Source organism: Azospirillum baldaniorum, assembly GCF_003119195.2.
Taxonomy (GTDB): Bacteria; Pseudomonadota; Alphaproteobacteria; order Azospirillales; family Azospirillaceae; genus Azospirillum; species Azospirillum baldaniorum.
In genome coordinates, this window is the sequence record NZ_CP022253.1 from 1475891 (window position 1) to 1696940 (window position 221050).

Here is a 221050-nt window from a genome sequence, read left to right on the forward strand (position 1 = left end):
GCCCCCGGGAAGCGCGGTCAGCCCCGCGACCACCGCGGCGATCTGGGCGAGGAATCGCGGCGCCGGACCCAGCCCGCGCCGGTCGTCCATCCAGGACACCGCCATCAGCGCCACCGCTCCGGCCAGAATCGGCAGCGCGCGCAGCGGATGGTCCGCCGTCATCGCGATGAGCGTCCAGACGGGCAGCAGCGTCAGCATGACGCCCCAGCCGCCACCGCGCGGCGTCGGAATGGAATGGCTGGAACGGTCGTTCGGGTGGTCGAGGATCGCCTTGCGCCGCAGGTAGGCGAGCACGCGTCCGGTGAGCAGCCAGGACAGCGCGAAGCTGCCGGCCAAGGCGAGGAATAATGCCAGGGGGCCGCTCATGATGCCTCCGCGACCGGGGCGGTGCCGGGCTGGGTGGACGCCAGCAGCCGATGGTACAGCTCGACCGTCTTCGCGCCCACCCGGTCGGACGCCATGTCGGATTCGACCAGACGCCGGCTGGCGGCGCCGAAGCGCCGGCGCAGGGCGGAGTCGCGCACCAGCACCTCCAACGCCCCGGCCAGGGCCGCGGCGTCGTCGGGCGGGACCAGCAGGGCGTTCTCGCCGGCGTGGGCCACCTCGCGGCATCCCGGCACGTCGGTGGCGACGATGGCCCGTCCGCAGGCCGCGGCCTCCAGCAGGCTCTTCGGCAGCCCCTCGCGGCGGGAGGCCAGCACGGCGATGTGGCAACGCGCCCAGACCTGCCGCACGTCGGCGCTGTGGCCGGGCAATTCGACGCCGGGCAGGGCGGCCCAGCGGTCCAGTTCGGCCTGGGTCACGGAGGTCGGGTTTTCCGGATCGGGCGTGCCGGCCAGCAGCAGCCGGACGTCAAGCCCCTTGGTCCGCAGGGTCTGCTGCGCCTCGACCAGCGGACCGACGCCCTTGTCGGCGAGCAGCCGGGCGACGCAGCCCACCGTCACCGGCGGCTCCGGCGGCTCGGGAAGCACCTGATAATGGGCGGTGTCGACGCCGGAGCCGCGGATGATCCAGGCGCGCTCGTCGGGAAGCAATCCGGCGGCCACCAGAGTCTGCCGGTCGTCCTCGTTCTGCAGGATGGTCAGGCTGTTCGGGCGCTTCAGCACGGTGCGCAGCAGCGGGCGGGCGGCGGCCCCGGCGACGCGGGACTTCAGCCCGCCGGTGCCGAGGAAGGCGGAGCCCAGCCCGGTCAGCGCGTTCACCACCGCCGGCACCCCGGCCAGCCCGGCGGCCAGCCCGCCCAGCAGCACCGGCTTCATGGCGACATGGTGGACCAGATCCGGGGCCTCCCGCCGGTACAGCGCGGCGATCTCCGCCACGGCGGACAGGGCGCCCGCCGGGTTGATGCTGCGGCGCTGCCAGGACAGGGGCAGCACGCGGAAACCCTCCGCCTCGATGCGGGGGCCGTGCTTGTCGACGCGGGTGGCGACGGCGACCTCGAACCCGGCCTCGCGGGCGGCGCGGGCCATGGGCAGGCGGTGGGACCAGAAGTACCAGTCCTCCGTCACCAGATAGATCAGCTTGCGGCCGGCGTTTGCGGGTCTGCTGCTCACGGGGCGGGCCTCAGGCAATGCCGTGATAGTCCTTGTACCACGCGATGAAGCGGGGCAGGCCGACGTCGATCGGCGTCTTCGGCTCATAGCCCAGGTCGAGGCGGCTCGCCTCGATGTCGGCGGTGGTTTCCGGCACGTCGCCCATCTGCAACGGCTCCATGACCTTCACCGCCTCGCGGCCCAGCGACTCTTCGATGATGCCGATGAAGCGCATCAGATCCTCGGTCCGGTTGTTGCCGAGGTTGTAGACGGTGTGCGGCGCGCCGTTGGCGTCGGCCGCCGCCGGGCGGTCCAGCGCCGCCAGCACGCCCGCGGCGATGTCCTCGACGAAGGTGAAGTCGCGCTTCATCCGGCCCTCGTTGAAGACGCGGATCGGGCGGCCCGCCATGATCGCGTCGGCGAACAGATAGGCGGCCATGTCCGGGCGTCCCCAGGGGCCGTAGACGGTGAAGAAGCGCAAGCCGGTCGCCGGAAACTTGTAGAGGTGGCAGTAGGCGTAGGTCATCATTTCCGCCGCCTTCTTCGTCGCGGCGTAGATGGACATGGGGGAGTCGACGCGGTCCTCCACCGAGAAGGGCATCTTCTTGTTGGCGCCGTAGACGGAGGAGGTGGAGGCGTAGACGAAATGCTTCAGCTTCGGCATGCGCCGCGCGGCTTCCAGCATCGCCACCTGGCCGGTGACGTTGGCGTCCACATAGGCGTAGGGGTTCTCCAGCGAATAGCGCACGCCGGCCTGGGCGGCCAGATGCACGACGCCGGTCGCCTCGGCGAAATCGGGGTCCAGCGCCTCGATGGCGGTGCGGTCGGACACGTCGGTCTTGACGAAACGGAAGCCGGGTCGGGCGGCGAGGCGGGCCAGCCGTGCCTCCTTCAACGCCACGGAATAGTAGTCGTTGAGGTTGTCGATCCCCAACACCGTCTCGCCGCGATCCAGCAAGGCCGCCGCGACGTGCGAGCCGATGAAACCGGCCGCGCCGGTGACCACGATCGTCATATCCACCACCCTTGACGGGCGCGCGCCGGCCAGACCCAGGGATGAAAGGAATGCGCGCGCCTCCAGCCCGTCTTATGCCCGAGCCCGTGGCAGGACGCCAGTCCGCAAAAATCCTCCACCGCTTGACAGCCGCCGGGCGCACCCGATCTACTGCCGCAACCTTAATCACGTTGCCGAGCCGGACATCCATGCCGCCGAAAAAGAATCCAGCGAACCTCAACCCGCTGCAGCTCAAGACGCTGACCCTTCTTCAGGAGCTTGCCCGTCTGGAGCAGAAGCCGGTCGAGGGGGAGGAAGGGGCCTTCCAGGTCACCAATCTGCCGCACGCCCATGGCAACCATTTCCATCTGGGCAGCGCGGTCGTCGCCTCCCGCGACGCCACCGGCCTGACCAACGAGGCCGTCTGGACCATTCTTGAGCGCAAGGGCATGCTGCGCCGCGATGCCGGTTACGGGGTCGTGACCGCCGAGGGCATGGCCTACGAGACGGGGCTGCGCGACAGCATCCTGCACCGGTCCGACCACTAAGGGCGAGGGCGCGCGCCGTGTGCGGCATCTGCGGCTTCCTGGCCGGCCCCAGCTCCGGAGCGGGCTCCGAGTTCGGGCTTGAGGCCACAGCACGGCGCATGGCCGACACCATCGCCCACCGCGGCCCCGATGGGGACGGCGTGTGGGCCGACGGGGAGGCCGGGGTCGCGCTCGGCCACCGGCGGCTCGCCATCGTGGAACTGTCGCCGCTGGGCCGCCAGCCGATGGAGTCGGCGGACGGGCGCTGGGTCATCGTCTACAACGGCGAGATCTACAATTTCCAGGACCTGCGGGCGGAACTCGAAGCCGCCGGCCACCGGTTCCGCGGCCATTCGGACACCGAAGTGCTGTTGGAGGGCTGCGCCGCCTGGGGCGTGGAACGCACCGTGCGGCGGCTGGTCGGCATCTTCGCCTTCGCCCTGTGGGACCGGCGCGAGCGCACCCTTTACCTCGTGCGCGACCATCTGGGCGTGAAGCCGCTCTATTGGGCGCGCATGGGCGGGGCGCTGCTGTTCGGCTCCCAGCCGAAGGCGCTGCGCGCCCATCCAGCCTTCGCGGCGGAGATCGACCGCGATGCCCTGTCCGCCTATCTCCGTTTCAGCTACGTCCCAGCGCCACACAGCATCTACCAGGGCGTCCACAAGCTGGAGCCGGGCAGCATCCTGACCGTCCGTCCGGGACGCGAACCCGAGCGCACCGTCTATTGGGACGCCGGTGCGGCGGCACGGGCCGGCATCGCCGACCGGCTGTCGCTGTCCGACGCCGAGGCGACGGACGCACTGGAGTCCCTGCTCAAGGATGCGGTCGGGCGGCAGATGATGGCCGACGTGCCGCTGGGCGCCTTCCTGTCCGGCGGGATCGACAGCTCCACCGTCGTCGCGCTGATGCAGGCGCAGAGCACCCGGCCCGTGCGCACCTTCACCATTGGGTTCGGCGAGGATGGCTACGACGAGGCGGTGCACGCCCGCGCCGTCGCCGCGCATCTCGGCACCGAGCACACCGAGCTTCGGGTGGAGGCCAGCCACGCGCTGGAGGTCATTCCCAAGCTGGCCGACTGGTACGACGAACCCTTCGCCGACAGCTCGCAGATCCCGACGCTGCTGGTGTCGGAGATGACCCGGCGCTCCGTCACCGTGGCCCTGTCCGGCGATGGCGGGGACGAGCTGTTCGCCGGCTACAACCGCTATCTCACGGCGCCCGCCCTGTGGCGGCGCATGGCGCCTTTGCCCGCCGGGCTGCGCCGGGGCGCCGCCGGGCTGATCCGCGCCGTCCGGCCCACGGGCTGGGACGCGCTGGCCGGGCTGATCCCCGAGGGGCGCCGCCCGCGCCAGACCGGCGACAAGCTGCACAAGCTGGCCGGCGTGCTGGACGCCGCCGGGCCGGACGCCATCTACCGCCGTCTGGTCAGCCAGTGGCAGGACCCCGACGCGCTGGTCCGCGGCGGGCGGGAGCCGCATGGTCCGGCCTGGGACGATGGGCTGGCGGCGGGCATCCCGGATTTCGTCGAACGGATGCAGCATCTCGACAGCGTCACCTATCTGCCGGACGACATCCTGGCGAAGGTGGACCGCGCCAGCATGGGCGTGTCGCTGGAGGCGCGCGTGCCGCTGCTCGACCATCGGGTGGTGGAGTTCGCCTGGCGCGTGCCGCAATCGCAGAAGCTGCGCGACGGCAAGGGCAAGTGGCTGCTGCGCCAAGCGCTCTACCGCCATGTCCCGCCGGCCCTCGTGGAGCGGCCCAAGGCCGGCTTTGCCATCCCGCTGGACGGCTGGCTGCGCGGCCCGCTGCGCGACTGGGCGGAGGATTTGCTGGACGAGGGGCGGTTGCGCCGGGAAGGCTTCTTCGACCCCGCGCCGATCCGCGCCTGCTGGGCGGAACATCTGGCCGGGACCCGCAACAACCAGCACCGGCTCTGGAACGTGCTGATGTTCCAGGACTGGAACCGCCGCTGGGGCAGCGCCTCCGCCCCGGCCCCGCTTGCCGCGAGCGCCGCATGACGACCGACGAGACGACCAAGACACCCGCTGCACCGCCGAAAAAGGACGACAAGCAGGACCGGCTCGCCGCCCGCTTGCGCGAGAACCTGCGCAAGCGCAAGGAACAGGCGCGCGGGCGCGAAAAAGACGGACAGCAGGCCTGATCCATCATGTACGCAGTTCAGATTGAGGTGGTGGGAACCTGCAACCTCCGGTGCCCTTCCTGCGCGGTCGGCAACGCTGAAGGTGGGCGGCGGAGCGGCAGCATTGGCGGCACCATGCCGCTCAACCGGCTCCGGCAGACCCTCGACTGGGTGGACGGCTGGATCGAACGCGACCCGGCCGAGGTTATGGTCTGCCTTTACAGCTGGGGCGAACCTTTCATCCACACGGCCTTGCCGGATCTGATCGCCGAGGTGAAACGGCGCGGCTATGTCGCCGGGATTTCCAGCAACCTCAACCATGTCCGCAACCTCGACGCGGTTCTTCAGGCCGGGGTGGACGAGATCGTCGTCAGCCTGTCGGGCTTTTCCCAGCCAATTTACGAAGAGGGCCACGCCGGCGGGGATATCGAGACGGTCAAGCGCAACATGGCGGCGCTGTCCGAGGCGATCGACCGGACGGGCAGCGCGGCCCGTGTCCTCGTGCACTACATCACGTACCGACACAATGCCGGGGCGGACGAATTCTCCGCCATGGCGGCCTATTGCGAAGAGCTTCGATTCGAGTTCGTGCCGTCCCTGGCCTTCTTTGCTCCGGTCGAGAAGCTTGTGGAAATGGCGAGCGGCCGCGTTTTCCCCAACGACGCCCCGATCCTGAGCCGGCTGGTGGTGCCGGTTGAGGAGCAGCTTCGGATTGCCGCGGCAGCGCCGGCCGGCGGTTCCTGCTCGCTCATCGAAGAGCGCATCGACATCGATGTGGACGGTGCGTTGAAGCTGTGTTGCTCAAGCTACGACCGCCAGTTCAACGTCGCGCCCGCCTTCGACGGTCTGGCGGTGGAGGAGGTGAACCAGCACCGCCGGGAAAGTGCGCTTTGCGAATCCTGCGGGTCACGCGGAATCGATCGCATCTTCACACGGGCTGATTACGCGGAGTGGTGCGCGCGGGCCAATCCTGTTTTCGAGGCGCTGGAGGTGCCGGTGCGGTGCGTCGGTCCGCACCTGATCGCGCATGACCGCCCGACGGAGAGCATGTTGCTCGCCCTCGTCAACGATGCCTTGATCGGCGGGCGTCTGGCGGAAGCCAAGGCGTCCTTTTCCGAATTGGAGCGGCGGCTGGAAAGCAAGTATGGACCGCGAGGGACGAGCATCGAGTCTGTCGCCGACTATGTCCGGGGCGGGGGACGGAAGTTCGGGCGTGAGATTCCCATCGATCCGCTCGGACTCTTCTGCGCGGCGGGGCTGGTCGCGCACATGCATGATGGGGACACCCCGCGGGCGCGTGTGATCTTCGAGACCTTGCGGGACATGGCCGACCGGTTGGTCGGAGCAGGAATATATGGCCGGACGGCGCGGGCCATGCAGCCGCAGATCGCCCAGTCTTGCGCCGCCTTGGCCGAGCCGCCGCCGGCAGAGGCAGCGAGCCCGGGGAACGCCTCGGCTCCCGCTCCATCGCCGTCGTTCCTGCGGCGGGCGGCTCGCCGATTGCGGGCAGCGCTCACATCCTGAACGTTCTGCGACGACCGATTTGCCGCATTGGGTTCGCTCCGGCGCCCACGCTATCGTTGGCTTTCCTTCAAAGCGGCAAAAGCGAAACGGCGGGGCAGGGCGATGGCGATTGATGCGGTGAAGGCGCCCCCGGCGCGCCTGTGGGGCTATGGCTGCATCGTCGCCTCCGCCCTGCTGTTCGGCGTGGCCGGGACGGCGGCCAAGATGATGTTCGTCGCCTCCATGCCGCCGCTGGTCATGATCGCGGTGCGCGCCATGGTGTCCGCCGCCGTGCTGGCTGTGATCATGCTGGCGCTCGGCCGGCCGATCCGGGTGCGGCGGGCGGACCTGCCGTTCCTGGGGGAGCTGGCGGTCTGGCTGACGCTGGTCAACCTGACCTTCTTCTACGCCATCGCCCTGACCAACGTGGCGCTGGCGCTGATGCTGGAATACACCGCGCCCATGCTGATCGTGGCCGCCGGGCTGGTGTTGGGCACCCACCGGATGAATTGGGCGGTGGCGCAGATCCTGGCGGGCAACGCCGCCGGCTGTTTCCTGCTGGTCGGCGCCTACGACCCGGCCCTGTGGTCGGGCAACGCGCTGGGGGCGGCGGTGGGCATGCTCTGCGCCGTGTGCTTCGCCGCGTACAACGTCCGCTGCGCCCACGGCCACCGGCGGGGGCTGGACAGCTGGTCGATGACCTTCTGGCCCTTCTTCCTGTCGGCGCTGTTCTGGCTGCTCGCCACCCCTGCCATTGATTACGCGGCGGTTGAGGTGACCTGGGAGACGGTGGGCTTCGTGCTGTTCATCGGCGTCTTCGGCACGGTGGCGCCCTACTGGCTCTATCTGGAAGGGCTGAAGACCATCGAGCCGTTCCCGGCGACGGTGATCGGCATGCTCGATCCCGTCTTCGCCGGGGTGACGGCCTTCCTGCTGCTGGGCGAAACCTTCGAGCCGCCGCAACTCGCCGGGATGGTGGTGGTCTGCGCGGTGATCGTCTTCCTGAAGCGCAACGAGTCCGCCGTGCAGGCTATTCCGCGTCCCGCCGCAGAGCCTTCCTGAGCCAGATCTGCGTGTGCCCCGGCGGGTAGCCTTCCATCTCCGCCCACACCTCGTAGCCCTGCTTGCGGTAGAAGCCCGGCGCCTGGAAATCGTAGGTGTAGAGGCGCGACCAGCGGCAGCCGCGTTCCACCGCCTCATTCTCCGCGGCGGCGAGCAGGCGGGCGCCCAAGCCGCTGCCGCGACGGCTGTCATGGACCCACAGATAGTCCACGTACAGCCACTCCCAATTCGTGTAGCCGGTCAGCCCGGCCATCAGCGCCCCGTCCGCATCGCGGATGGTGATCATGATCTCCCGCAGGTCGTAGGGGGCGGTGAAGCGCTCGTTGAAGGCGCGCAGTTCGCCGTGGATCTGCTTCACCTCGTCCGGGTCGAACCGCCCGGAGAGGGAGAGGGTCAGCCCGGCCATCATGCTGTCCCGGGTGTTGTCCTGTGTCACGCGGTCCGTCCTTATCAATTGCGGCGGGAGAAGGGCTTCCATGAGAAAAAGCCTCAATTCCTTCCCTTGAGCGCGCCCGCATGCTCCGCTACAACGCCTGACAGATTCAATCCCCGTAAGACCCGAGGAGTCCGTCGACGACGGGCGTGTCGTCGGACCCTCGGACCCGCAAGATGGCCTAATCCGCCGGGCTTCGGCCTTTTCGACAGCATCTGACCGGACAAGACAGCTTCATGGACAAGATCCGCATCCGCGGCGGCAAGCCCCTTCACGGGTCGATCACGGTCGGGGGCGCCAAGAACGCGGCGCTGCCCCTGATGACCGCGGCGCTCCTCACCGACGGGACGCTGACGCTCACCAACCTGCCGATCCTCGCGGACATCAACACGCTGTGCAACCTGCTTCTCCAGCACGGCGTCGCGATCCACATGGCCGGGGCGGGCGGGGATTGCGCCGGTCGCGTGGTGGAGTTCACCGCCCGCGACATCACCAACACCACGGCCCCCTACGACCTCGTCCGCAAGATGCGGGCGAGCGTCCTGGTGCTCGGCCCGCTGCTCGCCCGCTGCGGCGAGGCCAAGGTGTCGCTGCCCGGCGGCTGCGCCATCGGCGCGCGCCCGGTGGACCTGCACATCAAGGGCCTGGAGGCCATGGGGGCGGACATCCGCATCGAGGGCGGCTACATCGTCGCCAAGGCGCCGCAGGGCGGCCTGCGGGGTGCGGAGTATGTCTTCCCCAAGGTGTCGGTGGGCGCCACCGAGAACCTGCTGATGGCCGCCACGCTGGCCCGCGGCACCACGGTGCTGGTCAACGCCGCCCGCGAGCCGGAGGTCACCGACCTCGCCGAATGCCTCGTCAAGATGGGCGCCAAGATCACCGGCATCGGCACCGACCGGCTGACCATCGTCGGCGTGGACCGGCTGAACGGCGCCCGCCACATGGTGGTGCCGGACCGCATCGAGACCGGCACCTACGCCATGGCGGCGGCGATGACCGGCGGCACGCTGGACATCCTGAACACCCGCATGGACCTGATCAAGGCGGCGGTGACCGCCCTGGTGCCCGCGGGCGTGGAGTTCACCGAGATCGAGACCAATGGCCAGACGGGGATTCGCGTCTCCCGCGCCAACGGCGAACTGGTCGGCGTGGACGTGATGACCGAGCCCTATCCCGGCTTCCCCACCGACCTTCAGGCCCAGATGATGGCCCTGATGTGCACGGCCAGGGGTGCAGGCATGATCACCGAGACCATATTTGAGAATCGGTTCATGCACGCGCCCGAGCTGACCCGCATGGGAGCCCGCATCACGGTGCACGGTTCCTCCGCCCTCGTCCGGGGTGTGGAGCGTTTGACCGGCGCGCCCGTTATGGCGACGGATCTCCGCGCGTCGGTGTCGCTGGTCCTAGCCGGTCTTGCGGCGGAAGGGGAGACGACGGTCAACCGCGTCTATCACCTCGACCGCGGCTACGAGCGGCTGGAGGACAAGCTGGCGGCCTGCGGCGCGGACATCGAACGCATCCGGGCGGAGGACGACTGACGGCGTCCTGCGCCCGTTCAGCCGTCCACAGCGAAGGGAAGCCCACGAGGATGCCCATGTCCGCCACGCCGATCCGCCTGCGCGCCCAGGATGCCGAGGATCTGAAAGTCGTCTCCGCCTGTCTGCAGGACGCCATCCTGCCGATCGGCGACATGTGCTTCCTGCCCGAAGAGGCGCGCTTCGTGCTGGTGGCCAACCGCTTCAAGTGGGAGACGGCCGACAAGCGCCGCCCCGGCCCCACCGCCGACGACGATCACCTGAACCCCTTCGAGCGCGTCAATTGCGGCGTGCGGATCGAGGGGGTGAAGGCCGTGAAGCTGCGCGGCCTCGACGTGAAGGACCGCGCGCAGATCCTGGAACTGCTGTCCGTCGAGGCGGCGGAGGGCGCCCTGGTCCTGAATTTCGCCGGCGGCGCCTGCATCCGGCTGGAAAGCCCGTCCTGGACCTGCTTCGTGGAGGATCTGGGCGAGCCCTGGCCGACCGGCTGCAAGCCGTGCCATCCATTGGAAGACGAACAATAATCGGGAGACCGCCATGAAGGCGCGGGTGAAGTGGGTTGATGGTCGGATGTTCGTCGGCGAGTCCGGCAGCGGCCACGCCGTGATCATGGACGGCGCGCCGGAGGCGGGCGGGCGCAACCTGGGCATCCGTCCCATGGAGATGCTGCTGATCGGCATGGGCGGCTGCACCGGCTTCGACGTGGTGATGATCCTGGAGAAGGGCCGTCAGGCCATCACCGACTGCGTGGCCGAGATCGAGGCCGAGCGCGCCGAGACCGACCCCAAGGTCTTCACGAAGATCCACGTCCATTTCGTGGTCACCGGGCGCGGCCTGGACCCGGCGAAGGTCGAGCGCGCCATCGCCCTGTCGGCGGAGAAATACTGCTCCGCCTCCATCATGCTGGGCGCCACCGCCGCGATCACCCACGATTTCGAGATCGTCGAGGCGCCGTAAGCGTAACGGCGGCGGAACTATGGTGGCGGAACCGGCGGGCTCCGGGCGGGTTGGGACAGCGTCGATGCCCATCCCAGCCCATGGAGCCCCGCCGCCATGCCCTCCAATCCCGTTGCCGGCCGGACCCGGCCCGTCGTCGTCGTCACCGGAGCGTCCGCCGGGGTCGGGCGGGCGACGGCGCTTGCCTTCGCGCGGGAATGGGGTGCGGCGGTCGGGCTGATCGCCCGCTCCCGCGACGCGCTGGAGGAGGTGGCGGCGGAGGTCGAGCGGCTTGGCGGGGCGGCGCTGGTGCTGCCCGCCGACGTGGCCGACGCCGAGGCGGTGGAGGCCGCCGCCGGGCAGGCCGAGCGGGCGCTCGGTCCCATCGACGTCTGGGTCAACAACGCCATGGTGACGGTGTTCGGGCGCATCCGCGACCTGACGCCCGAGGAGGTCCGGCGGGTGACCGAGGTGACCTATCTCGGCTCCGTCCACGGCACGATGGCGGCGCTGCGCCGCATGCTGCCGCGCGACCGCGGCCTCATCCTGCAGGTCGGGTCGGCGCTGGCCTACCGCTCCATCCCGCTCCAGGCCGCCTATTGCGGGGCCAAGAGCGCCATCCGCGGCTTCATCGACAGCTTGCGCTCCGAATTGATCCACGACGGCAGCCGCCTGCGGGTGACCATGGTCCATCTGCCCGCCGTCAACACGCCGCAGTTCGACTGGGCGCGCAGCCACATGCCGCGCCGGGCCAAGCCGGTCGGCGCCATCTTCGACCCGGACGACATCGGCCACGCCATCGTGCAGGCCGCGGCGGACCCCAAGCGGGAGCACTGGCTGGGCTTCACCACCGCCGAGGCGATCCTTGGCACCCAGGCGCTGCCCGCCTACGCCGATTACCGGGTGGCCTTCACCGCCTTCGAAGGGCAGGAGACGGAGGAAACGGAAGCGCCGGACCGGCCCGACAACCTGTTCGAGCCGGTTCCGGGCCTGCACCGCACGCACGGGCGCTTCACCGGGCAGGAGGAACGCCTGTCGCTGAGCACCACGGGAACCGCGGCGCGCGGCTTCGCCTTCCTCGCCGGCCTCGCGGTGGTTGGGGGAATCGGCTACGCCGCGCGCGCGGCCCTGCGGAAGGAGCGCACCTGACAGTGGGCCAGGGACGGCGGGTCAGGGCGTGATGAGCTTCAGCCCGAGGATGCCCGCCACGATCAGCGCGATGCAGCCGAGGCGCAGGATGTCGGCGGATTCCCCGTAAAGCAGGATGCCCAGGATGACGGTGCCCACCGTCCCGATGCCGGTCCACACGGCGTAGGCGGTGCCGAGCGGCAGCGACTTCAGCGCCATGCCCAGCAGGGCGAGGCTGATGACCATCGAGGCGACGGTCAGGGCGGTGGGAATGGGGCGGGTGAAACCCTCCGTCTGCTTCAGGCCGACGGCCCAGCCGATTTCAAAGAGGCCGGCGAAGAACAGGATGACCCAGGACATGCGACACCTCCGATGGAATGGAGGCAGGGTCGTCCCCGCCGAACTCCCCACGCCCGGACTGGGTGTGCCGCGGTGAGGTCGTCCTCACGGGAGGGCGACCGGGATATAGGGATGCGGTCGGTCCGGTCAAGCCCCGTCCCAGCGGTGGCCGCTGTCGGTCTCGCACAGCATGGCGACCTCGCGGCGGGGGCAGCGGCGGTCGTCCAGGGGCAGGACCGTGAAGCCGGACGCGGGGCGCTCGCGGGTGGGCGGCTGCGGCGGGGAGGTGAGGTGAGGGGGCGTTGCGGTGCGGCGGGTCATGGCGGTCACCAGGGTGGAGGGGGCGTTGGCTCCACTCTAGCCATGCTGTTCCGCCCGCGCTGTGGCGCGCCTCACAGAGCGTGTCAGGCCCGCTTGCGCTCCGTCGCGTCCTTGGGCAGGAACAGGCGGCAGGTCAGGACCGGCCCGATCTCGTAGCCGTTGACGCGCGGGAAGCGCTGGGCGACGCGGTCCAGCGCCTCCTTCTGGTTGGCGGCGACGACCAGATAGGCCCGCCCGTCGCGCCAGGAGGCGGCCATGGCGCCGCTGGTGTAGAGCGCGTCCGGGGCGCGGCGCACCGCCACTTCCCAGATGGTTCCGGGCCGGGCCTCCAGCCGGTCGAAGACGTGGAAGAGTTCCATCGGCGCCTGCTGCACCGCGTCGAGCTGCCGTTCCAGCAACTCGGCCTGCCGCTTGGCCTCGGTCAGCGCCTCCTCCAGTCCGCCCAATTTTCCGCGGGCCGCATCCAGCGTTTTTCGAGCCTCCTGGACGCGCTGCTCGTTGGTCCGGATGTCCTTGTCGGCGGTGATGAGTTCGCTGCGCGCCGCGCGGACGCGGCGTTCGCCCATCCGGTTCACCAGCACGCTGGCCGCCAGGAGCAGCAGCGCCGCGTAGAAAATGATCGCCGTCATGGGGAAACCGGCCGCACGCCGTCGTTGCCCCCGTTTCCGGCCGGGATCAACGGGATCGTCTCGGGCTGCGAGGACAGGACTCCGTTGCGCGTGCTGAAGGCGCGCTGAAGCATCGCGGCCGCGGCGTCCGGGGTGTCGGCCCAGACGCGGGCGATGTTCCGGCGCTCCCAGATCACCCGTGCGAACAGCATGCGCCGGGGATCGAGGCGGGCGAAATCCGGGATGGTGCGCAACTCGCTCTCATAGCGCTGGGCGCCGCTCTGCGCGTCGCCGACCTCGTGCACCAGGGCGATCTTGGACGCCTTGACCGACGCGATCAGGCTGGTCAGGCGACCGCGCTCGGCGGTCAGCCGGTCGATGGCTTCCTGCCGGGCGGCGCCTTCGGCCTGCGCATCCTCGATCTGCCGGCCGAGGGTGGCGAGGTCGGCGGCCAGGGCCTCCAGCTTCCGCCGCGCCAAGGCCTTGCGGCTGCTGGTGGCGGTCAGGCGGGACGCCTCATAGACGATGGAAAGGCCGAGGGCGCCGACGCACAGGACCAGCACGGCGAAGGCGAAGGTGTCCATGTTCATCGCGCCACCATCCGAACCATCAGCGTCCGCCCAATCCGCCGGCGGCCCCCATCACCCCGGATGGGGCATTCCCGGACCGCCGCGCGGCCTCGAAAAGGTCCCGCAAGCCGCGGTCGAACCCCCGCGCCGGATCGCCGCCGAGCGGAGACATCTCCGCGACGCCGCCATCCGTTTCCTCCGTGTGCGCCGTCAGCCAGGCGGCGGCGGCATCGACCAGCGGCAGCGGCAGCAGCGCGCGCAGCGCCGCGCCGAGCAGGGGGTCGCGGCGTGTGTAAAGACCGGCCACCGCGAAGAGGGCCATCGCCTCCGGCGCGACGCTGCCGTCAGCCATCGCGCCGCGCACGCAGGCCAGCAACTCGTCGATCTCCATGTCCGGTGCCCGCCCGCCCAGCGTCCGCCATCCGTCGGACAGGCGCAGCGCGGCGGCCAGCGTGTCCACGTCCGCGCCGTCCAAGGGGCGCAGAGCGGTGACACCACCGGGGATCGCCAGGGTGCTGGCGGCGCGCATGCGATGCGTGTTGACTTCCTCCAGGAACAGGGCGAGAGCTGCGGGGCTGGTGCGCATCGCGTCCAGGACGGTCAGCGACCGCTCACGCAAGGTTTCGGCCCAGTCCTCCATCTCCGGTGAGGCGAGGACGCGGTCCAGGGCGCCGACGGCCAGCCGGTTCTCCAGGCGGGTCTGCACGGTGACCGGCAGGTCGTCCATGCGCCGCGACAGCGCGGGCCACCAGCCGGCGGTGTCGATGACGCGAATGCAGCCGGGCAACGGATCCGGAATGCAGAGCAGCAGCGGATCGCGCAGCATCACCGGTTCCAGCCAACGGGCCCACAGGCGGCGTGTGTGGGCCCGGCGCCGGCTGGACAGCAGGCCGAGCAGCATGGCGCGCATGGGCGGGCTGGCCGGCCGCTCCGCGGCCCGCGACGGATCGGTTCGGTGATCGAAGCGCGACAGGAAGCGGCGGAACGCCGCGTACCGGCCGGCGGACGCGCTGTCCGGGTTCGCACCGTTCAGGTCCATGCCGTCCAAACTCCCAGCATCGAGGTTGTCGCCTTTGAGGCTGGCGCCTTTGAGGTTATCGCCCTCGACATTGGCGCCCCTGAGTTCGCCACCCTTGAGATCGCGGTCGAGTTCCATGTCCATACGTGGGCCAACTCCCTCGTTCTCGGAGAGTATAAAAGATAACAGTAATACTTGGGTATTCATCAAAGGGCAGAACCGGCGCCAATTCGCGCTAGATGGCTCTAAAACATCACGTTTTGTGACAATTTGATACGGCTCTGGACGGGCGGGCTTAGGTCTCGTACCGCTTTGGTGCCTTTCCGGTCGGTGATGCGGAACCATCCGGGTAGGTCGTGCGTGGAGGAGGCCATGGGCCAGGATATGGACGAAGGTCTGGACGACGAACCGCTGTTCGGCCCCGACGACGGGTTCGCCGACGACTCCGCGGCCAACGCCCGACCGGCAGACCCCTGGCCCGTGCTGGTGGTCGACGACGATCCCCAGGTCCACACCATGACCGAGGTGCTGCTGCGCGACTTCGAATTCGAAGGCCGCCCGTTCGAGGTGGTCAGCGCCCTGTCCGCCGCGGCCGCGCGGTCGCTGCTTCTGACGCGCCCGGACATTCCGGTGGCGCTGCTCGACGTGGTGATGGAGACCGACGACGCCGGCCTGCGTCTGGTCCGCTTCATCCGCGAGGATCTCAACAACCACCGCATGCGCATCATCCTGCGCACCGGCCAGCCGGGGCAGGCGCCGGAGCGGGACGTGGTCGTCGCCTACGACATCAACGACTACAAGGCCAAGAGCGAACTCACCGCCCAGCGCCTGTTCACCACGCTGGTCAGCGGGCTGCGGGCGTGGCGCGACATCGTGACCATCGAGCGGCACCGCCAGGGCCTGGAGCGCATCCTCGCCGCCTCGGCCCCGTTGTTCGAAACCCGGTCCATGCGCACGCTGGTCGAGGAGCTGGTGGACCAGCTCAGCAAGGTCGTGGACAACAGCGGCGGCGCCGTCCTTGCCTGCCGCATGGTGGATCGCGGCGACGGCAAGACGCGGGCCACCGTGATCGCCGGCTCCAGCCGCTTCGCGCGGTTCATCGGACGGCCCGCCTCCGACGCGCTGGAGCCCGATCTGACCGCCCAGGTGATCGCCGCCTTCGAGACGCAGCAGAGCAGTTTCGGGTCGGCCCGCTGCATCCTGGCCTTCCGCACGCGGGAGCATGGGACGACGGTCTTCGCGCTGGAGCGGAGCGAGCCCTATCGCGAGGATGACCACCGGCTGCTGGAGCTGTTCTGCGCCCGTGTCATCATCGGCTTCGACAATGTGTGCCTCTATGAGGATCTGGTCGCGCTGAACCAGTCGCTGGAGCGGCGCGTCAGTGAGCGGACGGCCGAGCTGGCTGCCAATCAGGCCGCTCTGGTCGCCGCCAAGGAGCGGGTGGAGCGTGCGCTGGAGGCGGAACTGGTCGCCCGCGAGCAGCAGCGCCAGTTCGTCACCATGGTCAGCCACGAATTCCGCACCCCGCTGGCCATCATCGACAGCGCGGCCCAGATGCTGACCCTGCGGGCGGAGCGGGAAACCCCGGAATCGCTGGAGCGGCTGCGCGTCATCCGCAGCAGCGTGCAGCGCCTGACCGGACTGATCGACACGCATCTGACCGACGAGCGGCTCCAGGCCGGAACGTTGAAGGTGCAGCGGGCAGAGGTCGATCTGCCGGCGCTGCTGCGTTCGGTGACCGAACCCTTCCGCACCGCCTATCCCGGGTGCGACTTCCGCCTCGATCTCGACCGTCTGCCGCCCATGGTGATGGCGGACGGGCATCTGTTGGGAATGCTCTTCAACAACCTGCTGAACAACGCCTTCAAATATTCGGACGGCGACTGCCGCGTCACGGCAAGCGGGTGGGCCGAGGGAGGCGTGGCGGTGGTGGAGGTGGCCGACCAGGGGCGCGGCATCCCGCAGAACGAGTTGCCCCTGCTGTTCGAGCGGCATTACCGGGGTGCCGGTTCCGCCGGGGTGCCGGGAACGGGAATCGGTCTGCACACGGTGCGGCAGATCATCCTGCTGCACGGCGGATCGATCACCGCGGAAAGCACGGTCGGGCAGGGCAGCGTCTTCCGCGTCCGCCTTCCCGTGAAGGGCTGAATCCGCAACGCCGGGCTGCCGATGTGCGCCGCGATAATCCTTCCAGCGCAGCGGGCGGAAATGTAACGTGTTCATAACAAGGCCGACGCGATCTCCGGATGCGGTCCGGAACGTTCAGACGCAACAGGCGGCCTCGTCGCACTCCAACGGAAGAACCGTGGACTCCACACCATGCTCGCTCAGCAATATGCCGGGATCAAACGGGACCTTGACGAGAAGGGCATCATCTTCTCGTTCAGTGGCTATCTGTCCGAGGGGATCCTCTATTCCCTGGGAGAGGCGTTGCGGGAAAAGATGACGTTGGAGGACACCGACGGCCCGACGGTCCGCCGGGTCTTCGCCGTCTTCGTCGAGCAGATGCAGAACATCATCCGCTACTCGGCTGAAAAGGTGACCGGCGCGCGCGAGAAGCCGGTCGAGCTGAGCGCCGGCATGGTCACCATCGGCATGGAAGGCGGGAAGGTCTTCATCGTCTGCGGCAACACCGTGTACAACGCCGACGTGCCGCGCCTGCGCGAGCGGCTGGAGTATCTCAAGGGCTTGGACAAGGACGCGATCAAGACCTATTACCGGGAGCAGCTGCGCGAAACCCCGGAAGAGGGCGCGCGGGGCGCCAACATCGGGCTGATCGAGATCGCGCGCCGCGCCAGCGAACCCATCGAGTACGACTTCCTCGAAATGGACGAGGGCAAGAGCTTTTTCTGCCTCAAGGCTCGGATCTGAAAGCGGCTGTGGACATCCGGACGACCATGGAATCCCTGAAAATACCCGCGACGGGCCGGACGCCCGAGGTCGATTTCGACTTTGCCCAAGGCGTGCTCCGCCTCAGCGGCGAGTCCTATCCCGACGACGTGGCAACCTTCTTCGGGCCGATCTTCGCAGCGCTCCGCGCCTTCCTGGCCGAAGCGGGCGGCCATCCCATCCGGTTCGACATGGAGTTGCTGTACTTCAACAGCTCCAGCGCGAAGGCCCTGATGAACATCTTCCAGATGCTGGAGACGGCGGCCAGTGAAGGGCGCAGCATTTCCGTCACTTGGTGTTACGAGGAGAACGACGACTCCATGCAGGAGTTGGGCGAGGATTTCTCCGAGGATCTGCATCACGTCGCCTTCACTCTGAAACAGATTCCCGCAGACGAGGCGTCATGACCTTCAACCTCTTCGCCGCCGAGGAGCAGGCCATCGAGCAGGCCCGCCTTCTGGGGGAGAGGCTGGGCGCTGCCGCGCCCGAACTGCGCGCCGACTTCGAGGCGCTGGTGGAGGCGTTCCAGCGCAGCACGCGCGAACAGCGCCGGCTGGTGCGGGTCAGCGACCGGCTGCAGGCGCAGCTCGGCTCCGCCAACCAGGAACTGGAGCGCCGCCGGCAGGAGGCGGAAACCGCTCTGGCCGACCTGCGCGAGGCGCAGGAGGCGATGGTCCGCGCGGAGAAGCTGGCGTCCCTTGGCGCCCTGGTGGCCGGGGTGGCCCACGAGATCAACACACCGGTGGGCATCGCCGTGTCCTGCGCGTCGCATCTGTCCGACGCCACGGCGCGGCTGCGCGGGCGTGCCCAGACGGGCGAGCTGAGCAAGGCGGATTTCACCCGCTACGTCGCCACCGCCACGGACACGACGGCGCTGATCCTCACCAACTGCGAGCGGGCGGCCAAGCTGATCGCCAGCTTCAAGCAGGTGGCGGTGGACCGTGCCAGCGCCGAACGGCGCGTCGTGCATCTCAACCGCTACATCCAGGAAACACTGGTCAGCCTGGAGCCGAAGCTCCGTCAAGGCAAGCACACCATCGCCGTGTCCTGCCCCGACGGGCTGGTGGTGGACACCTATCCGGGTGCCCTGTCGCAGATCCTGACCAATTTCGTGATGAACTCCGTCACCCATGCCTTCGTCGACGCGCAGGGCGCGGACGGGCAGGGCGGGGCCCTGTCGATCGCCGTGGACGAGCCGGAACCCGGCACCGTGCGGCTGGTCTACACCGATGACGGCCGGGGCATTCCGCCGGACCACCTGCCGCGGATCTTCGATCCGTTCTTCACCACCCGGCGCGGCGAGGGGGGCAGCGGGCTTGGCCTGCACATCGTGCACAACCTGGCGGTCGGGGCGCTGAAGGGGACGATTTCGGTGGACAGCGCGCCGGGGCAGGGAACGCGCTTCGTCCTGACCTTTCCGAAGGACACGCCTGCGGACGACGCATCCGCCTGAACGGCGTCGGAATCCCCGCCGTTCAGATCACCCGGACAGGTGCGGAGAACACGTAACCAACGCCGTGGACCGACTTGACCGGAGCGGTTTCGCCGATCGCGTTCTCCACCTTGTGGCGCAGGCGCCCGACCACCGTGTCGATGGAACGGTCGTCGGGGTTCCAGCGGCGGTTGTAGAGCGCGACGGAGATCTGGTCGCGGGTCGCCGGCTGACGGGCCTGTCCGGCCAGCAGGGAGACCAGCTTCATCTCCATGCTGGTCAGGCTGACGCGCACGCCCGCCGGGCTGGTCAGCGCCCAGGCCGTGGCGTCCAGAATCCAGCTGCCCTCGTCCATCGCGGGCTGGCCGGAGGATTGCGGGGCCGGCGGGGTGGCGCCGGCGTTGCTCGTCTCCAGACGGCGCAGCAGGGCCTTTGCCTGGGCTTCCAACTCGCGCATCTCGACGGGCTTCACCAGATAGGCGTCGGCCCCCAATTCCAGCCCGACCACCCGGTCCACGGTGGAGCCGCGGGCGGTCACCATGATGATTCCGATGGCGGGATTCTCGCGCAGCCGCGTGGCGATCTTGAACCCGTCCTCACCTGGAAGGTTGACGTCCAGAACAACCAAGGATACCGGACGTGACGCGATCTGCTCGTCCAGTTCGCGCCCATTCTTCGCTCCGATCGCGTCGAAGCCGCAACTGCGCAGGTACTCGATCATGTCACGTCGCAGAGACGCCTCGTCCTCGACGACAACGATCGTAACGGCCGCCATCCCCTCTGCTCCCCCGTTACCGGTGCTTATTGTTCATAGGGCCGGCGCGGAAACTATATGAAGTCGAATGGTAGGTCGAGTGACTTCGGCCCGCGACGGCCTCCTGCTGCACTATTACGCAATCTTCCAAAGGGTAGTTACGCGATTTCCCACAGGGTGTTCCGCGCCGGGGCCGCGGGATCGCCCGCCAGCCGGACACGGAAGCCGATCATGGTGATGTCGTCGCGTTGCGGGCGGTCGCCCTGGAAGCCGGACAGGCTGGCTTCGATGCACTCCTTCTGCCGGTCGAGCGGCAGGGCGCTGCACTCTTCGACCACACCGTGCAGGCGGCGCTTGCCGAAGCTCCGCCCCCGCTCTCCGCCGCATTGGTCGGTCAGCCCGTCGGTGCAGATGTAGAAGGTCTGGTCCGGCTGCAGCTCCAGGCTGTGGTTCGTGAAGGCCGGGGCGGGGCCGGACGCGCGGTATCCCAGGCTGCGGCGGTCGGCGCGGATCTCGGTCAACCCGTCCGGGCCGGCGACGGCCAGGGGCAGGCGGGCGCCGGCATAGACGAGCCGCCGCTGCGCCGGCTGGACGTAGCACAGGGCCAGATCCAGCCCGTTGTCGAAGCCGCCTTCCCAGCTTGCCGCGTCACCATCCTGGTGCAGGGCCGCCCGCACCTTGTCGTCCACCGTGGCGAGCAGAGCGGCGGGGTCGGCGGCGCCCATGCCGTCCACCACATTGTTCAGCACGGCGCTGGCCGTCATGGTCATGAAGGCGCCGGGGACCCCGTGGCCCGTGCAGTCGGCCACACCGATCAGGAAGCCGTCCTCGACCTCGCGGTAGTAATAGAAGTCGCCGCTGACCACGTCGCGCGGGCGCCACAGGACGAAATGCTGGGCCAGCCCGCTGTCCAGGACTTCCGGTTTCGGCAGGATCGAGGACTGGATCAACTGGGCGTAGTTGATGCTGTCCATGATGCGGCGGTTGATGTCGGCCAGCGCCTCCGTCCGCTCCTGGACGCGGAACTCCAGCGTCTGGGTGTAGTCCTGGACCGTCTCGGCCATGCGGTTGAAGGTCTTGGTCAGGACGCCGATCTCGTCCTCCCGCTCGGTGGCGAGGCGGGCGCCGTAGTCGCCGCGGGAAACCGCCTGGGTCGCCTGGGTCAGCCGCCGCAGCGGACGGAGCACGACGCGGTTCAGCATGACGCTGATGATGGCGATGGCGGTGACCAGGGACAGCAGAAGCAGCCCGACCACCGGCAGCAGCGCCTCCAGCGTGTTGCGGTGGACCTCCTCCGTCGAATAGAGCAGGCGCAGCGTTCCCACCTGCCGGGTCACCCCGTCGCGTCCCCTCAGATCGATGATCTTCTCGACGGTGGTGGAGTCGGCGGAGGTCCTCGGGTCGCCGGACACCGCCATCGGCTCGCTGCGCCCCGGCTCGAAGACGGAGACGGCGAGGATGGCCGGGTCGCGCTCACGCAGCGAATCGATGATGTTGCGGACGGCGCGGTCGTCGATCTCCCAGATCGGGTTGGCCAGCGCGTCCGTCTGCATGGCGGCGACCAGCTGCGCCCGCTTGGTCAGAGCCGAGACCTGCTGGTGTTCCACGATGTTGGCCGACACGGCCACGGCGACCATCCCCACGGCGGCGGCAGTGACCAGGATGACGCTGCCGATGCGGGTCAGCAGCGAACGGTCGCGCCGTCCAACGGCGAGGGAGCGCAGTTCGGTCACGGGGCGATCCCCTGCCGGGCCCACAGCGCCGGAAGGGCGCCGCTGCGTTCCAGCCGGTCGAGCGTGCCGTTGACCCAGTCGATGTCGACCGGGCCGTCGCGGCGGACCAGGATGGTGTGCTCGTAGATCTGGTCGGTGCGGTCGGACACCAGCAGTTGCGGCGCCATGTCGGGGTTGGCCTTCAGGAACTGCGCCAGGAAGGAGCGTGTGACGATGGCCAGCGCGGCGCGCCCGGCAGCGACGCTGCGCACGTTGCCCTCATGCGTGACGGTCAGCCGGGTGTTGAATCGCTTCTCCAGAACCTCCGGGTCGGCGGTCATGCCGGCGAAGGCGTAATGATAGCCGAGCCGCCCGAGGATCGTCTTGTCGTCCAGCCGGTCGAAATAGCTCTGGTCCATGCCGGGACCGGCCTTGGCGACGAACACCTCCGCGTCGCGCAGGAACACCCGCGAGGCCTCCACGGGGCGCCCCTTCCAGCCCCAGGCGAGGCTTTCGAAGGCGATCATGTCGAAGCGGCCCCGTTCCATGTCCTCATAGCGCCGCTGGGGGGAGGTGCGGACCAGTTCGAATCGGAAGCCGCTCTGCTCCGCGTTCAGCAGGTCGAGCAGGGCCTGCGCGACGCCGCCGCCGGACTCGGTGACGTAGGGGGGGAATTCGTAACCACCGACTTTGACGATCACCGGAGCGGTCGCGGACTCGGCGGGTGTGGACTCGGGGGTTGCGGCAAGGCCGGACGACGGCAGGCCGCCCGCCGTCAGTCCGGCGAGCGCCAAGGCCAGTATCGTCCGGCGGGCAACCGCTTCTGCCATCCTCAGCCCCGATGCTGTTCGCACAGCCGTGCGAAAAATCCACGGCATTTTACCAATGTATGCGCGTATGCAGCAATGTTTGTCGTTGAATGTGAACGAGAAATTTCGCCGTCAGGCCGCTTCCGTTTCCCGTTCTTCCTCGGTCAGCCCGCCGATCTCCTCGCCGCTCAGCGTCTCGCGCTCCAGCAGGGCGGCGGTGATCCGCTCCAGCGCGGCGCGGTCGGCAGCCAGGATGCGCCGGGCGCGCTCCATCCCCTCGTCGGTGATGCGGCGCACCTCCTCGTCGATGCGCCAGGCGGTGCGCTCCGAGCGCACGACGGCGGGGTCGTTGCCGGCGTGGGCGACATAGCCGATGGCGTCGCTCATGCCCCAGGCGGTGACCATGCGGCGGGCAAGATCGGTGGCGGCGCGGAAATCGGCTTCCGCCCCGGTGGTGACGGCGTCCGGGCCGAAGACCAGATCCTCCGCCGCCCGCCCGGCCATGGCGACGGCGATGTCGGCGAGCAGTTTGGCGCGCGACACCGACACGCGGTCGCCCTCCGGCAGCCGCACCACCATGCCCAGCGCGCGGCCGCGCGGGATGATCGTGGCCTTGTGGATGGGGTCGGCCTCCGGGCAGCGGATGGAGACCAGCGCGTGACCGGCCTCGTGATAGGCGGTCAGGCGCCGCTCATGGTTGGAGAGGGCGAGGCTGCGCCGCTCGTTGCCCATCAGGACTCGGTCCTTCGCCGCCTCGAAATCGGCCATGCCGACGATGACGCGCCCGTTGCGCGCGGCGGACAGGGCGGCCTCGTTGGTCAGGTTGGCCAGCTCGGCGCCGGAGAAGCCGGGCGTGCCCCGCGCCACCGTGCGGACGCAGACGTCAGGGGCGAGGTGCAGCCGGCCGGTGTGGACGCCCAGGATGGCCTCGCGCCCGGCCACGTCGGGCAGCGCGACGTGGATGTGGCGGTCGAAGCGGCCCGGCCGTGTCACAGCGGGGTCCAGCATTTCCGCGCGGTTGGTCGCGGCGATCACCACCACCTCGCCGCCGTTCACGATGCCGTCCATCTCGACCAGGAGCTGGTTCAGGGTCTGCTCCCGCTCCGAATGGGAGTTGGATTCGCCGCGCTTGCCGGCCAGCGCGTCGACCTCGTCGATGAACAGCAGGCAGGGGGCGGCGGCCCGCGCCGTCTTGAAGACGCTGCGCACCCGCGCGGCACCCAGCCCGACGAACATCTCGACGAAGTCGGAACCGGAGACGGTGAAGAAGGGCACCCCGGCCTCGCCGGCCGCGGCCTTCGCCAGCATCGTCTTGCCGGTGCCCGGCGGGCCGACCAGCAGGATGCCTTTGGGCACGCGGGCGCCGGCCATGGCGAAGCGGCGCGGGTCGCGCAGGAACTCAACGGTCTCGCGAAGCTCATCCTTGGCCTCGTCCACCCCGGCGACGTCGGCGAAGACGGTGCCGGTGTCGCGCGGGCGGACGCGGGTGGCCCGGCTGCCGCCGAGGAACTGCCCGCCGCTGAGCAGCAGCGCGCCGATCAGCAGGCCGATCACCAGGAAGGGCGCCAGCTTCTCCAGGACGGAAACGGTGCCGGAGACCAGCCCGCCGGCCTCCTCCTCGAAGGCGATGGCGATCTTCCGCCCGCGCAGCTCCTTCAGCAGGTCGTCGGTGACCGGAACGACGGCGCGCAGCCGCTGGCCATCCGGCGTGACGGCGTGTGCCCCGTCGCCGCGGAAGGTGACCGAGGCAATGTCCCCCCGTTCGGCCGCCGCCACCAAGTCGCTGTAGGTCGCGACCTCCTCGGCGCCGTCGCGCGCGTAGTCGGTCCAGGCCGCGAAGGCGAACCAACCAAGCAGAAGCGCAGCAACAACGGCGGCGGCGGTCAGGTACTTTTTCGGGATCGGCGGCATGGCGTCCTACGAAGGCGGTGAAAACCGTTTCCGGCACATCATCGTCATTGATGAAGGCGCCACCGCCCCGCATCAACCGCATTCGGTCCAGGACTTTTCTTTGACCCAGAAGTAAGGAGAGGGTTAACGGCCCGGTTTCACTCCAGGCCGGCCTTCTTGCGCACGTCGTAGCTGCGCGTCCGCGACCATTCCTCCATGAACTTCACCAGCTCCGCGTCGGGCGGGTCGGGGAGGACGACCTTCAGCTTCACATACTGGTCGCCGGCCTGCTTGGTCGCCTGGTTCATGACGCCCTTGCCGCGCAGCCGCAGGGTGGAACCGGTGTTGGCTCCCGGCGGAATCTTCAGCGCGACCGGGCCGCTGACGGTGGGCACGCGGATGGTGGCGCCGAGAATGGCTTCGTTCAGGGTGATGGGCACCTCGACGTGGATGTCGGAGCCCTGGCGGGTGAAGAAGGGGTGGGCCTCGACATGGACCTCGACGATGGCGTCGCCCGCCCCGAAGCCGCCGGCGCCGGGAAGTCCCTGGCCCTTCAGACGCAGCTTCGCCTGATCCTCCGTCCCCGGCGGAACGGCGACGTCGATGCTCTTGCCGTTGGACAGGCTGATGCGCCGCTTGGTGCCCTGCGCCGCTTCGACGAAGGGCACGGAGACCGAATAATTGATGTCGCTGCCGCGCGACCGCGAGCCGCCGCCGGCAGCCCCGCCCGCGGCGCCGCCACCGGGCCCGCCGCGCTTGCGCCCGCCGCCGAACAGGTCGGAGAACCAGTCCTCGCCGCCGAAGAAGGAATCGTCGCCCGCGCCGCCGGCCCCGCTGTAGGCGCGGCTGCGCCCGGCGTTGGCGCGGGAGCGGCCGCCGAAGCCGTGATGCCGCTCCTGGCCGGAGGGGTCGATCTCGCCGCGGTCGAAACGGGCGCGCTTGTCGGAATCGGACAGCAGCGTGTAGGCCGCCGAGATTTCCTTGAAGCGCTCCTCGTTCGCGGCGTTGCCGGGCTTCAGGTCGGGGTGGAACTCCTTGGCGAGCTTGCGGTACGCCTTCTTGATGTCGTCGGCGCTCGCGGAGCGGGTGAGGCCGAGGATTTGATAAGGGTCACGCATGCTTTCCACGGACAGAGTTATTCCACCCCGAAGCCCGGGGATAAGGCATTACGAATTGGCGACGATCTTCCACGTACCGTCGGCCTGTTTGCAAGCGGTTCCGTAGGCCAATTCGGTCTGGCTCTTTGTGGTTACCGTTTGGTGGAACTCACGGCAATACTGACCGGCGTTGTTGTAGCCCTCACGCGTCGTGGTCAGCGAGCCGTAATGGCCCGTCGCCGGGTTGGTCCAGCCGATCTTGTCGCCGACCGGGGCGGAGTAGGCGCGCTTGGCCGCGGTCTCGGCGGCGGCGGCGTCCGACGGCTCAATGGCGGCCGAGCCGATGAAGGCGCCCAGCAGCGGGCCGGTGCCCGAGGAGGCGACCTTGCCCGACGCGTTGCCATAGGTCGACGAGATCCGGCCGCCGACGGTCTCCGCGTTCTTGGTGGCTTCCTTGGAGGTGCTGGCGCAACCCGCAAGCAGGGCGATCGCCATCGCCGCCGGGACGAGCTTCTTCACGAACATCGATGCTGCCTCGAAAGGTTGGGAGCCGGCATGCCTTGCTTCTGGCGCACCGGTGGACACTCATATATGCGAGGCTGTCCTGTCTGTGAATTGGGCATATTTGTGAACTGGGAAGACGCCGTGACCGGCGCCGAAACCCAACGTTGAAACCATGGGCCTACGGCCGCGCGACGAGGGGACAATGAGCGAATCCAACGACCGGGACCCGTACGCCCTGTTCCAGGACTGGATGGCCGAGGCCACCCGCAGCGAGATCAACGATCCCAACGCCATGGCGCTGGCCACCGCGGACGCGCAGGGGGCGCCGTCGGTGCGCATGGTGCTTCTGAAGGGCGTCGATCCGCGCGGATTCGTCTTCTACACCAACACCGAGAGCCGCAAGGGCGAGCAGCTTCTGGCCAACGCCAACGCCGCCCTGTGCTTCCATTGGAAGACCCTGAAGCGGCAGGTCCGCGTCGAGGGCGCGGTGGAACAGGTGTCCGACGCGGAAGCCGACGCCTATTTCGAAAGCCGTCCGCGCGAAAGCCGCATCGGCGCCTGGGCGTCGCAGCAGTCGCGCCCCCTGGAGGGCCGGTTCGAGTTGGAGAAGCGGGTCGCCCAGTTCGCCGCCAAGTTCGGCCTGGGCGCCGTTCCCCGCCCGCCGCACTGGACCGGATTCCGCATCCTGCCGCGGCGAATCGAGTTCTGGCAGGACCGCCCCTTCCGCCTGCACGAGCGGACGTTGTACCTGCGTGAGGGCGACCCGGCGGCGCAGGAGCCGGCGCGCTGGACGACAGAGCGTCTTTTCCCGTAAAGGACGAGCGCCGCCATCACATAAGAAGAGGCTCATGAGCGAATCGCGTTCGCACCGGCTGCGCCGGTACGCCACCTACGCCAGCGTGTCGGTCTCCCTCACGCTGATCCTGGCGAAGCTGGCGGCCTATCTGGCGACCGACTCGGTCAGCATCCTGTCGTCGCTGATCGATTCCAGCACCGACATGATGGCCTCGGTGGTGACGTTGCTGGGGGTGCGGACGGCGTTGCGCCCGCCGGACGAGGCTCACCGCTTCGGCCACGGCAAGGCGGAGGCGCTGGCCGCGCTGGCCCAGGCCGCCTTCATCGGCGGTTCCGCCCTGTTCCTGACCATCGAGGCGGTACGCCGCCTCATCACCCCGCAGCCGGTGGGCGAGGGGGCGGTGGGCATCGCCGTGATGTTGCTGTCGATCCTGCTGACCGCCGGCCTGATCACCTTCCAGCGCCATGTGGTGACGGCCACCGGCTCGGTCGCGGTGGGGGCGGACCGGCTGCATTATTCCGGTGACCTGCTGATGAACGCGGCGGTCATCCTGGCGATTCTGCTGACGGGATGGACGGGCATCAGCGCCTTCGATCCGCTGTTCGGTCTGGGCATCGCCGCCTTCCTGCTCTACGGCGCCCGCAAGGTCGCCAGGGAGGCGCTGAACGTCCTGATGGACCGCGAACTGCCGGCGGAGGAGCGGGAGCGCATCGCGGCGCTGGTGATGGCGCAACCGGACGTCGCGGGGATGCACGATCTGCGCACCCGCAGTTCCGGCGTCGGCGCCTTCATCGAGCTGCATCTGGAACTCGACCCCTCGCTGTCGGTCGCCAGGGCGCACGACATCACCGACCGGGTTGAGAACCGCCTGAAGGACGCCTTTCCCGGCGCCGAGGTTCTGATCCACCAGGAGCCCGCCGGTCTTCAGGACGACCGGCTGGATCATCGTATTGCGGATGGCCAGGGCGCTCCTGGTCAAGGCGCCCCCGGCCAGGGCGTCGAGGGGAGTGCCGGCTGAAGTTTTCTCCGCCTTCGGTTGCGAGCGGGTTACCAGAGCGCAATAATTGAGCACATTGCCTTTTGGAATGACCCTTCCTCCGTTGCGCATTTGTAAGGGTTCGGTAATAATTGCATTGGATTTTAGCGCTCTGCGCATTCTTGTGAAACGGATGGCGGAAAAATGGACAGTGCGTTCGGCGGCCGCTCTCATCTGATCGCGGACATTGCCACCGAAGCGGGCAATCTTGGCATCGAGATCGCGGACATCGCGGGCCATGTGGAGGAGGTCAACGGCCGCCTCGGCCATCAGGCCAACGTTTTCGCGCAGTTGCGCGGCACCGGAAACAAGATGTCGGAGAGCACGCAGCGCATCTCCGCCGCCGCGACCGTGGCGCGTTCCGTGACCGAGCAGGCCCGGCAGGAGGTCGAATCCTCCCACGACCGGGTCCAGCGCTCCATGGACGACATCCATGCCCTCGTCGCCGCGGTGGGGGGAATCGAAGGCCAGATCGCCGGCCTTCAGGAGGCGCTCGACCGCGTGGGCCGGGTCGCCAAGGAAATCTTCGTCATCGCCAAGCAGACCAACCTGCTGGCGCTCAACGCCACCATCGAGGCGGCCCGCGCCGGCGAGGCCGGGCGCGGCTTCGCCGTGGTGGCGAACGAGGTGAAGGCCCTGTCCAAGAAGACCAGCGAGGCGACGACGGAGATCGACGCCACGCTGAAATACCTCAACGACCAGGCGCAGCGCCTGATGGCCGAAAGCGCGTCCAGCGCCGGCAAGGCCCGCGCGGTGAGCGAGGGCACCACCGCCATTGGCGCCGTCATCGAAACCGTCGGCCGGGCCATGTCGGAGCTGAACGGCGAGACCGACAAGATCGACGCGGCCTCTTCCGAGATCGGCGCCAACTGCGAGGAGCTGCAGCACGAGATCGACGATCTCGCGGTCGGCGTGCAGCTCTCCAGCGACAATCTGGCCCAGGCGCGCGACCGCGTGAACACGCTGGTCGGCATGAGCGAGCGGCTGATCGGCATCACCGCCGAACTGGACGTGGAGACGGTGGACACGCCGTTCATCCGGCTGGTTTGCGACGCCGCGTCGCGCATCTCCGCCGATTTCGAGGATGCGATGGCGCGCGGCGAGGTTCGCGAAGGCGACCTGTTCGACAGCAATTACCAGCCCATCCCCGGCTCCAACCCGCAGCAGCACATGACCCGCTTCACGGAGTTCTGCGACCGCGTGCTGCCGAGGGTGCTCGACTCGCTGCTCGGGCAAAGCGAACGCATTGTCTTCTGCGTGGCGGTCGACTCCAACGGCTATCTGCCGACCCACAACCGCCGGTTCAGCCAGCCCCAGGGGGCCGACCCGACATGGAACGCGGCCAACTGCCGCAACCGCCGCATCTTCAACGACCGCGTCGGTCTGGCCGCGGGGCGCAGCACGAAGCCGTTCCTTCTTCAGACCTACCGGCGCGACATGGGGGGCGGCCAGTACGCCCTGATGAAGGACGTGTCCGCCCCGATCACCGTGCGTGGACGCCATTGGGGCGGGCTGCGTCTGGCCTACAAGGTCTGACCGGTATCCGCATACGGGGGGATGACATTGCGCCGCAGGGACGGCGCAATTCCGGTTGGCATTCCGTGTTGCGGATGTGTGATTGCGTCAATTCAATGCCGCTCGGGTGGGTTGCGGATGATTGAGCGAGCCGACGAGTGGCTGCTCGGTCGTCCTTGGGGGTCGTCACCGATAATCCTTGGAGGTGATGTTCATGCCCGAGCGTATCGTGGCGTTGTCGCGCGCCGTGTCCGATCTTGCCACGCGCAAGATGGACGAGATTCAGGCCGTTACGAACACGACCAAGATCCTGGCGCTCAACGCCCTGATCGAGGCGATGCGCGCCGGAGAGGCCGGGCGCGGCTTCGCCGTGGTGGCCCAGGAGGTGAAGGCCATCTCGGAGCGGATCACCGGCATCGGCGGGGAACTGCGTGCCCAGATGGCGGTGCAGACCGACGAGCTGAACACGCTCGGCAACCGTTTGGTTTCGCAGTTGCGCGGCGGACGCCTCGCCGACCTGGCGCTCAACATGATCGACATCATGGACCGCAATTTGTACGAGCGGTCCTGCGATGTGCGGTGGTGGGCCACCGACAGCGCCGTGGTCGAGTGCGCGGCCGATCCGTCCGAGACCAACCGGCGCCACGCGGCGCAACGGCTGGGCGTCATCCTTGGCGCCTACACCGTCTATCTCGACCTCTGGGTCGTCGATGCCAGGGGCGTGGTTCTGGCGACCGGGCGGCCCGACCGCTACCGCCGCGCCGTGGGCAGTTCGGTGGCGTCCGAATCCTGGTTCCGCGAGGCTATGGCGACCCGCAACGGCACCGAGTTCGCGGTGGCCGACATCGGCACCAGCGATCTGCTGGACCGCGCCACCGTCGCCACCTACGCCACGGCCATCCGGGCCGGCGGGGAGGAGAACGGCCCCGTCATCGGCGTGCTGGGAGTCTTCTTCGACTGGCAGAATCAATCCCAGGGCGTGGTCGACTCCGTCCGCCTGACCGACGAGGAGCGCTCGCGGACGCGCTGCCTTCTGGTGGACAGCCGTCACCGCGTGATCGCCGCATCCGACCGCAGGGGTGTCCTGACGGAGAGCTTCGCCTTGCGCACCGGCGGCCATGGGCACGGCAGCTACTCCGACGAGCAGGGACGCGTGGTGGGTTTCGCCGTGACTCCCGGCTATGAAACCTACAAAGGGCTCGGCTGGTTCGGTGTGATCGTCCAGAATTCGGTCGGCTCTTGCAAATAGGCGTGTCGTATTGCAGCAATTCGATTCTTTTGTGCGCCCCGCCTGAAATGTTGGCGAAACACCCCTGTGGTGCAGTTGAAGCACGGAAAGGTGTTTCGCATGCAGGCTCTCAGGCAAATCGTGACCGTACCGGAACAGGAAGACGACCTCGTCGCGGAGGCGATCCGCGACGTGCTTGTGGCGGACGTCATCGATCAGGCCACCAAAGACCGGCTGGTGGATGGGCTGACGGTACTGAAAGCCGGGCTGGATTGCCCCGACACCGGCTGCACCGGCTGCTACCACCGCCGGTCCTGTGAACGCTTCATCGAAAGCATCCTGTGGACCAGTTGACGATCCCTCGGCCGATCCAGGGTCATCGGCCCGGTCCAATCCGGAAGGGGGCGGGCTCCCTCTTTGGAACCGGTCGGGCTGTGACGGTCGTCACCGCGTAAACCGAAAACCATGCTAAAATGCCGTTTTAACGGTCCCCGCCCGACAGGTTCGGTGCGGAGCGGTGATCCGGAGACCGGTATCTCGAGGGCGGCATGGGCTTTTCGGTGACCTTCTGGGGGGTTCGGGGCACAGTCCCTTGCCCGCTGCCGTCCCATATGGGCTTCGGCGGCAACACCAGCTGCGTCGAGGTTCAGGCGGGCGACCAGCGCATCGTCATCGACGCCGGCACCGGCATCCGCATGCTCGGCAAGCGCCTGCTGAAGGAGGGCGCCACCGAGGCGACCCTGCTGATGAGCCACACCCACCTCGACCACATCTGCGGCTTTCCCTTCTTCGCCCCGGCCTACACCAAGGGCTTCCACCTGCGCATCGTCTCCGGCCACCTGAACGGCACCCCCGGCATCGAAGCGGCCATGGCCCGGCAGATGGAGCGCCCCCTGTTCCCGGTGCCGATGCGCACCATGGGAAGCAATATCGTGTTCGACGAGATCACAGCCGGCGACCAGTTCGCGCTGGGCGAAGGGGTGCAGGTCCGCACGGCGCGGCTCAACCACCCGGACGGCGCCACCGGCTACCGCGTCGAGCATCTGGGCAAGTCCTTCGCCTATGTGACCGACACCGAGCATGTGCCGGGCCATCCCGACCGCAACATCCTCGACCTGATCGCCGGCGCCGACCTCGTGCTCTACGACAGCACCTACACGGACGAGGAATGGCAGAACCGCATTGGATGGGGGCATTCGACCTGGACCGAGGGCGTCCGGCTGGCGCAGGCGGCGGGGGTCAAGCGGCTGGTGCTGTTCCATCACGACCCCGACCATGACGACGCCACCATGACCGCCATCGAGGCGGCGGCCCAGGCGGCGTTCCCGGACTGCTTCGCCGCGCGGGAAGGGATGACGGTCACGCTGGCCTGACCTCGGCTTGGCGCCTATGGTCTGACCCGGTGCCGGGCCGTTATAGAGGGGCTTCCTCCACCCCGCAGCGAACCTCCCATCCATGCCCATTCCCTTCCTGGCCGTCCCGCCCATGACGCTGACGGTCGTCGCGCTGTTCGTCCTCACCTATGTCGGCATGGCGCTGGGGCGCTTCCCCGGACTGCGCATCGACCGCACCGGCATCGCTCTGGTCGCGGCCATTCTTCTGCTCGCCATCGGGGCGCTGGAATCGGGGCAGGTGACCGAGGCCATCGACTTCCCGACCCTGTTCATCCTGTTCGGGCTGATGGTGCTGTCCGCCCAGTACGCGGCCAGCGGCTTCTACGACTGGTGCGCCCTCCGGGTGGCGCAGGCGGCGCGTTCTCCGGCCTGGCTGCTGGCGGTGACGGTGGCGGTGGGCGGTGGCCTGTCGGCGATCCTCGCCAACGACGTGGTGGTCTTCGCCATGACGCCGATGCTCTGCGTCGGTCTGCTGGCCCGCCGGCTGGACCCGCGGCCCTACCTGATCGGTCTGGCCGGAGCGGCGAACGCCGGGTCGGCGGCGACGGTGATCGGCAACCCGCAGAACATCCTGATCGGCCAGATGGGGCATCTGGATTTCTGGCGCTTCCTGGCGGTCTGCGGGGTGCCGGCGCTGGTCGGCCTCGTGGTGGTGTATGTCGTGGTGTGGCTCGCCTGGCGGGGCCGCTTCGGCGAGCCGGATGACGGCGCGGCGGGCAGCGGGGCGACCGGGGAGGGCGGGGCGGAGCCGGTGATGCTCGACCGGGCGCAGCTCGGCAAGGCGGTGGTGGCGACCCTGGTGCTTCTCGGCCTGTTCACCACCGACCTGCCGCACGAGATCGGCGTGCTGCTGGTCGCCGGGGCGATGCTGATCAGCCGGCGGCTGGCCTCGCGCGGGATGTTGGGCATGGTGGACTGGCATTTGCTGGTCCTCTTCGCCGCGCTGTTCGCCATCAACCACGCGCTGAAGCTGACCGGCCTGCCGGCGGAGTTCGTGTCGGGGCTGGAGGCCGCCGGCTGGCTGCCTGACCGGCTGGCGGTGATGACCCCGCTCGCCCTGGCCGCCAGCAACAGCATCGGCAACGTGCCGGCGGTGATTCTGCTGCTCGCCGCCTGGCCGTCGCCGCCGGAGGGGGCGCTCTACGGGCTGGCGATCCTGTCCACGCTGGCCGGCAACCTGCTGATCCCCGGCAGCCTCGCCAACATCATTGTGGTGGAGCGGGCAGCGGCCTCCGGCGTCCGGCTCGGCTTTGTGGAGCACGCCCGTTGCGGGATCCCGATGACCCTTTTGTCGATGGGATTCGCCGTTTTGTGGTTGTGGGGCACCGGCTGGATGCGTCTGAGCTGATTTTTCTCCTTATGGGCTATGCGAATGGTGCCGCCCCTCTCCGTCCGGGGCATTGCCCTCTCTTCGCAAAGCAAAAAACTTGGGGTGGCCTGTTCAAGGCAGCCCCAAGGCACCGATGCCCAAAGCTCAGACGCCCAAAGCACAGACGAAGGACGGAAACCGCATGTCAGAAGCCCAGACGCCCCGGACGCTGGACACCGGAGCCCAGGAACGGCCTCGGGAAACGCCCTGGGAGACTCCCGTCGTCGCGGTGGTGGTCACCCACAACCGTCTGGCCCTGCTGAAGACCTGTCTGGCGGCGATCCATGGGCAGGAGCCGCGGCCCGACCGCATCGTCGTGGTGGACAACGGTTCCAGCGACGGCACCGCGGAATGGCTGGCCGAGCAGCGGGCGGTGATGCCGGAGCTTCTGGTGGTCCGGCAGGCCAACATCGGCTCCGCCGGCGCTTACCACACCGCCTTCGCCACGGCGCTGGAACTGGGCGCCCGCTGGATCTGGAGCACCGACGACGACGGCATTCCGGCGCCCGGCGCCTTGGCCGAACTGCTGCGCCAGGGCGAGCGGCACGACCTCGACCTCGTCGGGCCGACCGTGGTCGCGGCGGAGGACCGCGGCGATCTGGCCTTCACCATGCAGGGCTTCACCAAGGCCGACGCCTTCGCCGCCGCGGCTCAGGACGGCATCGTGCCGGGCGCCATCGCGCTGTTCAACGGGACCCTGCTGCGCCGGCGCGTCTTCGAGCGGATCGGCAACATCAAGCGCGAGATGTTCATCTGGGGCGACGAGTGGGAGTTCACGTTGCGCGCCCGGCGGGCCGGGCTGCGCGACGGGACGGCGGTGCATGCCCTGCACGTCCACCCGCGCAACCGCCGCACCCAGCGCCCGCTGGCCGGCGGTTTCCTGGGCACGGTGGAGGAGATGCCGGAGAACCGCGCCCCCTATTTCTTCCGCAACATGGGCTACATCCACGCCACCTACGAGCGCAAGTCCATCGCCCGCATGATGGTCAAATACACGCTCTATTACCTGCTGCACCGGCGCGCCGACGTGAAGGGGCTGCGCGGCTTCTGGACCCATTACCGGGCCGGCCTGCAGAACCGCTATCCGCAGGACCTGCAGGCGTCCCCCACGGCCGCGGCTCCAGTGGCCGCCTCTGGCGCTCCGCCCCAGTCCTTTCCGAAAAGCGTCTGAAGGGGGGCCGCATGTTCAGGGATTTCACCCTTGACGGGCGGGCGGCGTCGCGCGCCGAGTCCGTGTATGTCTGGCCCGCCGCCCTGCTGATCCTGGTGGCGGCTTCGATCCCCGTCTGGATGTTCGAGATTCCGGCGCTGGGCGACTACGTCAACCACGTCACCCGCATGTACGCCCTGGCCCATCTGGACCAGGACCCGGCGCTGGCGCAGTTCTACATGGTGCGCTGGGCGATCATCCCCAATCTGGTGATGGACATCGTCGTGCCGCCGCTGGCCAAGCTGATCGGCGTGCACACGGCGAGCCGGCTGTTCGTCACCGCCAGCTATCTGGTGTTGGTGACCGGCTCCATCGCGCTCTACCGCGCCCTTTGGGGCCGGGTGGAGCTGGGGCCGCTGGCCGCCGGGCTGTTCCTCTACACGCTGTCCACCTACATGGGCCTGTTCAACTACCTGTTCGGGCTGGGGCTGGCGCTGTGGGGAATCGCCGGCTGGATCGTGATGCGGGAGCGCGCGCCCTGGCAGCGCGGGCTGGCCTCGCTCGGGGTCGTTCTGCTGCTGTTCATCTCGCATCTGTTCGCGCTCGGTCTCTATGGCCTGACGCTGCTGGCCTTCGAGGGCTGGCGGCTGTGGCGGAGCGGCGGCTGGCGTGAGCCGTGGCGGGCGTTGCCGGACGCGCTGGCCTTCGGACTGCCCTTCCTGATCGTGCCGCCGCTTCTGCTGATGAGCCCGTCGTCGGGCTTCGCCGACGCGGTTCTGTGGGTCGGCACCGCGAAGCTGATGGGCTTCGACTTCCTGTTCGGCGGCTACGCCGACACGGTCGGCTATGTGACGGGGATCGCCGTCGGGCTGGGCATCGCCTGGGGGCTGTGGAGCGGGGCGCTGCGGCTGCATCCGGTCGGCGCCATCACCATCGCGCTGGGGCTGGTGGTCTATGCGGCGATGCCGCTCGTCCTCTTCGGGTCCTGGTTCGCCGACAGCCGCCTTCCCATCGGCATCGCCTTCGTCGCTCTGGGCTTCGTGCGCTGGGAATTGGCGACCTCGGCCATGCGGGCGGCCTTCCTGTCGGTGGTGGTCGCGCTGTCGCTGCTGCGCAGCGCCGACGCCGGGGTGGGGCTCGCCAGGGTGGACCCGCTGCTGGAGGAGGTGCGCCAGTCCCTGCAGCGGATCGAGCCGGGCAGCACGGTGCTCGCCACCTACGCCGACGAGACGCTGCACAAGTCGATCTTCCGCGCCACCCAGTTCACCGACGACCGCGCCCTGTCTTTCGGCCTGCACCACGCGCCGGTGCTGGCGCTGATGGAGCGCTCCAGCCTCGTGCCCATCGCCTTCACCCATCCGGGCAAGCAGGTGCTGCTGCTGAAGCCGGACTATGCCGACCTGGATGGTGATTTCACCTACATGCCGCGCATCGGCTACGTCGCTGACGCGGTGCGCCAGCCGGGCTTGCGCGACAACCATTACTGGGCCGATTGGCCCCGGCGCTTCGGTTACGTCTATGTGCTGTTCAGCGAGCCGGGCCGCGCCAATCCGGTGCCGGAGCATCTGACGCTGGTGCAGGAGGGGCGGTACTTCCAGCTTTACAAAGTGAAGTGAGCGGGTGCGGTTGCCCCCACCCTAACCCTCCCCCGCTGACGCAGGGGAGGGGACTTTTTCTTCCTCCCCTGCGAAGCGGGGGAGGGCCGGGGTGGGGGCAAGGAGTGCCCTCAGGCCGCCCCCTCGGCGCCCCGGACGAACTGGTCGAACATCGGCTGGATCACCGTCTCGCCGATGTCGCGGGTGATGAAGACGATCTTGGAGCGGTGATCCTCGCCAGGCCATTCCTGAAGCTGGACCGGCGGGTGGAACATGTGCTGCACGCCGTGGACGACGACCGGCAGCGGGCTTTCCTTGACGTTCAGCAGCCCCTTGATGCGCAGCAGGTTCTCCCCGCCAGTGGCGATCAGGGCCTCCATGAAGTCCACGAAGTTGTTCCACGGGATCGGCTCGTCCACCACCATGCAGAAGGCGCGGATGTGGTCGTCGTGCCGGTTGGTGTCGTGGTGGTGGTGATCGTGCCCGCAGTCGGGACCGCAGGCGTCGCCATGCCCGTGGTCGTGGTGGTGGTGGTCATGATCATGGTCATGCCCGTGATCATGATGATGGGCCTGCTCGTCGCGGTACGCCTCTTCCCGGAGCCAGCGCGCCACGTCGGGGCTCTTGGTGTCGGGGTTGTAGAGGCCGGCGTCGAACAGCAGAGCCGGATCGACCTCGCCGAAGGCCGCGGGGATCTGCGGGGCCGCCGGGTTGATCGCCGACAGGCGCTGGCACAGGGCGAGCGTCGTGTGGGGCGTGGCGAGGTCGGTCTTGGTCAGCACGATGCGGTCGGCGACGGCGGCCTGCTTCACGCTCTCCGGCTGGCGGTCGAGCTGGTTGGCGCCATGCACCGCGTCCACCGTGCTGATGACGCCGTCCAGGCGGAAGCGGGCGGCCAGCAGCGGGTCGCTCATCAGCGTGTGGATGATCGGGGCCGGGTCGGCGAGGCCCGTCGTCTCCACCACCACCCGGTCGAACTCCGGGATGTCGCCGCGCACGCGCTTCAGGAACAGGTCGCGCAGCGTGTCGACGAGGTCGCCGCGGATGGTGCAGCACAGGCAGCCGCTGTCCATCAGCACCATGTTCTCCGACGCCTTGGCGACCAGCAGATGGTCAAGCCCGACCTCGCCGAACTCGTTGATGACCACGGCGGTGCGGGCCATGCCCGGATGGTGCAGGAGCCGTTGCAGCAGCGTGGTTTTGCCGCTGCCGAGGAAGCCGGTCAGCACCGAGACGGGCAGGCGGGGCGCCGGTGGGGCGGCGGGGGTGGGTGCGGCGGTCACGGGGTCTTCTCCTGGCAGTCGGTGCATGTGCCGCGCACCTCGACGGTGGGGCGGCTGACCTGGAAACCATGCTCGGCGGCGATGGTGCCGATGGCGGCGCGGATGCGCGGGTCGTCGATCTCCACGGCGTTGCCGCAGGTCTCGCACACCAGGAACTGCCCGGAATGGACGGCCCCCGGCGCCGCGCAGCCGATGTAGGCGTTCAGCGATTCGATGCGGTGGACCAGCCCGTGCTCCACCAGGAACTCCAGCGCCCGGTAGACGGTCAGCGGGGCGGTGGCCTTGCCCTCGCGCTGGCTGAGGTCCTCCAGGATGGCGTAGGCGCCGCGCGGCTTGTGGCTGTTCCAGACCAGCTCCAGCACCTGCCGTCGGAGCGCGGTCAGCCGGGCGCCGCGCTCCGCGCACAGGGCGTCGGCGCGCGTCAGCGCGTCGGCGATGCAATGCGCGTGGTCGTGCCCGTGGCGGGAGGCCGGGCCGGTGGTGGGGTGGGGATCGGCGGTCATGGCGTTATCTTATTACATCGCCGGATGCCGACACCAGACAAAGAAGAAGGGCGGCCCCGGACGCGGAGGCCGCCCTTTCAGGCGTGTCGCTCGATTGGGGGCGGTTCCCCGACCGGTCAGAGACCGATCATGCCGCCGTCCTTCTTGGTGATGGCGACCACCGACGGGCGCGGCGGCATGTTGGGCTTGAAGTCGGGCCAGCGGGTCGCCGGGTCCTCGAAGGAGGAGAGCTTGCCCTTGAAGCCTTCCCACTGGTCGACGCCGTCGGTGGCCGGGTGCTGCACGGCGACGAACAGGGTCTTGTCGTCGGTGGTGAAGCAGGGGCCGCACATCTCGGCCCCCACCGGCACGCGGTAGAACATCTTGGACAGGCCGCGCAGATTCCCTTCGGTCTCCACGGCCCAGACGCCGTCGGCGGTGCCGGACGCCTTCTTCCAGTTCTCGCCCTGGTCGGTGGTGATCCACAGGCGGCCGCGGTGGTCCACCGCCGCGTTGTCAGGGCAGGAGAACCAGCCGTTGGCCGAGGTGTCGGCGTGGAACTGCGCGCCGACCTTCTCGTCCGCCGGGTTGCCGCCGCGGACCAGGATCGTCCACTCCGCCTTGGTCGAGGCGTGGTTGCCGTTCTCCGGCAGGATCTCGACGATGTGGCCCCAGTTGTTCTCGGCGCGCGGGTTGGCCGCGTCCACCTGCTCCGGCTTGCGGCGGGAGTTGTTGGTGAGGATGACGTAGACCTTGCCGGTCACCGCGTTGACCTCGATGTCCTCCGGTCGGTCCATCTTGGTGGCGCCCAGCGCGTCGGCGGCGAGGCGGGCGTTGATCAGGACGGTGGCTTGGTCGGGGAAGCCCTTCTCGGCGGTCAGCGGACCCTGGCCGTGGACCAGCGGCAGCCACTCGACCGAGGCGTCGGCCTTGAACTTCGCCACGTAGAGCGTCCCGGTCTCCAGGATGTCCATGTTGGCGGCGCGGTTCCTCGGGTCGAACTTCTTGGCCGCGACGAACTTGTAGACATAGTCGAAGCGCTCGTCGTCGCCGGTGTAGGCGACCACGGTGCCGTCCTTGCCGAGCGCAATCTGGCAGGCCTCATGCTTGAAGCGGCCGAGCGCCGTGCGCTTCTTCGGGGTCGAGGTCGGGTCGTAGGGGTCGATCTCGACGATCCAGCCGAAGCGGTTGGACTCGTTCGGCTCCTTGGCGATGTCGAAGCGGTCGTGATAAACGCCCCAGTTGTACCATTCGCCGGGGAAGCCGTAGCGCTTCAGCACCTTGGTGTTCGGGTTGGTGTCCTCGACCTTGCCCCAGAAGTAGCCGTTGAAGTTCTCTTCCGCCGACAGCCAGGTGCCCCAGGGCGTCATGCCGCCGGAACAGTTGTTCAGCATGCCGCGGACCGTCGTGCCGGTCGGGTCGTAGCTGGTCTTCATCAGGGCGTGGCCGGCGGCCGGGCCGGTGATGGCGCAGGCCGTCTCGCCGGTGATGCGGCGGTTGTAGCGGGAGTCCGCCACCGTCACCCACTTGCCCTTGACCTTGCGGATCTCGACGACGGTGCCGCCGTGGGCGGCCATCTCGATGTCCACCAGCGCCTTGGTCATGCGGGCGAACTTGTCCTTCTGCTGCTCCACGCCGACGCCGGGGAACATGACCTCCTCGTCGGTGTATTCGTGGTTCACGCAGAGCAGGGCGCGGTCCGGCGACTGGGAGCCGAGCGGCAGCGGGGCGTAGCCGACGAAGTCGTTGTTGTAGCCGAACTGCTTCGACTGCGCCTCGGCCGACTGGTTCATCGGGTCGAAGGCCGGCGCGCCGGGCACCACCGGGTCGCCCCAGCGGATCAGGATGTCGGCGTCGTAGCCGGATGCCACGTGATGGTCGGCGTCGACACCGTGCGCCACTTCCTGGAAGGAGAAGCTGGCTTTGGCCGGGCGCGGGGCGCCGGTGACGGCGGCCTCGGCCTCGCGCGGCGAGGAGAGCAGGGCGGCCGGGCCGATCAGGGCGCTGACCGCCGCGCCGGTCAGCATGCCGCGCATCATGTCGCGGCGGCCGAGGCGGGCGTTGATGACGTCGCCCATGGTCGGGTTTTCGGACGGGTTGGAGCCGATGTCCTCGCGGCCCTCGAAGGTCAGATACTTGGTGCCCTTCTGGGGCAGGTCATGGGTGTCCATCGGTGTGCCTCGTCTCTTTCCGCAAATTTATTTTGGGTAGGGGCGGGCGCACCTTACCGGCGGCCTGTGACGGTTTCTTTGCACTCCCATGAAGGCGGAATGAAAACACACGGTCGGGTTTCACGACACCGCGCCGATCAATCACCGGCTTTCTTGATCTCCTGGAAGGCGGCCAGCGCGCGGTCGCGGGCGGTGCCGTGGTCGATGACCGGCCGCGGGTAGTCCTTGCCGAGTTTGACCCCCGCCTGCCGCAGCGCCTCGTCCGGCGCCTCCCAGGGCTTGTGAATCCAGCGGTTGGGCAGCGCTTCCAGCTCCGGCACGTAGCGCCGGACATAGGCCCCCTCCGGGTCGAACTTCTCGCCTTGGAGGATCGGGTTGAAGACGCGGAAGAAGGGGGCCGCGTCGGCGCCGCAGCCGGCCACCCACTGCCAGTTGCCGGCGTTGTTGGCGATGTCGGCGTCGACCAGCGTGTCCCAGAACCACGACTCGCCCTCCTGCCAGGGGATCAGCAGATCCTTGATGAGGAAGGAACCGACGATCATCCGCACGCGGTTGTGCATCCAGCCGGTCTGCCAGAGCTGCCGCATTCCGGCGTCCACGATGGGATAGCCGGTGCGCCCGCTCTGCCACGCGCGCAGGCCCGCCTTGTCCGTCCGCCAGGGGAAGCGGGCGAAGCGCGTGTCCAGCGGCGTGTCTGGAATGCCCGGCTCCTCGCGCAGCAGATGGTGGTTGAACTCCCGCCAGCCGAGTTCCCGCAGGAAGGCTTCGGCGCCGGCGGCCAGCTCATGCCGCTGGTCTGCGGCGTGGCGGGCGGCGTGCCAGATCTGCCGCGGCCCGATCTCCCCGAAGGCGAGGTGCGGCGACATCGCCGAGGTTCCATCATGGTCCGGGCGGTCGCGCTCCGCCGGGTAGGCGGCGACCGGCCCGTCCAGGAAATCGGCCAGCCGCTCCCGCGCCGCCTCCTCGCCGGGTGTCCAGCGCTCGCGCAGGCCGCCGGCCCAGTCCGGCGCGCTGGGCAGCAGGCACCAGTCCTTCAGCGACTCGCTGGACACCGGCTTCGCCGGCGGGGTCAGCTTGCCCGGCGCGCGGGTGGGGCGCGGCGGCTCCGGCATCGACAGCAACGCCTTCCAGAAGGGCGTGAAGACCCGGAAGGGCGTGTCCGACTTGGTGCGGATGGTCCCCGGCTCGTAGAGCAGGGCGGCGTTGTGGGGGTGCACCGTCACGCCGCGCGCGCTCAGCCGCTCGCCCACCCGGCGGTCGCGGGCGATGGCGGTGGGGCCGGCGCGGCGGTTGCACAGCACCGTGTCGGCGCCGGTCTCCTCGGCCAGCGCCGCCAGCACGGAGGCGGGGTCGCCGCTGCGCAGCACCAGGGGCGAGCCGAGCTTGGCCAGCGCCTTGCCCAGCCGTTCCAGGCTGCCGTGCAGCCACCAGCGGGACGCGGCGCCGGGAAGCCAGGGATCGTGGGCGTCCTTCTCCCGGATGTAGACCGGGATGACCGGCGCCCCGTCCTCCGCCGCGGCGCTGAGCGCCGGGTTGTCGGCAAGGCGAAGATCGCTGCGGAACCAGACGAGGATGGGAGATTGATCGGTCGTCATCGGCCAACTTTAAAGACATGGACAGAAGAACGGGCATGCCAAAACGCCGCAGCCAATGACCACGGTCAATGGCTCTTGCTACGCGGTGCCGATTGCTCCGGATCACCACGGCGGCGAAAATTTTTCCTGGCGAAATCCTATTGACGGCGATTTCCGCACCGCTATTTCCGCCTTCGCTGCCACGACGTGGAGCCGGAGGCACGGCGGCCGACGGCGCCGGTTCCACGGTCGGGGGAGGAAAGAGACGCCATCAACGGAGGAAACCATATGTCCCGCCTGTCGCGCCTGCTGACCGCCGCCACCGTCGCCCTGCCGCTGTCCCTCGCCGCCATGTCCGCCAAGGCGGCGGACATCGTGGACACCGCCGTCGCGGCGGGCCAGTTCAAGACGCTGGTCCAGGCCGTCCAGGCCGCCGGCCTCGCGGACACGCTGAAGGGCAGCGGTCCCTTCACCGTCTTCGCCCCGACCGACGAGGCCTTCGCCAAGCTTCCCGCCGGCACGGTCGAAAATCTTCTGAAGCCGGAGAACCGCGAGAAGCTCCGCTCCGTACTCACCTATCATGTGGTGGCGGGCAAGGTGACTTCGGCCGATATCGCCGGCAAGACGGCATCGCCGAAGACCGTGCAGGGCACCACCGTGGACATCGACGCGACGAAGGGCGGCGTGATGGTGGACAACGCGAAGGTCGTGAAGCCCGACATCATGGCGTCCAACGGCGTCATCCACGTGATCGACACGGTCATGATGCCGAACTGACGTTCTGCTTTTCATCGAGGTCCCTCCTGCCGGACGTTTCACCGCCAGTGCCGGCAGGACCACTCGCCCGGAGAGTTCCCCCGACTCTCCGGGCTTTTTCTTTTCAAGCCTTGTCCGGAGACGCTTTGTCGGGAGAGAGGCGGCTGCGCGGGAAGCGGTGGACCTTGCCGCGGGCCAGCAGATGCACCTCGAACCGCGCCGCCAGCAGGCCGGACACCGCCGGGTCCAGCACGTTCAGCCCGCCCGCGAAGGCGCCGAAGGCCGGCAGGATCAACTTTCCCCCGTCGAAGGCGAAACAGCGCTCCCGCACCCGCCGGCCCGGCACGACGACGGCGGCCACCGGGTGCAGATGCCCCGACAACTCGCCGACGGCGCCGGGCACCGCCTCGTGCCGGAAGGTCAGCGGGCCGAGCGCCAGCTCGTCCAGGATGCGCCCGCCGAACCCCTCCGGCGGTTCCGGATCGTGGTTGCCGGTGACCCACAGCCAGTCCGCCACCCGCCCGGTCAGGTCGCGCAGCCGGGCCACGTCCCCCGCCTCCATGCGGCTCGCCGCCCGGCGGTCGTGGAAGCTGTCGCCAAGGCAGATCACCCGCTCCGGGGCCAGCCGCTCCACCAGCTCCGCCAGCCGGTCGAGCGTCGCCCGCGTGTCGTAGGGCGGCAGCATCCGCCCGCGCGCCGCGAAGGCGGAGCCCTTCTCCAGATGCAGGTCGGCGACCACCAGAGTCCGCTCCGCCGGCCAGGCCAGCGCGCCGGAGGGATCGGGGGCCAGCGCGGCGCCCCGCAGGGTCATCGTCGTGTCCATGGTCATCACAACGTCAAGCGGCCTTGGCTGTCACCGTCGGACCCCAGCTCCGGCATCGCCTCGGCCACCAGATCGGCGGCGGCCTGCTCCAGAAGCTCGTCGGTGGCGGAACCGTCCACCCGTTCCCGCCCGATCTCCAGAATGACCGGCACGGCGAGGGGGAAATGCGGTCGAGGTCCTTGTGGGTGATGCGGCCCTTCACCCGGACCAGGAAATCCGACAGGCGCCGCACGTCGGTCAGCCCGCCCGCCGCGTCGGCGCGGGTGGCGCGCAGCAGCACATGGCCGGGGTCGTGCTTGCGCAGCACGTCGTAGATCAGGTCGGAGGAGAAGGTGACCTGCCGCCCCGACTTCTCCTGCCCGGGATGGCGGCGGTCGATGACCCCGGTGATCAGCGCCACGTTGCGGAAGGTCCGCCGCAGCATCGAGGACTCGTCCATCCAGGCTTCCAGGTCGTCGCCCAGCATGTCCTGGTCGAACAGCCCATCCATGTCCTTCGGCGTTCGCAGCGACCACACCGCCAGCACATAGTCGGTGGCGACGAAGCCGAGCGGGCCGCAGCCCATCCGCTCCATCCGGCGGGTCAGCAGCATCCCCAGCGTCTGGTGCGCGTTCCGCCCCTCGAAGGCGTAGACGACGAGGAAGCGCTTGCCCGCCTTGGGGAAGCTCTCCACCAGCAACCCATCGCGCGCCGGCAGGACGGAACGCCAGCGCTGGAGCCGCAGCCATTCCTGCACGTCCTCCGGCAGGCCGGGCCACTGCGCCGGGTCGGCCAGCATGGCGCGCACCCGGTCGGCCAGCGCCGTGGTCAGCGGCAGCCGCCCGCCGGCGTAGGCCGGGACCTTCGGCTCCCCGGTGCCCCCCTTGGCGACCTGCGCCTCCATCTCGCGGATGCCGAGGAACTTCAGCAATTGGCCGGCGAAGACGAAGGTGTCGCCGGGGGTGAGGCCCTGGATGAAATGCTCCTCCACCTCGCCGAGCACCGGGCCGCGGCTCAGGCGCACGCGCAGCATGGCCTCCTGCGTGATGGTGCCGACGTTCATGCGGTACTGCCGCGCCACCGCCGGCCCGGCCACCGCCATGCGCCCGTCTTCGCGCATCGTCAGCCGGTGGAAGCGCTCGTAATTGCCGAGCGCGTAGCCGCCGGTCGCCACGAAGTCCAGCACGTCGTCGAACTCGTCCCGCGCCAGCCCGGCGTAGGGGGCGGCGCAGACCACCTCGTCGTACAGGTCGTCGGGCCGGAACGGCTCGGCGCAGGCCATGCCGAGCATGTGCTGGGCCAGCACGTCCAGCCCGCCGGGGCGGGGCCGCTCGCCGTCCAGGCTCATGGCCGCCACGGCGTCCAGGGCGGCGCGGCATTCCAGAACCTCGAACCGGTTGGCTGGGACGAGCAGAGCACGGCTCGGTTCGTCCAGCCGGTGGTTGGCGCGGCCGATGCGCTGGACCAGCCGGCTCGCCCCCTTCGGCGCGCCGATCTGCACCACCAGATCAACCGCCGCCCAGTCGATGCCGAGGTCGAGCGAGGAGGTCGCCACCACCGCCCGCAGCTTGCCCGCCGCCATGGCGGCCTCGACCTTGCGCCGCTGCTCCGCCGCCAGCGAGCCGTGATGGAGCGCGATGGGCAGGGTGTCGTCGTTGAGGCGCCAGAGTTCCTGGAAGACCAGCTCCGCCTGGGCGCGCGTGTTGACGAAGACCAGCGTGGTGCGGTGGGCGCGGATGCGCTGGTACACCTCCTTCAGCGCATGCATGGCCATGCGGCCGGACCAGGGCAGCCGCTCGCGCGTCGTCAGGATGTCCACCTCGGCGGAGGCGCCGGCCCGCCCGGTGACCAGCCGCACGTCGCCGCCATCCGCGTGCCCGGATTTGGACAGCCAGGCGAGCAGCTGCGCCGGCTCCGCCACGGTGGCCGACAGCCCGACCCGCCGGGCCTGCGGCGCCAGCCGGGACAGCCGCGCCAGCCCCAGGGCCAGCAGGTCGCCGCGCTTGGTCCCGGCCAGGGCGTGCAACTCGTCGATGATGACGCAGCGCAGGTGCCGGAAGATCGTCGCCGCGTCGGCGTAGGCGATCATCAGCGCCAGACTTTCCGGCGTGGTCATCAGGATGTGCGGCGGGTTGGCCCGCTGCCGCCGCCGCTTGGATTCGGGCGTGTCGCCGGTGCGCGTCTCGGTGCGGATGGGCAGCCGCATCTCGGCGACGGGCTCCTCCAGATTGCGCTGGATGTCCACCGCGAGCGCCTTCAGCGGCGAGATGTAGAGCGTGTGCAGCCCCTCGCGCGGGCGCTCCGCCAGATCGATCAGCGAGGGCAGGAAGCCGGCCAGCGTCTTGCCGCCGCCGGTCGGCGCGATCAGCAGGGCGCTGTTCCCGGCGGCCGCCGCCTCGACCATGGCAAGCTGGTGAGGGTGCGGCACCCAGCCCCGCGACCGGAACCAGCCCTGGACGTTGGCGGGGAGGAGAGGGGTGGGGAGTTCGGGCATGGGAAAGAAGATAGAGAGATTTCCTATAATGCCATCAGCGCTATGAAAGTATTTTTATTTTTCTTTTGGAAATGATTTCGCGATGTTGGATAAAATTTTAAGGTCGCGAAGGCTTAAATGCCGTGCAGCATCAATTATAGTAATCTCCAATGGTGTCCTTTCTTGATTGCTTGAATTGCTTTGGTCGAATATTTTTACTAACTCATCCAGTGGAATGTCTATTTTCTCGCTAATGCGAATTAGCGTTTCCAATCTGGGCATATTCTGCCCGCGTTCCATCGCGGAAACAGCCTGAACGGAACGCTCGATCAATCCCGCAAGATCCTCCTGCGTGAGCCCCCGTTGCTCGCGAAGTTCGCGGAGCATTTGTCCGAATTGCTGCATCCCTTTCATGCCCGGACTGTCCTCCGGGCGATGCGCGTTGACCATCAACCTAGTACGCTATAGCTTAAAATTACCTTTGTGTGATTGTGGGTGTACCATGCGTCTGTCGGGCGTGTTGCTCATCATCTGGGGTGGGTTGCTGGTACCGCTTACCCTGCCGTGGACTTGGTGGTATCGGAAGCAACTGGGTTTGATCGCCAGCCTCGACGAGATGACCATGAGCTTTCTCGGGGACAGGCTTCCTTACGCATACGTTGTGTCGTTTTCGGTGATCTTGGTGGGACTCGGACTGTCGTGGATCGCCTTTGCCACGGTGTGGGACCCGCCCTGTCCGCGTGTGCGGGGTGTTTCGGAGGACGAGGGGCCGCCGTCCACAACGCCCCGGAAGACGTCGTTGGAGGAGGTCATGGGCGACCGCCCCATCGACCCGATGAGGCTTCATTGAATGGCGCGTTGGCGAACCCTGAGCGCCGGTTGAGCCTCTGTCCTTCGCGGCGTTTGACGGCTTCGGGAGCTGTGGTATTTTACGAGGCAAGGAGGTGATGCGCCTTCGGTCTCCTGGAGGCGGAGCCGGTTTCCCGACCCCGCCCATTGGTTCCTTAGCGATCGTGGTCCTGGTTGAAGCCGGCTTCGAACTCGAACTTCATCCGGAACCAGAAGCGTCGGAGCCACGTCTGGTACCTTTTCAAGCGCATCACCTCCTCTCGGATGCCGGACGGGTAGGGCCTGTCGGCACGCAACATCCAAAGGAATGCGTAGGCGCGGTCAACCGGGGATAGGCCTCTGTGGGATGGCTGCGGCACTTGGGCGCGTGGTCGGGGTGCGGAGTCTTGCCCCCACCCTGACCCTCCCCCGCTTCGCAGGGGAGGGAATCAGGCGCCGGTGACGATGCGGACGTGGATGGGCAGTGGAATCGTGCCGCCCTGGGCCTGAGCGTCGAAGCGGCGGGTCACCTCGGCGTCGAGGTCGGCGCGCTGCCCGGCGGTGAGGTCGTGCAGGCGGTGGCCGAAGCTCATCTCCAGCGTGGCGCGCCAGAAGGGCTGGCCCTGGGGGGCCTTGCGGACCGGGGTGATGTCGGTCTCGCTCACCGTGGCGAAGCCGGCGGAGCGCAGGGCCTCCGCCAGAAGGCCGGGGGCGGCGAAGCGGAACAGCGGGTCCAGGCTGCGGTCCTCGCCCAGTTGGGCGGCGACGGCGTCGCCCACCGTGTCGAACAGGGTGTTGCCGGCGCGCGGCCCCCAGACCATGAAGGCTGCCCGCCCGCCGGGGCGCAGCACGCGCCGCAGCTCGGCCAGGGCCGCCGCAACGTCGGGGACGAACATGATGCCGAAGCGGCAGGTCGCCCGGTCGAAGCTCGCCGCGGCGAAGGGCAGGGCGGTCATGTCGGCGGCGGCGAAGGCCGGGCGCAGCCCGTCGGCGATCCCCGCGGCGCGGCGCCGGGCGCCGGCCATCATGCCGGGCACGAGGTCGCTGCCCACCACCAGCCCGTCAGGACCTGTCCGCAGCGCGGCGCTCAGCGCCGGTTCGCCGGCGCCGGAGGCGAGGTCCAGCACCCGGTCGCCCGCCGTCACCCCGGCGGCGTCCAGCAGGGGCTGGTTCAGCTTGTCGGCCAGATCGGCCATCGGGTCGGCCCAGCGGTCCCAGGCGTCGGCGCTGGCGGTCCAGCGGGCGCGCTCGGCGTCGCCGTCGATGGGGCAGGTGGACAAGTCGGGCATGGTCAGTGGAGAAGCCTTGCGGTACCGGTGATGCGGGGGGCGGAATCGGCGTCGCGCAGCCGCTCGTTCAGCGCCGCGACCTCCTCCGCCAGCTTGCGGTTCGCCTCGGTCAGGGCTTGGACGCGGCCCTCGGCGACTTGCTGCTGGACGTTCAGGGTGGCGACGGTCTCCGCAAGCTTGCGGATTTTCTGGGACTGGCGGGCGCCGCCCTCGTTGACGCTGCGGCGGATCGAACCGACGGCGGCGAGCACGATCACGCTGACCGTCGCACCCGTCAGTAGGGCGGCGATGGCCAGAGCCCAGACCCAATCCCCCGATGGCAGTTCCATGGCCGAAGCCGCCCCTGCGTTGCGTCCGGACCATCGGGAACGACCGTCCGGTGGACGAAGGGTTTCAGCATCCAATGAAATGTCGAGTGGGTCAAGCCGGGCGCCGGAACGGAAAAGGCCCGGCCGTTGCCGGCCGGGCCTTTCGTGAGGCGATTGCTGCGCTCCGCGGTCAGGCGACGGTGTCGTCGACCGGGCGGGCGGCCTTGGCGCGCATGTCCTTCAGGTGATCGCCGAAGGCACGCAGGACCGGCATGATCCGCTGCATCTGGTCCGACGTGACGTGGGCGTCGGTCTTCAGGACGATGGTCGGCGCCTCCGACATCAGGCGCTTGGAGCGCATCGGACCGACCTTGTCGTCCATGAACATGGACAGCCCCATCAGAATGCCGAGCGTCACGTCATCGGGCGCCTTGGGCAGAGCCAGCACGTCGTGCAGCTCGTTGAGGAGGGTGTAGGCGACGATGGACGTGCGTTCGATGGTGTCAACGTCGGCGGCCATGGACATCGGCGTAATCCTTGAGGCGCTGAAAGTGTGCGATATGGCCGAAGGTTAGCGCTTGGATCGTAACCAAACTGTTAACCATCCCTCACCCGAGTCGCCACGAGTCGCTTTTTTCGAGTCGCAATCCCCGGTCGCCGAATCAGGGGAGTCGACTCATGCCTCCGCGTGAACCGACGTGCCGGTCATGGCCCGCTCCACCCGCTCGATGGCGGCCATCACCGCGTCCGGGCGGGCGTGCTGCGGCATGTGCCCGGTTTCCGCCAGCAGATGCAGCGTCGATCCGGCCACCGCGTTGTGAAGCTGCACCGCGTGGGCGTGGGGATCGACGATGCGGTCCTCCCGTCCCGCGACGACCGCCATCGGGCAGCGGATCTCGGAATAACGGGGGGCCATCGCCGCCACGCCGGGAATCAAAGCGGCGAGTTGAGCGGCGGCGGCCTCCAGCTGCGTCGGGCGCAGCAGAAGGTCGGGAGGCAGTTCGTTGTAGCTGGGCGGCACGGGGTTCGGCTCAAAGATGCGGCGCATCATCGCCGGCAGGATCAGCCGGTCCAGCGGCGGCAGGACGGTGTGGCTGAGCAGTGGCCCGACCGCCGGAATGGCCGGTCCCATCATGGGGAGGAAGTCGAGCCGCGGGGTCGGGTGGGTGAAGGCCGACAGGATGACCAGACCGCCGATCTCCTCCGGGAAATCCAGCGCCCAGGCGAGCGCCACCGCCCCGGCCAGCGAATGGCCGACGACGATGGGGCGCTCCAGCCCCAGCTTGCGGGTCGCGGCGCGCAGCAGCGCGGCTTGGGCGGCGGGACCGGCGTCGCGTCGCGGCGTCGCCTCGCTGTAGCCATGGCCGGGCCGGTCGAAGCAGACGCAGCGCCGGTGCCGGGCCGCCTCGTCCAGAAGGCTCAGCGCCCAGTCGTCGGCGGTGGTGCCGTTGCCGTGCAGGAACACCACGGGGGGCGACGCGCTGTCCTTCCCATGGTCGAGATAGTGCAGGCGGGTGCCCCCGACGCTCATGAAATGGCCGGTCGGCGGGTGCTGCTGCTCCGCCCGGTTGGTGCGGCGGCGGGTGTCCAGCCACAGGCCGGCCAGCAAACCGGCCGCGAGAGCCAAGCTGCCGCGCATCAGCGGACCCTCCGAGGGCATGCTTGCGATTTGGCGGAACGGCGTGTGGAATGCGGCATGGTCGGGCTCCTCCGGATTGCAGGTGCAGGCTGCGGGGACAGGGGTGCAACAGGAGGTGGACGGGGCCGTTCCGACGCGCAGGGCCGCCATGTCCCAACATTGTTTCCACAAATTAAACTAAAATCTTATCATTCTTGCGACAGAAGGACGGGGTAACCGTCCACCGTTCGGAATTGGATCGACGCCATACCATGATGGTTTTTTCCAAAGCGGGAGTATCGCGATGAGCGCCACCGCCAAGCAGCAGCCGACCCCAGCCGTGCCGGAGAGAGCCACGCCGGACAGCACCGCCCCGGCGGGCGCGTCGTTGCCCGCCGTCTATACCGACCTTGGCCGCATCATCGAGAGCATGACCCGGCGTTTCCTGGACGTGCTGCGGATGGAGCTGGCGCGGATCGGGATCGACGACCTCAGCCCCGGCCAGGCCCTGATGCTGATCAACATCGGCGGCGAGGAGCTGTCGGTGCGCGACCTGCTGGAGCGCGGCTACTATCTCGGCTCCAACGCCTCCTACAACCTGAAGCATCTGGTGGAGGCGGGCTATGTCGACCGCTCCGCCTCGCAGCGCGACCGGCGCACGGCGCGGCTCCGCCTGTCGGAGCGCGGCCTGAAGCTGTGCGAGGCGCTACGCGGGCTGGAAGCCGTGCGGGGCGAGGCGCTGATCCGCACCGACGAGGAAGCCGCCGATCTGGAGACGACTTACCGCACGTTGCGCCGTTTGGAACGGGCGTGGAGCGATCTGATCCGCTACGATACGCCGGAGTACTGATCCCGAGCGTCCGTTCCGGAAGACCCAGCGCATGTCACAGCGGTCCCTGAGCCAGAAGGATGTCGAGCGCCTGCTGGCCGCGCCCGACGCCCAGGCGCGCATCGACACCATGACCCATCTGGTGCGCGACCTGGAGGCGGGGGACCTCGCCGAGGCGGAGCGGGCGCTGGCCATGGACATCCTGCAGCGCTTCGCCGCCGACGCGGTGACCGCCGTGCGCGAGGCGGTGGCGTGGCAGATCCACAACTCCTCCCTGCTGACGGAGGGGCTGGCGGAGAAGCTGGCCCGCGACGTCGACCGGGTGGCCTTCCCCATCCTGCGCCACGCGGAGAAGCTGAGCGAAGGCTTGCTCCTGGACATCCTGCGCGAACGGCGCCCGGCGAAGGAACTGGCCATAGCCGGGCGCCGCTCCGTCTCGCCCGTGGTGTCCGACGCGCTGGTGCGCAACGGCAACGTCATCGTCATCACGGAGCTTCTGCGCAACCGGGGCGCCGTCATCCCGGAGCCGTCCCTGCACAGCGTGCTCGACCGCTGGGGCGGCGTCGCCACGGTGAACGAGGCCATGGCGGCACGGCCCGACCTGTCGGCGGCGGTGGTGGAGAAGCTGATCCTCTTCGTGTCGGAGGAGATCCGCAACCGGCTGATCCGCAGCCATCGCCTCAACCCCCGCCTGATCGGCATCCTGGTGGAGCGGGCGCGGGAGGCGGTGACTCTGCTCCTCCTGAAGCCGCTGACCCCGCGCGAGGCGGACGTGGAGCTTCTCGCCCGGCATCTGCTGATCCGCGGGCGGCTGTCGGCGCCGCTGCTCTTCCGCGCGCTGTGCGCCGGGGAGATCGCGCTCTTCGACGCCGGGATCGCGGTGCGCGCCAACCTGCCGCCGGAGAACGCCCGTCAGCTCGCCTGGGACGGCGGGCCGCACGCGCTGAAGGGGCTGTTCGCCAAGGCGGGCCTGTCCTTCACCCTGCTGAAGCCCTTCCGCGTCGCCATCGCGGTGGCGAAGGCGCTGGACTACCGCGGCGGTGACGAGGGGCGCGAGCGCTTCCAAACGGAGGCCATCGCCACCCTGTTCGACGCCTGCGGCAACAGCCAGGACCGGGAGATCGACGACCTGCTGCTGCAACTGTTCGACCAGACCTCGGCGGAGGTGATCGAAAAGGCGCTGGAGCAGGCGGGGATGCCCTTCTCTCCGCTGAACAGCTGAGTCACAGGCTGAAGAACGTCTTCAGCCGGGCCAACAGGTCATGCTCGGTCGTCGTCTGGGTTACGGCGGCGGGGGCGCTGGCGCGGCGGTGGGCGTCGTTGCGGCGCTGGCGCAGGCCCATCAGGTCGGCCAGCCGGGCGGCCAACTCCGGACGGCGGCGCAGGACGGGATCGAGCGCCTCCTTGTCCAGCTCGTAGACCACGGCGTCGGTGTTGGCGATCACCGACGCGCTGCGCGGCTGGCCGGTCAGCAGCGACATTTCTCCGAACACATCGCCCGGCCCCATGTGGTCGAGCAGGAGCGTCCGCCCTCCGAAGGCCCCGCGCACGTCCAGCGCGCCCTCGGCCACCAGGAAGAGGGAGGTCCCGGTCTCGTCCTGGCGGACCACCGCCTCCCCGGCGGCGACATGGCGCAGATGCATGCCGGAGGCCAGTTCGTCGATCTCCTCAGGGCGGAAGGCGGCGAACAGGTCCACGTGGGACAGCAGGTCCCGCCCCAGCCCCAGCGCCGAACAGGGCGGCGGGCGGTTGCTGCGGCGGCGCATCTCCTGCTTGGGGCTGGCCGGTTCCAGCCCGGCGCGGGCCAGATGCTCCAGGATGGTGGTCGCCACGGCGTCGCGGGTCGCGGCCAGCCGGGAATAGTCCGCCACCCAGAATCGCGCCTGATAGGTGACGCCGTTCAGCGTGATCGCGTCCACCACCACGTCGGGCCGCGGCTCGGTGGGGACGGCGTCGCAGCAGACGATGGCCGACAGGATGATCCGCTTGGCGCGGGCCACCGGCACCTCGGCGTCGAGGGTCACCGGCACGCCGGCGCGGAAGCCGCTGCCGGGCTGGCTGTAGTTGGTGATGCGGTTGCCCGCGGCCAGCCCGTTCGGCACCACCAGCGCCGTGCCGTCCAGAGTGACCAGCCGGGTGGCCCGCCAGTTGATCTCGTCCACCCGCCCGGTGACGCCGGGGGTCAGCTCCACCCAGTCGCCGATGCGGTAGGGATGCTCGACGTTCAGAGCGATGCCGGAAAAGATGTCGGCGATCATGTTGCGCAGCGCGAAGCCCAGCACCGCGAACACCACGCCGGAGGTGGCGACCAGCCCGGTCACCGGCTGCCCCAGCACGAAGGCCAGGATGCCGAGCACCGCCAGCCCGTAGAGCAGCGCGCGCAGCAGGTCGGTCAGCAGGCGCGGCATCGGCGTGGCGCGGGCGTTGCGCGCCACCACGAGGTCGATGACCCGCGACCCCAGCCACGCCGCCCCCAGCCACGCCACGGCGGCGAGCAGCGAGGCCAGCGCATCCGCCACCATGGCACCCGCGATGGGGGCGATGTGACCGGACAGCCAGGGACGCTGCCCCGCCAGACCGGCCGCCCCGAGAGTCAGCAGCGCCGGGGCCAGCAGGTGGCGCAAACCGAGGCGCGGCGGCGCGCCGGTGGGGCCGATGGGAAGCGGGGCGAGGCGGGATGAATCGGGCATGCGGGACCGGCAACCTCCTGCCCCGTGACCTTCGCACCGCGGGCGGAACCGTCAAGCCCAAAATAGGAATAGGCGAAGCGGCCCCGGTCTTCGCGCAAAATGGGGTGGTTGGGGAATGCCTTCGCTCCTTAATATTCGGAGGGTGGAGAGAGAAAGGATGAGGTCCGAAAAACCGCGAACATTGTCCGCCCACCAAGCATAAGATTGAAATTCCCAAAGAGAAGAGCCAGAAGAGCGAGGTGTCCATGCCTCATGCCGCCATGATCGTGGCGGCCGCGCTGCTCCTGTTGCCGGGCGCGGCGTCGGCCCAAAGCGCGAACGCTCAAAGCACGAATGGACGGGTGAAGGCGCCGGAAGGGGCGCGCGCCTACATCATGTGGCCGTCCAACGGCACCACCATCTCCGGCGGAAAGCTGTGGGTCCGCATGGGCTTGCAGAACATGGGCATCGCCCCGGCGGGCATCCGCAAGGAGGACACCGGGCACCACCATCTGCTGGTGGACAGCGATCTCGCCACCTACGACGAACCCATCCCGAACACCAAGCAGTCGCTGCATTTCGGCGGTGGCCAGACGGAGGTGCGGCTGGAGCTGCCGCCGGGTCGGCACACGCTCCAGATGATCCTGGGCGACGCGGACCATGTGCCGCACGACCCGCCGATCATGTCGCAGAAGGTCACCATCATCGTCCCTTAAGGGCATCGCCCCTCAACGGGAGCGCGACAGGGAGGAAGTCATGATGCGCACCGCCGCCGTCCCGGTCCTTCTGGCCGTCCTGCTCGCCGCCGGGCCGCTGGCCGCGCAATCGTCGCCGGAAGCCGACCCGCTCGACAAGCCGCTGTCCGACACCACCAACACCCCGCAGCCGGCCAGCCCAGGGCACGAGCATGAAAGCACGCCCTCGACCCCCGATGCGGCGAAGTCCGGACGGACGGCGGCGCCGAAGGACGTCTATATCTACGTCGGCTGGCCCAACGACGGCGAGGTGGTCAGGGGCCGCTTCAAGGTGTGGTTCGGCCTGCGCAACTTCGGCGTCGCTCCGGCGGGCGTGCGAAAGGACAACACCGGCCACCATCACCTGCTGGTGGACACCGACCTGCCGCCGATGGACGAGCCGATCCCCAACAACCGCAACTACATCCATTTCGGCAAGGGACAGACGGAAACCTATCTGGAGCTGCCGCCGGGGCGGCACACGCTCCAGCTTCTGATGGGCGATGCGGAGCACATCCCGCACGACCCGCCGATCCTGTCCAAGAAGATCACCATCACCGTGCGTCCGGGCGGCGACAGCACACGCGTGTCGGTCCGCTGATCTGGCCCGCTGATCCAGTCCGCTGAACGTCCAGGGAGTGAGGCCATGGCATTTGAGGCGACGGGAGTTGTCGGGCGCACCGGTTTCGCGAGAGTGGCGGCGGTCGCATTGCTCCTGCTCCTCGGGGCCTGCGTCACCTCGGGCGAACAGGCGACCGTGGTCCAGAAGCCGAAGACCCCGCCCGTGCGCACCGTGTCCAACTTCAGCGAGGCGCTGCGCTGCATGGACACGCTGATGTGGAACCATGGCAAGCGCGACATCTTCATCACCTCCAACGGCATCCCCGACGCCACGGGCCGGGTGGCCGGCGGCACCAAGGAGATGCTGATCACCGCCGTGTCGCGCATGTCGGAGCGGTCGAACGCCTTCCGCTTCGTCGATTTCGAGCCGACGCTGGACGACGTGAACGCGCTCTACTGGATGATCGGGGTGCAGCCCAACTTCCGCGCGCCGTCCTACTACGTGCGCGGGGCCATCACCCAACTCGACGACAATGTGGTGAGCGAGGCGGCCAGCGCCGGCATCTCCCTGCCGACCTTCGACCTCGGCATCTCCGCCGATCAGGTGATGTCGGTGATCTCGGTGGATTTGAACATCGGGGAGTTGGCGACGCGCCAGATCATCCCCGGCCTGTCGGCCAGCAATTCGCTCGCCATCATCTCGTCGGGCAAAGGGGCGGATGCCGGGGCGGTGATCGGCAAGGCCGGCCTCTCCTTCAACGTTTCGCTCAACAAGTCCGAGGGGCTGCATCAGGCAGTGCGCACGCTGATCGAACTCAGCACGATCGAGGTGCTGGGCAAGATGACCCGCACCCCCTACTGGCAATGTTTGGGGATCGACCAGACCAACCCGGCCTTCGCCGGCCAGGCGCGCGACTGGTTCGACGGCATGGCGCCTTCGCAGCGCGTCGCCTACGTCCAGCGCGTCCTGCTGGCCGAGGGCTATTACGACGGCTCGGACAGCGGCCAGCTCGACGAGCGCACCCGCGACGCGATTTCCCGCTATCAGGCGGACAACGACCTGATCGCCACGGGGCGCATCGACTTCGACCTCTACCAGCGCATGCTGGCCCAGCCCAGCGGCCAGAAGGGGCCGGGGGCGCCGCGCCTGCAATCGGTGTCGAACGCGGGCGGGGAGGGGTTGCCCCGCGCAACGCCGGCACCGGCCGGGGCGCCGCCTGATCTGGTCCTCAGTTCCGACCGCGGGCCGCAGCCGCGCTACCGTGCCGGGGAGGCGCTGGTGGTCAAGGTGCAGCCGACGGCCAACGGCTTCGTCTACTGCTACTACCAGGACGCCGCCGGGTCGGTGGCCCGCATCTTCCCCAACCGCTTCCAGCCCGACAGCTTCGTCCAGGCCAACCAGCAGGTGGAAGTCCCGCCGGGAGCGCAGAAGCCCTTCAACCTGCGCATGGACCGTCCCGGCGCCTCCGAGACCATCGCCTGCGTGGTCTCCCCCGACGAACTCGGTACGCGCATCGCCGACCGCTACAAGACCGAGGACCTTCAGCCCATCCCCGGCGCGACGCTGGCGGACGTGGTGGGCGCCTACGGCAGCATCCAGGGCACCAACGTGCGCAGCCGGCAGATGGCCGTGCAGGTTCTGCCCGCCGTGTCGGCTCAACGTTAGGGCTTTGGGATAGGGATTGTGGGCCGGCTCACAGCGCGGGGACGGGGGCGGGGGTAGAGAAGGGGGCAGCAGAACACCACGCCAGATCATGGCGCCGAATCATGGGAGACCACCGATGCCGCGACCGACCTCCAAGACCATCGCCCGACGGCTGAACGGCGTGGCGCTTCCCGCTTTGGCTCTGCCGATGATCGCCCTGGCCTGCATGGCGGTCCCGGCGCGGGCGCAGACCGTCGAGGGTTCCGGGGGCAATCGGGTCATGATGTTCGAGCGCCCGCCGACCGTGGAGGAGCTGCGCGAGGCGGTGAAGCCCGGCCCCGCGGCGGCCCCTGCGACGGACGGCAGCGAGCAGCCGAAGATCCGCACCCGCAGCATCGAGATCATCGGCGGCGGCATGAACAGCGCCAACCGCCCGCGTCCGACCGACAGCGTGAACTACGGCGCGCCGGCCCAGCAGCAGGCGACCTCGCAACAGAGCTACAGCCCGCCGACCGCGCCGGTGGCGCAGCCGGAACCGGCGCCCCAGCCCAAGCCCAAGCGCGCGCCCGTGCAGGAGGCCGCGGCCCCGCCCGTCGCCCCGCCGCCGGCCGCGCCGCGCCGCTCCAACGGCGTGCAGCCGGCCACCCTCTCCGCGCCGGAGACCCCGGCGGAGACCCGCCCGACCAACGGCTTCGGCTTCCGCATCAACTTCGCCTTCAACTCCGCCGACGTGCCGAAGGAGTTCTATTCCTACGTCGACGCGGTCGGTGGGCTGATGTCGCAAGACCCGCAACTCCGCCTCGTCATCGAAGGTCACACCGACGCCGTGGGAAGCGAGCAATACAACATCGCCCTCTCCGAGCGCCGGGCCGTGTCGGTGGGCGAGTATCTGGTGCGCGTCCACCACATCGAGCCGCAGCGCATTGCCATTGCCGGCCTGGGCAAGAGCCAGCCGCTGACTCCCGACCCGACCGACAGCCGCAACCGGCGCGTCGAGTTCCGGCCCATCCAGTGACCGAGAGGGAAGGGGGACGCGCGCCATGGTCCGAAAACTCCTTCTCCTGGTGGCGATCGCGGCGCTCCCCCTCGTCGGGGGCGCCGCCGACGCGACGGTGGTCCGCAAGAGGAGCAGCGACGCGGGGGTGCAGCCCGGCGGCATCGACGTCGGGGTTCCCAAGGGCCGCGTGCGCATCCAGTGCTGGCAGGACGGCGAGAAGATCATCGACGAGAGCGATCTGAACGTCCTGTCACTCAGCGTCGCCAGCCAGTTGAACGCGTTGCGCTTCCGCCGGGCGGGTGAGCCGGAGAACAGTCTCGCCATCGTGACGCGGAACCGGACGTCGTGTCTGTTGAGCCCGAAGGAATGATGGGAGTATTGCCCCCACCCTGACCCTCCCCCGCTTCGCAGGGGAGGGAATTGGTGCTGCATGTACAAAAAATCCCTCCCCTGCGAAGCGGGGGAGGGAGGGGACCGGCGAAGCGGGGAGGGTGGGGGCAATGCCCCCATCACCTCCGCTCTCAATGCACGCTGACCAGTTCCATTCCATGCTCCTGAAGCGTCGCCCCCGCCGAAGCGCGGTCGGTGTCCAGCCACAGGCAGGTGCCGTTGGCGGCGTACACGGCGTAGGCGGGCAGGCCGTCGATCTCCACCGACCGCAGATAGGCGACTTCCAGGATTCCATGACGGGCGAAGCGGTCATCGAAACCCTCGGCGGCGTCGGCTTTGGTGCGGCGGTCGGTCATGGTCGGTCTCCTCGGGCGCTGGGGCGGACCAACGGGGCGCCGGTCCTGCCCAGCACTCTAGGGGGCTGGACCGGGCCGCGCTGTGGAGCCCGCCACACTCAGTACGTCGGAGGGGGGCCAACTCCTGCGCAACTTTGTGCCGCACCTCACAGCCGCCACCGCATTCGCCGTCTAGCCTCGACGGGCCGGCAAATTGGCCGGCGCGCATCATTTCGGAGGTCCGACCATGCCCGTCCGTTCACGGCGTCCGCCCTTCTTTGGGCCGGGTCCGCAGCCCCGTCCTTCCCCCTTCGCCGCCTGGACAGGCGTCCGGGAAACGCCAATGATTCCGCGATCCCCGCCGGTGGAGGCCAGCATGGCGCACAGGACCCTGAGCGGACTCGTGGCGGCGGCCCTGACCCTGGCCGCCGTCGGAGCGGTCGGCGTCACCGCCGGCCGCGCGGCGGCGGAGCAGGCGGTGGTCGTCGCCTCCACCGCCCCAGGCTACGCGCAGGGGCAACTGGTTCCTGACGGCGCGGCGGTCAATGTGCCGGACGGCGCCAACGCCATGTTCCTGTTCGCCAACGGACGCATGCTGCGGATCAAGGGGCCGTTCGACGGGCCGCTGGACCGCATGCCCGACGCCTCGGGCTGGACCGGCGTCGGCAACCTCGTCGGCGGCGAGCGCTTCTTCCAGACCGACCTGGGCGCGGCCCGCGCGGTCGGCACCCCGATGCAGAAGGGGGAGGAGCAGGTCTTCACCCTCGACCCTGGCCGGGCCGGAACCCAATGCGTGAAGTCCGGCGGCACGGTGCTGCTGCGCAAGCCCGCCGACCCGGCGCTGATTCCGGCCACCCTGCGTGACGAAAACCGCGGCGCCACCGCCACGCTGCGCTGGGACAAGGGGGTGACGATGCCTTGGCCGCGTGAGCTTCCGATGACGGACGGCACCGCTGTCTCCGTCGCCGGGCCGGATGGGCGGGTGCGCCACAGCATGACGTTGCGCGTGGTCAGTGCCGATGGGCAAGGCGCGGAGTTGGCCGTCCGGCTGGCTGGTGCCGGCTGCGCCACCCAGGCGGCGGTTCTGCTGGACCCGGTGCGGGACAGCGTGGCGCCGCTGAACCTCTATCTCGCCACCGATCGCGGCCTCTACCCGACCTATCGGTCCGGGGAGGCGGTGACGCTGGTGCTCCAGACGAACCGGGACGCGCATCTCTACTGCTACCTGCGCAACACGCGCGGCCAGCTGACGCCGATCTACCCGCCGGGGGCGTCGGCCAGCTCGCTGGTGGAGGGGCATCGCACCCTGACGCTGGCCGGCGACCGCATGCCGGTGCCGCTGCGTGCCGCGGAGCGGTCGGGGAGCCTGTCCGCCGACCAGGAGGTGCGCTGCTTCGCCGCCGGGCGCGATCTGGGCGCCGACCTGCCGGGGCGGCAGGACGCCTTCCGGCCGCTGTCCGACGAGGCGGCGGCCCGGCTGGAACGGACGCTCGCCTCGCTGAAGCAGACCGAACTGGTGATGGCGCAGGTGATCCTGCGCGTGGAGTGAGGGCGCCGCCGTTGGGGACATCGGGGGGCAGGCCAAGCTGGGCAAAAGCCCCGTGGCTCGCCAAAGGACTGGCCAGAGGGCTGGTGGGCTTGGCCGCGGTGGTCGGCGTGTCGGCGGCGGCGCTGGGGCTGACCCGGCTGGTGCCGCCCCTGCGCTCCGCCGACGAGAGCTTCCGCGACCTCGCCATCGCCTACTTCACGCCGCCGGCCCCGCAGCATCCCGGCATCGTGCTGGTCACGCTGGGGGAGGACCTGTTCGCCGCGCTGGCCTGCCGGTCGCCGGTTGACCGCGGCTTCCTCGCCGATCTGGTGGGGACGCTGGAGGCGGCGGGTGTGCGGGCGATCGGGCTGGACATCCTGTTCGACCAGCCGACCCTGCCGGCGCTCGACGAGCGGCTGCGCCAGCGCATCCAGCGCGCCACGGTGCCGGTGGTCGCCATCACCGCGCTCGGCGACACGCCGCTGACGGAGGAGCAGCGCCGCTACCTCGGGCGCTTCCTCGACGGCATCCCGCACGGCCACGCCAACCTTGCCAAGGACCGGCTGGACGGCACGGTGCGCTGGCATGTGCCGCGCGGGCCGGACGGGCTGCCCAGCTTTCCGGCGCGGATGGCCCAGCTTGCGGGAGGAGCGGCCGGGGGGGAGGTCCCGGTGGAGCCCTTCCGCATCGACTGGCACGCCCGCCCGTCGCCGGACGCGCCGCCCTTCCCGACCTATCCGGCGGACATGGTGGGGATGCTGCCGCGCGGCTGGCTGGCCGGGCGGATCGCCGTGGTCGGCACCGTCCTGGTCGGGGTGGACCAGCACCGCACGCCGCTGTCGGTCGCCGGCCTGTCCACGCCGGGGGTGGAGATCCAGGCCCACGCGCTGGCCCAGATCCTCGACGGGCGGACCAGCCGCGACCTGTCCGACGGCTGGATGATCGCGCTGGTGCTGGCGCTGAGCGCCGCAGGGGTGGCATTGGCGGTGGCCGGCTGGCCGGTGTGGCTGCTGGTGCCGGCCAGCCTGCTCGGGCTGCTGGCCCTGTGGGCGGCGGCGCTGGCGCTGTTCGCCCAGGGCGGGCCGCTGGTGGCGATGATGGCACCGTCGGCGGCGTGGCTGGGCGGCATCGCCGCGATGACCGCGCATCTGTCGCTGAAGGAGCGCACCGACCGCCGCAGCCTGATGCAGCTGTTCGCCAACCACGTCTCCCAGCCCGTCGCCGAGGAGATCTGGCGGGAGCGCGCGACCTTCCTGGCCGGCGGGCGACCCCGTCCGCAGGAACTGACCGCCACCGTCTTCTTTTCCGACATCGAGGGCTTCACCACCGTCTGCGAGGCGCTGGAGCCGGAGCCGCTGATCCTCTGGCTGGAGGGCTACCTCGACGCCATGGTGCGGGTGGTGGCGGCGCATGACGGGATCGTGCTGCGCTTCATCGGCGACGCCATCCTGGCGGTCTTCGGCGCTCCCGTCGCCCGCACCACCCAGGCGGAGATCGACGCCGACGCCGAGCGCGCCGTGCGATGCGCCATCCAGATGGGGCGTGAGCTTCGGGAGTTGAACAAGCGCTGGCAGGCCGAGGGGTTGCCGGCCATCGGCATCCGCGTCGGCATCCACACAGGGCCGCTGGTGGCGGGCAGCCTGGGCGGGCTGCGGCACATGGAATATTCGCTGCTCGGCGACACCGCCAACACGGCGGCCCGGCTGGAGGCGTTGGGCAAAACGGTTGATATGCGCTCCTCCCCCCATTGCCGGATCGTCATCGGGGAGCCGACTTGGACGGCGGTGCAGGGCACGGTGGCCGGACTGCCGGTGGGCGAGATGGCGCTGAAGGGCAAGCGCAAGGCGGTCCGCGCCTGGCTGGTCCTCGACCGGGAGGGGGAGGAGGCGCGGCCCGCGGCGGAGGCCGGGGAGTGAGCGGGCCTTCTCCGTATTCGGGATTAGGCTGAATGAACGCTTGGTGCGCAGGAATCGAAATATTAACATCGGCTAATTGGCAATTTTATGCCGACAGGTGCCGGGTATGGGGTGCGCAACCGCCTTCCCACCATGGAGCCGGCCGATGTTCGACGGACCTTCGACGCAGCATCGTTTGGGCAGGGACCTCTGGTCGCTCGGCCTCGTCCTGCTGTTGCTGAGCCTCTTCGGGTGGGCTCCGGGCGCGGCCGCCCAATCCGCTCCCTCTCAATCTCCATCACCCCAGGCCTCCCAGTCCCCGGAGAAGCGCATCGCGCTGGTCGTCGGCATCGGCAAGTACGAATTCGCCCCCGAACTCCAGAACCCGGTCAACGACGCCAAGGCCATCGCCGAGGCCCTGCGCAAGCTGCAGTTTGACGTGGACGAGAAGTTCGACATGGACAACCGCGGCTTCGAGCGGGCGTTGCGCGACTTCGGCATCCGCGCCTCGCAGGCCGACGTGGCGGTGATCTTCTACGCCGGGCACGGCATCCAGGTGGGCGGCAACAACTACATCGTCCCGGCGGACGCAAGGTTGGAGCGCGAGCGCGACCTCGTCTACGAAGCAATGCCGCTGAACCTGATGCTGGGCGAGCTGTCGCAGGCGCGCAAGCTGGGCATCCTGATGCTCGACTCCTGCCGCAACAACCCCTTCGTGGACCGGCTGAAGCAGGCCGGGCAGAACCGCATCCAGGTCAACTACGGCTTCGCCCGTGTCGACGACACGCCCAGCGACACGCTGGTCGCCATGGCCACCCGCGCCGACCAGCTGGCCGAGGACGGGCAGGGCGACCACAGCCCCTACACCGACGCGCTGCTCCAGCACCTCCAGACGCCGGGGCTGGAGTTGAGCCTGTTCTTCCGCAACGTGCGCGACACCGTGCGGCAGGCGACCAACGGGCGGCAGGAGCCCTACATCTTCGGCTCGCTGGGGGCGGCGCCCTTCTACTTCAACCCGCGCCCGCCCAACCGCCCGCCTGTGCTCGGCGAGATCCGCCCGCTGGAGCTGTCCGACCGCGCCGACGCCGAACCGCTGCGCATCGGGCGCCCGACCGATCCCGACGACGACCAGCTCTTCGCCCAGATCTCCGGCCTGCCGCGCGGCGGCAGCGTGCGCATCGGCGACCGCATCGTGCTGATCGGCGACTACCTGACGGTGGAGCAACTCGCCGCCACCAGCTTCAAGCCGGATGCGACGGTGGTGGGCGACGCCGGGCGCTTCGACTTCGCGATCATGGACGGGCGGGGCGGCATGGTGCGGGGCGGCGTGGCGATCACCATCAAGCCGAGCAACCGTGAGCCGGTGGTGGCCGGTGCGCGCACCATCCGCGCCCTGCCGAATCGCCTAGCGATCGAGGCGCCGGTGGACCCCGACGGCGACCCGCTGACCATCACCGTCACCGCCGTGCCCGACCGCGGCAAGGTGCGCGACGGCGCCACCTTGATCCGCCCCGGCGACCGCTTGCCGGCCGAGGGGCTGACCCGGCTGACCTTCGATCCGGAGCAGGAACGGCCGGGTGCCGCCGGCGCCTTCACCTATCAGGTGGAGGACGGCAAGGGCGGCAAGGCCACCGGCACCGTGACGCTGGAGATCGCCCCGCCGGGAACCGCTCCGGCTGCGCCGGCGCTTGAGGAATCGCTGTGGCAGATGGTCAGGGGCAGCCGCGAGCCCGCCGACTTCGAGGCCTTCCTGCGCCTGTTCGGCAACGGCGCCTACGCCAAGCCGGCGCGCGAGAAGCTGGGCGCGCTCACCCCCGCCGCCAAGCCGCCGGAGGTCGCGTCGGTTCGGCCGCCGCCACCGGCCCAATCGGCTCCTCCTCCGGCTTTGACCCCGGCCCCGGCCCCAACACCGGTCGTCGAGGCGGCGGCACCGCCCCCGCCGACACCGCCGCAGCCAGTGCCAGCGCCAGTTCCAGCGCCGGAGCAGCTGGCCGCGGCGCCCCCGAGCGGCAACGGGAACAGCGCGGTGCGCAACCACAGCAAGTCGGCCAGCTTCCAGGACTGCCCGGACTGCCCGGTGATGGTGCGCATCGCGCCCGGCAGCTTCAGCATGGGCAGCGACCAGGGCGACCGCTCCGAACGTCCGGTGCACAAGGTGACCATCGCCAAACCCTTCGCGCTCGGCGCCTACGAGGTAACGGTGGCCGAATGGCGCGCCTGCGTCGAGGGCGGCGGCTGCACCGGCGGCATGCCGCGCATGACCAAGCCCACCGACAGCACCCCGATCCACAACATCTCCTGGCTGGAGGCCCAGGCCTACGCAAAGTGGCTGAGCCAGAAGACCGGCCAGCGCTACCGCCTGCCCTCCGAGGCGGAGTGGGAATACGCGGCGCGCGGCGGCACGACCGGCCGCTACTGGTGGGACGGGCAGACGGGGACGCTCGCCAACTGCAAGGACTGCGGCGGGGCGCAGGAGCGGCTCACCCCGGCCTCGGTCGGCAGCTACAAGCCGAACCCCTTCGGCCTGCACGACATGAACGGCGGGGTGGCGGAGTGGGTCGCCGACTGCTGGCACGCCGACTATGCGGGCGCGCCGACGGACGGCAGCGCCTGGACGCCGGCCAACTGCCGGGAGCGCGTGCTGCGCGGCGGGTCGTGGCGGGGCGGCTTGGCTGACATCACCGACACGGCGCGGCTGTTCTACGATCCCGACGTGCGGTACCTGAACAACGGGGTGCGGGTGCTGCGGGAGTTAAATTGAGGAGTGGTTGGGTCGTGTCCCCACCCTAACCCTCCCCCGCTAACGCAGGGGAGGGGACAGATGACGCTTCGCAGAAGGCACCCTCTCCCGCCCAGCGGGGGAGGGCCGGGGTGGGGGCCCGACGCGACACCTCTATCCATTCGCCTCGGCAATCTCCTCCAGCGCGTCGCGGTCGAGCAGGGTGATCCGCCCCGACTCCACGGCGATCACGCCGTTGCGCTGCCATTCGCCCAGCAGCTTGTTGATGCTCTCCCGCGAGACGCCCACCAGACATCCGAGCTGCTGCTGCGACAGCTTGATGTCCAGCTTCAGCCCGCCCGGCGCCGGTTTGCCGAACACGTCAGCCAGCCGCATCAGCGCGCGGGCGAAGCGCGACGACGCCTCCAGGAACAGCGTGTCCTCCAGATGCTCGCTGGTTTGGCGCAGGCGCTTGCACAGCACCGTGATGAGCTGGAGCGCCACCGCCGGGCGCTCGTTGAGCAGCGGCACGAACTTCGAGCGGTCGAGCACCAGCAGGTCGGTCTCCTCCAGCGCCACGGCGTCGGCGGTCCGCGGCTCGCCGTCGAGCAGGGCGATCTCGCCGAACAGACCGCCCTTGTTGATGATGTTCAGCACCAGCTCCTTGCCGTCGGTGGAGTGGGAGCAGATCTTCACCCGCCCGCGGATGACCGCCATCATGCTGTCGCCGGGGTCGCCCTTCTGGAAGATGACCGCGCCGGGCCGGAAATAGGCCAGCCGGGCGCTGGCGGCGAGGCGTTGCAGTTCCGGCTTCTCCAGATGCTTCAGCAGGAAATGCCCGGACAGCACCAGTTCCTTGTCGAACGCGATCCGCACCGTCGTCATGGTCGCCCCCATACGGCTCGATGCCGGACAGTGTAGCGGGCGGACGGCTCGCAACCGCGGCGCCAGAGGCGGTAACGCGCTCGCCCGTCCCTGCCACGTTCTTGCGGGCATTGGGGACGGGACCGACCAAAGGTGAAACTTGTTCTGCCCAATGGTTCGTGACTACCATCGTTGGCAAGGCGTTCGATGTAAGGCGCCGGTTCATAAAAGCAGGGACCGCAGAACAGGGAAGGAGACGAGCGTGGACGCCACCACTCCGTCCGCAGAGCTGTCCAGGCGCACGGCCAACCATGTGCCGCTGACGCCGCTGGACTTCCTGCGCCGCTCCGCGATGGTCTATCCGGACAAGACCGCCGTGGTCTACGGCCCGTTGCGGCGGAGCTGGTTGGAGGTTGAACACCGCGCCCGCGCGCTGGCCTCCGCGGTGAGCCGGGCCGGCGTCCGGCCGGGGGAGGTGGTGTCGGTCCTGGCCTTCAACACCCCGGCGATGCTTGAGGCGCATTTCGGCGTTCCCGGCGCCGGTGCGGTGCTGAACGCCATCAACACGCGGCTCGACCCGCCCGCCGTCGCCTTCATCCTGGAGCACGCCGAGAGCCGCCTGTTCCTGGTGGACCGCGGCCTGTCCGCGGTGGCCCGCGCCGCGCTGGAGCGCATGACGGCCCCGCCGCGGGTGGTGTGGATCGACGACCCGGCGGCGCAGGACGCCGACCCGGTGGGCGATCTGGAGTATGAGGATTTCCTCAAGACCGGCGACCCCGAGGCGCCCTGGCGCAGGCCGGAGGACGAGTGGGAGTCCATCGCGCTCAACTACACCTCCGGCACCACGGGCAACCCCAAGGGTGTGCTGTACCATCACCGCGGCGCCCATCTGAACGCGCTCGGCAACGTCATCACCTTCGGGCTGCGGCCGGACAGCGTCTATCTTTGGACGCTGCCCATGTTCCACTGCAACGGCTGGACCTACCCCTGGGCGGTGACGGCGGTCGGGGCGACCCATGTCTGCCTGCGCGCCGTCGACCCGGCGGCGATCTTCCGCCTGATCGCCGAGGAGAAGGTCACCCATCTTTGCGGCGCGCCGGTCGTGCTGACCATGCTGATCCACGCGCCGGACGCGGTGAAGCGCGCCTTCGACCACGGCCCGGTGCAGGTGGCGACCGGCGGCGCCGCGCCGCCCAGCGCGGTGATCGCGGGCATGGAGCGGATGGGCTTCCGCCTGACCCACCTCTACGGCATGACGGAATGCTACGGCCCCTCCACCGGCTGCGCGTGGCAGGAGGCCTGGGCGGAGCTGCCGCTGGAGGAGCGGGCGGTGAAGATGGCCCGCCAGGGCGTGCCCAACGTCACCATGTCCGAGCAGACCGTGCTGGACCCCGACACCGGCCGCGAGGTGCCCGCCGACGGCGAGACGCTGGGCGAACTGGCGCTGCGCGGCAACACGGTGATGAAGGGCTACTTGAAGAACCCGGCGGCGACCGACGAGGCGTTGCGCGACGGCTGGCTGCACACCGGCGACCTCGCCGTCCTCCACCCCGACCGCTACGTCGAGATCAAGGACCGCGCCAAGGACATCATCATCTCCGGCGGCGAGAACATCGCCTCGCTGGAGGTCGAGGAGGTCCTCTACAAGCACCCCCACGTCATGGAGGCCGCCGTCGTCGCCCGTCCCGATGCGAAATGGGGCGAGACTCCCTGTGCCTTCGTCACGCTGAAGCCGGGATCGGAGGGGCGGGTGAGCGAGGCCGAGGTGATCGGCTGGTGCCGCGACCATCTCGCCCACTTCAAGACGCCGCGGACGGTGGTGTTCGGGGCCCTGCCGAAGACCTCGACCGGGAAGATCCAGAAGTTCGTGCTGCGCGAGCAGGCGAGGGGGTTGTGAGGGAGAGGTCGCATCGGGCCCCCCTCCCAACCTCCCCCCGCTGCGCAGGGGGAGGAGCCGTTCCCTCTCTCGCGAAGCGGGGGAGGGGTAGGGAGGGGACCCGACGCATGAACCCCACCTTCACAAACTCAGGACTTCCATGACCTTCCCTCTCACCAACCGCACCGCCCTGGTCACCGGGGCCTCCGCCGGCCTGGGCCGTCACTTCGCCGGTGTGCTGGCTGCGGCGGGCGCCCGCGTCGCTCTGGCTGCGCGGCGGCGCGAGAGCCTGGACGCCGCCGTCGCCGAGATCGAAGCGGCGGGCGGGCAGGCCATCGCCGTGCCGCTGGACGTCACCGACGCTGCCTCCGTCCGCAACGGCGTCCGCGAGGCGGCGGGTGCGCTCGGCGGGCTGGACATCCTCGTCAACAACGCCGGGGCCACCGTCGCCAAGCCCGCGCTGGATTACGCGGAGGAGGAGTGGGACCGCGTCATCGACACCAACCTGAAGGGCGCCTTCCTCACCGCGCAGGAGACGGCGCGCGTGATGAGGGAGCAGGGGCGGGGCGGGTCGATCGTCAACATCGCCTCCATCCTCGGGCTGCGGGTGGCCGGCCATGTCGTGGCCTACACCGCGTCGAAGGCCGGGCTGGTGCAGATGACCCAGGCGGTGGCCCTGGAATGGGCGCGTTACGGCATCCGCGTCAACGCGCTGGCCCCCGGCTACATGGAAACCGACCTGAACCGCGATTTCCTGGCGACCGACGCCGGGCAGGCGCTGATCCGGCGGGTGCCGCAGCGGCGGCTGGGACGGCTGGCGGACCTCGACGGGCCGCTGCTGCTGCTCTGCTCCGACGCGTCGGCCTACATGACCGGAGCGGTGGTGCCGGTGGACGGCGGGCATCTAGTCAGCACCCTGTAATCAAGAAAAAACGACGGAGAGGACCCGAACCGATGGATTTCAGCCTGCCCCCGCCGATCGAGGAATTCCGCCGCCGCGTGCGCGCCTTCGTGGAGGAGCGCATCCTGCCGCTGGAAGCGGACCCGGCCTCCTACGACGCGCACGAGAACATCGCGCCCGCCCTGCTGGAGCGCCTGCGCGGGGAGGTGAAGGCCGCCGGGCTGTGGGCGCCGCAGATGCCGGTGGAGCGCGGCGGGCAGGGGCTGGGAATCGTCGGCATGGCCGCCGCCTACGAGGAGATGAACCGCTCCATCTTCGGGCCGGTCTGCTTCAACTGCGCCGCCCCTGACGACGGCAACATGCAGCTTCTCAACAAGGTCGCGACCGAGGCGCAGAAGGAGCGCTGGCTCCAGCCCATCGTCGAGGGCAAGGTGCGCTCCGCCTTCGCGATGACCGAGCCGCATCCCGGCGGCGGTTCCGACCCGTCGATGATGAAGACCCGGGCGGAGCGCAAGGGCGACCGCTGGGTGATCTCCGGCCATAAATGGTTCATCACCGGGGCGGGCGAGGCGCAGCATTTCATCCTGATCGCCCGCACCTCCGACGACAAGCGCAAGGGGCTGACCGCCTTTCTGTTCGACAAGGACCAGCCCGGCTGGGAGATCGTCCGCCGCATCCCGATCATGGGGCCGGAGGAGCATGGCGGCCATTGCGAGCTGCGTTTCGACGGGCTGGAGGTCTCCGACGAGAACGTCCTGATGACCGTCGGCGACGGGCTCAAGGCGACGCAGATCCGCCTCGGCCCGGCGCGGCTGACCCATTGCATGCGCTGGACCGGCCTGTCGAAGCGGGCCATGGAGATCGCCGCCGCCTATGTGCGCGAGCGCGAGAGCTTCGGCACCACGCTCGCCGGGCACGAGGGCGTGCAGTGGATGATGGGCGACGTCGCCATGCAGATCGAGATCGGGCGGCTGCTGGTCATGAAGGCGGCGTGGCAGCTCGACCGCGGCGACTTCGCCCGCAAGGAGGTGTCGATGGCCAAGGTCCATGTCGCCGACACGCTGCACAAGGCGGTGGACACGGCCATCCAGCTCTGCGGGGCCAGGGGCTATTCGAAGGACACGGCGCTGGAGTGGATGTACCGCTACGCTCGGCAGGCCCGGCTGGTGGACGGGGCGTCGGAGGTCCACAAGATGGTCCTGGCGCGATTCTACATGGACGAGGGCGACGGCTTCTGGGCCTGGGGGTGATGGGATGGGCGCACTGATCGACGGGGAAAGCCGGCCGCGGCTGGAATCGTGGCTGGCCGGGGCGACTGGCGCGACGCGCGTGTCGGTGGCCGACGAAGGCACCCTGGGCGGGGGAGCCATCTCGCTCAACCTCGCGGTGACTCTGGACATCGATGGCGGGCCGCAGGCCGGGCGGCACGCCTGCGTGCTGCGTGCCCAGCCGGGCGGCGGCGCGGCGGCGTCCGGCATGAAGGCCAGCATTTCCAAGGCGCAGGAGTTCGCCGTGCTGCGCGCCGCCTTCGGCGCCGGGGTGGCGGCGCCCGAACCCATCGCCGCTTGCGGCGACCCGGCGGTTCTCGGCGCCGACTTCTACATCATGCGCCGCGCCGAGGGCATCGGGGCCGGGCACAAGGTGGTGAAAGCCGACCAGCCGCAGCGCGGGCTCGCCCGCGAGCTTGGCCGGCAACTCGGCCGCCTGCACAAGGCCGGGCCGGACACGCCGGGGCTGGAGGATCTGCCGGTGCCGGCCGCGTCGCCGGCGCTCGACTGCGTCCACGCCTACCGCGACTGGCTGGGCGATCTGGCGCTGCGCGACGCCGTTCTGGCCTGGGGCCTGCGCTGGCTGGAAATTCACGCGCCGCCGCCGGGCGATCTGGTGCTGTGCCACCGCGACTACCGCACCGGGAACTATCTGGTGAAGGACGGCGGCCTGACCGCCATCCTGGATTGGGAATTCGCGGGATTCAGCGATCCCATGGAGGATCTCGGCTGGTTCTGCGCCCGCTCCTGGCGGTTCGGGCGCCACGACCGCGAGGCGGGCGGGCTGGCCGGTCGGGAGGACTTCTACGCCGGTTACGAGGAGACCTCGGGCCGCCGGGTGGACCCGCAGGCGGTGGCCTATTGGGAAACCGCCGCCTACATGCGCTGGGCGGCCATCGCGGTCCTCCAGGGACGCCGCCACACGTCGGGGGAGGAGCCGTCGCTGGAGCTGGCTTTGACCGGGCGGATGCTGCCGGAGATCGAGTTGGACTTGTTGCGCCACATCCGTGGGCTGGGGCTGACGGCGTCCGCCCCGGCGGCGGTGGGTGCCGAACCGTCCGGCGATGCCGACGAAGAAAGGGTCGCCTGATGCGCACCAGCCCCGACGTCCAGGAATTGCTGAGCATCGTCGCGGAAACCTTCCGGACGGACCTGCTTCCCCACATCCCGCCGGCCCAGCGCTACACGGCGCTGATGATCGCCAACGCGCTCGGCATCGTGCAGCGCGAACTGGCCGGCTCGGACGAGGCCGGCCACGCCATGCTGGCGGCGCTGGCCCTGCTCTACGGCGAGGACGCCGACGACAGCCTGTCCGGCGCCGACCTGCGCCAGCGGGTGGAGGCCCTGCAGCACCGGCTGTGCATCGAGATCGCCGCGGGCGACTTCGACCACCACGGCCAGGACGTGCTGATGGAGTGCCTGGAGGAAATCGTCCAGGCCCGGCTGGGCATCGCCAATCCGAAGCTGTTGCGGGGGTAGATCAGGTATTCCCTCTCCCGTCCCGGGAGAGGGTGGCCCGAAGGGCCGGGTGAGGGTTGTGCGAGGATTGATCCACCAATCCTTGCTGGTACCCTCACCCTCCCACGCGTGGGCCCCTCCCTCTCCCGGGGCGGGAGAGGGAAGCGAAGGATATGGGCGTCACTCCGCAATCGGCTCGTAGAATTCCGGACCGAAGTCGGCGGCTTGGCGGCTGGTCACGTTGAAGGGCTTCTTCAGGCCGCCGCGGAAATACCGCTTCACCAGATCCTGCCACGTTTCCACCGGGTCCACGCCGCGCTTGGCGCAGAGATGGCCGAACCAGCGGCGTCCGGCGGCGACGTGGGTGATCTCCTCGTCATGGATGACCTGGAGCAGGGCGGCGCTCTCGGCGTCGCCGAACTCGCGCAGGCGGCGGACGGTTTCCGGGGTGACGTCGAGTCCGCGCGCCTCCAGCACCATCGGCACCACGGCCAGCCGGGCGGCGAGGTCGTGGGCGGTGGTGGTCGCGGCCTGCCACAGCCCGTCATGGGCCGGCAACTCGCCATAGCCGGAGCCGAGCTGGTTCAGCCGCTCCTCCAGCATCTGGAAATGCCGGGCCTCGTCGTCGGCGACCTGCACCCAGTCGTCGGTGAAGCCCTTGGGCATCCCCTCGCCGACGAAGCGGCACACGATGTCCCAGGCGAGGTCGATGGCGTTCAGCTCGATGTGGGCCAGCGCGTGGAGCAGGGCGAGGCGGTTCTGTGCGCTGCCGCCGCGCCCGCGCTTGGGCATGTCGCGGGGCAGCATCAGCGGCGGACGCTCCGGACGGGCGGGGCGCTCCGGCGGGACCCGCGCGCCGAACTCGGGAATGAGGCCATCGCGCCATGCCGCGGCGTAGTCCCGCGTCAGGCGCACCTTCTCCAGCGGCGCCGCGGTGGTCAGAACCGCGACGGCCGCGTCACACAGAGTCGTCACCATCCATACGCAACGAAATGGGGGTTCACGATGTCGGCCTTGCCGTAGAGAAAGGGCGAGCCGTCGGGCTGCTCCACCCGCCCGCCGGCGGCGGCGAGGATGGCGTGGCCGGCGGCGGTGTCCCATTCGCTGGTCGGGCCGAAGCGGGGGTAGAGGTCGGCTTTGCCCGAGGCCACCGTGCAGAATTTCAGCGAGCTGCCGCAGGTCACCCGGTTCTTCACCGTGTAGCCGGCGAGGAAGCCGTCCAGTTCGCTGCCGCTGCCGTGGGAGCGGCTGGCGACCACGGTCAGCCCGTCGGGCGGCGGCTTGCGCACCTGGATCGGGTAGTCGTGGCGGCCCTCCACCCAATGGACGGCGGTGCCGGCCCCGCAGGCGGCGTAGAGATCGCCGGTGGCCGGCGCGTAGACGACGCCCAGGACCGGACGCCCGCCGTCGATCAGGGCGATGTTGACGGTGAACTCGCCGTTGCGGCTGATGAATTCCTTGGTGCCGTCGAGCGGATCGACCAGCCAGAACCGCCCGCCGGAAATGTCCGGCCGGTGCCCGGCGGCCACGGCCTCCTCCGCGACAACCGGAATGCCGGGGGCGATATGGTGAAGGGCCGGGGTGATGACATGCTCGGCGGCCAGATCGGCCTGGGTGACCGGACTGCCGTCGACCTTTGTGGCGGCGTCGATGCCGTCGTTGTAGAAGCGCAGGATCACCTGACCCGCTTCGTGGGCGATGGTCCGCACCTTGGGCAGCAGGCTTGCCGCGGCGGTGTCGGTCATGGGTGGTCCTCCGGTCGGCTGGTGTGCGAACGGTCACCATAGCGCGCCCGGATGGTGGGCTGGAAGGCTGGAAAGGGCGGGGAGGACGGGAGAATGCGGATGAACGCGGGCTGGCGGGCGATGGAAACGGCGGACCTGGACCGTGTGATGGCCATTGCCGAGGTCGTGCACCCCGATTACCCGGAGGACCGCGCCGTTTTCGCCGAGCGGTTGGCCCTCTACCCGGACGGCTGCGCCATGGCGGAAGCTTTTGGGGTGGAGGCGGCCGGACCCTGCATCGGCTACATCGTCATGCATCCGGGCCGGCTGGGCGTTCCGCCGCCGCTCGATTCGCCGCTCGGCGCGCTGCCGGAAGTGCCGGACTGCCTCTATCTGCACGACGTCGCCCTGCTGCCCGCGGCACGGGGGCTGGGGTTGGGCGTGGCGGCGCTGGAGCGCATGAACGCGCTGGCGGCACGGCAGGGGTTTCGCTGGCTGGCCCTGACCTCCACCCCCGGCGCGCGGGCCTTCTGGGACGCGCAAGGATTCCGGCCCCATGACGGCGGGGCCGGGCTGGCGGCCAAGCTCGCCTCCTACGGCGGCGGCATGACCTACATGACCAAGCCTGTGAAAGGCTGATCCGACGCCTTTGTGATAATTTGCCAAAAATTGCATCCATCGCGCCGGGCGGAGACTCGATTTGCGGCAAGTTGTCCGACCCCGGCGGGCGGTGCGGGGTGCTATCTTGCGGCGTCCCCCACACCTTCAGCACAGCCGTTCGTCGGCAGGCCCCCCATGCAGCCATCCGCCCGCTTTCCGTGGAAGTCCGAATACACGGTCGGAAACGAGTCCATCGACGAGCAGCACCGGACCCTTCTGGAACTGGCCGGGCTGTTGCACATGGCGGTCGCGGCGGGGCAGGGCTACAAGATCATCCAGAACGCCTTCGCCGCCCTGGTGAAGTACACGGAGGAGCATTTCTCCGACGAGGAACAGTTCTGGATCGACGCCAAAAGCGCCGGCGTCGAGAAGCACAAGCGGCTGCACCGGCAGATCACCGAAGAACTGCTGGCCCTGCGGTTCGAGGGGCCGTACGGCGTCGTCTTCTGCACGCCCAACGAACTGACCAACTGGGTCGAGCACCGCCTGATCGCCCACTTCATCGAAGAGGATCAGGGCGTGTACCGCAGCCTGACCCCAAGTGCCAAGCGGAAGCGGGCCTCCGCCTGAGTCCGGCACCGCCTCCAATGGTGGTCCGCCATCGCAGGTTTCGCGTCCAACGTTGCCTTTGCCGTGGAACGGACCCAACTCTAACTGGTTTATGATGTGGCGCGGCTGCCGGATGGGCGCGGGATTCCCCGCCCGTGCGGCGGCCCCGCTCCACCAGACCAGCGGAGCGACGGGGCGGTATGAAGAACTCGGACAATGGCCGGATCGATCGGAACGACACGCTCTGGTACAAGGACGCGGTCATCTATCAGCTTCACGTCAAGGCGTTCTTCGACGCCGATAACGACGGCATCGGCGACATCGCCGGACTGACGCAGAAGCTTGACTACATCCAGGAGCTTGGCGTCACCACGCTGTGGCTGCTGCCCTTCTACCCCTCGCCGCTGCGCGACGACGGCTACGACATCGCCGACTACAAGGCGGTCAACCCGTCCTACGGCAATCTCCAGGACTTCAAGCGGTTCCTGCGCGAATGCCACGACCGCGGCCTGCGCGTGATCACCGAACTGGTCATCAACCACACCTCCGACCAGCACCCGTGGTTCCAGCGCGCCCGTCAGGCCAAGCCGGGATCGAACCACCGCAATTTCTACGTCTGGTCCGACACCGACCAGAAGTACCAGGGCACCCGCATCATCTTCTGCGACACGGAAAAGTCCAACTGGACCTGGGATTCCGAGGCGCAGGCCTATTTCTGGCACCGCTTCTATTCGCACCAGCCCGACCTGAACTTCGACAATCCGAAGGTCCTTCAGGAGGTGCTGAACGTCATGCGCTTCTGGCTGGACATGGGGGTGGACGGGCTGCGGCTCGACGCCGTGCCCTATCTGAAGGAGCGCGAGGGCACCAACAACGAGAACCTGCCGGAAACCCACGACGTCCTGAAGGCCATCCGCACGGAGATCGACAAGGGCTACGGCGACCGCATGCTGCTGGCCGAGGCGAACCAGTGGCCGGAGGACGTGCTGCCCTATTTCGGCGATCTGGAGAAGGGCGGGGACGAATGCCACATGGCCTTCCACTTCCCGCTGATGCCGCGCATCTACATGGCCGTTGCCATGGAGGACCGGCACCCCATCGCCGACATCATGCGCCAGACCCCGGACATCCCGGACGAGTGCCAGTGGGCCATCTTCCTGCGCAACCATGACGAGCTGACGCTGGAAATGGTCACCGACCGCGAGCGGGACTATCTCTGGGACTTCTATGCCGCCGACCGGCGCATGCGGATCAACCTGGGCATCCGGCGGCGCCTCGCCCCGCTGCTCCAGAACGACCGCCGCAAGATCGAGCTGCTGAAGAGCCTGCTGCTGTCCATGCCGGGCACGCCGGTGCTCTATTACGGCGACGAGATCGGCATGGGCGACAACATCTATCTCGGCGACCGCGACGGCGTGCGCACGCCGATGCAGTGGTCGCCCGACCGCAACGGCGGCTTCTCCCGCGCCGACCCGGCGCGGCTGTATCTGCCGGCGATCCAGGACCCGATCTACGGCTTCCAGGCCATCAACGTGGAGGCGCAGCAGCGCAGCCCGTCGTCTCTGCTGAACTGGATGAAGCGGCTGATCGCCGTGCGCCAGCAGCACAAGGCGTTCGGGCGCGGCCGTTTCCAGCTCCTCTATCCGGGCAACCGCAAGGTCCTGGCCTATCTGCGCTGCCATTCGACGGAGGAGGGCGACGAAGTCATCCTCTGCGTGGCCAACCTGTCCCGCTCCGCCCAGGCGGTGGAGCTTGACCTCAAACAGTTCCGCGGCCGCGTGCCGGTTGAGATGCTGGGCCGGACGGTCTTCCCGCCGGTCGGCGATCTGCCCTATCTGCTGACCATCCCCGCCTACGGCTTCTACTGGTTCGCGCTGGCCGCCGAGGCGGCTCTGCCGTCCTGGCACGAGACGATGCCGGAGCCGGTGCCCGACCTGCTGACCATCGTCGTGCGCGACGGCTGGCAGAGCCTGATCAGCGGCCGCGCCGGCGAGGAGCTGGCGCGCGACATCCTGCAGGCCTACCTGCCTCAGCAGCGCTGGTTCGCCGCCAAGGACCGCCGGATCGAGAGCGCGCACATCCCGATGTTCGCGCGGCTCAACGGGCCGGGCGACGGCTTCATGATGGTGCGGGCCGATGTCTCCCTGACTGGCGCCAAGCCGCAGTCCTACTTCCTGCCGCTCGCCATGAGTTGGGAGGAGAACGCCGGCAACACCGGCTGGCCGCTGCTCCCCTTCACGCTGGCCAAGGCCCGGCGCGGTCCGCGGACCGGCGCCATCTACGACGCCATGCAGGCCGACGCCTTCACCCGCAGCCTGCTGACCGCCCTGCGCGAGGGGCGGGAGGTTCCGGCGTCGAGCGGGCACCTGCGCTTCTCGCCCACGGCCTGCATGGCCGACCTGTCGGTGGACGACGACACCGAAATCCGCCGCCTCGGCGTGGAGCAGAGCAACAGCTCCATCCTCGTCGGCAGCCAGGCCGTGCTGAAGGCATTCCGCCGCCTGACCCCCGGCGCCCATCCGGAACTGGAGGTCGGGCGTTTCCTGACCGAGGTGGCGGGATTCCAGAACACGCCGCCGCTGCTCGGTTCGGTCGAGCATGTGGCGGAGGACGGCACGCCGACCGCGCTGTTCGTGCTCCAGGGCTATGTCCGCAACCAGGGCGACGGCTGGAGCAGCACCGTCGATTCGCTGGTGCGCGATCTTGACGACATCCGTCTCGGCCTGTCCCACGACCCAGAGGAGCCGACCGAGGGCGAACCCTTCGGCATGCACGCCGCCACGATGGCGACGCTGGGCCAGCGCACGGCGGAACTCCATTGCGCGCTGGCGAAGCGGACCGGCGATCCGGCCTTCGATCCGGAACCGGTCACCGCCGACGACCTGAAGGGCTGGGGCGAGGCCGCCCGCCGTCAGGCCGAGGCCGCCTTCGCCGCGCTGCCCGGCGCCCTGGACCGTCTGGCCCCTGCTGTGCGCGAGCAGGCGGAATCGCTGCTGGCCCGCCGTGCCGACGTGATGAACCGGCTGGCCGAGCTGGCGGACACCCCGCCGCAGGGCGACAAGACGCGCATCCACGGCGACTACCATCTGGGGCAGGTGCTGCGCGCCCAGAACGACTGGTACATCATCGACTTCGAGGGCGAGCCGGCGAAGTCGCTGGAGGAGCGCCGGGCCAAGCACAGCCCGCTGCGCGACGTGGCGGGGATGCTGCGCTCCTTCAACTACGCCACCTGGGCGGCGCTGTTCCGGATCGACGAGACGGGCGTGCTGGAGGAGGCCGGTGCCGTGATGGAGGCGGCGCTCGATTGGGAACGGCGCAGCATGCAGAGCTTCCTGGAGGCCTACCGCGCCGCCATGGGGGCCTGCCCGGACGTGCCGGACGGAACCACCGCCGACCGCCGTCTCCTCGCGCTCTTCCTGATGGAGAAGGCGCTGTACGAGATCGCCTACGAGGCCGCCAACCGGCCCAACTGGATCGGCATTCCGGTGAAGGGCGTGCTGGGGCTTCTGGACGGCGAGTCCTGAGGCGAAACCCGATGCGGGACATAGGACGCCGCGGGCGTGGTGTGACAAACGCCCCGGCGCTATGTTCACACCCCAAGAACGAGCAAGGGTAAGGGGAAAGTCAGCCGATGCCGAACGACATCCGAACGGGAAACCGTGCCAAGGCGCAGGAAGCGTCGCCGAAGGCCGCGTCGCCGTTGAGCGGCGGCATCGAGGCCATCGTCCACGCCAACCACGGTGATCCCTTCGCGATCCTGGGCATGCACCAGACCGGCAAGGACCAGCCCGTCGAGGTCCGCGCCTTCATCCCCGGCGCGGAAAAGCTGTGGGTGATCGACAGCGCGTCGGGCGACCCGGTGGGCGAGGCCGACAAGGTCCATGGCGAGGGCTTCTTCGTCGCCGTCCTGACCGACCGCAAGGAGCCCTTCCGCTACCGCCTGCGCGTCCAGTTCCCGCTGGCGACGGTGGAGTTCGAGGATGCCTACCGCTTCTGGTCGGTCCTGGGCGAACTTGACATCCATCTGCTGGCCGAGGGCACGCACCTCAAGAGCTTCGAGCGGCTGGGCGCCCACCCGCGGGAGATCGACGGGGTGGCCGGCGTGGCCTTCGCCGTCTGGGCGCCCAACGCCCGGCGGGTCAGCGTCGTCGGCGACTTTTGCGACTGGGACGGTCGCCGCCTGCCCATGCGCAAGCGGACGGAGGCCGGCGTGTGGGAGATATTCGTGCCCCACGCCACCGTCGGCCAGCGCTACAAGTTCGAGATCAAGGGGGCGGGCGGCGATCTGCTGCCGCTGAAGTCCGACCCCTACGCCTTCCAGGCCGAGTTCCGTCCCCAGACCGCCTCCGTCGTGCACGGCCTGCCATCCTACGACTGGCAGGACGCCGAGTGGCAGCGGACCCGCTCCGCCAGCGCCGACCTGACCGCTCCGATCTCCATCTACGAGGTCCATCTCGGCTCCTGGGCGCGGGTGCCGGAGGAAGGCGACCGCTTCCTCACCTACCGGGAACTGGCCGACCGGCTGGTGCCCTACGTGAAGGATCTGGGCTTCACCCACATCGAGCTGCTGCCGATCACCGAGCATCCCTTCGACGGCTCCTGGGGCTACCAGCCGATCGGCATGTACGCGCCGACCAGCCGCCACGGCACGCCGGAGGACTTCAAGTATTTCGTGGACGCCTGCCACGCGGCGGGGATCGGGTTGCTGCTCGACTGGGTCCCCGGCCATTTCCCGACCGATCCGCACGGGCTGGGCTGGTTCGACGGCACGCACCTCTACGAGCACGCCGATCCGCGCCAGGGCTATCACCAGGACTGGAACACGCTGATCTACAATTTCGGCCGGACGGAGGTGCAGAACTTCCTCCTCGGCAACGCGCTGTTCTGGCTGGAGCATTACCGGCTGGACGGGCTGCGGGTCGATGCCGTGGCCTCCATGCTCTACCTCGACTACAGCCGCAAGGCCGGCGAGTGGGTTCCGAACCGCTTCGGCGGGCGCGAGAACCTGGAATCCATCGCCTTCCTGAAGCGGATGAACGAACTGACCTACGGCCAGAACCAGGGCATCATGACGGTGGCCGAGGAATCCACGGCTTGGCCGGCGGTGTCGCGGCCCGTCTATCTCGGGGGCTTGGGCTTCGGCTACAAGTGGAACATGGGCTGGATGCACGACACGCTGGAGTATATGGCCAAGGACCCCATCCACCGCCGCTACCACCACCACCAGCTCACCTTCGGCCTGATCTACCAGTTCTCGGAAAACTTCGTCCTGCCGCTCAGCCACGACGAGGTGGTGCACGGCAAGGGCTCGCTCATCAACAAGATGCCGGGCGACGACTGGCAGAAGTTCGCCAACCTGCGCGCCTATTACGGCTTCATGTTCGCCCATCCCGGCAAGAAGCTGCTGTTCATGGGCGGCGAGTTCGGCCAGTGGCGCGAGTGGAGCGAGGCGCGCAGCCTGGACTGGCACCTGCTGGAGGAGCCGCTGCACCAGGGGCTTCACGCGCTGGTGCGCGACCTGAACGGCATGTACCGCGGCCTGAAGCCGCTGCACCAGACCGACTGCGACCCGGCGGGCTTCGAATGGATCGAGGCCAACGACAGCGACAACTCCGTCCTCGCCTTCCTGCGCAAGAGCGGGGAGGACCCGGAGCACCATGTGGTCGTGGTCTGCAACTTCACCCCGATGCCGCGGGACGGCTACCGCGTCGGCGTCACCCTGCCGGGCCGCTACGAGGAGGTGCTGAACACCGACGCCCCGGAATACGGCGGCAGCGGCGTCGGCAACGCCGGCGGTGTAGAGAGCGAGGAGACGGAGTGGCATGGCCGTCCGCATTCCATCACCCTGACCCTGCCGCCGCTGGGCACGCTGGTGCTGGAGCGCAAGGTGGGGTAGGGGCGCGCCATCTCTTCCCGATGGGCACTCTTGACGGGCGGTGCGTGCCTCCTCTTTATTGATTTGGTTATCCCGCACAGGCTCCGGGCGGACGAGCGTCCGGGGGAACGATCATGACGATGAGGAACCGGCCGCCGTCCGTCGAAGACGTGGTGCGCATCCTGCGCAGCCACAGTGCGGACCTGCGTCGGCGTGGTGTCCTGCATGCCGCGGTCTTCGGTTCGGTCGCGCGTGGCGAGGCCCGATCCGACAGCGATATTGACATCGTGATCGATCTGGACCCTGGGCGTCCCATGGGGCTGTTCGAGTACACGCGGGTGACGCTGGACATCGGTGACCTGTTCGACCGGCCGACGGATGTGGTGGTGCGGAAGAATCTGAAACCCGCCCTTCGGGACAGCGTGGCGGAGGAGGCGGTGCATGCCTTCTAGGTCGCCGCAGCGGCGGCTGGAGGACATCGTTCAGAACATCGATGCGATTGCCCGATTCGTTTCTGGAATGGGGTTCGAGGATTTTCTGGCCGATCAGAAGACCAGCTACGCCGTGCTGCGCGCTCTCGAAATCATTTCGGAAGCCTCTCGGCGCATCCCCGATGACGTCAGACAGCGCCATCCCGAAATCGATTGGCGGGCCATAGCCGGTGCCGGTAACATCTACCGGCACGATTACGACAACGTGGACGACGCTCTTACGTGGCACACCATTCAACACGAACTTTCGCCGCTGAGGGCTGTGGTCGTCGCGGAGTTGATGCGGATCGAAGGGAACCGGCCATGACGGTCCCACAAGACGGGATCGTCGTCTGATGGCCATCTCCACCGCCACGCGCACCGCCGTTTGGCCCGGCAAGCCCTATCCCCTCGGGGCGAACTGGGACGGGTTCGGTGTCAATTTCGCCCTGTTCTCCGCCCACGCCGAAAAGGTCGAGCTGTGCCTGTTCGACCAGACCGGCCAGCGCGAGGTCGAGCGGGTCGTCCTGCCGGAGCACACCGACGAGGTCTGGCACGGCTACCTTCCGGAGGCCCGGCCCGGCCTGCTCTACGGCTACCGGGTCCACGGCCCCTACGAGCCCGCGGCGGGGCACCGCTTCAACCCGAACAAGCTCCTGCTCGACCCCTACGCCAAGGCGCTGTTCGGGCCGTTCCGCTGGTCGGACGCCCATTACGGATACCGCGTCGGCTCGACGCGCGAGGATCTGTCCTTCGACCGGCGCGACAACGCGCGCGGCATGCCGAAGTGCCGGGTGGTGGACCGCGCCTTCACCTGGGGCCACGACCGTCACCCGGCGGTGCCCTGGTCGGACACGGTGATCTACGAGACGCATGTCGGCGGCTTCACCATGCGCCACCCGGAGGTGCCGGCCCCGCTGCGCGGCACCTTCGCCGGCATGTCCACCCACGCGGTGATCGACTATCTGAAGGCGCTGGGCATCACCTCGGTGGAGTTCCTGCCGGTGCAGTCCTTCGCCGACGACCGGCATCTGGTCGGGCAGGGCCTGCGCAACTACTGGGGCTACAACAGCGTCGGCTTCTTCGCGCCCGAGCCGCGCTACATGACCACCGGCGTGCTGTCGGAGTTCAAGACCATGGTCGCCCGCCTGCACGAGGCTGGGATCGAGGTCATTCTCGACGTGGTCTACAACCACACGGGTGAGGGCAACCATCTCGGCCCCACCCTGTCCTTCAAGGGCATCGACAACCTCAGCTACTACCGGCTGCTGCCCGACAATCCGCGCTTCTACATCAACGACACCGGCACCGGGAACACCCTGAATCTCAGCCACCCGCGCGTCCTCCAGATGGTCATGGACAGCCTGCGCTACTGGGTGACGGAGATGCACGTCGATGGCTTCCGCTTCGACCTCGCCACCGTGCTGGCGCGGGAGCCCTATGGCTTCGACCCCGGTTCGGGCTTCCTCGACGCCGTGCGGCAGGACCCGGCGCTGGCCGACGTCAAGCTGATCGCCGAGCCATGGGACGTCGGTCCCGGCGGCTATCAGGTCGGCAACTTCCCGCCGGGCTGGGCGGAGTGGAACGACCGCTACCGCGACACCGTGCGCCGCTACTGGCGCGGCGACGACGGCATGCTGCCGGAGCTGGCCGGGCGCATCGCCGGTTCGTCGGACCTGTTCGAGAAGCGCGGGCGGCGGCCCTGGTCGTCGGTGAATTTCGTCACGGCGCACGACGGCTTCACCCTGCACGACCTCGTCTCCTACAACGACAAGCACAACTGGGCCAACGGCGAGGACAACCGCGACGGCCATTCCGCCAACCATTCCTGGAACCACGGGGTGGAGGGGGAGACCGACGATCCGGCGATCCGCGAGGCCCGCGCCAAGCAGAAGCGCAACCTGCTGGCCACCCTGTTCCTGTCGCAGGGCACGCCGATGATGCTGGCCGGTGACGAGATTGGCCACAGCCAGAAGGGCAACAACAACGCCTATTGCCAGGACAACGAGACCTCCTGGCTGGACTGGGCGCGGCTGAAGGGCGAGGGCGGGCCGATGCTGGCCTTCGTCAAGCGGCTGATCGCCCTGCGCAAGGCCCATCCGGTGCTGCGCCGTCCGGTGTTCCTGCACGGCCGCCGGACCTCCGCGGATGGTTTGAAGGACATCGTCTGGTACACGCCGCAGGGGGTGGAGAAGTCGGCGGAGGATTGGCGCAACGGCCACGCGCGCTGCATCATGCTGCTGCTGAACGGCCATGCCGGAACCTACACCGGGGTGGATGGGGCGCCGCAGGACGACGGGGTGCTGCTGATCGTGCTGAACGCCCACACCGACACGGTCAACGTCACCCTGCCGGAGGTTCCCGACGCGCGGGGCTGGCGCAGCGTGCTCGACACCCGCGTGGCGGACGGGGCCGGCGACGGGCGGATGCAACTCGCCGGGCGGACGATGCCGGTGGACGGGCGGACGGCGCTGGTGTTCGTGCAGGTCGAATCGCCCGGTCGTTGATGCGGGTCAATAGGCGGTATTTTCCGCCTGTGCTAACGTCCTGGCCTGGGGTGGCCCTTCCACCTCCGGTTTCCGCGGAATCGACGCATGCCCGAATACGACTATTCCCTGGTTGATGCCGCCATCATCGACACGCAGTCCAACACCCAGCGCGTCCTGCGCGAGGTTCTGGCGCGGCTGGGGATGAAGCGGGCGGAAACCTACGGCTCGGTCCGGGACGCGGCGGACATGGCCGCGGCGGCCACCCCCGACCTGATCCTGCTGGACATCGACGGGGAGGAGGCGGAGGCGCTGCGCCTCATCCGCCGCCTGCGCAACGAGCCGGACACCCGCAACCCCTACGCCTGCATCGTCGCCACGACCTGGCAGCCGACGCCCCTTCTGGTCATGCGCGTCACCAACGCCGGGGCCGACGATCTGCTGGTGAAACCGGTCTCGCCCAAGCAGGTGCAGGAGCGGTTGGCCGCCCTGATCGAATCGCGCAAGAAGTTCGTGGTGACCGCCGACTACACCGGCCCCGACCGGCGCAAGTCGCCGCGCGAGGGCGCCCAGGTACCGCTGCTCGACGCGCCGAACACGCTGCGGCTGAAGGCGACCAACCGCTGGGCGCACATCAACGCCCGGCAGCTCATGGCCGAGGCCAACCATTTCGTCAACGAGCAGAAGCTGCTGCGCATCAGCGTGCAGGTCGCCTTCCTGATCGAGTTCGCCGCCATCGGCCTGACCGCCCGCCCGCCGGAGCGCATGGCGGTGGAGCATCTGGCCCGCGTCCCGGCTTTCCTCGACGACCTGCTGCGCCGCCTCGACGACCTGGGCGAGCCGGGGCCGGCGGAGTCCGTTGCCAAGTCCTTGAAGATGATGGCCGAGCGGCTGCGCCTTCAGGCCGAATCAGGCGCCGTCGCGGCGGAGGAGCTGGAGCGCGTCCGCGCGCTGGCCCGCGACCTGATGCAGGCGGTGGATGCGGCCCGCTCCCTGGAGGCTATGATGGGGGAGGTCGCTGCCGCTGTGACCGGCTACCGCACCCGCCTGGAGCAGATGGCCCAAGCCAAGGCGGAGGCGGCCAAGGCGGAGGCCGCGCGGGCCGCCACGGTCGCGCCCGTGGCGAATGGCGATGCGGCGAAAGAGGCGGTCGGGTCGTGATCCCGCAAATGGTGAGCCGCTGAAGAAGGCCGGATCATCCAGGGTTGCGGCGCGTTGTCACCCTTGCCCCGTCGCCGCGCGCGAAAGCGTTGCGGTCAATATGAAAATTCGAATGTTCGGGGCTGGACGGAATCGGCCCGACGCGCAATGCTCGCGCGCAGGCCGTTGCGGCCAGAATGACGCCACCAAGACGCCACGACCGACAAACGCGGGGACCCCTGAATGAGCGATCTCGACCGGCTTGCCGAACGGCTTGGCATCGAGCCCTTCTACCATGACATCTGGGGCAACCGGCGCGAGACCTCCGACGCGACGAAGCGGGCCTTGTCCGCCGCCATGGGCTATCCCGCCGGCACCGGCGAGGAACTGGCGGCGAGCCTGCACGCGGTGGAGGACCGGACGTGGCGGCGCATGCTGCCCCCCGTCCTGGTGATCGACGAGGGCGCACCGCTCAACCTCGCCCTGGCCGTCCCGGCCGGTCTGGAGGACGCCGAGCTGACCTGGACGCTGACCGAGGAGGGCGGGCTCGCCCACCGCGCGTCGCTGCGCGTCGGCAACCTGCCGCTGGCCGAGCAGCGCGTGCTCGACGGCGTGGCCTACGAGCGGCGGACGGTTTCGACCCGCCTGCCGCCGACCCTGCCGCTCGGCTATCACCGGCTGTCGGTGGTGATCCGTCCCCAGGGCGTGGGTGGTACGCTGGAGGGTGGCACGGTGCTGATCGTCGCCCCGCAGCGCTGCCTGACGGTGGAGGACGTGGTTCCCGGCGGGCGGACCTGGGGCATCGGCCTCCAGCTCTACGCGCTGAAGAGTGGTGACGACTGGGGCATCGGTGACTTCGACGACCTCGGGCGCTTCGCCGAGACGGCGGCGGGGCTCGGCGCCGGGCTGGTCGGGCTCAACCCGCTGCACGCGCTGTTCCCGGCCGACCCCAACCACATCGGCCCCTATTCGCCGAGCAGCCGGACCTTCCTCAACAGCCTCTACATCGACGTGGAGCGGGTGCCCGAACTGGCGGCCACGCCGCACGCGCAGGCCCTCATCGCGTCGGAGGAGTTCCGCCAGCGGCTGGCCGCCGCGCGGGCGATGGAACTGGTGGACTATCCCGCCGTCTCCGCCTTGAAGATGCCGGTGCTGGAGGCGCTGCACGCGACCTTCCGTGCGCTGGGCGAGAGCGACGCGCGGCGCGAGGCGTTCGAGACGTTCCGGCGCGAAATGGGCGAGCCGCTGCGCCGCCATGCCGTGTTCGAGGCGCTGCACGAGCATTTCTACCGCCGCGACCCGTCCCAATGGATGTGGCGGACGTGGCCGCCGGCCTTCCAGCACCCGGACAGCCCGGAGGTGCAGGCCTTCGCCGCCGAGCAGGCCGAGCGGGTGGATTTCTTCGAGTATCTGCAATGGGAGGCCGACCGCCAGCTGGGCACGGCGGCGGAGCGCGGACGACGGGCCGGGCTGCCCATCGGTTTCTACCGCGACCTCGCCGTGGCGGCGCATCCCGGCGGGGCGGCGGCCTGGGGCGAGTCGGACATTCTGGTGCAGGGGGCCAACGTCGGCGCGCCGCCGGACCAGTTCAACATGAAGGGGCAGAACTGGGGCCTCGCCCCGCTGTCGCCGGTGGGCTTGCGCGAATCGGCTTATGGCAGCTTCATCGCCATGCTGCGCGCCAACATGCGCCACGCCGGGGCGCTGCGCATCGACCATGTGATGGCGCTGCAGCACCTGTTCTGGATTCCGGCGGACGGCAGCGACGGCGCCTATGTCGAGTACCCGTTCGAGGACCTGTTGCGGATCATCGCGCTGGAAAGCCGCCGCAATGGCTGCATCGTCATCGGCGAGGATCTCGGCACCGTGCCGGAGGGCTTCCGCCCGGCGCTGGAGCGGGCCGGCATCCTCAGCTACCGCGTGCTCTATTTCGAGCGCAGCGCCGACGGCGGGTTCAAGGCGCCGGACGAGTATCCGGCCGGGGCGATGGTCACGGTGACCACCCACGACCTCGCCACCTTCAAGGGTTTCTGGACCAACCGCGACCTCGACTGGCGCGCCAAACTGGACCTCTATCCCGACGAAGCGGCGCGGAACAAGGACGTCTGGGACCGCGGCGTGGACCGCTGGTGGATGCTTCAGGCGCTGGAGCGGGAAGGGCTGCGCCCGGCCAGCTACCCGAACAACGAGGGCTCGCAACCCTTCTCGCGCGAGCTGATGGAAGCGGTTCACCGCTACCTGTCCCGCTCGCCGGGCCGCATCGCCATGGTGCAGATCGAGGATGCGCTGGGGGAGGTGGAGCAGCCGAACCTGCCGGGCACCGTGGACCAGCATCCCAACTGGCGCCGCCGCCTCGGCATGCCGGTGGAGGCGATGGCCGGGGACGAAGGGCTGCGCCGGCTGGCCGAGGCGGTCCGCAGCGAGCGGTCCTGAAGCCAGCCGAACCGGAAGCCGATTGCGATCCTGCGCTATTGGCTTACACTTGGCGGCAGTCGTCGGGCAAAAGAACAGCGCGCCGCGCGCGATTCCGCGTGGCCAATCAAGACGGAGGGGTAGATGAAAGGTGATCCGAAGGTTATCCGGCACCTCAACACGATTCTGACGAACGAGCTGACCGCCATCAACCAGTATTTCCTGCACGCCCGCATGTTGAAGAACTGGGGCCTGCACCGGCTGGCGGGCAAGGTCTACGAAGAATCCATCGGCGAGATGAAGCACGCCGACAAGCTGATCGAGCGTATCCTGTTCCTGGAAGGTCTTCCCAACCTTCAGGACCTGCACAAGCTGAAGATCGGCGAGGACCTGCCGGAGATGTTCACCGCCGACCTGGGCATCGAGAGCCACAACCGCGGCAACCTGCTGGAAGCCATCGCCGACTGCGACGCGGTGCGCGACTATCAAAGCCGCGAAATCTTCCGGGAGATCCTGGAGGACACCGAGGAGCACATCGACTGGCTGGAGACCCAGCTCGACCTGATCCAGCGCGTGGGCCTGACCGCCTACCAGCAGGAGCAGATCTACGGTGAGGATTCTTCGTCCTAAGCGATGGGGAACGGTCCGCCGCCTAGACGGACATTCCCGCCGACGTCCCGGCCGCATAGGCCGCGGCGTCGGCTTTGCGGTAGGCGGTGATGGCGGTGGACCAGGGTTCGATGTGCAGGCCGCTGCCCATGGCGTCCTGATGGATGCTCTGCGCGATGAAACCGGCGTTGGGCGTGGCGCTCAGGCGCGGCGACGCGCCGGTGACCGGTCGGTCGTCACTCTCCGCATCGTCCAACGCGAATTTCGAGGAGGAACCGGCTCGGCCGGCGCGATTGCCTTCCGCTCCGCCCAGTTCCGTCCGGTTTCCGCTTTTCAGCGCATCGTCGGTGGCCGAGACATCGTCGGACCGCCGGCGTTCCTGTTCCCCCGGCACGCGCCGGATGGGCTGCACCGCGATGGCTTCGCTGGCCAGCATCTGCCGAAGCCGACTCATCCCGGACAAGGATTGAGCGTTCGACGCCGATGATAGGGACAGGATGCTGGACACGGGGGGCAGGGCGGGTTGGGGTTGAGCCTCGACCCGCATGGTATCAGCGCAAACCTTCCCGATGCCTTAAAAAAATCGGTCAGGGGTCATAGCGCCGTAGTGGCTGTCCATCCGAAGGCGCCGGTGACGCGCTTCGAAGGGTTTAAGCCCCCTTGCGTCCACGGACGTTGCGGCGGACGACCGACTGCGCCTCCACGATCAGGTCGCTGCCGCCCAGGACGCGGGTGAACAGCGCCTTGACGGTTGCCCGGCCGTGCACCGTCAGCACGCCGCTGTTCGTATCGTCCTCGATCCTCAGCGCCGCGGTGTGGGCGCCCAGGAAGCTCTTGGAAAAGGCGTTGTCGAAGAAGGTGCGGATGTGGCCGTCGCGCTGGTCGTCGAACATCACCCGCCCGCCGGCCAGGGCCGCCGCGTCCACGGCCTGCGCCAAACGGGCCTGCACCGCGTAGCCGCGCACCGTCTCCAGGGTGTAGCCGGCGCCCACCGCCAGGGGGAGGCCGAGGGCGACGATCAACGCCAGCGCAAGCCTGCGCCCGGACCGCCGTTCCTGCCGATGCTGGAGCGCGTAAGGGTGGTAGACCATCACCATCGCCGGACCCAAAAAATGTGAAGGAGAACGCAAGATCAAATCTGCCGAATTTGCCTTAATGAGCGATTAACAGCGCTCGAATAAGTCTTTGAATGTTTAAAAGCGTGATAACGAGAGCGTGTGGTCGTTCGCGCTTTCTCTCATTATTATTTTGAGTTGCGCAAACCTTTTTGTCGTTATGGGAATAAAATGGTTCGAAATTCGTATTAAATCTTGTGGCCGCGCCAGCGTGTGGGAGCCGCCAGGGACGATAAGGATTTCGCGCTGCGCCGGAAGGGGAAAAAAGAAGGATCGGCCATGCGGCTGGGTGATGCGCCGAAGGGATGCGGGAATAAAGCCGTCCGCTCCAGCGTCCACGAGCAACCATCGTCTGAACAACAAGGCAGGGGAGGGCATCCATGGTCCGCACCATCTTTGGGGCTGGTATCGGCGCTGCGATTTCGGCGGCTGTTCTGTTGACGGCGGCACCGGCGTCGGCGCAGACGTCCGGAGGCTCCACGGGCATGAGCTTTTTCGTCACCAGCGTCGGATCGGGAAAGGGCGCCGACCTCGGTGGGCTGGAGGGCGCGGACCGTCACTGCCGGCAGTTGGCGCAGGCCGTCGGGGCGGGGAACCGCGACTGGAAGGCCTATCTGTCCACCCAGGCGGCCGACGGCCGACCCGCAGTGAACGCCCGCGACCGCATCGGCCCCGGCCCCTGGCAGAACGCCAAGGGGCAGGTGATCGCCCGCAGCGTGGAGGATCTGCACACCACCAACGGCCTGACCAAGCAGACCGGGCTGACCGAAACCGGTGAGACGGTCAAAGGCCGCGGCGACACCCCCAACACCCACGACATCCTGACCGGCAGCCAGCCGGACGGCACGGCCTTCGATGGTGCGGAGGACCGGACCTGCGGCAACTGGACCCGCAGCGGGACGGAGGGCGCCGCCATGGTCGGTCACCACGACCGCATGGGGCTCGGCGACGACCCCTCGGCCAAATCCTGGAACAGCTCGCACCTGACGCGGGGCGGTTGCAGCCAGGATGCCTTGAAGAGCACGGGCGGCGCGGGGCTGCTCTACTGCTTCGCGGCGGATTAGCAGGGCGGGAGCGGGAGGGCTGACCCGCCCGCTCCCTTTCCGCCGGCACCCGGGGGCGCTACAGTCGCGCCATTCGTACGGTGTGTGGAGGCGGCCCGATGCGGGGCGGGGCGTGGCGTTCGGCGGTGCTGGGCTTTGCGGTGGCGGGCATGGCGCTCGCCTTCCTGGGGGTGGAGATCGGGCGGCTGGCCATCGCCGATCCCGAGCGTTCCCTGCTGGACATGGGGGCGGTCGGGATCGGCGTGCTGGCGCTGTGGATGGCCTTTGCCCGGCTGAACCGCCATTTCCGCGATCTGGGCCGGCTGCGCGAGACCCTGTCTGCGTGGCGTGGACGCAGCGCCGCCTCCCTCGCCGCTGATGCGAAGGAGGACGAGGCCGGCGACCTCGCGCGGGCGGCGGCGGAGGCGCTGCGTCATGGCCGCCACGGCGAAAGCCGTCCGGGCGAACGGCTGGCCGGGGTGATCGCCGCGCTGGAGGAGCCGGTGGTGGTGCTCGACGATTTCGGGCGGATCGACACGCTGAATCCGGCGGCCTCCGCCCATCTTGGGCTGGCGGCCGGGGCCGACATCTACGACCACCTGTCGCGCCCCGAGCTGTTCCGCGCCATCGAGCGGGCGCGCGAGGACGGCCAGATGGTCTCCGCCCTGCTGCGCCGCGCCCAGGGGGGCGAGGTGCCGGTCCGCGTCAAGGATCTGGGGCTCCAGTCGGGGATCGCCCTGGTCTTCCCGGCGAAGGCGGGGGAGGCGCAGCCGCTGCTGTCCGGCGAGCGGAGGCTGCTGCGCCCCAACGCCCGTCCCGTCCATCTCGGCGACGAGGACCCGTTGCTGGCCCTGCCGATGGTCAGCCTGTGGGTGGCCACCGCCACCGGGCGGGCGGCGGAGGGGCCGGTCGTCGCCGTGGGGACGGTGCGGATGGTCGGGCCGCGCGTCTTCCGCAGCCTGTCGCTGGAGCTGTTCATCGATCCCGGCGCGCCGATCCCGGCGGAGGGCACTGCGACCCACGGCGTGACCGCGGCGATGGTGGAAGGCGCGCGCCCCTTCGCCGCGGCTTGGCTGGTGATCGCCGACGCCCTGCGCGGCTGCGCGGTGGTCGGCTGGGGGGTGGACACGGCGCTCGGCACGCTGGCCCGCGCCTGCCGCGACGCCGGCCTGCCGGAGCCGGAGGCGCCGCCGACGCTCGACCTCGCCCGGCTTGCCGCGGCGCTCGATCCGGCGCTGGAGGGGGCCTCGCTGGTGCAATTGGCCGCCGCCTTCGGCATCGCCACCGACCGCCGCCTGGGTCCCTTCGCCCCCGCCCTGGTCGAAGCGGAACTGGCCGCGGGTTTGCTGACGCGGCTGGAGCAGCTGGGGATCGCCACGCACGGACAGGCGCGCGCCTTCGCCGCCGGTCAGGCCGGCGCGCTGCCCGAGTGAATCCTGCCCGAGTGAATCCTGCCCGACTGACGCCTTACCGCCATTTCGGGCGCCGCCCGGCCTTCAGCGCCTGCACCGCCTGATCGAGCGTCTGCAGGAACTTCGACTTGTCCTGCTGGCTCATCGGCTTGTTGCCGCCGCTGACCACGCCCATGTCGCGCAGATCCTGCATCAGCGCGCGGGTGGCGATGGCCGAGCCGATGCTGTCCTCGGTGAAGGGGCGGCCGGTCGGGCCGATCACCACGGCGCGCTTCTTGACGCAGCGGTCGGCGAGCTGGATGTCGGCGGTCACCACGATGTCGGCCTCGGTCGCGTGCTCGGCGATCCAGTTGTCGGCGGCGTCGAACTCCGACCCGACGACGACCAGTTCCGACAGGCATTCGTTGGGCAGGCGGAGCGGGCCGTTGCTGACGATCCAGACCTTGATTCCGTTGCGCCCGGCCACTCGGTAAATTTCCGACTTTACCGGGCAGGCATCGGCATCCACATAAATCTCGACCACCCGGCTTCCCTCCTTCGCCGTTTCATGCCGCGTCCTTATGCGCTAAAACCCTGAGCGAGCGAAGTGGCGCCGCGGGTGGCGTCCTGGATTTTTCCTTTTTGTGCAGAAGGGTCGGAGCGGCGCATGGCGTCCTATCAATATGTCTATGTGATGAAGGGCCTGTCCAAGGTCTACCCCGGCGGCAAGAAGGTTCTGGACAACATCTGGCTGTCCTTCCTGCCCGGCGTGAAGATCGGCGTCCTCGGCGTCAACGGCGCCGGTAAGTCGACCCTGATGAAGATCATGGCCGGCCTGGACAAGGACTATTCGGGCGAGGCCTGGGCCGCGCAGGGCGCCAAGGTCGGCTACCTGTCGCAGGAGCCGCAGCTCGACCCGACGAAGACGGTGCAGGAGAACGTCCTGGAGGCCCTGGCCGAGACCAAGGGCCTGCTGGACCGCTTCAACGCCGTGTCCGAGGCGATGGGCGACCCGGACGCCGACTTCGACGCGCTGATGGCCGAGCAGGCCGAGCTTCAGGAGAAGATCGACGCCGCCGACGCCTGGGACATCGACCGCACGGTCGAGATCGCCATGGACGCGCTGCGCTGCCCGCCGGGCGATTCCGACGTGACCAAGCTGTCCGGCGGTGAGCGCCGCCGCGTCGCGCTGTGCAAGCTGCTCCTGGAAAAGCCCGACCTGCTGCTGCTCGACGAGCCGACCAACCATCTGGACGCCGAGTCCGTGGCGTGGCTGCAGAAGCACCTGGAGGACTACAAGGGCACCGTCGTCCTGGTTACCCACGACCGCTACTTCCTCGACAACGTGACCGGCTGGATCCTCGAACTCGACCGTGGGTCGGGCATTCCGTGGGAAGGCAACTACTCCTCCTGGCTGGAGCAGAAGCAGAAGCGCCTGGAGCAGGAAGGCCGCGCCGAGGAGGCCCGCCAGAAGCAGCTCGCCACCGAGCTGGAATGGATCCGGCAGTCCCCGCGCGCCCGTCAGGCCAAGAGCAAGGCCCGCATCTCCGCCTACGAGACCTTGCTGGCCGAGAGCGGCAAGGAAGCGACGGGCGAGGCCCGCATCGTCATCCCGACGCCGCCGCGCCTGGGCAACGTCGTCATCGAGGCCGAGAGCATCAACAAGGGCTTCGGCGACCGCCTGCTGATCGACGGCCTGTCCTTCCGCCTGCCGCCGGGCGGCATCGTCGGCGTGATCGGCCCGAACGGTGCCGGCAAGACCACCCTGTTCCGCATGATCACCGAGCAGGACGGGCCGGATGCCGGCACCTTCCGCGTCGGCGAGACGGTGAAGCTGGGCTATGTCGACCAGAGCCGCGATTCGCTGAACCCGAACAAGACCGTGTGGGAGGAAATCTCCGACGGGCTGGACATCATCGACCTCGGCAAGAAGTCGATGCCCAGCCGCGCCTACGTCTCGTCCTTCAACTTCCGCGGTCCGGACCAGCAGAAGAAGGTCGGCCAGCTCTCCGGCGGTGAGCGCAACCGCGTCCATCTCGCCAAGATGCTGAAGTCCGGCGCCAACGTCCTGCTGCTCGACGAACCGACCAACGATCTGGACGTCGACACGCTGCGGGCGCTGGAAGAGGCGTTGGAGAATTTCGCCGGCTGCGCCGTGGTCATCAGCCACGATCGCTGGTTCCTCGACCGCCTCGCCACCCACATCCTGGCCTTCGAGGGCGACAGCCATGTGGAGTGGTTCGAGGGCAACTTCGAAGCCTACGAAGCCGACAAGAAGCGCCGTCTGGGCGAGGATGCGGTGAACCCGCACCGCATCAAGTACAAGCCGCTGGTCCGTTCCTGAGCGGCGGCTCCGGCAGGCTCCCTCTCCCCATCCGGGAGGGGGAGCCTTCCTCCGTTACCCTTCCAGCTTCTGATGCTCCAGGAAGGCGGTCTTCAAGAGTTGCTTGAGATCGTCGCCATACTGGTGGAAGCGCACGGACACTTGGCCTTTCCCCGCGCCCTTGTGCACCACGACCATCCGCGCGGTGGCCATGATGTCGTTCCGCCCGGTGATGGACAGGCGGCCCTCGATCGTCTCGCCCTCCTCGAACAGATCGTCCGGAGCGTAGAAACTGACGCCGCCGATCGACCAGTTGCGGGAGGAATGGGCGCCGCGGTCGGTCTGGACGATCAGACAGGGATGGGCGTAGCGCTTCTGCGCCCGCCGTTCCTCCGGTGCCGGGGGCGGCGATGGCGCGGTGTCCACCGTCACCGTGACCCCCGTGCCGTCGAGCTTCGCGCCACCCAACTTGGCGGAACGCAGCACCGCGTCCTCCATCCGGGCGTCGCGCAGGTCGGCGCCGGTCAGGTTGGCGCCGTCGAAATTGGCGGGCCAGGGACGGTCGCCGGACAGGCGGGCGGGGCGGGCGTCGGCGCGGGCCAGGACGGCGCGGGACAGCCCGGCGCGGCGCAGGTTGGTGCCGTTCAGGCAGGCCTCCGTCAGGTCGGCCCCGATCATCTCGGTGTAGGAGAGGTCGGCCATCTCCAAGCTGGCCTTGCGCAGCCGCACACCCATCAGGCGGCAACGGCGCAGCCGTGCGGCGGCGAGCACACGGCCGGTCAGATCGGCCCCGATCACCGACACGAGATCGAGGTCGAGGTGCCGGCCCTCGGCGCCCTGACTGTTCACCCACCGCTCATGCTCGGCGACGGCCTCCAGGAAGACGCCCGACGGCATCGGCTTGTAGGCCGGCTTGACGATGGCGTTCTTGGGAAGGGAGGCCGGCAGGTAGTTGCGGTCGAGCGTCGCCTCGTCGATGGTCGTGCCGTCGAAGGTCACGCCGTCCAGCGTGGCACCCCAGAAATCGGCGCCGACCAGCACGGCGGCGGTCATGTCGGCGCCCGTCAGGTCGGCGTCGTTGAGATCGGCGCCGCTGAGGTCGCAGCCCGTGAAGTTCGCTCCGGCCAGGATGGAGCGCTCCATCTTGGCCTCGGTCAGGCGGGTGACGCCGTCGCTGCGCGGCTTGTCGTCCGTCCCGTTCATCAGCGATCCGGCGCGGAAGTCGGCGCCGCGCAGATTGGCGTCGGTCAGGATGGCGCGGTGCAGGTTGGCGCCGCGCAGATCCGCCCCGATCAGCGTCGAGGCGGTCAGGTTCGCCCCTTCCATGTCGGCACCGAACAGGTCGGCCTGCGAAAGGTCGGCTCGGACGAGGCGGGCGCCGACCAGATTGGCCCCGGCCAGCTTCGCCCCGTTCAGGTTTACCCGGTCGAGGTTGAGATTCGAAAGATCGCGGAAGCTGAGGTCGGCCCGCCGCCCGCCGCGGCGCGTCAGCCACGTCTGGTGGGCGAGGATGATCGCCTTGATCTCTTCGATCTCGTTTGGAGTCCGGTCGGCCATCGGATGGGGCGCCCGCTGCTGCAACACACAAGAGAGGCTTTGGGCGGGACCATACCCCTTCCGGCCGTGTTCGTCACGGAATCGCCGTTTGGACCATCATGAAAAAGAGCCCATGAAAAGCAGGCATGAAAAAGGGCCGCCCGAAGGCAGCCCTTGATATGTCCGGTCTTTCCGGGACGCGCGGAGCGAAGGATCAGCCGGCGCTGCCGACCTTCTGGCGCAGCGCCTGGAGCAGCCCTTCGACCCGACCGCCGTTCTGGCCGATGACGGAGGCGAATTCCTGGCGCTGGGTCACGCCCATGCTCACGCCCTCGACCACCACGTCGATGATCTTGTAGGCGGTGTCGCGCTTGCGCACGCGCCAGTCCACATTCACCGGCGGGCCGTTGGGACGGACGATCTGGGTGGTGACCATGGTGTCCGCTTCGCCTTCCACCCGCGACCCGGTGATGCGGAAGGTCTCGCCGGAATACTCGACGAAGCGGTCGGCGTAGGTGTTGACGATCAGCCGTTCGAACAGCTTCTGGTATTCGTCGTGCTGCTGCGGCGTGGCGGAGTTCCAGTAGCGGCCCAGCACCCAACGCCCGATGTAGGCCACGTCGAAGCCCTGATAGAGCAGGCCGCGGAAGCGCTGGACCGCCTGCTCGCGCGACAGGCTCTTGTTCGAGAAGGTGGCGACGGCCTCGTTCCCCAGCGATTGGATGAACGCGGTCGCGCCCGGATCAGCCGATTGCGCGGCGGCGGGACGGGCGGCCCAGCTGCTCACCGCGAGCAGGGCCGCGCACACGAGAAACAGGCGACGTGTCAGCATGGCAAGGCAAAAGTGGCTGCCGCGGGGGCTTTGTCAACACTCAATCGGCTAAAGGATCGAGCGCGGACGGTCGCACCGCGGCAGGCCTCCTCCTTATTTCTTGGCGGGTTCGTCGAAATCGGGGAACTCCGGCGTCGCCGGCGCGATGTCGTTGGCGATCGCGGCGCGGCGCTGCTGCGCGTACAGGCTGCGGGCCGTCGCGTAGAAGTCCAGCGAGTTCTTGCGCAGGTCGTCGATCTCGCGCAGGAGCTGCGAGCGGCGGTCCAGGCCTGCGGCGGCGGTCCGCCCGTACATCGCGTTGTCCGCCCCGGCGGCGTTGGTGCCGATGCGGAACGGGTCGGCCAGCGTGTCGACGCCGTAGCCCAGCGTGTCGCGGACGTTCGACGGGCCGAGGAACGGCAGAACCACGTATGGCCCCGGTCCGACACCCCAAACTCCGAGCGTCTGGCCGAAATCCTCCGGACGGTCGCCGATTCCGGCCTCCGTCGCCACGTCGGCGAGGCCGCCGATGCCGAGGATGGTGTTGGTCATGAACCGGCCGGTGGCGACCTGGGCGCCCTCGAAATCACCCTGCAGCAGGTTGTTGGCGATGTAGAGCGGGCCGAGCAGGTTCTGGATGAAGTTGTGCACCGCCTGGCGCAGCGGGTCGGGGACGACGCCCACATACACTTCCGTCGCCGGGCGGATCAGCAGGATGTCCGCGGTCTCGTTGACGGCGAAGACGAATCGGTTGGGAATCTCCAGGGGATCGCTGACCGTGACATCGGCTTCGTTGCTGCCGGGCGCGGTTGCGCAGCCCGCCATGCCGAAGGCGACGACGGCTACGGCGGCCGAGCGAAGAAGGGAGCGGGAGAGGTTGGCCAGCTTCATCGGCGACGGCTCTTTCTGGGGACACGACTTTGGGCGGGGCATCCGATTCCGCGGCCCCATCGCGCCACGTCAGAAGGGTTCGTCCCCTCGCCGGGCGGCAACAGGCGCTGCCGGACAGGACATCGCCCGGAAAATCCGTGCGATCCCTTTGTTCCGTGCCTAACACAGGCGCCGCCTTTTGACCAGCGTGCCACGCGAGGTCACCATACGGATACCGCCCTATGTGGTAGGATTGCCGCGCCCTTCGCGTGCCGTCCGGGCGTCCCGTCAGCCGATGCCGCCCGATTGGAAGGGTGAGCGGTGAAAACGTGTTTACGCTGCATAAAGATATCTTTATATCTGTATCCCGTATGGCGGGCCGTGGTGGCCGGCCGGCCCTTTGGGGCGATTCGGGATGGTGCCGGCGGTCATGGACGAACTGCTTGCGACATTGAAGGCGGCGGCGGAGACCACGCGGCTTCGGCTGCTGGCGCTGTGCGCGCATGGCGAGCTGACGGTGACCGAGCTGACCCAGATCCTGGGGCAGAGCCAGCCGCGGGTGTCCCGCCATCTGAAGCTGCTGTGCGACGCCGGTCTTCTCGACCGCTTCCGGGAGGGCACCTTCGCCTTCTACCGGCTGACGGAGCGCGGCGCCTCGGCGGAGTTGGCGCGGGTGCTGGTGGACGCGATCCCCTCCGACGATCCGACCATGACGCTGGATCTGGAGCGGTTGGAGGCGATCAAGCGCGCCCGCTCCGAGGCGGCGGCCAGCTATTTCCGCGAGAACGCCGCCCGCTGGCATGAAATCCGTTCCCTCCACGTCCCGGAACGCGAGGTGGAGGAGGCCCTGCTGCGCCTGATCCCCGCCGACGGGATCGGGGACCTCCTGGACATCGGCACCGGCACGGGCCGCATGCTGGAGGTTCTGGGTCCGCGCGCCCGGCGCGCCGTGGGCGTCGACCAGTCGCGCGAGATGCTGTCCATCGCCCGCACCAAGCTGGAGGACACGGCGCTCCGCCACTGCCATGTGCGGCAGGCGGACATGTACCAGCTTCCCTTCCCATCGGGGTCCTTCGACGCGGCGATCGTCCATCAGGTGCTGCATTTCGCGGAGGCGCCGGCCGATCTGCTGGCCGAGGCGGCGCGGGTGCTGCGGCCCGGCGGCCTGCTGCTGCTGGTCGACTTCGCTCCCCACGCTCTGGAATCCCTGCGGGCGGAGCACGCGCACCGACGGCTGGGCTTCGCCGACGCCGAGGTCGCAGCTTGGTGCCGCCAATGCGGTCTGGACTGCGGTGCCGTGGTGCATCTGCCGGGCGAACCGCTTACCGTATCCATCTGGCCGGCGGTGCGCGCCGCGAAGGGCGCATCTCCGGCCGATCCTTCCATCCTCTCCATCAGCGGAGCCCAGTCATGACGTCCGGCATCCCGTCGGTCAGCTTCGAATTCTTCCCGCCCAAGACGGAGAAGATGGAACAGAGCCTGTGGCAGGCGATCCAGCGCCTTGCCCCGCTCAGCCCCTCCTTCGTCTCGGTGACCTACGGGGCCGGCGGCTCGACGCGCGAACGCACGCACAACACGGTGACGCGCATCCAGAAGGAGACGGGCATCCCCGCCGCCGCCCATTTCACCTGCGTGGGTGCGACGCGCGAGGAGATCGACGCCATCGCCCGCACCTACTGGGACGCCGGCATCCGCCATCTCGTGGCCCTGCGCGGCGATCCGCCGGAGACCGAGGGCGGGGTGGGTGGGCGCTACGTCCCGCACCCCGGCGGCTACGCCTACGCCGCCGATCTGGTGGCCGGGATGAAGAAGGTCGCCGACTTCGAGATCTCCGTCGCCGCCTATCCGGAGTCCCATCCGGAGGCGCCGAGCGCGCAGTTCGACCTGGACAACCTGAAGCGCAAGGTGGACGCCGGGGCGACGCGGGCGATCACCCAGTTCTTCTTCGACAACGACGCCTATTTCCGCTTCCTCGACCGTTGTGCCGCCGCCGGCATCACCGTGCCGATCGTGCCCGGCATCCTGCCGATCACCAACTTCGCCCGCGCGGTGGAGTTCGCCGGCAAGTGCGGGGCGGCGATGCCCCAGCGCTTCGCCGAGACCTTCGAGGGGCTGGATTCCGATCCGGAGACCCGCCAGCTCGTCGCCGCGACCATGGCGGCGGAGCAGTGCCAGGCGCTTCAGGCTCAGGGCATCAAGGACTTCCATTTCTACACACTGAACCGCTCCGACCTGACGGTGGCCATCTGCCGGATGCTGGGCGTCAAGGCAAAGCAGCCGGCGGTGTCCTGACCGCCCCCCTGTGCTAGGGTGTTGCGGATGATCGCGGTCGCGGAGGAGGGGCCATGGACAGCCGGATCGGGTACGACGACGACTTCTACGCCTGGACCCAGGAACAGGCCCGCCTTCTCCGCGAAGCCGCCCGCGAACGTCTGAACACGCCCATCGACTGGGAGCATGTGGCGGAGGAGATCGAGGACATGGGGCGGAACGACCGGCGCGCGATCAACAGCCATTTGGCCCGTGTCATCGAGCATCTTCTGAAGCTGGAACTTTCCCCGGCGTCCGACCCGCGCAGCGGTTGGCGGAAGTCCGTGCGCGAACAGCGGGCCGCTGCCGTGGATGCATTGGCCGACAGCCCAAGCTTGAAGAGCCACATGGACCTTCCGTTCGCCTTCCGCCGCGGCCGTGGCTTCGCCACCGACGGGCTCGGGCAGGATCGCATCGATGAGCGGGAGCTTCCTGTCGAGTGTCCTTACGCCCTTGAGCAGATTCTCGATGAGGACTGGTGGCCGACGAACCGCCACGGCCTTGAGTAAATCGCCGACTTCCTGAACCTTTCCGCACGACCTTCCTTCCGAAACGGACCAGACCCTTCCCATGCCGCACATTCTCGACACTCTCCGCGACCGCGTCCTGCTCTGCGACGGCGGGTTCGGCAGCCGCATCCAGGCGCTCGACCTCGATGTGGAGAAGGACTACTGGGGGCACGAGAACTGCACCGACATCCTGCCGCTCTCGCGTCCGGACATCGTGCGGGAGATCCACCGCGGCTATTTCGAGGCCGGCGCGGACATGGTGGAGACGGACACCTTCGGCGCCTCCCCGGTGACGCTGGGCGAATTCGGCATCTCGGAGAAGGCGTTCGAGATCAACCAGCGCGCGGTCGAGCTGGCGCGCGAGGCGGCGGAAACCTTCACGGACGGGCAGCCGCGCTTCGTCATCGGCTCGGTCGGGCCGGGCACCAAGCTGCCCAGCCTGGGCCACATCCCCTATCAGGACCTTGAGGACAGCTTCTTCGTCCAGGCGGCCGGCCTGATCGCCGGCGGCGCCGACGCCATCCTGGTCGAGACCTGCCAGGACCCGCTGCAGATCAAGGCCGCCGTCAACGGCATCAAGCGCGCCCGCGCCGAAGCTGGAAGCGACACGCCGGTCTTCGTCCAGGTGACCGTGGAAACCACGGGCACGCTGCTGGTCGGCACCGACATTGCCGCGGCGGCCACGGTGATCCAGGCGCTGGACGTCCCGCTGATGGGCCTGAACTGCGCCACCGGCCCGCTGGAGATGAGCGAGCATGTGAAGTGGCTGACCCAGAACTGGCCGGGACTCGTCTCCGTGCAGCCGAACGCCGGCCTGCCGGAACTGGTCGACGGCAAGACGCACTACCCGCTGCGCGCCGACGACTTCGCCCACTGGCTGGAGCGCTTCGTGACCGAGGACGGGGTGAACCTCGTCGGCGGCTGCTGTGGCACCAACGTTCCGCACATCGCGGCGGCCAACCAGATGCTGCGCAAGCTGGCCCCGGCCGGGTCGCACCGCCCGAACCCGAAGGGCCGCACGGTCCATTGGGTGCCTGCGGTCGCCTCGCTCTACTCGCAGGTCACGCTGCGCCAGGAGAACGCTTTCTTCGCCATCGGCGAGCGCTGCAACGCCAACGGCTCCAAGAAGTGGCGCGAGCTTCAGGAGAAGAACGACTGGGACGGCTGCGTCGAGATGGCGCGCGAGCAGGTGAAGGAAGGTTCGCACACGCTGGACGTCTGCACCGCCTTCGTCGGCCGCGACGAGGTGGCGGAGATGAAGGCCGTCGTGCAGCGCTTCGCCGGCTCGGTCACCGCCCCGCTGGTCATCGACTCCACCGAATACATCGTTCTGGAGAAGGCGCTGGCGCTCTACGGCGGCAAGGCGATCATCAACTCCATCAACTTCGAGGACGGCGAGGAGCCGGCCCGCAAGCGCCTCGCGCTCGCCAAGAAGTTCGGCGCGGCGGTGATCGCTCTGACCATCGACGAGGAGGGCATGGCGAAGACGCCGGAGCGCAAGCTCGCCGTCGCCAAGCGCCTCTACGACCTCGCGGTCAACGAGTTTGGCCTGCCGGCCCACGACCTGCTGTTCGACCCGCTGACCTTCACCATCGCCACCGGCAACGAGGACGACCGCAAGCTGGCCATCTGGACGCTGGAGGGCATCGAGGCGATCAGCCGCGAGATGCCCGGCTGCCAGATCATCCTGGGCCTGTCCAACGTCTCCTTCGGCCTGAACGCGGCGGCCCGCCACGTGCTGAACTCGGTCTTCCTCGACCATGCGGTGAAGCGCGGCATGACCGGCGCCATCGTGCATGTGTCGAAGATCATGCCGCTGCACCTGATCCCGGAAAAGGAGGTCAAGACCGCCGAGGACCTGATCTTCGACCGCCGCGCGGAAGGGTATGACCCGCTTCAGGCCTTCATCGCCCTGTTCGAGGGTCGCAAGGCGGCGGACGCCAAGAAGAAGGCCCGCGCCGAGACGGTCGAGGAGCGGCTGAAGGAGCGCATCGTCGACGGCGACCGCACCGGGCTGGAGGACGATCTCGCCGAGGCGATGAAGACCCACCCGCCGCTGGAGATCATCAACACCTACCTGCTCGACGGCATGAAGGTGGTGGGCGAGCTGTTCGGCGCCGGCAAGATGCAGCTTCCCTTCGTGCTCCAGTCCGCGGAAACCATGAAGGCCGCCGTGGCGTGGCTGGAGCCGCACATGGAGAAGCTGGACGGCCAGCAGAAGGGCACCATGGTGCTGGCCACCGTGAAGGGCGACGTCCACGACATCGGCAAGAACCTCGTCGACATCATCCTGACCAACAACGGCTACAAGGTCGTCAACCTGGGCATCAAGCAGCCGGTCGGCGCGATCATCCAGGCGGCGAAGGAGCACAAGGCCGACGCCGTCGGCATGTCCGGCCTGCTGGTGAAGTCCACCGTCGTCATGCGCGAGAATCTGGAGGAGATGACCCGCGAGGGGCTGGAGGTTCCGGTCCTGCTCGGCGGCGCCGCTCTGACCCGCGCCTATGTGGAGACGGACTGCGTGGCCTCCTACGGCTCGGGCCGCGTGGCCTATGCCGGCGACGCCTTCGACGGGCTGACCCTGATGGATCAGGTGGTGGGCGGCAGCTTCGACCAGCAGCTCGCCATCCAGCAGGCCAAGCGGGCGGGCCGGGCGGTCAACCGCCGCCGCGTGCTCGGTCAGGCGACGAGCGCCACCATCGGTCCGGTGGACAAGGACGCCGCCCGCGCCCGCCGCGCCCGTCTGGCCGAGGGTGTGCCGGTGCCGACGCCGCCCTTCTGGGGGCCGAAGGTCATCGAGCATGTGCCTCTGAAGACGCTGGTGACCTATCTGAACGAGCGCATGCTCTATCAGCTCCAGTGGGGCTACCGGAAGGACGGCAAGTCCTTCGAGGAGTTCAAGGAGTGGGCGAAGAAGGAGCTTCGCCCGGTGCTCGATCGCATCCTCCAGATCGCCGCGAAGGAGGAGATCCTGCGGCCCCAGGCGGTCTACGGCTACTGGAAGGCGGCGGCCGACGGCGACGACGTCATCCTGTTCGCCGAGAACGGGACCAGCGAGGTCGCCCGCTTCAGCCTGCCGCGTCAGGCCAAGGAGGACGGCGAGTGCATCGCCGACTTCCTCCGCGATGTGAACGACGGCGAGCGCGACGTGCTGGGCCTCCAGATCGTCACCATGGGCCAGCATTGCGCCGAGGTGGCGCGGGAGTGGTTCGCCGAGAACCGCTACCAGGATTATCTCTACCTGCACGGCTTGTCGGTGGAGATGACCGAGGCGATGGCGGAGTATGTCCACGCCCGCATCCGCGCCGAACTGGGCTATGGCGCAGAGGACAGCCGCGACAAGGAGAAGCTGCTGCAGCAGGCCTATCGCGGCAGCCGCTACAGCTTCGGCTACCCGGCCTGCCCGAACCTCGCCGACCAGGAGCAGCTTCTGAAGCTCCTCGACGCCGGGCGGATCGGCGTGGAGATGTCCGACGAGCACCAGCTCCACCCGGAGCAGAGCACGTCGGCCATCGTCCTGCACCACCCGCGGGCGAAGTACTTCAGCGTGTGACGCGGAGCGCCTGGACCGGGGCATCGCCTCCTTTCCCGTGTCGCAATGGGGAAGGAGGCGTCTTCAGGATCGCCGGAACCGGCTTGGCTGACCATCCAAGCCGGTTCCCAAAGCGCAACGGCATCGCTTATCCTTGAGGGCATGAACCATTCGCCCACCCCGCTTCGCCTGCACCGGGAAACCGTCCGCCCGGAGTGGATCGACTACAACGGCCACATGAACGTGGCCTATTACCTGCTCGCCTTCGACCACGCGACCGACGCCGTGCTCGACCATTTCGGGATCGGCAAGGCCTACGCGGAGGGCGAGGGGCGGTCGATGTTCGCGGTGGAGGCGCACCTGACCTATGCCCACGAGGTCACGGAGGGTGACGGGCTGACTTTCACGTCCCTGGTGCTGGGCGCGGACGCCAAGCGGCTGCATCTGTTCCACGAAATGCGCCATGAGGAGGACGGATTCCTCGCCGCTACGGCGGAATTCGTTCTGCTCCATGTCGATCTGGCGGAGCGCCGTTCGGTGCCGCTGGCTCCGGAAACCGCGGAGCGGCTGACACGCACCGTGGCGGAGCACGCCACTCTGCCCGTGCCGCCGCAGGCCGGGCGATCGGTCGGGCTGCGGACTCCGAAGGGGGCGTGACGGTAAGTCGCTGCCCGCCGCGGCCTTTTGTTGCGCCGGACCCTTTGTTATTCGGCCCCTGCGACACTATCTGTTGGCGCATGAAGACGACAATTTTCGCCGCCTTCGCGGTACTTGCCACCTTCCTGGGCACAGCCCTGGTTCCCTCCGTCGCTCTCGCCGAATGCACCGACCCGGCGCAGCCTAAGGTGAACTGGCGCCGCTGCTACTTCGACGGGCGCGATCTGTCGTCGGCGAAGCTGTCCGGGGCGATGCTGCGCGACGCCACCTTCCAGCGTGCCACGCTGAAGGACGCCGACCTGTCGGACACCGACAGCTATCGCGCGAAATTCTTCAGCGCCACGATGCCGGGGGTGAAGCTGGATGGCGCCCGCCTGATCGAGGCCGATTTCACGCGGGCCGATCTGACGGGGGCCTCCCTCAAGGAAACCGACCTGCGCAACGCGAAACTGGTGAACGCCATCCTGCAGAAGGTCGACTTCACCGGGGCGCGCCTCGGCGGTGCGGACCTGCGGCACGCCGACTTGTCCGGGGCCATCTGGATCGACGGCACGACGGTCTGCGCCGAGAAATCCCTGGGCCAGTGCAACTGATCGGCGGGCAAGTATATTTCCGATCATATGTAATATAATGTCCTTACTCCAAAGTTCCTTGCCCGTCTCTTTGCCGCTGCGGTAGCCTTTTTGCCAATGAGCAGTGGAAAGGCAATGGCAATGGCGGGCGAAGAGGATTTCGAGACGGCGCGGATTCTCGCTGTCCGCGCCATGGATCGGATCGACGCCAATGGATTGTTGCCGAATCCGGAGAATTTCACCCTCTGGTACGCCTATTTTGGCGGTCAGAATCCGGACCTGACGCGCGCCATCGAGCTGGCTCAGCGTGACGGTGCCACGCTGTCGCAAAGCCATTGCGACGAGCTGTACAAACGCTTCTTCACGCTGGATGCCGAGGCCCAGGCCATCCGCGAGACGTCGGAACGGGCGCGCGTCGCCTTGGGCCGCATCCTCGACCAGCTGGGCAGCGTCGGTTCGGAGACCGACCGCTACGGGCAGGCGCTGGCCGGCTTCCGGGGCGAGCTGGACCAGCCGATGAGCTTGGCCGAGCTGCGCGCCATGGTGGCAGCCATCGCGGCGGAGACCACCGCCATCGCCGATCGCCAGACCCGCTTGCAGAGCCAGCTTCTCGAATCCAGCCAGCAATTGGCCGAGCTGCGCGTCGTCCTGGATTCGGCGCGGCGGGAGGCGATGACTGACGGGCTGACCGGAATCGCCAACCGGCGCGGCTTCGATCTGGCGCTGGTCTCCGCCGCGGAGGATGCGGCGCAGACCGGATTGCCGATGACGCTGCTGATGGTGGACATCGACCATTTCAAGCGCTTCAACGACACCCACGGCCATCTCGTCGGCGACCATGTGCTGAAACTGGTCGCCAAGGTTTTGACCGAAGGGGTGAAGGGGCGCGACACCGTCGCCCGCTACGGCGGGGAGGAGTTCAGCGTCATCCTGCCGCACACCGCGCTTGCCAACGCCATCAAGCTGGCCGAGCAGCTTCGCGCCTCCGTGGGGTCGCGGCAGATCATCAACCGGACGCGCAACGCCACCTACGGTTCGGTCACCCTGTCGGTCGGGGCGGCCGAATACCGCCCCGGCGAGGACCTGCTGGCTCTGATGCGCCGCGCCGACGAGGCGCTCTACACCGCCAAGCGCGGCGGGCGCAACCGCGTCTGCGCGGAGGCCACGGTGACGGGCTGAGCGCCAGCCGTCAGTCCCGATGCATCAGCCGCCGCCGGTCAGGCGTCGGACCGCGGCGTCGGTTTCGTCCACCAGCCGCGCCATAAGCTCCGCCGCCGTCTGCCTCCGCGCCAGACGGACCCCTTGTCCGGCCCACAACGACAGGAACTCCGCCCGCCCCTGCTGAGCGGCGGCGGTGCGCATCGGGCGGGTCAGCGCGTTCTGAAGGGGGAAGGGCAGGGCGTCACCGTCCGCGATGTCCTCCATGACCCGGTTCACGATCCCGCGCGCCGGGCGGCCCGAGAAGGCGCGGGTCACCCGCGTCTCGGTCTCGCGGGCATCGAGGATCGCCCGCTTGTGCGCCTCGGGGATGCCGGCCTCCACGCAGGTCAGGAAGGCGGTGCCCATCTGCACAGCGGTGGCGCCCAGCGCCAGCGCCGCCGCGATGCCGCGCCCGTCCATGATGCCGCCGGAGGCCAGCACCGGCAGGGTCACCGCGTCCACCACCTGCGGAACCAGCGCCATGGTGCCGACCAGTCCGGCGGCGAAGTCCACCTCGCCCGGGCCCGTGGCGAAGCTGCCGCGGTGCCCACCGGCCTCGGCCCCCTGGGCGATCACGGCGTCCATGCCGGCCCGCTCCAGCGCAATGGCTTCCTCGACGTCGGTCGCCGTACCGATCAGGAGCATGCCCCGTGCCTTGATGGCGGCCAGCGCGTCGGCGGGCGGAATGCCGAAGGTGAAGCTGAAGGCCGAGGCCCCGCAGTCCAGCGCCGCCGCCAATTGGGCGGCGAAGCCATCGGCTCCCAGGACCGGTGTCCCGGGAGTGGGCAGGCCGAGATCGGCGTGGTAGCGCGCGATGGCGGCGACCGCCGCGTCCATCCTCCCGGCATCCGGTGCCTCGGGCGCGGGCAGGGGGACGAACAGGTTGATCCCGAAGGGGCGGGCGGTGCGGGCGCGGATCGCCCGCGCCCGTTCGGCGATCTGGTCCGGGGACAGATAGGCCGCCCCGACGAAGCCGATGCCGCCCGCCTCGCCCACCGCGGCGACGAGGTCCGCCGTGTCGGCGCCCCCGGCCATCGGGGCCTGGACGATGGGGTTGGACAGGCCCAGGCGCTGGGTCAGACTGGTGTGAACCGGCATCGCGCCGCCCTCCGCTTTCGGTGATCCGCGGAGGGAGGCTAGGGCAGTCCGACCATCGTGAAAAATGATTTGTTCAGATGGGACGGATCATGTCCGGTGATGGGAGGCCGTGGCCACGTCACGCCGCGCGCAGCCACACCGCCGTGTCGTGGAAGGCGGCCCCGCCCGCCGGCGGGATCGGCTCGGGCGAGGTCAGGGTGTTGATCCCGATCCCCTCCAGGAAGGCGCTGTTCGGCCAGATTCCCTCCACGATCACCACCCCGCGCGGCACCCCGGCGAAGGGCTTGGCGTGGACGACGACGCTGCCCAGCCCGTTGCCGAGGCGCACGGCGTCGCCGTCGGCCAGGGCGAGGTCCGCCGCGTCCTCCGGATGGATCAGGACGGTCGGACGGCCTTCGCGGCGCTGGGCGGTCACCGTCTCGGTGAAGCTGGAATTGAGGAACTGCCGCGCCGGGGCGGTGACGAGGCGGAAGGGATGCTCCGCGTCGGCCGGGCGCCCCGGCGCCATGTGGTCCGGCAGTTCCGGCAACTGGCCAGCGCCGTAGGGGCCGAGCGCCGCCCAGTCCGGCGCGAAGCGGAACCGCCCGTCCGGGAAGGCGAAGCCGTTCAGGAAATGCGAGGTCTCGAAATCCGGCTGGGCGTCGATCCAGCGCTGTTCCGTCAGGGTGGCGGCGTCGGTCAGGCCGGAGGTCTTCAGCATGGAGTCGATGATCTCCAGCGCGCTCATGCCGAAGCCCGGATGCTCGGCACCGACGCGGCGCGCCAGCTCGGAAATCACCCAGTGGTTCTCGCGCGCCTCGAACTGCGGCTTGATCACCTTGCGGCCGATCAGGATGTGCATCTGCCCACCGCCGCGGTAGAGGTCGTCGTGCTCCAGGAAGGTGGTGGCGGGGATGACGATGTCGGCCAGCTGCGCGGTGTCGGTCATGAACTGCTCGTGCACCGCCACGAACAGATCGTCGCGCAGGAAGCCGCGGCGCACGCGGGCGCTGTCCGGACAGATCGCCGCCGGGTTGGTGTTCTGGATCAGCATGGCGGTGATGGGGGGACCGCTGGCGATGTCCTCCCCGGTCAGCACCGCGCCGATGCGCGACTGGTCGAAACCGCGCACCGAGGTGTCTAGCCGGTCCAGCCCCTCCGACAGGGTGCGGTCGATGCTGTAGATGCCCGACGAACAGTAGAGCGCCCCGCCGCCCTTGTGCGCCCAGGCACCGGTGACCACCGGCAGACAGGACACCGCGTGCATCTGCGCCGCGCCGTTGTGGGCGCGCGTCAGCCCGTAGCCCAGCCGCAGATAGCTGCGCTTGGTGGCGCCGTAGAGGCGGGCGAAGCCGACGATCTCCTCCACCGTCAGGCCGGTGATCGCCGCCGCCCACTCGGGCGTGCGGGTGGCGAGATGGGCTTCGAACCGGTCCGCCCCGGCGGCGTAGCGGCCGAGATAAGCGCGGTCGGCCAACTCCTCGCGGAACAGGACGTGCATCACCGCGCAGGCCAGCGCGCCGTCGGTGCCGGGGCGCAGCATCAGGTGGAGGTCCGACACCTCCGCCGTGCCGGTGCGGTAGGGATCGATGGTGACCAGCTTCGCCCCGCGGCCCTTGCGGGCGCGGCTGACGTGGGTCATCACGTTGACCTGGGTCGCCACCGGGTTGCCGCCCCAGTTCACGATCAGGTCGCTGTCGGCCATCTCGCGCGGGTCGGCGCCGCGGATGTCGCCGTGGCCGGCCAGCCAGCCCATGTTGGCCGGCGTGTCGCAGACCGTGCTGATCTGCCGGGAATAGCCCTTGGCGTGGCGCAGCCGCTGGATGCCGCCGCGCTGCACCAGCCCCATGGTGCCGGCGTAGAAATAGGGCCAGACGGCTTCCGCGCCGTGGACCCGCTCGGCGTCCAGGAAGGCGTCGGCGATGCGGTCCAGCGCCTCGTCCCAACCGATTTCCGCCCATTGGCCGGACCCCTTGGGGCCGGTGCGCCGCAGGGGCGTCCTCAGCCGGTCGGGAGAATGGACGCGCTCCGCGTAGCGGCTGACCTTCGCGCAGATGACGCCCGCCGTGTAGCTGTTGGCGGCGGCCCCGCGGACCTTGCCGATGCGGTCCGGTGCCACCCGTTCCACTTCGAGGGCGCAGGTGCTCGGGCAATCGTGCGGGCAGGCGGTCGGCAGGAAGACGGAGTTCACGGAGGGGCGCCTCGGCGGGGAAAAAGCGACGGTCAGCTTATGTCCGGCGTCCGGCATTCCGCAACCGGTCAGAATTGTTTAAGGACTGCCATCAGATTTCAATATTGCAGCCCTATCCTTGTGGAGGTGCGTCGCGGAAAGATGTATGTTTTCCAAAAAATACTCGCATAAGACGGCCTGCGCGCCGGCGCGAGCGCGGAACGACACATCAAGGGGAAGCCGTATGATCGCGAATGTTGCCGGAGGCACCCGGCGGACGCTGCGGGCCGGGGTGTTCGCCAGCCTGCTCGGAGCCATGGTCGGGGCCGTTGCCGGCATGGCCGCTCCGGGGATCGCCACGGCGTGGGCGGACGGGGTCAAGGTCGGCTATGTGGAATTCCCGCCCTACACCCAGACCGACGGCGGGGCTGCGAAGGGCAGCCTGATCGAGGCGTTCGACAAGGCCGCCAAGGCTGCCGGCATCGCCTACACCGCCGAATCAGCCCCCGCCCGCCGCCTCTTCTCCGGCATCGCGGACGGCGAGTTCAACATCTTCCTTGGAATCCGCACGGTCAAGGAATTCGATGGCACCACGCTGATCAGCGCCGCCCCGATCGCCCGGATCGAGCTGAACGCCTACGGCATCGGCGAAGCCCCGGCGGTCAAGGCGAAGGAGGATCTGTCGGGCAAGGCGGTCATCGCGCTGAATGGCTATTCCTACGGCGGCTGGCGCGCCTGGATGGAGGACCCGGCCAACAAGGTGCAGATGGTCGACGCGCGCACCGCCGACCAGGCGCTTCAACTGCTCCAGGCCGGGCGGGCGCCGACGCTGCTGCAATACTCGCTGCCCATGCAGCAGGCGCTGGGCGGGAAGACGCTCGCCGACCTGAAGGCGACGCCGGTCCAGAGCCTGGACGTCTACATCGTGGTGTCGAAGAAGACCCCCGACGCCGCGGCGGTTCTGGCGAAGCTCGAAGCCGGGTTCAAGGCGACCCAATAGCGCCGAGGCGGGCGCCGACCGTTCGGCAACCGATTGTTCAGCAAGAGAAAAGGGCGGATCATGACGGTCAGCGGCGCGGCAGACGGGGCGCGGGACAGCGGGAATCAAGGCGGCAGAAATGTAGGCGGCGGTCTGGGGCTGCGCCTGCGGGCGTTGCTGCTGATCGGCGGCGTGCTGCTGGTCTATCAGGTTCTGGCCATCGCCTGGGGCGTGCACAGCTCGGCCAACCAAGCGAAGGAGACGCTGGCGGCGCGCGCCGACATGGTGGCGTCGCTGCAGGCCCGCGCGGCGGCGATCCCGCTCTTCGACTTCGACACCGAACAGGTGCGCGAGGTCGCCAAGGCGCCGTCCTCCGACCCCGATTTTCTCGGCGCCCAGGTGCGCGACGACAAGGCCAAGGTGGTCGCCGAGGTCGGCGACACCAAGGCTGCCAAGGGCTTCATCGAGGTGGTGAAACCCATCGTCGGCGGGCAGGCCGGACAGCGCAAGACCATCGGCGAGTTCGTCCTGCGCCTGCGCACCGACCGGGTGGAGGCGCGGGTGACCGCCGACGCGGTGACCCAGATCGCCGTCGGGGCGGTCGCCTTCCTCGCCATCATGGCGGCGCTCTACCTCGTCGTCTCGGCCATCACGCGCCCTCTGATGCAGATCACCGCGATGGTCGGGCGGCTGGCCCAGGGCGACTACGCGGTCGCCGTGCCGGCGCTGGACCGTCGCGACGAGATGGGAGCGATGGCCCGCACCATCGACATGCTCCGCCAGAACGCCCAGCACCGCCAGCAGCTCGAAGCCGAGAAGCTCGCCCGGCAGGCGGAGGAGGCGCAGCGGGGCGAGCGGCTGACCCGCCTTGCCGCCGCCTTCGACCGCTCGGTCCAGGCGACGGTCGGCGAGGCCTCGACCGCCGCCTCGCAGATGAAGGGCAGCGCCGGCAGCATGCTGGAGAGCGCGCTGCGCGCCGACCAGTGCAACGCATCGGTGGCCGGGGCCGCCGACGAGACCAGCCGCACCGTCCAGACCGCCAGCGCGGCGGCGGAGCAACTCACCCAGTCGATCCGCAGCATCGCCGAGAGCGTGAAGCAGTCGGTCGCCATGTCCGCCCAGGCCATTGACCGCGCCGACGCCAGCCGCAAGACAGTGGAGGCGCTGGCCGCCGGTGCCGCCAAGATCGGCGAGATCACCAGCCTCATCACTTCGATCGCCGGCCAGACGAACCTGCTGGCCCTGAACGCGACAATCGAGGCGGCGCGGGCCGGGGAGGCCGGCAAGGGCTTCGCCGTGGTGGCGAGCGAGGTGAAGAATCTGGCCAGCCAGACCGCCAAGGCGACGGAGGAGATCGCCACCCAGATCGGCGCCATCCAGTCGGTCACCCAGGAGACGGTGTCCGCCATCGGCGCCATCACCGAAACCATCGGCCAGCTCAGCCAGCGCTCGGCGGAGATCGCCGCCTCGGTCCAGCAGCAATTGGCCGCGACGGGCGAGATCGCCGAGAAGGTCCGCACTGTGGCCGGCGAGGCCGACACCGTGACCCGCAGCATCGCGGTCGCTTCCGGCGCCTCGTCGGAGGTGGCGACGGCGGCCCGGGAGTCGGTGGAGGTCGCCCAGACCCTCCAGGCCCGCTTCGTCGATCTGCGCGACGAGGTGCAGAGGTTCCTGGCCTCGATCAAGGCGGCGTAAACGGCCCGCGATGACACGCAACTTGCCTGCGATGGGCGCGCATGCCCGCCGCGGGCAAGTTGCGTTTCCGGATTTCGCCTCGCCGCACTAGGATGCCGCTCCCGAAAGGCGAGGATGATATGGACGACGGATTGAAGTGCCCGAAATGCAACTCCGAGCATGTCTATCAGGACGGCATGCTGTGGATCTGCCCCGAATGCGCCCATGAATGGAACCCGCAGGCCGAAGGCGGCGCGGGTGCGGAGGCTGTGGCGGATCAGGGGGTGCGGGACGCCAACGGGAACGCGCTGAGCGACGGCGACGCGGTGACGGTCATCAAGGATCTGAAGGTCAAGGGCTCGTCCCTGGTCGTCAAGGGCGGCACCAAGGTGAAGAACATCCGTCTGGTCGACGGGGCCGACGGCCACAACATCGCCTGCAAGATCGACGGCATCGGCGCGATGAACCTGAAGTCGGAATTTGTCAAGAAGGCGTGACGGCGCCCCGGCTTCCCCGGAAAAGGAAAACCCCTCGCCGGATTGCTCCGACGAGGGGTTTTCCTTATGGGCTTTCGCCCGGCACCGGGGGATTACATCATCCCCAGCGCGCGCGGCAGCCAGGTGGAGATGATCGGCACGTAGGTGATCAGCACCAGGAAGCCCAGCATCGCCAGCAGCCACGGCCAGACGGCCACGGTCAGTTCGGTGATGCCCATCTTGGTGATGCCCGACGCGACGTAGAGGTTCAGGCCCACCGGGGGGTGGCACATGCCGACCTCCATGTTCACGACCATCATGATGCCGAAATGGACCGGGTCGATGCCCAGCTTCATGGCGACCGGGAACAGGATCGGCGCCATGATCAGCACGATCGACGACGGCTCCATGAAGTTGCCGGCCATCAGCAGAAGGATGTTCGTCACCAGCAGGAAGGCGATCACGCCCAGACCCTGGTTGACGATCCAGTCGGCGATCGCCTGCGGGATGTTCTCCGACGTCAGCACGAACGAGAAGAGCACCGCGTTCGTGATGATGTAGAGCAGCATCGCCGACATGCTGGCCGAGGACAGCAGGACCTTCGGCACGCCGCGCAGCGGCATGTCCTTGTAGACGAAGACCGCGATGATGAAGGCGTAGACGGCGCTCATCGCCGCGGCTTCGGTCGGCGTGAAGACGCCGGAATAGATGCCGCCGATGACGATGACGATCAGCGACAGGCCCCAGATCGCTTCGCGGAAGGCCTTGAAGCGCTCGCCCAGGCTGGCCTTGGGCAGGCGCGGGTAGCCGAACTTGCGCGCGCGGTACCAGGTGACGCCGCCCAGCACGAAGGCCAGCATCAGGCCGGGGATGACGCCCGCCATGAAGAGCTGGCCGACCGAGGCGGAGTTCGCGGTGCCGCTGGTGGCGACGCAGTACATCACCATCACGATGGACGGCGGGATCAGGATGCCCAGCGCGCCCGAGGTGGTGATGACGCCGGCGCCGAACTGCTTCGGGAAGCCCTGGGCGACCATCGCCGGAAGCACGATGGAGCCGATGGCCACCACCGTCGCCGGGCTGGAGCCGGACACCGCCGCGAACAGGGCGCAGCCCATCACGCCGGCAAGGCCGAGGCCGCCGTGCCAGTGGCCGACCATCGCCGTGGCGAAGTTGATCATGCGCCGGGCCACGCCGCCGTGCGTCAGGAAGTTGCCGGCCAGGATGAAGAACGGGATCGCCATGATCTCGAACTTCTCGATGCCGGTGAACAGCTTCAGCGCCACGGCCTCGATCGGCACATGGGTCATGGTGAAGAGGAAGGTCAGAACCGTCAGGCCGAGCGAGATCGAGATCGGCATGCCGGTCAGCATCAGAACCAGCAGGAGGCCGAAGATGATGGCGGCGTTCATCGGTCGTTCTCCTTCGGTCCCTTAGCGGAATCCGGGCCGTTGCCGGGCTTGCGGCCCTCGTGATGGGCGATGTCGTGCGGGTGCAGGTTGTCGTCCATCTCGTACCAGTTGACGTCCTGCGCGGCGCGCTGCGGGTCGGTGGTGTCCTCCTCCAGACCCTCGACATGGCCGTGGTCGTGGTGCGGCAGTTCGCCGGTGCGCAGGAAGTTCACCATCACCTGAAGGAAGCGGAAGCACATCAGGTAGGAGCCGAGCGGGATCGCCAGATAGATGATCCACATCGGCCATTCCAGGTCGGCCGACACCTGCTCGGTGTCCGACATGTGCCAGACGAAGGTGGACCCCATCGTGCCGACCACGCCGGTGAAGGTCGCGCCGGCCAGCAGGCCGAACACGATGAATTTCGCGCGCAGGGGCGTGGACAGCTTGTTGATGAGGACGTCCACGCCCACATGGATGCCGGTGCGGACACCGTAGGCGGCGCCGAACTTCGCCATCCAGACGAACATGTAGATGCACAGCTCCTGCGCCCAGGCCAGATTCCAGTGGAGGATGTAGTCCTGGATGATGGGGAAACCGGCGGCGTAACGGTGGGCGACCGAGATGAAGATGATCGTCGTCGCCGCAGCCATCAGGAAGGCGATAAGAATCTCCTCCAGATGGTCTAGGATTTTCATGGGCATGGTGGCTCCGCGCGCAGGAGGAAGCGCCCGCGTCGAATGAGCGGGCGCTTGCCGGGGGCTGTGCGTTGGTCTTGCTTGATTGGACCGGGCGGCCGGGCCGCCCGATCAGACTCTCGTGATCACTCGCACTTGGCGGCGTCGGTCTCGGTCTTGATGCTGGCCAGCAGTTCCTTGCCGACGCGCGACGCCATGTCCTCGTGGACCGGCAGCATGGCCTGGCGCCACGACGCGCGCTCGTCCTTGGTCAGCTCGTAGAACTTGGTCTTGCCGGCGGCCTTCATGGCTTCCAGCGCCTTGTCGTTCTCTTCCTGGGCGATGTTGTTGGCGTACTCGGTCGCCTCCTTCATCGCACCGTCGAGCTGGGTGCGGACGTCGGCCGGCAGGCCGTCCCAGAACTTCTTGTTCACGATGACCGCGTAGCCCAGATAGCCGTGGTCGGAGAGCGTGGCGTGGCTCTGCACCTCGTGCATCTTCTGGGTGTACATGTTGGACGGCGGGTTCTCGGTGCCGTCGACGACGCCGGTCTGCAGCGCCTGATAGACCTCGGAGAAGGCCATCACCTGCGGCAGGGCGCCGAGCGCGCGCATCTGCGCGTCCAGCACCTTCGACGACTGGATGCGCATCTTCAGGCCCTTGAAGTCCGCCGTGGCGTGCAGCGGCTTGTTGGCGCTCATGATCTTGAAGCCGTTGTCCCAATAGGCCAGACCGGTGATGCCCTTGTTCTCCAGCTTCTGGAACAGCTGCTTGCCGATCGGGCCGGTGGTGACCTTCACCAGGGCGGTCTTGCAGGGGAAGATGTAGGGCAGGTCGAAGATCTCGAATTCCTTGGCGCCCAGCGGGCCGAACTTGGCCAGCGACGGGGCCAGCATCTGCACGGCGCCGAGCTGCAGGGCCTCCAGCTCCTCCTTGTCCTTGTAGAGCTGGCTGTTGGGATAGACCTCGACCTTCACCTTGCCGGCGGTGCGCTGCTCGGCCAGCTGCTTGAACTTCTCGGCGCCCTTGCCCTTCGGGGTTTCCGGAGCGACGACGTGGCTGAACTTGATGACGATCGGCTCCTGCGCGGTGGCGGCGGTGGCCGCCATCAGGCAGCCGGCGGCGACGGTGGCGCACAGCAGCGAAACGAACTTCATAGGGGTCATCCTCCACTTGTTGTTGGTCAGACTGATGGTCCGGCCTTTGATATTCTTTCATTGTTCGATAATTTCGCCCCTGACGCTATTGTGGAAATCCGTAGCTGTGAACGTGACATATTGGTTGCCGTGCCAACACCTCTCCCCCCATGACCGGTGGTGCGGCCAGCGCCGCCCATGGCCTCGGCCAGCGCGGCCCGGTGCAGGCCATGCCCATCGTGGCGATGGCGCTGGTCGTCCTTCTGTTCGGCGTCTTCCTGTGGGTGCTCCACCGCAGCGAGCGGGAGGAGGAGACTCTCACCCTCATCAAGGACGTGCTGTGGGTGGAGCAGAATCTCCACTTCCAACTGACCTCCGACGAGGAGAAGCTGCAGTATCTCGCCGAATCGCTGGGGCGCGAGGACACCACACCGGTGAACTACTCGGTGATGGCGCGCCACATCGTGACGGTGAATCCGGCGATCCAGCGGGTGGTGCGGCTGGACCCGCAAGGCCGGCCGGTGCGGTCGGAGCCGCCGGTGGACGATGGGCCGGCGCTGGACGACGCCTTCGGCCCCAGCCCGCGCGCCGATGCCTTCCTGATCGCCCGCTCCTCGGGCCGCCGGGCCTACTCAGCGCCCTACCGGCTGGGGGCCGCCGACACCGCCTTCGAGATCGTCATTCCCATCTTCCGTGGAGATCAGTTCGCGGGCGCGCTCGCCGGCGTGCTGTCGATCGACGCCCTGCTGACCCATCACGTGCCCTGGTGGTTCGCCCAACGCTACCAGTTGGAGGTCATCGACCCCTACGGCGCGGTGCTGGGGACCAAGTCGCGCATCGCGATGCCGGAGCCGCGGCGCAGCCATGTCGTGCCCTTCGATCCGCCGGGGCATGGCCTGACCCTGGTCGCCACGCTGCATCAGCTGTCCGGCAACCTCGGGCGCAACATCCTGATCGCCGCCATCTTCGCGCTGACCGTTTCGGCCCTGTGGAGCCTGTGGGCGGTGCGCCGTCACATCGCCCGGCGAATCCGGGCGGAGGAGGCGCTGCGCGCCGAACACGCCTTCCGCAAGGCGATGGAGGACAGCCTGACGGTGGGCATGCGCGCCCGCGACCTGGACGGACGCATCATCTATGTGAATCCGGCCTTCTGCCGCATGGTCGGCTGGTCGGCGGAGGAACTGGTCGGGGCCGGTCCGATCATGCCCTACTGGCTGCCCGAGGATCTCGTCCACACCGAGGAGGTCTTCCGCGCCGTCCTGGCCGGCAACGCGCCGGCCAACGGCTTCGAGCTGCGCTTCCGCCGGGCCAACGGCGAGCGGTTCGACGCGCTGATCTACGAGGCCCCGCTGATCGACGCCAAGGGACGGCACACCGGCTGGATGGGCTCCGTCCTCGACATCACCGAGCGCAAGCGGGCGGAGGAACTGGCCCGCCAGCAGCAGGAACGGCTCCAGCAGACGGCGCGGCTCATCACCATGGGCGAGATGGCCTCGACCTTGGCTCATGAGTTGAACCAGCCGCTGTCGGCCATCGCCAGCTATTGCACCGGTTGCCTCAACCGCCTCCAGGCTGGCAGCATCCGGCCGGACGAACTGGCCACGGCGCTTGAGAAGCTGTCCGGGCAGGCCAAGCGTGCCGGCCAGATCATCCGCCGGATCCACGACTTCGTGCGCAAGAGCGAACCGAACGTCGCTCCCTGCTGTCTGTCCGAGGTTCTGGAGGATTGCGTGGCGCTGATGGAGGCCGACGCCCGCCAGCAAGGGGTGAAGCTGGTGCTGGAGATGGGGCGTGGCCTGCCGGCGGTGATGGCCGACCGCATCCTGCTGCAGCAGGTTGTGGTGAACCTGATGCGCAACGGCATCGAAGCGATGGCTTCGACCCGCCGCGACCGCCGCCGGCTGAGCGTGGCGGTGCAGGCGATGGACGGGTCGGTCCTGACGCGCATCCAGGACCGCGGTTGTGGCATTTCGCCCGAAAATGCGGAAAAACTGTTTTCTCCCTTCTTCACCACCAAGACCGAGGGCATGGGCATGGGCCTGAACATCTGCCGGTCCATCATCGAACATCATCAGGGGCGCCTGTGGTTCGAGCCCGCTGCGGACGGCGGCACCGTGTTCCTCTTCTCCCTGCCGGTCCTATCCGCCCCGTCCCTGTCGGGCGCGGCGATGTCCCAGGACGAGAGCCCGCAAGATGTGTGAGCCGAAGCTGCACATCGTCGATGACGACGAGGCGATCCGCGACGCTCTCGGCTGGCTGTTCCAGTCGCGCAACGTCCCGGTGGCCTCCTGGCCGTCGGCGGAGGCGTTCCTCGCCGACTACGACCCGGCCATGGCCGGCTGCCTTCTGCTCGACATCCGCATGGAGGGGATGAGCGGGCTGGAACTGTTCGACCGGCTGTCCGCCATGGGCTGCCGGATGCCCGTGCTGTTCCTGACCGGCCATGGCGACGTGCCCATCGCCGTCTCGGCCTTGAAGAAGGGCGCCCGCGATTTCGTGGAGAAGCCCTTCAACGACAACGACCTCGTCGACCGGGTGATCGAGGCCCTGGCCTTCGACGCCGGGGAACGGGCGCGGCAGGCCGGGCAGGCCGGCGTCGCTGCCCGGCTGGCGACCCTGACCCAGCGCGAACGGCAGGTGATGGGGCTGGTGGTGGCCGGCAAGCTGAACAAGGTCATCGCCGACGAGCTGGGGATCAGCATGCGGACCGTCGAGGTGCACCGCGCCCACGTCTTCGAGAAGATGGGCGTCAAGACGGCGGTTGAGCTTGCCCGCATACTCGCGACGGTGGGGTGAGGAGCGAAGGAAAGCAACCGACGGGCTTGACAGGCGGACCGATGCGGGCGACCCATTGGGATAGGACGTGCATGCCGCCTTTCCCTGTCCAGTCCGGTCGCCGTTTCATTTCCGTCAAAGGTCGGAGAGTGCCTTGCGCCTGCCCTCATCGACGCTTGGTCTGGGGTTAGCCGCCATCGCCCCGCTGCTGCTGTTCCTGGCGGTGGTGGTTTGGATTCTGGATCTCCGGCAGCAGGACGTGCTGGCGGCGGAGTTGGCGGCGCAGGCCCGTTCCGTGATGGTCGCCATCGACCGGGAGCTGGAAAGCAAGGCCCGCCCTCTGGAACTCCTGGCCGCGTTGAGCCGCAACATGGTGGACGATCTCGCCCTGCTGAAGTCGGAGGCGGCGGAAGCCGTGCGAAGCCAGCCGGGCTGGTTGGCGGTCGGAATGGTGAGGGTGGAGGACATGTCCCTCCAATTCCATACCCAATACCCGCTTGGCGTCCCCCTGCCGCCCCCGCGTCTGGACGAGGTGACCCGGCAGGTGGTCGCCACGCAGCGGACGGTGGTCGGCGGGGTTTTGCCTCCGGGAGGGCCGCCGGGGCGCCCGGCGCTGATCGTCCGTGCGCCGATCCTTGACCCGGAAGGTCCCCCGGGCGTGCCCGTCCGGCACGTCCTGTCGCTGGCGGTCGGGCTGGAGGGGTTGGGCGCCGTGCTGCGCGGATCGGGCATTCCTCCGGCTTGGACGGTGTCGGTGGTCGATCCCTCCATGGTCATCGCCGCGCGCTCCCATGACCCTGACCTGCATGTCGGTCAGAAGGTCAGGGATATGATGGTGCCCCGGCTGATGGAGCCGCATTCGAAGCTGTTCTCGGCGACGACCCGGGAAGGGCATGAGGCGCTGGTCCTCGTCCACCGCTCACAGCAGACCGGATGGTCGATCATCGTGGCCGTCCCGTTCGAGCAGATCAGCGGGCAGTTGAATCAGACGCGCACCACCGTCCTGGCCGGTGCGGCGGGGGCCGGTCTGGCGACGCTGGTGCTGTCGCTGGTGGTGACGCGCCATGTCCGCCGCCGCCGCCATGCGGAGCGCGAGGCCCGTCAGGCCCGCGAGGCCATGTTGGCGGAGCAGCGCCGCCGGCTGGAGGCGGAAAAGGAGCATGCGGAGGCCGCGAACCTCGCGAAGTCCGACTTCCTCGCCAACATGAGCCACGAACTGCGCACACCGCTGAACGCGATCATCGGCTTCAGCGAGGCGCTGATGTCCGGCCTGTTCGGTCCAAGCCCGCCGAAGCATCAGGAATACATCGCCAGCATCCATGTTTCCGGCCAGCATCTTCTGTCGCTGGTCAACGACGTGCTGGACATGGCGAAGGTGGAGGCGGGGCGCCTGGAATTGTATCCGGAGCCGGTTCGGGTCGCCGTCCTGCTCGGCGAGTGCGTCGAGTTGGTGGAGGCGCTGGCCGGCCAGAAGGGGGTGCGGATGGACTGCTCTCCCATCGAACCCGGCCTGACGGTGATGGCCGACGCCATGCGCTTGCGGCAGGCGGTCCTGAACCTGCTGTCCAACGCCATCAAATTCACGCCGGCGGGTGGACGGGTGCGTGTGGATGCGGCGCGTGGCGGGGATGGCTGCGTGTCGCTGACCGTCGCCGACACGGGCATCGGCATGTCATCGGAGGACATCAAGATCGCGCTGGAGCCGTTCCGTCAGGTAAACAGCTACATGACCAAGGCCCACTCCGGCACGGGGCTGGGGCTTCCGCTCGCCAAGCGCTTTGTGGAAGCCCACGGCGGTCGGCTGACCTTGAGCAGCGTTCCCGGAGAAGGCACGGTGGTGAACATCGTCCTTCCCGGCACCCCGTCACCCACTCCGCCGGCCGAACGTGGAGCCGCCCTGCTGTTCAAGGCGGAGTGATGCGGTCCGGTGCCGGGCTCTTGGCGGTCAGGCCGCTTTGCGCCTCAGGCAGGCTTCCATATGGTCGAGACCGCTGACCAACTCTTCCGCGGCTTGGTCGGCAATGGCGCGGGCAAAGGCCCAGGCATCGTCCGTGGCGATGCGCGCTGCCTCGACGCGGGCGCACAGCCGGTTGTGCTGGCCGCGCAGGGCGTCCAGCGCGCGTTCCATGTCCTCCCGGCTCATGGCTTCACGAGCCTCGGGGCCTGACCGTTCCACCAGCGACCGCAGCCGGTCCAGCCGGTCGGCGGTTGCCTGGAGAAGGTCACGGCATTCGACGTCGTAAGCGTGCCGGTTGCGGCAGCTCATCTCTCGCTCCTCCCTTCGGATTGCTTGGGGACCGTTCGCCTGATCATCAGGCTTATGGTCCGGGGGCAGCGCTGCACTGCGGATGCCATTTTCCGCATTCTGTGCATTGCAACAAAATCTCTGCTGCGGCGCCAAAATAAGAAATCCGTCTGGTTACCTTTCATAGACGTATGAAAGGCATTTCCAGTTCCCAAGAACTTGACGTTTTGTGTATCCGGCCCAATCGGAAGCGTTCCGTGCCGCTCCGAAGTCTTCGGATTTCTTGAATCCGCCTGGACTCTTTCTGCATCATCGGCCCCGCCCCGTCAAGCGGGCCAGGGGTATAAGACTATGGCGATTTGTCGCAGCCTAATGGAAGATGCCGATTGGTGCCGAGAGGCAGAAATATGGCACAAAAACGGTGTGCCAGCCTCGAAATAAATCGACGGACTTCAGGATTAAGGGAGACATCCGCGTCGAAGGGCTGGCGGCTGTTGTTGCTGTAACTTGGAGAAAGGGGGAGGGCGGCGCCCGTTATTCGGCCGCGACGCCGTAGGGGAAGCTTTCGGCGTTGGCCGGCTCCGGCAGCACGGCTGGCTGCTGCGTTGCGGCGTGGCTGGGGCAGGCCTGGCACTGGTTCGCGCAATGGCTTTGCGCCATCTCCCGCATCATCGGCACGCATTTCCCGCACTGGACCTGACGCTCGTAATGCCGAAAGACGGAGGCCGGGGTGCGGGCGCCGTTCTCCAGCGCCTTGGTAACCTGCTTGTCGTTCAGCGCGTGGCAGATGCAGACGTACATGGGCCCCCGGCAGCGGTGCGTGTTGTGCGGTCTTGCTGGGGCCAATGTGCTGCGACTGAGAATGATTGTCAATTGATCTGAATCATGACAGCCAAATTTGAGCGGATTGCGGCGGAATGTCACAGCCCTGGCGAACGGGTGATGCGGCTACCTCCGTCGTCGACGCCTTTCTTCAAGCGGTGGGAGGATGCGGTGCTGCGAATGGGGTGGCTGCTGACCTCCGGGGTCGCGGTTCTTTGGGCGGGCGCTGCCGCGGCGGAGGTGGGCATGCGCGTGCTGGCCTTCACCGACCCGGCGGACGGCGGCATGGCCCGCGCGGTGGTCTGGTATCCGACGGACGCGCCGGAAACGCCGGTGCGGCGCGGCCTCTTCACGTTCCAGGTGGCGGAAGGCGGGCCGGTGGCCGAGGGGCGCCACCCGCTGGTGGTCGTGTCCCACGGATCCGGGGGAAGCGCCTTCGGCCATGCGGACACCGCCATGGCTCTGGCCCGGCGGGGCTACGTGGTCGCGGCGGTTCATCACCGGGGCAACGCCTTCGACGACGACCGGGACGCCGGCACGGAGCGGATGTGGCGCAAGCGCCCGGCCCAGCTTTCCGTCACGCTCGACCATGTTCTGGCGGAGCCGGACCTGGCTGGCCGCCTCGATGGCGAACGCGTCGGCGCCCTCGGCTTCTCGGCGGGCGGGTACACGGTTCTGGTGGCGGCTGGCGGGGTGGCGGAGCTGGCGCGCATCGCCGCCCATTGCCGCACCCCGCCCGCCGGTGAGCGCTTCTGCCATCTTGGGAACGAGGAGACGCCGGCCCGCATCGAAGCGCGCGACCCGCGCATCCGTGCCGCCGTCCTGATGGCGCCGGTCGGCGTTCCTTTCTCCAAGGACGGCCTCGCCGGGGTGACGATCCCCATCCGCCTGTACCGGGCGGAGCGGGACGAGCAGATCGCGGCTTCCCAGCCCGAGGACCTGCGTGACCGGTTGCCCGTGCCTCCCGAGTACGAGGTCGTGCGCGACGCCGGGCATTTCGCCTTCCTGATGCCCGTTCCGGCGGCCATCGCGGCGGAGGTCGGGCCGCCCGCCTGGGACCCGCCGGGCTTCGATCGGGCGGCCTTCCACGAGCGACTGAACGCGGAGATCGCCGATTTCTTCGACCGCGCTCTTGCAATCGAACGCCAGGGGCGCTAGCCCCTCGGCATGAGCGACTCATCCGACAGTTCACCCGCCCGCGCGACCCCGGCGCAGACCCCCCTGGGGCAGACCATCTATCTGGCGCCCGAGGGCTTCGTTCAGGACCTCGTGGCCGAACTGGGCGACGTGGCGACGGTGGAGGACCGGCTGGTCTTCGCCGACGGGCCGGCGCGTCCCGCCGCCTGGGCGCAGAACATCTGGCACGACCCGGTGCGGATCGAGTTCGCGTCGATCAAGGAGGGGGCGCGGGCCCTGCGCTCCATCCAGCGCAACTGGGCGCTCTGGACGTTGCGCCATCACCGGCGGGCCAGCCTGATCCAGGACAACCTGCCCCACGTCTCGGCCAGGCCGGTGGTCTTCCCGGCGCCGTTGCCGACGGCGCCGCTGGGCTCCTGGACGCTGTTGGACGAGAACACCATCGTCGCGGCGGCGCGCTGTTCCAGCCCCTACCGCCACGGCGAGGTCGCCTTCGTCGAGAACCGGACGGTGCCGCCCAACCGCGCCTATCTGAAGCTGTGGGAAGCGCTGACCCTGTTCGGCGAACAGCCGGGGCCGGGCGACCGCTGCATCGACCTCGGCGCCTGCCCCGGCGGCTGGAGCTGGGTGCTGCACGAACTGGGCGCCAGCGTGGTCAGCGTCGACAAGGCGCCGCTCGACCCGGCCATCGCCGCCCTGCCGCGCATCGAGTTCCGCCAGGAGAGCGCCTTCGGCCTGAAGCCGCAGGACGTCGGGCCGGTGGATTGGCTGTGCTGCGACGTGATCTGCTACCCCACGCGCCTGCTCCGGCTGGTGAACCAGTGGATGGAGAGCGGGCTGGCCAAGCGCTTCATCTGCACGCTGAAGTTCCAGGCCGAGACGGACCACGAGACGGCCCGCGCCTTCGCCGCGATCCCCGGCGGGCGGGTGCTCCACCTGAACCACAACAAGCACGAGTTGACCTGGATGTGGCCGGCGGCTCCCGTCTGAGCGCGGCTACGCCCGGCGCAGGGCCAGTTCCAGCGCCGGCTTGAGGATCGAGGCGGCGCCGTAGCCGATCTCCACCACCTCCTCCGCGCGGTCGAACTCCAGGATGCCGATGTGGGCGAGGCGGGGCGCGATCAGCACGTCCGGCGGCTCGCCGGCGAGGCGGGAGCGGGTGATGCGGTCCTGCATGATGTCGATGGACCCGGCCATCACGTCCATCACGTTGGGCGGCACGTTGGAAGCCGGGGCGCGCGTCAGCTGGTCGGCGAGGAAGCGCGTGCGCGCCGCCGGGCGCCGCCCCATCCAGGAGGCGATCTGCGAGGTCAGGGTGGAGAAGACGGGGGAGGTCGCATCCCCCGCCGGGGCCATCGCCACCTCCGGCACGGGCTGGGGCTGCTGCATCCGGGCCTCCTGCATCTGAGACGCCTGCATCTGGGCCGCCTTCGCCTCCGCCGCCTTGCGCAGCTTGGCGGCGCCGCGGCCGGAGGGGCGGCTCAGCGGCGACAGCTCGCTGTTCAGGTTGACCGCGATCACCACGTCCGCGCCCAGCGCGCGGCAGAGCGACACCGGCACCGGATTGACCAGCGCGCCGTCCACCAGCCAATGGTCGTCGCGCCGCACCGCCGGAAACAGGCCGGGCATGGCGGCCGACGCCTGCACCGCGCTGAGCATCGGCCCGTCGCGCAGCCAGATCTCCCGCCCGGTGCCGAGGTCGGTGGCGACCGCGGCGAAGGGCTTGCGCAGCTGATCGATGGTGACTTCGGTGCGGTGGTTGCGGAAGCGGTCGAAGGTACGGTCGGCAGCCAGCAGCCCGCCGCGGCGGAAGGTCAGGTCTATGATTCCGAGCATGCCGAGCCAGCCCATGCTCTGCGCCCAGGCCTGCAACTCGTCCAGCTGGTCCGTCAGGTAGGCCGCGCCGACCACCGCGCCGATGGAGGTTCCGCAGATCACGTCGGGCTCGACCCCGATCTCCTCCAGCGCGCGCAGAACGCCGATGTGCGCCCAGCCGCGCGCCGCCCCGCTGCCCAGGGCCAGTCCGATCTTCAGTCCGCTCACCGCCAGCACCTCATGTCTTGTGGGCTTGGTCAGGCTTGTCCGGCGCCGACGCGTCGATGGGTGTCCAAAGGGATTTGGGGCATCGGCCCGTCGGTGGAAACCCTTCCATCCGGGGGACGCGGGACGCGCCCGGGGGCCTCCTCATGGGGGATGCCGAAAATTGTACCCGCTTTTGCCCTCTATTTGACTTGCATCAGTTTTTCTTCCGATTACCTGTGGCATTGCGATGGATGAAAGAGTTTCCGGGCGACGTTAACCAAACATCAACTGGAAGCGTCCAATGTCGCTCTCAACACGGACAGTCAGGGATGGCGGAGGTTGCCATGGCCCAGGATCTCAAGAGTTTCAAGAAGGATTGGCAGCGCTGGTCGGCGGCGGAGAAGCTGACGGCGGTGGCCATCCTGATCGTCGCCGCGGTCGCGCTGGGCGGCCCGGTGACCATTCTGTTCTGATCTGCTCCGGGTGACCGGCGTATCCCGTCCCCTCACAGGAGGGAGACGAGGGCCGCGATCCCGAACCCTCCCAGCACCGCGCCCGAGGCGCGATTGATCCACAGCATGGCGGCGGGCGTGACCCGGCGCCGGAACGCCCCGACCGAGGCGCTGAGCCCCAACCACCACATCGCCGACCCGGTGAACACGCCCGCCACGAGCAGGGCGGCCACGCCGGTGCTGCTCCCGTCGCCCGCCGACACGCCCAGCCCGCCGAACACCGCGGCGAAGCTGAGGATGGTCGCCGGATTGGCGAGGGTCAGCGCGAAGGTGGAGGCGTAGGCTCCGGCCAGACCGCCGCCGCCGCGGGCGTCCGCGGCGCGCTCCGCCGGACGGGCGCGCAGGGTGCTCCAGCTCAGCCACAGCAGCATCAGCCCGCCGACCAGCTTCAGCGCCACCTGCGCGCCCAGCAGCGCGTCGGTGACCAGAACCACCCCGAAGCCGGCGATGGCGCCATAGACCGCGTCCGCGCTGGCAGCACCCAGCCCGCTGACGAAGCCGTGGGCCGGCCCGTCGGCCAGGGTGCGCCGGATGCACAGAAGCCCGATCGGCCCGACCGGGGCGGCGATGCTGAAGCCGATGATCAGGCCCTTGAGCAGGGCGGGCAGCGTGTCCATGGCGGGTGCTCCGGGTGGCTCAATCTGAAGCGATGGGAAGGATCGGCGTTTCCTTGACCGAGGAGAGCGCGATCACGGTGTGGGAGCGCGCGACGCCGGGCAGCGCCTTCAGCCGGTCGGACAGGAAGCGCTCCAGCGCTTCCGTGTTCGCCACGCGCACCTTGAGCAGATAGGACCAGCCCCCGGTGACGTGGTGGCACTCCTGGACCGCCGGCGTGGCGCGCATGGCGTCGCGGAAGGGCGCGTCATGCTCCGGACGGTCGAGCAGCACCTCGACGAAGGCCAGCACGTCCAGCCCGGCGGCCTTGGGCGACAGCCTTGCCCCCCAACCCTGGATCACGCCGTTGGCTTGCAGCTTCTTCAGCCGCTCGTTCACGGCGGACACCGAGAGTCCGGCCGCCGTTCCGATGTCGGCGTAGGAAGCGCGTCCATCCTGCTGGATGTGCGCGATGATTTTGCGGTCTGTGTCGTCCATAACCGAAATAATTGCCGATTATGCGGGCGACGGCAAGGCCAATTCTCCGATCAGCCGCCCATCCGGCGGAAATCCGGCTTGCCGGCGCCGCAGCGCGGGCAGAACCAGTCCGTCGGCAAGTCCTGGAAGGCGGTGCCTGCCGGCGCGCCGTGCTCCGGGTCGCCGTCGCGGGGGTGATACTCGTAGCCGGGGCAGTCGCCGCCGCCGCACCGCCAGATTTCGGACAGGCGCGGGTCCTCGGCCCGCGTGGGGCGGACGAACAGGGCAAGGATGACGGCAGGGATCAGGCGCAAGGCGCCACGCCGCTGGAGGAAACGGGGAAGGGGGTGGGGAAGGGTGGGCATGGCGGACCATCCGGCGGATCGAGGTGCCGCACTATGCCCCGCGATCCTTTGCGGGATGATGACGGTCGTGGAGCGAAGCGGAGCGGGTCAGCGCCGCCGCGGCACCTTGCCCTTGAGATGCGCGCGCTGGAGCTTCGCGCCGGCCAGATCCGCTCCGTCCAGGTCGGCGCTTTCCAGATCGGCGTCGGTCAGGTTCGCCTGAACCATGCGGGAATCGGTCAGCATGGCCTGCCGCAGGTCGGCGCCCATCAGATTGGCGGCCCAGGAACGGCCGGTGGGACGCCCGCTGGGGTCCTTGATTTCCGCCGGGCCGAGGTTGACCCGCGTCAGGTCGGCCCCGGTCAGCCGGGCGAAGCTGAGGTTGGCGCCGGACAGGTCGGCCCCCATCAGGTTTGCGCGCTCCAGATTGGCGCCGGACAGGTCGGCCATCATCAGCCGGGCGCCGGTCAGCGCCGCGTCGGACAGGTTGGCGCCGCGCAGCGAGGCTGCGCTGAGATTGACGCCGCGCAGGTCGGCACGGCTGAGGTCGGTGCCGTCCAGTTCAGCGCGCTCGCCGCGCTGGCCGACGCTGTCGATCCAACGCTCATGGTCGAAGATCGCCCGCTGGATTTCCGACCCCATGCTGTCGATCGGGCGGGTCAGGCAGGCGGAGCCGAGCTTGGCCTGCGAGAGGTCGCAATCGACCATCCGCGTGCCGACCAGATCGGCGTTGTCGAAGGTGGCGCCGTCCAGCAGGGCGCCGGTCAGGTTGGCCCCGTTCAGCCGCGCGCCCGACAGGTTGGCGTCGGTCAGCACCGCGCCGGTCAGGTCGGCGTTCTGAAGCACCGCCCCGCACAAGTCGGCTTCCGTCAGGTTGGCACCGGCCAGCACGGCGCCGGTCAGGTCGGTCGGAATGCCGCCCTCCGCCGTGGCGCCGCCCTGAAGGCGGGCCAGGGCGGTCCGGTGGGCTTGCCGGGTGGCTTCGGCGTCCTGGGCGTCTGGATGGGCGTCCGAGCCTGTTCCGCGGCGGGCGGCGCCACCCGGTTCCAGTGTTCCGGCGCGCAGATCGGCACCGCGCAGATTGGCGTTCGAGAAATCGGCAGAGCGCAAGCGGGCACCGCGCAGATCGGTCTGCATGAGATTGGCGCGCGTGATGTCCGCATCGCGCAGATCCACGCCGAACAGGTCGGCGCCAGCCAGATTGGTGCCGCTGAGCCGGCAGCGCGCCAGTTTCGCCCCGACCAGCCGGGCGCCGCGCAGATCGCGCTGGGCCAGGTCGGCGCCCTCCAGGTCGGCCAGCGCCAGATTGGCGCGCGCACCGCCCGGCTGGCCCTTGATCCAACGGGCGTGCCGGTCCAGCACTTCGGCCAACTGATCGGGCCGAAGATAGGAGGGTGCCGGCGCAGGGGCTGTGGCGACGGGGGACACGGGCAGGAATCTGACGGGGGTTGTTTTCACTATCCAAACTATGGGGGTAGATTCCTTACCGAAGGCTAAACGGTAAAGATCGCGGCAGTACCTCTTATGGTTGCCGTTTTTTTGCCCTGACCTTGTCACGATCGGTTCCGGCGGGGACTCTGGCGAATCGGAAGCGTGGTCCGCTGTGTTTCAGCGCTGTAACGCACCCATCACCTTGCCGACCATCGCGCGACCGCCCTGGCAAGCCTAGGAAACACGGGCCTTTTAAAGACATTAACCATTGGTTTCTTGACAGAAGCGGGGGCTCTGCCGCCAAAAGTCATCGGACAAAAAGGGGGTGCTCTGCGCGCAGCCCCGTTCGGGACCCCATGGAGGCATGATGACCGAGGCCAAATTCCAACCGACCCCAGCAGCCAAGCTCGGCCGGAGGGAACTGTTGCGCATCGGTCTGGCGACGGCCGCCGCCGGGATGGTGATGGCACCGGAGGTGTCGGAGGCGGCGTTGCGCGCCCCGCCGCGGCAATTGGTCCTGCTCAACCTCCACACCGGCGAGCGGGTGCGGGCGGAATACTGGTCCAAGGGCCGCTACCAGCGCGACGGCCTGCGCGAGATCAACCACCTCCTGCGCGACCACCGCACCGGTGCGGTGCATCCCATCGATCCAAAGCTGCTGGACCTGCTGCACGCCCTGACCCGCAAGGTCGGCAGCAAGACGCCGGTTCACATCATCTCCGGCTACCGCTCCCCCGAATCCAACGCGTGGCTGCGTGAACAGGACGGCAGCGGCGTCGCCCAGAACAGCTTCCACATGCAGGGCAAGGCCATCGACCTGCGGGTGCCCGGTCTGCCGTTGCGCACCCTGCAACGCGCGGCGCTCAGCCTGCGCGGGGGCGGGGTGGGCTATTACCCAGAGAGCAATTTCGTCCATGTGGACGTCGGTCCAAAGCGCCAGTGGGCATCCTGACCGGGCCTCCGCGAGGAAACGAAAAAGCCCCCGCCGGTCGGACGGGGGCTTTTTCTTTGGCGGAACCTTGTTTGACTGGGTCGCCTTACTCGACGGTGACCGACTTTGCGAGGTTGCGCGGCTGGTCGACGTCGGTGCCCTTCAGCACGGCGACGTGGTAGGCCAGCAGCTGGACCGGGATGGCGTAGAGCAGCGGGGCGACCAGCGGGTCGCAGGCCGGAAGCTCCAGCGACCAGCGGACCTTGTCGGACAGCTTGTCGATGCCCTTCTTGTCGGCGATCAGCAGCACCTTGCCGGACCGCGCACAGACCTCCTGCACGTTGGAGACGGTCTTCTCGAACAGGTTGTCCGACGGCACCAGGACGATCACCGGCACGCTCTCGTCGATCAGCGCGATGGGGCCGTGCTTCAGTTCACCCGCCGCGTAACCTTCGGCGTGGATGTAGCTGATTTCCTTGAGTTTCAGCGCACCTTCCAGAGCCAGCGGGTACATCGCGCCGCGGCCCAGATACAGAACGTCGCGGGCCTCCGCGACCTCCTGCGCCAGTTCGTGCAGACGCTCGTCATGGGCCAGCACGTCGGCGGCGCGGGCCGGAACCTCGCGCAGGGCCTGGGCGATCTGCTGCATCCGCTCCGCCGGGATCACGCCGCGGGCGTGGCCGACCGTGACAGCCAGACAGGCCAGCGTGGTCAGCTGCGTCGTGAAGGCCTTGGTCGAGGCGACGCCGATCTCCGGACCGGCCATGGTGTAGAGCACCGCGTCGGATTCGCGCGCGATGGTGCTTTCCGGCACGTTGACGATGGACAGGATCTTCTGGCCCTGGCGCTTGCAGTAACGCAGCGCCTCCAGCGTATCCAGCGTCTCGCCCGACTGGCTGATGAACAGGGCCACGCCGCCCTCGGGCAGCGGCGCCTCGCGGTAGCGGAACTCCGAGGCGATGTCGACCTCGACCGGCAGGCGGGCCAGCGTCTCGAACCAGTATTTCGCCACGACGCCGGCGTAATAGGCGGTGCCGCAGGCGACGATGGTCAGCTTCGTCGCCTTGGCGATGTCGAAGCTGGTCTCCGGCAGGGTGACGCGGCCGGTCTCCGGGTTGATGTAGGCGTTCAGCGTGTCGCCGATGACCTGCGGCTGCTCGTAGATTTCCTTGAGCATGTAGTGCCGGTAGCCGTCCTTGCCGATCAGGGCGCCGGACAGGGCTGTGGTCTTGACCGGACGCTCCACCACCGCGTCGGTGGCGTCGTGGATCACGGCGGCGGTGCGGGTCAGTTCCACCCAGTCGCCGTCCTCCAGATAGCAGATGCGGTTGGTCAGCGGCGCCAGCGCGAAGGCGTCCGAGGCGAAATACATTTCCCCCTCGCCGTAGCCGACGGCCAGCGGCGTGCCGTGGCGGGCGCCGATCAGCATGTCCTCCTGGCCGGAGAACAGCAGCACCAGCGAAAAGGCGCCGGTGAAGCGCTTGAAGGAGGCGGCGGCGGCCTCGACCGGACCCAGCCCTTCCTTCTCCATGTAATAGGTGACGAGGTGGGCGATCACCTCGGTGTCGGTGGCGCTTTCGAAGACGTAGCCGTGCTCGATCAGCTCGGTCTTCAGCTCCTGGTAATTCTCGATGATGCCGTTGTGCACCACGGCCACGCGGTGGGTGGCGTGCGGGTGGGCGTTGTTCTCGGTGGGGCCGCCGTGGGTGGCCCAGCGGGTGTGGCCGATGCCGATCACGCCCGGCAGCGGCGCCTCGCGCAGCTTGGCGTCGAGGTTGATCAGCTTGCCCTCGGCGCGGCGGCGCTCGATGCCGCCCTTGACCAGCGTGGCGACGCCGGCGCTGTCGTAACCACGGTATTCGAGGCGGCGGAGACCCTCGACGAGACGGGGGGCCGCGTCATGCGTGCCGATGATGCCGATGATGCCACACATGAACCTGCAACTCCTGAATGATGGCCGGGGCCGGGTGAACGGTCAACCGGGGCAATCTTACGCCTTTTTCGCTTTCTCGTTTTGCTTCCGTTCGCGGAAACGCTTGGCCCAGCCGGTGTAAGCCTGCTGGCGCCCGCGCGCCACGACCAGCGCGTCGCCCTCCACGTCGGTGGTGACCACGCTGCCCGCCCCGACGATCGCGCCGTCGCCCACCCTGACCGGTGCCACCAGCGCGGTGTTGGAGCCGATGAAGGCCCCGGCGCCGATGTCGGTGTGGCTCTTGGCGTAGCCGTCGTAGTTGCAGGTGATGGTCCCGGCGCCGATGTTGGCCTTCGCCCCCACCCGCGCGTCGCCGATGTAGGTCAGGTGGTTGACCTTGGCCCCGGCCTCGATCTTCGCGTTCTTGATCTCGACGAAGTTGCCGATGTGGGCGTCGGGGCCGATCTCCGCCCCCGGGCGCAGGCGGGCGTAGGGGCCGACCTGGGCGCCGCTGTCCACCCGCACCTGCTCCAGATGGCTGAAGGCCTTGATCTCGACGCGGTCGGCGACGACCACGCCGGGGCCGAACACCACATGCGGGCCGACGATCACGTCGCGGCCGAGGCGGGTGTCCACGCAGAAGGTGACGCTGTCCGGGTCGGTCAGGGTGGCGCCGTTGTCCATGGCGGCCTTGCGCAGGCGGCGCTGGATCAGCTTCTCCACCTCCGACAGCTCGGCGCGGGAATTCACGCCGACGACCTCCGCCGGGGCGGCCTCGACCACGGCGCAGGCCATGCCGTTGCTGCGGGCGATCTGCACCACGTCGGTGAGGTAGTATTCGCTCTTGGCGTTGCTGTTGCCGATGCGGTTGATCAGGTCGAACATCCGCGCGCCGTCGAAGGCCATCAGACCGGCGTTGCACAGGCTGACCTGGCGCTCCTCCTCCGAGGCGTCGAGATACTCGACGATCTTCTCCAGCCCGCCGCGGGCGTTCAGGATCAGGCGGCCGTAGGCGCCGGGATCGTCGGGGCGCATGCCCAGCACGACGACCGCCGGGTCGTTCGGCTGGCGCCGCGCGGCGACCATGGCGCGCAGCGTGTCCGGCGTGACCAGCGGCGTGTCGCCGTAGAGCACCACCACATCGCCGTCGAAGCCCTCCAGCAGGCCGAAGGCGGCGCGCACCGCGTCGGCGGTGCCGCGCTGCTCATGCTGCACGGCGGTGGGGTAGGGGGCGACGGCGTCGGCCACATTGTCCATGCCGGGGCCGACCACCACGACGACATGATCGGGGTCGAGCGCCCTCACCGCGGACAGCACATGGCCGACCATCGGTTGGCCGGCGACGCGGTGCAGGACCTTTGGCAGGTCCGACTTCATGCGGGTGCCTTTGCCGGCGGCGAGAATGACGCAGGCGAGCGGGCGGTGCTGAGTCATCGGATATCCCTGCAGTATTGGAAACGGGTTATGGCAAACGGGTGGAAAAACGTGCGCATCAAAATCCGGGCAATCGGTCTGTCCTCAAGCATTGAGTGCCACATCCGACGCCAGGACCCCAAGTCAACTTTTGTGTCAATCTGACATACACAAAACGCGGCCCGAGGGTGTACGCATCCCGCGCCAGCGGCACCGAAGGGCCTATGCGGGGGTGGATTGCCGGAACAGGGGCTCGCCGCCGGGGGAGGGGCGTGCTATCGAAAGAGGTATCCGCCCGTCTTTGCCCCGTCATGGAATGTCCGCCGATGTCCATCATGTCCGCCACCATTCCCTTTTCCGCGGTCGTCTTCGACCTGGACGGCACGCTGATCGACAGCGCGCGGGACATGACCCGCGTCCTGAACCGCACCCTGTCCCGGTTCGCGCGGCCCACCCTGACGGAGGAGCAGGTGCGCGGCATGGTGGGTGACGGGTCGGCCGCCCTCGTCCGGCAGGCCTTCGCGGCGACCGGCGACGCCCTGACCGAGGATGCTCTGAAGACGGCTCTGGCCGACTATCTCGACGCCTATTTCCAGGACGACGAACCCCCGGTGCTCTATCCCGGCGTCCCGGAAACCCTGGCGGTGCTGGCGGACAGTGGCGTCAGGCTGGGGCTGTGCACCAACAAGCCGGAGCGGATCACCCGGAAGCTGCTGGACGGGCTGGGCCTGTCGGCCCTGTTCGGCGCGCTGGCCGGCGGCGACACGCTGCCGGTGAAGAAGCCCGACGGGCGCCATCTGTCCTGGGTCGTCGACGCGCTGGGCGGCGGCAGCGCCGCGATGGTGGGGGACAACCGCAACGACGTTAAGGCCGCCCGCGCCGCCGGGGTGCCGGTGGTGGCGATGACCTACGGTTATCCCCGCATGCCGGTGCAGGAGTTGGGCGCCGATATCCTGCTCGACCGCATCGCCGACCTGCCGGACGCCCTGCGGCGGCTGGGCGCCTGAACGGCCGGCCGCGCTGCCGGGTCCGGCGAGGGCTTCGCCGTAGGTCTCCTTCTTGTCATGGTTAACGAGAGATTAACAGTGGCTAACGAAAGGTAAATGTAGTTGGATGGGTGCATCGAATGGTGGTGAGCGAAGGAGACACCCGATGGCCCAGATCCTTGCCTTCCCCGGTAAGACCCAGACCGGCAACACCCTCTCCGCCGACGTTCTGTCCATCGAAGGCCACACCACCAGCTTTACCCCGGCCAACAGCCAGATCGACTCGGCCACCGCCGACTTCGATCGGATGATGGCCCACCACAGCGACCTCCAGCGCAAGATGGCCGAGTTCAACCGTCTGTGCGAACAGGCGCTGGCCGAGCGGCCGATGGCCGAACTGCTGTACCATCCCACCGCCTGCAGCGGCAGCGTCGGGCGCGCCTGACCCCTCAAGGCGGGGCGGGACGCTCCGCCGTCTGATCGGTCTTGCGGGCGGCGATGAGGTGGACGACGACGCCGCCGAATCCGCTGTCGGTTTCCAGCCGGACGGGCAGGGGCGGGCCGGCCCCCTCCACCGGAGCGATCCACAGATCGACGGGCTGGCGCTCCTCCCGGTTTCCGCCGCGCTGCCAGAAGGGTTGGCGCGGCGTGCGCTCGTAGCCGGCGATCGGCTTGTGGGAGACCCGGCATTGCCGCGCCGTCCCCGAGAACACCGAATGGCGCGACGCCCCGACCATGGTCATTCCCCGGTCCGTGAAGATCATGTCATACCGGCGCCGCCCATCATAAATGGGCACCGTGCGCTGGCATCCCTCGCCGCGAAGCCCGGCGAGCAGCAATTCCAGAACCCCGCTTAACGGATCGCGGGTCTGACGGGTGAGGTTCTCGGGGACGGGGTCGCGGTCCTCCTCCTGCGGAGGCGGGGAGACCTGCGTGCGGACGCGGCCGTCCGGCCCATAATCCAAGGTGACGGTCCGCGGGGAACCGCGCAGAACGCCGGACTGGGTATGGCGGATCGGGACGACGCCATCCGGCCCGACCGTGCCGACGCTGAGCGATTGGGTTTCCCAGGGAAACAGGCGCCCCAGAAAGCCGTCCGTCGCGGCGTTGACCTGGACGCTGTAGCGGCCCTCGGTCAGGGTCAGTTCCGCCCGCGCGTCGAGCACGGCCACACCGCCCACATGGACGCGGTAGTCCAACTGCCAGCGCTGCGCCAGGGCGGGCAGGGAGAACAGACCGGCGAACGCCGCGCACATTCCTGCGATGAGGCCGGTGACGAGGGTGGCCGAGGGACGTCTGGCGGAAAGCTGGGCGGGAAGCGCGGTCCGGTGCGTCATGTCCATTGGCTCATCGGGGGCTCCGGGCGGAAGGGCTTCTTTGATATTGGTGTGAAACAGGTGCTTGACAGGAGGGGTCGGGGCCTTTAGAAACCCGCCTCACCGCAGCGGTGGCAACGACGCGACAGCGAAACGAGCCTGATGCCGACGCGGTTTTACTGGGATGGGCGCATAGCTCAGCGGGAGAGCACACCCTTCACACGGGTGGGGTCGTAGGTTCAATCCCTACTGCGCCCACCATCCCAAAGTCCGGTGGTTCATGGGCTTTGCGGATGGTACCATCCCCTCCACCATATGGGCCGGTCAAGATCGGGGTCCGTCGGGCCTCGCGTTGTCGTCTCTGTGGTGCGTCAGCGGTTGTTTCTTTGGGATGGGCGCATAGCTCAGCGGGAGAGCACACCCTTCACACGGGTGGGGTCGTAGGTTCAATCCCTACTGCGCCCACCATCCCAAACACCGCCTCCTCTCCCAGACATCGTTGGAATTCGCCAGTAATGGGCTGTCGCGCCGGTTGCGTGGCCCTGTGCTTGGACGCAACACCACAAAATACCCTTGCCCAATCGCGTGTGCCTTTTTGAGACGAACGCCACCGCAGTTGATTCAGATCAGCTACAGCCCGTGGGGTTTTCGTTTATCGCTTCCAGCATCCGATTTGCTCAATCATCTGGAAGCAGTGACATGGAAGATACGCGCGTGACCCTTCTCGCCCTCGGCCTGCTGGTCGTGGCGCTCGTCGTGATCCTCGGTTCGGTGGTCCTGTCTCCGGCCACCCTGGTCCTCCTGGCCACGCTCGGCGCCTGGGTGAACCTGACCTATCTGGTCGTCGTCACGCTGATGCGCTGACCCCGCCCGCGGGCGGGGGATCGCAGGGTCCGACCCGCCCGCTGGCTTGCCCGCAGGATGGAAAAATTTCAAATTCGGGCTCGCCCGGTTAATTCCATGACTGGACAGCGCCGATCCGGCGGTTTATCCCAGCGCCGTTTATGACGCCTGTGGAGCACCCGCCATGACCTCCCTCGCCGCCGCCCGCCTGCCGGAGTCGGAACAGCCCCTGCCGGTCGTCCGCAGCGTGGACGATCTCCGCGCCCAGGTTGCCGCCTGGCACCGCGACGGCAAGACGGTGGCCCTGGTGCCGACCATGGGGGCGCTGCACGACGGCCATCTCGCTTTGGTGCGCCGCGCGCGGGAACTGGCCGACCAAGTGGTCGCCAGCGTCTTCGTCAACCCGACCCAGTTCGCCCCGCACGAGGACTTCGACCGCTACCCGCGCGACGAGGCCGGGGATTCGCGCAAGCTCGCCTCGGCGGGCTGCCATCTGCTCTACGCCCCCACGGTGCGCGCGATGTATCCGGAGGGCTTCGCCACGGCCATCTCGGTCGGCGGCCCGGCGGAGGGGCTGTGCGGCACCTTCCGGCCCCAGATGTTCGGCGGCGTCGCCCTGGTCGTGACCAAGCTGTTCCTGCAGGCCCAGCCCGACGTGGCGGTGTTCGGCGAGAAGGACTACCAGCAGCTCATGGTCATCCGCCGCTTCGCCCGCGATCTCGACATCCCGGTGCGGGTGGAGGGGCTGCCGACGGTGCGGGAAGCCGACGGGCTCGCCATGTCCTCGCGCAACGCCTACCTGTCCGCCGATGAGCGCGCCCGCGCGCCGGAGCTGAACCGCGCGCTCCTCGACGCCGCCTCGGCGCTAGCCGGCGGGGCGGAGGCCGCGACGGTCCTGGAGGCGGTTCGGGCGCGCATCACCGCCGCCGGTTTCGGCTCCATCGACTATGTCGAGCTGCGCGACGCCGACACGCTGGTGCCGGTGACCCGCGCGGAGCGTCCGGCGCGTCTGCTGGCCGCCGCCTGGATGGGCAAGGCCCGCCTGATCGACAACGTCCCGGTCCTTCCGGCGTAGCCGCCGGCGTTCCATCCCCGGTCCGCACGCCTGCCCCCGCCACGCGAAGGATCGCAGAGGGGGTGTGGTGTCCTATACTCTCTGGCGACCGCGCTGTTGCGCGCAAGAACCAAGGGAAGGAAGGCACCATGCCGTATGATTCCGTGGACACCGCTCGCCGTCTTGGGTTGAAGGACGCCGAGTTGCTGCGATTCCAGGGCTTCGTCGATGGCCGGTGGATCGACGCCGACAGCGGGAAGACCGTGGAGGTGACCAACCCCGCCGACGGCAGCGTCCTGGGCAGCGTGCCGATGATGGGCGCCGACGAGACGCGCCGGGCCATCGAGGCCGCCGAGCGCGCCTGGCCGGCCTGGCGGGCGCTGACCGCCAAGGAACGAGCGAAGACCCTGCGGACGTGGTTCGACCTGATGATGGCGAACCAGGAGGATATCGCCCGCATCATGACGGCTGAGCAGGGCAAGCCGCTGGCCGAGGCGCGGGGCGAGGTGGCCTACGCCGCGTCCTTCATCGAATGGTTCGCCGAGGAGGGCAAGCGCGTCTACGGCGACACCATCCCGCAGCATCTGCCGGGCCGCCGCATCGTCGTGACCAAGGAGCCGATCGGCGTCACCGCCGCCATCACGCCGTGGAACTTCCCGGCGGCGATGATCACCCGCAAGGCCGGCCCGGCGCTGGCCGCCGGCTGCCCGATGGTCATCAAGCCGGCGACCGCCACCCCGCTGACCGCGCTCGCCATGGCGGTGCTGGCGGAGCGGGCGGGCATTCCGGCGGGCATCCTGAGCGTCGTCACCGGCTCCGCCCGCGCCATTGGCGGCGAGATGACCGGAAACCCGACGGTGCGCAAGCTGACCTTCACCGGCTCCACCGAGATCGGCAAGGAGCTGATGGCCCAATGCGCCGGCACGGTGAAGAAGGTGTCGCTGGAACTGGGCGGCAACGCGCCCTTCCTGGTCTTCAACGACGCCGACCTTGACGAGGCGGTGAAGGGGGCCATCGCGTCGAAGTACCGCAACACCGGCCAGACCTGTGTCTGCGCGAACCGTCTGCTGGTGCAGTCGGGAGTTTACGACGCCTTCGCGGCCAAGCTGGCCGAGGCGGTGAAGGCGCTGAAGGTCGGTCCCGGCCTGACCACCGAAGGGGCGCAGCAAGGGCCGCTGATCGATATGGCGGCGGTGGAGAAGGTCGAGGACCACATCCGCGACGCCACGGAGAAGGGCGCGCGCGTGGTGCTGGGCGGCAAGCGGCACGAACTGGGCGGCAGCTTCTTCGAGCCGACCATCCTCGCCGACGTGACTCCGGCGATGAAGGTGGCGCGCGAGGAAACCTTCGGCCCGGTCGCCCCGCTGTTCCGCTTCGAGACGGAGGAGGAGGCCGTGCGCATGGCCAACGCCACCGAATTCGGTCTGGCCGCCTATTTCTACAGCCGCGACATCGGCCGCGTCTGGCGGGTGGCGGAGGCGCTGGAATACGGCATCGTCGGCATCAACGAGGGCATCATCTCCACCGAGGTCGCCCCCTTCGGCGGCATGAAGGAAAGCGGCATCGGCCGCGAGGGTTCCAAGTACGGCATCGAGGATTACTTGGAAATCAAGTATTTGTGCATGGGCGGCATCGGCGGCTGAATGCCGGGCGCTGATTTCAAGTAAAAAAGCGGGGCTGGTCGCGCGACGCGCTTTGACCGGTCCCGTTTTTTTATCTAGGATAAATCATCGTTAAATATGCCCATGCCCCATCCGGGGAATGATGGGGGAAAGGCGGCCCGTGCGGTTCCTGCTGCGGCGCTCCGATGGGGAATCGGTGTCGTTGATGCCTGTCCTCGTCGCGGTGTTTCTGGTGCTGCTCGCCGCGTTGGGCACCTGGACGGTGGTCTCCGCCAAATCCGGTACGCGAAGCGCCGGTGGCGACCGCAAGGCGCAGAAGACTTACGCGTCCCTGCCGACGATGACCTTCACGCTGGGCGGCAGCGACGCGCGTCTGGTGGACATCCGCGTGCTGCTGGAGATCGAGCCCACCGGGGACCCGAACCCGGCTATGCCCTTCGTTCCGCGCATCGCCGACCAGATGGCCGACCGGCTGCGCCAGATCGAGCCGGGCCAGTTGAACGGGGCCGAGGGCGCCAACCTGATCAAGAGCACCGTGGCGAGCGTGATGAAGCGCGAGGCGCAGGCCATTCGCGTGCGCGAGGTGCTGCTGGAGCGGATGGTGGTGCGGTAGCTGGTGGCATCGCTTGCCCCCACCCTAACCCTCCCCCGCTTCGCAGGGGAGGGAACGGACGCCGCTTTGCAGAAGGCACCCTCCCCTGCGAAAGTGGGGGAGGGTCGGGGTGGGGGCAAGCGGCGCCCCAGGGAAAACGCCTTACTCCGCCGCCGCGCGGCGGTCGGCGTCGCGCTTCAGACGGGCGCGCTTCAACTCTTCGGCCAGCAGGAAGGCCAGTTCCAGCGCCTGGCTGGCGTTCAGCCGCGGGTCGCAGGCGGTGTGGTAGCGCAGCGCCAGCTTGTGGTCGGTGATCGCCTGGGCGCCACCCGTGCACTCCGTCACGTCCTGGCCGGTCAGCTCGAAATGGACGCCGCCGGCGTGGGTGCCCTCGGCCTCGTGCACCGCGAAGAAGTCGCGCGCCTCCGACAGCACCTTCTCCACCGGGCGGGTCTTGTAGCCGCTGGAGGACTTGACGGTGTTGCCATGCATCGGATCGCTGGACCAGACGACGACGCGGCCCTCGCGCTGCACCTTGCGCAGCAGGGGCGGGAACTTCTCCGCCACCTTGTCGGCGCCCATGCGGACGATCAGGGTCAGGCGGCCCGGCTCGTTGGTCGGGTTCAGCAGGTCGATCAGGCGGATCAACTCGTCCGGATCGGTCGTCGGGCCGCACTTCAGGCCGATCGGGTTCTTCACGCCGCGCAGGAACTCCACATGCGCGCCGTCCAGCTGGCGGGTCCGGTCGCCGATCCACAGCATGTGGGCCGAGACGTCGTACCAGTCGCCGGTGGTGCTGTCGACGCGGGTCATCGCCTGCTCGAACGGCAGCAGGAGCGCCTCGTGGCTGGTGAAGAACTCGGTCTCGCGGATCTGCGGGGTGGTCTGGGCGGTGATGCCGCAGGCCGCCATGAAGCCCAGCGTCTCGTCCAGCCGGTTGGCGATCTCGCGGAACTGCTCACCGGCGGGGGAGCGCTCGACGAAGCCCAGCGTCCACTGGTGCACCTTGTGCAGGTCGGCGTAGCCGCCCTGCGAGAAGGCGCGCAGCAGGTTCAGCGTGGCGGCGGCCTGGGTGTAGGCCTGCATCATGCGCTCCGGGTCGGGAACGCGGGCGTCCGGCGTGAAGTCGAAGCCGTTGATGATGTCGCCACGGTAGGACGGAAGCTCGATCCCCTCCAGCACCTCGGTGTCGGCCGAGCGCGGCTTGGCGAACTGCCCGGCCATGCGGCCCACCTTGACCACCGGGATGGCGGCGCCGAAGGTTAGCACGACGGCCATCTGCAGCAGGACGCGGAAGGTGTCGCGGATGTTGTTCGGGTGGAACTCCGCGAAGCTCTCCGCGCAGTCGCCGCCCTGCAGCAGGAAGGCGTTGCCGGCGGCGGCGGCGGCGAGGCTGTCCTTCAGCCGGCGCGCCTCGCCCGCAAAGACCAACGGGGGATAGGAGGACAGGCGCTGCTCGACCGCTTCGACCTTGGACGGGTCCGGATAGGTCGGAAGCTGCTTCGCCGGCTTCGACCTCCAGCTGTCGGGGGACCAACGCTCAACCATGACGCCCGCTCTTTCCTTGTGCTAAGGGTTCCTCTCGAAGGCCGGATGGCGGCCAGAGGGGTACTCTGTATAGCGGTCGCCGGGAAATTTTTCCATAGTTTCGACCGCAACTTCCGCAATGGATGATGCGGCGTCGCGCCCGAAAAAGCGCGCTGGCCGGGGCATCCGGCTGGAGCCTATACAGACGGTTACGCAGGTGTGCGGAAGGGTTGAACGGGTGAAACCATCCTCCTGGGGTCAGGCGGCCTCCGTCTATCTTGACCGGCGCGTTCTGGCCATTCTGTTTCTTGGCTTTTCGGAAGGGCTGCCGCTGGCGCTGACCGGGTCCACCCTGTCGGTCTGGCTGCGCGAGGGCGGCATCAGCAAGACGGCCATTGGCCTGTTCGCGCTGGTCACCATGCCCTACGCGCTGAAGTTCGTCTGGGCGCCGCTGATCGACCGGCTGCGCCTGCCGGTGATGACCCGCCTGTTCGGGCGGCGGCGCGGCTGGGCGCTGGTGGCGCAGGCCGGGCTGATGGCGGCCCTGATCGGGCTGGGCAGCACCAACCCGGTCACGGACATGTGGTGGACCGCCATGCTGGCCGTGGTCGTCGCCTTCTTCTCGGCCAGCCAGGACATCGTGGTCGACGCCTACCGCGTCGAGGTTCTGGAGGAGCACCAGCAGGCCGCGGGTGCGGCCATCCTCGTGCTCGGCTACCGCTTCGGCATGCTGGCGGCGGGGGCGGGGGCTTTGTACCTCGCGGAGTTCTTCGGCTGGCATGTCGCCTACTACGTCATGGCCGGGCTGGTCGCGGTCGGCATGGTGACGATCCTGCTGAACCGCGAGCCGAAGGTCGCGGACACCGCGGAGTCCAAGGCGCGGGAGCAGCATGTGGCCGACTGGCTGGCCGCCCGCCCGCACCTGACGGGCTGGAAGGCGGACCTGCTGGCCTGGATCTACGGCGCCGTCGTGGCGCCCTTCGTGGAGTTCATGACGCGCCCGTCCTGGGCGGCGGTCCTGCTGTTCATCGCCTGCTACAAGCTGGGGGACGTGCTGGCGGGGGTGATGTCGGCGCCCTTCTACGTCGATCTCGGCTTCGAGAAGACGGAGATCGCCAACGTCACCAAGCTGTTCGGCCTATGGGCGACGATCATCGGCGGGCTGATCGGCGGCGTGCTGGTCGGGCGCATCGGCGTGCTGCGCGGGCTGCTGGTCGGCGGGCTGATGCAGATGCTGTCCAACCTCGGCTACGTCATGCTGGCGCAGGTCGGGCACGACGTGTCGGCGCTGGCGGTGACGGTGGCGCTGGAGAATGTTTGCGGCGGCATCGCGACGGCGGCCTTCGTCGCCTACCTGTCCAGCCTGTGCAACACGGCCTACACCGCCACGCAATACGCGCTGCTCAGCAGCTTCTACAAGCTGGGCGGGGACCTGTTCGGGGCGTCGTCCGGCTGGCTGGCCGAGCGGATGGACTGGAGCAGCTTCTTCCTGCTGTCCACCGGCGGGGCGGTGCCGGGGCTGCTGGTTCTGCTGTGGCTGATGACGCGGCCAAGGCGGGACGAGGCGGTCGTGAAGGCCGGAACGTGAGACTTGCCCCCACCCTGGCCCTCCCCCGCTGGGCGGGGGAGGGGAATTGGGGCGTTAGGGGTTACTTCACCGGGGTCATCTTGCCGGAGCCGGGGCCGGCGCCGAGGTCGGCACCCGTCACCGGGTTCACGTCGGTGCGCGACATGGTGCGCTTGGCGGCCTCGTTGACGGCCTTCATCTCTTCCGCCGCCAGCCGGACCGAGGGGTTGCCGTCACCGCCGCTGACCGGGCCCTGGTCGGGGGTGACGTTCACGAACTCCCACTGCTCGCCCTGGTTCCACGGGCCGCGCATGTCGCCGTCGCCCTGGCTCATGTTGTAGTACTTGTCGGTGTATTCGGGGTTGCCCGGCAGCTTGCCCGGCGGGAAGTTGTTCTCGATGGAATAGAGCGCCTTCTCGAACATCTTCTGGTGCGCCACCTCGCGGGTCATCAGGAAGGTCAGCGCGTCCTTCACGCCCGGATCCGGGGTGATGTTGATGAGGCGCTCATAGATGATCTTGGCCCGCGATTCCGCGGCGATGTTGGAGCGCAGGTCGGCGGTCGGCTCGCCGATGCTGTCGATGTAGCCGCCGGTCCACAGCTGCCCCGCGGAGTTGGTCAGGGCCGGGCCGCCGCCGTAGAGCAGGGCCAGCGTGTGGCTGCCGTTGCCCTTGGCGATGTCGGCGTAGAGGTCGGTGACCTCCTCGGCGCCCTCGGCCAGCTTGCCCTTCACGCCCTTGGTCAGCATGGCGACGATGCTGCCGATGATCTCCAGATGGCTCAGTTCCTCGGTCGCGATGTCGATCAGCATGTCCTTGCGGCCCGGGTCCTCGTCGGAAAGGCCCTGCGTGAAGTAGCGCAAGGCCGCCGCCAACTCGCCCTGGGGACCGCCGAACTGTTCCAGCATCAGGCTGGCCAGCTTCGGGTCCGGTTCGGCGACGCGGACCGTGTACATCAGGTTCTTGTTGTGCATGAACATGCGTAGGAGCCCTCCCGCTGCCTGGATGAAGGATGGGAGGCGACGGCTTCCGCGGGGGTGCTTGACCGCCGCCGTGATCGCCGCCGCCATCGTCGTGTGCCCTCAACACAGGCTTCTTAGAAGCGTTCCAGGAAATCAGGCTCCTGACCTTTGGTTTTATGTCCGATCGTCAGGACACCTTCTCGCGCATCAGGACGAACTCCTCCGCGGTAGACGGATGGAGGGCGATGGTGCGGTCGAAATCTCTCTTTGTGGCGCCGCAGTTCAGGGCGATGCCCAGCCCCTGGACGATCTCCGGCGCGTCCATGCCCATCATGTGGCAGCCGAGCACGCGCTGGCTCTCGCCGTCCACAACCAGCTTCATCAGGACGCGCTCGTCGCGGCCCGACATGGTGTGCTTCATCGGGCGGAAGCCCGCCTTGTAGATGTCCACCGTCGCGAATTTCGCCCGCGCCTCCGCCTCGGTCAGGCCGACGGTGCCGAGCGGCGGGATGGAGAAGACGGCGGTCGGGATGTTGGCGTAGCTGATGCTGGTCGGGTTGTCGTTGAACAGCGTCTCGACGAAGGCCCGCCCCTCGGCGATGGCGACAGGGGTCAGGGCCATGCGGTCGGTGACGTCGCCGACGGCGAAGATGTTGTCCACGCTGGTGCGCGAATACTCGTCCACCCGGATCGCCCCGGCGTCGTCCAGCGCGACGCCGGCGGCCTCCAGCCCGAGGTCGCGCGTGTTGGGACGGCGCCCGGTCGCCGCCATGACGAGGCCGGCGGAATGCTCCCGCCCCAGCTGGTCGGTGACGGTGAAGCCGCCGGGGCCATCCTCGACCTTCACCGGCTGGGTGCGGGTGAGGATGGTGATGCCGCGCTTGCGCATCTCCTGGGCCAGGGCGACGCGGATGTCGTCGTCGAAGCCGTTCAGAAGCTCCTCGCCGCGGATCATGATCGTGACCTCGGCGCCCAGGCCGCGGAAGATCCCGGCGAACTCCACGGCGATGTAGCCACCGCCCAGGATGATGACGGAGTGGGGCAGGGTGCCGAGCTGCAACGCCTCGTTGGAGGTGACGGCGTGCTCGATCCCCGGAATCTTGGGCAGCGCCGGCCAGCCACCGGTGGCGACCAGGATGTTCTTCGCGGTGTAGCGCTGGTTGGCGACCTCCACCGTGTGGCGGTCGATCAGCCGTCCGAAGCCGGTGTGCAGGGTGACTCCGGAGTTCTCCAGCATCTTGATGTAGATGCCGTTCAGCCGGTCGATCTCCGCGTCCTTGCGCCCTATCAGCGTCGCCCAGTCGAAGGCCGGCATGGTGGTGGACCAGCCATAGGCGCTGGAGTCCTCGAAGGCGTCGCGGAACTGGGCGGCGTAGACCAGCAGTTTCTTCGGCACGCAGCCGCGGATGACGCAGGTGCCGCCGACCCGGCTGCCTTCGCAGATGGCGACCTTGGCCCCCATGGCCGCGGCCCGCCGGCTGGCCGCGACGCCGCCGGAGCCGGCACCGATGGTGAACAGGTCGAAATCGAACTCGGCCACGGCCGTCTCCTTGCAATCCCAAGATCCGAACGGGACAGGAGTGTTCCCCATTCCGGAACGCCTGTCGAGCGTTGGCCGAGATGGCGGATCAGGGCGGCTGGCTGGCTTTCCCTCAGCGCATGACGAGTTCCTGGACCAGCACCTGCCGGATCTTCATCGCGCCGAGTTCCTTCGCGGCGGTGCGCATCACCGCGTCCTTGATGTAGAAGGCGCCGTTGCGCCCGCGAAGCTCGCCGGGGTCGGTGTCCAGCATCACGTTGGTCATGGCGCTGGCGATCCGTGGCCCATAGCTCTCCACCGTCTTGACCGGGGCGGTCGGCTCCATGTCCAGCACCACGCGGACCCGCAGCTCGCGCAGCCGGTCGCCGTCGCTCAGCGTGAAGATCATCGCCGGCAGCCGCGCGTAATTGGCGGCGGTCCGCAGCGTGTCCCCCACCACGCGCCCGGCCTGCGCCGTGCCGGGCTTCAGCAGGAAGGCCCCGCCGGTGCCCGCGGCGGCCAGCCCGGCCATGGTGCAGAGAAGCCCGACCACCACCCGCCGGCTCAGGCGATCCAGCGTCGAGGGGGCTGCCGTCGAGGGGCCTGCCGCAATGTTCGGCGCGTTCTGGCGGATTGTCCGGCTCATGCCGACCTCGTCGCTTTTCCCGGCACCGAAAGGGGGTGGTGCCTGTTCTTGGGTGTATGGTGGATGGGTAAAAGGAAGTCGTCAAATACAGGTATTTTATACTTTTTGATGACAGCGCATTACAGTCAGGAACTGCGCATCTCTTCTCAGCTTCTTTGTGTTTGAAATGCGCCGGATTTCGTATTGTATTTTCGGTAAATCACCATTGCTTGCGGCGGTTGGCCGAAGCGGATGAAGCCTCTTCCACCGGAGGGCCGGGGCGTATAATGCTGGTTTCTCAGTCGGATTGCCGTTCCCGCCGCGGGAGCGGCCTCCGGATGGGGCCATCGTGAAGGGCAAGAGCGGGAAGACAAGGACATCGCCATGGACGAGACCAGGAACCAGCCGCCGGCCAGTCACACGCCCGCCAGCCATCCGCCCGCGTCGGCCATCACCGAATGGACCGACACCTATTTCAAGCGGACCAAGGAGGCGGTCGGGAAATTCGGTGACAAGAAGGTCACCTACGCCATCTTCATGCGCCGCCCTGTGGTCTGCGCGCCGCGACTCGCCATCGAATGGCTGGAGGCGGTGGCGCGGGAGCGCGGGTTCGACCTCGACATCGTCCTGAACTATCCGGAAGGAAAGTGGGTCGGTGCGGGCGAGCCGATCCTCTACATCACCGGCTCCTTCTACCATCTGGTCGACACCGAGACGATCATCCTCCAGAAGCTCGGCCCCGCCTGCGTCGGCGCCTACAACGCCTTCACCATGTGCGCCGACCTGCCGAAGACCGCCTTCCTCGCCATGGAGGCGCGCCACTGCGCCGGCACGGAAATGGAGGAGATGATGGCCTACGCCGCCTCGGTCGGGTCGGACCGGGCGAAGCGCAAGGTCGGCGCCAAGGGCTTCATCGGCAACGCCACCGACGCCACCGCCCATTTCTTCGGCCAGAAGAAGGGCATGGGCACGATGCCGCACGCGCTGATCGGCTACGCCGGATCGACCGTGCGGGCGGCGGAGATGTTCCACGAGACCTTCCCCGAACTGCCGCTGACCGTCCTGGTCGATTACTTCGGGCGCGAGGTGACCGATGCGCTGGAGGTCTGCCGCCGCTTCCCCGGCCTCGCCGCGCAGGGCAAGCTGGCGGTGCGGCTCGACACGCCGGGCGGGCGCTTCCTGGAAGGGCTGGACCCGCCGGGCTCCTACGCGGTGCTGGAGCGGCACGCCCCCCACTCCATCCGCGGTTATCGCGACGAGACGCAGCTCCGCTATCTGATCGGCACCGGCGTGTCGGCGGCGGCGATCCATTTCATGCGCGAGAAGCTGGACGAGGCCGGTTTCCCGGCGGTGAAGATCGTCGCCAGCTCCGGCTTCGGCCCGGCGAAGTGCCGCCTGATGGCGGAGGCCAACGCCCCCGTCGACATCATCGGCACCGGCAGCTATCTGCCCGAGCGCTGGACCGAGACCTACGCCACCGCCGACATCATCGAGTACGACGGCGAGAAGCGCGTGAAGGTCGGCCGCGAGTTCCTGTTCCGCAAGTAGCATCGTCGGTCCGCACGAAGAACGCCCCTCCGCCGGCCGTGCCGCGGAGGGGCTTTTGCGTTCAGCGGGTCAGCACCATCACCAGCCGTTCGACCGGCGTGTTGTTGACGAGGTGCGAGTCGACGATCTCGTCGATGTCCTCAGGCGTTTCCGGGCGGTACCACAGCCCCTCCGGATAGACCACCATCAGCGGCCCGGCGGAGCAGAAGCCGAGACAACCGGTCCAGGCCATGCCGACGTCCAGCAGCCCCTTGGCCTGGATGCGCTGGCCGAGCTGCTCCCACAGCGGGTGGGCGTTCTTCGCCGCGCAGCTCCCGCGCGGGTGGCCGGGCGGGCGCTGCTGGGCGCAACAAAAGACGTGGTGGCGGAACACCTGAGGCAGGTCGAGGGACATCGAAGGCTCCATAGGCCATAATTTAATTATGGTTATAGAGCTTGCTGCGGTGCAGCGCCACCGTTTAAAACGATTCCAATGTCTCAGCTGTCCTATTCATCAGGCATCCTCTGCCAGCCGCAGGCCGGTGAAGGACAAACGGGATTCCGGCCGCAGGTAATGCCGGGTCGTCGGGTTGGCGTGGTCGAAGGGGGTGACGCAGCTGCCGCCCCGCAGCACCATGCGGTTGATCATGAAGCGGCCATGGACGGCCTCGTCCACACCGTCCGGCAGGCGATAGCCGGGGTAGGGGGTGAAGGGGCTGCGCGTCCATTCCCACACGTCGCCGAACAATTGCCAGGGGCCGTCGCCGTGGCAGGTGCTGGGGCGCGGGTGGCGGTGGCCGGTGCCCAGCAGGTTGCCCATGCTGTCGCAGCGCGACGCCACGGCCTCCCACTCGGCCTCCTCGGGCAGGCGCTTGCCGGCCCAGCGGGCGAAGGCGTCGGCCTCGAACCAGCTGACATGGCAGACCGGCTCGGCGGGATCGAGCGCGCGCATGCCGTAGAGGGTGAAGATCTGCCACGCGCCGTCGCGCCATTCCCAATAGAGCGGGGCCTGCCAACCCTCGGTCTGCACCGCCTCCCAGCCATCGGCGAGCCAGAGCGAACGCTTCGCGTAGCCGCCGTCCTCGATGAAGTCGCGGAAGGCGCCGCAGGACACCGGCAGGGCGGCGAGGCGGAAGGGCCCCAGATGGACGCGGTGGCGCGGCCCCTCATGGTCGAATCCGGCTCCGGCTTCCGTCCGCCCGATCTCGACCATGCCCCCCTCATGCTCGATCCAGCGTTCGGGCTGCGGCGGAGCCGGCACGGCCTGCGGCGGCTGGTCGTAGGCGGGGCGCAGGGGGTTGCTCCAGAAGGCGTGCTTGATGTGGGTCAGCAGCCGTTCCTGGTGGCGCCGCTCGTGCGTGATGCCGACGATCACGCGGTCGGCGATCTCCGGCAGTTCCGCCTCTTCGGCCTGGTTCAGCAGGTGCAGCACCGCGGCGTTCACATGGTCGCGGTAGCGCATCACCTCCGCCGCGTTGGGCCGGGAAAGCAGGCGCAGGGTGGGGGAGGGAAGCTGGTGGCTGCCGAAGCGGTCGTCGCGCGCGGCGAACAGCGTCAGAAAGGCTGGATCGAAGGGGCGGTAACCGGGGTTGCAGGGCACCAGGACGGTGGTTTCGAACAGCCACGTCGTGTGGGCGAGGTGCCATTTGGCCGGGGCGCCATCGGCCACCGACTGGACCATCAGGTCTTCGGGCGACAAGGGGGCCGCGAGTTCGGCGGTGCGGGCGCGGATCTTCTGGAAACGGGTGGAAAGGGCTTGGCGAAGGGCGTCGCCGGACGGCTGGGCGTGCGTGGCGAGATGGGTGTCGGGCACGGGGGAACCTCCCTGCGGGAGCGGGTTTTCCGCGGCGGGAACGGCGCGGGAACGCGCCCGGACTCCGCCGGAGAAACAACAGATCCATTGTGCCGCATGGTCCAACCATCCTGGGTGGCGCATCGGAGGGGGGCTTTCTCCGAATTCGCGCATCGCACCCGCGGTGGAACCGTGGTCAGGCGTCCACCACCAGATGCGGACGGAAGGCGCCTTCGAGCGTCAGGAGAAGGCGCAGATACACGGCAACGCGCCGCGATGTCGTCGTCCGCTGCTCCAGGCAATCGCGGAGCTGGTTGGCGAGCGCCACATTCTCCGCCGTCTGCCCGGGCGGAAGCGCCGGGTGCGTCGGCGCCGCCATGCCGACGATGTGGTCATGGTCGACCGAATGGGCCGCGACGGCCTTTTCGAGGAGCGCCGCCGCGATGCGTTCGATGTCCTCATCTGGTGGCGGCTGGGCGAGGTTGGGGGCGAGGTGGGGCGGCGGACGGCGGTTCGCGAGCTGCGCGCGCAGGTTCTGCTTGATGCGTGCCCGCTGCCCGGCGTTCAGCGTGTCCAGCTCATCGATTTCGTCGAACAGCAGATCGTAGAGGCGTCGCCGCTTGTGGTTGGCCTCGTCCTGGTCGCGTCGCTCCTGCTGCTCGCGCTCCTGCTGTTGCAGGTCCTGCCGATTCTGTCGCCGTTTCCTGCGGTCGGTCGCGCTGCCGGTGCGCTCCACCACGCCGGCCGAGCGGACCAGGGGTTCCGGGCGTCCGATCGATCCGTCGGTCATGGCGACCTCCACCGAAAGTGGCTGGGACTGTTCAGTGTACCAACTGTCGCGATTCTGTCAAGGTGACGCTTTGACGTGCGGCGAAGGACCTGTTTCAGGTGAGCGTTGTTCACCCGAACACGCGGCGTACTCGTTTGTCAGGGGCGTGGCTCGGGCTCGACAGTGGGGCATCCCAAACGCAGGACAAAAGGAACGCGCCATGCCCCTGACGACCAAACACGCCGACCCCGCCAACCCCGTGCTGTGCGTCACCGCCGGGGGGATCGCCACCCTCACCCTGAACCGCCCCGCCAAGCTGAACGCCATCAGCACGGCGCTGGCCGCCGCCATGCTCGACACGCTGGATGCGCTGGAGGTCGACGCTGCGGTGCGGGCCATCATCGTCACCGGCGCCGGGGAGCGGGCCTTCTCCGCCGGGGCGGACATCGCGGAGTTCACCCCAGCCGTCCGGCGGGGACCGGAGGCCGCGGTGCGCGCCTTCCGGCCCGGCCAGACCCTGTGCGCGCGGATCGAGTCCTTCCCCAAGCCCATCATCGCCGCGGTCAACGGCATCTGCTACGGCGGCGGCTGCGAGATTCTGGAGGCGTCACACCTCGCCGTCGCCAGCGAGCGGGCGAGTTTCTCCAAGGCGGAGATCAGGCTCGGCATGATGCCGACCTTCGGCGGGACGCAGCGGCTTCCCCGCAACGCTGGGCGCAAGCGGGCGCTGGAATGGCTGCTGACCGGCGACACCTTCCCGCCCGCGATGGCGCTGGCGGTCGGGCTGGTCAATCAGGTGGTGCCCCACGACGCGCTGCTGCCCGCCGCCTTCGAACTGGCCGGGCGCATCGTCCGGCATTCCCCGGCGGCGGTGTCCGGCATCCTTGGGGCGGTGACCCGCGGGCTGAACATGACCATCGGCGAAGGGTTGGCGGTGGAGACCGAGCGCTTCGCCCGGCTGGCACCGGGGGCCGACCTGCGCGACGGGCTGGAGGCGTGGCTGGCGCGCTGAATCACGCTCCTTCCGGGGGATCGTCCGGCATTTCGGTTTGCGCGGGGGCGTGCCGGTGTGCAGGATGCGGGGGTGGATGTGGACCGCTCCGCCCCCTATCTTCCGGGGCCGGGGCTTTTTGGCGTGGATGGCATGAGCGACGAGAACACCCTGTCCGAGAGCGGCGAGTCCCTGGAAAACCGGCGCAAGCGGCTGCGCTTCCGGTCGTGGCACCGCGGCATGCGCGAGATGGACCTGCTGATCGGCAGCTTCGCCGACGCCCATGTCCCGGACTTCGACCACGCGCAGCTCGACCGCTACGAGGCGCTGCTCGAACTCAGCGACCCGGACCTCTACAACTGGTACGCCGGGCGCGAGCCGCTGCCCGCCGAGCATGACACCGACGTCATGCAGCTGTTGACCAAGTTCCGCTACACGCCCCGTCAGGGGTCCTGAGGCCCGATCCTTGCCCAACTTCGAACAGTTGCAGCCGGGACGCTCCGGCCGCCTTCTGGTCGGCGGCGCCCCCGCCGGTCATGACGCCCGCGTCCTCGCCGACCTCGCCAAGCGAGCGGGGAGCGCCGGACTCCTCCACGTCGCGCTCGACGACACCCGCGCCGCCCAGCTGGCGGAGGCGCTGGCCTTCTTCGCGCCTTCGCTGGAGGTGCAGGTGTTCCCGGCCTGGGACTGCCTGCCCTACGACCGGGTGTCGCCCAACGGCGGCATCGTGGCGAAGCGCATCGACACGCTGACCCGCCTGCTGGCGCGCAAGGCGGACGCCGCGCCGCTGGTCGTGCTGACCACCGTCAACGCCATGGTGCAGAAGGTGCCGCCCCGCGCCGCTTTCCGCGACGCGGTGTTCTCGGCGAAGCTGCGCGACCGGATCGATCTGGAGAAGCTGCAGCGCTATCTGGCCGGCAACGGCTACACCCGCGCCCAGACGGTGCGCGAGCCGGGCGAGTTCGCCGTGCGCGGCGGCATCGTCGATCTGTTCCCGCCGGGCACCGACGAGCCGCTGCGCCTCGACCTGTTCGGCGATGAGCTGGAGGCCGTGCGCAGCTTCGACCCCATGTCGCAACGCACCACCGACAAGCGCGACGGCATCGACCTGAAGCCGATGTCGGAAGTCTTCCTCGACGAGGCCGGCATCGCCCGCTTCCGCTCCGGCTACCGGGAGCTGTTCGGCGCCGTCACCGACGACGACCCGCTCTACGAGGCGATCAGCGCCGGGCGCAAGTACGGCGGCATGGAGCACTGGCTACCGCTGTTCCACGAGACGATGGAATCGCTGCTGGCCTACATGCCCAAGGCCATCCTGTCGCTGGACCATCAGGCGACGGAGGCGCGCGATTCGCGCATCGCTCAGGTGGTGGACTTCCACGCCTCCCGCGAGAGCATGATCGTCATCGAGAAGCGGACGGGCTCGCCGGTCTACAAGCCGGTGCCGGTCGGCATGATGTTCCTCGACGCCCAGGCCTGGGACGACCTGTTCGCTGCCCACGCCGTGGCGCAGCTCCAGCCCTTCGGCACGCCGCCGGGCATCAAGGGCACGCTGGACGCCGGTGGGCGCCGCGGCCATGACTTCGCCGAGGAGCGGGCGCGCCCCGACGTCAACGTCTTCGAGGCGGTGAAGGACCACATCCGCGCGTTGCGGGCCGACGGGCGGCGCGTGCTGGTGGCCGGCTATTCCGCGGGCTCCCGCGACCGTCTGATGACGGTGCTGGGCGACCACGGCATTCCGGGGCTGGAGCCGGCGGAGAGCATCGAGGACGTCCGCCGCTTCGACCGCAACATCATCGGCATGATCGTGCTGGGGATGGAGCACGGCTTCACCTCCGCCGACATGGCCGTCATCACCGAGCAGGACATCCTCGGCGACCGCCTCGTCCGCCCGGCGGCGAAGAAGAAGCGCAAGGCCGCCAACTTCATCGCCGAATACACGGCGCTGGCCTCGGGCGACCTCGTGGTGCACATGGACCACGGCATCGGGCGCTACGACGGGTTGGAGACGCTTGAGGTGTCCGGCGCGCCGCACGACTGCCTGCGGCTGATCTACGAGGGGGGCGACAAGCTCTACGTCCCCGTCGAGAACATCGAGGTGCTGACCCGCTACGGGTCGGAGGACGCGCACGCGCAGCTCGACAAGCTGGGCGGGGCCGGCTGGCAGGGCCGCAAAGCCCGCGTCAAGAAGCGCCTGAAGGACATGGCCGAGGCGCTGCTGAAGATCGCCGCCGAGCGCATGCTGAAGAAAGCCGATCCGGTCTACACGCCGGAGGGCGTCTATCAGGAATTCGCCGCGCGCTTCCCCTATCCGGAGACCGACGACCAGCTGAAGGTGATCGAGGAGGTCTTCACCGACCTCGGCTCGGGCCGTCCGATGGACCGGCTGGTCTGCGGCGACGTCGGCTTCGGCAAGACGGAGGTGGCGCTGCGCGCCGCCTTCCTCGTCGCCATGAGCGGCCAGCAGGTCGCCGTGGTGGTGCCGACCACGCTTCTGGCGCGGCAGCACTTCAAGACCTTCACCACCCGCTTCGCGGGGCTGCCGCTGCGCATCGTCCAGCTCTCCCGCATGGTCACCGCCAAGGAGCAGACCAAGGTCAAGCAGGAGCTGACGGAGGGCACTGCCGACATCGTCATCGGCACCCACGCGCTGCTCGGCAAGGGCGTGCAGTTCAAGCAGCTCGGCATGGTCATCGTCGACGAGGAGCAGCATTTCGGCGTGAAGCAGAAGGAGCGGCTGAAGGAGCTGCGCGCCGACGTGCATGTCCTGACGCTGACCGCCACGCCGATCCCGCGCACGCTCCAGATGGCGCTGTCCGGCGTGCGTGAGCTGTCGCTGATCGCCACCCCGCCGGTGGACCGCTTGGCGGTGCGCACCTTTGTGCTGCCCTACGACCCGGTGGTGGTGCGCGAGGCCATCCTGCGCGAGCATTACCGGGGCGGCCAGACCTTCTACGTCTGCCCTCGCGTGGAGGACCTGCCCAAGGTCGCCGAGCGGGTGCGCGAGCTGGTGCCCGAGGTGAAGATCGTCACCGCCCACGGCCAGATGCCCGCCAGCGAGCTGGAGGAGGTGATGACCGCCTTCGACGAGGGCAAGTTCGAGGTGCTGCTCGCCACCAACATCATCGAGAGCGGCATCGACATTCCCAACGCCAACACGCTGATCGTGCACCGGGCGGACATGTTCGGCCTGGCGCAGCTCTACCAGATCCGCGGGCGCGTCGGCCGCTCGAAGGTGCGCGGCTACGCCTACCTCACCTACGCGCCGAACAAGCCGCTGACCGGCACGGCACAGCAGCGGCTGCACGTCATCGAGACGCTGGACAGCCTGGGCGCCGGCTTCCAGCTGGCCAGCCACGACATGGACATCCGCGGCGCCGGCAACCTGTTGGGCGAAGAGCAGTCGGGCCACGTCAAGGAGGTCGGCGTCGAGCTGTACCAGCACATGCTGGAGGAGGCCGTCGCCAACGCCCGCGCCGGCATGGACGGGCAGGTGCCGAGCGGCGCGGAGGACCAGCCCTGGACCCCGCAGATCAACCTGGGCACGCCGGTGCTGATCCCGGAGGAGTATGTCCCCGACCTGACGGTGCGCCTGTCGCTCTACCGCCGCATCGCCGATCTGGTGGACCGGGCGGAGATCGACGGCTTCGCGGCGGAGTTGATCGACCGTTTTGGCAAGCTGCCGGGCGAGGTGGAGAACCTGCTCGACGTGGTGACCATCAAGCAGCTCTGCCGTCAGGCGGGGGTGGAGCGGGTGGACGCCGGGCCGAAGGGCGCCGTGCTGACTTTCCGCAACAACAGCTACGCCGAGCCGGCCAAGCTGCTGACCTACATCAGCCAGCAGATCAGCCTGATGAAGCTGCGGCCCGACCACAAGCTGGTCTACACGCGCGAATGGGCCGACGAGGCTCAGCGGGTGCGTGGTGTCAACCGGCTGATGAGCGATCTGGCGCAGATGGCCGGCGGCGGCGCCGTGCCGAAGGGCGAGGCGCCGCCTCCTCCGCCACCCCCGCCGCCGCGCCCCAGCGCGCTGAAGGCCGGGTCGAAGTTCGGGCGGAACATCCCCTCGCGTCCCTTCGGGCGGCGCTGAGGCGATGAAGAAGGATGGGGGGCTGGCGAAGGCCCTGGCGCTCGGCGGTGACCGGCGCGCCTTTGGTGACATTCCGACGGTGGCGGAGGCGGTGGCCGCCGACCCCGCGCGGCTGCCGGAACTGGTCGCCTGCCTGTTCGACGGCGACGCCGGGGTGCGGATGCGCGCCGCCGACGCCCTGGAGCGGGTGTCGCGCGGCGATGCCCGTCCGCTGGACGCCTTCGCGGAACGGCTGCTGACCGACGCCGCAGCGATCGAGCAAGCGGAGGTGCGCTGGCACTTGGCGGCCGTCATTCCCCGCCTGACCCTGACGGAGGAGCAGCGCGGGCGCGCTGTGGCGCTTCTGGAAGGCTGGTTCGAGAACCGGGCCAGCCGGATCGTGCAGAGCGCCGCGCTTCAGGCGATGGTCGATCTGGCGGCGAACGACCCGGAGCTTCGCCCGGTCGCGGCGGACATGCTGGGCCGGGCCATGCGCTCGCGCATCCCGTCGCTGGCCGCACGGGCCAAGCGCATTCTCAAACCGTTCGAGGTGGACCGCGCGACTCTGGACGCCGCCCTGCTGCCGGAGACCAAGCCGCTCACCCTGTCGGTCCTGCCCGACCGGCTGGCGGTGGCGCGGCTGGCGCCGGGGGACGGGATGCCCGGCTGGCTCGACTGGACCGACCCGCTGGTCAGCGCCACCCGCACGGGGGAGGAGCTGTCCATCCTCTGCCGCGAGTCCCGCGTGCCGGAGGGCGTGACGGCGGAGCGGGGATGGCGCGCCTTCAAAGTGGAGGGGCCGCTGGACTTCTCGCTTTTCGGCGTGCTGGCGCGCATCGCCGTGCCGCTGGCCCAGGCGCGCGTGCCGATCTTCGCAATGTCCACCTACGACACCGATTACGTGCTGGTGCGCGACGAGGATGTGGAGCGCGCGGCCGACGCGCTGAAGCGCGTCTGCACCGTCGTGGCGCCCTCCTGACCGTCACGCCTGCGGGGCCTTCTCCGCCTCGACGGCGGCGAGCACGCCCAGCTCCTCCAACTGCGTGACGGCGCCGGTCAGGCTGGTGGCGACGCGGTCGGCGGCGGTCTGGGAGATGGCGTGCTCCGGCGCCTCGGCTTCGGGGTGGGCGCTCCACAGGCAGAGCAGGATCGGCACGTTCGGGCCGAAATGCAGGCGCAACCGGCGCACCAGCCGCCGGGCGTGCGACAGGGCGGACGGGTTCAGGTAGGACAGCACCACCGCCGACACGCCGGTCGGCGCCAGCGCGGCGATGGAGCGGACGGACACCTTCTCGCAGGGGATCACGTCGGCGCGCAGCCCGCGCGGGCGCAGCATGTGGCCGAGCAGCGCCGCCGCCGCCTCGTCCAGGTCGTTGCGGGCGCCGATGCACAGGACCAGCGGCGTGTCCTCCGCGGCGGGCGGGGAGGACTCCATCATCTCGTCCAGCAAGGCCACCATGCCCTCGGCCACCGCCTGCCGTCCCTCCGGGTTCAGGCGGTTGCGCTGGCGGTCCTGCTCGGCCAGCGACAGGGTGGGGATCAGCAGGCCGTGACCGGCCTCCACCAGCCCGCCCTTGCTCATCTTCTCCTCGGCGATCTCCATGGCCTCGATGGGGTCGCGGGCGAGCAGGCGCTGGTACAGCTTGGCCTCGTCGGGCAGGACCGGACGGTCGCCCAGCATCACCTCCAGGAAATGAAGCTGCGGAACGTGCCGCCCCAGCACCACGAGGCAGACGGTCAGCGGAGTCGCCAGCAGCAGGCCGACCGGCCCCCACAGCGTGGTCCAGAACACCGCCGCGACGATGATCGCCAGCGACGACAGGCCGGTGGCCGATCCGTAGAGCCAGGGCTCCACCACATTGTTGGAGAACAGCTCCACCGCCACGAACAGGGCGATGCAGAGCAGCGGCAGGGTCCAACCCCCATCGACCGCGAAGGACAGCAGGATCGGGAAGGCCGCGGCGATCGCCGGCCCCAGGAAGGGGATGAAGCGCAGCACCGTCGACAGCAGGCCCCAGAGCAACGGATTCGGCACGCCGATCAACCACAGCCCGACCCCGATGGGCAGGCCGTAGGTGACGTTGACCACGCACTGCATCAGCAGATAGCGGCTGACCCGCTCGCCGGCGTCGTTCATCGCCTCCGTCGTGCGGCTGAGGTCGCCGGACCCGGCCAGCCGGATCAGCCGGTCGCGCAGATCCTCCCGTTGCAGCAGCATGAAGATGGTGAAGACCAGCACCATGCCCGCCGTGGCGACCGGCGCCATGGCCGGCCCCAGCACGTCGCTGATGATGGTCAGCGCGTCGGAGCCGTCCTGCTCGATCCGCACCGGCACCGGCTCCCGCGCAGCGCCGGGGGCGGGCAGGGCGCTGGCCGGAGCCGTGGCGGCGGGCGGGGTGTCGCCGGTCACCTGCTCCAGACCCTGCTTGAGGTCGCGAAAGGCTTCGGTCGCCTGCTGCACCACCCCGCCGCTGCCCGCCGACGTGGCGCGGGAGCGCAGCGAATCCAGCTTGGCGTGCACATTCTGCTGATAGCTGGGCAGGTTGTTGGCGAGGTCGGCGATCTGCCCGCCGACCACCATGCCGAAGCCGGCGATGCCCGCGAAGACCAGAACCACCACGGCCAGCACCGACGGAATCCGGCCCAGGCGCAGCCGCTCCAGCCGACTGACGATGGGCGCCAGGACGAAGGTCAGCAGCACCGCCAGCGCGATGGGGACCAGGATGTCGCTTCCCAGATACAGGGTCGCCACCACCAGCGCGATGACCAGCAGCGTCGTCTGGGTGGAGGCGGGCGGGGCGGCCTTCGGCACCGGAATGGGGCGGGCCTGCAACCGGCGGGCGGTGTCTTCGGCCATGATCTGCGGAGCCTCGGGGGAGAGTTGAGAGAGTGCAGAACACGGCCGGACGCGGCGCGTTCCGGCGCGTTGGGCGTGATCGCCGCAAGACACCGTGACGATTGCGGTCGACGGCCTGTTTAAACCCGCGTGGTTATCTCGTCAGAAGGAGGGGGCTATGCGTAAGGTTGCTGTTCCGGTCCTGTCGGCGGTCGCGCTTTTGGCTTTGGGGGGCTGCGCCGAGACGTCGAGCTGGTTCGGTGGGGGAAGCGAGCAGGCATCCCGCCCGATGTCCGAGCAATCGCTCCAGACCGCCTCGCGGATCGAGCCGCAGGCCATGCTGGGCAAGTCGGTCGTCGCCTATGACGGGCAGAAGGTGGGACAGGTCGAGGACGTGCTGTTCAACCGCAGCAACCGCCCGAGCCAGCTGGTGGTCTCGACCGGCGGCATCATGGGCATCGGTGGGCACAACGTGGCGCTGGACATCGACAACGTCCGCTACAACCAGCAGCAGGACGCCCTCGTGGCGACCCAGCTGACCAAGGACCAGTTCGCCAACCTGCCGGAGTTCCAGTATGGCGGGAACATGGTCTCGCTGAACCGGCAGAAGACCCCGCACTAAGCGGCGTCAGTCCTCCGGCTTGCCGGAGCGCAGACGCTTGATGTCGGACCGCTGACCCTTGGCCTCCAGGCGACGCTTCTTGGAGCCGAGGGTCGGCTTGGTCGGGCGGCGGCTCTTCGGCACCACCGTTGCGTCGCGGATCAGGTCGATCAGCCGCTCCCGCACGTCCTCGCGGTTGCGCAGCTGGCTGCGGTAGGTGTCGCCGACGATGATCAGCACGCCCGCCGCCGTCATGCGCGAGCCGGCCAGCCGGACCAGCCGGGCCTTCACGTCGTCGGGGATGTTCGGCGAGGCCGCCACGTCGAAGCGCAACTGCACCGCGCTGTCGGTCTTGTTGACGTGTTGGCCGCCGGGACCGGAGGCGCGGATGAAGCTCTCCTGAAGCTCGCTCTCGTCCAGGCTGATGCGCGGGGTGACCCGGATCATCAGTCGGCCGCCGCCGTCACGCCTTCCTGCTCCTCGACCCCGAGGTCGAGAAGCGGGAGGAAGCTGGCGGGTTCCTGCGCGCCGGACAGCGCGTAGCGCCGGTTGAAGATGTAGCAGGGAACCGCCTGAAGGCCGAGCTGGCGCGCCGTGGCGTCGGCATTGAAAACCGCCGTGGTTTCGGCATCGCCGTTCAGAAGATTTTTGATCTCCGTGAAATCGAAGCCCAGACCGGCGGCGGTCGCGGCCAGCGTGTCGCGGTCGCCGATGTCCAGCCCGTCCACGAAATAGGCGTGGAACAGCGCATCGGCCATCCGGTTGCCCAGCCCATGGCGGGCCGCGATGCGGATCAGCCGGTGCCCGTCGAAGCTGTTGGGCGTGCGCCGGATGCGGTCCAGCCGCAGCGGCAGGCCGTCGCGCTCCGCCGTTTCCTCGACCACCAGATGGATCTGCCGGGCCCGCTCCGTGCCGCCGAACTTGGCCGCCAGATAGGCGCTGCGCACCATGCCGCCCGCCGCCATGTCCGGGTTGAGCTGGAAGGGCTGCCAGCGCAATTCCACCTGGACGCGGGGCCGGTCGGCCAGCGCGCGGGCAAGCCGCCGCTTTCCGATGTAGCACCAGGGGCAGATCAGGTCGGCGTAGGTTTCGATCAGCATAGGCCCACTATCCCCCATTCCCGCCCCGCCGCGCAACCGCCCTGCCCATGGGGCGCCCTGCCGCGTTCGGGCAACCGCCTTTGCAACCCTTTGTTAACCCTTGCCGCCGGAGAGTCGCCCTGTTGCGCGGATGAGCGTCCGCGGCGGTCGGAGGCGTGTGGCGATGGCGAATTCCTATGTGGACGGCAAGGTGCGCGACGCGCTGGTGGCGGCCAAGGGGAGCCGGGCGACCGCGCAGAAGCTTCTGATGGCCTGGGCGGTCGAGGACCCGCAGCTCCTGCTGGGCATCTCGCAGCCTTTCCTGAAGGCCATCGCCGCGGCGGCGATCGAGCGGGGTGTCCGCCCATCGGCGCCCAACCGGTCTGCGCCCGCGCAGCCGGGCCGGTCCCGTGGTTCTGCGGATTCGGCGCTGAGCAAGGAGGCGCTGGCCGACGTGCTGAGCCGCCTCGGCCGCGATCCCGGTGAGGACGCACCGGCGCCGCGCGGCCGCACCGGCTCAGCCGCTCCGGTCAAATCCGCCACCATGGTGGTTCCCGCCGGCAAGGGCGGGCAGGGCGGCGTCACCCATGAAAAGGCGATGATGACCCTCGCCAAGGCCTTCGTGGCGAAGAAGATGCGCTGAGAGCCGGAGCAGGTGGTTTGCTCCGCCGGGCTTATTGCTCCGCCGCGGTCATCATCCGTTCGATCCAGCCCGGCTGCCGGGGTTCCGGCCGGATGTCCGGCGGCGGGCTCGCCAGGGCGGTGTGGCCGTTGCGGTGCGGGTCGGGGATGTGGTGGCAATCCACGTCGGCCAGCGTCTTGTAGCAATAGAGGCGGGAGCGGTCGACGTAGACCTTCTCCGGGCAATACTGTCCGGTTTCCGAGAAGGACACGGACGAGCAGTCGCGCCCGGTCGCCGCGGACACCACATGATCGCCGAGCGTCTTCTTGGTGCTGGTGACGGAGGCGAGATCGGCGCCGACGCTGGCAACCATCATCGGCCCGCTGCAGGCACCCAGAGGAAGGGCCGCCAGCGCCAGCACCGCGATTGACTGAGCGAGCCTCATCACCCCTTGCACCCCGTCCCGTGTTCGTGTCCGATTCCAGGCCAACCTCATTAAGAAGCCGTGAATCAGCGCAGCAGCGTGCAGATTCGCGACCGGCACTGCACCAGCACGAAGGTGTCCTTGTCCTCCGTGCAGCCCACCTTGAACACGGTCTGGCCGGAGCGGCCGGTGACGTAGCTCATCACCTCCACCTTGGCGGGCGTGCAGTTGCCCAACGACTTCGCGGCCTCCTTCGCCTCGGCCTGCCCGGCAGAGACGTTGGCGGCCTGGACCGTCGGCGACGCCGACAGGCACAGCGCGAGGGCGCCGAGGGCAGCGGGGCGGAGAGCGGGGACGCGCATGGCCGGATCGGTGGGCTGGTGAGGGCAGACGGAGTTTATGGCACGGGCGTCGCGAATTCGGCTGTGCAAAAGTGGTAACCGCAGGCTCACGCGCTTTTTGCGGGTTCGGCGTGCCGGTGGGACAGGAAGAAGCGCAGCATCTCCCGCGTGGCGTCCGGCCCCTGCGGGTCGGTGTAGGTGCCGTCGGGGCTGCCGCCGGACCAGGCGTGGCCGCTGCCCTGGACGATCCACTGCTCGAACAGCGTTGCTCCATCGCGGTCCTTGTGGACGGTGCGGGTGAAGCCGCGCCCGCCGGGTGCCTGTCCCTCCTCGGTCTTCGCGGTCAGTCCTTCGGCGTTGGCGGTGGCCTGCGCCATCACATGGTCGCCGTTGCGCGGGTGCACGACCTTGTCCGCGTCGCCGTGGAAGACGATGGCCGGAACCACCGGAGCCCCGGCCGCCGGCCGCTGGCCGGGCGATGAGCCGGCCTTCATCGCCAACAGGGCGGAGGGCACGCCGCTGGCCGAGCCGTAGGGCAGGCCGGAATGGACGCCCACCGCGGCGAACAAGTCGGGATATGTCGTCGCCAGCACCATCGCGGCGGAGCCGCCCGCCGAAATCCCGGCGACGTAGACGCGCTGCGGGTCGGCCCCTTGCTCCGCCAGCACCTGCCGGGTGGCTCCGGCGATCAGCGCCGGTTCGCCGCGTTCGCGGCGCTGGTGGTCCGGGTTGAACCAGTTCCAGCATTTCTTGTCGTTTGCCGCGGGGGTCTGCTCCGGATAGAGGACGAGGCAACCGGCCTCCTCGGCGAGACGGTTCATGCGGGTTCCGACGGCGAAGTCCTCCGGCGACTGGGTGCAGCCGTGCAGCATGACCAGCAGCGGACGCGGTCCTGCCGCCACACCCTTCGGCACGAACAACCGGTAGGCGAGCGAGCCGGAGTCGCCGGTGAAGACCCCGGATTCCATCGGCTCCGTCACGGGGACGGGTTTCGGCGGGGGCGGCGGGACGGGCGCGCCGCGGCGGAACAGTTTTCCGGTCAGGCGGCGGAGGAAGGCTGCGGCGCGGGCCAGGGCCGGGCGGGGCCGGGTGGTGTCGGTCACGGTCGGCGGCTCCGGGATCGTTCGGGAGGGAAGGCGGCGGATGGTACGGGACGGAGGTGGCGGATGGTACGGGACGGAGGTGGCGGAGGACAACCGCCGATCTGCGCTCCGGTCCGGCAACTCCATGGCGGTTTGCGCCGGGGCGCCAACTGCGCTAACCATCCGGTTCCGCAAGCGCCCGTCCGCCAAGCGTCGCCCAAACCCGCAAGCGTCCAGATGGTCCGACCGTCATGAGCACCGACATCACCCTCGTCCTGGGCGGCGCCCGCTCCGGCAAGAGCCGCTACGCCGAGGGGCTGGTGACCGCATCACCCGGCCCGCGGGTCTACATCGCCACCGCCCAGATCTGGGACTCCGAGATGGCCGACCGCGTCGCCCGCCACCAGGAGGACCGCGGCCCTGGCTGGACGACGGTGGAGGAGCCGCTCGACCTGCCCGGCGCGCTGCGCCGCCACGCTGGCGTCGGGACGGGCGTGCTGGTCGATTGCCTGACGCTGTGGCTGTCCAACCTGATGATGGCCGATGCCGACGTGCCCGCCCGTTCCGCCGAGCTGCTGGCCGCTTTGGCCGGGGTGGAGGGGCGGGTGGTGCTGGTTTCCAACGAGGTGGGGCTGGGCATCGTGCCGGACAACGCGCTGGCCCGCCGCTTTCGCGACCATGCGGGGCGGCTGCATCAGGACATCGCCGCCGTGGCCCAGCGGGTGACCTTCGTCGCCGCCGGGCTGCCGCTGCTGCTGAAGGGAGAGACACCATGAGCGAAGACGCCAACCAGAACGAACGCCACGCCGAGAAGATGAAGCGGCGCAAGGCGCTGCACGACCGGGTGATGGCCAGCAAGACGCAGGAGAAGGGCCTGCTGATGGTCAACACGGGCAACGGCAAGGGCAAGTCCACCGCCGCCTTCGGCCTGATCCTGCGCGCCGCCGGTCACGGCATGCGCGTGGGCGTGGTGCAGTTCGTCAAGGGCGCCTGGTCCACCGGAGAGACGGTGGCGCTGGAGCGCTTCGACGACCTCGTGGACTTCTTCACGATGGGCGAGGGCTTCACCTGGGAGACTCAGGACCGCGAGCGCGACATCGTCGCCGCCAAGGCCGCCTGGGCCAAGGCACAGGAACTCATGGCTGACCCCAAGTACAGCCTCGTCGTGCTGGACGAGCTGAACATCGTCCTGCGCATGGGCTATCTGCCGGTGGAGGAGGTGCTTCCGGTGCTGACCGGGCGGCGCGAGGGGCTGCATGTGCTGGTCACCGGCCGCACCGCCAAGCCGGAGCTGATCGAGGCCGCCGACCTCGTGACCGAGATGACGCTGGTCAAGCACCCCTTCCAGGCGGGCATCAAGGCCCAGCCGGGCATCGAGTTCTGAGCCATGCCGCGCGCGATCATGCTCCAAGGCACCGGCTCCGACGTCGGCAAGTCGCTGCTGGTGGCCGGGCTGTGCCGGGCGCTGGTCCGCCGCGGCCTGACCGTGCGGCCCTTCAAGCCGCAGAACATGTCCAACAACGCCGCCGTCACCGCCGACGGCGGCGAGATCGGACGCGCCCAGGCGCTCCAGGCGCGGGCCTGCGGGGTGGCGCCGTCCGTCCACATGAACCCGGTGCTGCTGAAGCCGCAGTCGGACGTCGGGTCCCAGGTGGTGGTCCGCGGCGTCGTGGCGGGCACGGCGCGGGCCGGCGACTACCAGTCGCGCAAGGGGCAGCTTCTCCCCACCGTGCTCGACAGCTTCGAGCGTCTGAAGGCCGAGGCTGACGTGGTGGTGGTCGAGGGCGCGGGCAGCCCGGCCGAGGTCAATCTGCGGGCCGGCGACATCGCCAACATGGGATTCGCCACCGCGGCGGGCGTGCCGGTGGTGCTGGTCGGCGACATCGACCGCGGCGGGGTGATCGCCAGCCTCGTCGGCACCCACGCCCTGATTCCGCCGGAGGAGCGGGCGCTGGTCGCCGGCTTCCTCATCAACAAGTTCCGCGGCGACGTGCGGCTGTTCGACGGCGGCCTGTCGGTCATCGCGGAGCGCACGGGCTGGCCGAGCTTCGGCGTCGTGCCCTGGCTGGCCGACGCCGCCCTGCTGCCGGCGGAGGACGCGGTGGCGCTGGACACCTGGAAGACCCGCTCCGGGGGGCGGCTGCGCGTTGCCGTGCCGATGCTGTCGCGAATCGCCAACTTCGACGATTTCGACCCGTTGGCCCAGGAGCCGGACGTGGCCCTGTCCATGGTGCCGCGCGGCCAGCCGTTGCCGGGCGACGCCGATCTGGTCATCCTGCCGGGCAGCAAGGCGACCATCGCCGATCTGGCGGTGCTGCGCGCCCAGGGCTGGGACGTCGATCTCACCGCCCATCGCCGGCGCGGCGGGCGGGTGCTGGGCATCTGCGGCGGCTACCAGATGCTCGGCCGGCGAGTCGCCGATCCGGACGGCATCGAGGGACCGCCGGGCGAGGCCGAGGGGCTGGGCCTTCTGGACGTGGACACCGTGCTGAAGGGGCCGAAGGTGCTGGAGGAGGCGACCGGGACGGAGACCCTCACGGGGGCCGCGGTCGCCGGCTACGAGATGCACATGGGCCGCACGGAAGGGGCGGACCGCGCACGCCCGATGCTGACCCTGGCGAACGGACAGACCGATGGCGCGGTGTCCGCCGACGGGCGGGTGATGGGCTGCTACCTGCATGGCCTGTTCGGGGCGGACGGCTTCCGCGCCGCCTTCCTGACGGGGTTGGGGGCCGAGACGTCCGGCCAGTCCTACGCGGCGACGGTCGAACAGGCGCTCGACCGCATCGCCGCCCGGCTGGAGGAGCATGTGGACATCGCCGCCCTGCTGGCCGCGGCGCGATGAGCAGGGGCTTCATGAAACGGATTTCATGATCCCGCAACGCTGGGGTCAGGCGGGGGGCGCTACAACTGCAGTCATTGACGACGTTTGATTACTGGCGAGTCATCCACCGGCGGTTCCCGCCGCCGGCCACACACGATCCGGAATGTTCCCGCATACCCTCGGATCGTTTCTTGCGGCGGTGTGCATTGGGTTTTTGCCTTGGATCGGCGTCCCCCGCCCAGGCTTCCCCCCAAACCCTTGCACACCGCCGTCTTCTTTTCCCCTCCCGGCCTTTTTTGGAAACCGCCGCGCTTGACGCGGAGCCCCCTCGGCGGGCTTGAATGGGTGCCACAGGCCCCGTGTCCCCGCTGCCGAGACTCCATTCCCGTGCGTCCCGTCGTTCTCTTCCCCCTGTTCCGTCCGGTGACGGCGCTCCCCGGCCTCGGTCCCCGGCTGGGCAAGCTCGTCGAAAAGCTGGCCGGCCCGCAGGTCGTGGACCTGCTGTGGCACCTGCCGTGCGGCGTCATCGACCGCCGCTACGCCCCGAAGATCGCCGAGGCGCCGAACGGGCGGATCGCCACCATGACGGTGCGCATCGATTCGCACGCCGCTCCGCACAACTCCCGCCATCCCTACAAGGTCCGCTGCACCGATGAGACGGGCGTGCTGGAACTGATCTACTTCCATGTGAAGGGCGACTGGCTGGAACGGCAGATGCCGGTCGGCAAGACGGTGGTGGTGTCCGGCAAGGTCGAATGGTTCCACGACACGCCGCAGATCACCCACCCCGACGCCGTGGTCCCGCTGGAGTCGAAGGACGAGATCGAGGCGGTGGAGCCGGTCTATCCGATGACCGCCGGGCTTCCGGCCAAGACGCTGCGCAAGGCCGTGCGCGCCATGCTGAACGACGTGCCGGAGCTGCCGGAATGGCAGGACGCCGCGTGGCGCTCCCGCAATGGCTGGCCGACTTGGCACGAGTCGATCCGCCGCGCCCACACGCCGGAGGACGAGGCCGACCTCGCCCCGACCAACCCGATCCGCCGCAGGTTGGCCTATGACGAGCTGCTGTCGAATCAGCTCGCCCTGACGCTGGTCCGCATCCAGCAGCGTCGCCTGTCGGGTCGAGTCATCCAGGGCGACGGGCGGCTGCGCGCCAAGGTGGCCGCGGCGCTGCCCTTCTCGCTGACCAACTCCCAGGCCACATCCCTTGCGGAGATCTACGAGGACATGGCGGCGGAGCGGCGGATGCTGCGCCTGCTCCAGGGCGACGTCGGCAGCGGCAAGACGGTGGTCGCGCTGATGGCGATGCTGAACGCGGTGGAGGCCGGTCATCAGGCCGCCCTGATGGCACCCACCGAGATCCTCGCCCGCCAGCACGCCGAAAGCCTCGCCCCGCTGTGCAAGGCGGCGGGGGTGGACCTCGCCCTGCTGACCGGGCGTGACAAGGGCAAGGCGCGGCAGGCGGTGCTGGACCGTCTGGCCTCGGGCGAACTGCCGCTGCTGGTCGGCACCCACGCGCTGTTCCAGGAGGACGTCGCCTTCAAGGACCTCGCCCTGGCGGTGATCGACGAGCAGCACCGCTTCGGCGTCCACCAGCGGCTCCAGCTCTCCGCCAAGGGGCGGGCGGTGGATGTGCTGGTGATGACGGCGACTCCGATCCCGCGCACGCTGACCCTGACCGCCTACGGCGATATGGACGTATCGCGCCTGACCGAGAAGCCGGCGGGGCGCAAGCCGATCCAGACCGTGACCATCGCGCTCGACCGGCTGGAGGAGGTGGTGCACGGCATCCACCGCAAGGTGCAGGAGGGGGCACGGGTCTATTGGGTCTGCCCGCTGGTCGACGAGTCGGAACAGACCGACCTCGCCGCCGCGACGGAGCGCCACGCCTTCCTGCGCGCCACCTTCGGCGACCGGGTCGGGCTGGTCCATGGCAAGATGCGCGGGCCGGACAAGGACGCGGTGATGGCCGCCTTCCAGGCCGGGAACCTCGACGTGCTGGTCGCCACCACGGTGATCGAGGTCGGCGTGAACGTGCCCGAGGCCACCGTCATGGTGATCGAGCACGCCGAGCGCTTCGGCCTCGCCCAGCTTCACCAGCTCCGCGGCCGGGTGGGGCGCGGCGAGAAGCCGTCGTCCTGCCTGCTGATGTTCGACCCGCAACTGACCGAGACGGCCCGCGCCCGCCTGAAGACGATGCGCGACACCGAGGACGGCTTCGTCATCGCGGAGGAGGATTTGCGGCTGCGCGGCGCGGGCGAGGTGCTGGGCACCCGGCAGTCGGGCCTGCCCGAGTTCCGCATGGCTGATCTTGCGGTGCACGGCGACCTGCTGGCCGCCGCCCGCGACGACGCGAAGCTGATCGTGGACCGCGATCCGGACCTCGCCGGCGAGCGCGGTCAGGCGCTGCGGACTCTGTTGTACCTGTTCGAGCGGGACGCGGCGGCGAAGACGTTGCGGTCGGGGTAGGAGCGCAGATCAAGACCCCGTTTTCATGGGCGCAAACCATTGATTTTGCTCGGTCCGATCAAAATCTTGATCGGCGCCTCAAGTCTGTTCTCCAGCAAGCTTCTCAAGCCTGAAGTGCGCGCGCTTTTTCGCGCGAGCCTGCCCGTCGCCGTGTCTCCAAAGAGTGCCTCTTTTTCAATGCATCACCGCTGCCAAGTCGGCAGGAGAAATGCTCGTCTGCACTCCTTCAACGAAATGCAACGCATACGCAAATATTCAAATAATTTGTGTCCGTGTCTAATGATTAGATAACTAATGGTTGGTGCACTTTTGTATTTTTCTCTTGAAAATTGTTTTCCTGTCGGCTAATGATGAATCCTCATCAATGGAAGCATAAATTGAATAAGGAGTTCGTCATGGCTGTGATTATTGGAACGGCGGGCGCGGATTATCTGCCTGGAACCGCCGGGGATGATAGTATTGTTGGCCTTCAAGGAAACGACGAAATATACGGCGGTGGCGGAGATGACTGGATCTACGCCGATGATGGAAATGATTACGCTGATGGCGGCTGGGGACGGGATCGTGTTTACGGGAACAACGGCAACGATACGCTCCTCGGCGGAGGAACAGCGTCCGGATTGAGCAATGCCGATACGCTATACGGCGGCTCTGGTGATGATTTGTACTATCACGACTTTGCTCTTGGCGGAATTACCGTTGTTGATGATCTCTCAGGGAATGAGTTCAATAATTTTGACTTTCTTTACATGGTGAATGCCACATCGCTCACGGTGACTTGGGGCGATGATCGATCCACATTTTACATTTACCAGAGCGGCGAGCTTAACGATGGCAGCTTCGACAATGGCATCATGATTCGCGGAATGCTGACGAATCTCGGAAACGATGGTGTTGGTACCATTGAGGGGGCCGCAGTCAACGGATCGCTCGTCAGCGGCTGGGGCACTCTCGCGCACTCGTCATGGAACAGCCTGTTCTCCTGAGTGATTCTTGGAAGAGAGTAATTGAATATTAATAATATTGATCAACGCTCATACGTAGATCGCGTGAGAAATTCAAAGCGCCTTGTCGGCTGGGCGTTGATCAATGTTTGAGTTTGGCGAAATGTGTCCTGAATTTATTAACGCATATGTATGTGGTTTTGCGTGTGATTGGTGTCTTCATGATCATTTTTGTTTATGATTAGCACAATGCCTCTTTTCCTAACTGGCGAGGAATCCGGCGATGAGCATTTCCGAAGTCTCCTCACAACTGGGCGGATCAATCCAACGCACATCGTCTTCCGTTCCGTCTCCGTCCGCTTCGTCGGCGTCAGGAGGCGGAACAGGGCGGGCGATCGGTGGGACCACCGGAGGGATCGCGGACAGTGTGTCGTTGAGCCCTCTGGCCTCTTCTCTGCGCGATGAGTCTTTGACCGCGTTCAATGCGCTGTCTGCTGAAACACGGACGCAGTTGTCGTCGTTGGTCGACAGCGGCAAGCTGACCGGCGAAGACGTCCATAATGCGCTCAAACAGCGGCTCAAAGAGTCCCGTCTCACGGCGTACTCGGCGACGTTTCGCATGGCTCACAATGATAATGCGGGGCTTTTCTCCAGCGACGACACCACGTCGGATGATTTCAGAAAAGCTCTCAGCGTGACCAGTGCGAAGCGAGAGGAGCTTATGGGAAAGCTGTCCCTGCTGGATCAGCGTGGTCAGGGAGCGTCGGAGCAGTATGGGGAGATATCGACTTCACTGATGGCGCAGGGCACCAACCCGGCGCTGTTGCTTGCTCAATCCGGTAACCAGCGTATGAACCTGGATCCCTTCCAGGGCTTCAGCATCACGCAGCCCGCCGACTCGCGGATGGCGTACACACGCAAGGAAGCCGATGCGGCTTATAAGTTGAAGGACGCCGGGGTTGACCTGTCCTCCATTGACAAGGCCCTTCGCTCCCTCGGAGAGCGTGATGCGGCTTCTCTGATTGCCGAGCGGACAGGGCAGCCATCCACCCATACGGTTGCGCAGGACCGTGAATTCACGTCGGACGATTCGTTGTTTCCCTCGGTCTCCCTTCCTGCATCGCAAGCCAGGACGGACGCTCCGGTGATGGGCCAGCGGGTTCAATTGCGCGAAGAGGTCATGGCGGCGTGGGAAGCGATGCAGAAGGGCGGAGTTGGTGCCTTCGAGGACGCGAAATCCGCTCAGCAATACCGTGAAGGCATCCGTGTGAGCTACTGAGCGGGTTGAGGGCGCTGGTGACCGTCAGGCGCTTTTGCGCTCCCGATCCAGCTTGTGAAGCTGCGGCGGGGGCTTGCGGTCGGGCGGGGTGACGATGCCGCCGGACATCACCAGCTTCAGCCCGTCCTCCACCGTCATGTCAAGAACGGTCACCTCGCGCCGCGGCAGGATCGCCAGATAGCCGGCGGTCGGTGGGGCGCAGGGGATGAAGACGTGCACCATCTCCTCCTCGGAGATTTTCTGGATCTCCGGGTGGGCGCCGCCGGTGATGAAGCCCAGCGACCACATGCCGTGGCGCGGGAACTCCACCAGGACCACCTCGCGGAAGGCCTTGGACTTCTTGGCGAGCACCGTCTCGACGATCTGCTTCACCGCCCCGTAGACGGAGCGGACGACCGGCATGCGCTCCACCACGCCCTCGCCGATGCGCACCACCAACCGCCCGACATAGCCGGCGGCGAAGGCACCGATCAGGGTCAGCACAATGATCAGCGTCAGCACCCCAATGCCGGGGATGGAGAAGGGCAGGTAGTTTTCGGGGTTGTAGGCGGAGGGAATCAGCGGGCGCACATGCCCGTCGATGAAGGCCAGCAGCCACCAGCCGAGATAGACCGTGACCGCGATCGGCGCCGTCACCAGAACGCCTGCCAGGAAATAGGCGCGCAGCCGCCCCGTCAGGCCGATGCCGGCGGGCCGGTGGTACGTGCTCTCGTCCGCCGCGCTCTGGCTGCTCTGCTCGTTCCGATCCACCGCCCCACCCCCGAAAATCCGACGCCCGATATAGTGATACAGGACATGGCTTCTGCTCAATCCACAACGACGTATCGGACGGCGGGAAAGAGTCGCGGGAGAGCAAGCGAAGGAACTCCCTCCGGGGGGCTGGTCCGCCACCCCTGCGCGCATCACATCGCTGAGGATGACCCATACCCCCCGCATCCTCTCGCTCGCCACGGCTCTGCCGCCCCATCGTCTCGACCAGGAGGAGGCCCTCGGCGTCGCACGGGCCGTCTTCGGACCGCGGATGCGCGACTTCGAACGGCTGGTGCCGGTCTTCGCCAACACCGGCATCGAGACGCGCCACGCGGTCATGCCCATCGAGTGGTACATGGAGCCGCGCGGCTGGCCGGAGCGCACCGCCGCTTTCCGTGACGGCGCCCTGGCCTTGCTGGAAGAGGCTGCGGGGCAGGCGCTGGCCCGCGCCGATCTGAGGCCGCAGGAGGTGGATACCATCGTCTGCGCCTCGACCACCGGCATCGCCACGCCCAGCCTGGAGGCGCTGCTGCTGGAACGCATGGGCTTCCGTCCCGATACGGTGCGTCTGCCGCTGTTCGGGTTGGGCTGCGCCGGCGGCGTGCTGGGGCTGACCCGTGCCGGGCAGATCGCCCGGGCCATGGCGGGGCGGACGGTGCTGTTCCTGGTGGTGGAACTCTGCACGCTGGCCTTTCGCTCGGCCGAGGCGACGCCGACCAACGTCGTCGCCAGCGCCCTGTTCGCGGACGGCGCAGCGGCGGCGGTGCTGCGCGCCGATGCAGAGGGAGAGGGGCCGCGGCTCGTGGATGGGGCTGAGCACACTTGGCCGGGCACGCAGGACGTGATGGGCTGGCGGGTCGAGGATGACGGTCTCGGCGTGATCTTCAGCCAGAGCATCCCGGCGCTGATCCGCAACCGGCTGGAGCCGGTGCTCGACGGCTTCCTGGAGCGGCGGCGGCTGGCCCGCGGCGATCTCGCCGGGCTGATCGTCCACCCCGGCGGCGCCAAGGTCCTGCACGCGTTGGAGGAGGTCTGCGCCCCGGTGTCCGCCGGGCTGGATGACGCCTGGGCGGTGCTGCGCCGCTGCGGCAACATGTCGGCGGCCAGCGTGCTGTTCGTGCTGGAGCGGCGCATCGCCTCCGGCGCCCGCGGCCCGCACCTGATGACCGCGCTCGGCCCGGGCTTCACCGCCGCGATGGCCCAGGTCGACCTCTAGGAGCGCTTGGAATGGAAACGCCGCCGCTGGGCTGGCCCCACGTCATCCTGCTGCTGGTCGCGGCCCAGCGTCTGGGCGAACTCGTCGTCGCCCAACGCAACACGCGCCGCCTGCTGGCCGAGGGAGCGCAGGAGGTCGGGGCCGGCCATTATCCGCTGTTCGTCGGGCTGCACGCCGGATGGCTGGCCCTGCTGTTCGCCGTCGTTCCGGCGGACGCGCCGATCAACGGCTGGTTGCTCGCCCTGTTCGTGCTGCTTCAGGCCGGGAGGGTCTGGGTGATCGCCACGCTGGGGCGGTTCTGGACCACCCGCATCGTCACCTTGCCCGGTGCGCCGCTGGTACGGCGCGGGCCGTTCCGCTGGGTCCGCCACCCCAACTATCTGGTCGTGGCGGGCGAACTGGCCGTGCTGCCCCTGGTCTTCGGGGCGTGGTGGATCGCGGTGCTGGCCACGCTGCTGAACGTGCCGCTGACCTTGCACCGCATCCGTGTCGAGGACGGCGCGCTGTCCGGACGGCGCGCGCTCAGGTCAGCAGGAAGCACAGCATCGTGACGCAGCCGGCGATGGCCGCCCCGTCGAGATGGTTGGGGAAGGCGTGCCAGAAGGATTCGCGGGACTCGGGCTCCTCGCGGTCCATCTCGTCCAGCCACAGGCCGGCGGGCAGGCCGCCGTTGGCGCGCTCCGCCAGGGCACCGGACAGATGGGCCATCGACACAGCCAGATAGCAGAACTTCACGAAGTTCAGGACGAAGTACATCGGCCCGCCGGCCTCGGCGATGGGATCGGTCACGCCGCCCATCGCCGCCACGGCGGTCGCCATGGCGATGGCCGCGGCGAAGGGGATGGCGACGACCGACAGCAGGCGCTGCGAATCCACGCGGCCGGCGTAAGGGATCAGGCTGCGGGGAACGGGGCCGGAGGGCAGTTGGAACGACATGGCTCTCTCAATTCCGGTGGGCGCGTCCCGTCCGTTCTGCCGCTTTCAGGGTTAACGGGACGTTAGCGACACCCGTTGGAGGGAGGCGGTTCCACCTTTGCGCAGGGCCGGCTATGTTCAGGGTTGCGCTTGAGGGCGGTTGTCAGAAAAGGATGTTGCCCCGTGCCTGTTGACGCTGGACTGTCCCGGCTGGATGCGATCACGCTTTTGAGCCCGCTGTCTGCGGAGGAGCGCGCCACCCTGGCGCGCCAGTGCCGTTGGCGCCGCTTCCACGCCGGCGAGCAGATCATCGACCACCAGGGCGAATCGCGGGACGTCGTGCTGGTGGTTCATGGGCGCGTGCGGGTGTTGAGCCATTCCCCGGCGGGTCGCGAGATCAGTTTCGACGATATCGAGGCCGGCGGCTTCCTGGGCGAGATGGCGGCCATCGACGGGCTTCCCCGCTCGGCCTCCGCAATGGCTTTGGAAGAGGGGACCCTGATCGCCTTCCTGGCGCCCCAACCCTTTCAGGAATTGGTGTCCGGCCACCCGGAACTTGCCATGGCGGTCATGCGGCGGCTGTGCCGGGTCGTCCGCATCGCCACCGACCGTGTGATGGAACTGTCGACGCTGGGTGCCAACAACCGCGTCCACGCCGAACTGTTGCGGCTCGCCAAACGCGGGCGGGTGGAAGGGGCGACGGCGGTGATCGCTCCGATCCCCGTCCATGCCGACATCGCCAGCCGGGTCAGCACCGCACGCGAAACGGTCGCCCGCGTGCTGAACGATCTTGCCCGCGATGGACTGGTGGAGCGGCGGGCCGATGCGCTGGTCGTGCGCGACCTGCACCGGTTGGAGGCGTTGGTGGAGGATGTCCGGGCCGGCGTGTGAGGGGGGGCGGCCGGAAAGGCCGTATCAGTCCGTCCGCCCGAGAACGGTCAGGATCAGGGCGCGAAGCGATTCGGGATCATAGGGCTTGGGGAGGAAATGCCAGCCCGCGGCGCGGATCTCCGCCTGGGTGGCTGCGGACTCGTCGCCGGTGGTGATGATGACGGGCAGGGCGGAACCGACGTCCGCCAGAACTTCCCTGACCGACTCCGGCGCCTTGCCGTGCCGCCCCAGATGATAGTCGGCGACCAGGATGTCGGGGAGCGCCCCGCCGTTCAGCGCGTCCAGGAGGGCGGCGGGCGTCGGGGCGCTGACCAACTGCATTCCCCAATCCTCGAACAGGGTTTCCATGCACAGGCACAACACCATGTCGTCCTCTAGAAGGGCGACGGTCAGTGTGCCGGAGCTTGCGGATCGGCCGGCGAGGGGGGCGTCGGTCATGCGTTATCCAATGAACAGCGGGGTAAACCGGTGAACAGCAGGACGGCGATGCCGGTTGCCCGATACCGTCCGTCCAGTCTGTTTGGGAAAGCTGTTGCGGGGGGTGGCCGCTGTCCGCTCCGTGGTCGGTCTGCTTGGTTATCTGTGCAGGTAATTAAGATTCTATATCGAACGGCGCGCCGACGCATTGTCATAGGTTAATCGGAAGGGAATATCGAAGAGGATCGAAAAATCGGTCAGTCCCCCGCGCGCTTCCGGTCGGTCTTGGCATCCAAGGCGTGCTCCAGCTGCTTGGGCGCCTGGATCAGGTGCAGGTACAGTTCGTCGAACTGGCCGACGGAGGCGAGCTGCTTCACGTCGTGGACGGTGATCTGCTGTCCGGCCAGATCGATCAGCCCGATGTCGCGCAGCCGCCGGAGCGTCCGGTTGATGTGGACGATGCTGAGCCCCAGCGCGTCGGCCAGGATTTCCTGGGTGACCGGCAGGGTGAAGCGTCCCTCCTCGACCAGGCCGACGATGCTCAGCCGCCGCAGCAGTTCGACGATCAGGTGGGCGGTGCGCTCCAACGCGGTGCGGCGCCCGACGCTGAGGAGGCGTTCGGCGATGATCGCCTCCTCCTTGGCGCCCGACCAGGCGAGGGCGGCGGCCAGGCGGGGGAAGAGCTTGAACAGTTCGATGATCCGTTCCGGCTGGAAGTTGGCGACCTCCGCCGGGGTCAGGGTGGTGACGCCATGGTCCGCCGTCTCGAACAGGTTGCAGTAAAAGCCGATGATGTCCCCGGGCAGGACAAAATTGACGACCTGCCGACGCCCGTCGGGAAGCGCTTTGTGACGGATTGCCCAACCTTTGCGCATCACTCGCACGCAACCGTAGCGTTCGCCCTGCTGGAGAAGATCGGATCGCGAACCGTGCCGGGTAACATTGCGCTCCAACTCGTTGAGGAAACTCTTCTCCTCATCTGTCAAGCTCATGTAACTCGTTATCTTGCGTCCCAGTGGAGATGACGGTATGTTGGCCTGGGCGCGGGTCATTTCTGTTCCAGCCTTTGATCGTCCAATTGTTATGGCCCCGAAGCGAGTGCCACTGCCAGCCCAATTCCGGGCGGCCTCGAACGATTAAGCCAAACGATAAAACCATCTATAACATAGGTTAATGGTGGTTAGATTTTCTCGACCGGACAGGTGAGGGATCATATACAAAACTGTTGGTGGCATTGGCCGTATGGGGTTTTGAACGGCCGTCGGTGGTAACAGATGAGTGCGGGGGGCGGCATGGCGGCGGAGCGGGATGCGGCGGGACTGGCTGCCCTCTCGATTTGTGAATCCCTTATGCTCGCATTGGTGGAACGCGGTGTTTTACGGCTCGAGGAAGCGCATGCCGCGCTTGAGGACGCCGCTGCCGCCCACCAGAATCGCGATCCAAAGGGCGAGGATCCAAATCTGCATCGCGTGGCGTTGCAGATCGTCGAGCGCCTGATGATCCAGGTGAACGCCACCCATCCCGCGTCGGTGCAGATCGGGATCGGGCAGATGGCAGACGGCGGTTCCCAGGACTGAGAACGCGTACAGGACGCCTTTCCAGGCAAAACGAAGAGAGCCCCGCCATCCCGGCGGGGCTCTCTTCATGCTTGCGATTCGGGGTGGCGATCCGATGGGCGGGAGCGGTCAGTCCGCCCCGGCTCCGGCGGCTTCCGTGGGTTCCGGACGCCGCTTGCCCAGCCCGATGTTGGGGAAGGCGTTGATCAGGGCGGTGATGAAGGCCGACAGGTAGGGCAGCGACTGCACGACCAGCAGGCCCGACCACATGAAGGCGTCGCGGTTCTCGTGACCGAACACCACCACGATGGCCAGAGCGGCGCCCCACAGGCCCAGAAGCAGCGCGATCTCCTCCCGCGCCATCAGGAAGGCCTGCATCAGCGCCGGCTGGTTCTCGCATTTCGGCGTGCGGACGAAGGGGCGCCCGGAGGTGAACATGCCCAGCCACATGGCGCGGCCCACCGTGTGGGTCAGGGCCATGCCGGCGATGGCCGCCCCGACCTTGTCCCAGAAGCCGCACTTCACCCGCGCTTCGTACAGCCAGAGCGAGGCGCCGACCTTGAAGGCGAAGACGCTGAGCGTCGGGATCATGAAGACGCTGGGCGGGAACTCGAAATACTTCGGGAAGGCCAGCAGGCCGAGCGACCAGATGATGCCGGCGATGCCGAAGATCATGTGGGCGGCGTCGGCGAACCAGGGCAGCCAGCCGGTGATGAAGTGATACTTCTGCCCGGCGGTCAGGCGCGGGCCGCCCGGCAGCAGGTCGCGCCAGTGGTGCTTGAGGATCTGCACGGCGCCATAGGCCCAGCGGAAGCGCTGAGTCTTGTAGGCGGAGAAGCTGTCGGGGACGAGGCCCTTGCCGTAGCTCTCCGGCATGTAGACGGCCTCGTACTTGTGCTCGAACAGGCGCAGGCCGAGGTCGGCGTCCTCGGTGATGCACCACTCGCCCCAGCGGCCGACCTCCTCCAGCGCCGACTTGCGGATGATGGTCATGGTGCCGTGCTGGATGATTGCGTTGCGCTCGTTGCGCTGGATCATGCCGATGTGGAAGAAGCCGGCGTATTCCCAGTTGATCATCCGCTGGAACAGGTCATGGCTCCAGTCCCGGTAGTCCTGCGGGGACTGCACGAAGCCGACCTCCGGCCGGTTGAAATGGGGAATGGTCGCCTTCAGCCAGTCGGGATGGACCTGATAGTCGCTGTCGATGACGGCGATGTGCTGGGCGTCCGGCGCCGTCTGGGCGAGCCCGAAGTTCAGCGCGCCGGCCTTGAAGCCCGGCCAGTTGTCCAGGTGGAAGAAGCGGAACTTCGGCCCGAGCTTGCGACAGTATTCCTCGACCGGGCGCCACACCGCCGGGTCCTTGGTGTTGTTGTCGAGCAGCAGGACCTCGTAGTTCGGGTAGTCCAACCGGGCCAGCGCGTCCAGAGTCTCCATGACCATGTGCGGCGGCTCGTTGTAGCAGGGCACATGGATGGAAACCTTCGGCGCGTTGGGCAGGGGTGCCGCCGAGCAGGGCTGGAACTTGCGCTTGAAGCGGTCCTGCCAGACGACCTCGGTCAGCTCGAGCCCGTCGATCAGCATGACGGCGAGCAGGACGAGCTGGCAGAAGACCAGGATGCCCCAGGCGATCTCCGTGGTGGTGGCGAGGCCGGCGACGCTGGCCGCAGTGAAGGTGAAGACCAGCACCGACGACACGCCCTGGATCATCGCGCCGTAGAAGACCTGCCCGCCGAACTTCAGGTCGCCGCCGCGGCGCCACAGGAAGAAGACGAGCGGCAGGAAGCCCACCGCGATGGAGATGCCGCAGAGCAGCGGCCAGTTCCGCAGCTCCGTCACCTCGCCGATCATCGGGAACTTCGGCTTGCGCCACGCGTCCCACAGGCCCCAGCTGGTGCCGGCGGTGCCTTCGATCTCGCGCTTCCAGGGCTGGTCGAAGGCCTCCATGATGAAGTAGTCGAGCTTGTTCTGCGCCGCGACGTTCAGGAAGGTGCGGATGAACTTGGCCTGGTTGACTTGGCTCGCCTCGGCGCCGCGGCGCCACGGGCCGTCGGCCGGCCAGCCGATTTCCGAGATCAGGATGTGCTTGTTCGGGAACTTGGTCTTCAGCTCGTTGTAGCGGAACATGGCGTAATCGACCGACTGGTCGGCGGGCACGCCTTCCCAGTAGGGCAGCAGGTGGACGGCCAGGAAGTCCACCGCGTCGGCCAGTTCCGGATGCTCCAGCCAGACGTGCCACGGCTCCGCGGTGGAGACCGGGACGTTGACCTTCTTCTTCACGCGCTTGATGTATTCGATGGCCTGCGGGACGGTGACGTCGGCGCGCAGGATCGCCTCGTTGCCGACCAGGACGCGGCGGACGTTGTTGTTGTCGCGCGCCAGCTTGATCAGGCCGTTGATCTCCGGCTCGTCGATCTCCGGCTTGCCGGCGATCCAGGCGCCCGCGGTGATCGGAATCCCGTACTTGCGGGCGATGGGCGCCGTCTGCTCCGACCCGTCGGTGGTGGAGTAGATGCGCACCCCCTTGACCGACCCCTCCAGGGCCTTCATGTCCTTCTCGATGTCCTCCGCCGAGGCCTTGTCGCCCTTGGACGGGCTCTTGTCCGGGTGGAAGGGCGTGTAGCCGACGCCGCTGATGGCGCCGCCCCAGGACCGTTCGGCGACCGGGCGGTTCCACAGCGCCCAGACTCCGATGTTGCCCAGGATCACGAGAAGAAGAGCCGCGATCGCCGACTTGCGCATGACCGTCTTTCTTTGTCCCAAACGTCTGCCGACCGTCCTGGCTTTGTCCGCCCCGGCCGGGCATCTTTCAATTCAGCGAAGGGGTTCAACCGGATCGGCACGCAGGGGGACTCGCCGCCCCGACACCGCCTTCGGACCGAACACCCGTACCCACCACCCTGGTTGCAGGACACGTCTCAATCCGCCGCGCGATCCGTATAAGCCGGAAGACCGAACGCCTCCGACCGGAACATCACCGGACCGAATAAAGATCGTGCGGCAGTTTATACATTTTTCCTAGTCCCGCAACCAGTCCCACTCCGACGCGCCGATGCCCAGGCCTGCAGCGGCGGCAATCCCCACTGGACGAACGCACCGGATGGGCGTTTTCTTCCCCGCACACCGCAAGGAAATCCTTACCGGCCGAAGGGAAGACACGGGACCCCATGACGATGTTCCATCTGCATGACCGTTTGCAGGCCGATACCGCCCCGATCGCGGAATGGCCGCTGTGCCGCGTCCTCTTGATGGACAACCGGGTGTGGCCGTGGCTGATCCTGGTCCCCGCCCGGCATGGCCTGACGGAGATCCACCAGCTGTCCCGTGAGGACCAGCACCGGCTGGTGGACGAGATCGCCCTGGCCTCGCGCACGCTGGAAACCCTGTTCAGCCCGGACAAGATCAACGTCGGGGCCCTGGGCAATCTGGTTCCGCAACTTCATATCCACGTCATCGCCCGCTCCAGGACGGACCCGGCGTGGCCGGGGCCGGTGTGGGGGTCGGGCTTCGCGGAGCGCTACAGCCCGGAGGAGCGGGACAGCCTTATCCGAAAGATCGGGGAGAGGTTGGGCCAAAAGTGAGGCCCGACAAAGCCGAACGCGGCGGGCGCTCCTCCTTTTGCGGCCAAGCGAGGGCGTGACGTTTCTCCTGCGGCCCTGTTTACGGTCGCTGAAACATTCACCGATCGAAGGAGAAGGCACCATGAACACCGACCGCATCACCGGTGCCGGCAAGGAGCTGAAGGGCGAAGTCAAGAAGCAGGCCGGCGACCTGACCGGCAACCGGGATCTGAAGGACGAGGGCCGCGCCGACAAGGCCGAGGGCAAGCTGGACAAGGTCGTCGGCAAGGTGAAGGACATCCTCAAAGGCGACAAGTGATGGGCGCGGATGAGCGGGGGCACCGCAAGGACGATGCCCCGTCCGACGCCGCTCAGCGGATCGAGGACAAGCTCATCGAGGAAACCGGGCAAGCCTCGGGCAACCCCGACAAGCCTGTCCAGGACAAGTTCGATGAGCTGGGCGAAAAGCCCGATATCAAGAAGAAGAGCTTGCGGGACTAGGAATCGCCCCCTTCCATCCGGAAGGGGGTTTTTCTTTGTCACTCAACGGCGATCTGCGCCTCGACCCGCACCGGGAAATTCACCGAATTGGCGATGAAGCATTTCTCGTGGGCCTCGTGGTGCAGGGCCACGGCCTTGGCGGAATCGCTTCCGGGGGCGAGGGTGACCTGGGGGCGCAGGACGACGTCGGTAAAGCGTCCGCCGCCGTGCGCCTCCTCGGCCATCGTTCCGGCGGCCTCGTCCGTGTAGGCGGTCACGCTGACGCCGTTCACGGCGCATAGATGCAGGTACCACAGCATGTGGCAGGCCGAGAGCGAGGCCACGAGCATGTCCTCGGGATTGTAGCGCGTGGGATCACCGCGGAAGGCCGGGTCGGACGAGCCGGGGATCGGCGGCTTGCCGGGCGCGGTGATCTCAAGATCGCGGCTGTACGCCTTGTAGCCCGAGGTTCCGGTTCCCTGGTTGCCGGTCCAGGTCACCGTCGTGCCGTACTGGTGTTCGCGCCCTGACATTGGTCCCTCCGGATGTGTTTCCGGGAGGGTAACCGCGGTCACCGCCGCTGAAAAGAAAACGGGCCATAAAAAAAGCGGGAGGGCCGAAGCCCTCCCGCGATCTCAACGCTGCCTTGCCCGTCAGCCTCAGCTGGCTTCGGCGGCGCGGGCGTGGCGCTTGCGCTCGTTCGGGTCGAGGTAGCGCTTGCGCAGGCGGATGGACTTCGGCGTCACCTCGACCAGCTCGTCGTCGCCGATGTAGGACAGGGCGCGCTCCAGCGTCATCTGGATCGGCGGGGTCAGGCGGACCGCCTCGTCCTTGCTGGTGGTGCGGATGTTGGTGAGCTGCTTGCCCTTGATGACGTTGACTTCGAGGTCGTTGCCGCGGGTGTGCTCACCGATGATCATGCCCTGATAGACCGGAACGCCCGGATCGATCAGCATCGGGCCGCGATCTTCCAGGTTCCACAGCGCGTAGGCGACCGCGGTGCCGTCGGCGTTGGAGATCAGCACGCCGGTGCGCCGGCCGGCGATCGTGCCCTTGTAAGGGGCGTAGCCGTGGAACAGCCGGTTCATGATGCCGGTGCCGCGGGTGTCGGTCAGGAACTCGCCCTGATAGCCGATCAGGCCGCGCGACGGGGCGTGGAAGACGATGCGGGTCTTGTTGCCGCCCGACGGACGCATCTCGATGAGGTCCGCCTTGCGCTCCGCCATCTTCTGCACGACGGTGCCGGAGAACTCCTCGTCCACGTCGACGACGACTTCCTCGATCGGCTCCAGGCGCTGGCCGTTCAGCGGGTCGGTCTTGAACAGCACGCGCGGGCGGCTGATGGCCAGCTCGTAGCCCTCGCGGCGCATCGTCTCGATCAGGATGCCGAGCTGCAGTTCGCCGCGGCCGGCCACCTCGAAGGCGTCGCCGCCCTCGGTGTCGCTGACGCGCAGGGCGACATTGCCTTCGGCCTCGCGCATCAGGCGGTCGCGGATCATGCGGCTGGTGACCTTGTCACCCTCGCGGCCGGCCAGCGGGCTGTCGTTGACCGAGAAGGTCATCGCCAGGGTGGGCGGGTCGATCGGCTGGGCGGCCAGCGGCTCGGCCACTTCCGGCGCGCAGATGGTGTCGGCCACGGTGGTGGTGGTCAGGCCGGCCAGGGCGACGATGTCGCCGGCGTGCGCCTCGTCCACCGGAACGCGCTCCAGGCCGCGGAAGGCCAGCACCTTGCTGATGCGGGCGTTCTCGATCAGCTTGCCGTCGCGGCTCAGCGACTTGATGGCCATGTTGACCTTGACGCTGCCGGTCTGGATGCGGCCGGTCAGGATGCGGCCCAGATAGGGGTTCGCCTCCAGCGTGGTCGCCAGCATGGCGAAGGGCAGGTCCTCTTCCACCTTGGGCGGCGGGACGTGGTCGCGGATCAGCTCGAACAGCGGGGTCAGCGTCTCGCGGGCGCCGTTCTCCAGGTCCGTGGTCGCCCAGCCGTTGCGGCCCGAGGCGAACAGGGTCGGGAAGTCGAGCTGCTCGTTCGAGGCGTCGAGCGAGGCGAACAGGTCGAACACCTCGTCATGCACCTCGTGCGGACGGCCGTCGGGACGGTCCACCTTGTTGATGACGACGATCGGGCGCAGGCCCAGCTTCAGCGCCTTGCCCAGCACGAACTTGGTCTGCGGCAGCGGCCCTTCGGCGGCATCGCAGAGCAGGACCACGCCGTCCACCATGGAGAGGATGCGCTCGACCTCGCCGCCGAAATCGGCGTGGCCGGGGGTGTCCACGATGTTGATGCGCAGGTCGTTCCACAGGACCGACGTGCACTTGGCCAGGATGGTGATGCCGCGCTCGCGCTCCAGGTCGTTGGAGTCCATGGCGCGTTCGGCGACCTGCTGGTTCTCGCGGAACGAACCGGCCTGCTTGAGGAGCTGATCGACCAGGGTCGTCTTGCCGTGGTCGACGTGCGCGATGATGGCGACGTTACGAAGATTCATGTGTCGGGGACTCTTAAATCCGCTCTGGGGCTTCCGTTGCGCAATGCCGCCCCGACACCGCGGCACGTCGGCCGCGCACAACAAAAAAACCCTCCGAGATCGATCGGGGGGCTCTGCCGGGGAAACTGTTGCGACGCAATATAATGATCCAGCTTCATAACGCAAGCGGCGTGGTGGGGGAAACTCGCCCAAAGCGCCTATGCGGAATTTCCTTGCGCCGTGGCGACCGAATCATTGGCGTCTGCGTCTCGGAATCCCACATGGTCCGGTGATGACCAGCCGCGTTTCCGCTTCCCGCCTCGCCGTCATTCTCCTGTCCAGCGCGCTCGTCGCCGTGCCGGGCGACCCGTTGCGCGCGCAGGACCCCGCGCCGGACACCGTTCAGGAGGCGGCCCCGCCGCCCGCGGCGCAGGACGGTTCCGGGCAGGATGACCCCACGCCCAACGCACCCGGCCCGCAGATCCCCTACGAGGTGGAGTTCACCGGGATGGAGGACGACGAGCTGCGCGACCTGCTGCGCGACAGCTCCTCGCTGGTCAGCCTGAAGAACGACCCGCCGCCGTCGGTGCTGGGGCTGGAACGGCGCGCCGACAGCGACCGGGATCGCCTGCAGACGGCGCTGCGCTCCGCCGGCTTCTATGACGCGGTTCTCGACATCCGGGTGGACGCGGCCAGGACCCCGGCCAAGGTGACCGTGGCGGTGACGCCCGGCACGCCCTACCGCTTCAAGACCATCAGCATCGTCTCCACCGACGGCGCGCCGCTGCCGGGCGGCGACGTGACCCCCCGCGACATCGGCCTGCCGGTGGGGGAGCGGGCGCGCGCGCCGCAGGTGGTGGACGCCCAGTCCGCGCTGCTGCGCCGGATGACCGACCGCGGCCACCCCTTCGCCACCGTCGCCGAGCGGCGGGTCGTGGTCGACCACGACGACCACAGCATGGACGTCACCTTTTCGGTGGACCCCGGCCCGCTGGTGATGTTCGGCGACACCAAGATCGACGGGCTGGCCAGTGTCGACGAGGGGCTGATCCGCGGGCGCCTGCCCTGGAAGCAGGGCGACATCTACAGCCCGGCCAAGGTCGACCGGGCGCGCCAGCAGATCGCCCAGCTCGACGTGTTCGACACCGTGCGGGTGCGGCTGGCCGAGGAGCCGGGGCCGGGCGGCGTCACGCCGGTGGACGTGACCCTGGCCGAAAAGCTGCACCGCTTCATCGGGGCCAGCGCCTTCTACTCGTCGGAGGATGGCGTGGGCGGCTCGGCCTATTGGGGCCACCGCAACCTGTTCGGCGGGGCGGAGCGGCTGCGGCTGGGTGTGGAGGTCGGGCGGATCGGCGGCGACAACGGCGCCGCGCAGGGGCCGCGCGGCAGCCTGGACCTGCCGGACATCCGGCTGTCCGCCAACTTCCGCAAGCCCGATTTCCTGGCGCCGCGCCAGTCGCTGATCCTGGATTTCCAGGTCGCGTCGGAGCAGCCGCCGGCCTACGACCGGGTCGCCACCATCGGCTCGGCCTCGCTGGAGCGGCAGGTGACCGACCAGCTTAAGGTCTCCTACGGCGTGTCGGGGGAGCGCGGGCGGGTGCGTTCCAACTTGCGGGAGTACCAGACCGGCTTCATCGGCGTGCCGCTGGGCATCGCTTGGGACGGCTCGGACAATCTGCTGAATCCGTCCAGGGGCTACCGCGCCTCGCTGCTCGCCACCCCCTGGTTCCCCTACGCCGGGGATACGGACTCGATCTTCACCAGTTTCCAGATCAACGCGTCGGCCTACCGCGATCTGTCCGACAACGGACGCTACGTCGCGGCGGCGCGCATCGGCGTTGGCAGCACGGTGGGAGCCTCCCTGGACCAGGTTCCGCCGGACCACCGCTTCTATGCGGGCGGCGGCGGGTCGGTGCGTGGCTACGGCTTCCAGAAGGCCGGGCCGCGCGACATCTACGGCGACCCGACCGGTGGACGGTCGCTGTTCGAAGCTGGTTTGGAGCTTCGCGTCAAGGTGACCGAGACCGTCGGCATCGTGCCCTTCGTCGACGCCGGCACCGTCTTCGACAGCGCCTTCCCGGACTTCAAGGAACCGTTGAAGGTCGGCGCGGGCATCGGTGCCCGCTACTACACCGATTTCGGGCCGCTGCGCGCCGACGTCGCCTTCCCGCTGAACGCCGACTCCGGCGATGCGAAGTGGCAACTCTACCTCAGTCTGGGTCAGGCCTTCTGATTCGTCCTTTCAACCGGTGATGCCGGGTCGGGTCGCATTTTTGCCACTTGGATCGGGATCGCCCATGCTCTTTCCCGTTATACCATTCGGGGAATGCCGCAACGGGGTGCGTGGTGTCGGGTCTGCGTCGTCTGATCGTTCTTCTTCTGGCCTTCGCCGTCCTGACCGGGGCGGTCCTGACGGAGGCCGCTCGCGCGGCCGACACCGAGGGGGGCGGCTGGGGTCCGGCCAACGCCGTCCGGCGCTGGATCGCCCAGACCATCGAAAAGGCGGTCAACGGTCCCGACCTCCAGGTCAGGATCGGCACCATCGGCGGCGCGGTCCCCGTCAACTTCACGATCTCGGACGTCACCGTCGCCGACCGCGAGGGCGTGTGGCTGCGGCTTGAGGATCTCCGCGTCAACCTCGCCCCGACCGCGTTGCTGACCGGGCGGGCCAAGGCCGACGCCATCGAGGCGCAGCGGGTCGTCGTTGAGCGCGCGCCGCTGCCCGCTGAGGGGCCGGAGCCGCCGCCCGACCAGGGGCCGACCTCCCTGCTGCCCAGCCTGCCGGTGGGCGTCGCCGTGGACAAGCTGGCCATCGCCGAGCTGGTCCTGGCGGAGCCGCTGATCGGGCAGGAGGCGCGGCTGAAGATCGACGGGTCGCTCGACCTCGCGTCGGGCGGGTCGTCTCTGGAAGCGCACCTGAATGTGGACCGTCTCGGCGAGCAGCCGGGCACGGTGGCGCTCGACGTCGCCTTCAATCCCGACGACAAGCGACTCGACCTGAACCTGAAGGCGTCGGAGCCGGCGGGCGGGCTGATCGCCACCGCGCTGAACATCCCCGGCACGCCGCCGGTCAGCGCATCGCTGGACGGGCAGGGCTCGCTGGACGACTGGAAGGGCACCTTCACCGCGGCGGCGGAGAACGCCGCGCGGCTGGCCGCCGACGCCACGATCAAGGCGGTGCCGGAAGGGCACGCCGTCACCATCGCGGCGACCGGCGACGTGGCGTCCCTGCTCGGCCCCGATATCGCGCCGCTGGCTGGGCCACAGCCGGTGCTGAAGGGTACCGTGGTGGTTGCTCCGGACGGTGCCCTGACCCTGCAGCCGGTGGCCGTCGAGACCGCCGCCGCCACGGCCAATCTCTCGGGGCGCATCGGCGCCGACCGCCGCAGCCTCGATCTGCGCTACGAGGTCCAGGCCGGGCCGGACTCCACCCTGCACGGCTTCGCCCCCGGCATCGCTTGGCGGGAGGGCACCGTGTCGGGCACCGCCCAGGGCACGCTGGACGCGCTGACCGTGGCGGTGGAAGGTCTGATCCACGACCTCGCCGCCGACGATCCTGCCCTGGCCTCGGTGGCCGGGCCGGAGGTGCGGCTGGACGGGCGGGCGCGGATCAACGCCGACACCGGGGCGGTGGGAATCGACGGGGTGACCCTGACCACCGCGGCGGCCAGCGCCGGGGCGCAGGGCAATGTGACCGGCTGGGGCCAGACCGCCGACGTGACGGTGTCGCTGAACGCCGACGACCTCTCGCGCCTTTCTACCCTCGCCGGACAGCCGCTGGCCGGGTCGCTGGCCCTGGCCGGTCCGGTGCGCCGACAGGAGGACGGCACCCTGACAGCCGGCCTCAGCGGCGCCCTGCGCGGACTGGAGACCGGAACGCCCGCCGACGGCGTGCTTGGCCGCGATGTCAGCCTGGGCGCGCAGGCGGTGATGGAGCCGGGCGGCGCCATGCGCCTCACCGACCTGACGGTGGACGGCCGCAACGGGCGGCTGACCGGTGATGCGGCCCTGGTGGACGGCACCGTGGACGCGAAGACTCGGCTGGAAATCGCTGACCTCGGTTCGGTGGGCACCGCCGCCGGAACGGAGATGGCCGGCGGCCTGACGCTCGACGCGACGGCAAAAGGGCCATTGGACAAGCTGGTGGCGGAGGCGGCGCTGCACGCGCGGAACCTCGCCGTGCAAGGGCGCCGCTTCGGCGACACGCGGCTGAACGCCACTGCGCAGAATCTGCCGGGCGCCCCGCAGGGGCGCGTGTCGGCCCGCACCGAACTGGCCGGCGCCGGGCTGACGGCGGATGCCGCCTATGCATTGGAAGGGCCGGCGCTGCGCATCAGCGACCTCGCGCTGGCGAACGGGCCGAACCGGATCACCGGTGCGGTGCGCGTGGCGCTCGACGCCATGACCGCGACCGGCAAGCTCGACGGCAACCTGCCGCAGCTTCAGGCGCTGTCGGAACTGGCCGGCGTGCCGCTGACCGGGGCGGCGGGCTTCACCGTCGCGCTCGACGCGCCGAACGGCAAGCAGGCGGCCAACCTGACCGCCAACGCCACCAACCTCCGTGTGGAAGGCGAGGGCGGGCCGCTGTTCGCCGCGCGTCGCCTGACCGCCAACGCCGACGTCGCCGACGCGCTGGGCAGCGCCAGCGGCAAGGCGCGCGTGGAGCTTCAAGATGGGGCCGCCGCCGGCAACGACCTGTCCCGCGTGACGGCCAGCGTGGACGGCTCGCTCGCCAAGGCGGCCTTCCGGGCGGAGGCGGTGGGGGCCGGGCGCGATCCGCTGGGGCTGGACCTGGCCGGGGAGTTCACGCAGAGCGGTGCGCTGAACCGCATCCGGCTGGATCGCCTCCAGGGCCGCTACAGCGGCGAATCCTTCCGGCTGACCCAGCCGGCCGCCATCGCCCTGGGCGAGCGGCGCTACGAGGTGTCCGGCCTGAGGCTGGTCAGCGGCAACGCCCAGCTCGCCGCCGATCTCGGACTGAACGGGGAACGGCTGTCGGGCGAGCTGCGGCTCGACCGCGTGCCGATGGCGCTGGCCCGGCTGGCGAATCCGACCCTCCGGCTGGACGGCACGCTGAACGCGCAGGCGACCCTCGGCGGCACCGTCCGCCGCCCGCAGGCCGACGCCACGCTACGCGTCGCCAACCTGAAGGCGCAGCAGACCACCCAGGCCGGCGTGCCGGGCCTGAACGTCACCGTCAACGCTCGCTGGAGGGAGGCCCGCCTGTCGGTGGACGGCGACGTCGCCACCAACAACAACGCCGGCCGGGTGACCCTGACCGCCGCCGCGCCGCTGGCGATGAACCCGGACACGCTGGCCTTCTCGGTGCCGGAGCGCGGCCGTCTGGAGGCGGCGCTGCGCGGCGCCATCGACGCCTCGCTCGCCAACGACCTGCTGGCGGCCAGCGGCGACCGGGCGCGCGGCACGCTGCGGCTCGACGTCAGCGTCGACGGCACGGTGGCGGCCCCGCGGCTGGGCGGCACGGTGACGCTGGCCAACGGGCGCTACGAGAACCGGGCGAGCGGCGCCATCATCAGCAACATCGACGCCCGCATCGTCGGCGACGGCGACGTCTTCACCATCCAGAGCTTCCGCGGGCGGACCACCAACGGCGGCGAGATCAGCGCCCGCGGCGTGATCCGCCCCGCCGCCGCGGATCCCCAGCAGCAACTCGACCTCGCCATCCAGGCCGACCGGGCGCGGCTGGTGCAGAACGATCTGGCGGCGGTCACCATCGGCACCAACCTGACACTGACCGGCAGCTTCCTGAATCCGCGGCTGGCCGGTCCCGTGCGGATCGAGCGGGCTGAGATCCAGATTCCCAACCAGACCCCGCCCAACGTGGTGGACTTGAAGGTCGTCGAGGTCGGGAAGGGCCGCAAGGCGCAGCCGGTCAGCCTGAAGAACGGGCAGGCCGGAAACGGGGCGGCGGCGCCGGAGCCGGCCTTCGCGATGATCCTCGATCTGACGATCAGCGCGCAGAACCAGATCTTCGTCCGGGGACGCGGGCTGGAGGCCGAGTTCGCCGGACAGCTCGCCGTCACCGGCACCTCCAGCCAGCCGCTGGTCAGCGGGCGGCTGAACATGCTGAAGGGCGAATTGGACCTTCTCGCCAAGACCTTCGTCTTCAAGCGCGGCATCATCGAGTTCGACGGCGGTCCCACCATCGACCCGCGGCTGGATTTCCTGGCGGAGGCCACCGCCAACGACGTGACCGCGCAGGTTCTGGTCACCGGCACCGCCGGACAGCCGAAGCTGGAACTGACCTCCCCGCAGGGTTTGCCGCAGGACGAGGTGTTGTCCGCGGTGCTGTTCGGGAAGTCGGTCGGCAGTCTGAACGCGGTGGAGGCGGTCCAGCTCGCCCAGTCCGCGGCGACCCTGGCCGGATTCGGCGGTGGCGGCCCCGGCCTGATTGGCAACCTGCGCCGCGGCCTCGGCATCGACCGGCTGGAATTCACCGGCGGGGCCGATGGCAAGGGTGGCGCGGTGGAGGCAGGGCGCTACGTCAGCGACCGCGTCTATGTCGGGGTGGAGCAAGGCATCGGCGCGAACCAGAGCCGCGCCACGGTCGAGGTCGACATCACCAAGAACATCAAGGCCCAGGCGGACGTCGGCGCCGATTCCGACACCCGAGTCGGCGTCAAGTGGGAGTGGAATTACTGACGGGTCCGGCCTTCTAACCTGTTTGCGAGCCGCTTTCGGGCGCTGGTCATCGGCGCAAGAGCCCCCATATCGAGCAAGGATGAAGGCCGGGCCGCCAAGGCTCCGGTGATCGGCGAAGGGGGAGCGGTGCGCGCTGCCAGAAGGATTCCCTACGTCAATCAGGGCATCGTCATGGCCTGCACGCTGGCCTTCGTGCTGGGCGTGCCGCCGGAATCCCTCGCCTTCGTTCCTGCTTATTTCTTCGGAACGGTTGAGACGGCCGGGCCGCTGCCGACTTGGGCGGTGTGGCGCGGGCTGTTCGGCCATGTCCTGATCCACAGCGACATCGTGCATCTGGTCAGCAACATGCTGGCGCTCTGGGCCTTCGGCGGTGCTGTCGAGCTGGCGATGGGCAGCCTGCGCTACCTGCTGTTCTTCCTGCTCTGCGCCGCGGCGGGGGCGGTGGTGGAGGGGGCGCTGGCCGTCGACCCCATGGCGCCGCTGGTCGGGGCGAGCGGGGCGATCTGCGGGGTGATGGGGGCCTTCCTGCTGCTGCACCCGCAGGCGACGCTCGGCGTGACGCCGGGGCCACGGGTTCCCGCCTCCTTCGTGGTGGGCAGCTTCCTGGCGATCAACGTGGCGATGACGCTGATGCCGCCGGCCCCGGACTCCGGTCTGGGCGACGTGGCCTGGGCCGCCCATCTCGGAGGGTTCGGCGCGGGGATGGCGCTGGTCGCCCTGTTCCGCCGTCCCGGCGTGGCGCTGTGGAGCGTCGCCCGCCTCAGCACCGCGGCGAAGGCCGCCGTCTATCTGACGCTGGTCGTGGTTCTGCTGCGAACGCTGTGACCGTTGCCTTTGCCGGGCCGGGGCGGAATACTGCGCCCTCCCATTGACGGAGGCATGTGACTATGGCGGAAACCGGGTCCGCGCCGGTGCTCGGCGTGATCGGCGGCAGCGGCGTCTACGACATCGACGGCTTGGAGAATCAACGCTGGGTGAAGGTGGAAACGCCTTTCGGAGACCCGTCGGACGAGCTGCTGACGGGCGAGCTGAACGGCCAGAAGCTGGTTTTCCTGCCGCGCCACGGCCGCGGTCACCGTATTCCGCCGTCCGAGCTGAACTTCCGCGCCAACATCTACGCGCTGAAGGCGCTGGGCGTGACAGAGATCCTGTCGGTCTCCGCCGTCGGTTCGCTGAAGGAGCATCTGCCGCCGGGCACCTTCGTGGTGATCGACCAGTTCATCGACCGCACCTTCGCCCGCAACAAGAGCTTCTTCGGCACCGGTCTGGTGGCGCATGTGGCGCTGGGCCATCCGGTCTGCGGGCGGCTGGGCGACCTGATCGAGGAGGCGCTGGTGGAGCTGAAGGTGCCGCACCAGCGCCGCGGCACCTACATGGTCATGGAAGGCCCGCAATTCTCGACCAAGGCCGAGTCCGAGCTGTACCGGAGCTGGGGCTGCGACGTGATCGGCATGACCAACATGCCGGAGGCCAAACTCGCCCGCGAGGCGGAGATGTGCTACGCGACCGTCGCCATGGTCACCGACTTCGACTGTTGGCATCCGGAGCATGACCACGTCACCGTGGACGCCGTCATCCGCGTGGTGGTCGCCAACGCGGGCAAGGCCCGGTCGCTGGTCAAGACGCTCGCGCCGAAGCTGCAGGTGCGCGACGGGCTGTGCGCCCAGGGCTGCCACACCGCGCTCGACCACGCGATCATGACCGCGCCGGACAAGCGCGACCCGGAGATGCTGAAGGCGCTCGACATCATCCTCGCCCGCGCGCTGGGCTGAGGACGCCAACGCAAAAAAGCCGCGGGACCCGGCGTGCGTCCGGGTCCCGCGGCTTTTTCCTTGGATCGCTTGGAAAGGGATCGCTTGGAAAGGGATCGGGCGGATAGCCTCAGTGGCGGGTGCGCGCCGGGGTGACGTAGACGCCGTCCCAATCGACGCCGAACAGCGCGTCGTCGCCGGCTTCTTCCACCAGTTCGTCATAATCGCTGATGTCGATCAGACCAAAGATCGAGGCGGTGCCCGAGGCGTCGAGGTCGCAGGTGATGACGCGGCCGGCGAACTCGACGGACGTGAAGAACACTTCCGGCAGCTCCATGCTGTCGAGGTCGGCGGACACCGCGCACTCGATTTCATGGACGAGGCGGGAGGAGAGGGACCCCCGCAGTTTCGCCGCCTGGGAGGCCCAGACGATCTTCTTGACCCGCGCAGCCGGGCGGTTGTCGGGCTCGCCGATGCCCTCGTCGGGCTGGGCGGCCATGGCGATCATCCGGGAAACCAGGTTCGACGGGCTGGGCGCACGCATAGAGACCTCCGTGAAGAACGAGCGCAGATTCACCCGGCTTCGGTTAACGGGGACTTAAATCCGGACGTCACGGATGGCTTACCTCTTATGCGTAACGGTCTATGACCGGTCAGACGGCCGCCGCCGCGTAAGCCGCCGCCAGCCGCGCCGCGGTGACGGCGTTGTTTCGGATCAGCGCCATGTTCGCGGTCAGGCTGCGCCCGCCGGTGATCCGCTCCAGCGCCGCAAGGAGGAAAGGCGTGACGGATTTTCCCGTGATTCCATGATGTTCCGCATCCCTTAAAGCTTGGGCGATGGCCTGCTCCATGGCCTCGCCATCGAGCGCGTCGGCCTCCGGGATGGGGTTGGCGAGGACCACGCCACCCTCCAGCCCAAGCTCCCATTTGGCTCTCAGGATCGCCGCGACCTCATGCACGTTGTCACAGCGATGAGAGACGGGCAGACCAGAGTTGCGGCTGTAGAAGGCCGGGAACTCGTCCGTGCCCAGCCCCAGGACGGGGACGCCGCGGGTCTCCAGCACCTCCAGCGTCTTCGGCAGGTCGAGAATCGATTTCGCACCCGCGCAGACGACGCAGACGCTGGTGTGGGCCAGCTCGTCGAGGTCCGCCGACACGTCGAAACTGGTTTCGGCGCCGCGGTGCACCCCACCCAGGCCGCCGGTGGCGAAGACAGGGATCCCGGCCAGCCTTGCGGCGATCATCGTGGCGGCCACGGTGGTAGCGCCCGGCACTCCGGTCGCCAGAGCGACGGGCAGGTCGCGGCGGCTCAGCTTCATGACGCTGGTACCACCCTTGGCGAGCCGCTCCAGAGCCTCACCGTCCAGCCCGACGCGGATGCGCCTGTCGAGAACGGCGACGGTGGCGGGCACCGCCCCCTCGGCCCGCACCGCGTCCTCCAGCGCTGTCGCCGTTTCCAGGTTCTTCGGGTAGGGCATGCCGTGGGAGATGACGGTGGATTCCAGCGCCACCACGGGCCGGCCCTCGGCCAGGGCGGCGGCGACCTCGGGCGTTAGGGTCAGGCGGTCGTGCATGGTCGGAGTCTCCCTCGTTCTCCCGCATCCTGCGCTGTGGTTCGCGCCGGCGCAACCGCAGGAATCGGAATTTTGTCCTTTCGCGAGGACGGCCTATATTGCAGTGCATGCCTGCACAAAGCCCCTCCCGCCCCCCCGCCGAACGCTGGATGAAAGTCTGCCCCGAAGGGCTCTACGTCGAGCCCGGCGGCTTCTACGTGGACCCGCTGCGCCCGGTGGAGCGCGCGGTCGTCACCCACGGCCATTCCGACCATGCCCGGCCCGGCCACGCCCATGTGCTCGCCACCGCCGGGACGCTCGCCATCATGCGGCAACGGCTGGGCGAGGGGGCGGGGGCCGCGACGCAGACGCTCGACTATGGCGAGGCGATCCGCATCGGCGACGTGACGGTGCGTCTGGTCCCCGCCGGCCATGTGCTGGGCAGCGCGCAGGTGGTGCTGGAGCATGCGGGGACGCGGGTGGTGGTGTCCGGCGACTACAAGCGGCGCTTCGACCGAACCTGCGCGCCCTTCGAGCCGGTGCCGTGCGACGTCTTCATCACCGAGGCGACCTTCGGCCTGCCGGTCTTCCGCCACCCGCCGGATTTGGGGGAGATCGACAAGCTGTTGCACTCACTGTCGATCTTTCCTGAGCGCAGCCATGTCGTCGGGGCCTACGCGCTGGGCAAATGCCAGCGGGTGATCTCCCTGCTGCGCGCCGCCGGCTACGACCGGCCGATCTATCTGCACGGCGCCCTGGAGCCGATCTGCAAACTCTATGAGAGCTTCGGCGTGCCTCTGGGCGAGCTTCGCCCGGCCACCGTCGCGGCGAAGGAGGAGCTGAAGGGCGCCCTTGTGCTGGCCCCGCCCGGAGCGGTGGCCGACCGCTGGGCGCGGCGGCTCACCGACCCGGTGGTGGCGATGGCCTCCGGCTGGATGCGGGTGCGTCAGCGGGCGCGCCAGCGCGGCGTGGAACTGCCGCTGGTCATTTCCGACCACGCCGATTGGGACGAACTGGTCCAGACGCTCGACGAGGTCGCCGCACCCGAGGTCTGGGTGACCCATGGCCGGGAGGAGGCGCTGGTCCACCACGCGACCCAGCGCGGCATCCGCGCCCGCGCTTTGGCCCTGGTCGGCTTCGAGGAGGAGGGGGCGTGAGGAACTTCTCCGCGCTGATCGACGGGCTGGTCTTCATGCCGGCGCGCAATGGAAAGATCCGCCTGCTGGCCGACTTCTTCGCCACCACGCCGGACCCCGACCGCGGCTGGGCGCTGGCGGCCCTGACGGAATCGCTGGTCTTCCACGAGGCCAAGCCGGCGGCGATCCGGCAACTGGTCGCTACCCGCGTCGATCCCGAGCTGTTCGCCCTGTCCTACGACTATGTCGGCGACCTCGCCGAGACGGTGGCCTTGATCTGGCCAGAGCGCCCGGAGCGGGCGAACAGCCTGCCGCCTTCCATGACCGAGGTGGTGGAGACTCTGCGCGCGGCCAAGCGCGGGCAGGTGATGGGGCTGGTGGAGGGCTGGCTCGACACGCTGGATTCCTCGGGCCGCTTCGCTCTGCTGAAGCTCATCACCGGCAGCCTGCGGGTGGGCGTGTCGGCGCGGCTGGCCAAGACGGCATTGGCGGAGTGGGGCAAGGTCGATCTCGGCGACCTCGAGGAGTGCTGGCATGGGCTGACCCCGCCCTACGCGGAGCTGTTCGCCTGGCTGGAGGGGAGGTCCGACCGGCCGGCGGCGGGGAAGGGCGCCGGCTTCCGCCCGCTGATGCTTTCCCATCCGCTGGAGGAGGAGGATATGGGCGGTCTCGATCCGGCCGACTACGCCGCGGAATGGAAATGGGACGGCATCCGCGTGCAGCTGGCGGCCCGCGGCGGCGAGCGGCGCATCTACAGCCGGACCGGCGACGACGTGTCCGGCGCCTTTCCGGACATTGCGGACCACATGACCTTCGACGCCGTGCTGGACGGCGAACTGCTGGTCGCCCGCGACGAGGGCGAGATCGCGCCCTTTAACGATCTCCAGCAGCGGCTGAACCGCAAGACGGTCACCGCGGCGATGCTCAAGGAATTTCCCGCCTGGGTGCGGCTCTACGACATCCTGTTCGATGGCGAGGAGGATCTACGGAGCCTGCCCTTCACCGAGCGGCGCGCCCGGCTGGAGCGCTGGCACGACGCGGTGCGGCCCCGGCGGATGGACCTGTCGCCCCTGGTTCCGTTCGAGGGCTGGGAGGCACTGAAGGGCCTGCGCGAGGGCAGCCGGGAAAACAGCATCGAAGGGCTGATGCTGAAGCGCAAGGACAGCGTCTACGTTGCCGGGCGCCCCAAGGGGCCCTGGTTCAAGTGGAAGCGTGGGGCGCTGACCCTCGACACCGTGCTGATGTACGCCCAGCGCGGGCACGGCAAGCGGTCCAGCTATTACTCGGACTTCACCTTCGGCGTCTGGCGCGGCGAGGAGCTGGTGCCGGTCGGCAAGGCCTATTTCGGCTTCACCGACGCCGAGCTGGTGGAACTCGACCGCTGGGTGCGCAACCGCACCACCCGCCGCTACGGCCCGGTGCGCGAGGTCGAGCCGGGGCTGGTGCTGGAGGTCGCCTTCGACAGCGTGCACCCGTCGAACCGTCACAAAAGCGGTCTGGCGATGCGCTTCCCGCGCGTCCACCGTATCCGCTGGGACAAGCCGGCGGTGGAGGCCGACCGGCTGGAAACGCTTCAGGCGATGGTCGTCGGCTAGAGCGATGGGCCGAGTGGGGCCGCTTCTTCCATTTTGAACCGGGTCCGCGTTGACGTCGGCGGGACGGCGCCTAGTCTTCTGCAACCGTTCGCTGCGGTCGAACGGGGTGGAAGACATCAAGCCGGAGACCTGACCATGCCGTTCGCCGCCGCCCCCGAGTTCAAGAAGCACAAGGCGAAGTGCGAGGCCGAGGCCAAGAAGATCCCGAACTCGGGCGACGCCCTGGCGGTGGTGAAGAAGTCGGGCGATGTGGAGAAGGCCGCCGCGGCCTGGGACAAGGCCTACAAGGCCGGGGACGCCAAGGCGCTGCGCGCGGCGCTGGCCGATCTGCTCCAGGCGACCAAGATCTTCCGGGCAAAGCTCAGCGCGGTGATTGTCAAGGCGCAGAAGGCGAAGAACGAGGGCGCCGTGGAAGTGGCGGCCGACATGCTGGGCGGCGCCATGAACGTCGAGCAGATGGCCCAGTTGGAAAGCCAGTCCACCCTGAAGAAGCTGGAGAAGGCGGGCAGCGCCAAGGAGATGCCCGCCACCACCTTCTTCGCTGACTGGACCTCGGCCAAGAAGATGTTCGAGGCGCTGACCGGCAAGAAGAAGCCCGCCGAGGGTTTCCTGCTCGCCTTCCGGGCGTCGAGCGGGCTGGAGAAGGCGACGAAGGCGCTGGACGCCGCCACACGCGCCAACGACGTCGACGCTCTGCAGAAGGCGATCAAGGGATTCGAGAAGACCGGCAGCGAGTATTTCGCGACCGTGAAGAAGAAGGCCAAGGTCTCCGTCGCAGCCGACGACACCGACATCCCGGACGAGTCGGAGGAGGCCTTCAACTACGATCAGGCGCTGGCGATCCTGCTGAAGAACCTGAACGTCATCCGCAAGGAAGCCGGCGATATCCTGGCCGAGGCCAGGAAATAGACAGGATTTCCCCCCTATCGGCTCAACCGCATGTCGATGTGGTCGATGCCGACATCGTCGTAAATCTCGCTGACGCGCCGGAAGCCGAAGCCGCCGTAAAAGCTCTCCAAGTAAAGCTGCGCGCTGATCTGCACGTCGTGCTCCGGCCATTCTTGGGCCAGCCGCTCCAGGCATTCCGCGACCAGCCGGCGGCCCAACGCCTTGCCGCGCCACGCCGGAGCGACCGCCAACCGTCCGAACGAGGTCGTGCCGGTGTCGGCATCCGGACCGAAAATGCGGGCGTAGCCGACGGGTGTCGGCGCGTCGCCGTCGTAAAGCGCCAGATGCTGCGCCACCGGGTCGCGTCCGTCGAGGTCGGGAAAGGGGGAGGCCTGTTCCACCACCAGCACGCTCTGGCGGAGGTGGAGCATGTCGTGGAAGGTGCCGGCGGACAGATCGGCAAAGCGGTACCAACGGGAATGCATGTCAGCCTCTAGAAGGAGACGTCGGTGGGATTCAGATGTTCCACCGTGAAGCCGAAACGGCTGTGAAGGCTTTCACCGACGCGAAGCCGGTGGCAGAGGTGCGGTGACGCCTCGAAGCAGAGCAGACAGGCCGGCTTTTCCCGCGCCAGAGCGGCGGCGCGGTTGAGGTCATGCTCCGCTTCCGGAGTCTGCATCTTCGCTTCGACGATCGACCAGAAGCGGTCCAGGTCGCCCTGATGGGCGGCAACGCGGCCCTCCTTGGGCGTGCCCAACCCTTTCAGATGCACGTAACCGATTCCGGCCTCTTCCAACCCGGCGGACAGCGGCCTCTTCGAGAAGCCGGCGCGGCGGGACAAGGGCAACTCGCGCACGTCCAGCAGAACCCCGACCCCCCGCACCTTCAATGCGCGCAGTACGGAGTCGAAGGAGGCGCCTTCGTAACCAATGGTGTAGAGCGTCGGGCTGTCGTTCATGACGAGGAGGGCAGGGCGTTGCGGACCATGTATTCGCCGATGTCCTTGGGCTTCACCTTGACGTCGGTCAGCGGCTCGTCGGCGGACATCGCCTTCGCGACGAGAAGGCTGTTCTGCACGTTGGTCAGAGTGATGCGGAAGACGCCGGTGGCGCCCTTCAGCTTCGGGTAGTAGGTCGGATCGATGACCTTCTCCTTGCGCATCAGGCGTTCGATCACCGCCTCCTCCTCAACGTCCGGCACCTCCTGGCTGTGGATCAGGCGCCAGTCGGATTCGCCCGCCCAGCCGGCATCGATGGCGGCCTTGGCCTCGTCATTGTCAGCGGCCACGCCCAGCTTGAAGATGTGCTTTCCCTGTCCGACGTCGGACGCCCATTTCGTCAGCGCGGCGCTGCGCGCCACATAAACCACGGCCATTTTCGCAGGTCCTCCCCGGTCAGGCGGCCATGCTGCCGCGAAGTGCCCGACGAGGCAACCGCCGGAAGGGGGGAAGGGGGGTCAGGGGAAGGATGATTGCCGGGACAGCGGGGTGATGAGGATGCGGCTGACCACGTCCTTGCCGAACAGCTTGACGCTTTCCTCATCGATCCTGCGGCGCAGGGCCGGCATGTTGGCGATGTTGCCGCGGACGATCCATCCCTCCTCGATGCCAGTGTAGACCGCGCGCAGAGCGGCGTCGTGCAGGCGCGGAATGGCGACCTGAACTTCACCCAGGCGGGTGGCGTTCGCCACTTCCAGCATCACCTCGATCTGGGTGTAGCGCTCCACCTGACCGCGCGTGACGATGGGGACCATCACCGGCTTGATCCGGACGGAAGGTGGCAGGGCCGCCGGCCCTTCCGCCGCCTGAGCCCCCATGGCCGAACCGACGGTGGTGGCGGCGATGAGAAGGCAACCGAGGAAGGACGCGACCCTGCGCATAAGCGGGCACCGGAAAAATCGATTGGGTGGCCCCGATAGTAGGGGTTCGCCCGCCCGCCTTCAATGGCGCCCGCTGTAACAAGAGATGCTGTGACAAGAGATTCGGCTTATGGCCCGGCGTGCCGCCCTCAGGCCGCCTTCTGAGCGCTGGCTTGGATGGCCTTCTTGTTCACGTCGTTGATTGCCAGCATGTTCAGCTTCTTGTCGGTTTCCTTCTCTTCGTTCAGGGTCTGCTCCAGCAGCTCCGCCACCTTGGTAAGGCCGCAGGCGGTGGCGTAGGCGTGGACGGTGCCGTAGCTGGCGATCTCGTAATGCTCCACCTTCTGGGCGGCGGCGATCAGGGCGGCGTCCTGGACTTCCGGGGCGAGACCCATTTCCATGATCTCGCGGGCCTCGCTGATCAGCCCCTCCATCGCGTCGCAATGCTTGCCGCGGGTGCGGGTGTCCAGCTCCTCGAAGACCTGTTCCAGCCGTTCGATCTGGCCGCGGGTCTCCTCCAGATGGGACTCGAAGGCCGCGCGGAGCTGCTCGGAATGCGCCGCCTTGGCCAGTTTCGGCAGGGCCTTGGTGAGCTGCTTTTCGGCGTGGTAGATGTCGCGGAGTTCTTCGATCAGCAGATCCTGCATGGTCTTGGCAGCCATGGTGCCGGTACTCCCTTGCTGAGTTCGTCGTCCGCCAACAACAGGACGTGGCAGATGGGGTTCCGGGACGGTTGCGCTGTGCTAAGGTGGTATCGGGACCGGCGAAGGCCGGCGATGGAGAAAAAGCGATGGTGGGCAATCGGGCGCCTGGAAAAGGCCAGACGGCTGGAAACGGCGCGGGAAACGGTGTCGGCGAGGTGCTGTTCGAATTCCAGCGGGTCGGCAGCTATCTGAAGGTCATGGCCATCGATCCCGTCACTGCGACGGAGGTATCGGTCGTCGGGCCGGCCACCGGCAGCCTGGAACTGCTGAAACGGACCGCGATCAGCAAACTCCAGTTCGTCATGAAGCGCGACGCCGCCAAACGCTGATTGAATTGCCCGAGTACAGACGCCAAGAAGCGCGCCCTCCCGGCGGGGCGGGGGGCGCGGCTAGTCTTGGCTTCTGCTGATGGTGAGCACTGACATCCCGGTGCCGGACCTGCGGAGCCGGTCCGAGGGTGAACTGCTCGGTTCCGACTCTAGACCTATGCCGCGCCGTGGGCACTGGTGCATCGGATGTAACGCCTGTAGAAACCGTTCCACGAACGAACGGACCGCCGTGCTTTCCGGACAGTGTTTTCCTGGCGCGGCGGTCCTGACCGAATGCGGAGGGAGACGATCGCAATGGGTTGCGTGACGGTCTTGCGGAGATTGCCCGTGCTGTTGAGAGAGACCCTGAAGCCGGCGGCGACGCTGCTGGTGCTGGCCGTGGCGCTGCAAAGCCCGGCGGCGTGGTCGGAAACCACCATCATCTGCACGAAGCCCGGCGTTCCGCTCTGCATGAGCGACACCACCACCTTCGTCAGCGCGGACAAGATGGCCACCTGCCAGTTCGAGGTGAAGGAGTACGTGGACAAGACCATGGACTATCTGCGCTGCCTGAACGAGGAGAACACCAGCACAGGGCAGGAACTGACCCGCAATGTCGAACGGTTCAACTGCCGCCTGTCCGGCCGCAACTGTGGATGAGGGGCGGCGCCGGCGGGTTGGGCGACGCCCGTCCTCGCCACGGTCCTGCGTGATCCAGGCCCGACAGTAAGACCCGACAGTAAGACATGAAGGTGAAACGACACAGGGCCGGCCTCCCCAATGGGGAGGCCGGCCCTGTTCGTTCAGGACGGTGCTGGCGCTCAGCCGGCCTTGCGGCGGGTCTGGCGGCCGGAGCTGCGGCCGAGGCCGATCCGTTTCGCGAACTCGGAGCGCTGAGCCGCGTAGTTCGGCGCGACCATCGGGTAATCCGGCGGCAGGCTCCAGCGCGCCCGGTATTCGTCCGGCGACATGTTGTAGGTGGAGCGAAGATGGCGCTTCAGCATCTTCAGCTTTTTGCCGTCTTCCAGACACACGATGTATTCGGGCGTCACCGACTTGCGGATCGGCACGGCCGGCTTCAGGGGCTCTGAAGGAATTTCTCGGGGCTGCGTGTTCAGCCCGGTCAGCGACGAGTAGACCGTGTTGATCACCTCGGGAATCTGCTGCGCCGGCAGAACGTTCTTGCTGACATATGCGGAGACGATGTCCGCGGTCATCCGCAGAAGCTCGTTATCGGGCACATCGGCGCGAAGCTGGTCACTCATTGCCATTAGTCCTGATTTTTCATTTTGTCCCTAGCAACCAAGTTGCACAGCGTGATTTGGGTGTCAATATAATTTCGAGAGCAGCGAATTAAGTTATTTGCAAACTGCATGAAGTTACAAGGCGTGGCAAATCAGATGTCGCAGGAAATGGCCGGGCTGCGGCTGCACTGCCCCACGTTTAGGCATCGTCTAGTGCGGGGAAGCTAGGCAAGACCATGAGAATCGGGCACCGCAACTGACCGATTCGTGATGCGAGACCGAATCGGTCGACCTGCTTACTGGCCGTTAACGTCAACGGTGGCGGGAAATAGAGAAACATTTGTTCTCGGCATGCATCGCGGATGGGCTTCCCTTCGCCGGGTCGGCGCCCGGCGTTCCCCTTTTGCGGTTCTGTGCCCGGCGCAAAGCCCCTGTGCGTTGTGTCCTTCTGGCGGTTCGGGGCGATATCTGGTAGCTTGCGCGCCGTGCCGCCGTCCCCGCCGGGTGTTCCCCCCGGGCCGGCGCCATTCGTATTCGTGCACGGAGTTTTTCTTTCATGACCACCATCGCGATCGCGTCCGATCACGCGGGGTACGAGATGAAGGCCCAGATCGCCTCCTGGCTGGCCGGCGCCGGCTACGAGGTGCTGGACCTCGGCTGCAACGGTCCGGAATCGGTGGACTATCCGGATTTCGCCACGGCGCTGGCGGGTGCCATCAACGACAAGCGCGCGGCGCGCGGCGTCTTGATCTGCGGCAGCGGCATCGGTATCAGCATCGCGGCGAACCGCCATCCGGGCATCCGTGCCGCCCTGGTGCATGACGTGACGACCGCCCGCCTCGCGCGCCAGCACAACGACGCGAACGTGGTGGCTCTGGGCGCGCGCATCATCGGCGCGGAGATCGCGAAGGACTGCGTGGACGCCTTCCTGACGACCGATTTCGAAGGCGGTGAGCGGCACAGCCGGCGAATCGCCAAGATGGGATGAGACGGCCCTTCACCCGGCCCGTGACTGCTTTCTGAACCAAGGACCTGCCCTGCCATGACCGTGACCAACGCCGACCCCCGCGCCGAGATCGGCCGCTTCTTCGCTGCCTCGCTCGCCGAGACCGATCCCGAACTGGCCCGCGCGGTGCGCGACGAGCTGGTCCGCCAGCAGGAGCAGATCGAGCTGATCGCGTCCGAGAACATCGTCTCCCAGGCGGTGCTGGAGGCCCAGGGCTCGGTCATGACCAACAAGTACGCCGAAGGCTATCCGGGCCGGCGCTACTATGGCGGTTGCGAGTATGTGGACGTGGCCGAGACGCTGGCGATCGAGCGCGCCTGCAAGCTGTTCGGCTGCGGCTTCGCCAACGTCCAGCCGAACTCAGGATCGCAGGCCAACCAGGCGGTCAACCTCGCCCTGCTCCAGCCGGGCGACACCATCCTCGGCATGTCGCTGGCGGCCGGCGGCCACCTGACCCATGGCGCCGCCCCGAACCTGTCGGGCAAGTGGTTCAAGGCCGTGCAGTACGGCGTGCGCCGTGACGACCACCTGATCGACTTCGACGAGGTCGAGCGTCTGGCCCGCGAGCACAAGCCGAAGCTGATCATCGCCGGCGGCTCCGCCTATCCGCGCGTCCTCGACTACCAGCGCTTCCGCGCCATCGCGGACGAGGTCGGCGCCTACTTCATGGTGGACATCGCCCACTATGCCGGCCTGATCGCCGGCGGCGTCTATCCGAACCCGTTCCCCTACGCCGACGTGGTCACCACCACCACCCACAAGACGCTGCGCGGCCCGCGCGGCGGCATGGTGCTGACCAACAGCGAGGAGATCGCCAAGAAGATCAACTCGGCGGTGTTCCCCGGCCTGCAGGGCGGCCCGCTGATGCACGTCATCGCCGCTAAGGCGGTGGCCTTCGCCGAGGCGCTGCGTCCGGAGTTCAAGACCTACGCCAAGAGCGTCCTCGACAACGCCCGCGCCCTGTCGAAGGTGCTGATCGAGGGCGGCCTGGACATCGTGTCCGGCGGCACCGACAGCCACATCGTGCTGGTCGACCTGCGTCCGAAGAACCTGACCGGCAAGGCCGCCGAGGCGAGCCTGGAGCACGCCGGCATGACCTGCAACAAGAACGGCGTCCCGTTCGACCCGCAGAAGCCGATGGTCACCTCCGGCGTCCGTCTGGGCAGCCCGGCGGCCACCACCCGCGGCTTCGGCGTGGCCGAGTTCGAGCAGGTCGGCCGCCTGATCGTCGAGACGCTGGACGGGCTGGCCGCCAGCAACTCCGGCGACAACGCGGCGGTCGAGGCGAAGGTGCGGGAGGAGGTGCGCGAGCTGTGCCGCCGCTTCCCCATCTACCCGACCCTGTAATCATCAAGACCGACTAAGGGGAAAGGCCGGACATGCGCTGCCCGTTCTGCGGACACGAGGACACCCAGGTCAAGGACTCGCGACCGACCGAGGACAACTCGGCGATCCGCAGGCGGCGGTTCTGCCCCAGTTGCAGCGCGCGTTTCACCACCTTCGAGCGCGTCCAGCTCCGTGAGCTGACGGTGGTGAAGAGCACCGGCCAGCGGGAGCCGTTCGACCGCGAAAAGCTCCTGCGCTCCATGCGCATCGCTCTGCGCAAGCGCCCGATCGATGCCGACCGCATCGACCGGGTGGTGAACAGTCTGGTGCGCCAGCTCGAATCCTCCGGCGAGAGCGAGATCCCGTCGAAGCAGATCGGCGAGATGATCATGGTGGCGCTCCAGACGCTCGATCAGGTCGCCTACATCCGCTACGCCTCGGTCTATAAGGACTTCCGCGAGGCGTCGGACTTCAACGAGTTCGTCGAGCAACTCGCCCCCGAAGCCCAGAACGGGTGAGGAGGCGGGCGGCGCCCATGGCGAAGCAAGCCATCCATCCCGACGATGTCCGCCACATGCGGGCCGCCCTGGTCCTGGCGGCGCGCGGGCTCGGCAACACTTGGCCGAACCCGGCGGTGGGCTGCGTCATCGTGCGCGGCGGTGTGGTGGTCGGGCGTGGCTGGACCCAGCCGGGCGGGCGACCGCACGCCGAGACGGAAGCGCTGGCCCGCGCCGGTGGTGCTACGCACGGCGCGACCGCCTATGTGACGCTGGAACCCTGCAACCATTACGGGAAAACACCCCCCTGCGCTCTGGCGCTGGTGGAGGCCGGGGTGGCGCGGGTGGTGGTGGCCTGCGGTGATCCGGACCCGCGGGTGGCGGGAGGCGGGCTGGAGCGGCTGCGCGCCGCCGGGATCGCGGTGGACACCGGCGTCTGCGAGGACGCCGCCTGGACTCTCAACGAGGGTTTCTTCCGGCGCATCCAGGACGAGCGTCCTCTCTATACGCTCAAGGCGGCGACGACGCTGGACGGGCGCATCGCCACCCACAGCGGCCAGTCGCAATGGATCACCGGGCCGACGGCGCGGGCGTGGGGGCACCGGCTGCGCGCCACCCACGACGCGATCATGGTCGGCATCCGCACCGCCCTGGCCGACGACCCGGAACTCACCTGCCGCCTGCCGGGGCTGAGCCACCGGTCGCCCGTGCGCATCGTGGTGGACAGCCGGCTGCGCCTGCCGCTGACCGGAAAGCTGGCCGTGGGCGCGCGGTCCGTGCCGACCTGGGTGATCACCCGCGAGGATGCGGACCCGAGCCGTCTGGCCGTCTTCCAGGACTGCGGACTCGAGGTGATCCGCGTGCCCGCCGACTCCGCGGGCCTGCCGGATCTGGTCGAGGCGAGCGCCAACCTGGCTCGCCGCGGCCTGACCCGCGTGCTGGTGGAGGGTGGGGCCACTCTGGCGGCCTCGCTGCTGCGCGCCAATCTGGTCGACCGGCTGGAATGGTTCCGCGCCGCCTCGGTCATGGGCGGCGACGGGCTGCCGGCGGTCCATGCCTTCGGGGTGGACGGGTTGGAGCGCATGGCGCTGTTCCGCCGGACCGACCTGCGGCAGGCCGGGGACGATCTCGTGGAAAGCTACGTCCGCCGCGGTTGAGCGGTCGGGGATGTGCGGCGTCCGGCACCGTGCCGGGCGCAACAGTCCGTTGCGTGCCGCGCCGTGCGGATGAATCTTTCACACGATTGAAAACCTGCTAAATTGCCGGCCCATGTTCACCGGAATCATCACCGATGTTGGGCGCGTTCGGGCCGTGGAACGGCAGGGCGACACCCGGTTCACCGTCGAAACCGTCTTCGCTATGGAGACGGTTCCCATCGGCGCGTCCATCGCCAACAACGGCGTCTGTCTGACCGTGGTCGAGAAGGGGCCGGGCTGGTTCGCCGTGCAGGCCTCCGCCGAGACCCTGTCGAAGACGACGCTGGGCGGCTGGGCCGAAGGCACGCGCATCAATCTGGAGCGGGCGCTCAAGGTCGGCGACGAGCTGGGCGGGCACATCGTGTCCGGCCATGTCGACGGCGTCGCCACGGTCGTGGAGGTCCGCGCCGACGGCGAGTCGAAGCGCTTCACCTTCGAGGCGCCGGCCACCCTGGCGAAATACATCGCCTCCAAGGGGTCGGTGGCGCTGGACGGCGTGTCGCTGACGGTGAACGAGGTCGATGGTGCGCGCTTCGGCGTGAACATCATCCCGCACACCCAGGATGCGACCACCTTCGGCGCGCTGAAGGCCGGGGATCGGGTGAACCTGGAAATCGATATGCTCGCGCGGTATGTGGCGCGGCTGGCGGGGCAGGAATGACGTCCGAGTTTCACGAGTATCTGTCGCGCCCCGAGGAGATCATCGAGGAGGCGCGCCAGGGCAAGATGTTCATCCTCGTCGATGACGAGGACCGCGAGAACGAAGGCGATCTGGTCATCCCGGCCCAGTGCGCGACTCCCGAGGCCGTGAACTTCATGGCCAAGTACGGGCGCGGCCTGATCTGCCTCGCTATGGACCAGAACCACATCGAGCGGCTGCGCCTGCCGCTGATGGCGCAGCAGAACGGCACCCGCCACCAGACCGCCTTCACCGTCTCCATCGAAGCGCGCGAGGGTGTGACGACCGGCATCTCCGCCGCCGACCGCGCCCGCACCATCCAGGTCGCCATCGACCCGACCGCCGGGCCGGACGCCATCGTGACGCCGGGCCACGTCTTCCCGCTGCTCGCCCGCGACGGCGGCGTGCTGGTCCGCGCCGGCCACACGGAAGCCTCGGTGGACATCGCCCGCATGGCCGGCATGACCGCGGCGGGCGTGATCTGCGAGATCATGAACGACGACGGCACCATGGCCCGCCTGCCGGATCTGGTGAAGTTCGCGCAGTTCCACGGGCTGAAGGTGGGCACCATCGCCGACCTGATCGCCTACCGCCGCCGCACCGAGACGATCGTCGAGCAGAAGCTGGCGGCGGCTCTGGACAGCCGCTTCGGCGGGCGTTTCCAGATGTACGTCTACGTCAACAAGGTGGCTTACGCGGAGCACATCGCGCTGGTGCGCGGCGACATCTCCGGCGACGAGCCGGTGCTGGTGCGCATGCACGCCTTGTCGGTGCTGGACGACGTGCTTGGCGACAAGAGCGCCGCGCGTGACGGCGAGCTTCAGGCTTCCATGGAGATGATCGCGCGGGAAGGCCGCGGCGTCATCGTCCTGCTGCGCGAGCCGATGGCGAACAGCCTGACCGAATCGGTGATGGCGCGGCTGGAAGGCCATGAGAATCCGACTCCCGCCCTGCGGGATTATGGCGTCGGCGCGCAGATCCTGCTGGACCTGGGCGTGCGCGACATGGTTCTGCTGTCGAACCGCAAGAAGTCCATCATCGGGCTGGAGGGGTACGGCCTGACCGTGCTCGGCCACCGCCCGATTCCCCTGCAAGACCAGTAACCGCCAGCCGAGCGACCCGAGATGACCGAAAAGCCCCATCTGATGATCGTGGAAGCCCGCTTCTACGAGGACATCGCCGACGAGCTGGTGAAAGGCGCCATCGCCGAGATCGAGAAGGAGGGCGCCACCTACCAGCGCGTCTCGGTTCCGGGGTGCCTGGAGATCCCGGCGGCGATCCTGTACGCCCTGCGTTCCATGGACTTCTTCACGGCGCGCAAGCGCTTCGACGGCTATGTCGGGCTGGGCTGCGTGATCCGTGGCGAGACCACCCACTACGACATCGTCTGCAACGAGAGCGCCCGCGGTCTCCAGGACCTCGCGCTGCGCTATGCGCTGGCCATCGGCAACGGCGTGCTGACGGTGGAGAACCGTGAGCAGGCCTGGGCGCGGGCCTCCGTGACGGCCAAGAACAAGGGCGGTTTCGCGGCGCGCGCCTGCCTTGACATGATCGAACTCAAGCGCCAATTCCGCCTCTATCCGCGGTGACGCCGCGGTGCAATTCCTGACAGACTGAGCAACATGAGCAACGACGACGCGGCTGGCCGCGCGAAACAGAAGCGCGGCTCCCGGAACCGGACGGGTGGCGGATCGGCCAAGGCCCGGCGCAAGGCCGCACGCCTTGCCGCCGTCCAGGCCCTGTACCAGATCGACCTGAACCAGATCGAACCGACCGGCATCGCTGTGGAATCCGTGATCGGCGAATTCGTCAATCACCGGCTGGGTGAGGAGATCGACGGGGCGAAGTTCGTCGCCGCCGATCCCCAGCTGTTCGCCGATATCGTCCGTGGTGTCGCGCACCGCCGGGCGGAGGTCGACGGCATGCTGGCCTCGGCCCTGGAGCCGCGCTACGCGCTGGACCGCCTGGAATTGCTGATGCGCGCCATCCTGCGGGCCGGCGCGTACGAGCTGTTCGTCCACAACGACACCCACCCGCGCATCCTCATCAGCGAGTATGTGGACGTGGCGCACGCCTTCTTCGCGGGTCGTGAGCCGGGCATGGTGAACGGCGTGCTCGACCATGTGGCCCGCGCGCTGCGGCCGGACGAACTCGCCCAGCCGGACCCCAGCCGTGACCAGTCCAAAGACCGCTAGGGCAGACACCGGCAAGCCGCTCGGCGAGTTCGGGCGGATCGACCGTTACTTCAGGCCGCTGGCGTCCGGGTTTCCGGGCGCCCGCGGGCTTGCCGACGACGCCGCCGTGTTCGGCGTTCCACCGGACCAGGAACTGGTCGTCACCACGGACGCCATGGTGGCGGGCGTCCATTTCTTTCCCGACGACGCGCCCGGCGACATCGCCGCGAAGCTGCTGCGCACCAACCTGTCGGACCTCGCCGCCATGGGCGCGGCCCCCTACGCCTACACCCTGGTCACCGCCCTGCCGAAGACGGTGGGGGAGGAGTGGCTCGCCGGCTTCGCCGCCGGTCTTGGTGAGGATCAGGCCCGGTTCGGCATCGCTCTGGCGGGCGGCGACTCGGTCTCGACCTCCGGACCCATCACCCTATCGGTGACCGCCTTCGGTCTGGTGCCGAAGGGCGGGGCGGTGCCACGCTGGGGCGGGCGCCCCGGCGATCGCGTCTACGTCACCGGCAGCATCGGCGACGCGGCGCTCGGCCTGGAGATCGCCTACGGAACGCTGGAGGTGGCCGACGACTCGGCGCGCGCCGCGCTGCTGGGACGCCTGCGGCGGCCCGATCCGCGGACCACGCTGGGGCCGCGTCTGGTGGGGCTGGCGACCGGCTGCCTGGACGTGTCCGACGGTCTGGTCGCGGATCTCGGCCATCTGTGCGAGGAATCGGGCTGCGCCGCGGTTCTGGAGTCGGGGCGGGTGCCCCTGTCGAATGCAGCGAGGTCGGTGATCGGCGACGATCCGGCGCGCTTCGCCATGGCTCTGACCGGCGGCGACGATTACGAGCTGCTCTTCACCGCCGCGGAGCACGCCGCCCCGGCGCTCGCCGCCCTGTCGGCGGAGACCAGCGTGCCGGTGACCGCCATCGGCCATCTGCTGGAGGGACCGGCGGGTGAGGTGACGGTAACCGATGCGCAGGGGCGGATTCTCGACCTGCCGACTCGCGGCTGGGACCATTTCTGAGAGCATCCTCGTCGCGCGACTCCGCTTAACGCAATCGAAAGCAGGGCGGCGCTAGGCTCGATCCGTTCCGTATCCGGGAAGGGATGGGTGTGATCAAGGCCGTCATATTGCTGGTTTTGGGCCTGCTGCTGCTGGGCGGCGCGGGCTTCGGCGGCTGGATGATCTACAACAAGTATTTCGTCGAGCATGAGGAGTCGGCCCCCAAGAAGGAGGAGCCGCCGCCCAAGCCGCCCACCGGCTTCGTCCGCATGGCTCCGCTGGTCGTCCCGGCCATCGGCACGCAGAAGGTCGAGCAGTTCGTGACCGTGGTCGTCACGCTGGAGGTCGTTCTCGAGAAGGTGCCCTATGTGCAGGCCCGCCAGCCGCTCGTCTACGACCGCTGCCTGTCTGCCCTCTACGCCGCTGTCGACGACCGGTCGGTGATGACCGGCAACTTGGTCAACATCATTGCCGTAAAAGAAAAACTCGCCGCCGCCGCCGCGAAAGTGGTGGGGGAAGGCGTGGTGCAAAATGTTCTTGTTCAGGTGGTTACACAGCGCAATTTGTAACCGTTCTTAAAAAAGCCTATCCGAAAGTCAGGAGCGCCTCGGCCAAATCGCCGCGCCTATTCGAGCGTGGCGGCTGTTGCATTGTGCCATCCTCTTCGGCATCCTTTTCGTGAACAACTCGCCCGTCATCCACCTTCGTTTGTACGGGTCGTTTTCACGACAAGGCGGTAATCGGGCCCGAAACCATAAGAATTTGGGGGAACCGATGGCAGCAGCGTTCGTCATCATCATCGCCAGCGGCCTGTTGGCCCTGGCGTATGGGTACTACGCGGGCAAGCAAGTCATGGCGGCCTCCGCCGGTTCCGACCGCATGCAGGAAATCGCTGCGGCCGTGCAGGAGGGCGCCCGAGCCTATCTGAATCGCCAGTACACCACCATCGCCATCGCCGGCGTGGTTCTTCTCATCATCCTCGGCGCCTTTCTCGGCCTGCATGTGGCCATCGGCTTCCTGATCGGATCGGTCCTGTCGGGGGCCGCCGGCTATGTCGGCATGAACGTGTCGGTCCGCGCCAACGTGCGCACGGCCCAGGCGGCGACCCAGGGCTTGGCCCCGGCGCTCGACATCGCCTTCAAGGCGGGGGCGATCACCGGCATGCTGGTGGTCGGGCTGGGTCTGCTCGGGGTGGGTGTCTACTACGGCATCCTGACGATGATCTACCGCGTGACCGACCCGATCGAGGTCCGCGCCGTGCTGGAGGCCCTGGTCGCCCTCAGCTTCGGCGCCTCGCTGATCTCCATCTTCGCGCGGCTGGGCGGCGGAATCTTCACCAAGGGGGCCGACGTCGGCGCCGATCTGGTGGGCAAGGTCGAGGCCGGCATTCCGGAGGACGATCCCCGCAACCCCGCGGTGATCGCGGACAATGTCGGCGACAATGTCGGCGACTGCGCCGGTATGGCCGCCGACCTCTTCGAAACCTACGCCGTCACCATCGTCGCCACCATGCTGCTGGCGGCGATTTTCTTTTCGGGCGAGGTGATCCGCCTGCTCCTCGTCTACCCGCTGGTCATCGGCGCGGTCTGCATCGCCGCCTCCGTCGCCGGCACCTTCTTCGTGAAGCTGGGCAGCAACAACAACATCATGGCCGCCCTCTACAAGGGCTTGGCCGCCACCGCCGGCATCTCGCTGGTGCTGATCCTGATCGTGACCGCGATCATGTTCGGCTTCACCCGGCCGATTCCCCTGAACGGCGGCGGCTATGTGACCGGCGGCAACCTGTTCGTCTCGTCCCTGGTCGGGCTGGGCGTGACCGGCCTGCTGGTGTGGATCACCGAATACTACACTTCCACCGCCTTCCGTCCGGTGCGCAGCGTCGCCCGCTCGTCGGAGACCGGGCACGGCACCAACGTGATTCAGGGCTTGGCCGTGTCGATGGAGGCGACGGCGCTTCCCGTCCTGGTCATCTGCGTCGGCATCATCATCGCCTACGGGCAGGCCGGCATCTTCGGGATCGGCATCGCGGCGACCACGATGCTCGCGCTGGCCGGCATGGTGGTGGCGCTCGACGCCTACGGTCCGGTGACCGACAACGCCGGCGGCATCGCGGAAATGGCCGACATGCCGAAGGACATCCGCGTCACGACCGACGCTCTGGACGCCGTCGGCAACACCACCAAGGCGGTGACCAAGGGTTACGCCATCGGTTCGGCCGGTCTGGCCGCTCTGGTGCTGTTCGCCGCCTATGTACAGGATCTGAAGCATTATTTCCCGAACGTGGCGGTCGAGTTCCGGCTGGACGATCCCTATGTGGTCGTCGGGCTGCTGATCGGCGGCCTGCTGCCCTACCTGTTCGGGGCGATGGGCATGACCGCGGTCGGGCGCGCCGCCGGATCGGTGGTGGTGGAGGTGCGCCGCCAGTTTCGCGAGATCAGCGGCATCATGGAGGGCACCGCCAAGCCCGACTATGGCCGCGCCGTCGATATGCTGACCCGTGCCGCGATCAAGGAGATGGTCATCCCGTCGCTGCTGCCGGTCCTGGCGCCGGTCGTGCTGTACATCGTTATCGCCGCCATCGCCGGCCAGGCGCAGGCTTTCGCCGCTCTGGGCGCCATGCTGCTGGGCACCATCGTGACGGGGATCTTCGTCGCCATTTCGATGACCTCGGGCGGCGGTGCCTGGGACAACGCCAAGAAGTACATCGAGGAGGGGAATCACGGCGGCAAGGGCTCCGACGCGCACAAGGCGGCGGTGACCGGCGACACCGTCGGCGACCCGTACAAGGACACCGCCGGCCCGGCGGTCAACCCGATGATCAAGATCACCAACATCGTGGCGATCCTGCTGCTGGCGATCCTCGCCCAGATCGGCTGAGCCGGATCGACGAAAGTCGGGACGGCACCAAAAGAAAAGCCCCGCGGAAGCGGGGCTTTTCGCGTCTCTGCAGACCGGTTGGCGTCAGCGGCCGGGGCCGCGGTTGCGCGAGTCCTTGGCGGAGAAGCGCCCGACATTGCCGAGCATCTGTTCGAGGAAGCTCAGCTCGCGGCCGGCGGTGGGGGTGCTGCGATCGACGATGTCGATCTGCTGCCCGTCGGTGGCGTCGAGCTGCTTCATCTCCGTCACCACGCCGGCGTCGTCGAAATGGACGACGACGACACGGCGCTCCATCACGCTCGGCTGGAAGAAGGCGACCTTCTCCGTCTTCTGGCCGATGTAGTACCAGACATTCTGGTCGAAGGTTCCCACGGAGGTCGGCGTGCCGAGGATGTCCGCCACATCCTCCCGCCGCGACTGGCCGGCCTTGATCTCGGCGATGCGGTCGGGGTCCGCCATGTTGCCGCGGGTCGCCACGGTGGGCGAGCACGCGGAGACGGCGAGACCCAGAAAGGCGAAGGCGCACAGCGCCGAAGGAATCGATCTCGTCATGGTGCTCAGGCTATGATGGCGCGGGCGGACCGCCGGACCCTTGCGGCAGGCCGGACTCCGCCCGCAATGCCGGGACAATCGCATCGCGCGGTTTGTCCTGTCAACGAAACTCCGAGCGAGAGAGAAACCGTGCTTGACCGCCTGTTCCGGCGTCGGCGTGAAGCCCGCGCCGTCGCCGATTTCTATCTCACCATCGCAGCGCAGGCCCGCCTGCCGGCCTTCTACCGTGACCTTGGCGTTCCCGACACGCTGGACGGGCGCTTCGACATGGTGGTGCTTCACGTCTTCTTGGTGATGCGCCGCCTGAAGGGGCAGGGGACCGCCGCCGCGGACCGCTCGCGTCTGCTCTTCGAAGCGATGATCGACCATTTCGAGAAATCGCTGATGGAGCAGGGGGTGGGCGACAGCGGAGTCGGGCGGCGCATCAAGACCATGGCGCGCGGCATCGCCGGCCGGATCGAGGTCTATGACCGCGCGCTCGCCGCCGAAGACGGTGACGAGGGCGATGCGGCGTTGCAGGTTGCGCTCGACAACAACGTCTATGGCACCGCATCGGAGGTGCCGCCGCAGCGGCTGGCCGTCCTGGCGGCCTATGTCCGGCGCGAGGCCGCCGGGCTGGAGACGCAACCGCTGGAGTCGCTCATGGCCGGGGAGGTGCGCTTCGGTCCGCCACCCGGTGCCGGGACCGACTGACCGCGTCCATCGAGTCTCTCCTTATTATAGGGGTGGCGATTGGACTTGCCTTTCCCGGCGTCCGGATTCATCTGACAGTGAGACGAAGGCGCCCGCTTCAGAACGGGCGCTGTGACAAGGAACTGCTCGACATGCGCAACACGACCCAGCCTTCCGCCAGCCCAGCACCGGAATTCTCGCGCATCGTCCGCGCCGACGCCGTCCATCGCGACGGCGATCTGGTCGAAACCATCGAGGCGACGGAAGCCGAGCGCAAGGCGCTGGCCGAACGGTTCGAACTGGAGGGAATCGAGCGGTTGACCGCCCGGGTCCGCCTGCGCTCCGTGCGCGGCGGCCAGATGGTGCGCGTCGAAGGGGAACTGGAAGCCGACGTGGTGCAGACCTGCGTCGTCACGCTGGAGCCGGTGCCCGCCCAGGTTTCCGACCGCTTCGGCGCGCTGTTCGCGCCGGAGTCGATGGTCCCCGGCGAGGAGGACGAGATCGAAATCGACCCGAACATCGCCGAGGAGGACATCCCGGAGGCCATGACCAACGGGCGGATCGACATCGGTGAATTGACCGCCCAGCATTTGTCCCTGGCGCTCGACCCCTATCCTCATGCAGAAGGCGTGGCGTTCGACGGATACAGCGAAGGCGAAGAGGAGGAGGAGGCTGCGGCCCCCGCCGATGATGATGCCGGCGCCGATCCGGAGAAGCCGAACCCGTTCGCCGCGCTGGAACGTCTGAAACGACAGAATTGAGGGCGGAACGGGCTTGCCCTTCGGGGGCAATTGCCGTATTGAATGCCGCTCGCGTCAGGCGGCCCCTCTTCGGGCCGCCTTTTACAATGAAGAGAGTTTACGGCCATGGCTGTTCCGAAGAAGAAGACCTCCAAGTCGCGCCGCAACATGCGTCGCTCGCACCACGCTCTCCCGACCTCGTCCTACGCCGAGTGCTCGAACTGCGGCGAGCTGAAGCGCCCGCACCATGTCTGCGGCTCTTGCGGTCACTACGACCAGCGCGAAGTGGTTCAGAGCGCTCCGGCGGCCTGATGGCGGTTTGGTTGGCCGCCCTACGTCCTAGCCAGGGAGCCTGTCCGCGGTGAGCCAGCGCCTGACCATTGCCCTTGATGCTATGGGCGGTGACAAAGGACCCGACATGGTGATTGCCGGGGCGGATATCGCCCGCGAGCGTCACCCGCAGGTGCATTACCTGCTGTTCGGGGACACCGCCCGCATCGAGCCGCTGCTTGCGCAGCGGCCCGCCTTGAGAGCGGTGGCCGAGGTGCGCCACACCCCGGACGCCGTGGCCGGCGACGCCAAGCCGTCGGTCGCGCTGCGCGCCGGACGCCAGTCGAGCATGCGTCTCGCCATCGACTCGGTGGCGGGCGGACAAGCCGCCTGTGTGGTCTCCGCCGGCAACACCGGCGCGCTCATGGCCATGGCCAAGTTCGTGCTGAAGACGATTCCCGGAATCGACCGTCCGGCCATCGCCTCCTTCTTCCCGACCCTGCGCGGGGAGAGCGTCATGCTCGACCTCGGCGCCAACACCGAATGCCAGCCCGAGAACCTCGTGCAGTTCGCCGTGATGGGCGCGGTCTTCGCGCGCACCGCGCTGAACCTTTCCGAGCCGACCATCGGCGTGCTGAACATCGGTTCGGAGGAGGTGAAGGGGAACGAGGTGGTGCGCGCCGCCGCGACCCGTCTGCGCGAAATGCCGCTGCCGGGGCGTTTCCATGGATTCGTCGAGGGCAACGACATCGCCACCGGCACGGTGGACGTGATCGTCACCGACGGCTTCACCGGCAACGTCGCCCTGAAGACCGCCGAAGGCACGGCGAAGCTCTTCACGGAGTTCCTGCGCCGGACGTTCCAGTCCTCCTGGACGGCGCGTCTCGGCTACCTGCTGGCCCGCGGGGCCTTCAAGCGGTTGAAGCAGCGCACCGATCCGCGCCGCTACAACGGCGCCATGTTCCTGGGCCTGCGCGGCGTCTGCGTGAAGAGCCACGGGGGCACCGACGCCATCGGGTTCGCCAACGCCATCGGTGTGGCCTACAATCTGGCGGCAAACGGTTTCAACGACCGAATCAAGGAAGAGATGCAGCGTCTCGCCGACGCCAAGCCTCTTCCCGACACGAAGGCGGCGGCGGTCTAACATCATGGTCAAGCGTTCCCGAGTTCTCGGCTGCGGTTCCTACCTCCCGGCCAACGTCGTCACGAATCGCGATCTTGAAGCCCGCGTGGACACCTCGGACGAGTGGATCGTCCAGCGCACCGGCATCAAGTCGCGCCACATCGCCGCCGACGGGGAACTGACCTCCGACCTTGCCATCGCCGCGGCGACCCGCGCGCTGGAGCATGCCGGGGTGGACGCCGCCAGCATCGACTGCATCGTGCTGGCGACGACGACTCCGGACAACACCTTCCCGGCGACCGCGACGAAGGTGCAGGCGGCGCTGGGGACCAAGGGCTTCGCGCTGGACATCCAGGCGGTGTGCGCCGGCTTCGTCTACGCCATGTCGATCGCCGACAATTTCATCCGCATCGGGCAGGCCAACCGCGCCCTGGTCATCGGCGCGGAGACCTTCTCCCGCCTGCTCGACTGGAAGGACCGCACCACCTGCGTCCTGTTCGGCGACGGCGCGGGGGCCGTGGTGATGGACGGCTACGACGCCGCCGGGACCTCGGCGGACCGCGGCGTTTTGTCCACCCACCTGCATTCGGACGGCGCCCAGTACGGGCTGCTCTACGTCGATGGCGGCCCGTCCACCACCGGCACGGCGGGGCATGTGCGGATGAACGGCCAGGACGTGTTCCGCCACGCCGTCAGCAAGCTGTCCTCGGTCGTCGAGGAGGCGCTGGCGGCCAACGGTCTGGAGCCTTCGGCGGTGGATTGGCTGGTGCCGCACCAAGCCAACCAGCGGATCATCGACGGCATCGCCCGCAAGCTCAAACTGCCGTCCGACAAGGTCGTGCTGACGGTGGACCGCCATGGCAACACCTCCGCCGCCTCGATCCCGCTGGCGCTGTGCGAGGCGGTGCATGACGGCCGCGTGAAGCGCGGCGACCTGATCCTCATGGAAGCCATCGGCGGTGGCCTGACCTGGGGCGCCGCGATGGTGCGCTGGTAAGCGGCGCGCCCGCTTCGTTTTTCCGCAGAGTGGCGTTTGCTGCGCTGCTCACAACGACGCGATCCAAGCTTTTGAATTGACCGGGTTCTTTCCCCGGATTACGGTTTTTCCCCTATGGTTTCGGGGGGGAAGCGAACCATGTCACAGAACACCGTCACCCGCGCGCAGCTCAGCGAGGCGGTCTACCAAGAGGTCGGCCTGTCGCGCAACGAATCCGCCGATCTGGTCGAAAGCGTCCTGGAGGAGATCTCCGACGCCCTGGCCCGCGGCGAGATGGTCAAGATCTCGTCCTTCGGCAGTTTCCAGATCCGGCAGAAGGGGCAGCGGGTCGGCCGCAACCCGAAGACCGGCGAAGAGGTTCCGATCCTGCCCAGGCGCGTCCTGGTCTTCCGGGCGAGCCACGTCCTGAAGAACCGCATCAACGAGGTTGTTGAGGCGGAGGAAGCCGAGGCGCAGCGCGTGAAGGCGGTCTCCTGATCCGCCGCCCGCACCGGCCGACAACAAGGGTTTCCCGGATATGAAGGCGCGCGGCCCCACGAAGTCCGCCACGGCGTTCCGCACGATCAGCGAGGTGTCGTCCGACCTGGACGTGCCCCAGCATGTGCTGCGTTTCTGGGAAGGCAAGTTCCCGCAGCTCCGTCCGCTCAAGCGCGGTGGAGGGCGGCGCTACTACCGCCCGGAAGACGTGGACCTGCTGCGGCAGATTCAGAACCTGCTGTATGGCGAAGGCTACACGATCAAGGGTGTTCAGCGCCTCCTGAAGGACGGGAAGGTGGACGACGATCCGGACAGCCGGAGGGTGGAGGAAAGGCCGGAAGAACCGGATGTCGTCGACACCTTCGAGGCCATTCCGGACGAAGCGGCGGTGGCTTTGCTCGACGGGGAGGAGGGCGCTCCGGACGTTGCGCTCGATGGCCTGTCGGACACCATCCGGCAGGCCATCGCCCAGGCGCTCGACGAGTTGAAGGAGGCTCGCCTTCTGCTCGCGGTGGGAGAGGATAAAGAAATTCGAGAGGTGTGAAAAAAAGTGAACTGTAGCGCTTGCGTTGGACCAAGGTCCCGGCTATAGTCCCGCTCCCTTCCAGAACGAAGGGCGGTCCGTCGAACGGAGCGTAGCGCAGCCTGGTAGCGCATCAGACTGGGGGTCTGGGGGTCGCAGGTTCAAATCCTGTCGCTCCGACCAATGTTCTGGAAGATGAAAAGGCCTTGGAGCTGATCGGCTCCAAGGCCTTTTCTTTTGCTTTTCTCCAACGGCCGGTTTGCGGAAGCCGCCGGGCCTCTGCTGGAGAGGCCGGCGGTGGTTCCATTGCAATGCGCGCCCGCTCAGGCGGCGCTTTCCGATGCGGCCACGGCCTCGTCGGTGGCGGCGTCCTGCTGGTTCATCTTGCGCCGTTGCGCGGCCATGTCGATCAGGGCGGTGCGCAACGCCGGATGGCGGGCGGTGAATTGGTTGAAGTCGCGCCGCTCCAGCACCTGGAACTGGCAGTAATCGACCGCGGCGACGTCGGCGTTGCGCCGCTGGCCGCTCAGCAGGGCCATCTCGCCGAACATCGTGCCGGCGCCCAGGCGGATGGTCTGGCCCTCCATGAGCACCTCCACGGCGCCGGAGGCGATGAAGTACATGGCGTTGGCGCGGTCGCCCTTGCGGATGATGCGCTCGCCGGGCACCGCCGACTTGGGCCGGAACAGCATCATCAGCCGCTCCTGCTCATGGGCGTCCAGCAGCGACAGCACCGGGAAGGTCTTGGCGAGCGCCTGGATCTGCAGGTCGTGCTCCTTCTCGCGCTCCTCCGCTTGGTGGCGGGCGTCGGCGAGGCTGCTCTGGAGCTGCTCGAACTGCTCCCAGCCATAAGGCGGCACGCCGGCGGCGCGCTTGGCCTGGAGATGCTTGCGCAGCGCCGCGACGGCCGCGAAGACCGCCGGATTCAACGTGATCGACAGCAGCGCTCCGGCCAGCACGAGGTCGCGCCCTTCCTCCGGCAACAGGCCGAGCGACATGCCCAGCCCGACGAGGATGAAGGAGAATTCACCGATCTGCGCGAGGCTGGCCGACACCGCCAGACCCATGCCCACCGGGAAGCGCAGCAGGATCACGATGCCGAAGGCGATCAGCGACTTGCCGACCACGATCAGGGCTACCACGGCGATGACCGCCAGCGGGTCGCGCAGCAGGATCGACGGGTCGAACAGCATGCCGACCGACACGAAGAACAGAACGGCGAATGCGTCCTGCAACGGCATCGAATCGGTGGCCGCCTTGTGGCTGAAGCGCGACTCGTTCAGCACCACGCCGGCGAAGAAGGCGCCCAGCGCGAAGGACACGCCGAACAGCACCGCCGAGCCGTAGGCGACGCCGAGCGCGATGGCGAGAACGGACAGGGTGAACAGCTCGCGCGAGCCGGTGCGCGCCACGTTGGTCAGAATCACCGGAACGACGCGCGGGCCGAGCACGATCGCCAGAACGGAGAAGGCCGCCACCTTGCCCAGCGTCAGGGCCAGCGTCAGCCAGATCGGACCGTCCGAGCCGGCGCCATGGCCCCCGGCGGCGCCCCCAGTGGTGCCCGGCGCGTGGCCGCCCAGGACCTCCGCCAGGGCCGGCAGCAGGACGAGCGCCAGGACCATCGCGAGATCCTCGACAATCAGCCAGCCGACCGCCACGCGGCCTTCGGCGGTGTTCAGCATGTCGCGCTCTTCCAGGGCCTTCAGCAGCACGACCGTGCTCGCCACCGACAGGCTGAGGCCCAGCACGAGGCCGGCGCCGAGACTCCAGCCCCACAGCCAGGCCAGCCCGACGCCCAGCGCGGTGGCGAGGCCGATCTGGCCGACCGCGCCGGGAATGGCGATTTTCCGGACCGCCAGCAGATCCGAGGGCGAGAAATGAAGACCGACGCCGAACATCAGGAGAATGACGCCGATCTCGGCCAACTGGGCGGCCAGGGCACCGTCGGCGACGAAGCCCGGCGTGAAGGGACCGATGATGACGCCGGCGACCAGATAACCGACGAGGGGAGGCAAGCGAATGCGGTCGGCGAGGTATCCGAATATGAAGGCCAACCCGAATGCGATGGCGATCATTGAAATAAGCGGAACGTCATGGGACATGCGAAAATCCTGGCTGCATCGGCGCGATGCCGCATAGTACGGATTTTGCTGGTGCTTGTGGGGGGAGTCGTCGGGATTTTTTCCAGTCTCGCGCTCGCTTTTTCGGGAACTGAAACGCGATTTGCGCGAATTCCCCTCAATTGCCCAATGACTCGGCGCCGGGTGGGAAACGCGGTGTGACCTTGCTGGCCCGCCGCGATCAAGGGGTGGATAAGCGGGGCGGGGCCGCTATGCTTCGCCGGGCGAAGGTGAGGTGGGGAGCATGGCGAGCAAAAGACGGAAGGCATCAAGGAAGGCGGGCCGGGGTCGTCTGGGAACGGGGCGTCCGCTGGCGGGCGAATCGATGGTTCTGGAGGGACGGGCGGCGCGCCCGCCGGTTCGGACGGCTTCCGCCACGCGCAGCCGGAGCGTGGCGAAGCGCGCCCTGTCCCTGGATGGCGATTCGGGGGCGTTTCTCGGACCCGAGCAGCAGTATCTGCTGAAGAAGCGCCAGGAGGTCGAGCGGCGCGAGGCCCGGTTGCGGCGCACCGTCGGCGGTGTGCTGGCTGCGGTCGTGGCTGGGGCTGCGGCCGGGCTCTTCTGGCTGTTCGGCGGAATGTGAGCCGCGCGGCGCCCGCTCCCATGAAATTGGAACGCGGGCGCGGCGCGAAGCGTATCAGGACCCCAGGCGGCGGCGCAGGAGCGACAGCGGCTGCGGGTCGTCCAGCGACGGCTGGAAAGCGACGGTGATCTCCGTCAGGGCGTGCGCCCAGCTCTCCGGGTTGGTGTTCTCCGGCGCCTCGGCGGAGGTGAAGCCGGTGCGCAGGAGGAAGCGGTACTGGTCGGGGATGACGTGCCCGACGGCCCGGATTTCACCCTGATAACCGAAGCGCTCCCGCAGCTCGCGCGCGGTGGAGAAGCCGCGGCCGTCGCGGAACTTCGGGAACTCGATCGCCACCAAGGCGAAGCGGTCCAGGTCCGGCGCGATGGCCGGGGCCAGGGTCCCGCTCTTGACCCGGACGCCGAGCGCCGCGTTGCGCCCGTCGAAGCTCGCGCGCTCCGCCTGCCAGCGCTCGAAGGTGACGACGGCGGGGCGGTCGGCGGGAACCGGCTCGCCGTCGGCGACCGCGACCCACTCGTCCTCGACGATGCGGCCGTCCTTAATGAGCGGCATAGACTCTCTCCTTGAACGGGCCGTGGCCGACGCGCTTCAGCGTGTCGATGAAGCGTTCCCCGTCGTGCCGGTTGGACAGATAGACCTCGACGATGGCCTCGATGGCGTCCACCGTCTCGTCGGCGGTCACCGCCGGGCCGAGGATGTCGCCGATCGCCGTGGTCAGGGTCGGGTCGCCGCCGACGGTGATCTGGTAGAACTCCTCGCCCTTCTTATCCACGCCGAGGATGCCGATGGCGCCGACATGGTGGTGGCCGCAGGCGTTGATGCAGCCGCTGATCTTGATGCCCAGCTCGCCGATGGTCTGCTGCCGCGCCGGATCGGCGAAGCGGGCCGAAATGGCCTGGGCCAGCGGGATCGAGCGGGCGTTGGCCAGCGCGCAGTAGTCGAGGCCGGGGCAGGCGATGATGTCGCCGATCAGCCCGGCGTTCGGCGTGCCCAGCCCGTTGGCCTCCAGCGCCGTCCACAGGGTGAACAGCGCGTCCTGCCGGACATGGGCGAGGACGAGGTTCTGGGCGTGGCTGACGCGGAGTTCGCCGAAGCTGTGCGCGTCGGCCAGATCGGCGATCAGCTCCATCTGCTCCGACGTGGCGTCGCCGGGGATGCCGCCGGCGGGCTTCAGCGAGATGGTGGCGGCGGCGTAGCCGGGAACCTTGTGGGCCAGCACGTTGACCGCCACCCAGCGGGCGAAGTCCGGGTTCGCGGCCTTGGCGGCCTGGAAGGATTCCGGCTCGTCGGTCAGCGTCTCGAAGGCCGGACCGCCGAAGCGGCGGCGGATCTCGTCGACGACCTCCGGGGCGAGGCGGTATTTCGGGCCGCGCAGGCGGGCGAACTCCTCCTCCACCTCCTGGGTGAATTTCTCCTGGCCCAGCTCGTGGACGAGGATCTTGATGCGCGCCTTGTAGATGTTGTCGCGCCGGCCGTACTGGTTGTAGACGCGCAGAATGGCTTCGAGATAGGCGACGAAGTCCTCCTCCGGCACCCAGTCGCGGATCAACTTGCCGATGAAGGGCGACCGGCCGAGGCCACCGCCGACGTAGAAAGTGAAGCCGACCTCGCCCCGCTCGTTGCGCTTGGCGAAGACGCCGACGTCATGGACGCGGATGGCCGCACGGTCGGCGTCCGACCCCATGATGGCGATCTTGAACTTGCGCGGCAGAAAGGTGAATTCGGGGTGCAGAGTCGTCCACTGCCGCAGGATCTCGGCGTAGACGCGCCCGTCCACCACCTCGTCCCGCGCCGCACCCACGAACTGATCGGTGGTCACGTTGCGCACGCAGTTGCCGCTGGTCTGCAGCGCGTGCATGTCCACCTCGGCCAGCTCATGCAGGATCGCCGGGGTGTCCTCCAGCTTGATCCAGTTGAACTGGAGATTCTGCCGGGTGGTGAAGTGGCCGTAGCCCTTGTCGTACTTCCGCCCGATCTCGGCCAGCTTGCGGAGCTGCCGCGCGGTCAGGACGCCGTAGGGAACGGCGATGCGCAGCATGTAGGCGTGGAGCTGGAGGTAGAGGCCGTTCATCAGCCGCAGGGGCTTGAACTCGTCCTCGGTCAGCTCACCGGACAGGCGGCGCTCGACCTGGGCGCGGAACTGCTCCACGCGCTCCGCGACGAAGCGGCGGTCGATGTCGTCGTAGCTGTAGACCCCGGCGTTGCGGCCGGGCGCGATGTGGTTCATGGAACTCGCCCTTGTCAAAAAAGTGGCCGCCCGGTTCAGGCCGCAGCCTGCTTGCCGAGATCGATGCGGACGGTGGGGCCGAGCGCCCGGATGCGCTCCCGCGTCTTGACCGGCACCCGCTGCCCATCGGTGACCCGCAGGTCGAAGGCGTAGACGTCCACGGCGAACTGCTCGCCCTCCGCCTGCGCCTTGGCGGCGGCCAGGGCGGTGTCAGCGGCGGCCGCGTCCTCGAACAGGGCGGCGTCGTCCAGACGCTCCACCCAGCCGAGGCCGGGGCCGGGGGCGAGGAAGATCACCTCGCCGTCGCGCAGGCGGTTGGCGGTGATGGCCTTCAGCACCGCCTCGTTCCTGGACTTATCGTTCAACGCCATGCCTTCAACTCCTAAAACGAACGCTCACGCCGACACGGCGATGGAAAACGGATTCTGGCCGGTGGTCTGCTGCCACGCGCCGATCAGGGCGCGCAGCCGCACGACCTCGCCGACCACGACGATCGCGGGGCGCTTGGCCTGTAGCCGCACGACGTCCCGGGCGCAATGGGCAAGATTGGTCTCGATGACGCTCTGCGCCTCGGTGCTGGCGCTCGACACGATGGCGACCGGGGTCATCGGCGGCTTGCCGGCGGCTTCAAGCCGTTCGGCGATGGTCCCGATGGTGCCCAGCGCCATGTAGAACACCAGCGCGCCGGGCATGCGCGCCAGGACGTCCCAGTCCAGATCGGCGGGCAGACCGCCGGCCTTGTCGTGGCCGGTGACGAAGGTCGCCGTGGTGCCGAAGCCGCGGTGGGTCACCGGGATGCCGGCGTAGGCCAACCCGCCGATCCCCGCGGTCACGCCCGGCACCACGCGGAAGGGAATCTCGGCCTCGGCCAGCGCCAGGCATTCCTCGCCGCCGCGCCCGAAGACGAAGGGGTCGCCGCCCTTCAGCCGCAGCACCCGCCGGCCTTCGCGCGCCAGCTCCACCAGCCGCGCGTTGATCGCCTCCTGCTTGGGGGAGGGGTGGCCGGCGCGCTTGCCCATGTCCACCAGAAGGGCGTGGGGGTTGGCGGCCTCCAGGATGCCGCTGCCGACCAGCGCGTCGTGGACGATGGCGTCGGCCTCGCCCAGCGCCTTGGCGGCCAGCAGGGTCAGCAGGCCCGGATCGCCGGGACCGGCCCCGGCCAGCCAGACGCTGCCCGGCTCGAAGGCGGGCAGGCGGGAAAGGAGCGACATAGCGATCATGGCAGCCATCCTTTGGCGGCGATCAGATCCCGGCAGGCGCGCAGCACCTCGGGTCCTTTGGCGCCCGTGGCGCGCAGGCGGTCGCGGAGCGCGGCGAGTTCCGCCAGCCGGTCCGCCCAGACGGCGGGGAACAGAGTCTCCAGCCGTTCGCGGAGCACCTGGGCCAGCGCCGGGCTCCGGCCGCCGGTGGAGACGGTCATCAGAAGGTCGCCGCGCCGTATCACAGACGGCGCGTGGAAATCACAGAGCGGAATCACATCCTCGACATTGACCAGGATGTTGCGGTCGCGCGCCTGACGGGCAAGCGATTCCGCGGCGGGGTCGTCGATGCCGACGACGAACAGCACCTGCACGCCCTCCAAGTCGGCGGGTGAGGGCAGGGCACGGCGCAGGGCCGCTCCAGCGAGGGCGATCAATTCCGCATCCGGTTCCGGTGAATAGACCGCCGGTGCCGCGCCGCCTTCCAGCAACTGCGCGAGACGGCGCTTCGCCAGCGGTCCCTGACCGACCAGCGCGATCTGCACATGCGTCGGGTCGAGCGCGACCGGGATCACCGCGGCCACCCGAAATGCACACCGAAGCTATCGTGAAAAGACATCATGGGCGCATTTAAGCGCGATGGCGGGGTGCAATCAACAGATTTCACAAACTCGCTTAAACCTATAATACAAGTAGACAATGTATATGCATTGCAACGCCGTGAAACTGGTGTTAATGTGCAATTCAGAACAAATACTCCACTTCGTGGATAGGCAAATAGGCCATGCTTGATGGACTTGCTCAGGCTGTGAAACTCGACCGCGTGGCCGATCTGACCGAACGTTACGGACGGCTGGACGGGGCGGTGCTTCTGAACGCCCTTCTGCGTGATGAATTCGACGGTCGCGTCGCTGTGGTTTCGTCCTTCGGAACGGAATCGGCGGTGCTGCTCGCCCTGGCGGCGGAGGCTGACCCGTCCTTCCCGGTTCTCTTCGTCGACACGGGGAAGTTGTTCGGGGAAACGCTGCGCTACCGCGACAAGCTGGTGTCCGCGCTCGGCCTGACCGGTGTGCGCACGATCGGCCCGACCGACGCGGATCTGGCGGCGGAGGACCCCGACGGCCTGCTGTTCACCCGCTCGCATGACGCCTGTTGCCATCTGCGCAAGACGGTGCCGCTGGACCGTGCGCTGGAGGGTTTCGACGCCTGGGTGACCGGGCGCAAGCGCTTCCAGGCCTCCACACGCGCCGCCCTTCCCCTGTTCGAGACGGAGGAGGGCACGGGCCGCATCAAGATCAACCCGCTCGCCCACTGGGACCGCGAGCGGATCGACCAGGAATTCGCGCGGCGCAACCTGCCGCGCCACCCGCTTGAGGCCGACGGCTTCCTGTCCATCGGCTGTTTCACCTGCACCGAGCGTGTCGCTCCCGGTGCGGACCCGCGGTCGGGCCGCTGGGCCGGAACCGCCAAGACCGAATGCGGCATTCACACCTTCAAGAAGACCGGAACCGCACAATGACCGCCGATCTCGATTACCTTGAGAGCCAGAGCATCTACATCCTCCGCGAGGCCTACAACCGCATCGACAAGCTGGCTCTGCTGTGGTCGATCGGAAAGGACAGCAACGTCCTGCTCTGGCTCTGCCGCAAGGCGTTCTTCGGGCGCGTGCCGTTCCCGGTCGTCCAGCTCGACACGGCAATGGAGCTGCAGGAGGTCTACGACTTCCGCGACCGCATCGCCGGGGAGTGGGACCTCGACCTGCGGGTGGAGCAGTGCCCGCCGGAAGCGGACATGGACCAGACCCTGCCGCCGCTGACCCGCGCTGCCGCCCGCAAGACGGAGGGGCTGAAGAACCTCCTGCGCACCGGCAAGTACCAGGGAATCATGGTCGGCATCCGCCGCGACGAGCAGGCGACCCGCGCCAAGGAGCGCGTCTTTTCCCCGCGTTCGCTGGAAGGCGACTGGGACGTGAAGGACCAGCCGGCGGAGTTCTGGGACCATTACAAGACCCGCTTCGACGAAGGCACCCACGTCCGCATCCACCCGCTGCTGCATTGGACCGAACTGGACATCTGGCGCTATTCCAAGCGCGAGGGGATTCCCATCGTCCCGCTGTACTTCGCCAAGGACGGCAAGCGCTACCGCTCGCTGGGCGAGAAGAACATCACCTTCCCGGTGGACAGCACCGCCGGCACCATCGACGAGATCATCGCCGAACTGGTCGTGACCCGCATTCCGGAGCGCGCCGGCCGCGCCATGGACAACGAAGCCGAGGACAGCTTCGAGCGCCTGCGCAGCTCGGGCTACATGTAAGAAGCGGGGATTGGGACCATGGACATCCGGAACGAATTGAACGGCCAACTCCGCATCGTCATCGTCGGCCATGTCGACCACGGCAAGTCGACGCTGATCGGGCGCCTGCTGAACGACACCGGCAGCCTGCCCGACGGCAAGGTGGAGCAGGTCCACGAAATGAGCCGCAAGCGCGGCATGCCCTTCGAATGGGCCTTCGTGATGGACGCACTCCAGGCCGAGCGCGACCAGGGCA

Annotated in this window: 214 protein-coding genes and 3 tRNA genes (2 of these 217 cut by a window edge); 130 read left to right on the forward strand and 87 right to left on the reverse strand. The window is 68.4% G+C overall.

All coding sequences use genetic code 11. The annotated features are described in order from the left end of the window. The 3 genes in view from Sp245p_RS06935 to Sp245p_RS06945 are tightly spaced (at most 10 nt apart) and all read right to left on the reverse strand, a layout consistent with a single transcriptional unit that may run on beyond the window. Positions 1-366, reverse strand: the beginning of a protein-coding gene (locus Sp245p_RS06935) for an MraY family glycosyltransferase (RefSeq protein WP_109138423.1). Its footprint begins 666 nt before the window's first position; only the first 366 of its 1032 coding nucleotides appear in the window; it begins with the start codon at positions 364-366; the stop codon falls past the left edge of the window. Further along, positions 363-1553: a glycosyltransferase family 4 protein gene (locus Sp245p_RS06940; protein ID WP_244947645.1), complete on the reverse strand. Its 1191-nt coding sequence runs from the start codon at positions 1551-1553 to the stop codon at positions 363-365. The genes Sp245p_RS06935 and Sp245p_RS06940 overlap by 4 nt, the downstream gene beginning before the upstream one ends. Before the next feature lie 10 nt (positions 1554-1563). Beyond that, positions 1564-2547: an SDR family NAD(P)-dependent oxidoreductase gene (locus Sp245p_RS06945; protein ID WP_014240523.1), complete on the reverse strand. Its 984-nt coding sequence runs from the start codon at positions 2545-2547 to the stop codon at positions 1564-1566. A 188-nt stretch (positions 2548-2735) separates the two neighbouring features. Between Sp245p_RS06945 and Sp245p_RS06950 the strand changes: the two genes are divergently transcribed. The 5 genes from Sp245p_RS06950 (at position 2736) to Sp245p_RS06965 (ending at position 7758) form a co-directional block, all read left to right on the forward strand. Further along, on the forward strand, positions 2736-3074 hold the full coding sequence (locus Sp245p_RS06950; RefSeq protein WP_014240524.1) for a hypothetical protein: 339 nt from the start codon (positions 2736-2738) through the stop codon (positions 3072-3074). Positions 3075-3091: 17 nt separating this feature from the next. Further along, positions 3092-5071, forward strand: coding sequence for an asparagine synthase (glutamine-hydrolyzing) (asnB, locus tag Sp245p_RS06955; RefSeq protein WP_109138425.1), 1980 nt, complete (start codon positions 3092-3094; stop codon positions 5069-5071). Then, a complete protein-coding gene (locus Sp245p_RS34835) occupies positions 5068-5214 on the forward strand; it encodes a hypothetical protein (protein ID WP_158310396.1) in 147 nt (48 codons plus the stop codon). The genes asnB and Sp245p_RS34835 overlap by 4 nt, the downstream gene beginning before the upstream one ends. 6 nt (positions 5215-5220) lie before the next feature. Next, complete coding sequence (locus tag Sp245p_RS06960; RefSeq protein ID WP_014240525.1) at positions 5221-6717, forward strand: radical SAM protein; 1497 nt, start codon at positions 5221-5223, stop codon at positions 6715-6717. 102 nt (positions 6718-6819) lie between these two features. Further along, entirely contained in the window at positions 6820-7758 is a 939-nt protein-coding gene (locus Sp245p_RS06965) for a DMT family transporter (RefSeq protein ID WP_014240526.1), read from the forward strand. Here the strand turns inward: Sp245p_RS06965 and Sp245p_RS06970 are convergent. Then, positions 7727-8194 carry a GNAT family N-acetyltransferase gene (locus tag Sp245p_RS06970; RefSeq protein WP_244439292.1) on the reverse strand — a complete coding sequence of 156 codons (468 nt, stop codon included), beginning with the start codon at positions 8192-8194 and terminating at the stop codon, positions 7727-7729. The two genes, Sp245p_RS06965 and Sp245p_RS06970, sit on opposite strands and share 32 nt — an antisense overlap. 233 nt (positions 8195-8427) lie before the next feature. On the opposite strand from Sp245p_RS06970, the gene murA reads away from it, so the two are divergent. The 4 genes from murA (at position 8428) to Sp245p_RS06990 (ending at position 11814) form a co-directional block, all read left to right on the forward strand. Next, the gene (gene murA / locus Sp245p_RS06975) at positions 8428-9732 is read left to right on the forward strand and encodes a UDP-N-acetylglucosamine 1-carboxyvinyltransferase (RefSeq protein ID WP_014240528.1); all 1305 of its coding nucleotides are present in this window, start codon (positions 8428-8430) and stop codon (positions 9730-9732) included. Between the two features lie 50 nt (positions 9733-9782). Continuing rightward, positions 9783-10253, forward strand: coding sequence for a DUF2948 family protein (locus Sp245p_RS06980; RefSeq protein ID WP_244439293.1), 471 nt, complete (start codon positions 9783-9785; stop codon positions 10251-10253). A 13-nt stretch (positions 10254-10266) separates the two neighbouring features. After that, complete coding sequence (locus tag Sp245p_RS06985; RefSeq protein WP_014240530.1) at positions 10267-10686, forward strand: OsmC family protein; 420 nt, start codon at positions 10267-10269, stop codon at positions 10684-10686. A 96-nt stretch (positions 10687-10782) separates the two neighbouring features. Further along, on the forward strand, positions 10783-11814 hold the full coding sequence (locus Sp245p_RS06990; RefSeq protein WP_014240531.1) for an SDR family oxidoreductase: 1032 nt from the start codon (positions 10783-10785) through the stop codon (positions 11812-11814). 21 nt (positions 11815-11835) lie between these two features. Here the strand turns inward: Sp245p_RS06990 and sugE are convergent, their stop codons facing one another. The 5 genes from sugE to Sp245p_RS07010 all read right to left on the reverse strand — a co-directional run bounded on the left by sugE (position 11836) and on the right by Sp245p_RS07010 (position 14792). Then, positions 11836-12153 carry a quaternary ammonium compound efflux SMR transporter SugE gene (gene sugE, locus Sp245p_RS06995; protein WP_014240532.1) on the reverse strand — a complete coding sequence of 106 codons (318 nt, stop codon included), beginning with the start codon at positions 12151-12153 and terminating at the stop codon, positions 11836-11838. A gap of 126 nt (positions 12154-12279) precedes the next feature. Next, positions 12280-12453: a hypothetical protein gene (locus Sp245p_RS34840; protein ID WP_014240533.1), complete on the reverse strand. Its 174-nt coding sequence runs from the start codon at positions 12451-12453 to the stop codon at positions 12280-12282. A gap of 83 nt (positions 12454-12536) precedes the next feature. After that, positions 12537-13082, reverse strand: coding sequence for a hypothetical protein (locus tag Sp245p_RS07000; protein ID WP_014240534.1), 546 nt, complete (start codon positions 13080-13082; stop codon positions 12537-12539). Further along, positions 13079-13651 (reverse strand): hypothetical protein, encoded by a 573-nt coding sequence (locus Sp245p_RS07005; protein WP_014240535.1) that lies wholly within the window; start codon positions 13649-13651, stop codon positions 13079-13081. The genes Sp245p_RS07000 and Sp245p_RS07005 overlap by 4 nt, the downstream gene beginning before the upstream one ends. Positions 13652-13670: 19 nt before the next feature. Next, positions 13671-14792 (reverse strand): pentapeptide repeat-containing protein, encoded by a 1122-nt coding sequence (locus Sp245p_RS07010; protein WP_014240536.1) that lies wholly within the window; start codon positions 14790-14792, stop codon positions 13671-13673. A 228-nt stretch (positions 14793-15020) separates the two neighbouring features. Here Sp245p_RS07010 and Sp245p_RS07015 point away from each other — a divergent pair, with 228 nt between their 5' ends. The 4 genes from Sp245p_RS07015 to Sp245p_RS07030 all read left to right on the forward strand — a co-directional run bounded on the left by Sp245p_RS07015 (position 15021) and on the right by Sp245p_RS07030 (position 18990). Continuing rightward, positions 15021-16796 carry an ATP-binding response regulator gene (locus Sp245p_RS07015; RefSeq protein WP_014240537.1) on the forward strand — a complete coding sequence of 592 codons (1776 nt, stop codon included), beginning with the start codon at positions 15021-15023 and terminating at the stop codon, positions 16794-16796. A gap of 171 nt (positions 16797-16967) precedes the next feature. Continuing rightward, entirely contained in the window at positions 16968-17519 is a 552-nt protein-coding gene (locus tag Sp245p_RS07020) for a SiaB family protein kinase (protein ID WP_014240539.1), read from the forward strand. Positions 17520-17545: 26 nt separating this feature from the next. Next, on the forward strand, positions 17546-17944 hold the full coding sequence (locus Sp245p_RS07025; protein ID WP_041811783.1) for a DUF1987 domain-containing protein: 399 nt from the start codon (positions 17546-17548) through the stop codon (positions 17942-17944). Beyond that, positions 17941-18990 carry a sensor histidine kinase gene (locus tag Sp245p_RS07030; protein WP_014240541.1) on the forward strand — a complete coding sequence of 350 codons (1050 nt, stop codon included), beginning with the start codon at positions 17941-17943 and terminating at the stop codon, positions 18988-18990. The genes Sp245p_RS07025 and Sp245p_RS07030 overlap by 4 nt, the downstream gene beginning before the upstream one ends. 22 nt (positions 18991-19012) lie before the next feature. Here Sp245p_RS07030 and Sp245p_RS07035 read toward each other — a convergent pair whose 3' ends face one another. The 6 genes from Sp245p_RS07035 to Sp245p_RS07060 form a co-directional block, all read right to left on the reverse strand. Continuing rightward, positions 19013-19744, reverse strand: a complete 732-nt coding sequence (locus Sp245p_RS07035; RefSeq protein ID WP_014240542.1) for a response regulator transcription factor — start codon at positions 19742-19744, stop codon at positions 19013-19015. 137 nt (positions 19745-19881) lie between these two features. Further along, positions 19882-21456 (reverse strand): SpoIIE family protein phosphatase, encoded by a 1575-nt coding sequence (locus Sp245p_RS07040; RefSeq protein ID WP_014240543.1) that lies wholly within the window; start codon positions 21454-21456, stop codon positions 19882-19884. Beyond that, the gene (locus tag Sp245p_RS07045) at positions 21453-22265 is read right to left on the reverse strand and encodes a substrate-binding periplasmic protein (RefSeq protein ID WP_014240544.1); all 813 of its coding nucleotides are present in this window, start codon (positions 22263-22265) and stop codon (positions 21453-21455) included. Before Sp245p_RS07045 ends, Sp245p_RS07040 begins: the two co-directional genes overlap by 4 nt. A gap of 111 nt (positions 22266-22376) precedes the next feature. Continuing rightward, entirely contained in the window at positions 22377-24155 is a 1779-nt protein-coding gene (ftsH, locus tag Sp245p_RS07050; protein WP_014240545.1) for an ATP-dependent zinc metalloprotease FtsH, read from the reverse strand. A 137-nt stretch (positions 24156-24292) separates the two neighbouring features. Next, positions 24293-25252, reverse strand: a complete 960-nt coding sequence (locus Sp245p_RS07055; protein WP_109138426.1) for a DnaJ C-terminal domain-containing protein — start codon at positions 25250-25252, stop codon at positions 24293-24295. Between the two features lie 48 nt (positions 25253-25300). Next, the gene (locus Sp245p_RS07060) at positions 25301-25756 is read right to left on the reverse strand and encodes an RT0821/Lpp0805 family surface protein (RefSeq protein WP_014240546.1); all 456 of its coding nucleotides are present in this window, start codon (positions 25754-25756) and stop codon (positions 25301-25303) included. Positions 25757-25937: 181 nt separating this feature from the next. On the opposite strand from Sp245p_RS07060, the gene pdxH reads away from it, so the two are divergent. From pdxH to Sp245p_RS07105, 9 genes are all read left to right on the forward strand, one after another. Next, positions 25938-26549 carry a pyridoxamine 5'-phosphate oxidase gene (pdxH, locus tag Sp245p_RS07065; RefSeq protein WP_014240547.1) on the forward strand — a complete coding sequence of 204 codons (612 nt, stop codon included), beginning with the start codon at positions 25938-25940 and terminating at the stop codon, positions 26547-26549. A 34-nt stretch (positions 26550-26583) separates the two neighbouring features. Then, the gene (locus Sp245p_RS07070; RefSeq protein WP_014240548.1) at positions 26584-27549 is read left to right on the forward strand and encodes a cation diffusion facilitator family transporter; all 966 of its coding nucleotides are present in this window, start codon (positions 26584-26586) and stop codon (positions 27547-27549) included. A 162-nt stretch (positions 27550-27711) separates the two neighbouring features. Further along, positions 27712-29103 carry a methyl-accepting chemotaxis protein gene (locus Sp245p_RS07075; RefSeq protein ID WP_014240549.1) on the forward strand — a complete coding sequence of 464 codons (1392 nt, stop codon included), beginning with the start codon at positions 27712-27714 and terminating at the stop codon, positions 29101-29103. A 193-nt stretch (positions 29104-29296) separates the two neighbouring features. Next, positions 29297-30331, forward strand: a complete 1035-nt coding sequence (locus Sp245p_RS36230; protein ID WP_014240550.1) for a methyl-accepting chemotaxis protein — start codon at positions 29297-29299, stop codon at positions 30329-30331. 99 nt (positions 30332-30430) lie between these two features. Continuing rightward, complete coding sequence (locus Sp245p_RS07085) at positions 30431-30664, forward strand: hypothetical protein (protein ID WP_014240551.1); 234 nt, start codon at positions 30431-30433, stop codon at positions 30662-30664. 194 nt (positions 30665-30858) lie between these two features. Then, positions 30859-31683 (forward strand): MBL fold metallo-hydrolase, encoded by an 825-nt coding sequence (locus Sp245p_RS07090; protein WP_041811081.1) that lies wholly within the window; start codon positions 30859-30861, stop codon positions 31681-31683. An 82-nt stretch (positions 31684-31765) separates the two neighbouring features. Further along, complete coding sequence (locus Sp245p_RS07095; RefSeq protein WP_014240553.1) at positions 31766-33052, forward strand: SLC13 family permease; 1287 nt, start codon at positions 31766-31768, stop codon at positions 33050-33052. A 163-nt stretch (positions 33053-33215) separates the two neighbouring features. Continuing rightward, positions 33216-34244: a glycosyltransferase gene (locus tag Sp245p_RS07100; RefSeq protein WP_014240554.1), complete on the forward strand. Its 1029-nt coding sequence runs from the start codon at positions 33216-33218 to the stop codon at positions 34242-34244. Positions 34245-34255: 11 nt separating this feature from the next. Beyond that, positions 34256-35839: a diguanylate cyclase family protein gene (locus Sp245p_RS07105; protein WP_014240555.1), complete on the forward strand. Its 1584-nt coding sequence runs from the start codon at positions 34256-34258 to the stop codon at positions 35837-35839. Between the two features lie 110 nt (positions 35840-35949). Here the strand turns inward: Sp245p_RS07105 and Sp245p_RS07110 are convergent, their stop codons facing one another. From Sp245p_RS07110 to Sp245p_RS07125, 4 genes are all read right to left on the reverse strand, one after another. Next, positions 35950-37101 carry a CobW family GTP-binding protein gene (locus Sp245p_RS07110; protein WP_014240556.1) on the reverse strand — a complete coding sequence of 384 codons (1152 nt, stop codon included), beginning with the start codon at positions 37099-37101 and terminating at the stop codon, positions 35950-35952. Beyond that, entirely contained in the window at positions 37098-37604 is a 507-nt protein-coding gene (locus Sp245p_RS07115; protein WP_014240557.1) for a Fur family transcriptional regulator, read from the reverse strand. Before Sp245p_RS07115 ends, Sp245p_RS07110 begins: the two co-directional genes overlap by 4 nt. A gap of 116 nt (positions 37605-37720) precedes the next feature. Then, positions 37721-39754, reverse strand: coding sequence for a PhoX family protein (locus Sp245p_RS07120; protein WP_109138427.1), 2034 nt, complete (start codon positions 39752-39754; stop codon positions 37721-37723). 137 nt (positions 39755-39891) lie between these two features. Further along, the gene (locus Sp245p_RS07125) at positions 39892-41349 is read right to left on the reverse strand and encodes a cryptochrome/photolyase family protein (protein ID WP_014240558.1); all 1458 of its coding nucleotides are present in this window, start codon (positions 41347-41349) and stop codon (positions 39892-39894) included. 267 nt (positions 41350-41616) lie between these two features. Between Sp245p_RS07125 and Sp245p_RS07130 the strand changes: the two genes are divergently transcribed. Continuing rightward, positions 41617-42105: a fasciclin domain-containing protein gene (locus Sp245p_RS07130; RefSeq protein ID WP_014240559.1), complete on the forward strand. Its 489-nt coding sequence runs from the start codon at positions 41617-41619 to the stop codon at positions 42103-42105. 103 nt (positions 42106-42208) lie between these two features. Here the strand turns inward: Sp245p_RS07130 and pdeM are convergent, their stop codons facing one another. From pdeM to Sp245p_RS07145, 3 genes are read right to left on the reverse strand one after another with little or no spacing between them, the layout of a single operon-like run. After that, the gene (gene pdeM, locus Sp245p_RS07135) at positions 42209-42913 is read right to left on the reverse strand and encodes a ligase-associated DNA damage response endonuclease PdeM (RefSeq protein ID WP_014240560.1); all 705 of its coding nucleotides are present in this window, start codon (positions 42911-42913) and stop codon (positions 42209-42211) included. Positions 42914-42920: 7 nt separating this feature from the next. After that, complete coding sequence (locus Sp245p_RS07140) at positions 42921-45380, reverse strand: ligase-associated DNA damage response DEXH box helicase (RefSeq protein ID WP_425458898.1); 2460 nt, start codon at positions 45378-45380, stop codon at positions 42921-42923. Between the two features lie 54 nt (positions 45381-45434). Next, a complete protein-coding gene (locus Sp245p_RS07145; RefSeq protein WP_158310397.1) occupies positions 45435-45773 on the reverse strand; it encodes a helix-turn-helix domain-containing protein in 339 nt (112 codons plus the stop codon). A gap of 88 nt (positions 45774-45861) precedes the next feature. On the opposite strand from Sp245p_RS07145, the gene Sp245p_RS07150 reads away from it, so the two are divergent. Next, the gene (locus Sp245p_RS07150) at positions 45862-46209 is read left to right on the forward strand and encodes a hypothetical protein (protein ID WP_014240563.1); all 348 of its coding nucleotides are present in this window, start codon (positions 45862-45864) and stop codon (positions 46207-46209) included. 427 nt (positions 46210-46636) lie between these two features. Here the strand turns inward: Sp245p_RS07150 and Sp245p_RS07155 are convergent, their stop codons facing one another. The 4 genes from Sp245p_RS07155 to Sp245p_RS07170 form a co-directional block, all read right to left on the reverse strand. Beyond that, positions 46637-47476: a class I SAM-dependent methyltransferase gene (locus Sp245p_RS07155; protein WP_014240565.1), complete on the reverse strand. Its 840-nt coding sequence runs from the start codon at positions 47474-47476 to the stop codon at positions 46637-46639. Between the two features lie 2 nt (positions 47477-47478). Further along, positions 47479-47805 (reverse strand): hypothetical protein, encoded by a 327-nt coding sequence (locus tag Sp245p_RS07160; protein ID WP_014240566.1) that lies wholly within the window; start codon positions 47803-47805, stop codon positions 47479-47481. A gap of 169 nt (positions 47806-47974) precedes the next feature. Continuing rightward, a complete protein-coding gene (locus Sp245p_RS07165) occupies positions 47975-48304 on the reverse strand; it encodes a hypothetical protein (protein ID WP_237903362.1) in 330 nt (109 codons plus the stop codon). Positions 48305-48460: 156 nt separating this feature from the next. Next, positions 48461-49423, reverse strand: coding sequence for an alpha/beta fold hydrolase (locus tag Sp245p_RS07170; RefSeq protein ID WP_165359967.1), 963 nt, complete (start codon positions 49421-49423; stop codon positions 48461-48463). 283 nt (positions 49424-49706) lie between these two features. Between Sp245p_RS07170 and Sp245p_RS07175 the strand changes: the two genes are divergently transcribed. Beyond that, positions 49707-50252: a MarR family winged helix-turn-helix transcriptional regulator gene (locus tag Sp245p_RS07175; RefSeq protein WP_014240571.1), complete on the forward strand. Its 546-nt coding sequence runs from the start codon at positions 49707-49709 to the stop codon at positions 50250-50252. A 31-nt stretch (positions 50253-50283) separates the two neighbouring features. Next, positions 50284-51453 carry a DUF2336 domain-containing protein gene (locus tag Sp245p_RS07180; protein WP_109138429.1) on the forward strand — a complete coding sequence of 390 codons (1170 nt, stop codon included), beginning with the start codon at positions 50284-50286 and terminating at the stop codon, positions 51451-51453. Position 51454: 1 nt separating this feature from the next. On the opposite strand, the gene Sp245p_RS07185 is transcribed toward Sp245p_RS07180, so the two are convergent. Then, complete coding sequence (locus tag Sp245p_RS07185) at positions 51455-52921, reverse strand: mechanosensitive ion channel family protein (protein ID WP_109138430.1); 1467 nt, start codon at positions 52919-52921, stop codon at positions 51455-51457. A gap of 245 nt (positions 52922-53166) precedes the next feature. Between Sp245p_RS07185 and Sp245p_RS07190 the strand changes: the two genes are divergently transcribed. The 5 genes from Sp245p_RS07190 to Sp245p_RS07210 all read left to right on the forward strand — a co-directional run bounded on the left by Sp245p_RS07190 (position 53167) and on the right by Sp245p_RS07210 (position 57207). Further along, complete coding sequence (locus Sp245p_RS07190) at positions 53167-53616, forward strand: DUF4399 domain-containing protein (RefSeq protein WP_014240576.1); 450 nt, start codon at positions 53167-53169, stop codon at positions 53614-53616. Between the two features lie 40 nt (positions 53617-53656). Next, positions 53657-54235: a DUF4399 domain-containing protein gene (locus Sp245p_RS07195; RefSeq protein ID WP_014240577.1), complete on the forward strand. Its 579-nt coding sequence runs from the start codon at positions 53657-53659 to the stop codon at positions 54233-54235. Positions 54236-54280: 45 nt separating this feature from the next. After that, positions 54281-55861 carry a DUF4384 domain-containing protein gene (locus Sp245p_RS07200; protein WP_014240578.1) on the forward strand — a complete coding sequence of 527 codons (1581 nt, stop codon included), beginning with the start codon at positions 54281-54283 and terminating at the stop codon, positions 55859-55861. A gap of 115 nt (positions 55862-55976) precedes the next feature. Beyond that, positions 55977-56855, forward strand: a complete 879-nt coding sequence (locus Sp245p_RS07205) for an OmpA family protein (protein ID WP_109138431.1) — start codon at positions 55977-55979, stop codon at positions 56853-56855. Between the two features lie 25 nt (positions 56856-56880). Further along, positions 56881-57207 carry a hypothetical protein gene (locus Sp245p_RS07210; RefSeq protein WP_014240581.1) on the forward strand — a complete coding sequence of 109 codons (327 nt, stop codon included), beginning with the start codon at positions 56881-56883 and terminating at the stop codon, positions 57205-57207. A gap of 151 nt (positions 57208-57358) precedes the next feature. On the opposite strand, the gene Sp245p_RS07215 is transcribed toward Sp245p_RS07210, so the two are convergent. After that, positions 57359-57583 carry a DUF1150 family protein gene (locus Sp245p_RS07215; RefSeq protein WP_014240582.1) on the reverse strand — a complete coding sequence of 75 codons (225 nt, stop codon included), beginning with the start codon at positions 57581-57583 and terminating at the stop codon, positions 57359-57361. Between the two features lie 355 nt (positions 57584-57938). Here Sp245p_RS07215 and Sp245p_RS07220 point away from each other — a divergent pair, with 355 nt between their 5' ends. The 3 genes from Sp245p_RS07220 (at position 57939) to Sp245p_RS07230 (ending at position 63746) form a co-directional block, all read left to right on the forward strand. Next, positions 57939-59111 carry a DUF4384 domain-containing protein gene (locus Sp245p_RS07220; RefSeq protein WP_014240584.1) on the forward strand — a complete coding sequence of 391 codons (1173 nt, stop codon included), beginning with the start codon at positions 57939-57941 and terminating at the stop codon, positions 59109-59111. 83 nt (positions 59112-59194) lie between these two features. Beyond that, positions 59195-61006, forward strand: coding sequence for an adenylate/guanylate cyclase domain-containing protein (locus Sp245p_RS07225; protein WP_041811085.1), 1812 nt, complete (start codon positions 59195-59197; stop codon positions 61004-61006). Positions 61007-61151: 145 nt separating this feature from the next. Further along, on the forward strand, positions 61152-63746 hold the full coding sequence (locus tag Sp245p_RS07230) for an SUMF1/EgtB/PvdO family nonheme iron enzyme (protein WP_165359968.1): 2595 nt from the start codon (positions 61152-61154) through the stop codon (positions 63744-63746). Positions 63747-63878: 132 nt separating this feature from the next. Here Sp245p_RS07230 and Sp245p_RS07235 read toward each other — a convergent pair whose 3' ends face one another. Then, entirely contained in the window at positions 63879-64589 is a 711-nt protein-coding gene (locus Sp245p_RS07235; protein ID WP_014240588.1) for a Crp/Fnr family transcriptional regulator, read from the reverse strand. A gap of 241 nt (positions 64590-64830) precedes the next feature. Between Sp245p_RS07235 and Sp245p_RS07240 the strand changes: the two genes are divergently transcribed. From Sp245p_RS07240 to Sp245p_RS07260, 5 genes are all read left to right on the forward strand, one after another. Then, positions 64831-66465: an acyl-CoA synthetase gene (locus Sp245p_RS07240; RefSeq protein WP_014240589.1), complete on the forward strand. Its 1635-nt coding sequence runs from the start codon at positions 64831-64833 to the stop codon at positions 66463-66465. 139 nt (positions 66466-66604) lie between these two features. Next, positions 66605-67366 (forward strand): SDR family NAD(P)-dependent oxidoreductase, encoded by a 762-nt coding sequence (locus tag Sp245p_RS07245; protein WP_014240590.1) that lies wholly within the window; start codon positions 66605-66607, stop codon positions 67364-67366. 32 nt (positions 67367-67398) lie between these two features. Continuing rightward, a complete protein-coding gene (locus Sp245p_RS07250; RefSeq protein WP_014240591.1) occupies positions 67399-68595 on the forward strand; it encodes an acyl-CoA dehydrogenase family protein in 1197 nt (398 codons plus the stop codon). Positions 68596-68599: 4 nt separating this feature from the next. Then, entirely contained in the window at positions 68600-69703 is a 1104-nt protein-coding gene (locus tag Sp245p_RS07255; protein WP_109138434.1) for a phosphotransferase family protein, read from the forward strand. Continuing rightward, positions 69703-70092, forward strand: coding sequence for a DUF6285 domain-containing protein (locus tag Sp245p_RS07260; protein ID WP_109138435.1), 390 nt, complete (start codon positions 69703-69705; stop codon positions 70090-70092). The genes Sp245p_RS07255 and Sp245p_RS07260 overlap by 1 nt, the downstream gene beginning before the upstream one ends. A gap of 159 nt (positions 70093-70251) precedes the next feature. On the opposite strand, the gene Sp245p_RS07265 is transcribed toward Sp245p_RS07260, so the two are convergent. Both Sp245p_RS07265 and cysQ read right to left on the reverse strand, forming a co-directional pair. After that, positions 70252-71049 (reverse strand): ferritin-like domain-containing protein, encoded by a 798-nt coding sequence (locus Sp245p_RS07265; protein ID WP_014240595.1) that lies wholly within the window; start codon positions 71047-71049, stop codon positions 70252-70254. Then, positions 71043-71816 (reverse strand): 3'(2'),5'-bisphosphate nucleotidase CysQ, encoded by a 774-nt coding sequence (gene cysQ, locus Sp245p_RS07270; protein ID WP_014240596.1) that lies wholly within the window; start codon positions 71814-71816, stop codon positions 71043-71045. Before cysQ ends, Sp245p_RS07265 begins: the two co-directional genes overlap by 7 nt. 93 nt (positions 71817-71909) lie before the next feature. Here cysQ and Sp245p_RS07275 point away from each other — a divergent pair, with 93 nt between their 5' ends. The 10 genes from Sp245p_RS07275 (at position 71910) to bfr (ending at position 86017) form a co-directional block, all read left to right on the forward strand. After that, positions 71910-72434: a GNAT family N-acetyltransferase gene (locus Sp245p_RS07275; RefSeq protein ID WP_244439294.1), complete on the forward strand. Its 525-nt coding sequence runs from the start codon at positions 71910-71912 to the stop codon at positions 72432-72434. A 156-nt stretch (positions 72435-72590) separates the two neighbouring features. Beyond that, entirely contained in the window at positions 72591-73025 is a 435-nt protein-coding gene (locus tag Sp245p_RS07280) for a bacteriohemerythrin (RefSeq protein WP_014240598.1), read from the forward strand. A 179-nt stretch (positions 73026-73204) separates the two neighbouring features. Then, positions 73205-76528: a maltose alpha-D-glucosyltransferase gene (gene treS, locus Sp245p_RS07285; RefSeq protein ID WP_014240599.1), complete on the forward strand. Its 3324-nt coding sequence runs from the start codon at positions 73205-73207 to the stop codon at positions 76526-76528. Positions 76529-76635: 107 nt separating this feature from the next. Beyond that, positions 76636-78900 carry a 1,4-alpha-glucan branching protein GlgB gene (gene glgB / locus Sp245p_RS07290; RefSeq protein WP_014240600.1) on the forward strand — a complete coding sequence of 755 codons (2265 nt, stop codon included), beginning with the start codon at positions 76636-76638 and terminating at the stop codon, positions 78898-78900. A gap of 113 nt (positions 78901-79013) precedes the next feature. Then, a complete protein-coding gene (locus Sp245p_RS07295) occupies positions 79014-79331 on the forward strand; it encodes a nucleotidyltransferase family protein (protein ID WP_014240601.1) in 318 nt (105 codons plus the stop codon). Further along, positions 79321-79677 carry a HepT-like ribonuclease domain-containing protein gene (locus tag Sp245p_RS07300; protein WP_038527390.1) on the forward strand — a complete coding sequence of 119 codons (357 nt, stop codon included), beginning with the start codon at positions 79321-79323 and terminating at the stop codon, positions 79675-79677. The genes Sp245p_RS07295 and Sp245p_RS07300 overlap by 11 nt, the downstream gene beginning before the upstream one ends. A gap of 28 nt (positions 79678-79705) precedes the next feature. Next, positions 79706-81856, forward strand: coding sequence for a glycogen debranching protein GlgX (gene glgX, locus Sp245p_RS07305; protein ID WP_014240603.1), 2151 nt, complete (start codon positions 79706-79708; stop codon positions 81854-81856). 87 nt (positions 81857-81943) lie between these two features. Then, complete coding sequence (locus Sp245p_RS07310; protein WP_014240604.1) at positions 81944-82996, forward strand: response regulator; 1053 nt, start codon at positions 81944-81946, stop codon at positions 82994-82996. A gap of 222 nt (positions 82997-83218) precedes the next feature. After that, positions 83219-85408, forward strand: a complete 2190-nt coding sequence (gene malQ / locus Sp245p_RS07315) for a 4-alpha-glucanotransferase (protein WP_014240605.1) — start codon at positions 83219-83221, stop codon at positions 85406-85408. 123 nt (positions 85409-85531) lie between these two features. Beyond that, entirely contained in the window at positions 85532-86017 is a 486-nt protein-coding gene (bfr, locus tag Sp245p_RS07320; RefSeq protein ID WP_014240606.1) for a bacterioferritin, read from the forward strand. 22 nt (positions 86018-86039) lie between these two features. Here bfr and Sp245p_RS07325 read toward each other — a convergent pair whose 3' ends face one another. Together Sp245p_RS07325 and Sp245p_RS07330 are read right to left on the reverse strand one after the other, a co-directional pair. After that, positions 86040-86504, reverse strand: coding sequence for a hypothetical protein (locus tag Sp245p_RS07325; RefSeq protein ID WP_244439295.1), 465 nt, complete (start codon positions 86502-86504; stop codon positions 86040-86042). 142 nt (positions 86505-86646) lie between these two features. Then, entirely contained in the window at positions 86647-87087 is a 441-nt protein-coding gene (locus tag Sp245p_RS07330) for a hypothetical protein (protein ID WP_244439296.1), read from the reverse strand. Positions 87088-87596: 509 nt separating this feature from the next. Here Sp245p_RS07330 and Sp245p_RS07335 point away from each other — a divergent pair. Next, positions 87597-88175, forward strand: coding sequence for a hypothetical protein (locus Sp245p_RS07335; RefSeq protein ID WP_198421064.1), 579 nt, complete (start codon positions 87597-87599; stop codon positions 88173-88175). 98 nt (positions 88176-88273) lie between these two features. Continuing rightward, positions 88274-89587, forward strand: a complete 1314-nt coding sequence (locus tag Sp245p_RS07340) for an exonuclease domain-containing protein (protein ID WP_014240612.1) — start codon at positions 88274-88276, stop codon at positions 89585-89587. Between the two features lie 34 nt (positions 89588-89621). On the opposite strand, the gene Sp245p_RS07345 is transcribed toward Sp245p_RS07340, so the two are convergent. Continuing rightward, positions 89622-90089: a YaiI/YqxD family protein gene (locus Sp245p_RS07345; RefSeq protein ID WP_041811088.1), complete on the reverse strand. Its 468-nt coding sequence runs from the start codon at positions 90087-90089 to the stop codon at positions 89622-89624. A gap of 123 nt (positions 90090-90212) precedes the next feature. Between Sp245p_RS07345 and ettA the strand changes: the two genes are divergently transcribed. Further along, entirely contained in the window at positions 90213-91889 is a 1677-nt protein-coding gene (ettA, locus tag Sp245p_RS07350; RefSeq protein ID WP_014240614.1) for an energy-dependent translational throttle protein EttA, read from the forward strand. A 54-nt stretch (positions 91890-91943) separates the two neighbouring features. On the opposite strand, the gene Sp245p_RS07355 is transcribed toward ettA, so the two are convergent. The 3 genes from Sp245p_RS07355 to Sp245p_RS07365 form a co-directional block, all read right to left on the reverse strand. Next, positions 91944-93425 (reverse strand): pentapeptide repeat-containing protein, encoded by a 1482-nt coding sequence (locus tag Sp245p_RS07355; RefSeq protein WP_014240615.1) that lies wholly within the window; start codon positions 93423-93425, stop codon positions 91944-91946. 193 nt (positions 93426-93618) lie between these two features. Continuing rightward, positions 93619-94236 carry an MlaC/ttg2D family ABC transporter substrate-binding protein gene (locus Sp245p_RS07360; RefSeq protein WP_014240616.1) on the reverse strand — a complete coding sequence of 206 codons (618 nt, stop codon included), beginning with the start codon at positions 94234-94236 and terminating at the stop codon, positions 93619-93621. Between the two features lie 93 nt (positions 94237-94329). After that, positions 94330-95106, reverse strand: a complete 777-nt coding sequence (locus tag Sp245p_RS07365) for an MlaA family lipoprotein (protein WP_014240617.1) — start codon at positions 95104-95106, stop codon at positions 94330-94332. Between the two features lie 409 nt (positions 95107-95515). Between Sp245p_RS07365 and Sp245p_RS07370 the strand changes: the two genes are divergently transcribed. From Sp245p_RS07370 to Sp245p_RS07400, 7 genes are all read left to right on the forward strand, one after another. Beyond that, positions 95516-96499, forward strand: a complete 984-nt coding sequence (locus Sp245p_RS07370; protein WP_041811811.1) for an ArsR/SmtB family transcription factor — start codon at positions 95516-95518, stop codon at positions 96497-96499. Further along, positions 96496-97377: a methylenetetrahydrofolate reductase [NAD(P)H] gene (gene metF / locus Sp245p_RS07375; RefSeq protein ID WP_014240619.1), complete on the forward strand. Its 882-nt coding sequence runs from the start codon at positions 96496-96498 to the stop codon at positions 97375-97377. The genes Sp245p_RS07370 and metF overlap by 4 nt, the downstream gene beginning before the upstream one ends. Before the next feature lie 53 nt (positions 97378-97430). Next, positions 97431-97904: a DUF29 domain-containing protein gene (locus Sp245p_RS07380; protein ID WP_014240620.1), complete on the forward strand. Its 474-nt coding sequence runs from the start codon at positions 97431-97433 to the stop codon at positions 97902-97904. A gap of 61 nt (positions 97905-97965) precedes the next feature. Next, positions 97966-101457, forward strand: a complete 3492-nt coding sequence (metH, locus tag Sp245p_RS07385; RefSeq protein WP_109138438.1) for a methionine synthase — start codon at positions 97966-97968, stop codon at positions 101455-101457. A gap of 141 nt (positions 101458-101598) precedes the next feature. Beyond that, positions 101599-102093 (forward strand): thioesterase family protein, encoded by a 495-nt coding sequence (locus tag Sp245p_RS07390; protein ID WP_014240623.1) that lies wholly within the window; start codon positions 101599-101601, stop codon positions 102091-102093. Between the two features lie 80 nt (positions 102094-102173). Then, a complete protein-coding gene (locus Sp245p_RS07395; RefSeq protein ID WP_014240624.1) occupies positions 102174-102686 on the forward strand; it encodes a pentapeptide repeat-containing protein in 513 nt (170 codons plus the stop codon). Positions 102687-102806: 120 nt separating this feature from the next. After that, on the forward strand, positions 102807-103844 hold the full coding sequence (locus tag Sp245p_RS07400) for a GGDEF domain-containing protein (protein ID WP_014240625.1): 1038 nt from the start codon (positions 102807-102809) through the stop codon (positions 103842-103844). A 24-nt stretch (positions 103845-103868) separates the two neighbouring features. Here the strand turns inward: Sp245p_RS07400 and Sp245p_RS07405 are convergent, their stop codons facing one another. Both Sp245p_RS07405 and Sp245p_RS07410 read right to left on the reverse strand, forming a co-directional pair. Next, positions 103869-104963 carry an NAD(P)H-dependent flavin oxidoreductase gene (locus tag Sp245p_RS07405; protein ID WP_014240626.1) on the reverse strand — a complete coding sequence of 365 codons (1095 nt, stop codon included), beginning with the start codon at positions 104961-104963 and terminating at the stop codon, positions 103869-103871. Between the two features lie 118 nt (positions 104964-105081). Beyond that, complete coding sequence (locus tag Sp245p_RS07410; RefSeq protein WP_014240627.1) at positions 105082-107133, reverse strand: molybdopterin oxidoreductase family protein; 2052 nt, start codon at positions 107131-107133, stop codon at positions 105082-105084. A gap of 223 nt (positions 107134-107356) precedes the next feature. Here Sp245p_RS07410 and Sp245p_RS07415 point away from each other — a divergent pair, with 223 nt between their 5' ends. From Sp245p_RS07415 to Sp245p_RS07425, 3 genes are all read left to right on the forward strand, one after another. After that, positions 107357-108112: a type 2 periplasmic-binding domain-containing protein gene (locus tag Sp245p_RS07415; protein WP_014240628.1), complete on the forward strand. Its 756-nt coding sequence runs from the start codon at positions 107357-107359 to the stop codon at positions 108110-108112. A 60-nt stretch (positions 108113-108172) separates the two neighbouring features. Continuing rightward, on the forward strand, positions 108173-109786 hold the full coding sequence (locus Sp245p_RS36645) for a methyl-accepting chemotaxis protein (protein WP_014240629.1): 1614 nt from the start codon (positions 108173-108175) through the stop codon (positions 109784-109786). A gap of 119 nt (positions 109787-109905) precedes the next feature. Continuing rightward, positions 109906-110262 carry a zinc ribbon domain-containing protein YjdM gene (locus Sp245p_RS07425; protein ID WP_014240630.1) on the forward strand — a complete coding sequence of 119 codons (357 nt, stop codon included), beginning with the start codon at positions 109906-109908 and terminating at the stop codon, positions 110260-110262. A gap of 92 nt (positions 110263-110354) precedes the next feature. Here Sp245p_RS07425 and Sp245p_RS07430 read toward each other — a convergent pair whose 3' ends face one another. From Sp245p_RS07430 to Sp245p_RS07440, 3 genes are all read right to left on the reverse strand, one after another. Next, complete coding sequence (locus tag Sp245p_RS07430) at positions 110355-111653, reverse strand: TRAP transporter large permease (RefSeq protein WP_014240631.1); 1299 nt, start codon at positions 111651-111653, stop codon at positions 110355-110357. Then, complete coding sequence (locus Sp245p_RS07435; protein ID WP_014240632.1) at positions 111650-112336, reverse strand: TRAP transporter small permease; 687 nt, start codon at positions 112334-112336, stop codon at positions 111650-111652. The genes Sp245p_RS07430 and Sp245p_RS07435 overlap by 4 nt, the downstream gene beginning before the upstream one ends. A 119-nt stretch (positions 112337-112455) precedes the next feature. Continuing rightward, a complete protein-coding gene (locus Sp245p_RS07440) occupies positions 112456-113466 on the reverse strand; it encodes a TRAP transporter substrate-binding protein (protein WP_014240633.1) in 1011 nt (336 codons plus the stop codon). A gap of 149 nt (positions 113467-113615) precedes the next feature. Here Sp245p_RS07440 and Sp245p_RS07445 point away from each other — a divergent pair, with 149 nt between their 5' ends. From Sp245p_RS07445 to Sp245p_RS07455, 3 genes are all read left to right on the forward strand, one after another. Continuing rightward, on the forward strand, positions 113616-115646 hold the full coding sequence (locus Sp245p_RS07445; protein ID WP_109138439.1) for a sensor histidine kinase: 2031 nt from the start codon (positions 113616-113618) through the stop codon (positions 115644-115646). After that, on the forward strand, positions 115639-116241 hold the full coding sequence (locus tag Sp245p_RS07450; RefSeq protein WP_014240635.1) for a response regulator transcription factor: 603 nt from the start codon (positions 115639-115641) through the stop codon (positions 116239-116241). Before Sp245p_RS07445 ends, Sp245p_RS07450 begins: the two co-directional genes overlap by 8 nt. A gap of 133 nt (positions 116242-116374) precedes the next feature. Next, positions 116375-118138: a sensor histidine kinase gene (locus Sp245p_RS07455; protein WP_014240636.1), complete on the forward strand. Its 1764-nt coding sequence runs from the start codon at positions 116375-116377 to the stop codon at positions 118136-118138. A gap of 27 nt (positions 118139-118165) precedes the next feature. Here Sp245p_RS07455 and Sp245p_RS07460 read toward each other — a convergent pair whose 3' ends face one another. Together Sp245p_RS07460 and Sp245p_RS07465 are read right to left on the reverse strand one after the other, a co-directional pair. Continuing rightward, complete coding sequence (locus Sp245p_RS07460; protein ID WP_014240637.1) at positions 118166-118486, reverse strand: hypothetical protein; 321 nt, start codon at positions 118484-118486, stop codon at positions 118166-118168. A gap of 513 nt (positions 118487-118999) precedes the next feature. Next, the gene (locus Sp245p_RS07465; RefSeq protein ID WP_014240639.1) at positions 119000-119266 is read right to left on the reverse strand and encodes a (2Fe-2S)-binding protein; all 267 of its coding nucleotides are present in this window, start codon (positions 119264-119266) and stop codon (positions 119000-119002) included. A gap of 201 nt (positions 119267-119467) precedes the next feature. On the opposite strand from Sp245p_RS07465, the gene Sp245p_RS07470 reads away from it, so the two are divergent. After that, positions 119468-120445 (forward strand): alpha/beta hydrolase family protein, encoded by a 978-nt coding sequence (locus tag Sp245p_RS07470; protein ID WP_041811093.1) that lies wholly within the window; start codon positions 119468-119470, stop codon positions 120443-120445. Between the two features lie 9 nt (positions 120446-120454). Further along, positions 120455-121414, forward strand: coding sequence for an SAM-dependent methyltransferase (locus Sp245p_RS07475; RefSeq protein WP_014240641.1), 960 nt, complete (start codon positions 120455-120457; stop codon positions 121412-121414). Between the two features lie 6 nt (positions 121415-121420). On the opposite strand, the gene Sp245p_RS07480 is transcribed toward Sp245p_RS07475, so the two are convergent. Next, positions 121421-122467, reverse strand: a complete 1047-nt coding sequence (locus tag Sp245p_RS07480; protein ID WP_109138602.1) for a patatin-like phospholipase family protein — start codon at positions 122465-122467, stop codon at positions 121421-121423. 323 nt (positions 122468-122790) lie between these two features. Here Sp245p_RS07480 and Sp245p_RS36235 point away from each other — a divergent pair, with 323 nt between their 5' ends. Next, a complete protein-coding gene (locus tag Sp245p_RS36235) occupies positions 122791-122919 on the forward strand; it encodes a hypothetical protein (protein ID WP_256380053.1) in 129 nt (42 codons plus the stop codon). A 32-nt stretch (positions 122920-122951) separates the two neighbouring features. On the opposite strand, the gene Sp245p_RS07485 is transcribed toward Sp245p_RS36235, so the two are convergent. The 4 genes from Sp245p_RS07485 to Sp245p_RS07500 form a co-directional block, all read right to left on the reverse strand. Continuing rightward, a complete protein-coding gene (locus Sp245p_RS07485; RefSeq protein ID WP_014240644.1) occupies positions 122952-123575 on the reverse strand; it encodes a LysE family translocator in 624 nt (207 codons plus the stop codon). A gap of 19 nt (positions 123576-123594) precedes the next feature. Then, positions 123595-124050, reverse strand: coding sequence for an Lrp/AsnC family transcriptional regulator (locus tag Sp245p_RS07490; RefSeq protein ID WP_014240645.1), 456 nt, complete (start codon positions 124048-124050; stop codon positions 123595-123597). 50 nt (positions 124051-124100) lie between these two features. After that, complete coding sequence (locus Sp245p_RS36420) at positions 124101-124394, reverse strand: rubredoxin (RefSeq protein WP_014240646.1); 294 nt, start codon at positions 124392-124394, stop codon at positions 124101-124103. Positions 124395-124481: 87 nt separating this feature from the next. After that, on the reverse strand, positions 124482-125735 hold the full coding sequence (locus Sp245p_RS07500) for a pentapeptide repeat-containing protein (RefSeq protein ID WP_244439404.1): 1254 nt from the start codon (positions 125733-125735) through the stop codon (positions 124482-124484). A 493-nt stretch (positions 125736-126228) separates the two neighbouring features. Between Sp245p_RS07500 and mepK the strand changes: the two genes are divergently transcribed. Next, entirely contained in the window at positions 126229-126756 is a 528-nt protein-coding gene (mepK, locus tag Sp245p_RS07505) for a peptidoglycan L,D-endopeptidase MepK (RefSeq protein WP_244439297.1), read from the forward strand. An 85-nt stretch (positions 126757-126841) separates the two neighbouring features. Here the strand turns inward: mepK and glmS are convergent, their stop codons facing one another. Then, positions 126842-128668 carry a glutamine--fructose-6-phosphate transaminase (isomerizing) gene (gene glmS, locus Sp245p_RS07510; protein WP_014240649.1) on the reverse strand — a complete coding sequence of 609 codons (1827 nt, stop codon included), beginning with the start codon at positions 128666-128668 and terminating at the stop codon, positions 126842-126844. Between the two features lie 57 nt (positions 128669-128725). Beyond that, the gene (gene glmU, locus Sp245p_RS07515; RefSeq protein WP_014240650.1) at positions 128726-130081 is read right to left on the reverse strand and encodes a bifunctional UDP-N-acetylglucosamine diphosphorylase/glucosamine-1-phosphate N-acetyltransferase GlmU; all 1356 of its coding nucleotides are present in this window, start codon (positions 130079-130081) and stop codon (positions 128726-128728) included. Between the two features lie 305 nt (positions 130082-130386). On the opposite strand from glmU, the gene Sp245p_RS07520 reads away from it, so the two are divergent. Both Sp245p_RS07520 and Sp245p_RS07525 read left to right on the forward strand, forming a co-directional pair. After that, complete coding sequence (locus Sp245p_RS07520; protein WP_014240651.1) at positions 130387-131067, forward strand: HAD-IA family hydrolase; 681 nt, start codon at positions 130387-130389, stop codon at positions 131065-131067. A 145-nt stretch (positions 131068-131212) separates the two neighbouring features. Beyond that, a complete protein-coding gene (locus tag Sp245p_RS07525) occupies positions 131213-131491 on the forward strand; it encodes a hypothetical protein (RefSeq protein ID WP_014240652.1) in 279 nt (92 codons plus the stop codon). Between the two features lie 4 nt (positions 131492-131495). Here the strand turns inward: Sp245p_RS07525 and Sp245p_RS07530 are convergent, their stop codons facing one another. After that, positions 131496-132383: a DUF3108 domain-containing protein gene (locus tag Sp245p_RS07530; RefSeq protein WP_158310398.1), complete on the reverse strand. Its 888-nt coding sequence runs from the start codon at positions 132381-132383 to the stop codon at positions 131496-131498. Positions 132384-132548: 165 nt separating this feature from the next. On the opposite strand from Sp245p_RS07530, the gene Sp245p_RS07535 reads away from it, so the two are divergent. The 6 genes from Sp245p_RS07535 (at position 132549) to Sp245p_RS07560 (ending at position 136494) form a co-directional block, all read left to right on the forward strand. Continuing rightward, positions 132549-132623: transfer RNA gene (locus Sp245p_RS07535), tRNA-Val, on the forward strand. A 132-nt stretch (positions 132624-132755) separates the two neighbouring features. Further along, a tRNA-Val gene (locus tag Sp245p_RS07540) sits at positions 132756-132830 on the forward strand. A 231-nt stretch (positions 132831-133061) separates the two neighbouring features. After that, complete coding sequence (locus Sp245p_RS07545) at positions 133062-133226, forward strand: hypothetical protein (RefSeq protein ID WP_014240656.1); 165 nt, start codon at positions 133062-133064, stop codon at positions 133224-133226. 163 nt (positions 133227-133389) lie between these two features. After that, positions 133390-134280, forward strand: coding sequence for a pantoate--beta-alanine ligase (gene panC / locus Sp245p_RS07550; RefSeq protein WP_014240657.1), 891 nt, complete (start codon positions 133390-133392; stop codon positions 134278-134280). Between the two features lie 128 nt (positions 134281-134408). Then, positions 134409-135902 carry an NADP-dependent succinate-semialdehyde dehydrogenase gene (gabD, locus tag Sp245p_RS07555; protein ID WP_014240658.1) on the forward strand — a complete coding sequence of 498 codons (1494 nt, stop codon included), beginning with the start codon at positions 134409-134411 and terminating at the stop codon, positions 135900-135902. A 184-nt stretch (positions 135903-136086) separates the two neighbouring features. Then, positions 136087-136494, forward strand: a complete 408-nt coding sequence (locus Sp245p_RS07560) for a flagellar basal body-associated FliL family protein (protein WP_109138604.1) — start codon at positions 136087-136089, stop codon at positions 136492-136494. A 141-nt stretch (positions 136495-136635) separates the two neighbouring features. On the opposite strand, the gene Sp245p_RS07565 is transcribed toward Sp245p_RS07560, so the two are convergent. Continuing rightward, positions 136636-138021 (reverse strand): class II 3-deoxy-7-phosphoheptulonate synthase, encoded by a 1386-nt coding sequence (locus Sp245p_RS07565; RefSeq protein ID WP_014240660.1) that lies wholly within the window; start codon positions 138019-138021, stop codon positions 136636-136638. 217 nt (positions 138022-138238) lie between these two features. On the opposite strand from Sp245p_RS07565, the gene Sp245p_RS07570 reads away from it, so the two are divergent. Next, complete coding sequence (locus Sp245p_RS07570) at positions 138239-139588, forward strand: AmpG family muropeptide MFS transporter (protein ID WP_014240661.1); 1350 nt, start codon at positions 138239-138241, stop codon at positions 139586-139588. A gap of 61 nt (positions 139589-139649) precedes the next feature. Here the strand turns inward: Sp245p_RS07570 and Sp245p_RS07575 are convergent, their stop codons facing one another. The 3 genes from Sp245p_RS07575 to Sp245p_RS07585 all read right to left on the reverse strand — a co-directional run bounded on the left by Sp245p_RS07575 (position 139650) and on the right by Sp245p_RS07585 (position 142693). Then, entirely contained in the window at positions 139650-140546 is an 897-nt protein-coding gene (locus Sp245p_RS07575) for a manganese catalase family protein (protein ID WP_014240662.1), read from the reverse strand. Positions 140547-140715: 169 nt separating this feature from the next. Then, positions 140716-142068 (reverse strand): glutathione-disulfide reductase, encoded by a 1353-nt coding sequence (gor, locus tag Sp245p_RS07580; protein WP_014240663.1) that lies wholly within the window; start codon positions 142066-142068, stop codon positions 140716-140718. Between the two features lie 112 nt (positions 142069-142180). Next, the gene (locus Sp245p_RS07585) at positions 142181-142693 is read right to left on the reverse strand and encodes a flagellar basal body-associated FliL family protein (RefSeq protein ID WP_014240664.1); all 513 of its coding nucleotides are present in this window, start codon (positions 142691-142693) and stop codon (positions 142181-142183) included. Positions 142694-143056: 363 nt separating this feature from the next. Here Sp245p_RS07585 and Sp245p_RS07590 point away from each other — a divergent pair, with 363 nt between their 5' ends. After that, positions 143057-144220: a nicotinate phosphoribosyltransferase gene (locus Sp245p_RS07590; protein WP_014240665.1), complete on the forward strand. Its 1164-nt coding sequence runs from the start codon at positions 143057-143059 to the stop codon at positions 144218-144220. A 61-nt stretch (positions 144221-144281) separates the two neighbouring features. Here Sp245p_RS07590 and Sp245p_RS07595 read toward each other — a convergent pair whose 3' ends face one another. From Sp245p_RS07595 to Sp245p_RS07605, 3 genes are all read right to left on the reverse strand, one after another. After that, complete coding sequence (locus Sp245p_RS07595; RefSeq protein WP_014240666.1) at positions 144282-144614, reverse strand: (2Fe-2S) ferredoxin domain-containing protein; 333 nt, start codon at positions 144612-144614, stop codon at positions 144282-144284. Positions 144615-144713: 99 nt separating this feature from the next. Next, complete coding sequence (egtB, locus tag Sp245p_RS07600) at positions 144714-146012, reverse strand: ergothioneine biosynthesis protein EgtB (RefSeq protein WP_014240667.1); 1299 nt, start codon at positions 146010-146012, stop codon at positions 144714-144716. A gap of 175 nt (positions 146013-146187) precedes the next feature. Further along, the gene (locus Sp245p_RS07605; protein WP_014240668.1) at positions 146188-146781 is read right to left on the reverse strand and encodes a hypothetical protein; all 594 of its coding nucleotides are present in this window, start codon (positions 146779-146781) and stop codon (positions 146188-146190) included. A 199-nt stretch (positions 146782-146980) separates the two neighbouring features. Here Sp245p_RS07605 and Sp245p_RS07610 point away from each other — a divergent pair, with 199 nt between their 5' ends. From Sp245p_RS07610 to Sp245p_RS35395, 4 genes are all read left to right on the forward strand, one after another. Continuing rightward, entirely contained in the window at positions 146981-147772 is a 792-nt protein-coding gene (locus Sp245p_RS07610) for a crotonase/enoyl-CoA hydratase family protein (protein WP_014240669.1), read from the forward strand. 132 nt (positions 147773-147904) lie between these two features. Next, positions 147905-148207 (forward strand): FAD assembly factor SdhE, encoded by a 303-nt coding sequence (locus tag Sp245p_RS07615; protein ID WP_038530795.1) that lies wholly within the window; start codon positions 147905-147907, stop codon positions 148205-148207. Between the two features lie 10 nt (positions 148208-148217). Continuing rightward, positions 148218-151841 carry a transcription-repair coupling factor gene (gene mfd, locus Sp245p_RS07620; protein WP_109138441.1) on the forward strand — a complete coding sequence of 1208 codons (3624 nt, stop codon included), beginning with the start codon at positions 148218-148220 and terminating at the stop codon, positions 151839-151841. 4 nt (positions 151842-151845) lie between these two features. Beyond that, positions 151846-152799, forward strand: a complete 954-nt coding sequence (locus tag Sp245p_RS35395; RefSeq protein ID WP_109138442.1) for an ACT domain-containing protein — start codon at positions 151846-151848, stop codon at positions 152797-152799. A 3-nt stretch (positions 152800-152802) separates the two neighbouring features. Here Sp245p_RS35395 and Sp245p_RS07630 read toward each other — a convergent pair whose 3' ends face one another. Further along, positions 152803-154677 (reverse strand): AI-2E family transporter, encoded by a 1875-nt coding sequence (locus Sp245p_RS07630; RefSeq protein WP_014240673.1) that lies wholly within the window; start codon positions 154675-154677, stop codon positions 152803-152805. Positions 154678-154834: 157 nt separating this feature from the next. Between Sp245p_RS07630 and Sp245p_RS07635 the strand changes: the two genes are divergently transcribed. Next, entirely contained in the window at positions 154835-155278 is a 444-nt protein-coding gene (locus tag Sp245p_RS07635) for a PRC-barrel domain-containing protein (RefSeq protein WP_014240674.1), read from the forward strand. A 6-nt stretch (positions 155279-155284) separates the two neighbouring features. Here the strand turns inward: Sp245p_RS07635 and arfB are convergent, their stop codons facing one another. Beyond that, on the reverse strand, positions 155285-155704 hold the full coding sequence (gene arfB / locus Sp245p_RS07640) for an alternative ribosome rescue aminoacyl-tRNA hydrolase ArfB (RefSeq protein ID WP_014240675.1): 420 nt from the start codon (positions 155702-155704) through the stop codon (positions 155285-155287). Beyond that, positions 155704-156357: a DsbA family oxidoreductase gene (locus Sp245p_RS07645; RefSeq protein WP_014240676.1), complete on the reverse strand. Its 654-nt coding sequence runs from the start codon at positions 156355-156357 to the stop codon at positions 155704-155706. Before Sp245p_RS07645 ends, arfB begins: the two co-directional genes overlap by 1 nt. A 163-nt stretch (positions 156358-156520) precedes the next feature. Between Sp245p_RS07645 and Sp245p_RS07650 the strand changes: the two genes are divergently transcribed. Beyond that, a complete protein-coding gene (locus Sp245p_RS07650; RefSeq protein ID WP_014240677.1) occupies positions 156521-156979 on the forward strand; it encodes a hypothetical protein in 459 nt (152 codons plus the stop codon). A 31-nt stretch (positions 156980-157010) separates the two neighbouring features. On the opposite strand, the gene Sp245p_RS07655 is transcribed toward Sp245p_RS07650, so the two are convergent. The 3 genes from Sp245p_RS07655 to Sp245p_RS07665 all read right to left on the reverse strand — a co-directional run bounded on the left by Sp245p_RS07655 (position 157011) and on the right by Sp245p_RS07665 (position 158826). Continuing rightward, positions 157011-157403: a hypothetical protein gene (locus Sp245p_RS07655; RefSeq protein WP_014240678.1), complete on the reverse strand. Its 393-nt coding sequence runs from the start codon at positions 157401-157403 to the stop codon at positions 157011-157013. A gap of 65 nt (positions 157404-157468) precedes the next feature. Beyond that, positions 157469-157744, reverse strand: coding sequence for a hypothetical protein (locus tag Sp245p_RS07660; protein WP_014240679.1), 276 nt, complete (start codon positions 157742-157744; stop codon positions 157469-157471). Positions 157745-157830: 86 nt separating this feature from the next. Further along, entirely contained in the window at positions 157831-158826 is a 996-nt protein-coding gene (locus tag Sp245p_RS07665; protein ID WP_244439299.1) for an extracellular catalytic domain type 1 short-chain-length polyhydroxyalkanoate depolymerase, read from the reverse strand. 230 nt (positions 158827-159056) lie between these two features. Between Sp245p_RS07665 and cobU the strand changes: the two genes are divergently transcribed. From cobU to Sp245p_RS07695, 6 genes are all read left to right on the forward strand, one after another. After that, a complete protein-coding gene (cobU, locus tag Sp245p_RS07670; RefSeq protein ID WP_014240681.1) occupies positions 159057-159581 on the forward strand; it encodes a bifunctional adenosylcobinamide kinase/adenosylcobinamide-phosphate guanylyltransferase in 525 nt (174 codons plus the stop codon). After that, positions 159578-160189 carry a cob(I)yrinic acid a,c-diamide adenosyltransferase gene (gene cobO, locus Sp245p_RS07675; protein ID WP_014240682.1) on the forward strand — a complete coding sequence of 204 codons (612 nt, stop codon included), beginning with the start codon at positions 159578-159580 and terminating at the stop codon, positions 160187-160189. The genes cobU and cobO overlap by 4 nt, the downstream gene beginning before the upstream one ends. Before the next feature lie 3 nt (positions 160190-160192). Continuing rightward, positions 160193-161650 carry a cobyric acid synthase gene (locus tag Sp245p_RS07680; RefSeq protein WP_014240683.1) on the forward strand — a complete coding sequence of 486 codons (1458 nt, stop codon included), beginning with the start codon at positions 160193-160195 and terminating at the stop codon, positions 161648-161650. Between the two features lie 366 nt (positions 161651-162016). Next, entirely contained in the window at positions 162017-164098 is a 2082-nt protein-coding gene (gene recG / locus Sp245p_RS07685) for an ATP-dependent DNA helicase RecG (RefSeq protein WP_014240685.1), read from the forward strand. Positions 164099-164493: 395 nt separating this feature from the next. Continuing rightward, complete coding sequence (locus Sp245p_RS07690; protein ID WP_158310399.1) at positions 164494-165084, forward strand: calcium-binding protein; 591 nt, start codon at positions 164494-164496, stop codon at positions 165082-165084. 241 nt (positions 165085-165325) lie between these two features. Next, positions 165326-166321 carry a hypothetical protein gene (locus Sp245p_RS07695; protein ID WP_129557159.1) on the forward strand — a complete coding sequence of 332 codons (996 nt, stop codon included), beginning with the start codon at positions 165326-165328 and terminating at the stop codon, positions 166319-166321. 24 nt (positions 166322-166345) lie between these two features. Here Sp245p_RS07695 and Sp245p_RS07700 read toward each other — a convergent pair whose 3' ends face one another. Next, on the reverse strand, positions 166346-167071 hold the full coding sequence (locus Sp245p_RS07700) for a DUF502 domain-containing protein (RefSeq protein ID WP_014240692.1): 726 nt from the start codon (positions 167069-167071) through the stop codon (positions 166346-166348). Between the two features lie 166 nt (positions 167072-167237). Here Sp245p_RS07700 and Sp245p_RS07705 point away from each other — a divergent pair, with 166 nt between their 5' ends. Together Sp245p_RS07705 and Sp245p_RS07710 are read left to right on the forward strand one after the other, a co-directional pair. Then, positions 167238-168287 carry a type III polyketide synthase gene (locus tag Sp245p_RS07705; protein ID WP_014240693.1) on the forward strand — a complete coding sequence of 350 codons (1050 nt, stop codon included), beginning with the start codon at positions 167238-167240 and terminating at the stop codon, positions 168285-168287. Between the two features lie 11 nt (positions 168288-168298). After that, the gene (locus tag Sp245p_RS07710; RefSeq protein ID WP_014240694.1) at positions 168299-168838 is read left to right on the forward strand and encodes an isoprenylcysteine carboxyl methyltransferase family protein; all 540 of its coding nucleotides are present in this window, start codon (positions 168299-168301) and stop codon (positions 168836-168838) included. On the opposite strand, the gene Sp245p_RS07715 is transcribed toward Sp245p_RS07710, so the two are convergent. Continuing rightward, the gene (locus Sp245p_RS07715; RefSeq protein WP_014240695.1) at positions 168810-169223 is read right to left on the reverse strand and encodes a hypothetical protein; all 414 of its coding nucleotides are present in this window, start codon (positions 169221-169223) and stop codon (positions 168810-168812) included. The two genes, Sp245p_RS07710 and Sp245p_RS07715, sit on opposite strands and share 29 nt — an antisense overlap. A 162-nt stretch (positions 169224-169385) precedes the next feature. Here Sp245p_RS07715 and Sp245p_RS07720 point away from each other — a divergent pair, with 162 nt between their 5' ends. Then, positions 169386-170093, forward strand: coding sequence for a Crp/Fnr family transcriptional regulator (locus tag Sp245p_RS07720; RefSeq protein ID WP_014240696.1), 708 nt, complete (start codon positions 169386-169388; stop codon positions 170091-170093). Between the two features lie 24 nt (positions 170094-170117). Here the strand turns inward: Sp245p_RS07720 and Sp245p_RS07725 are convergent, their stop codons facing one another. Together Sp245p_RS07725 and Sp245p_RS07730 are read right to left on the reverse strand one after the other, a co-directional pair. Then, positions 170118-170531: a response regulator gene (locus Sp245p_RS07725; RefSeq protein WP_014240697.1), complete on the reverse strand. Its 414-nt coding sequence runs from the start codon at positions 170529-170531 to the stop codon at positions 170118-170120. A 236-nt stretch (positions 170532-170767) separates the two neighbouring features. Next, positions 170768-171502: a Crp/Fnr family transcriptional regulator gene (locus Sp245p_RS07730; RefSeq protein ID WP_014240699.1), complete on the reverse strand. Its 735-nt coding sequence runs from the start codon at positions 171500-171502 to the stop codon at positions 170768-170770. Between the two features lie 300 nt (positions 171503-171802). Here Sp245p_RS07730 and Sp245p_RS07735 point away from each other — a divergent pair, with 300 nt between their 5' ends. Next, the gene (locus Sp245p_RS07735; protein ID WP_014240701.1) at positions 171803-172087 is read left to right on the forward strand and encodes a hypothetical protein; all 285 of its coding nucleotides are present in this window, start codon (positions 171803-171805) and stop codon (positions 172085-172087) included. Positions 172088-172195: 108 nt separating this feature from the next. Here Sp245p_RS07735 and Sp245p_RS07740 read toward each other — a convergent pair whose 3' ends face one another. After that, on the reverse strand, positions 172196-174805 hold the full coding sequence (locus Sp245p_RS07740) for a glycosyltransferase (RefSeq protein WP_014240703.1): 2610 nt from the start codon (positions 174803-174805) through the stop codon (positions 172196-172198). Between the two features lie 425 nt (positions 174806-175230). On the opposite strand from Sp245p_RS07740, the gene Sp245p_RS07745 reads away from it, so the two are divergent. From Sp245p_RS07745 to Sp245p_RS07755, 3 genes are all read left to right on the forward strand, one after another. Further along, complete coding sequence (locus tag Sp245p_RS07745) at positions 175231-175644, forward strand: HIT family protein (RefSeq protein WP_014240704.1); 414 nt, start codon at positions 175231-175233, stop codon at positions 175642-175644. A 121-nt stretch (positions 175645-175765) separates the two neighbouring features. Beyond that, entirely contained in the window at positions 175766-175942 is a 177-nt protein-coding gene (locus Sp245p_RS07750; protein WP_014240705.1) for a CsbD family protein, read from the forward strand. Beyond that, positions 175942-176124, forward strand: coding sequence for a hypothetical protein (locus tag Sp245p_RS07755; RefSeq protein WP_014240706.1), 183 nt, complete (start codon positions 175942-175944; stop codon positions 176122-176124). The genes Sp245p_RS07750 and Sp245p_RS07755 overlap by 1 nt, the downstream gene beginning before the upstream one ends. A gap of 38 nt (positions 176125-176162) precedes the next feature. Here the strand turns inward: Sp245p_RS07755 and Sp245p_RS07760 are convergent, their stop codons facing one another. Together Sp245p_RS07760 and typA are read right to left on the reverse strand one after the other, a co-directional pair. Beyond that, the gene (locus Sp245p_RS07760; RefSeq protein ID WP_014240707.1) at positions 176163-176636 is read right to left on the reverse strand and encodes an OsmC family protein; all 474 of its coding nucleotides are present in this window, start codon (positions 176634-176636) and stop codon (positions 176163-176165) included. A gap of 126 nt (positions 176637-176762) precedes the next feature. Beyond that, positions 176763-178589 (reverse strand): translational GTPase TypA, encoded by a 1827-nt coding sequence (typA, locus tag Sp245p_RS07765; protein ID WP_014240708.1) that lies wholly within the window; start codon positions 178587-178589, stop codon positions 176763-176765. A gap of 271 nt (positions 178590-178860) precedes the next feature. Here typA and Sp245p_RS07770 point away from each other — a divergent pair, with 271 nt between their 5' ends. The 4 genes from Sp245p_RS07770 to Sp245p_RS07785 all read left to right on the forward strand — a co-directional run bounded on the left by Sp245p_RS07770 (position 178861) and on the right by Sp245p_RS07785 (position 187003). Then, positions 178861-180801, forward strand: a complete 1941-nt coding sequence (locus tag Sp245p_RS07770) for an autotransporter assembly complex protein TamA (RefSeq protein ID WP_109138446.1) — start codon at positions 178861-178863, stop codon at positions 180799-180801. Positions 180802-180914: 113 nt separating this feature from the next. Next, positions 180915-185231 (forward strand): translocation/assembly module TamB domain-containing protein, encoded by a 4317-nt coding sequence (locus Sp245p_RS07775; RefSeq protein WP_014240711.1) that lies wholly within the window; start codon positions 180915-180917, stop codon positions 185229-185231. A 126-nt stretch (positions 185232-185357) separates the two neighbouring features. Continuing rightward, complete coding sequence (locus tag Sp245p_RS07780; RefSeq protein ID WP_014240712.1) at positions 185358-186056, forward strand: rhomboid family intramembrane serine protease; 699 nt, start codon at positions 185358-185360, stop codon at positions 186054-186056. A 62-nt stretch (positions 186057-186118) separates the two neighbouring features. Then, entirely contained in the window at positions 186119-187003 is an 885-nt protein-coding gene (locus Sp245p_RS07785; RefSeq protein WP_014240713.1) for an S-methyl-5'-thioadenosine phosphorylase, read from the forward strand. A 109-nt stretch (positions 187004-187112) separates the two neighbouring features. Here Sp245p_RS07785 and Sp245p_RS07790 read toward each other — a convergent pair whose 3' ends face one another. Together Sp245p_RS07790 and Sp245p_RS07795 are read right to left on the reverse strand one after the other, a co-directional pair. Continuing rightward, on the reverse strand, positions 187113-187526 hold the full coding sequence (locus Sp245p_RS07790) for a hypothetical protein (RefSeq protein ID WP_041811100.1): 414 nt from the start codon (positions 187524-187526) through the stop codon (positions 187113-187115). Positions 187527-187635: 109 nt separating this feature from the next. Next, on the reverse strand, positions 187636-188556 hold the full coding sequence (locus Sp245p_RS07795; RefSeq protein WP_014240715.1) for a pseudouridine-5'-phosphate glycosidase: 921 nt from the start codon (positions 188554-188556) through the stop codon (positions 187636-187638). A gap of 149 nt (positions 188557-188705) precedes the next feature. On the opposite strand from Sp245p_RS07795, the gene Sp245p_RS07800 reads away from it, so the two are divergent. The 3 genes from Sp245p_RS07800 (at position 188706) to Sp245p_RS07810 (ending at position 192175) form a co-directional block, all read left to right on the forward strand. Beyond that, a complete protein-coding gene (locus Sp245p_RS07800) occupies positions 188706-189692 on the forward strand; it encodes a ligase-associated DNA damage response exonuclease (RefSeq protein ID WP_014240716.1) in 987 nt (328 codons plus the stop codon). Further along, a complete protein-coding gene (locus Sp245p_RS07805) occupies positions 189689-191266 on the forward strand; it encodes a cisplatin damage response ATP-dependent DNA ligase (protein ID WP_014240717.1) in 1578 nt (525 codons plus the stop codon). Before Sp245p_RS07800 ends, Sp245p_RS07805 begins: the two co-directional genes overlap by 4 nt. A gap of 135 nt (positions 191267-191401) precedes the next feature. Continuing rightward, entirely contained in the window at positions 191402-192175 is a 774-nt protein-coding gene (locus tag Sp245p_RS07810; RefSeq protein WP_014240718.1) for a hypothetical protein, read from the forward strand. Positions 192176-192189: 14 nt separating this feature from the next. Here the strand turns inward: Sp245p_RS07810 and Sp245p_RS07815 are convergent, their stop codons facing one another. The 5 genes from Sp245p_RS07815 to Sp245p_RS07835 form a co-directional block, all read right to left on the reverse strand. Beyond that, positions 192190-192639 carry a GNAT family N-acetyltransferase gene (locus tag Sp245p_RS07815; RefSeq protein WP_014240719.1) on the reverse strand — a complete coding sequence of 150 codons (450 nt, stop codon included), beginning with the start codon at positions 192637-192639 and terminating at the stop codon, positions 192190-192192. A gap of 8 nt (positions 192640-192647) precedes the next feature. Continuing rightward, positions 192648-193112 (reverse strand): DUF488 domain-containing protein, encoded by a 465-nt coding sequence (locus Sp245p_RS07820; RefSeq protein ID WP_014240720.1) that lies wholly within the window; start codon positions 193110-193112, stop codon positions 192648-192650. Then, positions 193109-193528 carry a hypothetical protein gene (locus tag Sp245p_RS07825; RefSeq protein WP_014240721.1) on the reverse strand — a complete coding sequence of 140 codons (420 nt, stop codon included), beginning with the start codon at positions 193526-193528 and terminating at the stop codon, positions 193109-193111. The genes Sp245p_RS07820 and Sp245p_RS07825 overlap by 4 nt, the downstream gene beginning before the upstream one ends. Before the next feature lie 81 nt (positions 193529-193609). After that, on the reverse strand, positions 193610-194032 hold the full coding sequence (locus Sp245p_RS07830) for a hypothetical protein (RefSeq protein ID WP_014240722.1): 423 nt from the start codon (positions 194030-194032) through the stop codon (positions 193610-193612). 128 nt (positions 194033-194160) lie between these two features. Then, positions 194161-194673, reverse strand: a complete 513-nt coding sequence (locus Sp245p_RS07835; RefSeq protein WP_014240723.1) for a YciE/YciF ferroxidase family protein — start codon at positions 194671-194673, stop codon at positions 194161-194163. Positions 194674-194801: 128 nt separating this feature from the next. Between Sp245p_RS07835 and Sp245p_RS07840 the strand changes: the two genes are divergently transcribed. Next, a complete protein-coding gene (locus Sp245p_RS07840; RefSeq protein WP_014240724.1) occupies positions 194802-195044 on the forward strand; it encodes a DUF6898 family protein in 243 nt (80 codons plus the stop codon). Between the two features lie 327 nt (positions 195045-195371). After that, positions 195372-195683, forward strand: coding sequence for a hypothetical protein (locus Sp245p_RS07845; RefSeq protein WP_244439300.1), 312 nt, complete (start codon positions 195372-195374; stop codon positions 195681-195683). A 161-nt stretch (positions 195684-195844) separates the two neighbouring features. Here Sp245p_RS07845 and Sp245p_RS07850 read toward each other — a convergent pair whose 3' ends face one another. Then, a complete protein-coding gene (locus Sp245p_RS07850; RefSeq protein WP_014240726.1) occupies positions 195845-196288 on the reverse strand; it encodes a Ros/MucR family transcriptional regulator in 444 nt (147 codons plus the stop codon). A 535-nt stretch (positions 196289-196823) separates the two neighbouring features. On the opposite strand from Sp245p_RS07850, the gene rpiB reads away from it, so the two are divergent. The 11 genes from rpiB to Sp245p_RS07905 all read left to right on the forward strand — a co-directional run bounded on the left by rpiB (position 196824) and on the right by Sp245p_RS07905 (position 207019). Further along, a complete protein-coding gene (gene rpiB / locus Sp245p_RS07855; protein ID WP_014240729.1) occupies positions 196824-197255 on the forward strand; it encodes a ribose 5-phosphate isomerase B in 432 nt (143 codons plus the stop codon). Positions 197256-197309: 54 nt separating this feature from the next. After that, entirely contained in the window at positions 197310-198620 is a 1311-nt protein-coding gene (gene glyA / locus Sp245p_RS07860; protein ID WP_014240730.1) for a serine hydroxymethyltransferase, read from the forward strand. A gap of 32 nt (positions 198621-198652) precedes the next feature. Then, positions 198653-199117: a transcriptional regulator NrdR gene (gene nrdR / locus Sp245p_RS07865; RefSeq protein ID WP_014240731.1), complete on the forward strand. Its 465-nt coding sequence runs from the start codon at positions 198653-198655 to the stop codon at positions 199115-199117. Between the two features lie 17 nt (positions 199118-199134). After that, positions 199135-200253, forward strand: a complete 1119-nt coding sequence (gene ribD, locus Sp245p_RS07870; RefSeq protein WP_014240732.1) for a bifunctional diaminohydroxyphosphoribosylaminopyrimidine deaminase/5-amino-6-(5-phosphoribosylamino)uracil reductase RibD — start codon at positions 199135-199137, stop codon at positions 200251-200253. A 112-nt stretch (positions 200254-200365) separates the two neighbouring features. Further along, positions 200366-200953 (forward strand): riboflavin synthase, encoded by a 588-nt coding sequence (locus Sp245p_RS07875; RefSeq protein WP_014240733.1) that lies wholly within the window; start codon positions 200366-200368, stop codon positions 200951-200953. Next, on the forward strand, positions 200950-202074 hold the full coding sequence (ribB, locus tag Sp245p_RS07880; RefSeq protein ID WP_014240734.1) for a 3,4-dihydroxy-2-butanone-4-phosphate synthase: 1125 nt from the start codon (positions 200950-200952) through the stop codon (positions 202072-202074). Before Sp245p_RS07875 ends, ribB begins: the two co-directional genes overlap by 4 nt. A gap of 21 nt (positions 202075-202095) precedes the next feature. Next, the gene (locus tag Sp245p_RS07885) at positions 202096-202560 is read left to right on the forward strand and encodes a 6,7-dimethyl-8-ribityllumazine synthase (RefSeq protein WP_014240735.1); all 465 of its coding nucleotides are present in this window, start codon (positions 202096-202098) and stop codon (positions 202558-202560) included. Positions 202561-202593: 33 nt separating this feature from the next. Then, complete coding sequence (gene nusB / locus Sp245p_RS07890; protein WP_014240736.1) at positions 202594-203166, forward strand: transcription antitermination factor NusB; 573 nt, start codon at positions 202594-202596, stop codon at positions 203164-203166. Continuing rightward, complete coding sequence (gene thiL, locus Sp245p_RS07895) at positions 203144-204163, forward strand: thiamine-phosphate kinase (RefSeq protein ID WP_014240737.1); 1020 nt, start codon at positions 203144-203146, stop codon at positions 204161-204163. Before nusB ends, thiL begins: the two co-directional genes overlap by 23 nt. Positions 204164-204246: 83 nt before the next feature. Further along, positions 204247-204711, forward strand: a complete 465-nt coding sequence (locus tag Sp245p_RS07900; RefSeq protein ID WP_014240738.1) for a hypothetical protein — start codon at positions 204247-204249, stop codon at positions 204709-204711. Positions 204712-204916: 205 nt separating this feature from the next. Next, the gene (locus tag Sp245p_RS07905; RefSeq protein ID WP_014240739.1) at positions 204917-207019 is read left to right on the forward strand and encodes a sodium-translocating pyrophosphatase; all 2103 of its coding nucleotides are present in this window, start codon (positions 204917-204919) and stop codon (positions 207017-207019) included. Positions 207020-207103: 84 nt separating this feature from the next. On the opposite strand, the gene Sp245p_RS07910 is transcribed toward Sp245p_RS07905, so the two are convergent. Beyond that, positions 207104-207571: an outer membrane protein assembly factor BamE gene (locus Sp245p_RS07910; protein ID WP_014240740.1), complete on the reverse strand. Its 468-nt coding sequence runs from the start codon at positions 207569-207571 to the stop codon at positions 207104-207106. 129 nt (positions 207572-207700) lie between these two features. Between Sp245p_RS07910 and Sp245p_RS07915 the strand changes: the two genes are divergently transcribed. The 8 genes from Sp245p_RS07915 (at position 207701) to Sp245p_RS07950 (ending at position 212556) form a co-directional block, all read left to right on the forward strand. Continuing rightward, the gene (locus Sp245p_RS07915) at positions 207701-208264 is read left to right on the forward strand and encodes a ubiquinol-cytochrome C chaperone family protein (protein WP_014240741.1); all 564 of its coding nucleotides are present in this window, start codon (positions 207701-207703) and stop codon (positions 208262-208264) included. 131 nt (positions 208265-208395) lie between these two features. Continuing rightward, entirely contained in the window at positions 208396-209004 is a 609-nt protein-coding gene (locus tag Sp245p_RS07920) for a YceD family protein (RefSeq protein ID WP_014240742.1), read from the forward strand. A gap of 105 nt (positions 209005-209109) precedes the next feature. Continuing rightward, a complete protein-coding gene (gene rpmF, locus Sp245p_RS07925) occupies positions 209110-209295 on the forward strand; it encodes a 50S ribosomal protein L32 (RefSeq protein ID WP_014240744.1) in 186 nt (61 codons plus the stop codon). Between the two features lie 49 nt (positions 209296-209344). Next, on the forward strand, positions 209345-210397 hold the full coding sequence (gene plsX / locus Sp245p_RS07930; protein WP_014240745.1) for a phosphate acyltransferase PlsX: 1053 nt from the start codon (positions 209345-209347) through the stop codon (positions 210395-210397). Positions 210398-210401: 4 nt separating this feature from the next. After that, on the forward strand, positions 210402-211373 hold the full coding sequence (locus Sp245p_RS07935; protein ID WP_014240746.1) for a beta-ketoacyl-ACP synthase III: 972 nt from the start codon (positions 210402-210404) through the stop codon (positions 211371-211373). Between the two features lie 138 nt (positions 211374-211511). Then, positions 211512-211850 carry an integration host factor subunit alpha gene (locus Sp245p_RS07940; protein ID WP_014240747.1) on the forward strand — a complete coding sequence of 113 codons (339 nt, stop codon included), beginning with the start codon at positions 211512-211514 and terminating at the stop codon, positions 211848-211850. A 40-nt stretch (positions 211851-211890) separates the two neighbouring features. Then, positions 211891-212394, forward strand: a complete 504-nt coding sequence (locus tag Sp245p_RS07945; protein WP_014240748.1) for a MerR family transcriptional regulator — start codon at positions 211891-211893, stop codon at positions 212392-212394. Positions 212395-212479: 85 nt separating this feature from the next. Then, positions 212480-212556: transfer RNA gene (locus Sp245p_RS07950), tRNA-Pro, on the forward strand. 140 nt (positions 212557-212696) lie between these two features. On the opposite strand, the gene Sp245p_RS07955 is transcribed toward Sp245p_RS07950, so the two are convergent. Further along, positions 212697-214475, reverse strand: a complete 1779-nt coding sequence (locus Sp245p_RS07955) for a cation:proton antiporter domain-containing protein (RefSeq protein WP_041811107.1) — start codon at positions 214473-214475, stop codon at positions 212697-212699. A 343-nt stretch (positions 214476-214818) separates the two neighbouring features. On the opposite strand from Sp245p_RS07955, the gene Sp245p_RS07960 reads away from it, so the two are divergent. Continuing rightward, entirely contained in the window at positions 214819-215076 is a 258-nt protein-coding gene (locus Sp245p_RS07960; RefSeq protein WP_014240751.1) for a hypothetical protein, read from the forward strand. 54 nt (positions 215077-215130) lie between these two features. Here the strand turns inward: Sp245p_RS07960 and Sp245p_RS07965 are convergent, their stop codons facing one another. The 5 genes from Sp245p_RS07965 to Sp245p_RS07985 are packed head-to-tail and all read right to left on the reverse strand — an operon-like array spanning position 215131 to position 219086. Then, positions 215131-215628, reverse strand: coding sequence for a DUF934 domain-containing protein (locus tag Sp245p_RS07965; RefSeq protein ID WP_014240752.1), 498 nt, complete (start codon positions 215626-215628; stop codon positions 215131-215133). Next, positions 215615-217303: a nitrite/sulfite reductase gene (locus tag Sp245p_RS07970; protein WP_014240753.1), complete on the reverse strand. Its 1689-nt coding sequence runs from the start codon at positions 217301-217303 to the stop codon at positions 215615-215617. The genes Sp245p_RS07965 and Sp245p_RS07970 overlap by 14 nt, the downstream gene beginning before the upstream one ends. A gap of 35 nt (positions 217304-217338) precedes the next feature. Next, positions 217339-217674 carry a DUF2849 domain-containing protein gene (locus Sp245p_RS07975; RefSeq protein WP_082188161.1) on the reverse strand — a complete coding sequence of 112 codons (336 nt, stop codon included), beginning with the start codon at positions 217672-217674 and terminating at the stop codon, positions 217339-217341. A gap of 24 nt (positions 217675-217698) precedes the next feature. After that, positions 217699-218523, reverse strand: a complete 825-nt coding sequence (gene cobA, locus Sp245p_RS07980) for a uroporphyrinogen-III C-methyltransferase (RefSeq protein WP_088123919.1) — start codon at positions 218521-218523, stop codon at positions 217699-217701. Beyond that, positions 218520-219086, reverse strand: coding sequence for a precorrin-2 dehydrogenase/sirohydrochlorin ferrochelatase family protein (locus Sp245p_RS07985; RefSeq protein ID WP_244439301.1), 567 nt, complete (start codon positions 219084-219086; stop codon positions 218520-218522). Before Sp245p_RS07985 ends, cobA begins: the two co-directional genes overlap by 4 nt. Positions 219087-219286: 200 nt before the next feature. Here Sp245p_RS07985 and Sp245p_RS07990 point away from each other — a divergent pair, with 200 nt between their 5' ends. The 3 genes in view from Sp245p_RS07990 to cysC are tightly spaced (at most 18 nt apart) and all read left to right on the forward strand, a layout consistent with a single transcriptional unit that may run on beyond the window. Beyond that, positions 219287-220021 carry a phosphoadenylyl-sulfate reductase gene (locus Sp245p_RS07990; protein WP_014240755.1) on the forward strand — a complete coding sequence of 245 codons (735 nt, stop codon included), beginning with the start codon at positions 219287-219289 and terminating at the stop codon, positions 220019-220021. Further along, a complete protein-coding gene (gene cysD, locus Sp245p_RS07995) occupies positions 220018-220815 on the forward strand; it encodes a sulfate adenylyltransferase subunit CysD (RefSeq protein WP_014240756.1) in 798 nt (265 codons plus the stop codon). The genes Sp245p_RS07990 and cysD overlap by 4 nt, the downstream gene beginning before the upstream one ends. 18 nt (positions 220816-220833) lie before the next feature. Beyond that, positions 220834-221050 carry the 5' end (the start) of an adenylyl-sulfate kinase gene (gene cysC, locus Sp245p_RS08000; protein WP_014240757.1) on the forward strand. Its footprint extends 1658 nt past the window's final position, so 217 of the gene's 1875 nt are visible here — the first part of the coding sequence; the start codon lies at positions 220834-220836; the stop codon falls past the right edge of the window.

Excerpts from the sequence above, each read along its gene's own strand:
- Sp245p_RS07300 (WP_038527390.1), top strand. The coding sequence starts at position 79,321 with ATGCCTTCTAGGTCGCCGCAGCGGCGGCTGGAGGACATCGTTCAGAAC.
- Sp245p_RS34840 (WP_014240533.1), bottom strand. The coding sequence starts at position 12,453 with ATGACCCGCCGCACCGCAACGCCCCCTCACCTCACCTCCCCGCCGCAG.
- Sp245p_RS07405 (WP_014240626.1), bottom strand. The coding sequence starts at position 104,963 with ATGCCGGTTCACACCAGTCTGACCCAGCGCCTGGGCCTGTCCAACCCC.
- panC (WP_014240657.1), top strand. The coding sequence starts at position 133,390 with ATGACCTCCCTCGCCGCCGCCCGCCTGCCGGAGTCGGAACAGCCCCTG.
- metF (WP_014240619.1), top strand. The coding sequence starts at position 96,496 with ATGACGTCCGGCATCCCGTCGGTCAGCTTCGAATTCTTCCCGCCCAAG.
- gabD (WP_014240658.1), top strand. The coding sequence starts at position 134,409 with ATGCCGTATGATTCCGTGGACACCGCTCGCCGTCTTGGGTTGAAGGAC.
- Sp245p_RS07030 (WP_014240541.1), top strand. The coding sequence starts at position 17,941 with ATGACCTTCAACCTCTTCGCCGCCGAGGAGCAGGCCATCGAGCAGGCC.
- Sp245p_RS07790 (WP_041811100.1), bottom strand. The coding sequence starts at position 187,526 with ATGCGTGCGCCCAGCCCGTCGAACCTGGTTTCCCGGATGATCGCCATG.
- Sp245p_RS07490 (WP_014240645.1), bottom strand. The coding sequence starts at position 124,050 with ATGGACGACACAGACCGCAAAATCATCGCGCACATCCAGCAGGATGGA.
- Sp245p_RS07205 (WP_109138431.1), top strand. The coding sequence starts at position 55,977 with ATGCCGCGACCGACCTCCAAGACCATCGCCCGACGGCTGAACGGCGTG.
- Sp245p_RS07840 (WP_014240724.1), top strand. The coding sequence starts at position 194,802 with ATGGTGGGCAATCGGGCGCCTGGAAAAGGCCAGACGGCTGGAAACGGC.
- Sp245p_RS07430 (WP_014240631.1), bottom strand. The coding sequence starts at position 111,653 with ATGAACGCCGCCATCATCTTCGGCCTCCTGCTGGTTCTGATGCTGACC.
- Sp245p_RS06960 (WP_014240525.1), top strand. The coding sequence starts at position 5,221 with ATGTACGCAGTTCAGATTGAGGTGGTGGGAACCTGCAACCTCCGGTGC.
- Sp245p_RS07250 (WP_014240591.1), top strand. The coding sequence starts at position 67,399 with ATGGATTTCAGCCTGCCCCCGCCGATCGAGGAATTCCGCCGCCGCGTG.
- Sp245p_RS07245 (WP_014240590.1), top strand. The coding sequence starts at position 66,605 with ATGACCTTCCCTCTCACCAACCGCACCGCCCTGGTCACCGGGGCCTCC.
- rpiB (WP_014240729.1), top strand. The coding sequence starts at position 196,824 with ATGACCACCATCGCGATCGCGTCCGATCACGCGGGGTACGAGATGAAG.
- Sp245p_RS07605 (WP_014240668.1), bottom strand. The coding sequence starts at position 146,781 with ATGACCGACGGATCGATCGGACGCCCGGAACCCCTGGTCCGCTCGGCC.
- Sp245p_RS07195 (WP_014240577.1), top strand. The coding sequence starts at position 53,657 with ATGATGCGCACCGCCGCCGTCCCGGTCCTTCTGGCCGTCCTGCTCGCC.
- Sp245p_RS07425 (WP_014240630.1), top strand. The coding sequence starts at position 109,906 with ATGGACGACGGATTGAAGTGCCCGAAATGCAACTCCGAGCATGTCTAT.
- Sp245p_RS07680 (WP_014240683.1), top strand. The coding sequence starts at position 160,193 with ATGCCGCGCGCGATCATGCTCCAAGGCACCGGCTCCGACGTCGGCAAG.
- glgB (WP_014240600.1), top strand. The coding sequence starts at position 76,636 with ATGCCGAACGACATCCGAACGGGAAACCGTGCCAAGGCGCAGGAAGCG.
- glgX (WP_014240603.1), top strand. The coding sequence starts at position 79,706 with ATGGCCATCTCCACCGCCACGCGCACCGCCGTTTGGCCCGGCAAGCCC.
- pdxH (WP_014240547.1), top strand. The coding sequence starts at position 25,938 with ATGAGCGAATCCAACGACCGGGACCCGTACGCCCTGTTCCAGGACTGG.
- Sp245p_RS07100 (WP_014240554.1), top strand. The coding sequence starts at position 33,216 with ATGTCAGAAGCCCAGACGCCCCGGACGCTGGACACCGGAGCCCAGGAA.
- arfB (WP_014240675.1), bottom strand. The coding sequence starts at position 155,704 with ATGATCCGGGTCACCCCGCGCATCAGCCTGGACGAGAGCGAGCTTCAG.
- ftsH (WP_014240545.1), bottom strand. The coding sequence starts at position 24,155 with ATGCCGCCGATCCCGAAAAAGTACCTGACCGCCGCCGCCGTTGTTGCT.
- Sp245p_RS07460 (WP_014240637.1), bottom strand. The coding sequence starts at position 118,486 with ATGAGCTGCCGCAACCGGCACGCTTACGACGTCGAATGCCGTGACCTT.
- Sp245p_RS07970 (WP_014240753.1), bottom strand. The coding sequence starts at position 217,303 with ATGAACCACATCGCGCCCGGCCGCAACGCCGGGGTCTACAGCTACGAC.
- Sp245p_RS07160 (WP_014240566.1), bottom strand. The coding sequence starts at position 47,805 with ATGGAACTGCCATCGGGGGATTGGGTCTGGGCTCTGGCCATCGCCGCC.
- Sp245p_RS36235 (WP_256380053.1), top strand. The coding sequence starts at position 122,791 with ATGGCCCAGGATCTCAAGAGTTTCAAGAAGGATTGGCAGCGCTGGTCG.
- Sp245p_RS07105 (WP_014240555.1), top strand. The coding sequence starts at position 34,256 with ATGTTCAGGGATTTCACCCTTGACGGGCGGGCGGCGTCGCGCGCCGAG.
- Sp245p_RS07875 (WP_014240733.1), top strand. The coding sequence starts at position 200,366 with ATGTTCACCGGAATCATCACCGATGTTGGGCGCGTTCGGGCCGTGGAA.
- Sp245p_RS07190 (WP_014240576.1), top strand. The coding sequence starts at position 53,167 with ATGCCTCATGCCGCCATGATCGTGGCGGCCGCGCTGCTCCTGTTGCCG.
- Sp245p_RS07335 (WP_198421064.1), top strand. The coding sequence starts at position 87,597 with ATGAGCTTTTTCGTCACCAGCGTCGGATCGGGAAAGGGCGCCGACCTC.
- Sp245p_RS07125 (WP_014240558.1), bottom strand. The coding sequence starts at position 41,349 with ATGACGACCGATCAATCTCCCATCCTCGTCTGGTTCCGCAGCGATCTT.
- Sp245p_RS07810 (WP_014240718.1), top strand. The coding sequence starts at position 191,402 with ATGCCGTTCGCCGCCGCCCCCGAGTTCAAGAAGCACAAGGCGAAGTGC.
- Sp245p_RS07595 (WP_014240666.1), bottom strand. The coding sequence starts at position 144,614 with ATGTCCCTCGACCTGCCTCAGGTGTTCCGCCACCACGTCTTTTGTTGC.
- Sp245p_RS07740 (WP_014240703.1), bottom strand. The coding sequence starts at position 174,805 with ATGCGCAAGTCGGCGATCGCGGCTCTTCTTCTCGTGATCCTGGGCAAC.
- Sp245p_RS07800 (WP_014240716.1), top strand. The coding sequence starts at position 188,706 with ATGAAAGTCTGCCCCGAAGGGCTCTACGTCGAGCCCGGCGGCTTCTAC.
- Sp245p_RS07560 (WP_109138604.1), top strand. The coding sequence starts at position 136,087 with ATGCCTGTCCTCGTCGCGGTGTTTCTGGTGCTGCTCGCCGCGTTGGGC.
- Sp245p_RS06985 (WP_014240530.1), top strand. The coding sequence starts at position 10,267 with ATGAAGGCGCGGGTGAAGTGGGTTGATGGTCGGATGTTCGTCGGCGAG.
- Sp245p_RS34835 (WP_158310396.1), top strand. The coding sequence starts at position 5,068 with ATGACGACCGACGAGACGACCAAGACACCCGCTGCACCGCCGAAAAAG.
- Sp245p_RS07475 (WP_014240641.1), top strand. The coding sequence starts at position 120,455 with ATGAGCGACTCATCCGACAGTTCACCCGCCCGCGCGACCCCGGCGCAG.
- Sp245p_RS07355 (WP_014240615.1), bottom strand. The coding sequence starts at position 93,425 with ATGGCCGACCGGACTCCAAACGAGATCGAAGAGATCAAGGCGATCATC.
- Sp245p_RS07585 (WP_014240664.1), bottom strand. The coding sequence starts at position 142,693 with ATGAGCCGGACAATCCGCCAGAACGCGCCGAACATTGCGGCAGGCCCC.
- Sp245p_RS07215 (WP_014240582.1), bottom strand. The coding sequence starts at position 57,583 with ATGACCGACCGCCGCACCAAAGCCGACGCCGCCGAGGGTTTCGATGAC.
- Sp245p_RS07145 (WP_158310397.1), bottom strand. The coding sequence starts at position 45,773 with ATGAAAGGGATGCAGCAATTCGGACAAATGCTCCGCGAACTTCGCGAG.
- Sp245p_RS06980 (WP_244439293.1), top strand. The coding sequence starts at position 9,783 with ATGCCCATGTCCGCCACGCCGATCCGCCTGCGCGCCCAGGATGCCGAG.
- Sp245p_RS07615 (WP_038530795.1), top strand. The coding sequence starts at position 147,905 with ATGAGCGACGAGAACACCCTGTCCGAGAGCGGCGAGTCCCTGGAAAAC.
- Sp245p_RS07935 (WP_014240746.1), top strand. The coding sequence starts at position 210,402 with ATGGTCAAGCGTTCCCGAGTTCTCGGCTGCGGTTCCTACCTCCCGGCC.
- Sp245p_RS07905 (WP_014240739.1), top strand. The coding sequence starts at position 204,917 with ATGGCAGCAGCGTTCGTCATCATCATCGCCAGCGGCCTGTTGGCCCTG.
- Sp245p_RS07760 (WP_014240707.1), bottom strand. The coding sequence starts at position 176,636 with ATGTCAGGGCGCGAACACCAGTACGGCACGACGGTGACCTGGACCGGC.
- Sp245p_RS07360 (WP_014240616.1), bottom strand. The coding sequence starts at position 94,236 with ATGCTGACACGTCGCCTGTTTCTCGTGTGCGCGGCCCTGCTCGCGGTG.
- Sp245p_RS07005 (WP_014240535.1), bottom strand. The coding sequence starts at position 13,651 with ATGAACATGGACACCTTCGCCTTCGCCGTGCTGGTCCTGTGCGTCGGC.
- Sp245p_RS07705 (WP_014240693.1), top strand. The coding sequence starts at position 167,238 with ATGACCCATACCCCCCGCATCCTCTCGCTCGCCACGGCTCTGCCGCCC.
- Sp245p_RS07175 (WP_014240571.1), top strand. The coding sequence starts at position 49,707 with ATGAGCGCCACCGCCAAGCAGCAGCCGACCCCAGCCGTGCCGGAGAGA.
- Sp245p_RS06950 (WP_014240524.1), top strand. The coding sequence starts at position 2,736 with ATGCCGCCGAAAAAGAATCCAGCGAACCTCAACCCGCTGCAGCTCAAG.
- Sp245p_RS07295 (WP_014240601.1), top strand. The coding sequence starts at position 79,014 with ATGACGATGAGGAACCGGCCGCCGTCCGTCGAAGACGTGGTGCGCATC.
- Sp245p_RS07415 (WP_014240628.1), top strand. The coding sequence starts at position 107,357 with ATGATCGCGAATGTTGCCGGAGGCACCCGGCGGACGCTGCGGGCCGGG.
- Sp245p_RS06965 (WP_014240526.1), top strand. The coding sequence starts at position 6,820 with ATGGCGATTGATGCGGTGAAGGCGCCCCCGGCGCGCCTGTGGGGCTAT.
- Sp245p_RS07000 (WP_014240534.1), bottom strand. The coding sequence starts at position 13,082 with ATGACGGCGATCATTTTCTACGCGGCGCTGCTGCTCCTGGCGGCCAGC.
- Sp245p_RS07390 (WP_014240623.1), top strand. The coding sequence starts at position 101,599 with ATGAACCATTCGCCCACCCCGCTTCGCCTGCACCGGGAAACCGTCCGC.
- Sp245p_RS07330 (WP_244439296.1), bottom strand. The coding sequence starts at position 87,087 with ATGGTCTACCACCCTTACGCGCTCCAGCATCGGCAGGAACGGCGGTCC.
- Sp245p_RS07280 (WP_014240598.1), top strand. The coding sequence starts at position 72,591 with ATGCAGCCATCCGCCCGCTTTCCGTGGAAGTCCGAATACACGGTCGGA.
- Sp245p_RS07525 (WP_014240652.1), top strand. The coding sequence starts at position 131,213 with ATGGCCCAGATCCTTGCCTTCCCCGGTAAGACCCAGACCGGCAACACC.
- Sp245p_RS07440 (WP_014240633.1), bottom strand. The coding sequence starts at position 113,466 with ATGAAGTTCGTTTCGCTGCTGTGCGCCACCGTCGCCGCCGGCTGCCTG.
- Sp245p_RS07590 (WP_014240665.1), top strand. The coding sequence starts at position 143,057 with ATGGACGAGACCAGGAACCAGCCGCCGGCCAGTCACACGCCCGCCAGC.
- Sp245p_RS07055 (WP_109138426.1), bottom strand. The coding sequence starts at position 25,252 with ATGCGTGACCCTTATCAAATCCTCGGCCTCACCCGCTCCGCGAGCGCC.
- Sp245p_RS07635 (WP_014240674.1), top strand. The coding sequence starts at position 154,835 with ATGCGTAAGGTTGCTGTTCCGGTCCTGTCGGCGGTCGCGCTTTTGGCT.
- treS (WP_014240599.1), top strand. The coding sequence starts at position 73,205 with ATGAAGAACTCGGACAATGGCCGGATCGATCGGAACGACACGCTCTGG.
- Sp245p_RS36645 (WP_014240629.1), top strand. The coding sequence starts at position 108,173 with ATGACGGTCAGCGGCGCGGCAGACGGGGCGCGGGACAGCGGGAATCAA.
- Sp245p_RS06945 (WP_014240523.1), bottom strand. The coding sequence starts at position 2,547 with ATGACGATCGTGGTCACCGGCGCGGCCGGTTTCATCGGCTCGCACGTC.
- Sp245p_RS07465 (WP_014240639.1), bottom strand. The coding sequence starts at position 119,266 with ATGTACGTCTGCATCTGCCACGCGCTGAACGACAAGCAGGTTACCAAG.
- bfr (WP_014240606.1), top strand. The coding sequence starts at position 85,532 with ATGAAAGGTGATCCGAAGGTTATCCGGCACCTCAACACGATTCTGACG.
- Sp245p_RS07820 (WP_014240720.1), bottom strand. The coding sequence starts at position 193,112 with ATGAACGACAGCCCGACGCTCTACACCATTGGTTACGAAGGCGCCTCC.
- Sp245p_RS07610 (WP_014240669.1), top strand. The coding sequence starts at position 146,981 with ATGCCCCTGACGACCAAACACGCCGACCCCGCCAACCCCGTGCTGTGC.
- Sp245p_RS07070 (WP_014240548.1), top strand. The coding sequence starts at position 26,584 with ATGAGCGAATCGCGTTCGCACCGGCTGCGCCGGTACGCCACCTACGCC.
- Sp245p_RS07785 (WP_014240713.1), top strand. The coding sequence starts at position 186,119 with ATGGCGGAAACCGGGTCCGCGCCGGTGCTCGGCGTGATCGGCGGCAGC.
- Sp245p_RS07660 (WP_014240679.1), bottom strand. The coding sequence starts at position 157,744 with ATGCGCGTCCCCGCTCTCCGCCCCGCTGCCCTCGGCGCCCTCGCGCTG.
- Sp245p_RS36420 (WP_014240646.1), bottom strand. The coding sequence starts at position 124,394 with ATGCCCACCCTTCCCCACCCCCTTCCCCGTTTCCTCCAGCGGCGTGGC.
- Sp245p_RS07265 (WP_014240595.1), bottom strand. The coding sequence starts at position 71,049 with ATGGTGACGACTCTGTGTGACGCGGCCGTCGCGGTTCTGACCACCGCG.
- Sp245p_RS07745 (WP_014240704.1), top strand. The coding sequence starts at position 175,231 with ATGACGATGTTCCATCTGCATGACCGTTTGCAGGCCGATACCGCCCCG.
- Sp245p_RS07085 (WP_014240551.1), top strand. The coding sequence starts at position 30,431 with ATGCAGGCTCTCAGGCAAATCGTGACCGTACCGGAACAGGAAGACGAC.
- metH (WP_109138438.1), top strand. The coding sequence starts at position 97,966 with ATGCCGCACATTCTCGACACTCTCCGCGACCGCGTCCTGCTCTGCGAC.
- Sp245p_RS07275 (WP_244439294.1), top strand. The coding sequence starts at position 71,910 with ATGCGGATGAACGCGGGCTGGCGGGCGATGGAAACGGCGGACCTGGAC.
- Sp245p_RS07770 (WP_109138446.1), top strand. The coding sequence starts at position 178,861 with ATGACCAGCCGCGTTTCCGCTTCCCGCCTCGCCGTCATTCTCCTGTCC.
- Sp245p_RS07075 (WP_014240549.1), top strand. The coding sequence starts at position 27,712 with ATGGACAGTGCGTTCGGCGGCCGCTCTCATCTGATCGCGGACATTGCC.
- Sp245p_RS07520 (WP_014240651.1), top strand. The coding sequence starts at position 130,387 with ATGTCCATCATGTCCGCCACCATTCCCTTTTCCGCGGTCGTCTTCGAC.
- Sp245p_RS07140 (WP_425458898.1), bottom strand. The coding sequence starts at position 45,380 with ATGCCCGAACTCCCCACCCCTCTCCTCCCCGCCAACGTCCAGGGCTGG.
- Sp245p_RS07025 (WP_041811783.1), top strand. The coding sequence starts at position 17,546 with ATGGAATCCCTGAAAATACCCGCGACGGGCCGGACGCCCGAGGTCGAT.
- Sp245p_RS07165 (WP_237903362.1), bottom strand. The coding sequence starts at position 48,304 with ATGGCCGCCGACGTTGACACCATCGAACGCACGTCCATCGTCGCCTAC.
- ribB (WP_014240734.1), top strand. The coding sequence starts at position 200,950 with ATGACGTCCGAGTTTCACGAGTATCTGTCGCGCCCCGAGGAGATCATC.
- Sp245p_RS07435 (WP_014240632.1), bottom strand. The coding sequence starts at position 112,336 with ATGCCCATGAAAATCCTAGACCATCTGGAGGAGATTCTTATCGCCTTC.
- Sp245p_RS07965 (WP_014240752.1), bottom strand. The coding sequence starts at position 215,628 with ATGCCGCTCATTAAGGACGGCCGCATCGTCGAGGACGAGTGGGTCGCG.
- Sp245p_RS07645 (WP_014240676.1), bottom strand. The coding sequence starts at position 156,357 with ATGCTGATCGAAACCTACGCCGACCTGATCTGCCCCTGGTGCTACATC.
- Sp245p_RS07530 (WP_158310398.1), bottom strand. The coding sequence starts at position 132,383 with ATGACGCACCGGACCGCGCTTCCCGCCCAGCTTTCCGCCAGACGTCCC.
- Sp245p_RS07755 (WP_014240706.1), top strand. The coding sequence starts at position 175,942 with ATGGGCGCGGATGAGCGGGGGCACCGCAAGGACGATGCCCCGTCCGAC.
- Sp245p_RS07825 (WP_014240721.1), bottom strand. The coding sequence starts at position 193,528 with ATGGCCGTGGTTTATGTGGCGCGCAGCGCCGCGCTGACGAAATGGGCG.
- Sp245p_RS07725 (WP_014240697.1), bottom strand. The coding sequence starts at position 170,531 with ATGACCGACGCCCCCCTCGCCGGCCGATCCGCAAGCTCCGGCACACTG.
- Sp245p_RS07150 (WP_014240563.1), top strand. The coding sequence starts at position 45,862 with ATGCGTCTGTCGGGCGTGTTGCTCATCATCTGGGGTGGGTTGCTGGTA.
- Sp245p_RS07220 (WP_014240584.1), top strand. The coding sequence starts at position 57,939 with ATGGCGCACAGGACCCTGAGCGGACTCGTGGCGGCGGCCCTGACCCTG.
- cysD (WP_014240756.1), top strand. The coding sequence starts at position 220,018 with ATGACCGCCGATCTCGATTACCTTGAGAGCCAGAGCATCTACATCCTC.
- Sp245p_RS07695 (WP_129557159.1), top strand. The coding sequence starts at position 165,326 with ATGAGCATTTCCGAAGTCTCCTCACAACTGGGCGGATCAATCCAACGC.
- Sp245p_RS07690 (WP_158310399.1), top strand. The coding sequence starts at position 164,494 with ATGGCTGTGATTATTGGAACGGCGGGCGCGGATTATCTGCCTGGAACC.
- Sp245p_RS07400 (WP_014240625.1), top strand. The coding sequence starts at position 102,807 with ATGGCGGGCGAAGAGGATTTCGAGACGGCGCGGATTCTCGCTGTCCGC.
- Sp245p_RS07485 (WP_014240644.1), bottom strand. The coding sequence starts at position 123,575 with ATGGACACGCTGCCCGCCCTGCTCAAGGGCCTGATCATCGGCTTCAGC.
- Sp245p_RS07010 (WP_014240536.1), bottom strand. The coding sequence starts at position 14,792 with ATGGACATGGAACTCGACCGCGATCTCAAGGGTGGCGAACTCAGGGGC.
- nusB (WP_014240736.1), top strand. The coding sequence starts at position 202,594 with ATGAGCAACGACGACGCGGCTGGCCGCGCGAAACAGAAGCGCGGCTCC.
- Sp245p_RS07920 (WP_014240742.1), top strand. The coding sequence starts at position 208,396 with ATGCGCAACACGACCCAGCCTTCCGCCAGCCCAGCACCGGAATTCTCG.
- Sp245p_RS07060 (WP_014240546.1), bottom strand. The coding sequence starts at position 25,756 with ATGTTCGTGAAGAAGCTCGTCCCGGCGGCGATGGCGATCGCCCTGCTT.
- Sp245p_RS07260 (WP_109138435.1), top strand. The coding sequence starts at position 69,703 with ATGCGCACCAGCCCCGACGTCCAGGAATTGCTGAGCATCGTCGCGGAA.
- Sp245p_RS07035 (WP_014240542.1), bottom strand. The coding sequence starts at position 19,744 with ATGGCGGCCGTTACGATCGTTGTCGTCGAGGACGAGGCGTCTCTGCGA.
- Sp245p_RS07955 (WP_041811107.1), bottom strand. The coding sequence starts at position 214,475 with ATGTCCCATGACGTTCCGCTTATTTCAATGATCGCCATCGCATTCGGG.
- Sp245p_RS07450 (WP_014240635.1), top strand. The coding sequence starts at position 115,639 with ATGTGTGAGCCGAAGCTGCACATCGTCGATGACGACGAGGCGATCCGC.
- Sp245p_RS07650 (WP_014240677.1), top strand. The coding sequence starts at position 156,521 with ATGGCGAATTCCTATGTGGACGGCAAGGTGCGCGACGCGCTGGTGGCG.
- cysQ (WP_014240596.1), bottom strand. The coding sequence starts at position 71,816 with ATGACCGACACCGCCGCGGCAAGCCTGCTGCCCAAGGTGCGGACCATC.
- Sp245p_RS07155 (WP_014240565.1), bottom strand. The coding sequence starts at position 47,476 with ATGCCCGACTTGTCCACCTGCCCCATCGACGGCGACGCCGAGCGCGCC.
- Sp245p_RS07210 (WP_014240581.1), top strand. The coding sequence starts at position 56,881 with ATGGTCCGAAAACTCCTTCTCCTGGTGGCGATCGCGGCGCTCCCCCTC.
- rpmF (WP_014240744.1), top strand. The coding sequence starts at position 209,110 with ATGGCTGTTCCGAAGAAGAAGACCTCCAAGTCGCGCCGCAACATGCGT.
- malQ (WP_014240605.1), top strand. The coding sequence starts at position 83,219 with ATGAGCGATCTCGACCGGCTTGCCGAACGGCTTGGCATCGAGCCCTTC.
- Sp245p_RS07090 (WP_041811081.1), top strand. The coding sequence starts at position 30,859 with ATGGGCTTTTCGGTGACCTTCTGGGGGGTTCGGGGCACAGTCCCTTGC.
- Sp245p_RS07655 (WP_014240678.1), bottom strand. The coding sequence starts at position 157,403 with ATGAGGCTCGCTCAGTCAATCGCGGTGCTGGCGCTGGCGGCCCTTCCT.
- Sp245p_RS07730 (WP_014240699.1), bottom strand. The coding sequence starts at position 171,502 with ATGAGCTTGACAGATGAGGAGAAGAGTTTCCTCAACGAGTTGGAGCGC.
- Sp245p_RS07115 (WP_014240557.1), bottom strand. The coding sequence starts at position 37,604 with ATGACCGCCGATCCCCACCCCACCACCGGCCCGGCCTCCCGCCACGGG.
- Sp245p_RS07750 (WP_014240705.1), top strand. The coding sequence starts at position 175,766 with ATGAACACCGACCGCATCACCGGTGCCGGCAAGGAGCTGAAGGGCGAA.
- Sp245p_RS07395 (WP_014240624.1), top strand. The coding sequence starts at position 102,174 with ATGAAGACGACAATTTTCGCCGCCTTCGCGGTACTTGCCACCTTCCTG.
- Sp245p_RS07795 (WP_014240715.1), bottom strand. The coding sequence starts at position 188,556 with ATGCACGACCGCCTGACCCTAACGCCCGAGGTCGCCGCCGCCCTGGCC.
- Sp245p_RS07380 (WP_014240620.1), top strand. The coding sequence starts at position 97,431 with ATGGACAGCCGGATCGGGTACGACGACGACTTCTACGCCTGGACCCAG.
- Sp245p_RS07735 (WP_014240701.1), top strand. The coding sequence starts at position 171,803 with ATGGCGGCGGAGCGGGATGCGGCGGGACTGGCTGCCCTCTCGATTTGT.
- Sp245p_RS07230 (WP_165359968.1), top strand. The coding sequence starts at position 61,152 with ATGTTCGACGGACCTTCGACGCAGCATCGTTTGGGCAGGGACCTCTGG.
- typA (WP_014240708.1), bottom strand. The coding sequence starts at position 178,589 with ATGAATCTTCGTAACGTCGCCATCATCGCGCACGTCGACCACGGCAAG.
- glmS (WP_014240649.1), bottom strand. The coding sequence starts at position 128,668 with ATGTGTGGCATCATCGGCATCATCGGCACGCATGACGCGGCCCCCCGT.
- Sp245p_RS07835 (WP_014240723.1), bottom strand. The coding sequence starts at position 194,673 with ATGGCTGCCAAGACCATGCAGGATCTGCTGATCGAAGAACTCCGCGAC.
- murA (WP_014240528.1), top strand. The coding sequence starts at position 8,428 with ATGGACAAGATCCGCATCCGCGGCGGCAAGCCCCTTCACGGGTCGATC.
- Sp245p_RS07470 (WP_041811093.1), top strand. The coding sequence starts at position 119,468 with ATGGGGTGGCTGCTGACCTCCGGGGTCGCGGTTCTTTGGGCGGGCGCT.
- Sp245p_RS07900 (WP_014240738.1), top strand. The coding sequence starts at position 204,247 with ATGGGTGTGATCAAGGCCGTCATATTGCTGGTTTTGGGCCTGCTGCTG.
- glmU (WP_014240650.1), bottom strand. The coding sequence starts at position 130,081 with ATGACTCAGCACCGCCCGCTCGCCTGCGTCATTCTCGCCGCCGGCAAA.
- ettA (WP_014240614.1), top strand. The coding sequence starts at position 90,213 with ATGGCGTCCTATCAATATGTCTATGTGATGAAGGGCCTGTCCAAGGTC.
- Sp245p_RS07850 (WP_014240726.1), bottom strand. The coding sequence starts at position 196,288 with ATGAGTGACCAGCTTCGCGCCGATGTGCCCGATAACGAGCTTCTGCGG.
- Sp245p_RS07120 (WP_109138427.1), bottom strand. The coding sequence starts at position 39,754 with ATGGACACCCATGACCTGCCCCAGAAGGGCACCAAGTATCTGACCTTC.
- Sp245p_RS07310 (WP_014240604.1), top strand. The coding sequence starts at position 81,944 with ATGCCCGAATACGACTATTCCCTGGTTGATGCCGCCATCATCGACACG.
- Sp245p_RS07130 (WP_014240559.1), top strand. The coding sequence starts at position 41,617 with ATGTCCCGCCTGTCGCGCCTGCTGACCGCCGCCACCGTCGCCCTGCCG.
- Sp245p_RS07095 (WP_014240553.1), top strand. The coding sequence starts at position 31,766 with ATGCCCATTCCCTTCCTGGCCGTCCCGCCCATGACGCTGACGGTCGTC.
- Sp245p_RS07630 (WP_014240673.1), bottom strand. The coding sequence starts at position 154,677 with ATGGCCGAAGACACCGCCCGCCGGTTGCAGGCCCGCCCCATTCCGGTG.
- nrdR (WP_014240731.1), top strand. The coding sequence starts at position 198,653 with ATGCGCTGCCCGTTCTGCGGACACGAGGACACCCAGGTCAAGGACTCG.
- Sp245p_RS07235 (WP_014240588.1), bottom strand. The coding sequence starts at position 64,589 with ATGACGACGGTGCGGATCGCGTTCGACAAGGAACTGGTGCTGTCCGGG.
- pdeM (WP_014240560.1), bottom strand. The coding sequence starts at position 42,913 with ATGACCATGGACACGACGATGACCCTGCGGGGCGCCGCGCTGGCCCCC.
- Sp245p_RS35395 (WP_109138442.1), top strand. The coding sequence starts at position 151,846 with ATGAAGAAGGATGGGGGGCTGGCGAAGGCCCTGGCGCTCGGCGGTGAC.
- Sp245p_RS07015 (WP_014240537.1), top strand. The coding sequence starts at position 15,021 with ATGGGCCAGGATATGGACGAAGGTCTGGACGACGAACCGCTGTTCGGC.
- Sp245p_RS07575 (WP_014240662.1), bottom strand. The coding sequence starts at position 140,546 with ATGTTCATGCACAACAAGAACCTGATGTACACGGTCCGCGTCGCCGAA.
- Sp245p_RS07945 (WP_014240748.1), top strand. The coding sequence starts at position 211,891 with ATGAAGGCGCGCGGCCCCACGAAGTCCGCCACGGCGTTCCGCACGATC.
- Sp245p_RS07990 (WP_014240755.1), top strand. The coding sequence starts at position 219,287 with ATGCTTGATGGACTTGCTCAGGCTGTGAAACTCGACCGCGTGGCCGAT.
- Sp245p_RS07960 (WP_014240751.1), top strand. The coding sequence starts at position 214,819 with ATGGTTCTGGAGGGACGGGCGGCGCGCCCGCCGGTTCGGACGGCTTCC.
- Sp245p_RS07710 (WP_014240694.1), top strand. The coding sequence starts at position 168,299 with ATGGAAACGCCGCCGCTGGGCTGGCCCCACGTCATCCTGCTGCTGGTC.
- Sp245p_RS07255 (WP_109138434.1), top strand. The coding sequence starts at position 68,600 with ATGGGCGCACTGATCGACGGGGAAAGCCGGCCGCGGCTGGAATCGTGG.
- cobO (WP_014240682.1), top strand. The coding sequence starts at position 159,578 with ATGAGCGAAGACGCCAACCAGAACGAACGCCACGCCGAGAAGATGAAG.
- Sp245p_RS07940 (WP_014240747.1), top strand. The coding sequence starts at position 211,512 with ATGTCACAGAACACCGTCACCCGCGCGCAGCTCAGCGAGGCGGTCTAC.
- Sp245p_RS36230 (WP_014240550.1), top strand. The coding sequence starts at position 29,297 with ATGCCCGAGCGTATCGTGGCGTTGTCGCGCGCCGTGTCCGATCTTGCC.
- ribD (WP_014240732.1), top strand. The coding sequence starts at position 199,135 with ATGGCGAAGCAAGCCATCCATCCCGACGATGTCCGCCACATGCGGGCC.
- Sp245p_RS06990 (WP_014240531.1), top strand. The coding sequence starts at position 10,783 with ATGCCCTCCAATCCCGTTGCCGGCCGGACCCGGCCCGTCGTCGTCGTC.
- Sp245p_RS07565 (WP_014240660.1), bottom strand. The coding sequence starts at position 138,021 with ATGGTTGAGCGTTGGTCCCCCGACAGCTGGAGGTCGAAGCCGGCGAAG.
- Sp245p_RS07200 (WP_014240578.1), top strand. The coding sequence starts at position 54,281 with ATGGCATTTGAGGCGACGGGAGTTGTCGGGCGCACCGGTTTCGCGAGA.
- Sp245p_RS07975 (WP_082188161.1), bottom strand. The coding sequence starts at position 217,674 with ATGGCGTTGAACGATAAGTCCAGGAACGAGGCGGTGCTGAAGGCCATC.
- Sp245p_RS07545 (WP_014240656.1), top strand. The coding sequence starts at position 133,062 with ATGGAAGATACGCGCGTGACCCTTCTCGCCCTCGGCCTGCTGGTCGTG.
- Sp245p_RS07170 (WP_165359967.1), bottom strand. The coding sequence starts at position 49,423 with ATGCGCGGCAGCTTGGCTCTCGCGGCCGGTTTGCTGGCCGGCCTGTGG.
- Sp245p_RS07180 (WP_109138429.1), top strand. The coding sequence starts at position 50,284 with ATGTCACAGCGGTCCCTGAGCCAGAAGGATGTCGAGCGCCTGCTGGCC.
- Sp245p_RS07340 (WP_014240612.1), top strand. The coding sequence starts at position 88,274 with ATGCGGGGCGGGGCGTGGCGTTCGGCGGTGCTGGGCTTTGCGGTGGCG.
- Sp245p_RS07370 (WP_041811811.1), top strand. The coding sequence starts at position 95,516 with ATGGACGAACTGCTTGCGACATTGAAGGCGGCGGCGGAGACCACGCGG.
- Sp245p_RS07365 (WP_014240617.1), bottom strand. The coding sequence starts at position 95,106 with ATGAAGCTGGCCAACCTCTCCCGCTCCCTTCTTCGCTCGGCCGCCGTA.
- Sp245p_RS07185 (WP_109138430.1), bottom strand. The coding sequence starts at position 52,921 with ATGCCCGATTCATCCCGCCTCGCCCCGCTTCCCATCGGCCCCACCGGC.
- Sp245p_RS07045 (WP_014240544.1), bottom strand. The coding sequence starts at position 22,265 with ATGGCAGAAGCGGTTGCCCGCCGGACGATACTGGCCTTGGCGCTCGCC.
- Sp245p_RS07885 (WP_014240735.1), top strand. The coding sequence starts at position 202,096 with ATGACCGAAAAGCCCCATCTGATGATCGTGGAAGCCCGCTTCTACGAG.
- Sp245p_RS07830 (WP_014240722.1), bottom strand. The coding sequence starts at position 194,032 with ATGCGCAGGGTCGCGTCCTTCCTCGGTTGCCTTCTCATCGCCGCCACC.
- Sp245p_RS07020 (WP_014240539.1), top strand. The coding sequence starts at position 16,968 with ATGCTCGCTCAGCAATATGCCGGGATCAAACGGGACCTTGACGAGAAG.
- sugE (WP_014240532.1), bottom strand. The coding sequence starts at position 12,153 with ATGTCCTGGGTCATCCTGTTCTTCGCCGGCCTCTTTGAAATCGGCTGG.
- Sp245p_RS07715 (WP_014240695.1), bottom strand. The coding sequence starts at position 169,223 with ATGTCGTTCCAACTGCCCTCCGGCCCCGTTCCCCGCAGCCTGATCCCT.
- Sp245p_RS07910 (WP_014240740.1), bottom strand. The coding sequence starts at position 207,571 with ATGACGAGATCGATTCCTTCGGCGCTGTGCGCCTTCGCCTTTCTGGGT.
- Sp245p_RS07815 (WP_014240719.1), bottom strand. The coding sequence starts at position 192,639 with ATGCATTCCCGTTGGTACCGCTTTGCCGATCTGTCCGCCGGCACCTTC.
- cobA (WP_088123919.1), bottom strand. The coding sequence starts at position 218,523 with ATGATCGCTATGTCGCTCCTTTCCCGCCTGCCCGCCTTCGAGCCGGGC.
- cobU (WP_014240681.1), top strand. The coding sequence starts at position 159,057 with ATGAGCACCGACATCACCCTCGTCCTGGGCGGCGCCCGCTCCGGCAAG.
- glyA (WP_014240730.1), top strand. The coding sequence starts at position 197,310 with ATGACCGTGACCAACGCCGACCCCCGCGCCGAGATCGGCCGCTTCTTC.
- Sp245p_RS07445 (WP_109138439.1), top strand. The coding sequence starts at position 113,616 with ATGACCGGTGGTGCGGCCAGCGCCGCCCATGGCCTCGGCCAGCGCGGC.